We start from the raw sequence: 219390 nt of genomic DNA on the forward strand, positions 1-219390 counted from the left end.
GAAGAAATCTCCCGTCAAAGACCTGCTGCTCACCCGCTATGCGCCGATCGCCGACGGTATCGCCGCGCTGTTCTTCCCGTACGCGGAAGTCGTGATCCACGACCTGCACGACCAAACCGTGCTGTATCTCGCGAACAACCTGTCGAAGCGCGAGGTCGGCGACGATTCGGCGCTCGAGGAAATCGATCATTCGGCGCGCGAGCGCGTGATCGGGCCGTACGAGAAGCTGAACTGGGACGGCCGGCGCATGCGCTGCGTCAGCAACGTGCTGTTCGACGACGAAGGCCGGGCGGCCGGGATGATGTGCATCAACTTCAACATCGCGGTGTTCGACGAGGTACGCGCGACGCTCGACCTCTTCATCAAGGGCGCGGGCGTCGTCGCGCAGCCCGACGAGCTGTTCCGCGACGACTGGCAGGAGCGCATCAACACATTCCTGCACGGCTGGCTGCGCGAGCGCCAGGTCGGGCTGAACGGGCTCACGCGCGAACACCGGCGCGAGCTCGTCGAGGCGCTGTACGCGGAAGGCGCGTTCCGCGGCAAGAGCGCGGCGAACTACGTCGCGAACGTGCTCGGGATGGGGCGCGCGACGGTCTACAAGCACCTCAAGCATCTGAAGGAAACCCAAGGCGACGCCTGAACGCGACGCGGCGAGCGTAATGACGGCCGGCCCGGTCATCGGTACCGGGCTGGACTGCCGGTTTCGCGTCCATGCTTCGCGACAGGCGGGCGCGGCCCCTTCCGCACGGTCCCGCGGACGACGAAACGTCGAAACATAAAATGATATAGTCTTGGTTACACTTTTTGCCGTCCCGGACCGCCCATGACGACCGCTCCTGCCCCGACTGCCCGCCCGACCCTGACCGTCGAAATCTGGTCCGACCTGATCTGCCCGTGGTGCTGGATCGGCAAGCGCCGCTTCGACGAGGCGCTGGCCGCGTTCGCGCACGCCGACCGCGTCGACGTCGCGCTGCGCGCATACCGGCTGATGCCCGGCCAGCCCGTCGAGCCGGTCGAGGCGATGCTGGCGGGCAAGTACCGGATGTCGCCCGCGCAGGTCGACCAGATGCTGCGCCAGGTGACCGAGGCGGCGGCGAGCGTCGGGCTGCGCTACGACCTGCCCGGCACGCTCGTCGGCGACACGCTCGACGGCCACCGGCTCGTCAAGCTCGCGGAAGCCACGGGTCGCGCGCATGCGCTGACCGAGCGGCTGTATCGCGCGTATTTCTGCGAACACGGCTCGCTGTTCGATCATGCCGCGCTGACCGAATTCGCGGTCGAAGCCGGGCTCGAGCGCTCGGCCGTCGAAGCGGTGCTGCACAGCGACGCGCACCGCGACGAAGTCGAGGCCGACATCGCGCGTGCCGCGCAGATCGGCGGGCGCGGCGTGCCGCTGTTCGTGTTCGGCGGCCGCTACGCGGTGTCCGGCGCGCAGCCGGCCGACGCGTTCGCGCAGGCGCTCGACCAGGCGTGGCGCGACGGCATCGTCGCACTCGGCGGCAGCGACGCGGCCGCCTGCGGCCCCGACGGCTGCGAACTGCCCCGGTCGTAACGCGCCGCCCGCTGCACGCGCGCCGGGCCGGGCGCCACTACGCGACGCTCCTGCCACAAACCGGCAGGAAGCCCGCGCCGTCGACGTCTACAATGCATCCTTTCAAATAACTATCAGAAGGCTGCAGGCCCATGACCCACGGGATTCACGGCGAGAAGCGCTGGTACGCGCTGATCGTGCTCTGTCTCGGCGTGCTGATGATCGTGCTCGACAGCACGATCGTGAACGTTGCGCTGCCGTCGATCAGCACCGACCTCCACTTCACCGAAACGGCCCTCGTGTGGGTCGTCAACGCATACCTGCTGACGTTCGGCGGCTGCCTGCTGCTCGGCGGCCGGCTCGGCGACCTGTACGGCCAGCGACGCATGTTCCTCGCGGGCCTCGTCGTGTTCACGCTCGCGTCGCTCGCCTGCGGCCTCGCGCAATCGCAGGCGATGCTGATCGCCGCGCGCGCGGTGCAGGGGCTCGGCGGCGCGGTCGTGTCGGCCGTCTCGCTGTCGCTGATCATGAACCTCTTCACGGCACCCGGCGAACGCGCCCGCGCGATGGGCGTCTACGGCTTCGTGTGCGCGGGCGGCGGCAGCATCGGCGTGCTGCTCGGCGGGCTGCTGACGAGCTCGCTGTCGTGGCACTGGATCTTTCTCGTCAACCTGCCGATCGGCGTCGCGGTCTACGCGATGTGCGTCGCGCTGCTGCCGCGCACGCGTGCGCCGGCCGGCACGGCGCGGCTCGACGTCGCCGGCGCGATCACCGTGACCGCGTCGCTGATGCTGGCCGTCTACGGGATCGTCGGCGGCAACGAGGCCGGCTGGCTGTCGACGCAGACCGTCGCGCTGATCGGCGCGGCCGTCGTGCTGCTCGCGCTGTTCATCGCGATCGAGTCGCGCGCCGCGCATCCGTTGATGCCGCTCACGCTGTTCGCGGCGCGCAATGTCGCGCTCGCGAACACGATCGCCGTGCTGTGGGCGGCCGCGATGTTCGCGTGGTTCTTCCTGTCCGCGCTGTACATGCAGCGCGTGCTCGGCTACGGGCCGCTGCAGGTCGGCCTCGCGTTCCTGCCGGCGAACCTGATCATGGCCGCGTTCTCGCTCGGGCTGTCGGCCCGGATCGTGATGCGTTTCGGGATCCGCGGCCCGATCGCCGCCGGCCTGCTGATCGCGGCATGCGGACTCGCGCTGTTCTCGCGCGCGCCGGTCGACGGCGGTTTCGTGTGGCACGTGCTGCCCGGCATGACGCTGCTCGGCATCGGCGCGGGCGTCGCGTTCAATCCGATGCTGCTCGCCGCGATGAGCGACGTCGACCCGGCCGATTCCGGGCTCGCGTCGGGCATCGTCAACACCGCGTTCATGATGGGCGGCGCGCTCGGGCTCGCGGTCCTCGCGAGTCTCGCCGGCGCCCGCACCGACGCGCTCGCGGCGGCGCGGGCCGCGCCGCTCGACGCGCTGAACGGCGGCTACCACGCGGCCTTCGCATTCGGCGCGGCGTTCGCGGCCGTGGCCGCGCTGATCGGGTTCGCGCTGCGGATCCGGCCGCCACGCGCGGTCGAAGGCGCCGGCCCGGCGCTGCACTGACCGTCGGCAGCCGAACCGGGAGCCTGCATCGAATCAGGGCGCGCAGTGTCGCGCCCTTTTTTGCGCGCAGCGGAGGCGCGCGGTTCGTCATACCTGTCAGGCTGACGACGATCCTCGCCCCCGGCTCAAACGCCCGTTTCACATCCCGCCGGCCGCCGCCCGCGCGAGCCTTCCCGGCCGATTTTTAACGCGGTCGTACATTGACGCGCCACTTTTGCGACAATGGCGGACTTTGATGCGCGCCGCCGCGGCCGCGCGCCGTCGCCGAACGCCGCATAACCGCCTGCTTCCGATGTCGCTTCCCCATATCGATCTGCTGTACTCCCTGTCCGGCCTGTTCGTCGGCATTCTCGTCGGCCTGACGGGCGTCGGCGGCGGTTCGTTGATGACGCCGATTCTCGTGCTGCTGTTCGGCGTCCACCCCGCGACGGCGGTCGGCACCGACCTGCTGTACGCGGCCGCGACCAAGGCCACCGGCACGCTGGTCCACGGCCTGAAAGGCTCGATCGACTGGCGCATCACCGGCCGGCTCGCGGCGGGCAGCGTGCCGGCCGCGGCGCTCACGCTGTGGTGGCTGCACACGCACGGGATGAACACGCCGGGCACCGCGCGGATGATCCAGCTCGTGCTCGGAGTCGCGCTGCTGCTCACGTCGCTCGCGTTGATCTTCCGGCCGCAGCTCACGGCATTCGCCGCGCGCAACCCGCTCGCGCCGAACCCCGCACGCACGCTGTGGTCGACCGTGCTGACGGGCGCCGTGCTCGGCGTGCTCGTGTCGATGACGTCGGTCGGCGCCGGCGCGATCGGCGTGACCGTGCTCCTGCTGCTGTATCCGCTGCTCGCGACGACCCGCATCGTCGGTTCCGACATCGCGCATGCGGTGCCGCTCACGCTGGTCGCGGGCATGGGCCACTGGCTGCTCGGCTCGGTCGACTGGTCGATGCTGCTGTCGCTGCTGCTCGGTTCGCTGCCCGGCATCGTGCTCGGCAGCCTGCTGTCGGCGCGCGCGCCCGAGCGGCTGCTTCGCAACCTGCTCGCCGCGACGCTCGTCGCGGTCGGCGTGCGGCTCGTGCTGGCGTAACGGCGCGTCGCTCCGCCCAGCCTCACGGTTACGCCGCTCCCGGCCGGCGCGTCCGACACACCGAGCGATCATCCGCTATCCAAGCAAAACAGCCCGACCGGCCTGCGCCGATCGGGCTGTCGTCCATCCGGGGCGGCCTCCGCCGCCCGCCGCGCTTACTGCCCCTGCTGCTGCAGTTTCTGCTGCTTCAACTGCTGCGTGCGCGCCTGCAGCTTCAGCACGCGCTGCAGCGCGGTGCGGTTCGCGAGGATGCCGTCGTAGAAGCTGGCGAGATCGCCCTTCAGCGCGGTCCGCGACGCGTCGTTCAGGTAGATCATGTGGCCCGACGGGTAGTTCTTGATCGTCAGGTTCTGCGCCTTGAGCGTCGGATCGAGCGGCATCTGCGCGAGCGTCAGCTCCGTCTGGTGGAACGGCGTGACGGCGTCGAAATAGCCGTTCGCCGACAGCACCTTCAGGTCCGGGTTCACGCTCATCGTCGACGCCAGGTCGCCGGCCGTGTACAGCGTATTGCCACCGCCCTTGTTCGCGCCGGTCGGGTCGATATGGCTGAAGTCCCAGTTGTTGAAGACCTGGTCGTTCAGGTCCACGAACGACGACGTCGACGTGTACTTGAGGTCGGTGTTGATGTAGCTGTTCCACAGCACCGTATAAGCGCCGCCGACGTTCGTGATCGACGGATCGTTGCTGCCGGAGTTCGGCAGGATGTACGGCGCAATGCCCTTGCCCGTGAAGTTCGCGCGACCGTCGTACTGGCCGATCTGCGTGCCCGGCACGAGCGTCAGGAAGAACGTGTACGGCGGGTTGTCGTCCGACGACGGCACGTTGCCGAGCGCGGCCGGGTTGCCGAAGGTCTGGATCAGCGACGTCGGGTCCGTGCCGATGTAAGCGCCCATCTGCTGCGCGGTCGCGAGCTTCAGGTTCAGCCGCACGTTCACGAAGCCGCCGTCCTGCGGGTTCGGCTTCTGCGCGAGCGGCGCGAGCGTGTTGTCCGCGTAGTTGCGGGCCTGGACCATGTACGCGTCGAGATCGGTCGGCGTCGGGTTCAGCGTCGTCTTCTTCCAGTAGAACGCGTCGGCCGCGAGCGTCGGGAACGTGCCCGGCGCGGACAGCGCGTTCGCGTAGTCGAGGATCGACGACTGCAGCGTGATCCCGTTCAGGTCGATGCCGTCCTCGTGCAGCACCCACGACACGACCGCGCTGCGCGCGGTGCCGTACGACTCGCCGTACAGGAACTTCGGCGAATTCCAGCGCGAATACTTGGTCAGGTAGCGCTGGATGAAACGGTCGATCGAGCGCGCGTCCTGGTCGGTGCCCCAGAAGTCCTTGTTCTTCGCCGGGGCGATCGCCGTCGAGTAACCGGTGCCGACCGGGTTGATGAACACGAGGTCGGTGCGGTCGAGCAGGCTGTCCGGGTTGTCGAGCAGCTTGTACGGCGCGGGCGGCGTGAAGTTAGGGAACGACGACTGCAGGCGCTTCGGCCCGTACGAGCCGAGCAGCAGGTAGACCGACGACGAGCCGGGGCCGCCGTTGTAGAAGAACGTGACCGGGCGCGGCTTCGACGGGTCCGGATTGTCCTGCGTGTACGCGACGTAGAACATCTTCGCGTTCGGCGCCGACGTGATCGGATCGATCGTCGTCAGGTGGCCGGTGGTGGCCGTGTACTTGATCGTCTTGCCGCCGATCGCGACCTGCCGGTGCACGACCGCCGCGCCTTCCGTCGAGTCGGTGACCGCGTCGTTCGGCCCGGTGCCGTACACGTCGGTGTCGACGTACGGCTGGTCGGCCGCGGTGGCGGTCGTTGCGTCGGCGGTGGCCGACGTGCTGCCGCTGGACGTCGCGGCCGCGGTGGCGGCCGCCGCGCTCGGGCTCGGCCCGTCGTCGCCGCCGCATCCCGTGACGAGCAGCGCCGCGGCCGCCGCGGCGGCGAGCGGTACGCTCAAGGTCGTTCCGAATAGCGCGAAACCGTCTTTCAAGGACTTCCGTGTCGTCATTATTGCCTCTCGAACAGAACGATAAATACCGCCGGTCGCAAAGGATCATTTGCGCCGACGCTCCGCACCAGGAATGCATTCGTTATGCGACGCACTCCGAGTTTTTTACCGGATCGGCGCATACCGACCGGCACGATTTACCCCCACCCATGTTTTTGCAACCGCACAATGGAATCAATTCCATTGCAAACGACCATTCAACGGTTCGCGGCAATATGAATTCATTTCACGAATTCGCACGCGCACGAAATCGATGACAAAGAATCACCCCGTGAAGCCCGCCCACCGGGGCACCTTCACTTCGAACGGACGAACGATTCCCGTCGGCGAGACACCGATTAATCGCGAAACGGCGATCAATCGCGACTCGAGCAGATTGAATAAAACCGAAAGGATCGATTAACCAAACGGAAAGGAATATTCTCGTATCAGTAATTTATTAAATTAAGTGAAAATATCGGCGCATATTAGGTTCCGGATTTATCGCCGTAAAGTAATAATTTGTTACAGCGCTCGCCATTCAGATAGAAGGCGGTACGGGACCGATTCCAGGCGACGTCGATAAAAAAGCCGGACGGCTGTCCGGCTGGCGGGAGGGGGCGCGACGGCCCGGCCGTCAGAGCGGCACGTCGATCGTGCCGGCGCCGACGGAAATCGCGTTCGCGCCCGGCGCGGCCGAGATCGGCGGCAGGTTCGCGCTCGTCAGCGCGGGCGCGGCGCCCGGCGTGCCGCCGCGCGGCACCGTGCGGATCACCTGCGACGGCGGCAGCGGCGCGCCGTTCTTCAGGTGCTGCCACATCAGGTTCAACGCCTGCACGTTGTAGTAGTGAACCGGCACGAAGCGCGTGTCGAAGCCCGGCACCGACAGGAACGCGTCGAAGTGCTGGCCGTTGGTCACCTCGTAGAACACCAGCTGGCTGCGCCCGGCTTCGCTGATGCCGTTCTGCGCGACGTACGCGCGCGACGCGTGGTTCACCGGCACGAGCGCGTCGCTGCGGCCCTGCACGATGATCGCCGGCTTGCCGTGCAGGTTCGCGTTCACGCGCACTGTATCGACGTTCGCGGGCATCCCGAGCATCCCGTTGGTCCACAGCTGGCGCAGGCACAGCGCGCCCGCGAAGCTCGCATCGGGCGTCGCGAGCCGGTGGTCGACGCCGGCGCCGTTGTTGAACACGAGATTGATGCCGGCCGTCGGCGGCACGCCGTTGCCGGCGCCGAACACGGCCGGCATCGGCGACGCGGCGGGTGGCGCGACCGCGCCCGTCGCCGGGTTCGTCGTCGCGAAGCTGAAGTTGCACAGGTTGTCGGTGACGCGCGAGCGTGTGTACGCGTTCGCATAGGTGACCGCGATCGCGGGAATCGCCTGCGAATCCCACATCGACGCCTGCAGCAGGTCGGAATCGGCCAGATAGCCGGCCGCGTGGAGCTGCGCGAGCGCGTCGGCCGCCTGGCTCTGCGTGTCGGCGCCCGCCACCAGCCCGGCCGCGGCGAGCGTCGCGCAGCGCTGCGTGCGGATCGACTGCGTGGTCGCGGCCGGCAGCGCGCTCAGATACGGTGCGCCGGCGAGCGACGCCGACGCGGCCGCGCACGGTTCCAGCAGGTTCGCGAGCGTCGCGTAATCGGCCAGCGGCCGGCCGAACGACGGCACCGGCTGGCCACCCGCGCGGACCACCGCATTCGGCGCCATCCGCACGTTGATCTGCGGCTCGCCGACCACGACCGCGGTAATCCAGCCGCGGCTGTCCTGCTCAGCCGCCGCGAGCGACGCGCCGCCGCCGTTGCTGACCGACGCGGCGATCGTCGTGATGTCGCCCGCTCGATAACGCACGCCGTGATGCGTACCGTCGATCACCGGTCCGAACTGCTCGTTGAGCGCCCAGTACGCAAATTCGACCGACTGCAGCGTCGCGCGCCCCCAGTCCTGCTCGGGATTCTGTTGCGAATGCGCGTGCTTGAACGCGTAGCGGTTCGGGAAACGGCTGTTGAACGCGGCGAGATCGCCGCTCGTCACGTTCGCGGTAAACAGGCTCGCGGTGCCGGCCAGCACCGCGTTGGCGAGCGTGCCGTCGATCAGCGTGACGGTGTCGGAGCCGAGCTCGTGCGCGCCGTTGCCGCCGCCCTTGTCGTTGTAGGCCACCGCGCAGCCGCGCTTGAGCGCCCACTCGCCGGCCGCGGAAATCGCGCCGTACACGCCGCGCGAGCCGGACGACGTCGCGGTGACGATGCAGGGCTGCGCGGGATCGAAGCGGGCGGGTACCTGCACGAGCAGCGTCACGTTCTTCGTGCCGCTGCCATCATCGGCGTACGCGAGATATTCGGTGCCGGCGATCTTGCCTTCGCCGAGCGTATCATTGCCGTCGAGGTCGACGTTCGGCCCCCAGAAGCGGCCGTAGCCGCCGTTCGCGCTCATGTCGACGAGCGCGCGGTAGTTCGACCAGATCGCGAGGCGGCGCAATTCCGCGCTGGTCGGCCGCGCCGGGTTCGCGAAGCCGGGCGCGCTCGCCGCGGCAAGGCCCGTCTTGCCGAGGCCGGCCGTCAGCAGGTCGTCGCTCGCGCCGTCGTAGGCCGTCGTGCGCACGCTGCCGGCCACGAAGCCGGGCAACCGGTTGCGCTCGGCCGAATCGTCGCCGTTGCAGGCGCCGAGCATCGCGACCGCGGCCAGCGCCGCTCCCCACACCACCCGCCTGCCCCACCCGAGCTTCGTCATCGCCGCCCTCTCGATATCGTTATCGGTCCGCCGCCGCGTCGCGCGGCTTTCGGCCTCTGAAGCGCAAACGGGCCCCGGCATGCCGGGGCCCGCCTGGAACGGGCGTGCGCGGCGCTCGCGCGCCGCCGCCCGGCGTTACTGCTGCTGCACCGTCAGCTTGTTCGAGACCGACGTCACGCCCTTCACGCTCTTGGCCGCCTCTTCCGCCTTGTCGATCTGTGCCTGGTCGGGCACCGTGCCCTCCAGCGAGATCGCGCCGCCCTTCGAGCGCACGACGATGTTCGCCACGTCGATGCCGCCGGCCTTCGTAATGGCCTTGCGCACCGCGTAGCCGAGCTTGCGGTTCGCCTTCTTCGCGGTTTTCGCGGCGGCCTTCGGCGCGCTCGTCGCGGCCGCCGGCGCTTCCGTTGCCGCTGCGTCGCTCGACTGCGCATACACGCTGCCCGACAGACAGGCCGCCACGGCGGCGACGCCCAACGCTCTCAACACGATCGACTTCATGCTATCTCCTTATCACTCCGGAACGGCCGTGCACAGTACGGCCGGATACCCCCAAAAACAGCCGGCCCGCGCGCGAACGGGCGGGACAGCCGGTGTTTTCCACGGCGATACGAGAGAGGCGTCACGGGCCGGCGGCCGGCGCACGCGAAAGCGGGCCGGCCGGGCCGGACAGCCGCCGGCCGGACGCGCCCGGTCTCATCACGTGCCGGGTCGCGCGCGAATCGGGCGCGGCTGCGTCGCACAATGTAATCCAGCGCCCGCGGAAGCGCAAAGCTTTTGACGCGGCGGCGCCCGCCGCCGTCGCCGCGCAGCCGCGCGAGCCCGCCCGACTCGCGCATGCGCGGGGAAACCGGTTACCATCGCCGCGAGAATCCGCGTCGTCCCGCGACGACCGTCACCGATGCGTCACGCCAGCGTCATCCGCCGATCCCATGAAGCCTGCCCGCCCTCGCCCGCCGCGCCGCATCCTCGCCCGCTTCGTCGCCGTCTCGTGGCGCGACCTCGCGCTGTCGATCGGCCCGACCGTGCTGCTCGCCGGCGCGGCCGTCTGGCTCGCGGTCAAGCTGATCCAGCCGGCGCCGCCGTCCACGCTCGTGATCTCGTCCGGGCCGCCCGGCAGCACGTACTGGAACGCCGCGCAGAAATACAAGGCGATCCTCGCAAAAAACGGCGTCACGCTCGACGTTCAATCGTCCGAAGGTTCCGCGCAGAACCTCGCGCGGCTGTCGAACCCGAACGCGCCGGTCGACGTCGGTTTCGTGCAGAGCGGCATCGGCCCGAAGGAGCGCGACGAGCATCTCGTGTCGCTCGGCAGCATCGGTTACGTGCCGCTCGCGATCATGTACCGCGGCCCGGTCGTCGCGCGCCTGTCCGACTTCAAGGGCAAGCGGCTCGCGCTCGGCGCGGAAGGCAGCGGCGCGCGCGAACTGAGCCTCGCGCTGCTGAAGATGAACGGCATCGTGCCGGGCGGCCCGACCGAGCTGTTGCCGACCGCCGGCGAGGACGCCGCGACCGCGCTGCTCGACGGCAAGATCGACGCGGCCTTCCTGTCCGGCGACTCGACGCAGATCCCGGTGATGGCGAAGCTGTTCCGCGCGCCGGGCGTGCACGTGTATTCGTTCACGCAGGCCGAGGCCTATGCGCGGCGCTTTCCGTACCTGACGGCGATCACGCTGCCGATGGGCGTCTACGATCTCGGCCGCAACCTGCCGCCCGCCGACATCCACACGGTCGCGCCGACGATCGAACTCGTCGCGCGCGACTCGCTGCACCCCGCGCTGTCCGACCTGCTGATCGAGGCCGCGCGCGAAGTGCACGGCCACGCGACGATCCTGCAGCATGCCGGTGAATTCCCGTCGTCCGTCACGCGCGGCTTCCCGCTGTCGGACGACGCCGCGCGCTACTACAAGTCGGGCAAGACCTTCCTGTACCGGCGGCTGCCGTTCTGGGTCGCGAGCCTCGTCGACCGGCTGCTGGTGGTGGTCGTGCCGCTGATCGTCGTGCTGATCCCGGGGCTGCGGCTCGTGCCGTCGCTGTACGGCTGGCGCGTGCGCTCGCGCATCTACCGGTGGTACGGCGCGCTGATCGCGCTCGAGCGCAGCGCGCTCGGCGAACATACGGCGGAGGAGCGCGTCCAGCTGCTCGACGAGCTCGACGACATCGAGGAAGCCGTGAACCGGATGAAGATGCCGCTCGCGTACGCCGGACAGTTCTACGTGCTGCGCGAGCACATCGGCTTCGTTCGCGAACGGCTCACCGCGCACGACCACGACGCGCCGGCGGGCCCGCCCGGCGCCGGCAGCGCGCCGCAGGGGCGCGCCGACCCCGCGCCGCCGGCCGGCGACGCCCCCCGGGCGACTCCCGGTTCCGCGTGAGCGGACGATCCGCGATCATTGCTGCATGCGCGTGCCGCCGCGTAACATGGAGGCCGCCGCCAGGCGCCGCACGCCCCACCTTCTGGAGAACGACATGACAACCGGCCTCGATACCGCCCAACCCGCCTGGTTCTTCGACTTCGTGTCGCCGTTCTCGTATCTGCTGCTCGAGCAGCACGACAAATGGCCGGACGTGCCGTTCGACCCGGTGGCCGTGTCGCTGCCCGACCTGCAGCGCCACTGGGGCCAGCGCTCGAGCGCCGACGTGCCGGCCAAGCGCGTGTTCACGTACCGCCACGCGCTGTTCCGCGCGGAACAGCTCGGCATCCGCTTCAAGATGCCGCCCGCGCACCCGTTCGATTCCGACAAGGTGCTGCGCCTCGCGATCGCGCTGCGCGCCGATATCGTCACGGTGCTGGAAATGTTCCGTTTCATCTGGCGCGAAGGCAACGATCCGTCGACGCCGGAAGGCTTCGCGGCGCTGTGCGAACGCGTCGGCGTCGGCCACGGCGACGAGCTGATCGAATTCGAGGAAACCGCTGCGCAGCTGTCGCGCAACACGGCCGACGCGATCGCGCTCGGCGTGTTCGGCGTACCGACGTTCTGGATGAACCAGCAATTGTTCTGGGGCGAGGACGCGCTGCCGATGGTGCTGTACTGCGCACGCACGCCGAACTGGCTCGAATCGCGCGAGGTCAAGCGGATCAGCACGCTGCCGAAGGGACGTGCGTGATGGCCGGTATCACGCACGGCAACGCGCGGCTGCGGTAAGGTTACGCGTCACCCGAATCACCCTCCACGAATGGACGACGACCGTACCGCCTCGCTCGACATCTGGCTCGTGCGCGTATTGCGCACGCTGCTGCTCGAGCGCAGTGTCACGCAGGCCGCGCTGCGGCTGAACCAGACCCAGCCCGCGATCAGCACCGCGCTGCGCAAGCTGCGCGAGACGCTGAACGACCCGATCCTCGTGCGCGGCAAGTCGGGCATGGTGCCGACCGAATACGGCGCATCGCTGCTCGAAGCCGCGTCGCGCGCGCTGCGCGAGGTCGACTTCATCGCGACGCCGCACGGCGACTTCGATCCGTCGTCCGCGCGGCGCACGTTCCGCGTCGCCGCGCCCGACTACCTGAACGATTTCTTCATGCCGACGCTGATCGAGCGTTTTCGCGACGCGGCGCCGCATGCCCATCTGGAAATCGATTCGCTGAATCCCGCGCTCGACCACGCGGGCGCGCTCGAATCGGGCGCGCTCGATCTCGTGATCGGCAACTGGCCGAAGCCCGACCCGCAGTTCGCACGCCAGGACCTGTTCTCCGACACGATCGTGTGCCTGATGCGCGACGCGCATCCGCTCGCCCGCGCACCGCTCACACGCGAAGCGTACGCGTCGGCCGCGCACGTCGCGCCGACGCCGTACACCGGCGACAAGCGCAACGCGATCGAGATCGGCCTGGCACGCGCGCGCCTCACGCGGCGCATCGTGACGACGCTGCCGTACTTCGGCATCGTGCCGCAGGTGCTGCTGCAGTCGGACCTGATCTTCACGACGACGCGCCGCTTCGCGACCCACTATGCGCAACTGCTGCCGCTCGTCGTCGCCACGCCGCCCGTGCCGTTCCCGCGCATCAAGAGCTACCTGCTCACGCACCCGCAACCCGATCGGCCGACCGACATCGCGTGGCTGTGCGCGCTGATGCAGAGCGTGTCCGACGAGCTGACGGTCGTCCGCACGCGCAAGCGCTGACGCCGCGGCCGGCGTGAAGCGCGGCTGTTCAGGCAGCGCGGCCGCTCAGGCCGTGCAGAAGGTTTCCTGCAGATGGGACCAGCGCACGACGCCCGCCGCATCACGCGTGAACACGGCGGTCGCGCGGCGCGCAGGCAGCTCGCCCGCTGCCGCGTGCTGCGCTTCGAGATAGGTGAGCACCGCATGCGCTGCGTCGGCCGCGAGCACGCGGATCTCCGACAGCGTGATGCGCAGCCCCGGCTTCGCGCCCGCCAGCTTCGCGAACAGCGCGCGCGTGCCGTCGTGGTCGACCACGCGGCCGTCGGTCAGGATCATCGTGAATTCACTGGAAAACGCCGCGAGCAGCGCGTCGAGCGCCGCCGGCGCGGTATCGACGCCGGACAGCCAGCGCTCGATGGCGACGAGGCTCGCGTCGAGCGCGTCGAGATAGACGGAGTGATCGGACATGGGCGCGTGCACGTTGAGATGAAGCGCGGCCCGCTGCCGCGCGTTGTCGTGCAGTGTAGGCAAAAACGCGCGGCCGTGCGCCGGCCGCGCGGGGTCGGCGTCTTATCGCATGCAACTCACATCGTCGCGTGCGCGCCCGGCCGCGACTGCCTTCGCAGCGGCCACCGGCATGCCCGAGCGGGCCTGCAGCAGCTCCGCGCAGACGGCCACCGCGATCGCGCCCGGCGCCTTGTCGACGATGCCCGCGACGCCGATCGGGCACACCATCTCCACGAGCCGCGCGGGATCGACGCCGCGCGCGGCGAGCCGGCGCTCGAACTTCACGCGCTTGGTGCGCGAGCCGATCATCCCGAAGTACGCATAGTCGCGCCGCCGCATGATCTGCGCGGCGAGCGAGAAGTCGAGCGCGTGGTTGTGCGTCATCACGAGGAAGTACGCGCCGGGCGGCGCCGCGTCGACGACGGCCTCCGGCGTGTCGGTCGGCTCCGGCTGCACGTTCGGCGGACATTCGTCCGGGAACAGCTCGTCGCGCGTGTCGACCCACTGCACGACGCACGGCAGCGCGCCGAGCAACGTGACGAGCGCGTGGCCGACGTGCCCCGCGCCGAACAGCACGACGTGCATCGGCGCCGGCGCGCCGGTCGCGCGGTTGCGCTGGCCGGTGCCTTGCGCGAACGGCGGGTTCGACGGCCGCGCGTTGCCGCACGCGCCGTCGCAGCCAGCGGCGGACGCGCGGGGCGCGGGATGCGGTGGACGAGCGGGCCCGTTCACGTCAGCCTGCCCGCGCGGCGCTCGCCGCCCGCACCGCGCCGATCGCGCGCAGGATCGACTCGCCGGTGGCCGGCGCGTCGAGCGGCGGGTTCACCCGGTAGTCGCCGACCGCGGCCACGGCGTCGCGCACCGCGAAGAACACCGAGAACGGCAGCAGCAGCGGCGGTTCGCCGACGGCCTTCGAACGGTGGATGCTGTCCTCGACGTTGCGGTTCTGGAACAGCCGCACGTTGAACTCGGGCGGCGTGTCGTTCACCGTCGGGATCTTGTACGTCGACGGCGCATGCGTCATCAGCTTGCCGCCCTGGTTCCACCACAGCTCCTCGGTCGTGAGCCAGCCCATCCCCTGGATGAACGCGCCTTCGACCTGGCCGATGTCGAGCGCCGGGTTCAGCGACGCGCCCACGTCGTGCAGCGCGTCGACGCGCAGCGTGCGCATCTCGCCCGTCAGCGTGTCGATCACCACTTCCGACACGGCCGCGCCGTACGAGTAGTAGTAGAACGGCCGGCCCTGCAGTTTCGACTGGTCCCAGTACAGCTTCGGCGTCGCATAGAAGCCGTCGGACCACAGCTGCACGCGCGCGAGGTACGCCTTCGCGATCACTTCGCCGAACGGCACGCCATGGCCGCCGACCCACACCACGTCGTTGCCGAACTTCACGTCGGCCGCATCGACCTTGCCGTCGCCGAACTGCTTCGCCGCGAACACCGCGAGCCGCTCGCGCAACTGGCGCGCCGCATCCTGCGCGGCCTTGCCGTTCAGGTCCGACCCGGTCGACGCGGCGGTCGCGGACGTGTTCGCGACCTTGCTGGTATCGGTCGCCGTCACGCGGATCCGGCCGAAGCGGATGCCGAGTTCATGCGCGACCACCTGCGCGACCTTCGTGTTGAGCCCCTGCCCCATCTCCGTGCCGCCGTGGTTCACGAGCACCGAGCCGTCGGTGTAGATGTGCACCAGCGCGCCGGCCTGGTTGAAGTGCGTGACGTTGAACGCGATGCCGAATTTCACCGGCGTGAGCGCGATGCCCTTCTTCAGCACCGTGTTGCGTGCGTTGAAGGCGCGCACGCCCGCGCGCCGCGCACGGTAGTCGCTCGCCGTCTCGAGTTCGCCGAGCAGCTCCTGCAGCACGTTGTCCTCGACCGTCTGCCCGTACGGCGTCACGTTGCGTTCGGTCTTGCCGTACAGGTTCGCGTAGCGCACGTCGAGCGGATCACGGCCGAGCGAGCGCGCGATGTCGTCGAGGATGTATTCGATCGCGAACGCGCCCTGCGGGCCGCCGAAGCCGCGGAACGCGGTGTTCGACTGCGTGTTGGTCCTGCCGCAGTAGCCGGCGATGTCGACGTCGCCGAGCCAGTACGCGTTGTCGAAGTGGCACACCGCGCGCGTCATCACCGGGCCGGACAGGTCGGCCGAGAAGCCGCAGCGCGACGTCATGTCGAGCGCGACGCCGTCGATGCGGCCGTCGTCGTCGTAGCCGACGTCGAAGCGGTAATGGAAGTCGTGCCGCTTGCCGGTGATCATCATGTCGTCGTCGCGGTCCGGGCGCAGCTTCACCGGGCACAGCAGCTTCCACGCGGCGAGCGCCGCGCAGCACGCGAACAGGCCGGACTGCGATTCCTTGCCGCCGAACCCGCCGCCCATCCGGCGGCATTCGACCAGCACGTTGTGCGACGCGACGCCGAGCACGTGCGCGACGAGGTGCTGCATCTCGCTCGGGTGCTGCGTCGAGCAATACACGTGCATGCCGTCGTCGTCCTTCGGCACCGCGTACGCGATCTGCCCTTCCAGATAGAACTGTTCCTGCCCGCCGAGCAGCATCTCGCCCGACTCGCGGTGCCGCGCGACCGCGAGCCGCGCGGCCGCATCGCCGCGTGCGAGCTTCAGCGGCGGGATCACGTAGGTTTCGGCCGCGCGCGCTTCCTGCGCGGTCAGGATCGCCGGCAGCTCCTCGTAGTCGACCTGCGCACGGCGCGCGGCGAGCCGCGCGATGTCGTGCGACGTCGCGACGACGATGAACATCGGCTGGCCGACGAACTGCACGACGCCCTTCGCGAGCACCGGATCGTCGTGGATGATCGGACCGCAATCGTTGACGCCCGGAATGTCGTCGGCCGTGAACACGGCGACCACGCCCGGCGTCGCGCGCACCGCGTCGAAGTTCATCGACACGATCTTCGCGTGCGGCTTCGCCGACAACCCGAGCGCCGCGTGCAGCGTGCCGGCGACGATCGGAATGTCGTCGGTGTAGGTGGCGCGCCCGCTCACGTGCAGGTGGGCGGATTCGTGGGCGCGCGACACGTGCACCTGCGCGGCGTCGGCTTGCGGGTCGAGGGTGCTCAGGAACGGTTCTGCTTGCTGGTTCATGTTCGGTGTTCTCCGTCTTCAGACGCGCGCCGATGCATCGGCAACGTCGGCGCCGGCTTCGGCGGCCACTTCACGCACGTTCAGGGCTTGCGGCGGCAGCGGGTCGTGCGGACGCGTCTCCAGCCAGAACCGGTACACCAGGTTCTTCGCGGTATCGAGCCGATACGCGCTCGTCGCGCGCATGTCCGACAGCGGCTGGTAGTCGCGCTCGAGCGCCTGCATCGCGGCCTGCGCGGTGGCTTCGTGCCACTGCGCGCCGTCGAGCACCGCCTCCGTGTGGGTCGCGCGCTTGGGCGTCGCGGCCATCCCGCCGAACGCGATGCGCGGCTCGCGGATCGTGTCGCCGTCCGCGATGAACGCGAATGCCGCGCACACGGCCGAGATGTCGGAGTCGAAGCGCTTCGACAGCTTGTAGGTGCGGAACTGCAGCTGTTCACGCGCGCCGATGCGGGTCGGCACCTTCAGGCCGACGACGAATTCGTGCGGCGCCATGTCCTTCTGCTGGTAGCCCGTGTAGAGCGCCTCGAGCGGCAGCTCGCGCACCGTGTCGCCGCCGCGCAGCACCACGCGCGCGCCGAGCGCGATCAGTCCCGGCATCGAATCGCCGATCGGCGAGCCGTTCGCGACGTTGCCGCCGAGCGTGCCCGCGTTGCGGATCGGCAGCGACGCGAAGCGCTTCCACATCTCGGTCAGTTCCGGATACGTGCCGGCCAGCGCCGCATAGGCGTTCTCGACCGTCACGCCCGCGCCGATCTCGATCCAGTCGTCGCCGTGCACGACCTGCTGCAGTTCGGCGATCTGGCCGACGTAGATCAGGTCGTCGAGGCGGCGCATCTGCTTGGTGACCCACAGGCCGATGTCGGTGCTGCCGGCGAGGATGCGCGCGTCGGGGCGCTCCGCCTTCAGCGCGGCCAGCGCGTCGAGCGTGCGCGGCGCCGCGAAGCGTGCGCCGTCGATCGTCGTGTAGTCGAACGTGTCGTCGCGCTTGAGCGATGCAAGCGTGCGGGCGAGCGCGGCCGTGTCGACCGGCGCCGACGGTGCCTGAGCACCTTCGCCGGCCGCGCCTTCGCCGGTCGCACCTTCGCCGGTTGCATCAAACATCCGCACCGCCGCATCGACGATCGGGCGATAGCCGGTGCAGCGACACAGGTTGCCGGTCAGCGCATCGGCGATCTCGGTGCGCGTCGGCACGTCCTTCGCCTTCGCGCACGCACTGCCGCAGCCTTCGTGGCCGTGCTTCTCGTACAGCGCCCACATCGACATCACGAAGCCGGGCGTGCAGAACCCGCATTGCGAACCGTGGCAATCGACCATCGCCTGCTGCACCGGATGCAGCGTGCCGTCCGGCTGGCGCAGGTCCTCGACCGTTAGGAGCGCCTTGCCGTCGAGCGTCGGCAGGAACTGGATGCACGCGTTGACGGCCTTGAACTCGACCGCGCCGGCATCGGTCAGCTCGCCGACGACGACCGTGCACGCGCCGCAGTCGCCTTCCGCGCAGCCTTCCTTGGTGCCGGTGCAATGCGCGTCCTCGCGCAGGTATTGCAGCACGGTGCGGGTCACGTCCGCGCCGCTGACTTCGCGGATCGCGTGACGATGGTAGAAGCGGATCGGCTCACTCATGTCTCGGCGTTTCTTCAAATGGGGGGGCAAGGCGGCCTGCGCGGAGCGCTCGACCGACGTTTTTCCGACAGTTTGCACGCTATCACCGTCAAATTCCGCAACCCATAGCCCATCACGCATGCGGCTCATATAACTGCCGCGATATGCGGGCCCGGCCGGCCGACACCCTTGCCCCACGGTGTGCTCGGGTCCGTCCCGGTCGCCCGCGGCCGTCCGCGATCATCCGGAACGGGGCTCGATTAACTAAATGGTACCTGCGGGAAAACCGGTTCCATGGGAAAATCCCGATTCCCTTTTCCGCCGTTTTCCGTTCGTTCCGTCATTCGTTCCGACCCCATGTCCTCCGATTCCGCCACACCGCCGCGCAGCGGGTTCGCGGTCACGCTGCAAATCGTGTCCGTCGTCTGCTTCACGTTCATCTGCTACCTGACCATCGGCCTGCCGCTCGCGGTGCTGCCGGGCTTCGTCCACGACGACCTCGGCTTTTCGGCGATCGTCGCGGGCGGCGCGATCAGCGTCCAGTACTTCGCGACGCTCGCCTCGCGGCCGCTCGCCGGGCGCCTCGCCGATACGCTCGGGCCGAAGCAGACCGTGCTGCGCGGGCTGGTCGGCTGCGGCGTGTCGGGCGTGCTGCTGCTCGTCGCGCTGCTGCTCGCGCACTGGCCGGTCGCGAGCCTCGTGCTGCTGGTCGCGAGCCGGCTCGTGCTCGGCGTCGGCGAAAGCCTGTGCGGCACCGGCGCGATCCTGTGGGGCATCGGCCGGGTCGGCGTCGCGCACAACGCGAAGGTGATCTCGTGGAACGGCATCGCGACCTACGGCGCGCTCGCGCTCGGCGCGCCGGTCGGCGTCGCGATCGCGCATACGCTGAATCCGGCGCTGATCGGCGTGATCGTGATCGCGCTGGCCGCGCTCGGCTTCTACCTCGCCCGCCTGATCGCGCCGGTGCCGCTGGTGCACGGCGAACGGATGTCGTACGCGAGCGTGTTCACGCGCGTGCTGCCTCACGGCCTCGGTCTCGCGCTCGGTTCGGCCGGCTTCGGCTCGATCGCGACCTTCGTCACGCTGTACTACGCGGCGCGCCACTGGCCGAACGCCGCGCTGTCGCTGACGGTATTCGGCACGCTGTTCATCGGCGCGCGCCTGCTGTTCGCGAACACGATCAAGACCTATGGCGGCTTCCGCGTCGCGATCGTGTCGTTCGCGTTCGAATGCTCGGGCCTCGTGCTGCTGTGGCTCGCGCCGGTGCCGCACGTCGCGCTCGTCGGCGCGGCGCTCACGGGCTTCGGCTTCGCGCTGATTTTCCCGGCGCTCGGCGTCGAGGCCGTCGCGCTCGTGCCGCCCGCGAGCCGCGGCGCGGCGCTGTCCGCGTACTCGGTGTTCCTCGACCTGTCGCTCGGCATCACCGGCCCGCTGGCCGGCTATGTCGCGGGTGCGTTCGGCTATCCGCAGGTGTTCCTGTTCGCGGCGGTGGCCGCCGCGGCGGGCGTCGCGCTATCGATGGTGCTGTATCAGCGGCAAGCGCGCGTGGCGGGGAGCGGCGCGACGGCCTGATCCCGCCGGCACCGTGCCCGGCAGCCCGGCGGCCGGTCGCGAACGTCGCACCGCCGCCGGGCCAAAAGAAAACGCCCGCGCGATGCGGGCGTTTCGTCATCCGTCGACCGGGTACGGCGACCGCGCGGCCCGATCAGGCCGTGCGCAGAAACAGCCGGCGCGTGAGGTCGAACGCGACGAGATTGCCGGCCACCACGAGCAGCAGCCCGATCACCGCCAGCGGCGACCACTGGTAGCCCTCGAACACCGTCGATACGGCCAGCGCGACGATCGGGAACAGCACCGTGCAGTACGCGGCGCGCTCCGGCCCGATCCGGCCGACGAGGGTCAGGTACGCGGTGAAGCCGATCACCGAGCCCGGCACGGCCAGGTACACGAGCGCGCCGAGATAGCGCGGGCTCATGTCCGGCGTGAACGGCATCCCGGCCAGCGCGCTGCCGCCGGTCAGGATCGCCGCGCCGATCAGCATCGCCCAGCCGTTGGTCGCGAGCGGGTGCAGCCCCATCGACTGCATCCGGCTCGACAGCAGGTTGCCCGCCGAGAAGCACATCGTGCCGGCGAACGCGATCGCGAGCCCCGTCCAGGTCGCGTGGTCGTCGAGATGGCCGGCCATCTGCTGCCAGAACAGGCACGCGATGCCGGTCAGGCCGAGCAGCGCGCCGGCGATCGCCGACGGCCGCAGCGGGCGGCCCATGAACAGCCGCCCGTTGATCGAGTTCAGCAGCGGCGCGGTCGAGAAGATCACCGCGACGAGCCCGCTCGGCACGACCTGCTCCGCGTAGTAGAAACACAGGAAGTTCAGGCAGAACAGCGCGAAGCCCTGCGCGACGAGAAAGCGCCACGCTTCGCGCGGCGGGCGCGCCGGCCGGCGCATCACGCGCAGCAGCGCGAACAGCACGGCGGCCGCGAGCCAGAAGCGCCACGCGATCGATACGGGCGGCGGCACCGAGCCGAGTTGCCACTTGATCGCGATCCAGGTGGTGCCCCAGATCAGCACGGTGACGAAATAAAGCGACAGGTTCATGGCGGCAATCCGGAAAATCGGGTGAATCGGGATCCCGACTATGCCGCCGCACGGCGCGTGCCGATTGTCCGGAATTGCGGTCTTTTTCGGCGCGCCGCACGCGCCGCCGCGCGCCCGCTTATACTCGGCGCATCATGAGTTTCTCCCTCTGCGCCCCGCCCATCGACCGCGCCGCCGCCTTGGCCGGCGGCGATCTGCCGTTCGGCCTGCAATCGGTCTGCCGCACGCTCGCCGACGCCAACGCGACGCTCGAGCGCTTCGCGTGGCTCGGCGACCATCTCGCGATCGCCGAATGGACGCGGATCACCGACGAAAGCGAGACGGTCTACGAGCAGCCCGGCCACCACACGCTGTCGTGCTATCTCGACGGCGGCTACCGGACCGAGCGCCAGCGCGTGCCGCGCTACGGCGCGCCGAGCCTGCTGTGCGCGCTGCCGGGCGACCATGAATCGCGCTGGTGGGTGCGCGGCGAAATGCATTTCGTCCACCTGTATTTCCTGCCCGAGCACTTCACGCAGCGCGCGATCCGCGAGCTCGATCGCGAGCCACGCGAGCTGAAGCTCGCCGATCGCACCTACTTCGAGGATGCCCGGGTCGCCGCGCTGCTGCGCTCGCTCGCGCTGGAGGGCTGGGACGATGCCGACGAGCGGCTCCGCGTGAACGAGACCGCGCACGACGTGCTGAGCCTGCTGTTGCGCGGGCAGAGCACGACGCGCACCGATACGTCGTTCCGCGGCGGGCTCGCGCCGGCCGTGCGCCGCCGCGTGCGCGACTACATCGACACGTATCTCACGCAGCCGCTGACGCTCGGCGAACTCGCCGAGGTCGCCGCGCTGTCCGAATACCATTTCTCGCGGATGTTCCGGCTGTCGTTCGGCCGCGCGCCGCACGCGTGGGTGGCCGAGCAACGGCTCGCCCGCGCCCGCGAGCTGCTGCGCACGACGGCGCTGCCGCTCGCGCAGATCGCGGCCGCCTGCGGCTACGCGAACGCCGGCCACTTCAGCCATCGCTTTCGCGACGCGCACGGCACGACGCCGAATACGTACCGGCGCGCGATGCAGGGCCGCTGAGCGCGGCCCGCTTCCTCGTTTCGTCGCGGCGTCGCGCTTACGCGCCGCGCCGCGACAGTTCCTGCTCGAGCGCCGCGACGCCGGCCGGCAGGTCGACCGGCACCTTCAGGTCGACCATCGTGCGGCCGAACGCATGCAGCGTGCGGAACAGGTTGTGTTCGCGGCACTGCTCGCCCATCTGGCCGATCCGCACGATCGGCAACCCGAACGAACCCGAGATCTCGACCTGGTACTGCTTCGAGATATGGCCGCAGACCATCCCGGGCGTGAGCCCTTCCGGCGTCTCGATCCCGACCACCGAATTGAGCCGGCAGTCCTTCGGCGCATAGAGCTTGAGCCCCATCGATTCGACGCCCGCCTGGAGCGCCAGCGAGCAGCGCAGATGGCGCGCGAAGCGGCTCTCGAGCGTCTCCGCGCAGACGAGCCGCAGCGCCTCGTGCAGCGCGAGCACGCCCGACACGGGCGCCGTGTAGTGATAGCCGGCGTTGTGCCAGAAGTTCTCCGCGAGCGCCATGTCGAGGCACCAGTGCGCATTCGGCTCGGGGCGATTCTTCATGCGCTCCCACGCGGCGTCGGAGAACGCGATCAGCGACACGCCCGGGATCGACGACAGCCCCTTCTGGCCGCCGGTGATCACCGCGTCGATGCCCCATGCGTCCATCTCGAGCGGCATCGTCGACAGCGTGCACACCGCGTCGACGACGACCAGGGCGCCGGCCGCCTTCGCGAGCGCCGCGATGTCGCGCAGGTCGCGGTTCCACACGGTGTTCGACGTCTCGCCCTGCACGATCGTGACGATCTCGGGCCGCTCGCGCGCGATCGCGTCGGCGATCTCGTCGAGGCTCGCGACCGCGCGATCGGCCACTTCGAGCGTCGCGACGTCGGCGCCGACGCGCGTGGCCATCTCGGCCATCCGCGCGCTGAAGAAGCCGTTGCGGATCGACAGCACGCGCGTACCGCGCCATGCGAGGTTCGAGATCGCCATTTCCATCGCGGCCGAACCGGGGCCCGCGACACCGAGCACCCACTTCGTGCGGGTCTGGAACACGTAACGCGCCATCTCCTTCACCTGCTCGATGATCTTCGCCATCGTCGCGCCGAGGTGGTTGATCACGATCGTGTTCGCCTTGGCCACCGCGGCCGGGATCGGGACCGGGCCGGCCCCCATCATCAGCAGCGGTTCTTCGGGCAGGATCGCGTCGAGCGGCACGACGACGGGACAGGGAATCGGCGAGTAATCGATGGACATGGCTGGAAAAAGATGAGGAAAGGAAGTGCCCGGACGCGCCGCGGCACTGCGCCCGCAGCACCGCGCCCGTGGCACGGCGCAGCGAACTGATCGATCATTCCGCGTTCCGCCGCCTCGCGCAAGAGGCACGCACGTGCGGACAGCGCGACGCTGGCCCGGTCGCCGGACCGGGCCAGCCGGCCGCGCACCGCGCGCGCGATGGCCTTCCGGATTGAAAAAACGATTGGCTGCCGGGTGCGAAACGGTTCCATTCGGGTTCCGGACGCGCGATTTTCTCGGCCAATATCGAAACGATTCTTCGAAACCGGTGGTTCAGCGCCTTTCGTGGACCGAACGAAATACACCGACCACCTGATACAAATCGCGGAGCGAATTCGATACACAAAATCCGAACGTGGAAAAAACATCCACCATTGCGGTATGTATTGGGGAACGACTCCCGAATTCGCCGTGCCCCGGCGCGCCGCAATTTACCCCAACCCATTGATTGGAATATGGAATCCTCGAAACAGCGACGCATATTCGAATACCGCGACGGTTTTCCAGCGCACGTCCTTGCTGCATTGCAACCTTAAACCAGTACCCGCGATTTCGATTTTACGCAAGCCGCCCGTTTTCTCAGGTTGACGGATATCGGTTCCGCATTTAACAATTGTCTGCGGAATCGAAAATCTCATTTTCGATACGAGAGCGAACTGGGGCCGCGCGATGCGTTTTCGACGTTGCGTGGCAAAAAATCACAACCAAAATCAATCAACCGGGCCAGAAATACGCAAGCCATGAACCAGATTCAGACCATGCGTGTATTCGTCTGCGTCGCCGAGCAGCAAAGCTTCCGGCGCGCGGCGCACCATCTCGGCGTGTCCAATGCGCTCGTCACGCGTTCGATCGCGATGCTCGAGGGCCACCTGAACACACGGCTGATCCATCGCACCACGCGCAACCTGTCGCTCACCGAGGCCGGCGTGCGCTACCTCGATGGTTGCCGCGCGCTGCTCGAGGAATTCGACCACCTCGAATCGTCCGTCGCGCATGCCGTGCGCGAGCCGGCCGGCACGCTGCGCGTCGTCGCGTCGGGGCTGCTGTCGCCGCTGGCGCTGACGCCGCTCGTCAGCAGCTTCCGGCACCGCTACCCGGAGCTGCGCGTGCAGTTGACCGTCGCCGAAGGGCCGCTCGACGTGCTCGATTCGGGCTACGACGTCGGCATCGTCACCGGCACCCGGCTCGACGGCAACCCGTCGCTGATCGGCCATGCCCTCGCGCCGAACCCGTTCGTCGCGTGCGCGGCGCCGGCCTATCTCGACCGCCGCGGCGAGCCGCGTGTGCCCGACGACCTCCCGGGCCACGACTGGGTCACGCTCGCGCCGCACCAGCACGCGCCGACGTGGCAACTGGTCGGCCACGACGGCGTCGCCCATTCGGTCACGGTGCGCCCCGCCTGCACGGTCAACCAGCTCGCGCTCGTCCAGGCGGCGGCCGTGGCCGGCGCCGGCATCGCGATCCTGCCCGAGCCGTGCGTGGCCGATGCCCTCAACCACGGCACGCTCGTGCGGCTGATGGCCGGCTACCGGATCGACGATCCCGACGCGCAGTTGTCGCTCGTCTATCCGAACCGCCAGTACGTGCCGGCCCGCACGCGCAGCTTCGTCGAGCACGCGCTCGAGCACTTCAGCGCGCCGTCCGCCCGCGACCACACCGACTACGGCTTCCTGCGGCCGGTGCGCGGCCCCGAACGTTCCGACATCGTCACGGGCCTGCAGTAAACTGCGCGCGTCAGCCATCGGAGGTGCAGCGTGCGCGTGATCCTGTTCAGCAGCCGGCAGTACGACGACGATTCGTTCACCGCCGCCAACCGGCCGTTCGGCTATCGGCTGCACTTCCAGCCGTCGCACCTCGACGCGGAAACCGCGATCCTCGCGCACGGCTATGACGTCGTCTGCCCGTTCGTCAACGACACCGTCGACGCGGCCGTGCTCGAACGGCTCGCCGACGGCGGCACGCGGCTGATCGCGCTGCGCTCGGCGGGCTTCAACCATGTCGACCTCGCCGCCGCCGAACGGCTCGGCATCGCGGTCGTGCGGGTGCCCGCGTATTCGCCGCACGCGGTCGCCGAGCACGCGGTCGCACTGATCCTCGCGCTCAACCGCCGCCTGCCGCGCGCCGTCGCCCGCACCCGCGAAGGCGACTTCTCGCTGAACGGCCTGCTCGGCTTCGACCTGCACGGCAAGACCGTCGGCGTGATCGGCACCGGCATCATCGGCAGCGTGTTCGCGAAGATCATGATGGGCTTCGGGATGCACGTGCTCGCGCACTCGGTGCGGCCGTACAACGACGAGCTGATCGCGTTCGGCGCGCGCTACGTCGAGCTCGACGAACTGCTGCATCGTGCCGACATCGTCAGCCTGCATTGCCCGCTGCTGCCGTCGACACACCACCTGATCAACGAGCGGACGCTCGCGCGAATGAAGCACGGCGCGATGCTGATCAACACCGGGCGCGGCGGCCTCGTCGATGCGCAGGCGCTGGTCGACGCGCTCAAGAGCGGCCAGCTCGGCCATCTCGGGCTCGACGTGTACGAGGAGGAAAGCGGGCTGTTCTTCGAGGATCATTCCGACCTGCCGCTGCAGGACGACGTGCTCGCGCGCCTGCTGACGTTCCCGAACGTGATCGTCACGTCGCACCAGGCGTTCTTCACGCGCGAGGCGCTGGCCGAGATCGCGCACACGACGCTGCTGAACATCGAGGCGTGGCATGCGGGCGCGCCGCAGAACGTCGTGACGGCAAATCGCTGAGAAACGGCCAATTCGACGGCCCGCAGCGCATCCGCAATCGTTTGCTTGCGCCCCATGCCGCGCACCACCCCTTTCTTTGTCAACAATTCCGCGCATTGTTTCGAATGAAGTAACGTTTCGCGCGCGCCGTCTGCTATCGTTGCGCCGACGTCATCCCTGCCTTCGCCGCTCATGCGTTTCGACGATTCCGACATCGCCGCCGTCTACCGCGCCATCTTCGAACGGCGCGACATGCGCCACTTCACCCCGGCGCCCGTCGATCCGGCCGTGCTCGCGCGCCTGCTGCGCGCGGCGCACCACGCGCCGAGCGTCGGCTTCATGCAGCCGTGGCGCTTCATCCGCATCACCGATCCCGCCTTGCGCACCGCGATTCACGCGCTGGTCGAGGCCGAGCGCCGCGCGACGGCCGACGCGCTCGGCGAGCGCCAGGACGAATTCATGCGACTGAAGGTCGAGGGCGTGCGCGAATGCGGCGAGCTGCTGGTCGTCGCGCTCGCCGACGGCCGCGAACGCCACGTGTTCGGCCGCCGCACGCTGCCGGAGATGGATCTGGCCTCCGCCGCGTGCGCGATCCAGAACATGTGGCTCGCCGCGCGCGCGGAAGGGCTCGGCATGGGCTGGGTGTCGTTGTTCGACGTCGATGCGGTGCGCACGCTGCTGCGGATGCCCGACGGCGCGAAGCCGATCGCCGTGCTGTGCGTCGGGCACGTCGACGCGTTCTATGCGAAGCCGATGCTCGAGGAAGAACGCTGGGCCGCGCGGATGCCGATCGAAGCGTGCCTGTTCGAGAACGGCTGGGACGCTCCGGCGGCCATCGATGGGGCCGATTCGGCTGCGTCGCCCGCAGGCCCGGACAGCGAAACGAAGCACACCCCGGACGCGATGCCCGACCGGTCGTCCGGACGCATCGCGTGATCCACGGCCGGCGGTCGCCATCATCCCGGCCCTGACACCGCCCAAATCCCACACTGTGAGCATCCCGGTCGCCGCCTCGTCGCACGCCGGCAACAAGCGCTCTGGCCCCAAGCATAGGGGTTTTCACTGAAGTAGAATCGCGGCTGACCTTCGCCTCACCCCCGCCCGTCCCGCGCATCCTGCGCCTGGCTCGAGCGGCATCTTTTCCCGAGCCTACCGCGATGCCCCTGCCTCTTTTCGCCCTTGCCGTCGCCGCATTTGGAATCGGTACCACCGAATTCGTGATCATGGGCCTGCTGCCCAATGTCGCGCGCGACCTCGGCGTGTCGATCCCGGCCGCCGGGATGCTCGTGTCGGGCTACGCGCTCGGCGTGACGATCGGCGCGCCGATCCTCGCGATCGTCACCGCGAAGATGCCGCGCAAGCGTGCGCTGATGGCCCTGATCGGGCTGTTCATCGCCGGCAACCTGTTCTGCGCGATCGCGCCCGGCTATGCGGTGCTGATGGCCGCGCGCGTCGTCACCGCGTTCTGCCACGGTGCGTTCTTCGGCATCGGCTCGGTGGTGGCCAGCAACCTCGTCGCGCCGAACCGCCGCGCGCAGGCGATCGCGCTGATGTTCACCGGGCTCACGCTCGCGAACGTGCTCGGCGTACCGCTCGGCACTGCGCTCGGCCAGGCGTTCGGCTGGCGCGCGACGTTCTGGGCCGTCACCGGCATCGGCATCGCCGCGGCCGCCGCGCTCGCGGTGTGCCTGCCGAAAAACCTCGCGATGCCCGACACCAGCATCACGCGCGAATTCAGCGTGCTGAAGCACCCGCAGGTGCTGATGGTGCTCGGCATCAGCGTGCTCGCGTCCGCGAGCCTGTTCAGCGTGTTCACGTACATCACGCCGATCCTCGAGGACGTGACGGGCTTCTCGCCGCGTCAGGTCACCTACGTGCTGCTGCTGTTCGGCCTCGGCCTGACGGTCGGCGGCACGCTGGGCGGCAAGCTCGCCGACTGGCGGCGGATGCCGTCGCTGATCGCGACGCTCGCGCTGATCGGCATCGTCCTCGCGCTGTTCGCGGGCACGATGCATCTGCCGTTCGCCGCGCTCGCGACGATCTTCGTGTGGGGCATCCTCGCGTTCGCGATCGTGCCGCCGCTGCAGATCATGATCGTCGACCGCGCGAGCGACGCGCCGAACCTCGCGTCGACGCTGAACCAGGGCGCGTTCAACCTCGGCAACGCGACCGGCGCATGGCTCGGCGGGATGGCGATCGGCTCGGGCGTGTCGCTCGTGAGCCTGCCGTGGGTCGGCGTCGCGATGGCGGTCGCCGCGCTCGCGCTCACGCTGTGGTCGGCGTCGCTCGAACGCCGCCCGGTGGCCGTGCCGACCGAATACGTGTGACGCGGCCCTGCCGCGATCGTTGCGTACGCAACTCCATTCGAACGTGACGGCCTTCATGGACCTTTCAACGGTCGCGGTGTAGCATCGCGGCCGATGAAAGCCATTCTCAATCGCGATTTCCTCGCGCTGATCCTGAGCGTCGCGGTCGTCGGCCTCGGGACCGGCGCCACGCTGCCGCTGACCGCACTCGCGCTCACCGAAGCCGGACACGGCACCAACGTCGTCGGCATGCTGACGGCCGCGCAGGCCCTCGGCGGCCTCGCGATCGTCCCGTTCGTCACCGCGCTCGCGCGGCACATCGGCGCGCGCCGCGCGATCGTCGTGTCGGTCGTGCTGCTCGCGGCCGCCACCGCGCTGATGCAGTTCACGTCGAACCTGATCCTGTGGGGCGTGCTGCGCGTGCTGTGCGGCGCCGCGCTGATGCTGCTGTTCACGATCGGCGAAGCGTGGGTCAACCAGCTCGCCGACGATGCGACGCGCGGGCGCGTCGTCGCGATCTACGCGACCAATTTCACGCTGTTCCAGATGGCCGGCCCGGTGCTCGTCAGCCAGATCGCCGGCGCGACGCACATCCGCTTCGCGCTGTGCGGCGCGCTGTTCCTGCTCGCGCTGCCGACGCTCGCGACGATCCGCCGTGCGCCGCTCGCCGGCGACGACGCGCATCACGAAGCACCCGGCCGCTGGCTCGACGTGCTGCCGCGCATGCCCGCGCTGATCATCGGCACCGGCTTCTTCGCGCTGTTCGATACGCTCGCGCTGTCGCTGCTGCCGCTCTACGCGATGGATCACGGCGTCGCGAGCGCGACCGCCGTGCTGCTCGCGTCGATCATGCTGTTCGGCGATACCGCGATGCAGTTCCCGATCGGCTGGCTCGCGGACAAGCTCGGCCGCGAGCGCGTGCACCTCGGCGCCGGCTGGATCGTGCTGGCCGGCCTGCCGATGCTGCCGTTCGTGATCGCGAATCCGTGGCTGTGCTGGCCGCTGCTGTTCGTGCTCGGCGCGGCGGCCGGCAGCATCTATACGCTGTCGCTCGTCGCGTGCGGCGAACGTTTCCGCGGCGCGGCGCTCGTCACCGCGAGTTCGCTCGTGTCGGCGTCGTGGAGCGCCGCGAGCTTCGGCGGCCCGCTGGTGGCGGGCGCGTTGATGGAGCAACTGGGCAGCAATGCGCTGGTCGGCGTGCTGGTCGCTTGCGTCGCCGCGTTCGTCGCGGCGGCGTTGTGGGAGCGGCGCGCCGCAGTACAACGCGCGGTCTGACGCCGATCGGCGTTGGCGTTGGCGTTGGCGTTGGCGTCGGCGTCGGCGTCGGCGTCGGCGTCGGCATCGGCATCGGCATCGGCATCGGCATCGGCATCGGCATCGGCATCGGCATCGGCATCGGCATCATGCACCGATACGCATCGGGCCGCTCGCCCCCCCTCCTCCGGTAAACGAAAAACGGCCCGCGCAATGCGGACCGCCCTGTCCTTCCGGACTACGCGTGATCTACACGTGACCTACGCGTAACGTTTCGCGCCGCGATCCGTCACGCACTCCGCGCCGGCAAGATCCTGCCCGCACACGTGCCGAAGCCGACGCGATACCCATCGCCCTGGCACCAGCCGGCGAGCGTCAGCTCGTCGCCGTCCTCGATGAACGTGCGGCTGCCGCCGCCGTTCAGCGCGACCGGCTCCTTGCCGTTCCACGTCAGTTCGAGCAGGCTGCCGAACGAATCCTTCGTCGGCCCGCTGATCGTGCCCGAACCCATCAGGTCGCCCACGCGCGTGTTGCAGCCGGCGACCGTGTGATGCGCGAGCTGCTGCGCCATCGTCCAGTACATGTGCCTGAAGTTCGTGCGGCAGATCGACGTGGCCTCGGCCGCACCTTCGGCGCGCAGCGTCACTTCCAGCGCGATGTCGAACGCATGCTTGCCCGCATGCCGCAGATACGCGAGCGGCTGCGGCGACTGCTCGGGCTGCGCGACGCGGAACGGTTCGAGCGCATCGAGCGTGACGATCCACGGCGAGATCGTCGTTGCAAACCCCTTCGAGTTGAACGGGCCGAGCGGTACGTATTCCCACTGCTGGATGTCGCGCGCGCTCCAGTCGTTCAGCAGCACCATCCCGAAGATATGCGCTTCCGCGTCCTCGCACGCGATCGGCTCGCCGAGCGCGTTGCCCTTGCCGACGATGAAGCCCGTTTCCAGTTCGATGTCGAGCTTGCGGCACGCGCCGAACACCGGGCGCTCCTGGTCGGGCAGCTTCAGTTGCCCGTTCGGGCGCCGCACCGGCGTGCCGCTCACGACCACCGACGACGCGCGGCCGTTGTAGCCGATCGGCATCTCCGACCAGTTCGGCAGCAGGGCATTCTTCGGATCGCGGAACATCGAGCCGACGTTGGTCGCGTGTTCCTTCGACGAATAGAAATCGGTGTAGCCGGGAATCTCGACCGGCAGATGCAGCGTCGCGTCGCGCTGCGCGACGAGCACCTGCGCGCGCAGCGCCGCATCGTCACGCAGTGTCGCGTCGTCACGCGAGAACAGCGCCGACAGCTGCACGCGCACGCTGCGCCACGCGTCGCGGCCGAGCGCGATGAACGCATTGAGCGTCGGCGCGGCGAACACGTCGGCGCCGGCCGGCAGCGTGACGAGGCCCGCACGCGCGAGCGCCGCGAGATCGACGATCTGGTCGCCCAGCGCGACGCCCGGGCGGCGCGCGCCCTTCGCATCGCTGAAGATGCCGAACGGCAGGTTCTGGATCGGGAAATCGCAGGCGGGATCGTTCGCGGTCTCGATCCAGCTCTTGCGAGCCGGGTCGAGCGTCGCGCGCCAGTCTTGGGTGTCGCTCATCGTTGCTCCGGATTGAAGTGTTTCTTGATGCCTTGCCAGCATTCGAAGTAATCGGCCTGCAGCTGCGCGGTGTCGAGCGCGTAGCGCGTCGGCCGGATCAGCGTGCGGGTTTCGAACATGAACGCCATCGTCGCGTCGACCTTGTGCGGCTTCGTCGTGTCGCTCGCGGACGCCTTCTCGAACGTGTCCGCATCGGGTCCGTGGCCCGACATGCAGTTGTGCAAACTCGCGCCGCCCGGCACGAAGCCATCGGCCTTCGCGTCGTACGCGCCGTGCACGAGGCCCATGAACTCGCTCGCGACGTTGCGGTGGAACCACGGCGGGCGGAACGTATCCTCGGCCGCGAGCCAGCGCGGCGGGAAGATCACGAAGTCGATCGTGTCGACGCCCGGCGTGTCGCTCTGCGCCTGCAGCACGAGGAAAATCGACGGATCGGGATGATCGAAGCTGATCGAGCCGATCGTGTTGAACAGGCGCAGGTCGTATTTGTATGGCGCGTAGTTGCCGTGCCACGCGACGACGTCGAGCGGCGAATGGCCGATGTCCGCGCGCCAGAGGCGCCCGTTCAGCTTCGCGATCAGCTCGAACGCGCCTTCGCGGTCTTCGTAGGCGGCCTGCGGCGTCAGGAAGTCGCGCGGGTTCGCGAGCCCGTTCGAGCCGATCGGGCCGAGATCCGGCAGGCGCAGCAGCGCGCCGAAGTTCTCGCAGATGTAGCCGCGCGCGTCGCCGTCCGGCAGCGCGACGGCAAAACGCACGCCGCGCGGGATCACCGCGATCTCGAACGGCTCGACGTCGAGCCGGCCGAATTCGGTCGCGATGAACAGGCGCCCCTGCTGCGGCACGATCAGCAGCTCGCCGTCGGCGCTGTAGAAGAAGCGGTCCTGCATCGAGCGGTTCGCCGCATACAGGTGGATCGCGCAACCGTTCATCGCGGCGGCCGACCCGTTGCCGGCCATCGTCACGAGGCCGTCGACGAAATCGGTCGGCTCGACCGGCATCGGCAGCGGATCCCAGCGCAACTGATTCGGCGGCGTCGGCGGCACGTCGGCCGAATCGCCGAACTCCGATACGAGCCGCTGCGCGCCCGCATACGGCTCGAACGGCCGGTGCACGGCGGCCGGGCGAATCCGGTACAGCCACGAGCGGCGGTTGTGGCCGCGCGGCGCGGTGAACGCGGTGCCCGACAGCTGCTCCGCGTACAGCCCGTACGGCGCGCGCTGCGGCGAGTTGCGGCCGTGCGGCAGCGCGCCGGGCAGTGCCTCGGTCGCGAATTCGTTCGCGAAACCGCTCAGGTAGCCGGCGGTTGCCGGTTTCGACAGGTCAAGCGTCATCGTTTCCTTTCTCCATCAATTCATCACGGTGTTCGGCGCCTGCGCGCCGCTGCGCCGCGTGACGCCTGCGAGGCCCAGCACGAACAGCGCCGAGCACAGCACGGGCACCGCGGCCGCATGGAACAGCGCGCCGTTCGACCAGTTGAGCGCAATCAGTTGTCCGCCGACGAGCGGCCCGAGCACCGAGCCGATCCGGCCGATGCCGAGGCTCCAGCCGATGCCCGTCGAGCGCAGCGACGTCGGGTAATACTGGCCCGCGAGCGCGTTCACGGCCGGCTGCCCGCCGACCACGCAGAACCCGCCCGCGAACACGACGACCAGCAGCCACGGCAGCGCATGCGCGACCGAGCCGATCAGCCCCACCGACACGGCCGCGCACGCGAAGCACGCGAACAGCACGCGCACGAAGCCGTAACGTTCGATGAACCAGCCGAGCGACAGCGTGCCGATCACGCCGCCCGTCTGCAGCACCGTGCCGACGATCACCGCGGTGCCCGGCGAATAGCCGGCGTCGCGCATCACGGTCGGCAGCCAGTTCGACAGGAAGTACAGGTCGATCAGGTTCATGAAGCTGATCGACCACAGCAGCAGCGTGACCGGCAGGCGGCCATGGCGGAACAGCTCGGCGACCGGCGCGCCGCTTGCCGCGCGTTCGCGCACGACGAGCCGCGTGTTCGCATCGATGCCGGCTTCCGGCGCGAACCGCGCGAGCCAGTCGCGCGCCTGCACGACACGCCCTTTCAGCACCAGGAACTGCAGCGACTCCGGCAGCCGCGCGACCATCGCGATCGTCAGCACGAGCGGCACCGCGCCGCCGACGAAGAACACCGAACGCCAGCCGAGCGCCGGAATCAGCGCCGCGCTGATGAAGCCGCCGATCGCCGCGCCGAGCGTGAAGCCGCACGACACGATCATCATCCGCTTCACGCGATGCGCGGCCGGGCTGAACTCGCCGACCAGCGCCATCGCGTTCGGCATGATGCAGCCGAGGCCGAGCCCCGTGACGAAGCGCAACGCCATCAGCACGGGGATCGAGCCCGCGAACGGCGTCGCGAGCATCGTCACCGCGAAGAACAGCGTCGAGCCGATCAGCACCGGGCGCCGCCCGATCCGGTCGGCGAGCACCGACAGCCCGAGCGCGCCGAGCAGCATCCCGAACAGGCTCGCGCTGAACACGGGCCCGAGCGCCTGCTTCGGCACGCCCCATTCGGCGATCACGCTCGGCGCGACGTAGCCCATCGCCTGCGCATCGAAACCGTCGATCACGAGGCACAGCCCGCACAGCGCGAGCAGCATCCAGTGAAACCCGGGGCGATGAGTCTCGTCGATCACGCGCTCGACTTCGAGCACGCGCGCGTCGGCCGGCGCCGCGCTCATTGCGCCACCTCGGCGGCCGGATGCGCGGGCGGCGTCACGCCCTGGCGTGCGAGCGCCATCGCTTCGCGCAGCACGTCGGCGTCGCCGACCTGGTTCGCGAGCAACAGGATCAGCTTCGCGTTGACGAGCTGGCTGTCGGCGTCCGACAGGTCGCGATGCATGTCGATCAGCGCTTCGTAGAACGCGTCGGGATCGGCCAGGCGCGGGCGGGTGTCGAGTGAGGGCATGACGGTGTCTCCGGTATCTTGGTCGTATCAGCTTGCGCAGGTCGCGCGCGCCAGTGCGTCGGCAATCGCCTGACGGTCGAGCGTGCGCGTGCGGGCGCAGACGTGCTGGTCGGGACGCAGCAGGTAGAACGTGCCAGGCTGCGCGTCGTAGCGCCGCGCGGCGAGCCCGTCGACGTCCTCCACGACGTCGACGCCGGCCACCGGCTGCGCGTGCCCGGCCGGCACGACGAGCACGGGACGCACCGGCAGCGCGAGCCCGTCGACGGCCTGCGCCAGCGCGGCCGCATCGCCCGGCAATCCGAACAGCACGCCGGTGAAACCGTCGCGCAGATGCTGCAGCAGCCAGCCCGGCGCACCCTGCGCACGCACCGGCGCATCGGCCGCCGCCGCGCCCGGCCGCATCGCGCACGCGAATGCGTCGCCGCCGCGGTCCGGCGTGTTGAGCGGCGAATCGGCCAGCACGGCCGGCACCGACAGGCGCCCGCTGTTCACCAGCTTGCGCGCGAACTCGCAGTCGCGCGCGAGCTTCAGTGTCGCATCGCGGAACACGCGCGACACCGCGCTTTTCGGCGTGATGAAGTCGGTCGAGCGCGTCGAATTGCGGATGTTCTCGTCGGCCGCGAACTCGCGCTCGCTCGCATACGTATCGAGCAGGCGGTCGTGTGCGCGGCCGTCGAGCACCAGCTTCAGCTTCCACGCGAGGTTGTCCGCGTCCTGCACGCCGCTGTTCGCGCCGCGCGCGCCGAACGGCGACACGCCGTGCGCGGAGTCGCCCGCGAACAGCACGCGGCCGTGCCGGAACGTCTCCATCCGCTGGCAGCGGAACGTGTATACGCTCACCCACTCGAGCTCGAACTCGACGTCCGGCCCGAGCAGCGCGCGCACGCGCGGGATCACGCGCTCCGGCTGCTTCTCGGCGACCGGATCGGCATCCCAGCCGAGCTGGAAGTCGATGCGCCACACGTTGTCCGGCTGGCGGTGCAGCAGCACCGACTGGTTGCGGTGAAACGGCGGGTCGAACCAGAACCAGCGCTCGGTCGGAAACTCCGCCTTCATCTTCACGTCGGCGATCAGGAAGCGGTCCTTGAAGGTGCGGCCGCGGCTCTCGAGACCCATCATCGTGCGCATCGGGCTGCGCGAACCGTCGGCCGCGATCACGTACTGCGCGCGCAGCGTCGCGACGCCGTCCGGCGTCTCGATCGTCAGCACCGCATGTTCGGCCGACTGGTCGATGCCCGTCACCTTGTGCTTCCAGCGGATGTCGATGTTCGGCAGCTCGAACGCGCGGTCGGCCAGATAGCCTTCGACGTAGTACTGCTGCAGATTGATGAACGCCGGGCGCGCATGTCCTTCCTCGGGCAGCAGGTCGAATGCGTAAAGCTGCTCGTCCTGCAGGAACACCTTGCCGACGTGCCAGCTCACGCCCTTGTCGACGAAGCGCTCGCCGCAGCCGAGCCGGTCGAAGATCTCCAGCGTGCGCTTCGCGAAGCAGATCGCGCGCGAGCCGGTCGACAACGTGTCGTCGTCGTCGAGCAGCACGACCGGCACGCCCTGTTGCGCGAGGTCGATCGCGGCCGCGAGGCCGACCGGGCCCGCGCCGACGACGACCACCGGGTGGACGGCCGCGTCGTGCGCGCGGGCGCGGTACTCGAACTTCAGCGTCTGGTAATCGATGCTCATGGTCGCCATCCGCGCGTCAACTCCGCCGTGCGCGCACCGCCGCGCCCGTCGTCCCGTCCGTCTCCTGCCGGCGCGCCCGCCCGCCTGTCCTGTCAACCGCCACGTCTCGCTCCTTGCTTCCTGTTGATTCGTGAACGGCGCCGTTTCGCGGCGCCCGCATGCCGCATTTCTTGATCGGCGACAAATCCTTGGATTTACGAATAGTAAAATCAATTACGAATAGTGAAATCAACGTAAACCCTAGGCGTTGGCGCGAGGACGGGATAACCATATGAGTGAAACGCCAAGCCGAGCGCGGCGCGCGCTGCTAATATCAAGTCATGAGGCGGCCCTTTCGGCCGCCATTTTTCCTTCTCACGCCGATGATTCCGCCTACCATCCCCGAGCTGGTCAGCCGTGCCGGGCAACTGCCGTATCTGCGGGAACACCTCGCGCTAGCCGAAGGCGGCACCGCGTGCGCGAATCTGCCCGAGCGCACGCTCGCCAGTGCGTACGAGCCGATCTACGACGTGACGATGCCCGGCGCGCCGCAATCGACGTCGTTCGCCGACGCGATCGAGCGCTACGGCGACGAGCTCGGCTTCCAGGCCGTCACACTGGTCACGGGGGCGCAGCACGATCCGGTCGACGCGGCCGTCGACGACCAGACGCTGGTCGCGATCGACCGCCTGTCGCGCGCGCTGCATGCGATCAATTTCTTCGGCGCGCAACGCCACGGGCTGCTGTTCCTGCGCGTGCACGAGCGGCTGCTCAAGAGCGTGAAGTACGACCACGGCAAGCATTTCTCATCGGTGCTGCAGCGCTTCGGGCTGCCGCCCGAGCGGATCGTGATCGAGCTGCCGGCGGTCGCGGTCGCCCACAAGACGTTCCTCGGCTACCTGACGCGCAGCTACCAGCATCACGGTTTCAAGGTCGCGGACAAGCTGCCGGACCCGGGCCGCATCCTCGCGGTCGAATCGGACATGGCGCGCCCCGACTACATCAAGATGGATGCGGGCATCGCGTTGCGCGACGGGATGGTCAAGGCGCTCGTCGCCTATGCGCAGCGCGTGCGGATCCCGCTGATCTTCGACGGCGTCGTCGACGAGACGCAGTGCGAGCTGCTGCGCCAGCACGACGTGCGGTTCATGCAGGGGCCGGTGTTCGCGAAGGTCGTGACGGCCTGAGCGATTCGCGCGGAAGGCGCGCGCGGGGAGCGGCACGCTGGATCGCGGATTCCGGAGTCGTGCTGCTTCGGGAAGCGGGTTTCAGCACGCGGCGTCGCTCGACGCCGGCCGGTTCGCTGTTCGTTCACGCAGAAAGATCGACCGTGCCTGCGCGCGCGATCGACACCGGTGTATCGGCGCGGATGAGCCGCCTATTCTCTTCCACCGTCGTCGTACTTCGGCAAATCGTCGCCGATCTCGACACCCGGCAAACGATCCCGATACCAGACGTGCCACGCCGGACGCAACCGCGACGGTTCGTCGAGCGTCGCGTAGTTGATCTCGACCGTCTGCGGCGCGTCAGCGCGCCGGTATTCGAGTTGCGCGCCGCAACGGCCGCAGAAACGCCGCTCGCCCCATGCGCTCGACGCGTAGACGGTCGGTTCGCCCTGCAGGTATTCGAACGCGTCGATCGGCACCGTTGCCGACGCGACGACCGCCGCGCCGGTCGTGCGCTGACAGAGCCGGCAGTGGCAGAAGCCGGCATCGGTCGGCACGTCGGCGATACGGTAGCGAATCGCGCCGCACGCGCATCCGCCTTCCATCGGTTCGGGGTGCGCCATCGCAGACCTCGTCGTCGGTAAGCAGGCGAACGATGATGAGCGCGGTTCGCCCGTCGCGCAATACGCCACCGCGCCGCCTCTCCATCCGCCGCGCACGAGCCGATTGCCGCGCGGCGGCAACAGCCGCACGCACGCGTGGCTCAGACCGTCTGGCCGAGCCGCTGCGCGAGCGCCTTCAGTTGCGGCCCGACCTGCGTGCGAAACACGCCCTCGTCCATCGACGACGCCGGGCCGCTGCAGCTCAGGATCAGCCAGCGTCCCTCGCGCGGCTCGCGAAACGGCACGGCCGCCGCGTTCACGTCCATGTGCCACGCACGGAACGAATAACAGCACCCGCCCACCGAAAATTCGGCCACCGCCTGCTGCGCGGCGGCGACGAGCGCATCGGCGTCGGCCGCGCCGCCGGCCGCACGATGCAGCTCGGCATAGAGCGCGCGGCGCACGTCCTCCGGCTGCACGGCCAGGTACGCGCGCCCCATCGAGCTCGTCAGCATCGACAGCCGCGAACCGGGCGCGAGCCCGAGCGTCAAGGCGGTCTCGCTGCGGATCGTCTCCAGATAGATCATGTCGAGCCCGTCGCGGCAGCCGAGCGACACGGCCGCGCCGATCTCCCGCGCGAGCGCCTGCATGTGCGGGCGCGCGAGATCGATCGTCCCGGAGCCCGACAGCAGCGCGTAGCCGAGCGACAGCACGCCGGCGTCCAGCGCATACTTGCCGAGCGTCTCGTCGTAGCGCAGATAGCCGAGCACGGTCAGCGTATAGGCGAGCCGGTTCACCGTCGCCTTCGGCAGCCCCGTGCGTTCCGCGAAATCGCGATTGCCCAGCATCGTCTCGCCGGGGCGGAAGGCGCGCAGCAGGTCGAGCCCGCGCGCGAGCGCGACGACGAACTTGCGCTCGTCGATCGTGGTGTCGTCGATGGTTGAAAGTGTCATCCGGTGCTACACTGGGTTCGATTTGCAAAACATTGTTCCGCACAGCGGAACGCGAGTCAAGCAAACTTTGACACGGGGCCGGCTCGAAGACCGGACCAACAGGAGATGAGACGATGAGTGCTGCAACTTTTCATTGGGACGATCCGCTGCTGCTCGACCAGCAACTGACCGAGGAAGAGCGGATGGTCCGCGATGCCGCGCAGGCGTATGCACAGGACAAGCTCGCGCCGCGCGTCACCGAAGCGTTCCGCCACGAACGCACCGACGCGGCCATCTTTCGCGAGATGGGCGAGGTCGGCCTGCTCGGTCCGACGATTCCCGAGGAATACGGCGGCCCCGGCCTCAACTACGTGAGCTACGGGCTGATCGCGCGCGAAGTCGAGCGCGTCGATTCCGGCTACCGGTCGATGATGTCCGTGCAATCGTCGCTCGTGATGGTGCCGATCTTCGAATTCGGCTCGGACGCGCAAAAGCAGAAATACCTGCCGAAGCTCGCGAGCGGCGAATGGATCGGCTGCTTCGGCCTGACCGAGCCGAACCATGGCTCCGATCCGGGCAGCATGGTCACGCGCGCGAAGAAGGTGCCCGGCGGCTATTCGCTGTCCGGCGCGAAGATGTGGATCACCAACTCGCCGATCGCCGACGTGTTCGTCGTCTGGGCGAAGCTCGAAGAGAACGGCAAGGACGCGATCCGCGGCTTCATCCTCGAGAAGGGCTGGAAGGGCCTGTCGGCGCCGGCGATCCACGGCAAGGTCGGGCTGCGCGCCTCGATCACCGGCGAGATCGTCCTCGACGAGGTGTTCGTGCCGGACGAGAACCTGATGCCGAACGTGAGCGGCCTGCGCGGCCCGTTCACGTGCCTGAACTCGGCGCGCTACGGGATCGCGTGGGGTGCGCTCGGCGCCGCCGAGTCCTGCTGGCACACCGCGCGCCAGTACGTGCTCGACCGCCAGCAGTTCGGCCGGCCGCTCGCCGCGAACCAGCTGATCCAGAAGAAGCTCGCCGACATGCAGACCGAAATCACGCTCGGCCTGCAAGGCGTGCTGCGCCTCGGCCGGATGAAGGACGAAGGCACGGCCGCCGTCGAGATCACGTCGATCATGAAGCGCAACTCGTGCGGCAAGGCGCTCGACATCGCCCGCCTCGCGCGCGACATGCTCGGCGGCAACGGCATCTCCGACGAATTCGGCGTCGCGCGCCACCTCGTGAACCTCGAGGTGGTCAATACGTACGAAGGCACGCACGACATCCACGCGCTGATCCTCGGCCGCGCGCAGACGGGCATCCAGGCATTCTTCTGATGATCCGGCCATGACGCACGCGGCAGCGTTGCCGCGCACGTGCGCGCCGCCAAGGAAAAAGCCCGACCGGCATCGCTGCCGGGCGGGCTTTTTTCAGCGGAGCCGCGGCTGCGGGCCGCCGATGCTTACTTGTTCGGCTGCGGCGTCAGGCGCAGATACGGACGCACCGCGTTGAAGCCCTTCGGGAAGCGCTTCTTCAGTTCTTCCGGATCCTGCAGCGACGGGACGATCACGACGTCGTCGCCATCCTTCCAGTTGCCGGGCGTCGCGACCTTGTAATTGTCGGTCAGTTGCAGCGAATCGATCACGCGCAGCACTTCGTCGAAGTTGCGCCCCGTGCTGGCCGGATAGGTGATCGTGAGCCGGACCTTCTTGTTCGGGTCGATCACGAACAGCGAACGCACCGTCAGCGTTTCGTTCGCGTTCGGGTGAATCATGTCGTACAGCTGCGACACCTTGCGGTCCGCGTCGGCGATGATCGGGAAGCCCACGACCGTCGACTGCGTTTCGTTGATGTCGTTGATCCAGCCCTTGTGCGATTCGACGCCGTCGACCGACAGCGCGATCACCTTCACGTTGCGTTTCTCGAATTCGCCCTTCAGCTTCGAGGTCAGCCCGAGTTCGGTCGTGCACACCGGCGTGTAGTCGGCCGGATGGGAGAACAGGACACCCCAGCTGTTGCCGAGCCACTCGTGAAACTTGATCGTGCCCAGGCTCGATTCCTGCTCGAAATCCGGTGCGATGTCGCCAAGACGCAGACTCATGATGTTCCCTCCTCGAACGATGCTGGTTGAAACCGCGCGCTGGACAGCGCGGGGCAGTCCATCAGCTTACGGGAAGCAATGGGCCGTGCGAACGATTATTCCGTTTGATATTCATACTTTTTTGTCATTTTTACCCGGCGTCGTGGCAGGACGGCGGGCTGGAGAGGAAACTTTTCAACCCGTTTGCCGCTCTGTTCATGATTACAAGTCGTTTACCATGCAGTCTTGCGCTGCCGCCGTGTGTCTTCCCGGCTCGCCAGCAGGCAGGGGTTTCGCTACGATGTGAACCTGCAGCATGACAGCACGAAGGGAGTTGCAATGTCGGAAATCAACAAGGAGAAACTGATGTCGGATATCAAAACCGTTCTCTCGGACGCCGAAGACCTGCTCAAGCAAGCTGCGAGCAGCACGGGCGACCGTGCGGCCGAGCTGCGCGAGAAGGCCATGTCGCGCCTCAAGCAGGCCAAGGAAAAGGCAGCCGACGTCCAGGTCGTGGTGGTCGAGAAAGGCAAGAAGGCCGCGCGCGCGACCGACGACTACGTGCACGAGCATCCGTGGACGTCGATCGGCGTGGCCGCCGGCGTCGGCGTGCTGATCGGCCTGCTGATCAACCGCAAGTAACGCGCTCTGCGCCGTTTCGTCCCGCAGGCCGCATGTGCGGCCCGCGGGCGTCGAAGCCTGCCGGTCTGCGCCGGCCGGCTTTGTCCTAGCTGCTCACTGCACGCGCAAGCACCTCATCCATGACGACAGACACCCACTCGCAGCCGTCCGGTCAAGGACCGCTGCGCCGCCTCGTCGGCTCCGCCATCGGCCTTCTGCAGACGCGCCTCGAACTGGTGGGCATCGAGCTTGCCGAGGAGAAGGAGCGCCTGATGGGCGTGCTGTTCCTCGGTCTCGCCGCGATGATGCTCGCGACGATGGCGCTCATCAGCCTGACCGTGCTGATCGCGATCGCGTTCTGGGATACCTACCGCTGGCAGGCGCTCGCCGCGATCACCGCACTGTATGCCGTTGGCGGCATCGTATGCGCGCTGAAGGCGCGTTCGGGCCTGCGCGACGCGCCGACCGTGTTCGAGGCGACGCTCGCCGAACTCGAGAAAGACCGCGACCTGTTCCGCGGCAAGCCGTGAACGCCCTCGCGCTCATCCCTCTCACCTACTTCGCCGACGCGCCATGAGCCAGAACATCACGGGCAATCCATCCCGCTCCCATTCGTCGCGATCGCACTGGAGTGCGTCGCAGCACCGCGCGCTCCGCAAGGAATTGCTGATCCTGCGATCCGAAGTCGAGCGGCTCGAACTCGCGGAAGCCGCCGCCGAAATGCGTCAGGCCGTCACGCGCTTCAGTTGGCTCAAGGTGTTCATCCCCGGCCTGTCCTCGCACAAGTTCGGCCAGTCGGCCAAGAACCTGAACGCAAGCCTCGGCCAGCTCGTCAACCAGTATCCGATGCTGAGTTCGCTCGCGTCGCTCGTGCTGGCGAAGCCCGTCCGCTCGCTGCTGCGCGCGAGCGCGGGCCCCGCGTTGAAGTGGGGCACGCTCGGCTTCGCCGCATGGGAGGTCTACCGGATCTGGAAGCAGTCCCGCGACGAGCGCGGGCTCGACGCACACGACGACTGATCGTCGGCATTCCGCGCGCACGGCCATGCGCCGCTGCGCGCCTTTCTTGCGAACTCAGCGCACGCCCCAGCACGCAGCACCCGGTTCGTCGGTGCCATCGCTTCCTGCGTTGCCTTTCGTTCCGTCCGAGCGCAGCGTGAACGTGCCGCATGCATCGTCGCGCATCGGCCCGGTGTCGAGCGGCGTCGCCGTCAGTTCATAGCTCACCGGCGAACCGTCGCCGTCCGGCCGCCCGAGCGTCAATCGATACACGGCGTGCCCGTCCGGCGGCGCGTGTGCGAGCGCGTCCGGCAACGCCGCAGGCGGCGCACCGTCCAACGTTTCAAGATACTGGGCCGCACGGTACAGCGCGGACACCGCCGACGCGCGGTGAACGCGCACGACATGTTCGCGATACGACGGGATACCCCATCCGGCCAGCACGGCGACGATCGCAAGCACGATCATCAGCTCGATCAGCGTGAACCCTGCCGCGCGGCAGATAGGCAGGCGGCCGCTCATCGGAGCACCGTCGCGACACGACGCCAATGCAGCGCGACGATATGGCCGTCGCGTATCGCAACCTGGTGTTGCAGCCACACGGCGCTCGATGCGTGCGCGCCAACGCCACGCGCGGTAATCAGGTAAGCGCGGCCGCCGGCCTGCCCTGCCGGACGCCGCCATGCCTCGATCAGACATCGCGGCGGCTGCGCGGCCATCGGCCAGCCGGCAAATGGCGCGAACGCCTCGGGAACCGCCAGCGGCGGCATGCGCCGCCATGCGTCGGGCTCCGTGTGCGATTCGCTTTCGCTCATATAAGGCGCCGAGCCGCGCAGCAATCGCGCGGTGCACGCGGCAAGCGCGGCATCGGCCGCGTGGAACGCGATCAATCGATCCGACAATGCGCGTGTGCGGCGCGACTCCGTCAGCGCGGCGTCGAACCATGTGCCGGTCAGTGCCGCGACCGCTGCGCCGACCGCGATCACCGCAGGCAACGCAAGGCCCGCATCGCGACGCCCGGCGCGGCGGGCGGGTCGGTGACGCATGTGCGGCTCGCGCGGGCTCGCCGCCGGAACGCCAACGCACGCGGTCTGCTGCCGTTCGTCGTCATTTGCGGCGGTGCGCTCATGGGCGTGGCCGGCCTTCGTGCGCCGGGAGAGGTCGTCCCGCGCGTGCTGCGCTGCTCCGCTCATCGCGCCGCCTCGCTTGCTTGAGTTGCGTCATGCAACGCAGCATCGGACGCGACAGCGACGTTCCGCACCGCGACGATGCGATCGAGCGTCAAACGTGCGTGGCCGTCCGGTGCAACGGCCACGCGACCGTCACAGTCGATATGCGGCGTCGGTTCGCGCACTGGTTCGCCGCGCGCCCGCACGCAGACATGCACGGCCACGACATCGCGCCAGTCGTCGGCACGCATCGCATCGGCGTCGACGAACCGCATGGCGTCGCGACGCAAATAGCGGATGCGCAACTGATCGATTCCGGCCACCACGGGCTGTGGCGTACCCGGACGGCCGCTTCCTTCGCAATACAGTTCGGGCTCGCCCGTCGACGGGCTGACATGCGCGTCGAAGCGATTCTCCACCGGCACAGGTTCACCCGGCACACCGACACCCTGCCCAAGGCAATCCGACGCCTGACCGCTCACCGTCGTCCACGTCGAGACGGCATCGCCGACATACCGGACCAGCAACGCGTCCGACGACAGACGCGCGGGCTCGCAGCGCACCTGTGCGCCGCTACCGTGCACGCGCGCCATCGAGCAGCCGAACACCGATGGCAACGACGAGGATGTCGCTTCGGCATCGAGCGGCCGGAATCCGGCCATCTGGACCTGCTGACCGATCAGCATCAGCGCGGTCGCGGCCGCGTCGCGCATCCTGAACCCGTCTTCCGCGCGACGCTGCGCAATGCGCTGCGCGTGGTACAGCGCACCGGCCGCCGCAAGCACGAGGAGCCCGACGGTCATCGCGATCAGCACTTCGAGCAGCGTATGGCCGCGCGTACGATGATCAGCGTTCATCGGCTAGCCCGTCGCGAAACGGCATCCGGACACACGATGGCGGCTGCGTCGACGTCCCCGTCGCTTCGCAGCGCGACGACGCACCTCCATTCCCGCCACGCCAGCCGACAACCGCGTAACGGACGCCACCCGGCCCGCCATCGAGCGTCATCGCGCCACCCGGCAACGATGCCGCCGCCAGCGCCGCGAGGCCGTCGTCGGCGGCCGCCGCGGCATGCAGACGCTCGATACGTGCATCGGCCAGCCACAGCGCGCGTTCGCGCCAGATCGTCGCACGCTGCGCGCGCGCCATCGCGAGCTGGCTGCCGACCACTGCCAGCATCACGGTCGCGAGCAGCGCGATGGCCAGTGTCGCCTCGATCAACGATGTACCGCGCATGGCATTGCGCATGGCGATCACGCCGCGCCGCAGCGGCCGGCGACCATCCGCGCGCGGCCGCCCGCAGCAATCCGCACGCAACGCGACACGCGCGTATCGTCGGCCGCGGACACACCGCGCCGCGGGCGCAATTCGAAACGCCGGATTCCGCCGATCGATTGACCGGCCGGTGGCGCAAACGCGAGCTCGTGCGCCGCGCCCGTGACGGCCACTTCGGAATCGCGCGGATAGCGGCGCAGCACACGCGAGCGCCCGTCGACCTGCCCGCTGACGATCCAGTCGCACGACCATTCGGCCGGATCGCACCGCTCGCCGGCACGCAGACAGGCGCCGTCGCGCCCGGCGCGGCACAGCGTGACGCGCGCGCCGAGACGCGTTGCCTCGGTACGCGCAAACGACAGCGCACCGAGCAGCGCGCGCGAGCGGGCATCCACGCGTTCGCGCATGCGCCACTGCTCGAACGTGGGCACCGCATAGAGCGCAAGCCCCGCTGCCAGCGACATGGCCACCATCAACTCGACGAGCGTGAATCCGCCCGCTCGTTGCACCACATTCTTCAAGGGTTGAGCGCCCCGTTCCATCGCAATCGTCCTCCGCCACGGTGATGCGACGACTGTAGCGGCGCGTGCAAACGCGCGCCATTTGCCGAACGGCCGACTGGCGACATGCGATCGCGACCGACACAATCGGCGCGAATCGAACCAACGGAGCAGACGATGAACGGACGCAGCGCGTCAGCGCTTACGTGGGGTCTTGGCGGGAGAGGCGCGACGGAACTCTTCGATCACGTCGGCAAATTCGGAAACGTCCTCGAACCGGCGATACACCGATGCGAAGCGGACATAGGCGATCGTATCGAGGCCGCGCAACTCGTTCATCACGAGTTCGCCCAGCTTCTCGCTACGCACTTCGCGCTCGCCGGTCGCGAGCAGTTGATATTCGATGCGGGCGACCGCCGCGTCGATCGCGTCGGCGGCAACCGGCCGCTTGCGCAGCGCGAGTTGCATGCTGGCGACGATCTTGCGACGGTCGAATTCGGTGCGGCTGCCGTCCTTCTTCACGACGAACGGCAGGGACAACTCGACCCGCTCGTACGTCGTAAAGCGCTTGTCGCAAGCCGAGCAGCGACGGCGCCGCCGGATCGCGGCGCCATCCTCGGACACGCGCGAGTCAACGACCTGCGTGTCGTCATGCCGGCAGAACGGGCAGCGCATCGGCGATCAGCGATAGACCGGGAAACGCTTGGTCAGCTCGGCGACCTGCGCGCGCACGCGCTCGATCGTCGCTGCGTCTTCCGGGTTCTCCAGCACGTCGGCGATCAGGTTGCCGACCTGCTCGGCTTCCGCCGGCCCGAAGCCGCGCGTCGTCATCGCCGGCGAGCCGAGACGGATGCCGCTCGTCACGAACGGCTTTTCCGGGTCGTTCGGAATCGCGTTCTTGTTCACCGTGATGTGCGCCGCGCCGAGCGCCGCTTCCGCCGCCTTGCCCGTGATGTGCTTCGCGCGCAGGTCCACCAGCATCACGTGGCTTTCCGTACGGCCCGACACGATCCGCAGCCCGCGCTTGACCAGCGTTTCGGCCAGCACGCGTGCGTTCTCGACCACCTTCTGCTGGTATTCCTTGAACTCCGGCGACAGCGCTTCCTTGAACGCCACCGCCTTCGCCGCGATCACGTGCATCAGCGGGCCGCCCTGGATCCCCGGGAAGATCGCCGAGTTGATCGGCTTCTCGTATTCCGCCTTCATCAGGATCACGCCGCCGCGCGGGCCGCGCAGGCTCTTGTGCGTCGTCGTCGTCACGAAATCCGCGTGCGGCACCGGGTTCGGGTACACACCCGCCGCGATCAGGCCTGCGTAGTGCGCCATGTCGACCATCAGGTATGCGCCGACCGACTTCGCGATCTTCGCCAGACGCTCGAAATCGATCTTCAGCGCGAATGCCGATGCGCCCGCGACGATCAGCTTCGGCTTGTGTTCGTTCGCCAGCTTCTCGGCCGCGTCGTAGTCGATGTCTTCGTTCTCGTTCAGGCCGTAGCTCACCACGTTGAACCACTTGCCCGACATGTTCACCGGCGAGCCGTGCGTCAGGTGGCCGCCGTGCGCGAGGCTCATGCCCATGATCGTGTCGCCCGGCTTGAGCATCGCGAAGAACACGCCCTGGTTCGCCTGCGAACCCGAGTTCGGCTGCACGTTCGCCGCTTCCGCGCCGAACAGCTGCTTCACGCGGTCGATCGCCAGCTGCTCGACCACGTCCACGTACTCGCAACCGCCGTAGTAGCGCTTGCCCGGATACCCTTCCGCGTACTTGTTCGTGAGCTGCGAACCCTGCGCGGCCATCACGGCCGGGCTCGTGTAGTTTTCCGACGCGATCAGCTCGATGTGATCTTCCTGGCGGCGGTTTTCCTGCTCGATCGCTGCAAAGATTTCGGGATCGACGTTCGCGATGGTGCTTTGGGCTCTGTCAAACATACGGTTTCCGTTAAGTGTGTACAGGTTGACCGGAGTGGCCGAGTACGGTGCGCTGCTGGCGGGACCAGCTCGACGTGGCGGAGGAATCCGTATGACGCGAGGCAGGACAGCCACCGGCGATGCACGCGACGGCGCACAACGGCTGCCCAGGCGAACGGCAAAAACGGCGCCCCGCGCTTCACGGTGGGATGCTCCACCTTGAACCCGAAGGGTTCTATCGCCAGTCACGCAGGGGTGATGAGCGCACTAGTGTATTGGATGCGTCATGAATAGGCAACCGCACGGCAGTGCGCCCGAATCAATTGGGGCCAGACTCTACGCGCCCGTGCCGAAACGCTTTGCCGCCTTGCCGCGGTGCGGCATTCTCAGTAGGCTTGCGGGATTCCACCCGCTATCACGTTACCGACCAGGAGCAGCAATGATCGTGTTCGTCACAGGCGCGTCCGCCGGCTTCGGCGCCGCCATCTCCCGAGCCTTCGTCAAGGGAGGCCATCGCGTCGTCGCGACCGCGCGCCGCAAGGATCGTCTCGATGCGCTCGCCGCCGAACTCGGCGACGCCCTTCTGCCGCTCGAGCTCGACGTGCGCGACCGCGCGGCCGTCGAGGCCGTGCCGGCCGCCCTTCCCGCCGAATTCGCGGCGCTCGACGTACTGGTCAACAACGCCGGCCTCGCACTCGGCGTCGAGCCGGCCCACAAGGCCAGCCTCGACGAATGGCGGACGATGATCGACACGAACTGCGCGGGCCTCGTCACCGTCACGCACGCGCTGCTGCCCGGCATGGTCGAGCGCGGTCGCGGTCATATCTTCAATATCGGCTCGGTTGCGGGTTCGTACCCTTATGCGGGCGGGAACGTCTACGGCGCGACCAAGGCTTTCGTCAGGCAATTCAGCCTGAACCTGCGCGCCGACCTGCTCGGTACGCCGTTGCGCGTCACCGACATCGAGCCGGGCCTGTGCGGCGGCACCGAGTTCTCGAACGTCCGCTATCGCGGCGACGACGCGAAGGCGGCGAACGTCTACAACAATGTCCAGCCGCTGATGCCCGAGGACATCGCCGATACGATCTACTGGATCGCGACGCGCCCGGCCTACGTCAACGTCAACACGATCGAGCTGATGCCGATCGCGCAGGCGCCCGGCGGCCCGACCGTCCACCGCGGCTGAAACCCCGCGGGCCCGGCCCCGGGCCGGCCCGCGGTGTGCCACGACGCACTACATTCCGTTACGAATCGGTTACGAATCGGGTCTTTGCCTTCCGGTAGAATGCGCGCCATGACTCAGCCTACCCGCTCCCCGGAAGCGCCCTCCGGCTTTACCTGGCCGGTGCGCGTGTACTACGAGGATACCGATGCAGGCGGCATCGTCTTCTATGCCAACTACCTGAAGTTCTTCGAGCGCGCCCGCACCGAGTGGCTTCGCGCATGCGGCGTCGACCAGCGCCAGCTCGCCGACGATACCGGTGCGATCTTCATCGTGCGCAGCACGTCGCTCGACTACCGCGCGCCGGCGCGACTCGACGACACGCTGACGATCACGAGCCGGCCCGGACGCATCGGCCGCGCGTCGGTGGAATTCACGCAGGAAGCCTGGTGTGGCGACACGCTGCTCGTGGCGGGGCACATCCGCCTCGGCTGCGTCGACCGTCACGGCATCCGGCCCGCGGCCATCCCGCCGGCCGTGCTCGACGCGCTGCAACGCGGGCCCGTCATCGACGCCGGGCAGACTGTATTGTCAACGAAGCGCGCATGAGCGCCGTTTAGACAAAGCCTATGAACTTGCCGTTCTGATTCGATACTAAGCAAGGTTCGGCGTCAGGCATGGCCGGCGCGCCGCGCCGCACGCACGCCGGACACCCTTGCCGGGCCCCCCCGAAGGGACGTTACTCAAACCTCTATGAACACTTCTCAAGACCTGTCGATCATTTCCCTCGTCCTCAACGCGAGCGTGCTGGCCCAGGCCGTGATGGGACTGCTGCTGTTGCTGTCGCTGATGTCGTGGACCTTCATCTTCCGCAAGTGGTTCGCGATCCGCCGCGCACGCGCGCAAACCGAACGCTTCGAGAAGGATTTCTGGTCGGGCGGCGACCTGCAGGCGCTGTATCAGAGCGCGGCGAACAACCGCCACACGATCGGCGCGCTCGAGCGGATCTTCGAATCGGGGATGCGCGAATTCCTGAAGGCGAAGGAAAAGCGCCTCAGCGATCCGGGCCTTGTGCTCGACGGTGCCCGCCGCGCGATGCGCGCATCGTTCCAGCGTGAAATGGACGTGCTCGAAGCCAACCTCGCGTTCCTCGCGTCGGTCGGCTCGGTCAGCCCGTACATCGGTCTGTTCGGCACGGTCTGGGGGATCATGAACTCGTTCCGCGGCCTCGCGAACGTGCAGCAGGCCACGCTCGCGAACGTCGCGCCGGGCATCGCCGAGGCGCTCGTCGCCACCGCGATCGGCCTGTTCGCCGCGATTCCCGCGGTGGTCGCATACAACCGCTACGCGCACGACATCGACCGCCTCGCGATCCGTTTCGAGACCTTCATCGAAGAGTTCTCGAACATCCTGCAGCGTCAGGCCCAGTAAGGAGCGCGCCATGGCAGGAAGCCCCATCCGATCCAGCATGCGCGGCGGCCGCTCGCGCCGCGCAATGGCCGACATCAACGTCGTGCCGTACATCGACGTGATGCTGGTGCTGCTCGTGATCTTCATGGTCACCGCACCGCTCGTCGCCCCGTCGATCATCAACCTGCCGACCGTCGGCAACGCGGCGCCGCAGGAGCAGACGCCGCCCGTCGTCGTCAACATCAAGGCCGACCGCACGATGAGCGTCAAGTACAAGGGCGACTCGGGCGCGACCCAGGAAGACACGATGACGAAGGCCGAGCTCGACAGCTTCATTTCGGCCCGGCAGGCCGACCACCCCGACCAGCCGGTCGTGATCGCAGCCGACAAGACGGTGCAGTACGATGCCGTCATGACCGTGATGTCCGATCTGAAGGCGCGCGGCGTCAAGCGCGTCGGCCTCCTCGTCAAATCGCAATGAACCGGCAGCAATCCACGCGCAGATCCGCCTACCCGCTCCAGCCGCCCCGCGAGCGCGGGACGTGGCGCGCGTTCGCGCTCGCCGCGCTGATGCATGTACTGCTTGCGCTGTTCCTCTATCACGGCGTGCAGTGGCAGAACAGCACGCCGGCCGGCGCCGAGGCCGAGCTGTGGACCGAAGTGCCCGACGTCCCCGCGCCGCGGCCCGTCGTCACACCCGCGCCGCCCGCCAAGGTCGCGCCGCCCCCTCCCCCCGTGCGCGACGAGCAGGCCGACATCGCGCTGCAGCAGAAGAAGCGTCAGCAGGAAGCGGCCGCGCGCGAAGCGCTGCTCGAACAGCAGCGCCGTGCGCAGCAACTGAAGGCCCAGCAGGAAGAGGAAGCCCGGCGCGCGCAGCTCGCCGCGCAACAGGCCGCCGCGCTCGCCGCACAGAAAGCCGCGGAACGCGACAAGCAGAAGCAGGCCGAGAAACTCAGGCAACAGCAGCTCGCCGAGCAGCAGAAGCTCGAGCAGCAGAAACTCCAGCAGCAAAAGCAGGCGCAACTCGAAGCGCAGCAGGCTGCGAAGGCGAAGGCCGACGCGGCCGCGAAGGCCAAGGCGGAAGCCCAGGCCAAGGCGAAGGCCGAGGCCGCAGCGCGCGCGAAGGCCAGCGCGGCGGCGAACGCGAAGCTCGACCGCGAGCGCAGCGCGCGCCTCGCGCAGTTGCAGGGCCTGTCCGGCGCCGGCGAAGGCGGCGGCGAAGGCCTCGCGAAAAGCGGCACGGGTACGGGTTCCGGCGGCAATGCCGCCACGCCCGGCTATGCCGACAAGGTGCGCCGCCGCGTCAAGCCGAACATCGTTTGGGGCGGCGAGCGGGCAGGCCTGACCACCGTCGTCAAGATTCGGTGCACGCCGTCCGGTGACGTATTGAGCGCATCGGTCTCCCGCTCGAGCGGGAATTCGGGGTGGGATCAAGCCGTGGTCAATGCGATCCACGCATCGGTCCCGTTGCCGCCCGATTCTAACGGTCGTACCCCGTCTGACATTACGATTACCTTCAAGGCGGCGGAGTGAAAGGAAATGCGCTTACACTCCGGGCGTCGCTGTCAGGCGGGAACGAATCGGGTATTTTTACTGTCTCTGCGGTTGCGCAGCGATCCAAGCCATACGGGAAGCAAGAAGCATGAGTTTGATGACAAAGCTAGGTTTCAGGGCACTCGTGGCCTCGTGTCTGATTACGGCGGGCAGCGCCGCTAACGCCCAGGTCAACGTGCTGATCACCGGTGTCGGGTCGACCCAGTTCCCCATTGCCACCGCCAATTTCACGAACGAGGCGAACCTGCCGCAGCAGGTCACGTCGATCGTCCGCGCCGACCTCGCCCGCAGCGGCAAGTTCACCAACATCGACGCAGGCAGCACGCCCGTGCCCGAGACCGCATCGGTCGATCTCGGCGCATGGAAGGCCAAGGGGGCGAATGCATTCGTCGCGGGCAGCGTGAACCGCGAGGCGAACGGCCAGTACAAGGTCAACTTCATCCTGTACGACACCGTGAAGCAGCAAAGCCTCGGCGGCCTGTCGCTGACGGCCACCGACACCACGCTGCGCACGGCCGGCCACAAGATCGCCGACTACATCTACCAGAAGCTGCTCGGCGTGCGCGGCGTATTCGCCACGCGCCTGTCGTACGTGATCAAGACCGGTAACCGCTACCAGCTGCAGATTTCCGATTCGGACGGCCAGAACGCGCGCATCGCGCTGTCGAGCACCGAGCCGATCATCTCGCCGGCCTGGTCGCCGAGCGGCACGAAGGTCGCGTACGTATCGTTCGAGCGCAAGAAGCCGATCGTCTACATCCACGACCTGCCGACCGGCCGCCGCTACATGGTCTCCGACCAGAAGGGCAACAACAGCGCACCGGCGTGGTCGCCGGACAGCAACACGCTCGCCGTCGCGCTGTCGCTGACGGGCAATACGCAAATCTATACGGTCAACGCGAACGGCGGCGGCCTGCGCCGTCTCACGCAAAGCAGCTCGATCGACACCGAACCGTTCTACTCGCCGGACGGCCGCTGGATCTACTTCACGAGCGATCGGGGCGGTGCGCCGCAGATCTACCGGATGCCCGCGCAGGGTGAAAGCGCCGGTGCCGCGCAGCGCGTGACCTTCACCGGCAGCTACAACACCAGCCCGCGCGTGAGCCCGGACGGCAAGCTGCTCGCTTACATCTCCCGCACGGGCGGGGGCTTCAAGCTGTACGTTCAGGATCTGCAGACTGGCGCGGCGAACGCCATCACGAATACCAATCGCGACGAATCGCCGAGCTTCGCGGCAAACGGCCAGTACCTTCTGTACGCTACCCAGTCGGGTGGTCGCAACGTTCTGGCTGCAGTGCCCTCCGACGGCAGCGCGCCGCCGCAGATCCTGTCCGTCCAGGGCGGCTCCGTTCGCGAGCCGTCGTGGGGGCCCTTCATGCAATGACCACAAGGAGAGTAACCATGATGTCGAATAAAGCTCGTCTGGCCCTGGCCGTGATGATGATCAGCGCGCTTGCAGCGTGTAAGTCGGGCGTGAAGCTCGACGACAAGGCAAACAACGCGGGCGCAGTCAGCACGCAACCGAGCGCCGACAACGTCGCGCAAGTGAACGTCGATCCGCTGAACGACCCGAACAGCCCGCTCGCGAAGCGCAGCATCTACTTCGACTTCGACAGCTATTCGGTGAAGGACGAGTACCAGCCGCTGATGCAGCAGCACGCGCAGTACCTGAAGAGCCACCCGCAGCGCCACGTGCTGATCCAGGGCAACACCGACGAACGCGGCACGAGCGAGTACAACCTCGCGCTGGGCCAGAAGCGTGCGGAAGCCGTCCGCCGCGCGATGGCACTGCTCGGCGTGAACGATTCGCAAATGGAAGCCGTGAGCCTCGGCAAGGAAAAGCCGCAAGCAACGGGTCACGACGAAGCATCGTGGGCGCAGAACCGTCGCGCCGACCTCGTCTACCAACAGTAAGTAACGGAAGAACCGCCGTATGACGCACCGTTCAACCTGGCTGCGCATTGCCGCAGCATTCTGCGTCGCGGGCGCGGCGTGGTCGGCCGCGCCGGCGCACGCCGGCATGTTCGACGACAACGAAGCGCGCCGTGCCGTGCTCGATCTGCGCAGCAAGAGCGACAACCTGTCGAGCCAGTTGTCGGCCGCCCAGCGTACGATCCTCGATCAATCCGGCCGTATCGACCAGCTGAACCAGCAGGTCGCGACGCTGCGCGGCGAGAACGAGGATCTGACGAACCGGCTGACGACGCTCGAGCGGCAGCAGAAGGAGTACTACCAGGATCTCGACACGCGGCTCAAGAAGTTCGAGCCGCAGCAGGCGACGATCGATGGTGTCGAAGGCACCGTGCAGCCGGGTGAAACGGATGCGCTCAGCGCGGCGCAGCAGCAGTTCCGCAACGGCAACTTCAAGGCGGCCGCGGCTTCGTTCCGCGCGTTCATCGCGAAGTATCCGCAGAGTCCCTATCAGCCGACCGCGCAGTACTGGTACGGCAACGCGCAATACGCGCTGCGCGACTACCGCGGCTCGACGGCGACGTGGCAAGGGATCGTCAGCAAGTTCCCGCAACACCCGCGCGCGGCCGACGCCCTCGTGGCGATCGGCACGAACCAGCTCGAGCAAGGCCAGAAGGCGGCCGCGAAGAAGACCTTCGAGCAGGTCGTGTCGCAGTACGCCGGTTCGAATGCGGCGCAGACGGCGCAGGGCAAACTCGAAACGATCAAATAATTATCGTGACGGGTTGTTGACAGCCCTGCAACCCGTCGCTATAATCTTTTGCTCTTTGGGTCGTTGCCCAAGTTGTTGAAGCAACGAACCAAAACAAGTTTCAAGAACGTGGGGTGGTAACTCAGTTGGTTAGAGTATCTGACTTTTAATCAGAGAGTCGAGGGTTCGAGTCCCTCCCACCCTACCAACTATCTTCGATAGTGCAAAAAGCCTCCTTCGCGGAGGCTTTTTTGCGTCTGTGGCCCTGATCGGAAAGCCGCGACCGCGTACAAGCGATCCACGATGCGTCACCCGGCCCTTGCGCGGTTTGCGACTTAAGCATTGCACCGAGGCACGACTATCGCCCCCAATCGAGCGAAGGAAGGCCCCTCCTTCTGCAGAGCGGGCAATCTTCCCAACATGACTTTACGGCGGGGCCAGTATCCCGCTCCCGGCCCCATTGCCGCGCCGAAAGCATACGTTCTTCGAGGCTGTCATCAACCGTCCACATGAGGTAACGGCCCGGCATCCAATGCCGCCCCCGTCAATTCGCAGACGTTTGCCGCTCAAGTTCCGCGGTTCGGCGTCGCAGCGACTCGATCTCACCACGCGATACTTCGAGTTGATTGCGCAGAGTCGAAAGTTCGTCTTCAAGCAAGCTGGCCCTCATTGCTAACGCGTTCGTCGCTGTCGGCTGCCTGTTCGTGGCAGCATCGTCTGATGCGGCGCATTCCCCATCCATACTGAAGCGCAACTGCGTCAGTTGCTCCGCGTGGACATGCGAGCGCTCCAGTTGGTGACGCAACAGCAATTCAATTTCCCGCCGTGAGTTCTCCAGCTGCCCCTGCATGTCTGTCAGACGCTTCTCCAGCGCGCCAGATTTCCTCGTATGCTCTTCGATTAAGCTCGCAAGCTTTTTCTCGGCGACATCAATCGACGCAACCCGTTCCCGATCGATTCTCTTGTATGTTTCGGCTAGTTCCTCTACATACTCTCGCTCCCTTTCCGCTTGCCGTCGCAACAATGATTCCACCTCGCTGCGGGCACTCAGTTTAGCCATCGCGCAATCTGCGTCCAACTTGATGCGCTCGATGGTCAATGCCTCCTTGAGCTGACGTAACTCCCGCGTCTTCTCACAGAACTCTTCTTTCGCTCTGGCCCATCCGGCATTTGGTCCTGCTGTCCAAATTCGCCCTACCTCGTATTGCCCATGGGCAATGAAGTGCGCATAGGGCGAAATACCCGCAGTAATCAGATCGACGTTGTTCAACAGATAAGCAATCGGATCAAAATCGTCCGGAATCGTCGGATCACTCGCCAAATGCCAGTCGATATTCAGCAGGGCATTTGCAACACTGACGGCACCGGATTGCTGAGTCAGCGCAATTTTTTCTAACGCCCAGTCCAGCACGAGCTCCTGGACACGTGCCTTGTGATCGACCATGCGCCTACCTGCTTCCTCCGGGGCCCGGACGACGTTCGGCTGACGATCGGCCTTTTTCCCTTCCCCGGAAATGGAAACAACCTCGATCCCGCCAAAAAACTCTTTATTGATCCAGTTGAGATCAGCTCCGTAGCGCCGTTCAAGCTCACACTCGATCTCTGCACTTACCTCAACGGCCTCGGATCTGGCATATGGGTCTGCATAAATCATGCGATCAGAAATTTCCTCGGAGAAAGTACCACCAAATTCCCGATTGATCCTACGAAGAAAATCACGCTCGACAGCAGTCAATGAACGGTTGACGATCAGATCCTGGTGCTCGAGAGCGTCAATACTGATTAGGCCGACAAAAGAGTCAACCACACGCTTGTTGATCGCTTCATAGCTGATTACGGTAATTTCATCACGCGACAGCGTCTCGGCGAGCGACCTGAGTGTGTGAATATGAAGCCACTCGGCAGTTCTGACCCACACATCAAAATCCTCATACATCCCATGACGCTTAACAAGCTGATCATATACGGATTTCATGAATGGAATCACATTTCTCACGTAAAAAACTACGTGCAACTCGACACCTTCCGCTCGACAGACATTTGCAAGCAAGCGCCAATTTTCAGGCGAAAAATCACTGAAAAGTTCCGACGAGCAAATCGCAGTTGAATTATCCTCGAAGTAGGACTTTATTACTTGCGCAACCGACGCAGTGTCTTCTTCGCACGCGCAGATGGCTCCCCGCAGCATTTCGCCATTTCCGCTCGAAATCTGGTGCTCAAATGATATTCCGGCCTTATTCAGATACCCTACACCGCAAGCCCCAAGCTTTTCGGAGTTGAATTCAAGAAAGCTTTGCAATGCGGAAGAGCCAGTTTTAGGGCCGCCCGCATGCACGAACAAAGTAGATTTCATATTTTTTGCAAACACCCCAGACCGACTTAGACCTGCATCTTTAAATTTACTGCCAGACGGAATCAAATATTAATTAATCAACGATCACTTATTACAATTCGCGCACTGGAGCCTCGACACCGACTTACCGGAATCTTACTGCTTTCCGATAAAATTCTCCACGGAATTCAGCGTTTCGATAGAACCCAATATAATCCGATGAACTCGGACAACACGACCGACTCGGTGTAAAGGGCAACATGCGGTTCATGCTGCGGCGGCATGGACGAAACGAGCCGGCCCGCGGCACGCCGGCGAATGCGGGTGCAATGGACATCTCCGCGCAACGGGCGACCTCGGCGGGCGCCCGCTGCGCGTGTCGTCACTCCTGGACCGACGACGCGGAATCGGCATCGGTATATCGCGGCTTCGCGTTCTGCAAGTCGCGCGTGTTCTTCTGCACGGCCACCGAGCCGAACAGCGCGAGCACGAACGACATCGCGTAAAAGCCCTTCTCGCTCAATTGCAGCGTCGCATTGAAGAGGCCGACGATCAGCAGCGCGATCGACAGAAGCAGCGCGACCCAGCTGAGGCCGTAGTAGATGCCGGTGACGGAAATACCTTCTGCGCGGTCGCGCACGCTCTTCTGCAGCGAGATCGCCGCATAGAGGCCGAACACCAGCACGGTGAAGTGGTAGCCCTTCTCGTTGAGTTGCATGCCGGCGTTCCAGAGCCCGATCAGGAATGCCGCGAAACCGGCGAGCAGCGCGGCCCACGACGCGGCCACGAACGCGAACGACGGTTGCTGGATGGTGGTCTGGTTCATTGCTTTGCCCTCTCTTTCTTGTTGTTCGACGTCGTTGTCATTGAACTGCGTTTTGCGCATGGTAGCAGCTTTGGCGCGCGTCACGACGGGCATGCTTGCACGCTCACGTTTCGCGCCGCGCACGCCGCCAACGCCCCGGCGTCGTGCCGAGCACCGCGCGAAACGCCTTGCCGAACGCGGCCTCGGACTGATAGCCGACCGCCTGCCCGATTTCCGCCTGCCCGCGCTGCGTGTCCTGCAGCAGCGCGCACGCATGCATCATCCGGATCTGCGCGACGAACGCGCCGACGCTCATCCCCGCCTTCTCGCGGAAATGCCGCGCGTAGGTCGCGCGCGACATCGCCGCCGCGGCGCCGAGCGATTCGACGGTCCACGGTTGCGCCGGCGCCTGCAGCACGGCGTGGACCGACGGGCCCAGCCGCGCATCGGCCGCCAGCGCGAGCCAGCCGGACGGTACGCGCGCACCACGACCGTACGCGCGCAGCGCATACGCCAGCAGCGCCTGCCCGAGCGCATTCACGATCGCGCCGGCGCCCGGCTCCACGTTCGACGCCTCGGTACGCAGCACACTCGTCAGCAATTGCAGCGGCGCGGCCCCCGAGGTGTCGCGCAACCCGACGTGCAATACCTGCGGCAGCGTACGCATCAGCAGTTCGCCCGCGCCGCGCGCATAGACGAACCGCCCGCAGAGCAGGTCCACGCTCGCGCCACCAGGTTCAGCCGGATCGAGATTCGACTTGACCGGCAGCACCGCGCCGTCGCCGGCACGCGAATCGCGCAGCGGCACGAGCGGCTTCGACCGGCCGCCCGCTATGTGGAGCAGGTCATGCGCGCCGCCTGCGGGCAGCAGCACGAAATCGCCCTCGGCAAGTTGCAGCGTGCGCCCGTCGGCGGCACGCAGCCGGCAGGTTCCGGCCAGCACCAGATGGAATGCCGCCTCGCCGGGTGGCAGCGGGTCATGCGGCATCGCGAACGGGCCGTCGAGCAGACAGCGCACATCGAGTTCGACATGGCTGCGACCCAGCGACAGCAGTTGACTCAATGCATCCATGAGACGATTGCGCTAAAAATTGACACTCTAGCGTATCGAAACCCTCAGCGCGAGCGATCAGAATAGCCTTGCATCGCCCGAGATCGCGGCACCCGCCGCCCTCCTCACTCTTCTCGACAAGGACGCATCATGCTGAACTGGAACGAATACCGGAAGGAACTCTCGACGCGTATCGGCGACATCGCCAAGCTGTCGCCCGATACGCTGGCCGGCTACAAGGCGCTGTCCGGCGCAGGCGCCAAGACCGGCCATCTCGACGCGAAGACCCGTGAACTGATCGCGCTCGCGGTGGCCGTCACGACGCGCTGCGACGGCTGTATCGCCGTGCATACGGCCGAAGCGGCCAAGCATGGCGCGACCAAGGAGGAAGTGGCGGAAGCGCTCGGCGTCGCGATCGCGTTGAATGCGGGCGCGGCGCTCGTCTATTCGGCGCGTGTGATGGACGCGCTCGGCGACTGAGCCCGCGCGGTGCGGCACAGCCCACGTGCCGCACCGCACCGAACTGCTGCATTGCGTGGTGCCAAGCGACATGGTCGCGCGGTCGCGTACCGCGCGGAGGCGGCCGCCATGTATGTCGATTGTGGAGGCTCGCCCCGGGCGCGGCGACGTCGCGGAGTCGGCTACCATGCGCGAACGATACATCGTGAAGGAGCGCTCCATGTGCCGCTGGCTCGCCTATACGGGTAATCCGATCCATCTGGAAACCGTGCTGTTCCGCGCGAAGCATTCGCTGATCGACCAGAGCCTGCATTCGGAGCTGGGCGCCACGACCACCAACGGCGACGGCTTCGGCATCGGCTGGTACGGGCATCCCGACGAACTCCCGTTCCGCTATCGCTCCGTGCATCCCGCATGGAACGACCGCAACCTGCGCGAAGCCGCGCGAGCGATCCGCTCGCGGATGTTCATCGCACACATCCGCGCGGCCACCGACACGCCCGTGCAGGAAACCAACTGCCACCCGTTCCGCCACGGCCGCTGGCTGTTCGCGCACAACGGGCTGATCCGCGACTTCCACAAGCTGCGCCGCGACCTGACGATGAAGGTCGATCCGGCGCTGTTCCCGACGCTCGAAGGCTCGACCGATTCCGAGCTGATGTTCCGCCTCGCGCTGACGTACGGTCTCGAGCAGGCGCCGCTGCCGGCGCTCGAACGGATGGTCGGCGTGGTCGAGGAAACCGCCGCGCGGCATCGCGTCGCCGATCCGCTCAACATGACGATCTGCGCGACCGATGGCGAACGGATCGTCGCGGTGCGTTACTCGAGCGAACGGCAATCGCGCTCGCTGTTTCACAGCACGTCGTTCAAGCATCTGCACGAGCTGTATCCGCATAACCCGCGTATCGCCGAAGCCGGCGATGATGCGTTCATGGTCGTGTCGGAGCCGCTCGTCGACCTGCGCGGCGCGTGGGAGGAAGTGCCGGAGGGCATGGCGATCGTCGCGCATGGCGCCGATGTGCAGCAGCGGCCGTTCGGGCCGCGGCACAAGTGACATCCGGCAGTCCTGACGAAAGCGAGCGTGATAAGACGATTGTGACGATCCGGCTTTTAAGGGCCGGCGCGTGGTGCTGCCGAAGCAATCGGAAGGGATGCCAATCGTCACCCGGCAAAGATAATCGACCCACACGCGTCGAATAATCCCTAATTCGATAATGAGCGACAGAATCGCATCACGAAGGCGGACGCCGCGCACACTCCTCTGCGGTTTTCGCCGAATAAAAAATTAATACTCTTGCGATTTCATACCCACCAGGAACGGGGGCGATAATCGAAACACGGTCGAAGACATATGTGTCGAGGTATTCTGCAACACGTCGACGGGCACCGTCGCCCTGCCTCCGACGATTCCGCCGCAAGCTGCTCGCTCCCGCCTCCCTCATGGCACCGGGCCGGTCGGAACGTACCGCAAACTCAGTGGGGCAATGAAATGGGGCGAAGATTCTACCCGCCTTTTACCCCGGCGGCGACACGTGTTCATTTCCAATTATTACGACGAATCGGCAATCGTTACCGAGCAGATGGCGCCCGAACAACGTCGTGCCGCACGAAGGCCATCGCTTATTCCTGATTAAAATATTCAAGTTACAAATTTAGAAAAGGCACGTTACAATTCGCCGACGGATGAATCCGCATCATAAAAAAGTACGACGCAGTTACCGGCACATCGAATCCGAGATGACTCAAGATCTCCAAAATTCCCTCCCTGTCATGCTGACGGGTAATCAATCCGTGCTTTCCAGCATGAAGCAGGACCGTGCCTTCGTGGTATGGCTCACCGGTGTCTCCGGTGCCGGTAAATCGACGCTGTCGAATCTACTGAAAGACCAACTCGATGCGCGTGGCCTGCGGACTTTTCTGCTGGACGGCGACCTGCTTCGCGAAGGATTGAATCAGGACCTGGGATTCAGCGACGCAGACCGTCACGAGAACATTCGCCGGACGGCCGAGGTAGCGCGCCTGATGGTGGAGGCCGGGCTCGTCGTCATCGTCGCGCTGATCTCGCCGTTTCAGGAGGCTCGCGCCAAAGCGCGCGCGCGTTTTCCACAGGGCATGTTTTTCGAAGTCTTTGTCGACGTTGCGCTGGATGTAGCGGAAGCGCGCGACCCCAAGGGGCTGTATGCGCTGGCAAGGCAAGGGGCCATTCGGCAGTTCACCGGCATCGAATCCACGTACGAGAAGCCGGTATTTCCCGACGTGCACGTGCGCACGGGCGAAGCCAGTCCGCTGGAATGCGTGCGCGCGATCATGCAGAAATTGCCATTGAACGACTGATACCGGCCCCTCCCGGCTCATCCGCGCTCGACTACCCTCGCGCTATTGGGGCAAGCGACGGTTGAGCTGTCTGCCTTGCGCCACACCGGCCCACTCTCATGGTTGGCCGCGGCCCCCGAACCGCATCCGGATCGAATCAAGCTCACCCGGCAACCTGCGCGACCGTGCGCGCCGCCGCGGCAGCGCGACGAACCCCAAGCGTTCGTACAGCGCCTTGGCGCGCACGTTCCGCGTCAGCACGTCGAGCACGACCTCACGGCTGCCATCGCCCGGCAACGCCCCTGTATCCAGCGCATCGCGAAACAGCGCGCTGAACACCCCCGTGCCGCGCTGGCGTTCATCCGTCGCGCAATGCGCGACGAGGATCTGCGAACGCTTCGGCGCCGGGAGTTCCGTTTCCAGGACCAACCCGCGCAGCAACTGGCCAACCGTGCGTCGCACGCCAAAGAAGCGCGCGAGCGCCCACACGACATGCACATCGTCAAACGTCGTCCGCTGCCCGTCGTGAATCGCCATCACCGCGAGCACCGCGCCATCGTCCCCAACTGCGACCCGATGCCGGCGCCACGAGAAGCGTCCGTGGCGCGACCGGAACGCCTGCTGCAGGAAAGCGATGCAGCGCGCGTCGCTTTCGCCGAGAAAGAAGCCGAACTCGGCCACGCCGGACGCAAACACGAGCGGCGCGCATGCTGCCGCATCATCCGCACTGGCCGCGCGAAACCGCACCGGCTCGCCGGCGCGTGGCGCCGCTTGCGCGACCGCGGCGGCCTGCGTCACGCGCCGCGCCCCGCGAGGCGCGACAACACGCCCACCGTCCGGCTGATCTGCTCCGGCTCGTGCGTCGAGCAGATGAAGAAGCGCAGGCGCGCCGCCTTTTCCTCGACGGCCGGATAGAAGATCGGCTGCACGTTGATCCCTTCATCGAACATCGCATTCGCCCACTGCGCGGCCTTCAGCGAACTGCCCGTGATCACCGGTACGACCGCATACCCGGCGCTCGTGCCGGTATTCAGCCCGGCCGCACGCGCCTCGGTCAGGAACTGCCGCCCGCGAGCCTGCAGTTGCGCGACGCGCTCCGGCTCGGCCTGCAGGCGTTCGAGCGCGGCCAGCGACGCTTCGGCGAGCGTCGGCGCGAGCCCGACGCTGTACAGGAAGCCCGGCGCCAGATGGCGCAGCATGTCGACGAGCGGCTGGCAGCCGGCGATGAAACCACCGCATCCGGCCAGCGTCTTGCTCATCGTGCCCATCCACATGTCGACCTGATCGGGCGCGACGCCGGCATGCTCGCGGATGCCCTTGCCGGTCACGCCCAGCACGCCGAGCGAATGGGCCTCGTCGACCAGCAGGAATGCCCCGTGACGCGTCTTCACGTCGACGAAGCGCTGCAGGTCGGGAAAATCGCCGTCCATGCTGTACAGCCCTTCGATCGCGATCAGCACGTGCCGGTATTCGCGGCGCACGCGCGACAGCAACTCGTCGAGCGCCTGCCAGTCGTTGTGCGGGAAGCTCAGCCGCTTCGCGCCGCTCAACTGTGCGCCCTGGACGATGCTGTTGTGCGCGAGCGCGTCGTGGACCACCAGATCGCCGGGGCCGAACAGCGCGCCGATCACGGTCACGTTGGTCGCATGGCCGCTCACGAACGCGACGCAGTCGTCGGTCTCGTAGAACGCGGCCAGCGCGCGCTCGAGCGCGCGCTGCACCGGACGCTCGCCCGCGACCATCCGGCTCGCCGAAGCCGACGTGCCGTAGCGGTCGATCGCGGCTTTCGCGCGCGCGGACACCGCCGGATCGCCGGCCAGACCCAGATAGTTGTAGTTGGCGAAGTTCAGGTATTCACGGCCGCCGATCTGCGTGGTCGCCCCGGCGACGCCGTCGTGCACGCGGAAAAACGGCGACTCGACCCGCAGCTTCTCGCCCATCTCGCGCATGATGCGGACCTGCTGATACTGCGGCATCGACTCGAAGCGGCTGCGCGCCGACGCGGTCTGCGCAGCCGGCGTGCCGGGCACGCCGGGCGCGGCCGCGGCGTCGGTCGCGCGCTCCAGTTGCCGTTTCAGCGCTTTTGCCGCCAGTTGCTGGCGAAGATGCTCTCCCAGTGCCATTGCTTCCTTCGCTTTATCTCGAAAAGCCGCTATGTTACGCCGCGTATTTTTTCACGCGTCGGAAAACTCGGCCCACTGCCATGCATCGGGCGCGGCCAATAGCGCATCGACCAGCCGGAAATTCATCTCGTGGCTCGGCCGCAGCGCGCTCACGCGCGCGAGCAGCGGCGCGCCGGCCAGCGCGAGATCGCCGACCAGGTCGAGCACGCGGTGCCGGACGAATTCCTCGGGCAGCCGCATTCCGCCCAGCACGCGATTGCCGACGATCGACGCGGTGCACGATGGCCGCGCGCCGCGCAGGATCGGCACACCACGAAGATAGCCGGCGACGATCGCGGGCACGGCCCACTTCACGCGCCCGTACGAGCGCGACGGCGCGATGTCGCTCGCGAATGCGGCCGGCGTCAGCGCGCCGTCCCAGTGCATGTCGCCGAAGCCGCGCAGATCGTTGCGCACGCTCAGTTCGTAACGGGGCGCCGGCTCGATCCGCATCTCGCGCCGCTGGTCGCCGTCGCCGTCCGTGACGACGATGGGCCGCAGCACGCGGATGAAGCGTTTCGGCGCATCGAGCGCGACGCGGCCGCATGCGCGGATCGCGTCCACCCACGGCGTGGCGCTGCCGTCGAGGATCGGCACCTCTTCCGCGTCGAGCTCGACGATCGCGTGATCGATCTCGCACGCGAGCAGCGACGCGAGCAGGTGCTCGATCGTGCGTACGCCGATGCCGTCGGCATTGCGCAGCATCGTGCAGAGCGGCTGCGCGCGGCGCAGCGCGGGGTCGACGGGCAGCGTCGCGAGCGTGCGCCCGTGCTCGACCCGACGGAACACGATGCCCGTCACGCCGTCGTCCGGACGCGCGGGCAGAATCCGCACGCCGACCCGGTGTCCCGTATGCAAGCCGTGCCCGTCGATCGTCAGCGGGCGCGCCAGCGTGCCCTGCCGCGTCGCCCAGCCGGTCGGCGCGCTCACCGCGCCACCTCCAGCGACGGCGTTACCTGCTCGGCAACCGGCGCCGGCTGCGCATCGAGCATCGCGCGCGCTTCGCCGTCGATCGCATGCTTCGCGGCGAGTGCCGCGACGGCCTCCTGCGCGGCATCGGCCGCCGACGCGGCATCGCAGCCGGCATCCGCCGACGCGCCGATCGAATCGACGATGCGGCCGGCCAGCGTCGTCACCGACGCGCCTTCCGCGATCGCCATCACCGACAGCTTGACCTCGAACGCTTCCTCGACCGCAAGGCCGAGCTCCATCCCCATCAGCGAATCCATGCCCATGTCGAGCACCGACTTGTCGAGCGCGATGCGATCGGGCGTCATGTGCAGAATCCGCGCGATCTGCGCCTGCAGCGTCCGCGCCACCAGCGCGATGGCTTCGTCGCGCGGCAGGGCCAGCACTTCTTCACGCAGTTGCGTGCCGCCGTCGCGCGCATCGCCGCCCTTCGCCTGCGATTGCAGCAGCACATACCGGCGCGCCTTAGCAGCCGGCATCCCGCGTGCCACCGCATGCCAGTCGAGCCGCACCACCGCTTCGCCGGCCGCACCCGCGACCAGCACGCGCTCGAGCGCGGCCATCGCTTCGTCGGACGTGATCGACGCACCGCCGATCCGCGACTGCAACGCTTCGCGCGTATCGGCGTTGCGTGCGAGGAAGCCGACATCCTCGAGCGGCCCCCAGGCCATGAACGTGCCGGGCAAGCCTGCCGCGCGGCGATGTTCGACCAGCGCTTCGAGGAAGGCGTTGGCCGCGACGTAGTTCGATTGCCCCGGATTGCCGAGATAGGTGGTCGCCGACGAATAGACGACGAACAGGTCGAGCGGCAGCCCGCGCGTCGCGCGATGCAGGTTCCACGCGCCGGCAACCTTCGGCGCGAGCACCGCGGCCATCCGCGCATCGTCGAGATTGCGCACGAGACCGTCGTCGATCGACATCGCGGAATGCAGCACGCCCTTCAGCGGAACGTCGCGCCGGACGAGCGCGGCCATCATCGCGTCGACCGCCGCGGCATCGGTCACATCGCACGACACGACGTCGACGGTGACGCCGAGCGTGTCGCGCCAGCGCGCGACCTCCTCGCGCGCCGCGGCGGCGAGTTCGCCGGAACGGCTCGCCAGCGTCAGCCGACGTGCGCCGTGCTCGACCATCCAGCGCGCGCTCGCGAAGCCGAGGCCACCCGTGCCGCCGACCACCAGGTAAGCACCATGCGGATCGAGCGCGAACGACTCCGCGCGCGCGACGCCGCGCGTCGGCGCGGGCGTGCCGGACGGATAGGTCACAAGCACCTTGCCGATCTGGCGCGCCTGCTGCATGTAGCGGAACGCATCCTCGGCCCGCTCGGCCGGGAACGCGCGGTACGGCAGCGGATGCAGCACGCCTGCCGCGAACAGCGCCATCACTTCGCCGAACAGCCGTGCGGTCAGTTCCGGCAACGCACCCATCAACTGGTCGGCGTCGATGCCGAAATAACTGATGTTGTTGCGGAACGGCCGCAGCCCGATATGACTGTTTTCGTAGAAATCGCGCTTGCCGAGTTCGAGGAAACGGCCGAACGGACGCAGCGTATCGATGCTGCGCACCATCGCCTCGCCGGCGAGCGAATTCAGCACGATGTCGATGCCCTCGCCGCCCGTCATCGCGCGAATCTCGTCCGCGAACGCCAGGCTGCGCGAATCGAGCACGTGATCGGCGCCGAGCAGGCGCACGAATTCGCGCTTCTCGTCGCTGCCGGCGGTCGCGAACACTTCCGCGCCGAAGTGGCGCGCGAGCTGGATCGCGGCGATCCCGACGCCGCCCGCGCCGCCGTGCACCAGCACGCGCTCGCCGCGGCGCAGCCGCGCGAGTTCGACGAGCGCGTAGTACGCGGTGAAGAACGTGGTGGGCACGGTCGCCGCTTCCTCGAACGACAGGCGCTCGGGTTTCTGCGCGATGGCCTGCGCGCGTGTCCTGACGCGCGTCGCGAACGACGCCGGCGCGAAACCGAGCACCGCATCGCCCGCTGCGAATGCCGTCACCGCGCGGCCTACGCGGACGACGCGGCCGGACAGCTCCATGCCGATCGTCGCGCCCGCGAAGCCGGTCTCCACCGCTTCATCGGACAGGAGCCCCATCGCATACATCACGTCGCGGAAATTCAGGCCGGTGGCCACCGGCTCGATTTCCACCTCGTCGTCGCCCAGCGCGCTTTCCGGCAACGCAAACCATTCGAGATTGCGCAACGAGCCCGGTGCGTCGAACGCCAGCACCGACGCGCGTGCAAGCGCGCCGTCGCTGCGCGCCGCGGCCTGTGCGGCCGTCAGCATGCGCGGCACCAGCCGCCCGTGCGTGCTCAGCACGACTTCTTCCTCGACCGCCGCGCCGGTCAGCTCGCGAATCAGCGCATCAGGAATCCCGTCCGCCGTGCGATCGACGTCGATCAGGCGACACGCGAGTTCGGGATGCTCGTTCGCCAGCACGCGACCGAGGCCCCACAGCGTCGCCTGTTCCGGATGCGCATGCGCGGCTCCGGCGAACGGCGCGCCGCCGCGTGTGACGACGGTCAGCCGCGTGCGTGCGTTCGGTTGCGCGCCGAGCGCGCGCACGAGCGCCGCCAGCGCGATCACGCCGTGACGCAGCGCGGCCATCAGGTCGTCTCCCGTCGTCGTGTCGGCGAGCGGCGTTTCCGGCGCGCAGAACACGACATGCGCCGGTTGCCCGGCCGGCAACGACGCAATGGCATCGCCCGCATGCACGAGGTCGACGATATCGGCCGGGTAGCCCGCGTGCGCGAGCGCGTCGGCCAGTTGCCCGCCGAAACCGCCGGCCGCGTCCGGTGCGTGCATCACGAGCCATTGTTCGCTGCGGGCGAGCGTATCGAGATCGCTCGCGTCGCTGCCGCGTTGCGCGGCCGCGGCGCTTGCCGGGTTGCGTGCGATGACGAACGTCGGCGTGCCGTCCAGATCGAGCGACTGCTCGACATGCCGCACGACGTCGACGTAGCCCGCGCGCGCCAGCGCCGCCTCGAGATCCGTCGGCGCCAGCGGCGCGGGCAGGTCGACGCCCGTCGACGCAGGCTGCGCGCCGAACACGATGTCGGAGAAGCGGCCGCGACGCGGCTCGGCCAGCAGCAGCAAGCCGCCCGGCGCGAGCCACGATCGCATCGCGTTCAGTGCATCGGCCGCATCGGGACGGCCGCTCAGCGCGCGGTTCGCGACGATCAGGTCGTACGGCCCGGCTTCGTCGGCGGACAGCGACAACCGTTCGCCCGGCTGCAACGCGACCGTGCGCACCGCGGCTTCCGCATCCGTATCGAACCCGGCCAGCTGGCCGGCCGTCGCGGCGATCGTGTGATCGCAGCGCGCGGCGGCGAGATGCATGCCGAGCGTTTGCAGCACGTCACCGTCCGTCGCGCCCAGTTCGAGCACGCGCAGCCGGCGCGCCGGCTGCCACGCGCCGACCGCCTGCTCGACGCCGGCCGCCAGCAGCGCATGCACGTGCTGCCAGGTCGGCGATGCGGCAAGCAACTGCTCGACCAGGCTGTGCCCGGTCGGCGACAGCCAGCGTGCGCCGTCCTTCGCGCCGCTCAGCACGTCGGGCAGTGCCGCGCCGCAATGCGCGAGCAGCGTCAGTTCGGCCACGTGCCCCGGCGATTCGGCCAGCAGCCCGCGCCACAGATCGTCGAGCGGCGGCAGCGCCGCGCACGCCGCGTCGTCGCGGACGAGACGCGCGCCGTCACGCGCGGCCAGCCCGTCCTCGACGAGCATGTCGGCCAGGCGTGTAGCGAGCGCAGCCCGCTCCGGTGCGGGCTGCCACGTGCCGGCGAATACGCCGAGCGCATCGAACGCGCGCAGCACGTACAAGCTTGCCAGCACGTCGAGCAGCGGCAGAATCTCGGTCAAATGCTGCATCCGACGGCCGTCGAGCTCCGCGGCGTCGACGCGCGCGACCGCTTGCGCGAGCAGCGCGTCGGGTGCCGGCAAAGCGGTCGCCTCCACGTCATTCGGCAACGGCATCTCTTCGAGGCGGTAGACGAAACGCGAAGGCAGGTTCTGCCGGCGGCCGACGAGGTCCACGCGCCGGAACCGGCAGCCGCCGAGCCGCGCGACGATCGCGCCCTGCGCGTCGAGGAATTCGAAATGCGCGACGATCGAATGCGGGCTGCGCCGGTCGACCCGTGCGAGCACGCGGGCGACCGCGTCGCCGCGCAAATAGTCGACCCGGCCGATCTGCACCGGCACGTAGGCCGGATGCTCGCCATCACGCGCCTGCGCCGCCAGCAGCGCGAACAGCGGATGAAACCCGCTGTCCATCAGCGCCGGATGCAGCAGATACGCAGATAGCGCCCGCGCATCGCCGCACGCGGCCGGCGCGGCGACGTCGGCCAGCGCGGCATCCTCGGCCGCGGCGACCCGCACGGTGCGAACCCAGCGGAACGCCGGCCCGTAGTGGAGGCCGATGGCTGCCGTGTTCGCATACAGCGTGTCGCCGTCGGCGGCCGGCAGCGCGAGCAGGCGTTCGAGCGTCGCGGCCGGCACGATGCTCGCGGCGCCGAGCGCATTGCCGCTTTCGAGCATCCGCCCCGTCACATTCAGCGTCCATGCGCCGTCGGACATCCGGTCGCGCGTCTCGATCGTAAACGTCGCGGTGCGCGGCTCGATCACGAGCCGGAACAGCTTCGCCTGCTGCGGCTGGAACACGACCGGCGTGCGGATCTCGACGTTTTCGAGCGCCGCATCCGGCGTATCGAAGAAGGTGCGCGCCGCGGCAAGCGCCATTTCCACGTAGCCGGCGCCCGGGAATGCCACGCCGCCGTCGACGACGTGATCGGCCAGCATCGGCAGCTTCGCCGGATCGAGCTGGTTTTCCCAGCCGAACGCGTGTTCGTGCAGCCGATAGCCGAGCAGCGGATGCTCGCGGCGGCGATTGACGAGACCATAGCCCTCGACGGTCGGCGTCAGCCAGAAGCGGTCGCGCTGCCACGGATACGACGGCAACGCCGCACGCGCCGCGCCGGGCGCGAAGCGGTCGGGATCGACGTTCGCGCCGTGCGCGATCGCCGCGAGAATCGCCTGCCGCAGCGTCGCCGCGCTGCCGTGGTCGCGCTTGAGCGTCGGCAGCACCGCGCCGGTCACGCCGGCGGCCGTCAACGCCTGCTTCACGTAGGTGCGCAGGATCGAATGCGGCGACACTTCGACGAACAACCGGACGCCCTGCTCGATCAGGTGCGCGATGCCGTCGCCGAAGCGCACGGGCTCGCGGATATTGCGCCACCAGTAGCGCGCATCCAGTTCGTTGCCCGCGAGCGCGCCGCCGGTCACGGTCGATACGAACGTGCCGTTGCCCGGTTGCGGCCGCAGGCTGGCCAGTTCGGCCAGCACGACCGGCTCGATGCGATCCATGTGGCTGCTGTGGAACGCATAGTCGAGATCGAGCATCTGGAAGAACTTGCCGCTGCCGCGCAGCGCCGCCTCCAGCGCCTGCAAGCCCTGCAGCTCGCCCGCGAGCGTCACCGCGTCAGGGCTGTTGATGCCGGCCACCTCGACCCGGCGCACCAGTCCGTGGCGCGCGATCAGCTCGCGCGCGGCCGCCTCGCCGATGCCGACGGCCGCCATCCGGCCGCTGCCGCGCGTCATCGCCTGGGCGCGGCTGCGGATCTTGATCACGCGCACCGCGTCGGCGAGCGACAGCGCACCCGTCACCCACGCCGCTGCAATTTCGCCGACGCTGTGGCCGATCGCCGCGTCGTAGCGCATGCCGCGCGCGTCGATCACACGAATCATCCCGACCTGGATCGCAAACAGCAGCGGCTGCGCGTTCTCCGTCGCGGCGAGCCATTCGGCGCCCGCGCCGGCCAGCCATTCCGCGCTCGGACCGCCGCGCATCACGTCGACGAGCGACGGGCTGCCGTCCTCGCACCACAGCGCGTCGACTTCGTCGAGCGCCGCACGGAAGATCGCGTTCTCCGCATAGAGTTCGTTGCCCATCCCGACCCACTGGCAACCGTTGCCCGAGAACACGAGCGCGGTACGCAATGCGTCGGCAGGCGCCTGGCCGGTTGCCACGCTGGCCGGCAGCCCTTCCGGTGCCGGCTGGGCCAGTGCCGCAAGCGCCGCACGGCCTTCGGCCACGTCGGCCGGCGCGACGATCGCGCGATGTTCGAGCCACTGGCGACGACGGGCGGCCGCGGCGGCCAGCGCCTGCCAGTCGCCGCCGTTGTCGAGCACCGCCACATAGCGGCCTGCGAGTGCCGCGAGCGCATTCGCGCTGCGAGCGGTCAGGACGAGCGGCGACGGTTGTGCATGAGCCGGCTCGGGCGCTGCCGTCGGCACGTCGTTTGCGACCGGCGCCTCGGTCAGTACGACGTGGGCGTTCGTTCCACCGAAGCCGAACGAGTTGACGCCGACCGTCAGCGGTGCGCCACCCGCGTCGAGCGGCATGTAGCGATCGACGACACGCAGACGGCCGCCGTCGAAATCGATCCCGGGATTGGGCGTGACGAAGTGCAGCGAGCGCGGCACCGCGCGATGCTTCAGGCACAGCACGGCCTTCAGCAGACCGGCCATGCCGGACGCCGTCTCGAGGTGCCCGATGTTGGTCTTCACCGACCCGATCAGCAGCGGACGATCGGCCGGGCGCTCGCTCGACACGACGTCGATCAGCGCGCGTGCCTCGATCGGATCTCCCACTGCCGTACCGGTGCCGTGCGCCTCGAGATAGGCGAGCGACTGCGGATCGATGCCGGCGCGCGCGTACACGCTGCGCAGCAGCGACGCCTGCGCGGCCGCGCCCGGCACGCTGATCCCGCCCGGCGAGTGGCCGACCGAGTTCACGCCGGAACCGGCTATCACTGCGTGGATCGTGTCGCCGTCGGCCAGTGCGCGATCGAGCGGCTTGAGCAGCACGAATGCGCCGCCTTCCGAGCGCACGTAGCCGTCGCCGGTCGCGTCGAATGCGCGGCAACGACCGCGCGGCGACAGCATCGACGCCTTGGAGAAACTGACGAAGCCGAACGGATGCAGCAACAGGTTGACGCCGCCCGCGAGCGCCACGTCGGCTTCACCGGACTGCAGCGCCTTGACGGCTTGATGGAGGGCGACGAGCGACGACGAGCAGGCCGTATCGACGGACATGCTCGGGCCGCGCAGGTCGAACAGGTAGGACACGCGGTTCGACGCGATGCTCAGCGTATTGCCGGTCGCCGAATACGGATCGATCACGTTCAGATCGTCCATGTTGCGGTTGCCGTAATCCGTGCCGGCCACGCCGACGAACACGCCGCAGTTGCTGCCGCGCATGTCGGCCGGGCGCACGCCCGCGTCCTCGAACGCTTCCCATGCGAGTTCGAGCAGCAGGCGTTGCTGGGGGTCCATCTGGGCCGCTTCGCGCGGCGAAATGCCGAAGAACGCGGCGTCGAAGCCGGCGACGTTGTCGAGCACGCCGGCCGCGAACGTGTAGCTCTTGCCCGGTTCGCGTTTGGACGGGTGCTGGTAGAAATCGGTACCGAAGCGGTCAGCGGGGATTTCGGTCACCGCGTCGCGTTCGTCGCGCAGCAGTTGCCAGAAGTCGCCAAGATTGTTCGCGCTTCCGGGAAACCGACAAGCCACCCCAATTATTGCAATCTTACTGTTCATCTTTTATGTCGCTTTCTCGGATGCGTGCGGTTGTTCCGCGCGATGTCCGTCATCTTGTACCACATGCAAAAGTACCGACCCAAGCTCTTCGGCCTCCAGATTCCGGCATTCGGGAGTGTCTGTGCCGTAATTTCGCCAAATGAAGTAGTCGCTGCGTTGCGGGGTAACGCCCAGCTTCTGGAAAACATGAGGCAATGCGGGGACGTGGTCGCCGTAAAAGCAAACGACTGTTTCACGATCACGGGTGCGCAAATAATCGAGCAAGCGCCCGATCATTGCGTCTGCATTTTCAATGTGCCGCAGATAGGCAGTCAGGTCGCGCCAGCAGGCATCTTCGCCAAGAGTATGCCTCGAAGACGATTCTCCCGGTAATACCTGCTCAAGGTGCAGTGGGCCGTGGTTCTCCATTGTCATCGCGAAGATGAAGCGCGGGTTCGCGCGCTCGTTTTCCAGTGCGGCGATCACTGCGTCCAGCACTGCGGCATCGGAAATATACGGGCCGGCACGCGGCGCGTCGGCAAAGTATTCGATATCGAGAAATGTGTTGAATCCGAGCAACGGAAAGACACGATTGCGACCAAAGAAATCGGCGTAATACGGATGCAGCGCCAACGTTTCGTAACCGCCGCGGCCAAACCAGCTTGCGATCGACGCGCACGCGCGGCGCACGAACGCATACGGATAAAAACGCGCGTAGCCGAGGCGCTCAAACGGCAGGCCGGTCAGCACCGAGAATTCCGTGCGCATCGTGTTTGCGCCCCATGCCGGTACCGAAAGCTCGCCGTAGCAGACTGCTTCGCGTCTCGCGCGATCGAAATGGGAAAGCAAGGCTGGCGCAATTGCCGATGAAATGCGTCGTACGTCGAACAGCGATTCGCTCTGGATCACGACGACGTCGGGGCGTTGCACCGACGTACCGGCAACGAACGGCCCCGTCTCGACCACGCGCCGGAACGCCTTGAACGTCGCGGGACGCATGCCGTTCAGCAAGTATGCAATGAAAACCGCGAAAAACCCGTGACGCCGCTGATCTTCCTCGGCGTCGAGCGCCAACGGCAGGCGACCTGCAATGTATCGCGCCAGTAAGAATGTGAAGGCAACAACGGCCGCCAGCGCCAACACCGGACGCGGCGTGACGGGCGCCTCGGCAAGATAGCCGGCGACGACCAATACGATTCCGGCGCCGATCGCCGCGACCTTACCGGCGCTCAGGAACGGCAGATAGAGCCGCGGGTGCGAGAACAACTGACTGAAGAGGCTGAGATCGGTAAAAACGAACGGTTCGCGCAAGGACTCATATTTGGCGTTGCTGACGACTGCGACAAGCCCGACCAAAGCCACTGCGACGGACGACGAGAAGATCGGACGCGCGGTAACAAGCAACATCAGTGACGCAAGGAACACGACGGCAAGCACGTGCACGAGCAACGCGCCCGCACCGCGCCGCAACGAAGCACGCGGAACCGCGATCAGGTCCGGCAGAAAAGACACGCCAGCCGCAACGGCAAACGCGAGCCAGATCGCGCCCGTCAATTTACGTCTTCCTTGCCGGGCAGATACGAAAGCTTGTCGAGAATCGCATCGGCCAATGTGATGGGCAGGACGGTGAGGATACGCATGCCGAACGCGAGCAGGCCCGGAAATGCGATTTCCGCGCGCCCGGCATCGAGCTTCCTGCGAATGTATGCGGCTGCCTGATCGGCACTCCACATGAACGGCTTGTCGCCAGGAAAAACGTCGCTCATCGACGTCTTGACGAAGCCGGGAAGAATGACCGAGACACCGATCCCGTCGCGTTTCAGCAGTGGGCGGACAGAATCGGCGTAGGCCTTGATCGCCGATTTGCTCGCGCAGTACGCGGGCGAGATGGCCATACCTCGAAGCGCGGCGAGGGAACTGACCGCAGCAATGCGGCCATGCTTGCGGGTACGCATGCGCTCCACAGCCGGGAGAACCGTGTGCATCGCGCCGTAGAAATTCGTATCGACAACGGTAGCGATACGGTCGAGGTCCTCCCAGTCGGATGCGGAGGACAGCGTGCTCGCGACACCAGCGTTGGCGATGAGCAGGTCGATCGGATGCTGATCGTCGAAACGATGCAGCCATGCGCGAATCGGCTCCGGCTCTCGTACGTCGACGATGCCGACGATCACTTTTGCACCGCGCGCCCTGCATGCCGCCGCTGTCGCTTCGAGCTGCGGTTCATTCCGGCCAACGATGCCGAGCACCGTGTCGGGTTGCGCATATGCGAGCGCCAAAGCGCGGCCGATGCCTGCGCTTGCGCCGGTGACAACGACGTGCCGAACCAGCGCCTTAGTCATCCGCACGCTCTAGGCGGGCAACCGCGCCGGCAATGGCCATCGTGATGCCTGTCCGGGTGTAGAAATCGCCGTTGATCTGTGTGTGATGCATCACGTAGTCGAGGAAGGCGTGATAGAGATCCATATCCGGCGGCACGCCTCCAAGCCAAAAGTCGTCGAGCGCTCCCTGCCAGGTCAGGCCGCCGAAATTGTAGATAGCGGAGCCGAGCGCAACCAGCGGCCGCTGGTGATGCAGCGCAGACAGGCCAACCGTGCTGTTGATAACCACGACCCCGCGTGCGTGCTCGAGCAACGTCGGAAGATGGCCGGCATCGATGAAACGAATCCGATTCTCCATCCCTGCGGCACGCGCAATTTTAAGCGAAAAATTACGATACTCGATCAGCCCCGTATCCAGGGGGTGATTTTTGATGACCAGCAACGCATCTTGCGGTGCATGCCGCGCGAATGATTCCACGACGTGGCGGATCGCAGCGCGAATTCCATCGAAAGACGAATGCACGACGATTTGTGCATCGGAATTCAATTGCAGCGGAAACAGGTAGTACGTCCGGCCGCTATCGAGCAATTCGCGCGTGACCGCCTCCGCTTCGCGTCGATGCTTGCGCTGCAGGAGCATCCGGACGGCGAGCCCTGAATATTCAAAAAAGCCGTTCTTCGGTCGGTGACTGCGATACTTCGGAAACCTGGGCCAACATATCGTGTTCGCAAAGCGATACGTGATGTCGTGAAAGGCGCGCTCGTACAGGTTGTAGCCCGTGGGTTGCCACTGCTTGGCGGGCGGCGTCACGCTGCGTTGCTGTAGGTACCATGCGGACTCGCGCGGCAACAACGAGCGTCCGTTGACGCCGTGGCGCTCAAGCGTGATCCAGTGCGGGCGGACGTAACCTTCCTCGAATACGTGGACACGCAGGCCATGCTCCGCCGAGACTGCCAGCATCTCGCGATGTATGTCGCGACAGTCGCCGAACATCACGACATCGGTGATTCCTTCCCGCCGTACGACATCGTCGTACCATTGCGGCAAATTCTCAACCCCGCCGCTATAATTCAAAACGGCCCCTGCCCCGCCATACAATAAATCGCCACCGCAAAAATTTACTCGATGGACGGCATACCCTTTGTCCCGGAGCGCGCGCGCGAGTTGATAGAAAAAAAGCGAGGCAGTGCCTTGCAGCACGAGAAACGAGCGCGGCATCTAAGTATATTGAATGGAGGACCGAAGAGACGCTAAGCACCAGCGCAATGATCTGGAAAGGCACATGTAATGTACGCCATCCCCGTAATCTCTCGTGTCAGCCTCAATGGCAGAATGAGGCGACAATGAACGCCGAAGGTAGGGAGGATACCTCATTGCAATCCAAATGAGAAATATGCGTGATCGTCAAAAAAACGACATATGCTTCCCACTGAATCGGATTTCGCACGAGCGTCACATATTTGCGGACGGACCTGTTCGACAACAGGCTGGCATCCGTGCCGATTGACCTTCCACGCCGGCATGCCACCCGCTCCGTCGCCGCCCCGTCGCCCGACGCATTGCAAATGCGTCGCCCGGCCTTCCGCGTTCGGCACACATCAACCCTGTATCCAACTGCGCAGTCGTCCCGTCAGGGTTCGCGACTTGCGCGGCGCGCCCGCCGGCGACTGAGTGACCGCCTCACCCAGATAGGAATTGGGTTTGGGCGTGCCGTCGACGATGTTGACCAGATTGCGAAGTTGCAGACGGCCCAGGTATTCATCGGAAAACGCGGGCGTATAGTAGACGCAATCATCGAAAAAATAATGCGTCACCTGCGACCAGCGAGACATTGCCGGATCGAGTTGCGGACTCCCGCCGTGCAGCAGATTGGCACACCAGATCAGCGCTTGCCCCTTGCGGGCTTCGAATGTCTTGATGCTGGCACCCTTTGCCGTCACCATGGCATCCCAGATTTCCTGATACGGTAATTGCGCCGATTCGCTGGATACCCCAAAGCCGCGTCGACCGGCCGTTGCATTGTCGATCATCGGCCAGTTGTGCGATCCGGGGACCAGCTGAAGCGGCCCCGATTCGGGCGAGATGTCTTCGAGAGCGACCCATACCCCACACATGAAGCGCTGCGGGATCGACGAGAAATGCACCGCATCGGTGTGCAACGGCTGCTGCGTGCCGACCCGGAAATTGAGCGTCTGGAATGGAAATGCCGCACGACCATACAAGCGTTCGAGCAAATCCAGCATTTGACGATTGGTGGCAATCGCCTTGACGTCCGGGTCCTTTATCCACGCGTCCTGGATACGACCGGCACCGTGGACCACGCCATCGCTGCTCAATCCCGTTTCCACAAACTGTGCGGTCAGGCGTTCGCGAATACGTGCGATCCGTGCATCGAGTTCAATATCGGGAAAATCGATCACCGCATAGCCATTGCGATTCAACGCAACCGCAATCTCGTGCTCGCCGGGCGTCAACTCCGCCTGCGCGACCTCAGCATCGAACAGTGGAGACTCGATTAATGGAATGCCGGGAAGCAGCCGCTTTTTTACATCCATGAATATTCCTTCTGCACCACGTTACTCTCTCCGGGACACGCCAGAGAGATCAGATAACGGCGAATATTCCATCTTTCATGAAATCTCGCTCGCCCCGGGAAAATTTCCAAAACACGACAACAGACTCACTCCGCCCGAACTCGCCAAGGATCATATATCCTCGGAAAATTCGCAATAGTAAAATCCTCTCGATCGAGGGTCAAATTTTCATTATAGTATGGGTCATTTAATTGATCGGTGCGCCACCTGGAAAGCATGAAACTCTTCTCTCCATTAAATCTGACACGCTTCTCGTGAGACATCTGATCGTCACCCCTGCTATAGGATTCGTAGTGGTACAAGACTGCGTAAGGCGTCCACAATATCCGATAGCCCGCCTCCCTCACACGAAGGCACAGATCGACATCATTAAATGCCACCGGAAGGTTTTCCTCATCGAATCCGCCGACGGCTTGAAACACATCACGACGCATGACCAGGCACGCTCCCGTGACTGCCGAGAAATTTTGCGTCAGCATCGCTCGTCCGGCATAGCCCGGGTGCGTCGAGGGGTACAGCTTGTGCGCATGGCCGGCGAAACCGCCAATTCCGATCACCACACCTGCATGCTGGATGAATCCGTCCGCATAGAGCAGCTTCGCACCTACGGCACCGATCTCCGGACGCCACGCGTGCGAAACCATCTCTTTCAGCCAATTCGGCTCACTTGCCTCCACATCGTCATTCAAAAAACACAGAACGTCACCTGTTGTATATTTAACAGCGAAATTGTTTATTGACGAGTAATTGAAAGGAAAATCATACTTCAACACCGTCACGCTGCCTTGCGCCGACAAGGATTGCAGATAATCGACCGTCTCGTGGCTTTCGCTTTGATTATCGACGACGATGACCTCCAGGTGTTCATAGGAGGTTCCATGAAGCAGGCTGTGGATGCATTTCTTCAATAAGGGGCCACCATCCCGAGTCGGTATGATGACGGTGACGCGTGGCGCGGGGGTGGGCAGCGGATATTGCACTCGATAGGTTCCGGCCAGATGCCCATGAGAAACGCTCACTCCAGGCTGATCCTTGAAGTAATCCGAAAGCGACCTCTGTCCGGCTTGGCCGACGCTATCATCCGAATCTGGAGCGGCGCAGCCGGGTCCATTTCCTCGCCGGGCGTGATAGAGCACGCGGGGGATATGACAAATCTGCGACGCCGCACTCACTTTCACGCAGCGGAGTGCGAGATCGTAGTCCTGTGCACCCTCGAATTCGACCCGAAATCCACCGATCTTGTGCAGGACGGATGTTCTATATGCAGCCAGATGCGAAATCAGGTCATAGGACAAGAACAAGTCAGGATTCCACGAACTCTTGAAGCATTCATTGCTTCGAATCCCTCTCCAATCGATTTCATCCTTGTCTGAATATATTATATTCAGATCATCAGTTTCGTTCGCCTTCAAAGCAACGAAATAAAGTGCATGAAGCGAAACAACATCATTTCGGCCGATAATCACGGCGAACTCCCCCGTCGCCATTTCGAGGGCGTCATTCGCCGCAATCGATACCTGTCCGCCCGCGTCCTGGAAAGCAAGCTTTATACGACCATCTTTTTCCGAGATGAATTTCAAATACGAAATCACTTCCGGGTCATGCATCTCATCGACAACCACGCATAATTCCCAATTTTCATAAACCTGACCGAGAACAGATTCGATCGTAGGTTTCAAGCCATCGATCGATATTCGACACACGGGCATCAGAACCGAAATCAGTGGCATCTTCGCGAAAGAAGCGATGTGTTGCTTGATCGCGGCGATGTCGGATTGATGCAGGGTGTCAAACTTTCTTACATAGGTTTCGTAATCCATCGGGGCGGAATGGAATCGCAATTTTGCGCAATCCGCGTATGCACCGCTCAAATCCGTCAGCAACCGATTCCAGGTAAGATTATATTTTCTCGCCTGATTGGTTTTTCTGAATTTTATCAAATCGCCGATTACCCACTCGGCCATTCTGACAATTTTCTCCACACGTGTTATTTGTGTGATTCGGAAAAACTCCATCCGGACGCTGCCTTCACCATGCATGGGTGACAAACGCAAACGGCGCGCCTCGGGCGGAATCCTAACGATATGTTTGACATCTCCGAGTCGGGTCGCGGGAATGACAAAGGACTCCACATCGGAAAAGCCCGCTCCAGTATCCACGTGGAGCCGGGCCACTAGATGGGCACCCCGCCGGATCATGCGGGATTCGATAAACACCCAGCCCTTCGGAACGACATCGCCCCCGCTCTCAGGTTCCAGGTCGAAGGCCGGACGCTCGCCTGTTGACATCCAGTCGCAAGATGTCGCACCGGACCCGACCAGATCCCGGACCGGATTGACCTTGAATCGAACGGTGCGACGAACTATCGACAGGAGAAAATCTTTCATATTGATCGAAAATGGATGACGCTACCGGCAAAAAAAGCCGGCCCCTCCGCCCGAAACGTCGCAAGCGGGAGAGCGTACAGACAGTCTCGCGATCGCGTTGCGCACCGCTCGAGCGAGTACGGTGACGCGCGTCAAGTCTGCACGGAGCAAGCCTTGACAAAGCTATACCGAAGGATCGGCACTCACTCCGCCGTTGACACGGGCGCACGGAGCGCGAGACGCCGGAGCGATACAACACGGGGCGGCCACGCCAACTGACAATCGAATCGATCGAGCGAGAGATTCGGGCTATAAGCCGGATCATTCGCGATCATGTCACGCCATCGCCGCCGCATGTAGTCGATCTCCCGAGCGGCACGGGCCATCTTCTCGGCGGTATCGTCCTGTCCCCGCGTTGCGGATTCGTGGTGATACAGCACAGCGTGCGGCGTCCAGAGCACCGTATAGCCCGCTTGACGAACGCGCAGGCAAAAATCGACGTCGTTGAATGCAACTGCGAGGTCCGTCTCGTTCAAGCCACCCAGTTGTCGATACAACGACCGCCGAACGACAAGGCATGCACCGGTGACCGCGGACAAGGACTGCGTCGTCACCGCACGTGCCTGATATCCCGGCTCGTCGCGTCCCAACCCACGATGCAGGTGATCCGCGCAGCCGCTGAGCCCGACGATGACGCCCGCATGCTGAACACTTCCGTTTGTATAGAGCAGCTTGACACCGACGATACCGACCTCCGGCCGCAGCGCGTGCCCCATCACTTCGTCGAGCCAGCCGCCATCGATGATCTCGACATCGTTATTGACGAGCGCGACAAACTCGCCTCTCGCGATTTCGACCGCGCGGTTGTTGAGGGCCGAATAATTGAACGGACGATCATCCCGCAGGATGCGTACCCGATGATCGACTGCAAGCCGCGCCATGTAATCGAGCGTGTCCGGGTCGTCCGATCCGTTGTCGACGATGACGATTTCGAATGCACGATAGCGCGTCTTAGTGATAATCGAATCGACGCAACGGCTAAGCAGCGAAAACCCGTTCCGGGTAGGAATCACGATCGTGACGAGCGGTGCCTGTTTGGGTACGGGATACCGTACATGATGACCGTACGCCGTCGACGAGACCGTTGCTTGAATACCCGCACGCGACAGGTGACGGACGACCGCGAGTCTCCTTGCATCACGCGCGTCGGAGCGGGCAACCGGGTCCTGAATAGATTCGGGTTCGGCACGGTTGTGGTAAAGAACACGCGGAATGTGAAGGATCCGATCCCGGCTGGTATGCGCGAGACACCGCAGCGTCATGTCGTAACGTGACGCTGCTCCGTGGCGATGATCCCGCCCGCCGGACGACGCGAACACGTCGGCTCGGTAAATGCCAAGGCCGGAAAACAGATCCGACGAGAGCATCAGATTCTCATCCCAGTCGCTCTTGAACCGCGGACTGTGCCGAACGCCATTGACGTCGATGTAGTCTTCGTCCGAATAGAGCAGATCGACATCGGGGCGGCGATCGATTGCATCGGCCACGACGTAGAGGCCATGTCGCGGAAGTACGTCGTCCTGTCCGAAGAACACGACCCAGTCGGCGCTTTCGGCAAGCGCACGGTCGAGCGTCGAATGTTCGTCTGCCAAGGCGCGATCCGAAATCACACGGATGCGCGCATCGGCACGCAGGTCCCGTGGAATCAGATCGGTGCGTTCGGAGCCGGGGCGTCGATCGACGATCAGAAGTTGCCAGTTCGGATAGATCTGCGCTGCCACTGAACGAATCGCCGTTTCCCAGTGTGGTGACGGCGCATCGGACACCTCCATGCCGATTGCAAACACCGGGCTGACGGTGAAGCGATGCAGACTGTCCAGCATGACCTTGTACGTGTCGAGGCTCGGCGTGTCGAAGTGACGAATCCAGTCCTGGTACCCCACCAGTTGTTCCGATTCTTCGAACAGGCAGCAGTAGTCGCGCCACGCTCGCGCCAGATCGCCGCGCTCGCGCCGGCTATCCACCAGGTCGTAGTCATCGCCGCACGGCTTGTATCTCGGATGCAGCGCTTCGAGCTTGGTCATGATGCGCAAATGCGCAAATCGCGACGTGACGCGAGCGAGGCGAAACGCCTCGATGCGGTCGGCAACCGGATCGTCGAAATCAATCTCGATTTCGATCTTTCCCCGTGTCGGGAGATGCACGAGCCGCTTGCTCACTTGCCGCGCACCGAGCGTCATCGCAAGCGTTGCCGCCGAGAGCCCGCCGGGCAGCCTTATCCACGCCCGTACCTGCGCCGCATGACCGCTCGTGCGCAGCTCGATCATGTACCAACCCGGCAGCAACCGGACGTCAACCAGATACACTCGGGTTGCGGGCCGATCCTCCGACACATGCATTTCGGCGCAGGATAAATCGACCAGGAACGGCATCCCCCACGTCAGGCGCAGGGCGTTGAAGTCAAACATGGGCTTGCGCGGGAAGCGGCTCAAAAGTATTCGGTATCCTCGAAAGCAGGCGCCACGGCATCCGTGCCGGATAACAATGCGTCGCCCGATACCTTCGGCTCGAAAATCTTCACGTCCGGAATGGCGGTCGCAATTGCGTTCACCGGCCCTTTCCTTCCTTCAGAATGCTTTGCAGGTAACGGCCATAACCGTTTTTGCTGAGCGGTTGCGCGAGACGTTCCAGCTGCTCATCGTCGATATAGCCGAACCGATAGGCAATCTCTTCGACGCACGCGATCTTCAGCCCCTGTCGGTGCTCCATTGTTGCGATGAACTGCGAGGCCTCGAGCATCGAGTCGTGCGTGCCGGTATCCAGCCACGCAAAGCCGCGTCCCATCGTCTGCACGTTGAGCAAACCATCCTTCAGATACAACGCGTTGAGATCGGTGATCTCCAACTCCCCGCGCCGAGATGGCTTCAGCGATTTCGCAAACTCCACCACCTGCCCATCGTAAAAATAGAGTCCGGTCACCGCGTAGTGCGACTTCGGCACTTCGGGCTTTTCCTCGATACTGATCGCCTTGCCCGCCGAATCGAACTCGACAACACCGTATCGTTCCGGATCCTGGACGTGGTAGGCGAAGACCTGAGCGCCGGCGGTCTTGCCGACCGCGCTCTTCAACAGTCCACCGAGATCGTGGCCATAAAAGATGTTGTCACCCAGAATCAGCGCCGAAGGATCGCCGCCGATAAACGACTCGCCCAACAAGAACGCCTGTGCAAGCCCGTCCGGACTGGGCTGCACCTTGTACTGCAGACGGATTCCCCACTGCGATCCATCTCCCAGCAACTGCTCGAATCGTGGCGTGTCCTGGGACGTCGAAATGATCAGGATATCCTGGATCCCCGCCTGCATCAGCGTGCTCAACGGGTAATAGATCATCGGTTTGTCGTAGATCGGCAGCAATTGCTTGCTGACTGCCTGTGTCGCCGGATAAAGACGGGTACCCGACCCGCCGGCAAGAATAATGCCTTTACGCTTCATGCTCGTTCTTGTTCCGTTTCAGTCGTGCAGTTGCTCGAATACGTCACCAGCCTATGCGCCGATCAGTGACCGATATCCCGACATCGGGACAGGCGTCCATGGGGCGCTTTGCAAAAGGCCGAAACTCGTGTACCGCAATCGGTGCGATATCGGAAGTGTGCAACGTCGGATCGACGCCACGCACTTCCGCAAGCGCCACGATGCGACGCGCATGCTCGCACCCGTTCGTCTCGCCGAATGCTGCGGCTTATCGAGTGACTATTCCCCGTAGTGGCGGTCGATCCACGTACGATACTGGCCACTCGTGACGTTTTTCACCCAGGCCTGATTCGTCAGGTACCACTCGACCGTCTTCCGGATACCCGTGTCGAAGGTTTCCGCGGGCTTCCAGCCGAGTTCGCGCTCGAGCTTGCGGGCATCGATGGCGTAACGGCGGTCATGACCGGGCCGGTCCTGGACAAAACTGATCTGCTCCGCATACGACTTGTCGTCATTGCGCGGCTGCAGTTCGTCAAGGATCGCGCAGATCGTGCGCACCACTTCGATGTTCGGCTTCTCGTTCCAGCCGCCAACGTTGTAGGTTTCGCCGAGCGCACCATTCGCCAGGACTGCGCGGATCGCCGAGCAGTGATCCTTGACGTAGAGCCAGTCGCGAATCTGCTGGCCATCGCCGTAGATCGGAAGCGGCTTGCCGGCCAGCGCATTCAGAATGATCAGCGGAATCAGCTTCTCGGGAAAATGATAGGGGCCGTAGTTGTTCGAGCAATTCGTGGTCACCACCGGCAACCCGTACGTATGGTGCCAGGCGCGTACCAGATGATCCGATGCCGCCTTGCTCGCCGAATACGGGCTGTTGGGCTCATAGGTGTTGGTTTCGGTGAACGGCGGATCATCCGCACCGAGCGTGCCGAACACTTCGTCGGTCGAGACATGCAGGAAGCGAAACCCCTGACGCTCGTCCGCCGCGAGGTCGGACCAGTAGGCACGCACGGCTTCGAGAAGATTGAAGGTTCCGACGACGTTCGTCTGAATGAAATCGCCCGGGCCGTGGATCGATCGGTCGACATGCGACTCGGCAGCAAAATTGATCACCGCACGTGGCCGATGCTCGGCAAGCAGCCGTGAAACAAGCTGACGATCACCGATGTCGCCCCGGGCAAAATGATGCCGCGAATCGCCTTTCAGCGATTTCAGGGTGTCCAGGTTCCCCGCATAAGTCAACTTGTCGAGATTGACGACGGGTTCATCCGAACCGGCAAGCCAATCGAGAACAAAGTTTCCGCCGATGAACCCAGCGCCCCCCGTGATAAGCAACATACTCGCTACCTTTACTCGCTTCAAGAAATTGATGTTCCGCGCGTAATTGCGAGGCATTCGTCGACATCGAACCATACCTTCATCGCAATCACGTATCGCACTCACTCGGCCACGATGCCTCTTCCGCAGTAGAAGTCATCGAGCGCAAGCGACGAAAAGATTCGCTTTTCGTTGCTGGACAATCTCGCAACGAACCTCGAAAACAGTTCCTCGCAACGCGCCTTGCTGATTTGCAGCGACCCCGACATCTCGTCGCGGAAACGGACGGCTTCCTTGACGAAATCCATGGCCCCCTGCTGCAACTCGTGCCGGCATGCACGCCCCTGATCGATGTAGTCGCCCGATTCACGGAACTCGACGGAATCGGAAGACGCATAGCGGATCACCTGCTCGTCATCCGCACTGAGCATCTTTTCCAGCAGGAAGCTGTTCAGGAACATGAGCGGCGCGGTCGGTGCACGTTCGACGCCTTCCGCGAAACATCCCGCCGCCCGAACGCCGGCACTGGCCTCCAGCGACTGCCCCTTGGTATCGGTCATCAGATACAGCCCGTGCACCTTCTGATCGAACAGCTTGACCAGATGCCGCTGGATGGTCGCACCATAACCGACATCGACCACGGCGCCGCGATCATCTGCATCAAGCCCCTTGCCGCGCAGATAAGCCAGCGCGTTTTCCCGCTCCAGCCCGGCCTGCTTGAGGATATGCGGCGTGATGAAGTGCAGGAAGGGACGAATATGATCGATATCATGATCCATGATCGTCAGCGGCTCGTGCCGCGACCACACCTTCGCCCGTTCGCATTCGGCCCACTGCCGATCGTCCAGCACGGTGCCGAACCGCTCGTCCAGGAACATCGCCATGGACGCGCCATAGAAGTTGTTTGCCGCGGCGATGTCGAAGATGTCCTCAACCGTGCGAATGCAGGGCACCGTGACGGCCCGACGAGAGATCAGCAGATATTCGCTGCGAACCGCTTGTTCTTGACCGGCCTGCCAGCAATCGAAGACCTCTTTGAGGAACTTGCCCTCGCGCGCCAGGAAATACAGGCGATCGAGGTCGTTGTCCCGTACCTGCTCACGCAGCCATTCCGAAAACGCGACCACGATTGGCCCGAGCAGGCTGTAGCCGACCGACCGGGCGCTGGAGCCGAACATGTCGTCGGCCGAGAAATCGGGATAGCTGACCGGTCCAAAATTTTCCGATGCAAGCGTGCCGAACAGGAACTGGTCGGCCGCCGGCGCCGTTTCCGCATTCGGGATCAGATCGGCGAGTAGCGGCATCGCACGCATCATGTTGCTCGGCTTGACGACGTGCGTTGCCCGAATACCCATGTCCGCGGGAATCTGGAAATCCGATCGCTCGTTGTCACCGATCATCACCATCTGCTGCGGCGCAATTTTTTCTTCCGCCAGAATATGCTCGTACAGCTTGCCGCTATCCTTGCGCACGCCGACTTCGGATGACAAATAAAGGTGGTTCCAGCCGTCGACGCCACAGCGCCGCAGCATTTCTTCGATGACCGTCCGCGTCAGGAACATGTCGCTGGCCAGGATGACCTTCTTGCCCTTTTGCGCGGCGAATTTCAGAAGCGCCACCATTTCATGCCTTGGCCGGACCGACTTGATCTCGAGATCGATTTCCCGGTCCGGCGTCAGCGATTTCCGCTCCCCGCGCTGAACCACGGCGAGGTGCTGGTAGATATCGTGGATGTCGACATCGCACCCCTTGGCTTCTCGCGCTCGGCCTTCGGCCTGCACACGAAGCTCGCGGAAACCGGCAACCCCTTGCTGCGCGTATTCGGCATCCAGCAGACACTTGACGTAGTCGGCATCGAGAAATGGCCGGGTCAGCAGGGTATCGAAAATGTCGAACGCGACGACCTTCACATCATCGTTCTCGATCATGGCGTGCAGATGCGCGAGCGGCCGGTCAATGTACTGATTGAGCCGCCAACGCGACCAGCTCGGTGTCCGCGTATCGCGAATGACGCCGAGCTGGAAATTCCGGGACGTCGGAATGACGCCCAGCATCCGCTCGATTCCGTGAGCCAGCGTTCCGTCCGTTTGCCCTTGTTCCGGCGGGAAATTGCTCCATTCCAGCCCCGCTTCCAGCAACGGCCGCACCGCTTCCGTACACGCCCAGAACATCGACCCCGCCGGAAAATCGAAATACCCGTCCGGGAGCTTCTCCACTCCGAAGCGCGGCGCCCACGCTCGCGCCACACCCGAATTGGCCAACCAGGTATTGGCCATGTAGGGCAAATTGTAGAAGCACTGCGGATAAATCATGCCGTAGCGACCGCTCTTGAGCGCGCGCAAGAACAGCGCGATTCTTTCCGGCTGCTCGAATAGCGAACCCAGCAGATACTCCCGCCAGCCGTCTGTCTTCCCGTTGTTGTACAACGATTTTTTCGTCTGGATGTGCGAAATGACGTCATATTTCGCCAGATCCTTGCCGAACTCGACCACGAACGGAGCGATGTCACGACCGATATTGGGCACGACACGCACATCGACGCGCGCGACATTCGGAATGGTCGCAAAAACCTTCTCGACGGACTCGCGGGCAGCCTCGTTTGCCGTGGAAGCATAGAGATCGAACGAACACGGTATCCGGCCCAGGTATTCGGCGAACTCTCCGGCCAGATCCGCATAGTACATATGCGCGTGCACGGCCACGGACATGCCTTGAACCGCGGCCACATCGATGCCTCCCGAGCCGACGAATTCCGCCGGCTGCGCGCGCACATGCCCGATCGCCGGCCGGTCCGAAAAATCGCCTTCGTCGATTCTTTTCAGGAGGTCGCTTGTTCCGGAATAATTTTCCGTGAAATAGGTAAAGTTGGCCGACGGTCGGCGCCCGATCCGGGCACCGATCCACAGATAGTGATAAGCCGGCTCTAGACCGATCCAGGCAACATCCGGATACTCCCGCAAATACCACTCGGCATCAAAATGCTTCCATCCGCGAATAGCGGCTACTTCTCTCTCATTGATAGTGTCGATCACAGTCGCACCCCTTTTTTAATAATGCGCCCCTCGTTGATGCCGTGATTGATGTAGTGCCGCAGCGGGTCCGCCCTGCCTTGCAGAACGTCGGGATAGGTAGCGACATAATCATCCGGATCGAACAAGCCCTGCTCTTTCAGCGAGACCTTCTGTCTCTTATGGCTGAAATACGCTGGCAGCCAGGCGAGCGCACGGGCCTTGCTGGAGGTCGAAAAACCTTTCGTCAATACTGAAATAACCCGGCACAGCCATTCGATCTGCATTTTCAAGCCGGCAATTTGCTGATCGCGCTGTTGAATGTACTGATCGCGCTCCACAATGAGTCGCGTCAAGCCGCCGATCTCGCGAAAACGCTCGTGCAGGCGTCCTTCGCTTGTCGCCTTCTGCGCGGCAAGTTCCGCAAGCCGCGCTTCCAGAGCAAGCTGCGTCTCCATGGCGTCCGCGTGCTCCCTCGCGCGGTCCGACGTCACCGTCTGCAACTGCGTGCGCAATTCCGCGATATGTTGATCGCGCTCCTGGATAAGCCGCGTCAGCCCGCCAATCTCACGGAACCGCTCCTGCAAACGGTCGTCGCTCGCTGCTTTCTGCACGGCAAGCTCAGCAAGCGCCGCCTCGAACGATCTTTGTCGCGCGGTCGCCCCTGTCCGCTCCGTCACAAGCTCGGCAGTCAGCGCCCGCAACTGCCTGCTCTGTTCGTCAAGATGTTCGTCGTGTTCGCGAATCAGCTGTACCAGATCGCCGATCCGTTCCTGCAAACGCGCTTCGCTCGCCGTCTTCTGAGCCACCAACTCGGCATGCTGGGCCTCGAAAGCACGCTGCAAGGCGGCAGAGTCGGCCTGCTCCTGTTCGAGTTTCCCGGCCAGCGCCTGCAATTGATTGCCCTGATCCGAAAGATGCTGGTCGCGCGTCCGGACAAGCGTCGTCAGTTCATCGATTCGCTTCTGCAGATCCGCCTCGCTTGACGCCTTCTCGGCCGTGAGTTCCGTCAGCCGAGCCTCGAAAGAGCGCTGCGACACCGCGGAATCGGCCCGCTCCTTCTCAAGCGCCTCGGTCAGTGCCCGCAATTGACCGCCCAGCGTCTCGAGTTGCTGGTCGCGCTCCTGAACAAACTGCGTCAAACCGCCAATCTGGATGTGCAAATGCTTTTCGCTCGCCGCTTTCTGATCGGCGAGTTCCGCGAGACGCGCCTCGAAAGAGCGCTGCTGCGCGGCAGCCTGCTCCGCATCGTCACGTGCCTGACGCAGAAGACGCATGTCCTCGGTCGCTTCCATCGAATCGACAATCAGCGACGACCGCCAGTTGAGCGCATTGGTACAACGCACCTTGTTGTGAACGAAATCCAGATTGAGCTCGGCGTCGCACGGCCCGCGCCGGAAAACGGCACAGAAATCGTTCCATGAATCGGCTTCCCGCTCGGCAACGAAGCTTTCCACCAGCGTCAATTCAAAGCCTTCGCCGCGCGCCAGCTCTTCGAGTGCAAGCCCGGCATCCGGATAGAAGCGCCAATAATCTTTTGGATAGCGGTGCACCGAGCCATTGGAAGGCGCGCTGACATAGACATGGCCGCCCGGCTTCACCTTCCGGCACATCTGGACAAAGGTCCGCCAGAAGGCATTGTCGTGTTCGAAGACCGACGATGCGATGACCAGGTCAAAGTGATCGTCCGGCACGCCCCAATCATTGAGACCGGTAATGACGATATCGACCCCGTCGCCCGCAACAAAGTCCAGCCCGACATACTCGGCATTGCGCGGAGAATGATCCCTCAATGTGCCGTTGATGTTCTGCGCACCGATCTCGAGTATCTTCGAAGGAATCGATGGCAAATAGGTATCCATGACCAGACCACCAATCTTATATGCAGTGTCATGCATACGCCGCTTCCTTATACATAGAGTTCACTCTCGCTTTATTTCAAAGCGACTCATAAATCTGAATTGCGTTCTCGACGGTCTCGCAGGCCGTGAGCACACCGTTGTCCAGAACAGCGGCATGACTGCAAACATTGCGAATCAGATCCGTCTGGTGGGCAACGATGATCATCGCGCGATCGCCCCGTTTTTCGAACAGCTCGACATTGCATTTCTGGTGAAAACGGTGATCGCCGACCGACATGCCCTCATCAATCAAAAAGCAATCGAATTCGATCGACATCGAAATCGCAAAAGCCAACCTCGAGGCCATCCCGGAAGAGTACGACTTGACCGGCTCGTCAAGATACGCACCGAGTTCGGCAAAATCCTCGACCAGATCAAGGGTCTTGCGGTAATCGACGTTGTATATGCGGGCGATCAGCCGCACATTGTCCTTGCCCGTCAGGCTGCCCTGGAACGTTCCTCCGAATGCCAACGGCCACGATACCGACATCGTCTTGATGACCTCGCCGGAATGCGGCTTGTCCGACCCGCTGATAATGCGAATCAGCGTAGATTTCCCCGCTCCGTTGCGACCGAGGATGCCCCACCGTTCGCCCGCCCGAACACGCAGGTTCACACCTTTGAGCACTTCGCGATGCGATCGCCCGTGATGGATCGAATACCGTTTGGTGACATTGCGCAGTTCAATCATGCCCGACCTCGACTCAGTTCAATTGCACGCGCCGGATGGCGATGTGCGCAATCGACAGAGCAAAGAGAGTAAAGAACAACAACACGGTGACCGTATAGCCGAGGTAGTACAGCGTCGGCATGCGATCTCCGTAATATCCGTAATGGAAATACTCCACCGCATCGACCAGCGGGAAGTACGTCAATAATTCCGCGAGTCGCGGCGGCAGGACGTATGTCGGAATGAAAACACCCGAAAAAGGGATCATCAGGTACAGGATGACGTGTGAGACGCGCTCCACCGCCTCGCTCATCTCGGACAGCGCCGCCATGGTCATGACGAAATTGAACGAAAACCAGACGACGAGGAAGTACCCCAGAATCATGCTGAGCGGATCAGCGGGAAGCTGGCAAATGCCGATCACCACCAGTACCGTGTACAGCAGGAAGAACGAGGCGGTAGCGCCCGCAAACTCGAGAATGATGCGCGAGTACAGTATGTCGATCGGCCGAATCGGCTTGTGATGCAACAGCGAACGATTATATTCGATGGCCTTGATTACCCGGCTGGCGGTATTTCGCCAGAACAAGAGGGTCGGATAGCTGACCGCCAGGTATTCGGCAACCGAATACCTGGCCTTCGATTCCGTATGACTGAAAATAATCATCACGCCGACAACGAACATCGCCGGCTCGGCCATCATCCACAATACGCCAAGCCCTTCGCGACCGAAACGAGTGATCATCTCGCGCATGACCAGCGCCCAGATGACGCGAATCTGGATGCGCGACTGCTCCCAAAATGTCGGCGGACGATAATCAGCGGTCATAGTGCTCTTTCACTCCACCGATGACGATGGTCAACACGCCCCACAAGACAAGGCCGAGCAAGAAGGTAGCAAGAATGGCGCGCCCGCGACGCGGGCTCATCGCATAGTCCGGCAGGCTGGGTTCGGCAATGCGCTCGAGGTAAAGCTGCTTGCGTTCGGCCTCGACGCGCGCCTGATCCAACAAGGTGATGGCGCCCGCCAGAATCTTGTCGGCCACTTCCTTCTCCAGTGTTAGGCGCTGGAATTCTGCGGCCTTGCTGGCCAGCGAAGCGCCTTGCGAGCCGGCCACGCGCTGACTCACCTGATCGATCGCCTGCTGCAGCAGCTTCGCGCGATCGCGCAGGGTCGGCAGTCCCGGATTGTTCGGCGACAGCCGTTCCATCTGGGCAATCTGAACACGTGTGGCGATCAAATCGTCCTGAAGTTTTCCAACCTGCTGCAGCGGGATCGTCGATTGGCGCTCGGGGTCGATCACGCCGGCGCTGTTCCGATAATGTGCCAATGCGAGCGTGGCGACCCGGTCACGTTCCTTTGCCACGTCGACATCGTGCTGGGCCGTATTGATCAGGTCTGCCCGGGCGCGCGTGTTCATCTGATTGACGATCCGCTCACCCAGTTCCAGCAGGCGCTTGTTCATGCTCCACGCGAGATGGGGATCGTATGCGTTGGTATTCAACGTCACGATCGAGGAATCGACCTCGACCTTGGCATCGACGATATTCTTGCCGTAGTAAAGATAAAACTCTTCCAGGCTGTTATTCAGACCGAAGATAGAGAAACGATTAACAAAGTCAATCGATCCACTCTGAAACGCCGACTTGATATGCTGCTCTTTATCCAGCACCATCATAGCATCACGAGAAAGAATGTATTTCTGAACCGTGTAGGCATCGCCGTCCGATTGAGAAAATCCACCGACACCTTTCAACAACCCTCCCAACCCCGATGCATTAGACTGTTGCGGGCTGCGAATCAGAAAGCTACTAACCGATGTATATTGATCACTGGCAATAAGACCAAAATAAACAATCGAAGCAGCAGTAGGAATAACGACCGTTATCAAAAACAAACGATTAATTCGCTTCAAAAATTTCATAATCACTTGAACGTCTGGACACCAGATACGATCGGATAGGCTACGGAGAACACGAGGTTCAGCACTTTCTGCAGTTCTGCCACCGGCGCATTGGAAACGTAAAGAACGTCCCTGTTGTCCATCATGAAGCTCTGCGCGACGAAGAACGAATCCGGATCTTTGAGGTTGATGTGATAGATGACCGGGACCTTGCCGTTTGCCGTCGTTCGCACCGGTTGGTTGGGCCACTTGAGCGCCTGCTGATCTTCCAGTCGGAAAATGAATACGCCCTGTGCGTCCGAACGTGAATCCTGCAGGCCGCCTGCCCGCGCCAACGCCTGCGCCAGCGTTATGCCCTGCGCCTCGAAATTGATTTCCTCGTTCTTGCCTGTCGCACCGAACGCAGTGAAGCTATAGGGCTGAAACAATGCCGTAACGACATCGCCCGCCTTGAGCGGGACGTTCTGGCGGGGATCACGTATCACCGTCTCCAGGGGCTCCAGCGCGACCGTTTCGCCGCGCGTTACCTGAATCATGATCTTGTTGATCGGCTGTTTCACACCACCGGCCGCGGCAAGCGCGTCGAGCACGCGCTCGCCGCGTGCGCTCAATTGCATGCGCGTGCTGCTCGATACGTCTCCCACCACCGTAACGTACGACGTCTCGTTACGCGCCAGTTGTACCAGTACCTGCGGGTCGTGCGCGATATTCTTGAGGCGCGCTGCGATAAACGCCTGCAACTGGCTCGGTGTACGGCCCGACGCCCTGATGGCGCCGACGAACGGCACATGGACGTTGCCGTTCCCGTCGATCACTTGCGTCGGCAGCTTGGTCAACCGCGCGCCAGTCGGCAGACTGCTGGACGTCGGGGCGTCACTCGTGCCGCCGCCGAACAAGGTCGCAGGCGGCGCTTCCCAGATCGACACCTCCACGACGTCACCTACACCTAGCTGTTGCTGAAACGCCGAGTTATCGCCCAACGTTGCAGCGAAATCCGTGCTTTTACGGCCGGCGTAGAGTTGCCGCGCGATCTGGTCGGTCACGTCGACGACCTGGATGCCTTGCGAACTGACCTGATTTGTGCCTGCGCCACTGGCATTAATCTCGGAACGACTCGGCCCGGACGTGGGAATGGCCCCGCAGGCAGCCAACCCAATGGCACCGCCGATGGCAGCAGCCAACCAAACACTGCGATTTAAACTCTGCATTTAACAATCCAGTCATTCAAAGGCCGCCGGATTTTACCGCACAATGTAAGATGTACCGGAGAATTCACCGGCGTGGAGCATCCGAATCGCCGATAGGCACCCTCGAGGTGCCTGCGGTTTTTCGCCGTCCAGCGGCCCTGGCTTACAAGCAGCCAAATCTTGCCCGCTAAGGCGCGAGCCGATTTGGTGCAAACAGGTACGGCCTCAACAGTCCATTGCCGCCGCTCGCGAGAACGAGCGGATCGGTAAATCTGACATCAAGCTTCAATTGGTTTTGGCATGCTCGGCATTTGCACCGGTCAATAGATGTGCGCGTGAATTGTCCCGCCATCCGAGATGCCATAGAATTACCCGGCGGAATTGTTGCATGAGCCGTCAGGCTTCGGCAAACAGAAACATTTTTTTCATTTCCGCGCGCACAACCACATTGCACCCGCGTGACAAAAATACTTCTAGACGTCACTCGTCTTGCCACTCGCTTTTATGATGGCCTGCTCCCCACCGGGGTGGATCGAGTCGGACTGGCCTACATCCGTCGGTATGGCGACCGTGCGCGTGCGGTGCTGAGCGAACGCGGCTTTTCCACAGTTTTAACGGAAAATGACTCGCAGAAGGCGTTCTCGCTGCTGCTGTCGTCGAGTCGCGATCGATGGGCGCTACGCAAAATTGTTGCTTCCGCGTTGCTGAACCAGCTTCGTTCGCAGCGATTCGATCGCGCAATTTTGTTGCATACCAGTCACAACGGGATGGAGTTCACTCGTTACTATCGGGCGATGGCGCAACGCAACGCGCGCTCGGTCTTCATGGTCCACGACCTCATTCCGTTGACGCACCCGGAATACTGTCGCCCAGGCGTGGATGCGTCGCATCGCACCCGCATCCATACCGCACTACGGCATGCGAGCGGCTTGATCAGCAACTCACAGGCGACCTACGACGAACTGGCGAACGAAGCGAGGCAAGCGTCGCTGCCGCTTCCGCCAGTCGTCGTCGCTCCGCTCGCGCCCGCGGTGGAACCTCATCCTCCGAGCCCGCCGCCGATCGAGGCGCCTTATTTCGTGATGCTCAGCACGATCGAGCCGCGCAAGAACCACTGGTTCATCCTGCACGTCTGGCGGCATCTGGTCGAACAGATGGGCGACGCCGCCCCCAAGCTCGTCGTCATCGGCCGACGCGGCTGGGAATGCGAGAACGTCGTCGACATGCTCGAGCGCTGCGCAACGATTCAGGGCGCGGTCATCGAAGAGTCGGATTGCAGCGACGATCAGCTGCATGCGTGGTTGCAGCATGCGCGAGCACTCGTGTTCCCGTCGTTCGCCGAAGGCTACGGTATGCCACTCGTCGAGGCGTTGATGCTGGGCGTGCCGGTGCTCGCCAGCGATTTGCCGGTCTTTCACGAGATCGCGTCAGACATTCCCGACTATCTCGACCCGCTCGACGGGCCTGGATGGCTCGCCCGGATTCGCGCGTACGCCCGGTCTGACAGCGTCGAACGAGCAAACCAGATCGCGCGGATCGAACGCTTTCGAGCGCCGACGTGGGGGGAGCACTTCGAACGAATCGACGGCTTTCTCGAATCGCTCAGGTAAATGGTTCAAGTCCCGAATGAATCTTTGATGACGCCCGAAATCCAGCCATTCGACACAACCGCAATGGTGCCAGGCAAGCGCAGGGGCCACTGGCCGATCGGCAAGTCGCCGTTCGTGTGGATTGATTCGTGGCGCGGGGTCGCACTTGCCCGGACGTTCGCATCGCTCGGACGTACCGTCTACCCGGTTTCCCCCGGCCCCGTCCTCGTCCGGCGGACGACGCACGCGCCGCCTTTGTCGTGGTTCCGCATCCCGCCGGATCTGGTCGCACGTGGCGGGCTCGTCGCAGCACTCCAACGCACGCTCGACGCCACGCAGTGCAGCGACACGGACGCGCGATGCCGCAATCTGATGCGCCGCGTTCTCGACAGCGACGCGCTGCACGTTCGGCAACGCGTGGCCGAACTGCCCGATGCATGGCGCGTACCCTGCGGCGGCAAGCGCATCGTACTGATCGACGAACGCGAAACATCGCATGCAGATAGCAGCACGTCGGCACCGAACCGCCGCCGGGATTTTGCGGCAATGGCGGATACGGCGCGTCTCACGAACGCCGACCTGTGGATCTTGCGCTCCGCCGATGCAGGCGCCGGCGATTGGTTGTCGAACAAAACGCAGTTGCTCGAGAATGCCCGAGTCCTCGACGTCGCACATTCGCTGCGGGACGTCCTTCGACAGGCCGACGCCGTCTATGTCGTGGGCGCATCCGAAGGAATGGCCGCACTTCTGGCCGGCGTCCCGGTTCATGTGTTCGGCACACCGTATTACGCCGGCTGGGGACTGACGCAGGATCGCACTGCGATGCCGGAGCGCCGCGCCCGCCCGTCCGTGTTTGCGTTATTCGACGCCGTGTTCCTGCAACTCGCGCATTACCTCGACCCGGCACGCGGCACCCCGGGCACGCTCGAAAGCGCGCTCGACTGCATCGAGCTGCAGCATGCCGTCGCGGGCCGCTACAGCAACCTCGGCCGGGTAGCCGGCATTCGCTTTCAGTGGTGGAAGCGTCCATACGCCACTCCGTACCTGTCAGCAGGAGGCGGCACGTTACGCTGGATAGCGGATCCGCGCGACACGCACCCCGACGAACACGCGGCAATATGGGGTGGACGTTCGGCAGAAGGCCTGCCGGACGGCGCAGCACACGTCCGGATCGAAGACGGCTTCATCCATTCGACGGGGCTCGGTTCGGACATGTCGCCGCCGTGCAGCCAGGTAATCGATCGCCGCGGGCTGTATTTCGACGCGAGTCGGCCCAGCGACCTGACCGTCATTCTCAATCAGGCGACCTTCGACGAACCGGAATTGCAACGCGCGGCAGCATTGCGGCAGAAGCTCGTCCAGCTTGGCCTGACGAAATACAATCTCGGCCGTCAGGCACCGACGTGGCACGTTCCGCAGGACAAGCGCATCGTGCTCGTCGCCGGCCAGGTTGCAGACGATGCGTCGATCCGACTGGGAACAGACACGATAGCCACGTCGGAAGCGTTGTTGCAGGAAGTGCGTGCGCGGCGGCCCGACGCATTCATCATTTACAAGCCGCATCCGGACGTACTGTCCGGCAATCGTGCCGGGCTCGTCGACGCGGAGCACCTCGCCGATGTCGTCGATACGCACGCGGATCTCATTTCTCTGATCGACGTGGCGGACGAGTTGCATACGCTCTCATCGCTCGCCGGCTTCGATGCGTTATTGCGCGGGAAGGAAGTTCATACCTACGGTCTGCCCTTTTACGCCGGATGGGGACTGACGCACGATGCGCTGGAACAGCCGTGGCGCGAGCGCCGGCTATCGCTCGACATGCTGACGGCGGGGGTACTGCTCCGTTACGCAATCTATTGGGACTGGCAACTCTCGCTGTTCACGACGCCCGAGGCTATCGCCCGGCAACTCGCGCCGAATGCAGCTCGACCGCTCGAGAAAATTCGCGGCAACCGTGCGCGCCCGCTCGTCAAGGCGATACGCTGGACTCGCAATGCGATGCGTTATGTCGGTTGGCAAGGACGGCAATATTTTCGCGATCGAGCGACGCGTTGACGACGATCGATACTCGTTCGCCGAATCGTCCGGAACAACCTGTTCGAGCCACCTCAGACGCCGTTTTCACGAAATCGGCGCGCACCATGGGCAGCACGCACAAGCGTCCTGCCCGTTTTTCATTACGTCAACCAATGTCAGCCCGGTTGCCCGCCCCTCCCAGGTCAGGTTATAAAAGCGCCTCCCATTCCGGTGCATGCGCCGCCCCTTTACCCTTGACTTCGGAGAACGCATGATCGATCTCGCCACCGCCCAGCAATTCCTGATGACCCGCGGCCTCGACTTCGGCCTCAACCTCCTCGCCGCGATCGTCTTGTGGTTCGTCGGCCGCTGGGCGATCCGCATCGGTACCCGCCTGCTCGGCAAGGTCGTGCGCCGCAGCGGCAAAGTCGACCCGACGCTCACCGACTACCTGACCTCGGTCGTCGGCGTGCTGCTGACGATCCTGCTGATCCTCGCGATCCTGCAGATCTTCGGCGTGCAGACCACGTCGTTCGCCGCACTGCTCGCCGGCCTCGGCCTCGCGATCGGCACCGCCTGGGGCGGCCTGCTCGCGCATTTCGCCGCCGGCGTGTTCATGCAGGTGCTACGCCCGTTCAAGATCGGCGACGTGATCAGTGCGGGCGGCGTCACGGGCACGGTGAAGGAGCTCGGCCTGTTCGGCACGACGATCATCACCGCCGACAACATCGTGACGATCGTCGGCAACAACAAGATCTTCTCGGACAACATCGCGAACTACAGCGCGACGCCGCATCGCCGCGTCGACCTGACCGCGAAGATCGCGCACAGCGTCGACGCGGCCGATGCGATCAACCGCCTGAAGACGCAGATCCAGCTGGTGCCGAACGTGCTGAAAGTGCCGGCACCGGACATCGGCGTGCTGCAATTCACGCCGGAAGGTCCGCTGCTGTTCGTGCGCCCCTCGACTCAGCCGGAGAACTACTGGCAGGTGTACTGCGACACCAACCGCGTGATCCTCGACACGTTCCGCGAGGCCGGCTATCCGACGCCGGAAACCCCGGTCTCGCAACGCAACGCGTGACGGAAGCGGCGCCCGAGCCGCACGAACGAAAAAAAAGCGTGGCAGCCGCCACGCTTTTTTATTGCATCGAATACGAAGCCCCGGCTCAGCGCCCACCCGCCTTCGGCGCCCCACCCGAGCGCCGCCCGCGCACCAGCTTCCACACCGCACCCAGCGCGACCGGCACGATCGCCGCGCCGATCCCGACCAGCACGATCACGTTCAGGTACTGGCGGATGAACGGAATGTTGCCGAAGAAATAGCCGAGCAGCACGAGCAGCAGCACCCACACCAGCGCGCCGATCACGTTGAACAACTGAAAGCGCGCCACGCTCATCGACGACGCCCCCGCGACGAACGGCGCGAACGTGCGCACGACCGGGATGAAGCGCGCGAGCACGATCGTCTTGCCGCCGTGCTTGTCGTAGAACGAGTGAGTCTTCTGCAGCGCGGCGCGATCGAGGAAGCGCTCGAGCACCGGGATATGCGTATTGAACACCTTCGGGCCGATCCAGCGGCCGATCAGGTAGTTCACGGTGTTGCCGGAAATCGCCGCGACGAGCAGCAGCACGATCAGCAGGCCGACGTTCATTTCGCCCGTCGCCGCGAACGCGCCGCCGATGAACAGCAGCGAATCGCCGGGCAGGAACGGGAACACGACGAGCCCCGTCTCGCAGAACACGATCAGGAACAGGACGAGATAGACCCACGCGCCGTACTGCCGGATGAAATCGCCGAGGAAAGCGTCGATATGCAGGACAAGATTGACGAAATGAAGCAGCGTATCCAAATGCGATTCCTCGAAGGCGATGGGGCCGGAACGGCCGGAACCGGCCAGACATGGCCGAGGCGCCCGCCAGCCAAGGCGGCGCGTGCAACCCAGCGATGATACCGAAACTACCTTAAGGCTCCGTGAAAAAACGTAACGGCCGACTGCCCCGGCACGCGTTCGCCGCCTCGCTATAATTCGGCCATGTCCGATATCACCGAAACGGCCGCGGGCGCCGCGCCCGCCCCCGCCGCGCGCCCGCTGCGCGCGATCCAGCCCTTGCCCGACCAGCTGATCAGCCAGATCGCCGCCGGCGAGGTCGTCGAACGCCCGGCGTCGGTCGTCAAGGAGTTGCTCGAGAACGCGATGGACGCCGGCGCGACGACGCTGCGCATCGTGCTGGAAGAAGGCGGCGTCAAGCGCATCTCGATCACCGACGACGGCTGCGGGATTCCGCCCGACGAACTGGCGCTCGCGCTGATGCGCCATGCGACCAGCAAGATCCGCTCGCTCGAGGAGCTCGAGGCGGTCGCGACGCTGGGTTTTCGCGGTGAAGCGCTCGCGTCGATCGCGTCGGTCGCCGAGATGTCGATCACGAGCCGGACGGCCGATGCCGCGCATGCGATGAAGATCGATGCGCAGACGGGCGTGCTGTCGCCCGCCGCCGGCTCGGTCGGCACGACGATCGAGGTGCGCGAGCTGTACTTCAACACGCCCGCGCGGCGCAAGTTCCTGAAGAGCGAGCAGACCGAATTCGGCCACTGCCTGGAAATGATCCGCCGCGCGGCGCTCGCGCGGCCGGACGTCGCGATCTCGGTGCTGCACAACGGCAAGGCCGTCGAGCACTGGAACGCGACCGAGCCCGCGCAGCGCGTCGCGAAGATCCTCGGCGAGAGCTTCGCGACCGCGCACCTGCCGCTCGACGAGCAGGCCGGCCCGCTCGCCGTCTACGGCTGCGCCGGCCTGCCGACCGCGAGCCGCGGGCGCGCCGACCAGCAGTATTTCTTCGTGAACGGCCGCTTCGTGCGCGACAAGCTGCTGACGCACGCGGTGCGCGCGGCCTACGAGGACGTGCTGCACGGCGACCGCTATCCGTCGTACGTGCTGTTCCTCGACCTGCCGCCCGAAGCCGTCGACGTGAACGTGCATCCGTCGAAGATCGAAGTGCGGTTCCGCGATTCGCGCTCGATCCACCAGTACGTGTTCCACGCGGTCCAGCGGGCGCTGGCGCGCCACGCGGGCGCGTCGCCGGAAACCACCGCGGGCGGCCATGCCGCGCATATCGAGCCCGCCCCGCGCGGGCCGGCGTCGTTCCTCGACACGCCGCTCGGCCAGAGTCCCGGCGGCGCCGGCGGCATTGGCGGTAGCGGCGGCAGCGGCTTCTCGTCGCCGTCGTCTTCATCATCGGCGGGCAACACGTGGATGCGCCAGGCACGGATGACGCAGGGCACGCTGCCCGTCGCGCAGCCGCTCGCGCTCTACGACGCGCTGTTCGGCCGCAAGGACAGCGGCGCCGGCACGCCGGACGGCACGACGCTCATCGCGCGCGATTCGGCCGATTCGACCGACGCACCGGCCGCGCCGCTGCCGGGCTTCGCCGCGTCGCCGCTCGCCGCCGGCGCTCACGACGACCAGCCGCTCGGGTTCGCGCTCGGCCAGATCCACGGCATCTACGTGCTCGCGCAGAATGCGTACGGTCTCGTGATCGTCGACATGCACGCGGCACACGAGCGAATCCTCTACGAACAGTTCAAGAACGCGCTGGCGGATCGCACGGTCGCCGTGCAGTCGCTGCTGCTGCCAATCTCGATGACGGCCACGCCGGTCGAGATCGGCACGGTCGAGGAAGAGCGCGACACGCTCGAATCGCTCGGCTTCGACCTCGCGGTGCTGTCGCCGACGACGCTCGCGATCCGCGCGGTGCCGGCGCTGCTGAAGGATGCCGACCTGCAGTCGCTCGCGCGCGCGGTGCTGGCCGACCTGCACGCGTTCGGCGGCTCGCGGGTGCTCACCGAGCGCCAGCACGAGCTGCTCGGCACGCTCGCGTGCCATCACGCGGTGCGCGCGAACCGGCGCCTGACGCTCGACGAGATGAACGCGCTGCTGCGCCAGATGGAGGCGACCGAGCGCGCGGACCAGTGCAATCACGGCCGGCCGACCTGGTATCAGCTCACGCTGAACGATCTCGACCGCCTCTTCATGCGCGGGCAATGAGCGCTTCTTCGCAGTCCACCCCGACGACGATCGCCTGCCTGCTCGGCCCCACCGCTTCGGGCAAGACGGCCGCGGCGCTGGCGCTCGCCGCGCGCCGCCCGATCGAGATCGTCAGCGTCGATTCGGCGCTCGTCTACCGCGACATGGATATCGGCACCGCGAAACCGTCGCGCGACGAGCGCGCGAGCGTGCCGCACCACCTGATCGACATCATCGACCCGGCCGACGCGTATTCGGCCGCGGAATTCCGCGCGGACACGCTGCGGCTGATCGGCGAGATCCTCGCGCGCGGCCGCACGCCGCTGCTCGCGGGCGGCACGATGCTGTACTACAAGGCGCTGACGCACGGGCTCAACGACCTGCCGGGCGCCGACCCGGAGATCCGCGCGGCACTCGACGCCGACGCCGCGCGCGACGGCTGGCCCGCGCTGCACGCGCGGCTCGCGCAGGTCGATCCCGACACGGCCGCGCGGCTCGCGCCGAACGATTCGCAGCGGATCCAGCGGGCACTGGAAATCTTCATGTTGAGCGGGCAGCCGATGTCGGTGCTGCTCGCCGCGCCGCGCCGCACCGACGATGCGGCCGCCGCGTACCGCTTCGTGCCGGTCGCGCTCGAGCCGTCGGATCGCGCGGTGCTGCACGCGCGGATCGCGCAGCGCTTCGATGCGATGCTCGACGCGGGCTTCATCGACGAAGTCGAACGGCTGCGGCGCCGCGAGGATCTCCATCCCGACCTGCCGTCGATGCGTTGCGTCGGCTACCGGCAGGCGTGGGAATTCCTCGACGGCGATACCGACTACCGGACGATGCGCGACAAGGGCATCTTCGCGACCCGCCAGCTGTGCAAGCGCCAGATCACGTGGCTGCGCGCGATGCCGGAGCGGATCGTGGTCGACTGCGTCGCGCCGGATTCGACGGCCCGCGCGCTCGACGCGCTCGAACGCGTCCTCGACGGCCGCACACCGGGCTGATGCGTCAGCCGGCCCGACGCGCCGCCAGGCGCGCGCGGGCGCCGTCGACGATCCATGCGATGCCGCGCTCGAACGCCTCGTCGCCGCTGCGCTCGCGCAGCGTGGCCCAGCCTTGCGCGAACAACGGATACTCGGCCGCATCCGGCAGCAGCGCATCGGCGTCGCCGTCCGGTCGCGCCTGCTCTTCCAGCACCCAGCCGACCACGAAGCGCCCGATCGCGACCATCACGTCGACCGCCTCGTCCGGCTTGAACCCCGCTTCACCGAGCAGCGCGATCTTGCGTTCGATCGAACTGAAATGCAGCGCGCGCGGCCGGGTGCCGGCATGCAGGCGCGCGCCGTCGCGGTAAGCGAGCAGCGCGCGGCGGAAACTGCGCGCATTCTCCGCGAGCCATGCATCCCATACTTCGCCCGGCTCCGGCAGCGACGCACCGTGGCGCTCCAGCATGATCGCCTCGGCCATCGCGTCGAGCAGCTCGGCCTTGTTCCTGAAATGCCAGTAAAGCGTCGGCGACTGCACGCCGAGCCGCTCGGCGAGCCGCCGGGTGGACAGTCCATCGATCCCCACTTCATCCAGCAGGTCGAGCGCCGCGCGCAATACCGTGTCGCGCGTGAGTCGCGCCCCTGTGTCCTTCATCTCTATCACCGATAGGGAAACTGTGGAATAATCCTCACTCTATCATCGATAGAGTTATTCCCTTGAATCCGTCCCTGATTGCCATTCTGGCCACGGTCCTGCTCGACGCGATCGGCGTCGGGGTCGTGATGCCGATCCTGCCCGGGCTGCTGCGCTCGCTCGCCGCCACCGGCAGCACCGACACCCATTACGGCGTCCTGCTCGCGCTGTACGCGTTCGCGCAGTTCCTGTGTGCGCCGCTGCTCGGCGCGCTGAGCGACCGTTTCGGCCGCCGCCCGGTACTGCTGGCGTCGCTCGCGGGCGCCGCGCTGGACTATCTGCTGATGGCGCTCGCGCCGACGCTCGCATGGCTTTACGTCGGGCGGTTGATCGCGGGCGTCACCGGCGCGAACGTCGCGGTCGCGACCGCGTACGTGACCGACGTAACGGCCGAACCCGACCGCGCGCGGCGCTTCGGCCAGCTCGGCGCGATGATGGGCATCGGCTTCATCGCCGGCCCGCTGATCGGCGGGCTGCTCGGCGCGCTGCACCTGCGTGCGCCGTTCGTCGCGGCCGCGTTTCTCAACGCGCTGAATCTCGTGCTCGTGTGGCGCGTATTGCCGGAATCGCGGCCGCGCTCGGCCGGGGGCGGCCGCACGGCTGGCGCGCTCAACCCGTTCGCGAACCTGCGCCGGCTGAGCGGCGCGCCCGCGCTCGCGCCGCTGGTCGGCATCTACGTGATCGTGGCACTCGTGTCGCAGGCGCCCGCGACGCTGTGGATCCTGTACGGCCAGGAACATTTCGGCTGGTCGACGCCGGTCGCGGGGCTGTCGCTCGCCGGTTACGGCGCGTGCCACGCGCTCGCGCAAGCGTTCGCGATCGGGCCGCTGATCGCGCGGCTCGGCGAGCGGCGCGCGCTCGCGCTGGGCCTTGCAGGCGATGCACTCGGGCTGGCGGTCATCGCGTTCGCGACCGCCGCGTGGGTGCCGTTCGCGCTGCTGCCGCTGTTCGCGGCCGGCGGCATGACGCTGCCGGCATTGCAGGCGATGCTCGCACGGCAGGTCGACAATACGCGTCAGGGCGAACTGCAGGGCACGCTGGCGAGCGTGGCGAGCCTGATCGGCGTCGCGGGGCCACTGGTCGTCACCGCGACCTACGCGGCGACGCGCGCGACGTGGCCGGGGCTCGTCTGGGCTGCCGCCGCGCTGCTGTACCTGCTCGTGCCGCCGTTGCTGGCCGGCGCGCGCCCGGCGAACGCGCCGCGCGCATCCGCGTGAGCGTCGGCGCGCGCCGTCGCGTTCAGCCCGCGAGCGTGACGAGATTCGCGTCGCGCACGAGCTGCCAGCGGCCGCCGGCCTTGCGGAAGATCGTCAGCGTGTGGCCCGAGCGGCGGATCGTCTCGCCGCCCGGCGGCGTCGCGTCGATCTCGATGAAATTGCGCAGGTACGCCCAGTCGCCGATCACACGCAGCTCGTCGATCCGGTAGCGGCCGTCGATCTTTGGCGCGTGCTCCGCGCCGGCGTTCGCGTCGCGCGACGCGGCCGCGAACGCCGCCTTGTCGAACGGCGGCTTGCCGGCCACCATGAAGATCGCGTCGTCTGCGATCAGGTCCAGCACCGTCGCCAGATCGCCACGCCGGCTCGACACGAACCAGTTGTCCACGAGTTCGCGGATCGCGCGTTCGTCTTCGGTCATCCTCGCCCCTCCTTCGTCGGCCTGCGTCCATACAGACGCGGCGCCCGAAAAAAAAGCCGCCCGGTGCGATACCGGGCGGCTTTCCGTGCTGCATTCTGCTGCTGCGATGCGCGTCAGACCACGACCGTCTGCGCCTCGCCTTCGCGGGTCGCACGCACGGTGCCGATCTTCCACACCTGTTCGCCGGCGGCGGTCAGGTCGGCGATCGCCGCGTCGGCATCGGCCGCCGACACGATCACGGCCATGCCGATCCCGCAGTTGAACACGCGGTGCATTTCCGCGTCGGCGACGCCGCCGTGCTCCTGCAGCCACTTGAACAGCGGCGGCAGCGGCCAGGCGTGCTGGTCGAGCTCGGCGGTGAGGCCCTCGCGCAGCACGCGCGGGATGTTCTCGACGAGGCCGCCACCGGTGATGTGCGCCATGCCCTTCACCGACAGCTTCTGCATCAGCGCGAGCAGCGGCTTCACGTAGATGCGCGTGGGCGCCATCAGCGCGTCGGCGAGCGAGCGGCCGTGGAAATCGGCCGACAGGTCGGGGTTCGCGCGCTCGATGATCTTGCGCACGAGCGAGAAGCCGTTCGAGTGGATGCCGCTCGATGCGAGGCCGAGCACCACGTCGCCTTCGGCGATCGTGCTGCCGTCGATGATCTTGCTCTTCTCGACCGCGCCGACCGCGAAGCCGGCCAGGTCGTATTCGCCGTCCGGGTACATGCCCGGCATTTCGGCCGTTTCACCGCCGATCAGCGCGCAGCCCGACAGTTCGCAGCCCTGCGCGATGCCCTTGACGACGGTGGCGGCCGTGTCGACGTCGAGCTTGCCGCACGCAAAGTAGTCGAGGAAGAACAGCGGCTCGGCGCCCTGCACGAGGATGTCGTTCACGCTCATCGCGACGAGATCCTGGCCGACCGTATCGTGTTTGTTCAGATGAAACGCCAGCTTGAGCTTGGTGCCCACGCCGTCGGTGCCCGACACGAGCACCGGCTCCTTGTATTTCTTCGGCACTTCGAACAGCGCGCCGAACCCGCCGATGCCGCCGAGCACGCCGTCGCGCAGGGTTTTCTTCGCAAAAGGCTTGATCTTGTCGATGAGCGCGTCGCCGGCGTCGATGTCGACACCTGCGTCGCGATAGGACAGACCCTGAGCGTCGGGAGCGGATTTCGGAGGATTCATGGGGGAATGCGAGAAGGTCGGTAAAATGCGATTTTACCCGAAGCCGGCCCGTTGGCCGGAATTCCCAGCACCGAATCGTCAGGGATTGCATCTTGGTCGACACGTCCCCGTTTTCTTCGCCACGCGAGCCGCGCCGGAACCCGCGCGCCGCCGTGCGTGCGGCCGCGTGGTCGAGCACCGGAGCCCTCCCCCGCGCGCGCCCGGCGTACGGCACGCGTTTTTCCAACCGATCTGCATTGTGACTGTTGTGTCCCGTCAACTGACGCTCGATCTCGGCACGCCGCCGCCCGCCACGTTCGACAACTTCATCATGAACGAGGAGAACGACGAGCTCGTCTCGCGCCTGCAGAAGCTCGATCTCGCGCTCGCGGCCGGCCCCGTGCCGGACCGGTCGTTCTATATCTGGGGCGAGCCCGGCAGCGGCCGCACCCACCTGCTGCAGGCGCTCGTGAGCGACGCGTCGTACGGCTATGCGCGCTACCTGACGCCGCAGAGCCCGCTCGGCGCGTTCACGTTCGACCCGCGCATCGGCATCTATGCGATCGACGACTGCGACCGGATGAGCGACACGCAGCAGGTCGCGCTATTCAACCTGTTCAACGAAGTGCGCGCGCACCCGTCGAGCGCGTTCGTCGCCGCGGGCCCGGCCGCGCCGCTCGCGCTCGACGTGCGCGAGGACCTGCGCACGCGGCTCGGCTGGGGGCTCGTGTTCCACCTGTCGCCGCCGTCCGACGCCGGCAAGATCGCGGTGCTCAAGCTCGCGGCGAAGGAGCGCGGGATCGCGCTGACCGACGACATCGCCGCGTACCTGCTGACCCATTTCCGCCGCGACATGCCGAGCCTGATGGCCTTGCTCGACGCGCTCGACCGCTTCTCGCTCGAGCAGAAACGCGCGGTCACGCTGCCACTGCTGCGCCGGATGCTCGCGCGTCCCGGCGACGACATCACACCACCGGGCACGGGCCCGAACCGCTTCGAGTAAAATGCGCTTCCATGACTAATCTGGCACTCTTTGACCTCGATCACACGCTGATCCCGACCGATAGCGACCACGAATGGGGTCGCTTCATGGTGAAGCTCGGCATCGTCGACGCGGAAAGCTTCTCGCGTCAGAACGACCAGTTCTTCGCCGACTACAAGGCCGGCCAGCTCGACATCCACGCGTACCTGTGCGCGATGCTCACGCCGCTCGCGAAGTATTCGCGCGCGCAGCTCGCGCAATGGCACGAGCAGTACATGCACGAGGTGATCCGGCCCGCGATGACGCCCGCCGCGCTCGAACTCGTGCGCCGGCACCTCGATGCGGGCGACCTGTGCTGCGTCGTGACGGCGACCAACGAATTCATCACGCGCCCGATCGCGACCGCGTTCGGCGTCGACACGCTGATCGCCTGCGAGGTCGAGACGACCGACGGCCACCCCGATTCCCCGTACACGGGCCGCCCGACCGGCACGCCGAGCTATCGCGAAGGCAAGATCGTGCGGACCGAAGCGTGGCTCGCGTCGCTCGGCAAGCACTGGGACGACTTCGAACACAGCTACTTCTACAGCGACTCGCACAACGACATCCCGTTGCTCGAGAAAGTCACCGACCCGATCGCGACCAACCCTGACGACACGCTGCGCGCGCATGCAAGCAACCGCGGCTGGCGTATCCTCGATCTCTTCTGAACGTCGTGATCAAAAAATTCATCCGCAAGCTGCTCGGCCAGGACGAAACCGAGCAAACGCCTCCCGCCGCGGCCCCGGCCGACGCAGCGGCCCCTGCTGCCCCGCGCACCCCGAAGGGCGCCCGCGGCGGCGGCGCGAAGAAACCGCGCAGCAACCATGAGCCGACCGTCGTGCCGGCCAGCGTGCACGGCATCAACCCGGCGCTGATCTCGAAGAACGCGGTGCGCGTGACCGACACGCTGCAGCAGGCGGGCTTTCGCGCGTTCATCGTCGGCGGCGCCGTGCGCGACCTGCTGCTCGGCATCGCGCCGAAGGACTTCGACGTCGCGACCGACGCGACGCCGACCGAAGTGCAGCGCCTGTTCCGCCGCGCGCGCCTGATCGGCCGCCGCTTCCAGATCGTGCACGTGCAGTTCGGCCAGGAACTGATCGAGGTGTCGACGTTCCGCGCGCTGGTCGACGCGCCGCCCGAGGCGGCCACGGCCGAACCGCCGAAGCGCCTGAAGCGCGACGAACTCGATCGCCGCACGCACGCGGTCGACGCGAGCGGCCGCGTGCTGCGCGACAACGTGTGGGGCGAGCAGCACGAGGACGCCGCGCGCCGCGACTTCACGATCAACGCGATGTACTACGACCCGTCGACGCAGACGGTGCTCGACTACCACGACGGGATGGCCGACGTGCGCGCCCGCCTGTTGCGGATGATCGGCGATCCGGCCACGCGCTTCCGCGAGGATCCGGTGCGGATGCTGCGCGTCGTGCGCTTCGCGGCGAAGCTCGGCTTCGAGATCGAACCGCATACGCGCGAGCCGATCCACGCGCTCGCCGACCTGATCAACAACGTGCCGGCCGCGCGCCTGTTCGACGAAATGCTGAAGCTGCTGCTGTCGGGCCACGCGCTCGCGTGCCTGCAGCGGCTGCGCAAGGAAGGGCTGCACCACGGGCTGCTGCCGCTGCTCGACGTCGTGCTGGAACAGCCGCAGGGCGAGAAGTTCATCACGCTCGCGCTGAACAACACCGACGCGCGCGTGCGCGCCGGCAAGCCGGTGTCGCCGGGCTTCCTGTTCGCGACGCTGCTGTGGCACGACATGCGCCAGCGCTTCGAGCAATACACCGCCGCGGGCGAGATCCCGGTGCCGGCGCTCCATCGCGCGATGGACGACGTGCTCGACATGCAGACCGAGAAGCTCGCGATCCACAAGCGCTACTCGGCCGACATGCGCGAGATCTGGGGCCTGCAGCTGCGCCTCGAGAAACGCTCGGGCCGCAGCGCGATGCGGCTGCTGGAACACCAAAGGTTTAGAGCGGGGTATGATTTCCTCCTGTTACGCTGCGAATCCGGCGAGCTCGATGCGGAAGTCGGACAGTGGTGGACGGATTTCATCGAAGGCGACGCGGCCGCTCGCGAGGCATTGCTCACGCAGGGCGGCTCGAAGGAAAAATCGCCCCGCAAGCGGCGCCGCCGCGGCGGGGCGCGCAACCGCAAGCCGGGTGAAGGTGCCGCCGAGCAGGCACCGGATACCGCGGGCGATACCGCGAGCGGTTCCGACGACTGACGCGCGCGCCGGCGAACGACGTAGGAAGTGATGCCATGACGGTTGCATATATCGGACTGGGGGCGAATCTCGGCGATGCGCGCCAGACCCTGAAGGACGCGGTGGTGTGCCTCGCGCAGCAGCGCACCATCTCGATCCTCGGCAAATCGAGCCTGTATCGCACGGCGCCCTTCGAAGCGGGCGGCGACGATTACTACAACTGCGTCGTCAAGCTCGACACGACGCTGTCGGCTCGCGAGCTGCTCGCGCTCTGCCAGAAGATCGAACATCACTTCGGCCGCGAGCGCCCGTATCGCAATGCGCCGCGCACGCTCGACCTCGACATCCTGCTGTTCGGCGCCGATTCGATCGACGAACCCGACCTGATCGTCCCGCACCCGCGCCTTACCGACCGCGCGTTCGCGCTCGTGCCGCTCGTCGAAATCGAGCCGGCGCTCGACATCCCCGCGCGCGGCCGGGCCGACGCCTTTCTCGCCGCCGTCGCGGATCAGCGCGTCGAAAAGGTGCAGACCTGCCAGTGCCTGATGCAAAAGGCGCTCGCTGCCGGCGAAGACGCCGACAAGACCCGCTGCCGATGAACGCCACTCCGCTGACCGTCACCGCGCCCGACCTGCGCGCCCCACACCGCTATCTCGTGATCGAAGGCCCGATCGGCGTCGGCAAGACGACGCTCGCGCGCCTGCTCGGCGAGCGCTGGTCGATGCAGACGCTGCTCGAGCGCCCGCAGGACAACCCGTTCCTCGAACGCTTCTACCGCGACACCGCGCGCTACGCGCTGCCGGTCCAGCTGTCGTTCGCGCTGCAGCGCGCGCAGCAGGCGCGCGAGTTGATCGGCGCGCTCGACACGGGCCGCCCCGTCATCGCCGATTTCATGCCGCAGAAGAACGACATCTTCGCGCGGCTGAACCTGCAGGAAGACGAGTGGCAGTTGTACCGCTCGGTCGCCACGCACGTCGACGTGCCGCAGGCGCCGTCGCCCGATCTCGTCGTCTATCTGCAGGCGAGCCCCGAAGTGCTGTTCTCGCGCATCCAGAAGCGCGGGCTGCCGATGGAACTGCAGATCAGCGACGCGTACCTGCGCTCGCTCGTCGACGCGTACAACGAATTCTTCTACCACTACGACCGCACGCCGGTGCTGACGGTCGCAGCCGAACACCTGAACCCGCTGGATTCCCCCGAAGATCTCGCCCTGCTGGTCGAGCGCATCGAGACGATGCGCGGCCGCAAGGAATTCTTCGTCAAGGGCGAGACGACGCGCTGACGCGTCCCGCCTGTCGCTCTTCACCCATCGACCCGGATTTCCCATGACCTATCTCCAGGAATCGAGCCGGCCTGCCGTGACGGTACCCAAGCTGCAGGCAATGCGCGACGCCGGCGAGAAGATCGCGATGCTCACCTGCTACGACGCGAGCTTCTCCGCGCTGCTCGATCGCGCCGGCACCGACGTGCTGCTGATCGGCGATTCGCTCGGCAACGTGCTGCAGGGCCACACGACCACGCTGCCGGTGTCGCTCGACGACATCGCGTACCACACCGCGTGCGTCGCGCGGGCCCAGCCGCGCGCGCTCGTCGTCGCCGATCTGCCGTTCGGCACGTACGGCACGCCGGCCGAGGCGTTCGCGAATGCGGTCAAGCTGATGCGCGCGGGCGCGCAGATGGTCAAGCTCGAAGGCGGCGAATGGCTCGCCGATACGATCCGCTTCCTCGTCGAGCGCTCGGTGCCCGTCTGCGCGCACCTCGGCCTCACGCCGCAATCGGTGCATGCGTTCGGCGGCTTCAAGGTCCAGGGCAAGACCGAAGCCGGCGCCGCGCAGCTGCTGCGCGATGCGCGCGCGATCGAGGATGCCGGCGCGCAACTCGTCGTGCTCGAAGCCGTGCCGACGCTCGTTGCGTCCGAAGTCACGCACATGCTGAAGATTCCGACGATCGGCATCGGCGCGGGCGTCGACTGCTCGGGGCAGGTGCTCGTGCTGCACGACATGCTCGGCGTGTTCCCCGGCAAGCGGCCGCGTTTCGTGAAGGATTTCATGCAGGGGCAGCCGAACATTCAGGCGGCCGTCGAAGCCTACGTGCGCGCGGTGAAGGATCGGTCGTTCCCCGGCCCCGAACACTCGTTCTGACGTAGAAGCCCGGATGTAAAAAAGCGCGGCGCCCTTTGCGGGGCGCCGCGCTTTTTTTGCGTGCGGCATGGACGACCGGCTCGCGGCTCCAGCGCCCGCCCCGTCCAGCGCCTGCCCCGTCGCGTCGTTACTTCAGCACCGCGTCGAGCGCACCGCGCAGTGCATTGGTCAGCAGCAGCCCCTGCGCGCGCGCCAGATCATCGCGGGTCACGACGCGCTCGACCGCCCCGAATGCGGGATCGTCGAGCAGCACGCCGCGCATCACGCCCGGCAGCACGCCGGACGCCAGCGGCGGCGTCACCCACTGGCCATCGAGCTTCACGAACAGGTTCGAGCGCCCGCCTTCCGTCACCTCGCCGCGCTCGTTGACGAACAGCATGTCGAACCCGCCGAGCGCCTCCGCCGCCTGCCACGCGCGGTCGTATTCGGCGCGGCGCGTGGTCTTGTGCAGCAGCAGCGCATCGCTCGCGCGGGTCGGCGCGAAGCCGTGGGCCGACGCGAGCATCACGCCGACCGGCCCCGCCGGCAGCGGCTTGAGCGGCGCGGCGACGATCTCGATCGTGCCGTCCTTCGCCAGCGCGAGCTTCATCCGGTACGCGCCGTTGCCGTCGAGCGCCGCGCAGCGTGCATCGATCTCGCGACGCAACGCGTCGGCGTCGAAGCGGAAGCCGAACGCATCGGCGCTGCGCTGCAGCCGCGCAAGATGACGATCGAGGTGGCGGATGCCGTCCGCCCGCGTGGCGGCCGTCGTTTCGAACAGCTGGAAGCCGGGATCGGCATCCGTCAGGAATCGCGCTTTCAATTCGCACTCCGCATATTCGTCGGCCGCGACACTGTCGAGCACGATGCCCGCGCCGACGCCCATCGTGCCACGCCGCCGGCCGGCAATCGCCGTTGCCGCGTCGCGCGTGGCGCTCGTCGCGACGGCATCGACTGCGGCCGCCTCGAGCGTCAGCGTCCGGATCGCGACCGACAGGCAGAAATCGCCGCAACCGGCCGCGCCGTCGGATGCTGCAGCGCCCGCCGGCGCGGCCTCGTCCTGCGGCGCATCGAGCCAGCCGATCGCGCCCGTATAGAGCCCGCGCGGCGTCGACTCGATCGTGTCGATCAGCTGCATCGTCTTGTACTTCGGCGCACCGGTGATCGACCCACACGGAAACAGCGCGCGCAGCATCTGCGCGAACGTCGTGCCGTCGCGCCAGCCGGCTTCGACCGTCGACGTCATCTGCCACACCGACGCATAAGGCTCGACGGAGAACAGCGCCGGCACCTTGACGGTGCCCGTGCGCGCGATCCGCGACACGTCGTTGCGCAGCAGGTCGACGATCATCACGTTTTCCGCGCGGTTCTTCGGATCGCTCGCGAGGAACGCGGCGGCCGCCGTGTCTTCACGTGGATCGGCCGAACGCGGCGCGGTACCCTTCATCGGTCGCGCACGCAGCACGTCGCCGTGCTTCTCGACGAACAGTTCGGGCGAGCACGATACGACCCATGCGCCGCCCGGCAGCGCGATCAGCGCGCCGTAGCGCACCGGCTGACGCGCGCGCAGCCGCCGGTACAGCGCGAGCGGCGTGCCGAACACGTCGAAATTCAGCCGGTACGTGTAATTGACCTGATACGAATCGCCTGCGCGCAACGCGTCGTGCACCGCGGCGATCGCCGCGTCGAATGCATCGCGCGACACACTCTTCGCGACATGCGCGACACCGGCGATCGACGGCGTGCCGCCGCCGTCCTGCTGCGCGAGCCACGCATCGACTTCGTCGCGCGACAGCCGCTCGCAGCGCGCATACAGCAAAAAGCGCAGCGGGGCATCGCCCGGCTGCGCCCGTTGCAGGTTGCGTCCGAATGCGTAATCGCCGACGACGACCGCATGCAGCCCGTCGCGCAGATCCTGCGCGAGCGCCGCATCGACCGCGTCGAGCTGCGCCGGGTCCGTGCACACGCGCTCGCGCACGAAGCCCGAATACAAACGACTCGACCGCGCGGACGCGGTCGAGTCGCAATCGTCCAAGAGCGCGAACGACGCGCTCTCGTTGCCTTCAGTCATGCTTTACTCGAAGAAGCTCTTCACACGGTCGAACCAGCTCTTGCTCTGCGGGCTGTGACGCGCGCCGCCCTCGGCCAGCGACTTCTCGAACTGCTTGAGCAGATCGCGCTGCTGGTCGGTCAGCTTCACGGGCGTCTCGACCTGCACGTGCACATACAGATCGCCCGCAATGCTCGAGCGCAGCCCCTTGATGCCCTTGCCGCGCAGGCGGAACGTCTTGCCCGACTGCGTGCCTTCCGGCACCGGGAACGACGCACGGCCGGCCAGCGTCGGCACCTCGATCTCGCCGCCGAGCGCGGCGGTCGTGAACGGGATCGGCATCTGGCAATGGAGATCGTCGCCGTCGCGCTCGAACACCGAGTGCGGCTTGATGTGGATCTCGACGTACAGGTCGCCCGGCGGCCCGCCGTTGATGCCCGGCTCGCCGTTGCCGGCCGAACGGATCCGCATCCCGTCGTCGATCCCGGCCGGGATCTTCACTTCGAGCGTCTTGGTTTCCTTCACCTTGCCCGACCCGTGGCAATGCGCGCACGGCTCGGGGATGTAGGTACCCGTGCCGTGGCACTTCGGGCAGGTCTGCTGGATGCTGAAGAAGCCCTGCGACATGCGCACCGTGCCCTGGCCGTGACAGGTCGGGCAGGTTTCCGGCTTCGTGCCGGCCTTCGCCCCCGACCCGTGACAGACTTCGCACGACACCCAGCTCGGCACGCGGATCTGCGTGTCGTAGCCGTGCGCGGCCTGCTCGAGCGTGATTTCCATGCTGTAGCGCAGGTCGGCGCCGCGATACACCTGCGGGCCGCCGCGGCCGCCGCGCGCGGCGCCACCCGCGGCCTGGCCGAAGATGTCGCCGAAGATGTCGCCGAAGGCATCCGCGAAGCCGCCGAAGCCCTGTGCGCCCGCACCGCCCATGTTCGGATCGACGCCCGCGTGGCCGTACTGGTCGTACGCAGCCCGCTTCTGGCCGTCCGACAGCATTTCATAGGCTTCCTTCGCCTCCTTGAAATGCTCTTCCGCATCCTTGCTGTCCGGATTGCGGTCAGGGTGATACTTCATCGCAAGCTTGCGATATGCCTTCTTGATTTCGTCGTCGCTCGCATTCTTCGCGACGCCCAGAACCTCGTAGTAATCCCGTTTCGCCATATCGATTCACTGTGCCGCCACGCATCGTGCACGCGGCGGCTCCTTTCGCCCGCAGTAAAGTCTCTCGACTCGTCTGGCGCTGCACCGTCCGCGGACGGCTCGCGCAGCACCCGCCAAAAAACAAATGTGCCCGGAGGGCCGCAAGGCCCGCCAGGCGTGGAGTCGATCCGGCCATCCGGAAGGAAAGACAGACCGCTTGTCAGCCGCGCCGCGCGCGTTTCGCGCGCGGCGTACGGTGCCATTGCAACCCGGCTTAGTCCTTCTTCACTTCCTTGAACTCGGCGTCGACGACGTCGTCGGCAGCCTGTTGCGCACCGCCCGCATGGGCCGCGCCTTCCGCTGCACCGGCCGCGCCGGCGGCACCTGCCTGCTGGGCCTGCATGTCGGCGTACATCTTCTCGCCGAGCTTCTGCGAGACCTTGCCGAGCTCCTCGACCTTCGCGTCGATCGCCGCCTTGTCGGCCGACGTGTCCTTCAACACGTCCTCGAGCGACTTCAGCGCGGCTTCGATCGCTTCCTTCTCGCCCGCGTCCAGCTTGTCGCCGTACTCGGTCAGCGCCTTCTTCGTGCTGTGCACCAGCGCGTCGCCCTGGTTGCGCGAATCGGCCAGCTCGCGCAGCTTGTGATCTTCCGCTGCGTTCGCTTCCGCGTCCTTGATCATCTGGTCGATTTCAGCCTCGGACAGGCCCGAGTTCGCCTTGATCGTGATCTTGTTTTCCTTGCCGGTCGCCTTGTCCTTCGCGCCGACGTGCAGGATGCCGTTCGCGTCGATGTCGAAGGTCACTTCGATCTGCGGCACGCCGCGCGGTGCCGGCGGGATGCCTTCGAGGTTGAACTCGCCGAGCAGCTTGTTGCCCGCTGCCATTTCGCGTTCGCCCTGGAACACCTTGATCGTCACGGCGCCCTGGTTGTCGTCCGCCGTCGAGTACACCTGGGCGTGCTTCGTCGGGATCGTCGTGTTCTTGTTGATCATCTTCGTCATCACGCCGCCGAGCGTCTCGATACCGAGCGACAGCGGGGTCACGTCGAGCAGCAGCACGTCCTTGCGGTCGCCCGACAGCACCTGGCCCTGGATCGCCGCGCCGACCGCGACGGCTTCGTCCGGGTTCACGTCACGGCGCGGATCCTTGCCGAAGAACTCCTTCACCTTCTCCATGACCTTCGGCATGCGCGTCTGGCCGCCGACCAGGATCACGTCGTCGATGTCCGACACCTTGACGCCTGCGTCCTTGATCGCGATACGGCACGGTTCGATCGTGCGCTCGACGAGATCTTCCACCAGCGCCTCCAGCTTCGCGCGGGTGATCTTCAGGTTCAAGTGCTTCGGGCCCGACGCGTCCGCCGTGATGTACGGCAGGTTGATTTCGGTCTGCTGACCCGACGACAGCTCGATCTTCGCCTTTTCGGCGGCTTCCTTCAGGCGCTGCAGCGCGAGCACGTCCTTCGACAGGTCGACGCCCTGCTCCTTCTTGAACTCGCCGATGATGTAATCGATGATGCGCTGGTCGAAGTCTTCGCCGCCGAGGAACGTGTCGCCGTTGGTCGACAGCACTTCGAACTGCATTTCGCCGTCGACGTCCGCGATCTCGATGATCGACACGTCGAACGTACCGCCGCCGAGGTCATACACGGCGATCTTGCGGTCGCCCTTCTCGGCCTTGTCGAGGCCGAACGCGAGCGCCGCCGCGGTCGGCTCGTTGATGATCCGCTTGACTTCGAGGCCCGCGATGCGGCCGGCGTCCTTGGTCGCCTGGCGCTGGCTGTCGTTGAAGTACGCCGGCACCGTGATCACGGCTTCCGTGACCGGCTCGCCGAGGTAGTCTTCGGCGGTCTTCTTCATCTTGCGCAGCACTTCGGCCGAGACCTGCGGCGGCGCGAGCTTTTCGCCGTGCGCCTCGACCCATGCGTCGCCGTTGTCGGCCTTGATGATCGAGTACGGCATCAGGCCGATGTCCTTCTGGACTTCCTTCTCTTCGAAGCGGCGGCCGATCAGGCGCTTCACCGCGAACAGCGTGTTCTTAGGGTTGGTCACCGACTGGCGCTTGGCCGGCGCGCCGACGAGCACTTCGTTGTCGTCCATGTACGCGATGATCGACGGCGTGGTGCGCGCACCTTCCGAGTTCTCGATGACCTTGACCTGGTTGCCTTCCATGATGGCGACGCACGAGTTCGTGGTGCCGAGGTCAATACCGATGATCTTTCCCATTTTTTCCTAATCTCCAGAAATGCTTGTTTGCTGCGCGAAACGCCGCGTTTTTGGGCGGTTTCGCACGCCAGAATTCAACTCTGTTCCCGAAATGCGTCCGTCCGATCCGTTTTCAAGACCGGACGAGCGATGCGGATATTAAATTTTTTCAATCGCCGCCGGCTAGCGGATCGTGTGGGCCATCGGTGCCGTCGCCGGCCGGCGCACCGGCCGCCGCGGCGATCTTCGCGCGTGCCGCCGCGACGGCTGCCTGGAACTGCGCGAGGCCATGCCAGCCCGTCGCGCGGCCGAGCCGCTTGCCGCGGTGGAAGAAGAACCACGTCGGCACACCGTGCAGCCCGAAGCGGCGCCCCAGCTCGCGATGTTCGTACACGTTGCAATGGAACCACTTCAGGCCGAGCGCACGGATGGCATCGGGCTGCGCGAGCATCGCCTTCTTCGCGATCTCGCAGTTGAAGCAGTCGACGCCCCAGAAGAACACCACCGCCAGCGCATCGCCCGCGCCATCGATGGCCGCGTCGAACGTGCCGGCGTCGAGCGCCTGCATGTCGAACGCGTCGAACGCGGCCGGATCGACGCCGGCGGGCACCATTTCCGCTGCCTTATTTCGACTGCGCGACGGTGACGAGCGCCGGGCGCAGCACGCGGTCGGCGATCATGTAACCCTTTTGCAGCACGGTGACGACGGTGTTCGGCTCCTGCTCGGCCGGCACCATCGAAATGGCTTGGTGCTGGTGCGGATCGAACTTCTCGCCGACCGGGTTGATCGCGACGACGCGGCCCTTCTCGAGCGCGCTCGTCAACTGGCGCAGCGTCAGCTCGACGCCTTCGCGCACCTTCGCGATGTCGCCGGAGGTATCGCTGACGGCCGCTTCCAGGCTGTCCAGCACGGGCAGCAGGTGTTCCGCGAAGCTCTCGATCGCGAACTTGTGCGCCTTCGACACGTCGTCCTGCGCGCGGCGGCGCACGTTCTCGGTCTCGGCCTTCGCCCGCAGGAAGCTTTCCTGGAGCTCGGCGACCTTGGCTTGAGCCTCCGCGAGCGCCGCGTCGGCGGCTTCGGCGGCGGGTGCGGCGCCTTGCGCCGCCTGCTTCTCGCTGCCGATGTCTTCGGCCGATGGGGTAGCCGGGTTCTCTTGCGTGTTTTCCATGTCGCTGAAAGTCGATTAGAGGTTGAAGCCAAATCGGCAACCGCCGGACGTATACCCGGCGGCACCGCACATTACTGGTGCAAATAAGGGCGAAAACTGCGATTTCAAGAGGGTCATTCGCCGGCATTCGCCAATGCCGCGAAACAACCGCGCATTTTCCGGTGCAGGCGTCGCATAGTCCGCCGGATCGGGCGAAACGGCCTGTAACAACGCTTACCCGGCAAGGACTAGCTCCGCACAGGCCGGCTGCACTACACTCCATTCAAGCGTCGGAAAGCGTGTTTACCCTGAGCTGACCGCCGCCTGACATCCACCTGGCGCCGTTTTCACCCTTGTTCTCGAGGGGAGTACCGTGAAACTGACCTTTGCGATATCGGTGGTCGCGCTGGTACTCATTGCCGGCACCACCACCATCTGCCTGTCGGGAGCCGTCACCGACCGCACGACCGAGTACGGAAGCGCGCGGGCGACGTTCGACCAGATGTTCAGCTCCCACCAGAAAATCTGTCGATGATGCGCCGGTCGCGCTTCGTCGGCCGGCCGTGCAGTTCGGCCGCCGGCTCGCGATACGTGCGGCGCCGCTCCAGTTCGGCGAGCCGCGCGGCCCGCCCCGCTTCCGTTTCCTCGTAGAGCGTCTGCGCGACGCTCGCGGGCCCGCGCACGTCGCATACGCCCAGCACGGCAATGTGCCAGACGATGCCGTCGATCGCAATCTCGACCTCGTCGCCCACCCGCACGTCCTTCGCCGGCTTGACCGCCGCGCCGCCGATCTTCACGTGGCCCTTGTCGACCGCGTCGGTCGCGAGCGAGCGCGTCTTGAAGAACCGGGCCGCCCACAGCCATTTGTCGATGCGCAGCTTCGCGCCCGGCTCGGTGGAAATCTTGTAGTTCATGATCAGTTGACCGGTTCGGGCTGCGCAGCCTTGACGGGCCAGCCCTGCAGATTCTCCGCGACGATTTCGCCGAGCGCGCCGATCCATGCGGACGCGCCGTTCAGGCACGGAATGCGGTGGAAGGTCTTGCCGCCGCCCGCAAGGAACTCGTCGCGCACTTCCATGCCGATTTCCTCGATCGTCTCCAGGCAATCGGCCGTGAAGCCGGGACAGAACACGTCGGCCCGCCGCACGCCGGCCTCGCCGAATTCGCGCAGCGTCGGCGCGGTGTACGGCTGCAGCCATTCGGCCTTGCCGAAGCGCGACTGGAACGTGACGCGGCACTCGGTGGTCGACAGCCCGAGCGCGGCCATCAGCAACGCGCCCGTTTGCTGGCACTGGTCGTGATACGGATCGCCGAGGTCGAGCGTGCGCTTCGGCACGCCGTGGAAGCTCAGCACCAGCTTGTCACCGGCCGCGAAATCGGGCCGGCCGTGCTGCGCCCAGTACTGGCGCACCTGCTCGGCCAGCGCGTGGATATAGGCCGGATGGTCGGCATAGTGCCGCACCGTGCGCACTTCCGGCTGATTGCGCATGCGCGCGAGCGCGTCGAACGCGGCATCGAATGCGGTGGCCGTGGTCGACGCCGAGTATTGCGGATACATCGGCATCAACAGCACGCGCTCGACGCCCGCGCGCTTGAACTGGGCAAGCGCGTGCGAAATGTTCGGGCTGCCGTAGCGCATCGCGTAGTCGACCGTCACGTGATAGCCGTTCGACGTGAGCAGATGCCGCACGCTGTCGGTCTGGCGCTCGGTGTACACGCGCAGCGGCGAACCCTCGGGCATCCAGACGGCCGCGTACTTCTTCGCGGACGCGCGGCCGCGCAGCGGCAGGATCAGCGTGCGCAGCAGCACCTGCCAGACGGCCTGCGGGATTTCGACGACCCGCGGATCCGACAGGAATTCGGCCAGATAGCGCCGCACCGCGCGCGGCGTGGGCGCGTCGGGCGTGCCGAGATTGATCAGCAACACACCGATGCGGTGGGCGGCCGCGACGCTCGAAGGCGGCTCAAGATCGAAACGCATGGGCAAGAACGTGCTCGGGGCACGGGACCGGACGGCCCTCAATTATAGCGGGCCGCCCCGTGCCGTTCGGCCGACTGTCGCCGCGAGCAGCGCCGCGGCACGATAGCGGGGCGGGATCGGGCCGGTGATTGCCTGCAATCGCCGGCGATCGCGGGTTATTGCTGGCTCAGCGTGAGCGACAGCAGGCGCGCGGTGATGTCGACGATCGGTATCACGCGGTTGTACGCCATGCGGGTCGGGCCGATCACGCCGAGCGTGCCGACGATCTTGCCGTTCACCTCGTATGGTGCGGTCACGACGCTCATTTCCTCGATCGGCACGAGCGTCGATTCGCCGCCGATGAAGATCTGCACGCCCTGGGCGTGGCTCGATACGTCGAGCAGTTGCAGGAGGCCCGTCTTTTGGTCGAATACGTCGAACAGCTTGCGCAGCCGCGCCATGTCGGACGAAAGGTCCGCCACTTCGAGCAGGTTGCGCTCGCCGGAAATCAGCACGGTGTCCTCGGTGTCGGGCACCTCGGTGCTGGCCGTCACGGCCGCGTGCATCAGCGTCGTCATGTCGCCGCGCAACTGGTCGATCTCGTCGCGCAGGCGGCGGCGCACCTCGTCGAACGACAGGCCGGCGAAATGCGCATTGATGTAGTTGGACGCCTCGGTCAGCTGCGACGGCGAATAGTCGCGCGGCGTCGCGAGCATGCGGTTCTGCACGTCGCCCTCGGGCGTGACGATGATCAGCAGGATGCGCTTGTCGGACAGGCGCATGAACTCGATCTGCTTGAACACGTGGCTGCGGCGCGGCGTCAGCACGACGCCCGCGAACTGCGACAGGTTCGACAGCACGCTCGCGGCGGCCGCGACCACCCGCTGCTGCGGCTCGCCGGCCTGCAGCGTGTTCTGCACCTGGCGCGCGACGGCCTCGGCGTCGATCGGCGCCTCGACCGTCAGCATCGTATCGACGAACAGCCGGTAGCCGCGCGGCGTCGGAATGCGTCCGGCCGACGTGTGCGGGCTCGACACGAGGCCGAGCTCCTCCAGGTCGGACATCACGTTGCGGATCGTCGCCGGGCTCAGCTCGAGCCCGGAGTAACGGGACAACGTGCGCGATCCGACTGGCTGACCGTCGGCGATATACCGTTCGATCAGGGTTTTCAGGAGGGTTCGTGCGCGAGGATCTAGCATGGTGGAAAATTTTAGCGCAACCGCGCGACCGCGGCGAGTACCGTCCGCCACCGTTGCGCGGGGCGGCCCGATCCGGCCCCGTCGGCGCACAGCCGGTTCTTTTCGTCAACGAGCTATGGTGTAATGCCGGCATGAAAACCGGTAATCAGTTCAATACTGTCGCGCTCGTCGGCCGGAGCAACACGCCCGGCATCGCCGAGCCGCTCGCCACGCTGGCGGACAGCATCGCCACGCTCGGCTTCGAGGTCGTCTTCGAAGGCGATACCGCGCGGGAAATCGGCATCGCCGGCTACCCGGCGCTCACCCCGGCCGAAATCGGGGCGCGAGCGGACGTGGCGATCGTGCTCGGCGGCGACGGCACGATGCTCGGCATCGGCCGCCAGCTCGCGCCGTACCGGACACCGCTGATCGGGATCAACCACGGGCGGCTCGGCTTCATCACCGACATCGCGGCATCCGACATGCAGGCGCTCGTCCCCGTGATGCTGGCCGGCAAGTTCGAGCGCGAGGAGCGCTCGCTGCTCGAGGCGCGGATCGTGCGCGACGGCGAACCGATCTACCACGCGCTCGCCTTCAACGACGTCGTCGTGAACCGCAGCGGCTTCTCCGGGATGGTCGAGCTGCGCGCGTCGGTCGACGGCCGCTACATGTACAACCAGCGCTCGGACGGGCTGATCGTCGCGACGCCCACTGGCTCGACCGCGTATGCGCTGTCGTCGGCTGGCCCGATCCTCCATCCGCAGCTGGCGGGCATCGTGCTCGTGCCGATCGCGCCGCACGCGCTGTCGAACCGGCCGATCGTGCTGCCCGACGATTCGAAGATCGCGATCCAGATCGTCGGCGGCCGCGACGTCAACGTGAACTTCGACATGCAGTCGTTCACGTCGCTCGAACTGAACGATACGATCGAGGTGCGCCGCTCGAAGCACACGGTGCCGTTCCTGCACCCGATCGGCTACAGCTACTACACGACGCTGCGCAAGAAGCTGCACTGGAACGAACACGCATCGAACGAAGACGACAAGGCGTCCTGACGCCGCTGCTCCCGACACCATGCTCCGCCACCTCTCGATCCGCGACTTCGTCATCGTCGCCGCGCTCGATCTCGAATTCGACAGCGGCTTTTCCGTCTTTTCCGGCGAAACCGGCGCCGGCAAATCGATCCTGATCGACGCTCTCGCCCTCGCGCTCGGCGAACGCGCCGACGCGAGCGTCGTGCGCACCGGCTGCGGCCGCGCCGACATCACGGCCGAATTCACGCCGCATGACCGCGTCGCGCGCTGGCTCGACGAACACGCGTTCGACGCCGAGGACACCGTGATGCTGCGCCGCGTGATCGACGCGAACGGCCGCTCGCGCGCGTTCATCAACGGCACCAGCGCGACGCTCGCGCAACTGCGCGAGCTCGGCGAGATGCTCGTCGACATCCACGGCCAGCACGCGCACCAGCTGCTGATGCGGCCCGACGCGCAGCGCGAGCTGTTCGACACGCATGCGGGGCTCGTCGCCGATGCCGCGAACGTCGCGCGCGCATGGCGCGTGTGGCGCGACGCGACGCAGGCGATCGACGCCGCGAAGGCGCACGAGCGCGAATTGCAGCTCGAACGCGAAAAGCTCGCGTGGCAGCTCGCCGAGCTCGACAAGCTCGCGCCGCAAGCCGGCGAATGGGACGAAGTCAGCAACGAACACAAGCGCCTGTCGCATTCGGCGAACCTGATCGAAGGCGTGCGCGGCGCGCTCAACGCGCTGTCCGAGTCCGACGACGCGATGCTCGCGCAGCTCGGCGCGATCGTGTCGAAGCTGCGCAGCCTGGCCGACTACGACACCGCGCTCGGCGATGCGCTCGCGTCGCTGGAGCCGGCCGAGATCCAGTTGCAGGAAGCCGTCTATTCGCTGTCGCACTACGCGCAGCGCGTCGATCTCGACCCGGAGCGGCTCGCGCAGGTCGAAGCGCGGCTCGACGCGCTGCACTCGACCGCCCGCAAGTTCCGGCTGCCGCCCGATACGCTGCACGAAGAGCATGCGGCGCGCCGCGCGCAGCTCGCCGCGCTCGACGCGGCCGCCGATCTCGGCGCGCTCGAGGCCGCGCAGGCGAAGGCGCGGGAAGCCTATCTCGCCGACGCCAAACGCCTGTCGAAAGCGCGCGCGCAGGCCGCGAAGGCGCTCGGCACGGCCGTCACGGCCGGCATGCAGGAACTGTCGATGGCGGGCGGAAGCTTCGAGGTCGCGCTCGTGCCGCTCGCCGACGGCGGCCCGCACGGGCTCGAACAGGTCGAATTCCGCGTGGCCGGGCACCCGGGCGTGCCGCTGCGGCCGCTCGCGAAGGTCGCGTCGGGCGGCGAGCTCGCGCGGATCAGCCTCGCGCTCGCGGTGATCGCCAGCGCGGCGAGCCCGACGCCGACGCTGATCTTCGACGAAGTCGACACGGGGATCGGCGGCGGCGTCGCCGAAGTGGTCGGCCGCCTGCTGCACCAGCTCGGGCGCGACCGCCAGGTGTTGTGCGTGACGCACCTGCCGCAGGTCGCCGCGCGCGGCGACCATCATTTCCAGGTGGCGAAGGGCGCCGACGAGCGCGGCGGCACGGTATCGACCGTTGTTGCGCTCGACCGCGCGAACCGGATCGAGGAAGTCGCGCGGATGCTCGGCGGGCTCGAAATCACGGCCACCACACGCAAGCACGCGAAGGAAATGCTGGCGGCCTGACGCGCGGCGGGAGCGGCCCGTCCCGCGCAAGCCGAACGGGCTCGCCCCTTCGATTCAGGGCGGTACGCGGATCGATGCCGCGCTCCGCCCTGCTTTCTTCAAACGCCCGTTTCAACCGCGCCGAATACGCGTGTCCACAACGCCGTCACGGCCGCCCGCTCGTCGGCCACCACCGCCGGGTCGACGCGCGCCTTCTCCATCCCGTCGAGCCGCAGCTTGTGCTGCAGCTTCCGGTACTTGCGGTACGCCGCGCCGACACGCTCGGCCTCGTCCTCGCCCATCAGCCCGAAGCGCGCGACCTCGCGCAGCAGCGCGATGTTGCCGGTGTTGCGGATCAGCTCGGCGTCGCTCGACGCATGCAGCAGCACCCAGTACTGGACGATGAACTCGATGTCGACCATCCCGCCGCGATCGTGCTTCAGGTCGAACAGCTCGGTCTGGTTCGGGTGGCCGGCAAATACCTTGCCGCGCATGTCGACGATCTCCTTCGCGAGCACGCCGCCGTCGCGCGGCGTCGTCAGCACCTGCTGGCGGATCGCCTCGAAATCCGCGCCGATCTGCGCGTCGCCCGCGCTGTAGCGGGCGCGCGTCAGCGCCTGGTGCTCCCACACCCACGCGGTATTCGCCGCATCGCCCTCGCGCAGCTGATAGCGGCGAAACGCGTCGAGATCGGTGACGAGCAGCCCGGCCTCGCCGTTCGGCCGCAGCCGCAGGTCGATGTCGAACAGTGCGCCCGCGCCGGTCGCCGTCGTGAGCCAGGTGATCAGGCGCCGCGTAAAGGTGGTGTAGACGTCCGCCGCGCGTTCGTCCGGATCGTCGTACAGGAAGATCAGGTCGAGATCCGACGCGTAGCCGAGCTCCTTGCCGCCCAGCTTGCCGTACGCGATCACCGCGAACTTCGGCACGTCGCGATGGCGCTTCGCGAGCTGCGACCAGACGACTTCGATCGTCACGTCGAGCACCGCGTCGGCCAGCTCGGACAGCCGGTCGCTCACATGCTCGACCGACAGTTGGCCGGCCAGATCGATCAGGAGAATCCGGAACACCTCGGCGTGCTGCGCGTGGCGCAGCAGGTCCATCTGCTGCTCGGGGCCGTCGGCCGCCGCGAGCCGCGCGCGCAGCGCATCCTTGAACGCGGGCCAGTCGAACGGGCTCGCGATCGCCTCGTCGTCGAGCAGTTCGTCGAGCAGTTGCGGGTGGCGGATCAGGTAGCCGCCGCCCCAGCGCGTCGCGCCGAGCACCGACAGCACGCGGTCGAGCGCGGCCGGGTATTCGGTCAGCAGCGCGAGATAGACGCCGCGCCGGCTCACCGTCTCCAGCAGGTCGAACAGGCGCACGATCGTGTCGTCGCGGCGCGCGGCGTCGATCTTCGGCGCGGCGTCGAGCGCCCGCTGCGCGACGCTGTCGAAGCGCTGCCGGCTCTTTTCCGGCAGCCCGGTGTAGCGCGACGATTGCCAGATCGCGCGCAGCCGCGCGAGCACGGCGGCCGGATCGGTGAAACCCAGGCCGTCGAGGCGCGCGACCAGCGCGTCGTCCTCGCCGTCGTCGGCCAGCGCGCCGCTCCAGATCCACGCGGCGGCCGTGTCGTCGCCGGCCGCGCACGGCGCGCCGTTCGCCTTGTCGGCAAAAATCTGGTCGAACTGCGTTTCGACGAACGTGCGGTGGCCGTCCAGCACCGTCATCAGCGCCGCATAGTCGGCAAACCCGAGCGACGCGGCAAGCGCCGCACGTTCGTCGGGCTCGACCGGCATCGCATGCGTCTGCGCGTCGTTGCGGTATTGCAACCGGTGCTCGAGCGTGCGCAGGAAGTTGTAGGCGTCGGTCAGCCGCGCGCATACGTCGTCACCGATCAACCCGCGCGCGTGCGCATGTCGCAGCACCGCGAGCGTCGGCCGCACGCGGAATTCCGCATCCTGGCCGCCACGGATCAACTGGAACACCTGCGCGCTGAACTCGATCTCGCGGATCCCGCCGCGCCCGAGCTTGATGTCGTCGGCCTTGTCGGGCCGCATCGACGCGCGGCGCGCGGCTTCTTGCCGGATCTGCTGGTGCAGCGAACGGATCGCGCCGATCACGCCGAAATCGAGATAGCGGCGGTACACGAACGGCTTGACGATCGATTCGAGCTGCGCCGCGAGCCGCTGCGCGGCGTCGCTGTCGCCTTCCGACACGAGCCGCCCCTTGATCCACGCATAGCGCTCCCATTCGCGCCCCTGCACGTAGAAATATTCCTCGAGCATCCCGATGCTGCAGACGAGCGGCCCCGAATCGCCGTTCGGCCGCAACCGCATGTCGACGCGAAACACGTAACCGTCGGCCGTGACCTCGGACAGCACGCCGATCAGGCGCCGGCCGAGCCGCGTGAAGTATTCCTGCGTGGACAGCGGCGAACGCGCGCCGCCGGTGGTCTCGCCGTCGTCCTCGTAGACGAAGATCAGGTCGATGTCCGACGACACGTTGAGCTCCCGGCCGCCGAGCTTGCCCATCCCGACCACGCCGAGCACGACGCGCTGGCCGTCGGCGCCGCGCGGCTCGCCGTACAGCGCCTCGAGTTCGGCCGACAGCAGCGCGAGCGAGCGCTGCACGGCCACTTCGGCGAGGTCGGTCATCGCGCCCGTCACCTCGGCGACGTCGGCCAGCCCGCGCAGGTCGCGCTCCGCGACCGCGCCGAACGCCTCGGCGCGCAACTGCCGCAGCGCGCGCTTCAGTTGTTCCTCGCCCGGCGCCGCCGTGCCGGCGGGTGTCGCGAGCAGCTCGGTGAGGCGCGCGTCGAGCTGCGCGCGGCCGAGCGGCGCGGCCGCCCACGCGGCGATCTGCTCGGCCAGCGCGGGCCGCGCGGCAGCGGCGCGGGCAAGGTATCGGGAATAGGACGTGCTGATCAGGGCGGAAGCGTCGGTCATCGAGAAGCGGGCCTGGCGAAAAGGCCGGCAGGCTGCGGGCCGGCGCGTGCGCGCCCCGCTGCCGACCGGCCCCATGGACTCGGCGCGGCACCCGCCGGACGCGCGCGCGCCCGTCGCGACACCGCGCGCCGGAAAGCCCGTGCCGTGCTGCCCCAACGGCCGCCGGCACGAACCCGTGTGATACATTTCAACGTCAGTCTGCAAAACTACCATATCGCCGCCCGTCCGCCGCATGTCCGACCGTCAGGAATCCGCCGTAGCTGCGCCCGAAGCGGGACCTCCGAAGCACGATCATCCGGTCCTGCGTCGCGTGTTCAGGGTGACGCTGGCAGTCGGGATCGGCACCTACTTCGTCGCGTCCGGCGCCTTCCTCGGGCTGCGCTACGTGCTGCTGCCCCGCATCGACGAATTCCGCCCGCGCATCGAGCGCGCGGTGTCCGACAAGCTCCACGCGCAGCTTTCGATCGGCAAGCTTTCCCCGAACTGGTCCGGCATGCAGCCGGGCGTCGAACTCACGAACCTGACGATCCGCGGCCGTGACGGCAAGGTCGCGCTGTCGGTGCCGCATGCGACCGCCGCGCTGTCGTGGATGTCGCTGCTGCGGCTGTCGCCCGCCCTGTCGAGCCTGATCGTCGACCAGCCCGACCTGGTCGTCGCGCGGGCGGCCGACGGCTCGCTGAGCGTCGCGGGCGTCGGCGTGGCCACCACCCACGGCGGCAACGACACGTTCGGCACCTGGCTGCTGAAGCAGGAGGCGATCGTGCTGCGCGGCGGCACGCTGCGCTGGCGCGACGCGCAGCACGACGCACCGGAGCTCGTGCTGTCGGGCATCCGGCTCGCGGTGCTCAACGACGGCCGCGTGCACAAGGCGGCGCTGCAGGCGCCCGCCAACGGCACGCTGCTGCTCGGCCCGCTCGATTTCCGCGCACGCTTCAGACACAAGCCGCTCGCGCCGATCGGCAAGCCGGCGAACTGGACCGGCGACGCGTACCTGTCGACCGGCCCCGTCGACCTGCAGACGCTCACGCGCTATCTCGACGTGCCGCTCACGATCCACGCGGGGCGGATCGACAACGCGATCTGGGCGACCTTCGGCGACGGCCACTTGCGCTCGGCGGGCGGCGACCTGCAAGGCGCCGACGTCGCGCTGCGCGTGCGCCCGACGCAACCGCGGCTCGACGTGCCGACGGTCGGCTTCGGCTGGGACATGGTGCTCGACGCGGGCCACGACTACACGCTGCACCTGACGCGCTTCAATGCGGAACTCGGCCAGCCGCCGCTGCCGGACGGCACGCCGCTCGCGCGCTCGCTCGCGCTGTCGACGCTGACGGCGCGCTACCGCGTGCCGACCGCGAACCAGGGGCAACTGCTCAGCGTGGTCGGCGACCGCGTCGATCTCGGCATCCTCAGCGAATTCATCCGCGGGCTGCCGCTGCCGGCGCGCCTGCGCAACGAGCTGATCAAGATCGACCCGCGCGGGATGGTGTCGAACTATCACATCGAGGTCGAGCGCGCGAAACCCGCGCACCCCGATCTCGCCGACGAGGAGCGGCGCATGGGCGCCGCACCGATCGTCCGCTACCGCTTCCTCGGCGATCTGCAAGGCATCAGCTTCGCCGCGCAGGAGCCGCCGCCCGGGCTCTCTCCGCGCGGCCACCCGCGCGCCGGCTGGCCGGGCGTCGAGAACCTGTGGGGCCGCGTCGATGCGAACGAGACCGGCGGCGCCGCGCATATCGACACGGTCAACGCGGCCGTCACCGTGCCCGGCGAATTCGACGAGCCGCGCCTGACGTTCGACCGGCTGCGCGGCAATGCCAAATGGACGATCACGCCCGCGCCCGGCGACAAGCACGCGCGCGTCGACGTGTCGCTGCCCGACCTGCTCGTGTCGAACCCGGATGCCGAAATCGCGGTGTCGGGGTCGTACACGAACCCCGGCCACGGCCGCGGCTCGCTCGACCTGCGCGCCGATTTCGCGCGCGCGTCGGTCGCGCGCATTCCGCGCTACCTGCCGACCGGGATGTCCGAGCACCTGCGCGACTATCTCGGCCACGCGCTGCAGGACGGCAAGGTGACCAAGGGCGCATCGATCGTCGCGCGCGGCCCGCTCGAGAAATTCCCGTTCGAACACGAGCCGGACGCCGGCGTGTTCCACATCGTCGCGCCGTTCACCGGCGGCCGCTTCGAGCCGACGCCGTACCCGCCGCGCAAGCTTGCGAACGGCACGCCGAGCGTCTGGCCGGCGCTCGACGGAATCGACGGCGTGTTCGAGCTCGCGCAGAACAAGCTGCGTTTCGACATCGACCGTGCACACTACAAGCGCGTCGCGCTGACGAAGGTCGCGGGCCGCATAGACGACCTCGGCAATCCGTCGCACTCGCCGCTGATCATCGACGGCCATGCGCAGGGCCCGCTCGCCGACCTGATCGACTACGCGGACAACAGCTCGCTCGGCACGATGAGCAACCACATCGGCCAGCGGATCGACGCGCAGGGCCCCGCGTCGCTCGCGCTCAAGATCACGATTCCGCAGCACGTCGCCCATCCGCACACGCACATCGAAGGCGCGCTCGGGTTCGGCGGCAACACGCTGTCCACGAGCGGCGTGCCGCCGCTGTCGGCGCTGCGCGGCAGCGTCCGTTTCACCGAGGCGGGCGCGTCGCTGCACGCGCTGTCGGGGCGCTTCCTCGGCGGCCCGGTGCGCGCGAACGGCACCTTCCAGTCACACGGCCCGTACGCGGTGGACGTCGACGGCCGGCTCGCGCTCGACGCCGCGCGCGGCCTGAACCTGCACGGCGCGGCCGCCGCGCTGCTCGAACACGTGGTCGGCGACGCGCCGTACAAGGTCGCGGTGCGCGGCGCGCCGGGCCGCCTGCCCGACGTCAGCGCGCAATCCGACCTGACCGGCGTCGCGCTGAACTTCCCGGCGCCGTTCGCGAAACCGGCCGGCACGCCGATGCCGTTCCGCTTCACGCTGCAGCCGGCGCCGCAGGCGGACGGCAAACGCCTCGAACATGCCGACCTGACGCTCGGCCCCGTGTCCGCGACCTACCTGCTCGACGCGACGCGCGGCCAGCCGCTGCGCGCGGTGCGCGGCGCGATGGGCATCCACCGGATGCCCGACATGCCGCAGGACGGCGTGAGCGCGGCCGTCGACGTCACCGAGCTGGACGCCGACGCGTGGCTCGCCCTCGCCCACACGCTGCAGCCCGACACGCCGCGGGCGCCGGAACCGCAAGCCGCGCCGCGCGTCGATTTCGCGAGCTTCGCGCCGAAGCGCTTCGCGTTCCACTTCGGCACGCTGAAGCTGCTCAAGCGCAACTGGGAGAACGTGATCGTCGGCGCGTCGCACGTCGACGACCTGTGGCAGGCCAACATCGCGTCGAACCAGGTGTCGGGCTACCTGTCGTGGGCGCCGGGCGGCGGTCACAACGGCGCGGGCGTGCTGAACGCGCGGCTCGCGAAGCTGGTCGTGCCGCAGAGCTCGCAGCACGACCTCGTCGGCCGCGCGATGAACCTGCCGACGCCGACCGACCGGCCGATGCCGTCGATCGACCTGATCGTCGACCAGGTCGTCGCGCGCGATCACGACATCGGCCGGCTCGTCGTCAACGCGCGCAACATTGACGAAGACGGCACGCCGGTGTGGCAGCTCGACAAGCTGGAACTGTCGAACCCGGCCGCGAAGCTCACGGCGACCGGCAACTGGCGCACCTCGCGCCGCGCACTGGCCCGCGGCGTCGACGAAAACGACGCGCCGCGCCGGACCGTGTTCGACTTCAAGCTCGACATCGACAACGCGGGCGCGCTGCTCGACCGCGTCGGCCTGCCGCGCACGCTCGCGGACGGTCACGGCTCGGTCACGGGCAAGGTCGGCTGGCGCGGCGGCCCGACCGCGCTCGACTTCCCGTCGCTCGGCGGGCAGGTCGCGCTCGACCTCGAACACGGGCAGATCCTGAAGGTCGATCCGGGCGCGGCGAAACTCCTCGGCGTGCTGAGCCTGCAGAGCCTCGCGCGCTTCCTGACGCTGAACTTCCGCGACGTGGTCGGCAAGGGGCTGCCGTTCGACAAGATCACCGGCACCGGCCGAATCTCGAACGGGATCGCGCGCACCGACGATTTCTCGATGATGACGGGGCCCGCGAACGTCACCGTGCGCGGCGCGGTCGATCTCGGCACCGAGACACAGGACCTGCATGCGCACGTCGCGCCGAAAATCAGCGCGGGCGCGGCCGCGATCGGCGCGGCCATCATCAACCCACTGCTCGGCGTCGGCGTACTGGCCGCGAACTACGCGCTGTCCGAGACGCTGTCGCGCGCGTTCGCGCTCGACTACGCGATCACCGGCTCGTGGGCGCACCCGCACATCGAGCGGGTGCGGAGCGATCAGGGTAAGATGAATCACGGTCCGGCCGATGCGGCGAGCCATTGAGCGCGCATCGCACCACGCAGGGCGCCGGGCCGCACCCCATTTATGACGCAACCGATTCCGCGATGACCGACCACGCCCATTCCGCCACGCCCTTCCAGGTCGCCGCGCTGCAGATGGTGAGCACGCCGGACGTCACACGCAATCTCGCCGAAGCGCGCCGCCTGATCGCGGAAGCCGCCGGCGAAGGCGCGCAGCTCGTGCTGCTGCCCGAGTATTTCTGCTTCATGGGCCACCGTGACACCGACAAGCTCGCGCTCGCCGAACCGTACCGGGACGGCCCGATCCAGCAGTTCCTCGCCGACGCCGCGCGCCGCCACGGCATCTGGGTGATCGGCGGCACGCTGCCGCTGAAGGCGCCCGAACCCGATCGCGTGCTGAACACGACGCTCGTGTTCGATCCGTCCGGCAACGAAGCCGCGCGCTACGACAAGATCCACCTGTTCAACTTCGAGAAAGGCGACGAATCGTTCGACGAGGCGCGCACGATCCGCGCGGGCGACACGGTCGTCGCGTTCGACGCGCCGTTCGGGCAGGTCGGCCTGTCGGTCTGTTACGATCTCCGCTTTCCGGAGCTGTATCGCCGCATGGGCGACTGCGCGCTGATGGTCGTGCCGTCGGCGTTTACGTATACGACGGGCCGCGCACACTGGGAAACGCTGCTGCGCGCGCGGGCCGTCGAGAACCAGTGCTACGTGCTCGCGGCCGCGCAGGGCGGCAAGCACGAGAACGGCCGGCGCACGTGGGGCCACAGCATGCTGATCGACCCGTGGGGCGAGATCGTCGCGGTGCGCGACGAGGGCGCCAGCGTCGTGCTCGGCGCGATCGATCCGCAACGCATCGCCGACGTACGCCAGAGCCTGCCTGCGTGGCGGCACCGCGTGCTGACCTGAATCCGCCGCACCGCTTGAAACGCCGCGCGGCCCACCCATCTGCCCGGCAGCACCCGACAACTTTTTGAGAAACCCCGATATCCGCATGAACATCATCGAACCCGGCATCCGCAACCTCGCGCTGGCGAAGGACATCCTGCTCACGCCGTACGGCCTCGACGAAAGCCTGCTCACGCGCACGATCGCCGACATCTTCACGCATCGCGTCGACTACGCGGACCTGTACTTCCAGGCAACCCGCAGCGAAGCGTGGAGCCTCGAGGAAGGCATCGTCAAATCGGGCAGCTTCAGCATCGACCAGGGCGTCGGCGTGCGCGCGGTCGCGGGCGACCGCACCGCGTTCGCGTACTCGGACGACCTGTCGCCCGAAGCGATCGCGCAAGCCGCCGCCGCCACCAAGGCGATCGCGGCGGCCGGCGGCGGCCGCCAGAAGATCAAGGCAGCCACGTCGCTGACGGGCATCTCGGGCCGCGACCTGTACCTGCCGTCCGACCCGCTCGCGTCGCTCGACGCGACGGCCAAGGTCAAGCTGCTCGAACGCATCGAGCAGATGGCGCGCGGGCGCGATCCGCGCATCACGCAGGTGATGGCGGGCCTCGCCGGCGAATACGACGTCGTGCTGGTCGCGCGCAGCGACGGCGCGCTCGCGGCCGACATCCGGCCGCTCGTGCGCGTGTCGGTGACGGTGATCGCCGAGCAGAACGGCCGTCGCGAGATCGGCTCGGGCGGCGGCGGCGGCCGCTTCGACTACGGCTACTTCACCGACGACGTGCTGTCGCGCTACGTCGACGACGCCGTGCACGCGGCGCTCGTCAACCTCGATGCACGTCCCGCGCCGGCCGGCGCGATGACGGTCGTGCTCGGGCCGGGCTGGCCGGGCGTGCTGCTGCACGAGGCGATCGGCCACGGCCTCGAAGGCGACTTCAACCGCAAGGGCTCGTCCGCGTTCGCGGGCCGGATCGGCGAGCAGGTCGCCGCGAAGGGCGTGACGGTGGTCGACGACGGCACGCTGCCGAACCGCCGCGGCTCGCTGAACATCGACGACGAGGGTAACCCGACGCAGTGCACGACGCTGATCGAGGACGGCATCCTGAAGGGCTACATCCAGGACACGCTGAACGCGCGCCTGATGAAGATGCCGGTCACGGGCAACGCGCGGCGCGAGTCGTACGCGGCGCTGCCGATGCCGCGCATGACGAACACCTACATGCTGAACGGCGACAAGGATCCGCAGGAAATCATCGCGTCGGTGAAGAACGGCCTGTACGCGGTGAACTTCGGCGGCGGCCAGGTCGACATCACGAACGGCAAGTTCGTGTTCTCGGCGTCCGAGGCGTACATGATCGAGAACGGCAAGATCACCTACCCGGTGAAGGGCGCGACGCTGATCGGCAGCGGCCCGGAATCGCTGAAGTACGTGAGCATGATCGGCAACGACATGTCGCTCGACACGGGCGTCGGCGTATGTGGCAAGGAAGGCCAGAGCGTGCCGGTCGGCGTCGGCCAGCCGACCCTGCGGATCGACAAGATGACGGTCGGCGGTACGGCATAACCGCATCGCGGCGCAGACAATCCGCGCAGTTTGACGAAAACGCGCGGATTGTCCGCATTTTCGACGGTTCCCGGTTGCCAGCCGGCCGGGGACGGGGTATAAATTCCGAATCAACTTTTTTGACGAGCCGAATTTCCGTCATGTCCGCCAAGTTTTACTTTTACTTTTTTTGGTATCTCAGACCGCTGGCGGATCGAGAGGGTTGATGGCGCGTAAAGCGCAACCGAAATTCCCGAAAAAACCGCCGGCGAACCCGGCGGTTTTTTTTCGCCCTTCGCCAGCCGGTCGCCGCCGCAGCCGTTCAGCAGCCCCGACCGACACCACTGAATCGCCCGAATCGATGAATCTGCCGCACGCCCACTGACCGAACGGCGCCCGGAAAATGAGGAGAAACAGCATGCCCCCGCACAACACCGACGACGTCCGCATCCGCGAACTCAAGGAACTGACGCCGCCCGCCCACCTGATCCGCGAATTCGCGTGCTCCGAAGCCGCGTCCGAGCTGATCTACCACTCGCGCCAGTCGATGCACCGCATCCTGCACGGGATGGACGACCGGCTGATCGTCGTGATCGGGCCGTGCTCGATCCATGACACGAAGGCGGCGATCGAATACGCGGGCCGGCTCGTGAAGGAACGCGAGCGCTTCAAGGGCGAACTCGAAATCGTGATGCGCGTGTACTTCGAGAAGCCGCGCACGACGGTCGGCTGGAAGGGGCTCATCAACGATCCGCACCTCGACAATAGCTTCAAGATCAACGAAGGGCTGCGCACCGCGCGCGAGCTGCTGCTGCAGATCAACGAAATGGGGCTGCCGGCCGCGACCGAATACCTCGACATGATCAGCCCGCAGTACATCGCCGACTTGATCTCGTGGGGCGCGATCGGCGCGCGCACGACCGAGTCGCAGGTGCACCGCGAACTCGCGTCGGGGCTGTCGTGCCCGGTCGGCTTCAAGAACGGCACCGACGGCAACGTGAAGATCGCGGTCGACGCGATCAAGGCCGCGTCGCAGCCGCACCATTTCCTGTCGGTGACGAAGGGCGGCCATTCGGCGATCGTGTCGACGGCCGGCAACGAGGACTGCCACGTGATCCTGCGCGGCGGCAAGGCGCCGAACTACGACGCGGACAGCGTGAATGCCGCGTGCGCGGACATCGGCAAGGCCGGCCTCGCCGCGCGTCTGATGATCGACGCGAGCCATGCGAACAGCTCGAAGAAGCACGAGAACCAGATTCCCGTGTGCGCCGACATCGGCCGCCAGGTCGCGGCCGGCGACGAACGCATCGTCGGCGTGATGATCGAGTCGCACCTGGTCGAGGGCCGTCAGGACCTGAAGGAAGGCTGCGCGCTGACCTACGGCCAGAGCATCACCGACGCGTGCATCGCGTGGGACGACAGCGTGAAGGTGCTCGAAGGCCTCGCGGAATCGGTGAAGGCGCGCCGCGTCGCGCGCGGCAGCGGCAACTGAAGGACGCGTACGGCCTCGCCTGGCGGCAGATTGGCCACCCGGCCAGCCTGCGGTCGGCGCGTCGCCCTGCCAGACTAGCTAACACTACCTAGCTAATCAGAGGCCGACCATGCCGACCGTCAACATGCACGATGCCAAGTCGCGGCTTTCGAGCCTCGTCGAAGCGCTTGAATTGGGGCGGGAGTCCGAAGTCGTGATCGCCCGCAATGGGCATCCGGTCGCCCGGATCGTTCCTTACGCCGCGCCGAAGCGGATCGGCGCAGCCCGTCAGCTGCTGGCCGGATTGAATATCCCGACAAGCGTCGACGCATTCAATGCCGGCGATGAATCGATCGCCGCCGACTTCGATGCCAGCTCGGATCACGGGCTCGCGCCGTGAAGCTGCTGCTCGACACGCACATCGCGCTCTGGGCGGCTGAAGGCGCACCGCAACTGTCGGCAACCGCGGCCGCGTTGATCGAACATCCCGAAAACACGCTGTACGTCAGCGCCGCATCAATTTGGGAAATCGCGATCAAGTACCGCACAGGCAATCTGCCCGTCCATCCGAGAGATGCACGTTCGGCCTTTCGGCTTGCGGGTTTTGCGGAGTTGCCGATCAGCAGCGATCACGTCGAAGGCGTCGCCGTACTGCCCGACTTTCCGGATCATGCCGATCCATTCGACCGCATGATGGTCGCGCAGGCACTCCATGAAGGGATACCGCTGATCAGCGCCGATGCCAAGGTGTGGCGCTATCACCCCACCTTGATGCTGCGCGCCTGACGCGCCATCCGCAACGAAGAAGCCCGGCTCGCGCCGGGCTTTTTTATTGACCGGAGACCATCGGTACGCGCATCACTCGAGCGCGCCCGAACCGAAGATCTCGGTGTTCACGCGCTCCGGCGCGACGCCCAGCGCGACGAGCGCGTCGCGCTGGGCCTTCATGAACGCGACCGGCCCGCAGATGTAGTAATCGGCGTCCGCCACCAGCGCGTACTGCTGCACGCGCTCCGGCGTGAGGCGCCCTTCGAGGTCGTGGTCGATGCCGACGCGATCGTTCGGGCCGACCAGTTCGTACAACACCGTGCGCTTCACGTTCGCGTGCTCGCCGACGGTGTCGTTCAGCCAGTCGCGGAACGCGTGCACCGCGCCCGAACGGCAGGCGTGGATGAACCGCACGTCGCGCGGGCTGCCCGCCGCGATCAGCGCCGACACCATCGACATCATCGGCGTGATGCCGACGCCGCCCGAGATCAGCACGACCGGCGTATCCACGTCGCGCTTCAGCGAAAAGTCGCCCATCGGCGCGGTGACTTCGACGATCGCGCCCTCTTCAACGCCATCGTGCATCAGCGTCGACACCTTGCCGGCCGGAATCGCTTCCGGCTTGCCGGCCTCGCGCTTCACCGAGATGCGCAGCCACTGGCCGTGCGGCGCATCGGACAGGCTGTACTGGCGCGGCTGGTCGACGCCGAGCTCGCCGACGAAGCGCTTCACCGTGACGTACTGGCCCGGCTCGAACGTCGGCGCTTCGCCGCCGTCGGCGGGCGTCAGGTAGAACGACGTGATCTCGTCGCTTTCACGCACCTTGCGCGCGACCTTGAACGGACGGAAGCCGCTCCACGCGGCGTTCGCGTACAGATCGGCCTCGGCGCCGATCATGATCTGCGCGAGCTGGCCGTATGCGACGCGCCAGGCTTCGAGCGTGTCGGCATCGACCGCGTCGCCGAGCACCTCGACGATCGATGCGAGCAGGTTCTCGCCGACGATCGGGTAATGCTCGGGGCGGATGTTCAGGCTCGCGTGCTTGTGCGAGATGCGCGACACCGCGCCGCCCAGCGCGCCGAGGTTGTCGATGTTCGCCGCATACGCGTAGACGGCCTTCGCGAGCGTCTCGGGCTGGCTGCCGGTCTTCTGGTGCGTCTGGTTGAACAGGTTCTTCAGTTCCGGATGACGCGCGAACATGCGCTGGTAGAAGTGCTTCGTGATCGTCGCGCCGTGCTCGGCGAGGACGGGGGCGGTGGCCTTCACACGGGCCATCTGGTCAGCGGTGATGTGGGTCATGTTCGTTCTCCGTTAAACATGCACAAACAATACATGTTTAAAAACGGACGTCCCCCGGGCAAATTGTCGCAGTGCGCAAAAACGCGACGGCGGGCTAGCGGACGCGCCCGCGCTCCCACAGCACGTCGGCGCCGCCGCCCGCGCGGTTCAGCACGCGCGCCAGCACGAACAGCAGGTCGGACAGCCGGTTCACGTACCGCCGCGGTGCGTCATTGAGCGTGTCGCTACGCCCGAGCGCGACGATCGAGCGCTCCGCACGGCGGCACACGGTGCGGCAGACGTGCGCGAGCGACGCCGCGCGCGAGCCGGCCGGCAGGATGAATTCCTTCAGCGGCGGCAGCGTCGCGTTGTAGTCGGCGAGCCATTGGTCGAGCCGGGCGAGATGCGTGTCGTCGAGCACCGCGTGGCCGGGAATGCACAGCTCGCCGCCGAGATCGAACAGGTCGTGCTGGATCGTGACGAGCGCCGTGCGGACGTCGTCCGGCAGCGTCTCGGCCAGCAGCACGCCGAGATTCGAGTTCAGTTCGTCGACGTCGCCGATCGCGGCGATCCGCGCGTCGTCCTTGCCGATGCGCCGCCCGTCGCCGAGGCCGGTGGTGCCGTCGTCGCCCGTGCGCGTCGCGATCTTGCTCAAGCGGTTGCCCATGCGAATGTCCTCTCGTGCGCGGCCGCCACGCGGCCCGGTTGGCTGGAACGCGATTATCGCAGCCCGCGGCGGCAGGCGCAGCGGACGTTACAGCGTAGAATGGGCCGACAGTTCGACAAGCAGTCAGGAGACATTCGTGAATCACCCTGCCCCGCCGGCCGCCACGCGCCGCCCGCTGCCCCCCGCCATGCTCGATGCACTGCGCGCCGCCTTCGGCGAGCGCGTGTCGACCGCCGACGCGGTCCGCGCCCATCACGGCCGCGACGAATCCCCGTTCGATCCGCAACTGCCCGACGCCGTCGTGTTCGCGCACAGCACCGACGACGTGCGCGAGGTCGTGTCGCTGTGCTCGCTCTACAGCGTGCCGCTGATTCCGTACGGCGCCGGCTCGTCGCTCGAAGGCCACCTGCTCGCGGTGCGCGGCGGCGTGTCGCTCGACCTGTCCGAAATGAACCGCGTGCTGTCGATCAACGCCGAAGACCTGACCGTGACGGTCGAGCCGGGCATCACGCGCAAGGCGCTCAACGAAGCGCTGCGCGACACCGGCCTGTTCTTCCCGATCGATCCGGGCGCCGACGCCAGCATCGGCGGGATGACCGCGACCCGCGCATCGGGCACCAACGCCGTACGCTACGGCACGATGCGCGAGAACGTGCTCGGCCTGACCGCGGTGCTCGCGGACGGCCGCGTGGTGAAAACCGGCTCGCGCGCGCGCAAGTCGTCGGCCGGCTACGACCTCACGCGCCTGTTCGTCGGGTCCGAAGGCACGCTCGGCGTGATCACCGAGATCACGCTGCGCCTGCACCCGCTGCCCGAGGCCGTGTCGGCCGCGATCTGCACGTTCCCGACGATGGGCGACGCGGTGCGCACGGTGATCGAGACGATCCAGATCGGCGTGCCGATCGCGCGCGTCGAATTCGTCGATGCGCTCGCGGTGCGCTCGATCAACCGTCACTCGAACCTGACGCTGACCGAGGCGCCGACGCTGTTCTTCGAGTTCCACGGCACCGATGCCGGCGTGAAGGAACAGGCCGAACTCGTGCAGGCGCTCGCCGGCCAGAACGCCGGCCAGGGCTTCGAATGGGCGACCCGTCCCGAGGATCGCACGCGGCTCTGGTCCGCACGCCACAACGCGTACTTCGCGATGCTGCAGTTGAAGCCCGGCTGCCGCGCGGTGACGACCGACGTGTGCGTGCCGATCTCGCAGCTCGCCGCGTGCGTCGAGGAGACCGAGATCGACCTGCGCGCGTCGTCGCTGCCCTGCCCGATCGTCGGCCACGTCGGCGACGGCAATTTCCACGTCGCGATCCTGATCGATCCCGACAAGCCCGAGGAACTCGCCGAAGCCGAACACATCAACGACCGGATCGTCGAGCGCGCGCTGCGCCTGGGCGGCACCTGCACGGGCGAGCACGGCGTCGGGCTGCACAAGATGCGCTTCCTGCCGAAGGAGCACGGCGACAACGCGATCGACACGATGCGCGCGATCAAGCTCGCGCTCGATCCACGCAACCTGATGAATCCAGGCAAGATTTTCACGTGCTGACCGGCGGCGCGAGCTCGCGCCTCACGCAGGAGACTTCATGAACGCTCCCGTCGAACTGTCGAGCGCCGCACGCGCGCAGCGCCAGCGCGAAGTCGTGCAGGCGCTGATGGCCGTGCTGCCGACGCACTGCCTGCTGTACCGCGACGAGGACACGGCGCCGTACGAATGCGACGGCCTGTCCGCGTACCGCCGGCTGCCGCTCGCGGTCGCGCTGCCCGAGACGGAATCGCAAGTGCAGCGGATCGTGCAGATCTGCCGCCGCATGGAAGTGCCGATCGTGCCGCGCGGCGCCGGCACGAGCCTGTCGGGCGGCGCGCTGCCGATCGCGCTCGGCGTCGTGCTGTCGCTCGCGCGCTTCACGCGCATCGTCGAAGTCGACCCGTACGCGCGCACGGCGACCGTGCAGCCCGGCGTGCGCAACCTCGCGATCTCGGAAGCGGCCGCGCCGTACGGCCTGTATTACGCGCCCGATCCGTCGTCGCAGATCGCGTGCACGATCGGCGGCAACGTCGCGGAAAACTCCGGCGGCGTCCACTGCCTGAAATACGGGCTGACCGTGCACAACGTGATGCGCGTGCGCGCGGTGACGATCGACGGCGAGGTCGTCGAATTCGGCTCGCTCGCGCTCGACATGCCGGGCCTCGACCTGCTCGCGGTGATGATCGGCAGCGAAGGGATGTTCGCGATCGTCACCGAGGTCACGGTGCGGCTGATCCCCAAGCCGCAGACCGCGCAGCTCGTGATGGCGAGCTTCGACGACGTCGTCAAGGGCGGCGAGGCGGTGGCAGCGATCATCGCGTCGGGCATCATCCCGGCCGGGCTCGAGATGATGGACAAGCCGGCCACGCAGGCCGTCGAGGCGTTCACGCACGCGGGCTACGACCTCGACGCGAAGGCGATCCTGCTGTGCGAATCGGACGGCACGCCGGAAGAAGTCGCCGAGGAAATCGTGCGGATGACGGCCGTGCTGCGCGAACACGGCGCGACGCGCATCCAGGTGTCGCGCAACGAACATGAACGGCTGCGCTTCTGGTCCGGCCGCAAGAACGCGTTCCCGGCCGCCGGGCGCATTTCCGCCGATTACTACTGCATGGACGGCACCGTGCCGCGCCGCGCGATCGGCCCGCTGCTCGCGCGCATCGAGCAGCTCGAAACGCGCTACGGGCTGCGCTGCATCAACGTGTTCCATGCGGGCGACGGCAACATGCATCCGCTGATCCTGTACAACGCGAACGATCCGGACGAGCTGCACCGCGCCGAGCAGTTCGGCGCGGAAATCCTCGAATGCTGCGTGGAATTCGGCGGCAGCGTGACGGGCGAGCACGGTGTCGGCATCGAAAAACTCAATTCGATGTGCGTGCAGTTCTCGCCGCAGGAGCGCGACGCGTTCTTCGCGGTCAAGCGCGCGTTCGATCCGGCCGGGCTGCTGAACCCGGACAAGGGCATCCCGACCCGTGCGCGCTGCGCGGAATACGGTCGCCAGCACGTGCGCGGCGGGCTGCTGCCACGCCCCGACCTGCCGCGCTTCTGAGCGGCGTGCGGGCCGTGGCCCGCACCGGTGGCCGCGGTCCGCGGGTCTGCCGCGCCCGCGCGGCGCGTTCGCGCGCCGGCGCGAGCCTGCCGCACGCGATACGGGGCTTAGGGATAGTCGCGATGTGGAATCGCGCCACCCCGGTACAATCGACCGGACAACGAGACGAGAAAGCAACGGAACATGGAAGAGGACGACATCGTCGCCGGATGGGCCGAGCGCATCCGCGCCGCCAGTGCCGACGGCCGGCCGCTGCGGATTCGCGGCGGCGGCACCAAGGACTGGTACGGCCAGGCGCTCGAGGGCGAAATACTCGACACGCGCGCGTTTCAGGGCGTCGTGTCGTACGACCCGGCCGAACTCGTCGTCACGGTCCGCGCGGGCACGCCGCTCGCGCAGCTTGAAACCGTCCTCGCCGAGTGCGGCCAGATGCTGCCGTTCGAACCGCCGCATTTCGGGCGCGCGGCCACCGTCGGCGGCTGCGTCGCAGCCGGTCTCGCGGGCCCGCGCCGCGCCACCTGCGGCGCTCCGCGCGATTTCGTGCTCGGCACTACGCTGATGAACGGCCGCGGCGAGATGCTGCGCTTCGGCGGGCAGGTGGTGAAGAACGTCGCCGGCTACGACGTGTCGCGGCTGATGGCCGGCGCGCTCGGTACGCTCGGGCTGATGCTCGACCTGTCGATCAAGGTGCTGCCGATGCCCGTCGCCGAAGTCACGCTGAAGTTCGAGATGACCGCGACCGACGCGGTGCGCAAGCTCAACGAATGGGGCGGCCATCCGCTGCCGGTCAGCGCGAGCGCGTGGCGCAACGGCACGCTCGTGCTGCGCCTGTCGGGCGCGGAAGCCGCCGTCAAATCCGCGAAAACGCTGCTCGGCGGCGAAGTCGTCGACGCGGTCGAGGCCGAGCGCTTCTGGTCCGGCCTGCGCGAGCACACCGACCCGTTCTTCAACGGCATCCCGCCCGGCTACGCGCTGTGGCGCCTGTCGCTGCCGTCGATCACCGAACCGATGCACCTGCCGGGCACCCAGTTGATGGAATGGGGCGGCGCGCAGCGCTGGTGGATCACCGACGCCGACGCGCAAACCGTGCGCATGAGCGCGAAGCAGGCCGGCGGCCATGCGACGCTGTTCCGCGCGGGCGACACCTACGACCGCAGCGCGGGCGTGTTCACGCCGCTGCCGGCGCCAATGATGAAGATCCACCGCGGGCTGAAAAGCGCGTTCGATCCCGCGCGCATCTTCAATCGCGGCCGGCTTTACCCTGAGCTCTGAGGGCTGGATGCAAACGAATCTCGCCGATTTCATCCGCAATACGCCCGACGGCGACGAGGCCGACGCGATCCTGCGCAAGTGCGTGCACTGCGGGTTCTGCACCGCGACCTGCCCGACCTATCAACTGCTCGGCGACGAACTCGACGGCCCGCGCGGCCGCATCTACCTGATCAAGCAGATGGTCGAAGGCGCACCCGTCACGCGCAGCACGCAACAGCATCTCGACCGCTGCCTCACGTGCCGCAGTTGCGAGACGACCTGCCCGTCCGGCGTCCAGTACGGCCGGCTCGTCGAGATCGGCCGCAAGCACGTCGAAGCGCAGGTGGAGCGCCCCGCGCAGCAGCGGCTGATGCGCCGCATGCTCGCGAGCGTCGTGCCGAACGCCGCGCTGTTCTCGCCGATGATGCGGCTCGGCCAGCACGTGCGGCCGCTGCTGCCGAAGCGGCTGCGCGACAAGGTGCCGCCGCGCACGCGGCTGCTCGAATGGCCGCACCGCACGCATCCGCGCAAGATGCTGATGCTCGGCGGCTGCGTGCAGCCGTCCATGCTGCCGAACATCAACATCGCGACCGCGCGCGTGCTGGACGCGCTCGGCATCGAGACGGTCGTCGCGCCGGACGCGGGCTGCTGCGGCGCGATCCGCCTGCACCTGAACTATCACGACGAAGCGCTCGACGACGCACGTCGCAACATCGACGCGTGGTGGCCCCACGTCGAACAGGGCGCCGAGGCGATCGTGATGAACGCGTCGGGCTGCGGCGCGACGGTGCTCGAGTACGCGCACCTGCTGCGCGACGATCCGGCCTACGCGGAGAAGGCGCAGCGCATCGTGTCGCTGACGCGCGACATCTCCGACGTGCTGCTCGCGTTCGAGGCCGAACTCGCGACGATCGCGCGGCGCCGCGCGATCCATACGGTCGCCTACCACCCGCCGTGCACGCTGCAGCACGGTCAACAATCGCGCGGCAAGGTCGAGCGCCTGCTGGAGACGCTCGGCATCGACGTGCGGCTGCCGGCCGACAGCCACCTGTGCTGCGGCTCGGCCGGCACCTACTCGCTGACGCAGCCGTCGCTGTCGTACCGGTTGCGCAAGCAGAAGCTGCTGAAGCTCCAGGCGCTCGAGCCGCAGATGATCGTGTCCGGCAACGTCGGCTGCATCGCGCACCTGCAAAGCGGCACGCAGGTGCCGGTCGCCCACTGGGTCCAGCTCGTCGAGCATCTGCTGTACGGCTAGGGGCTGTTCGCGCCCATAACGGGCGCGCGCGGCGTCCGTATAATGAGCGGATCGATGCGCCGCGGATCGCGACGCATCGGCTTCATGCCCGCTTCCGTGCCGCTCCCGTGCCTGCTTCCGTGCCCGTCATGTCCGATCTCGCCGCCCGTCTCGACTCCGTTCACCGCCGCATCGCCGACGCCGCCCGCGCGGCCGGCCGCGATCCCGCCACCGTCGCGCTGCTCGCCGTGTCGAAGACGTTTCCGGCCGACGACGTGCGCGCCGCGCATGCGGCCGGCCAGCGCGCCTTCGGCGAAAACTACGTGCAGGAATCGATCGACAAGATCGACGCGCTCGCCGACCTGCGCGCGAGCCTCGAATGGCATTTCATCGGCCCGCTGCAATCGAACAAGACGCGCCCCGTCGCCGAGCGCTTCGACTGGGTCCATTCGGTCGACCGGCTGAAGATCGCGCAGCGCCTGTCGGAACAGCGCCCCGCGCACCTGCCGCCGCTCAACGTGTGCGTGCAGGTGAACATCAGCGGCGAGGCGTCGAAGAGCGGCGTCGCGCCGGCCGACGTGGCCGAAGTCGCGCGGGCGGTCGCCGCGCTGCCGTCGCTGCGGCTGCGCGGCCTGATGGCGATTCCCGAACCGGCCGACGACCCCGACGCGCAACGCGCGCCGCATCGCGCGCTGCGCGCGTTGTTCGACACGTTGCGCGCCGGCGGCCTGCCGCTCGACACGCTGTCGATGGGCATGTCCGCCGATCTCGATGCCGCCGTGCTCGAAGGCGCGACGATCGTGCGCGTCGGCACCGCGATCTTCGGCGCGCGCGATTACTCGCACTGAACGCCGCGCCCTTTTCCGCCTTTCCGTTCACTCACTCGCTCATTCCCGACATCATGAAAATCGCATTCATCGGCGGCGGCAACATGGCCGCGGCCCTGATCGGCGGCCTGATCAAGCGCGGCGTCGCCGCGGACGGCCTGTATGCCATCGACGTCAACGAAGAAGTCCGCGCGCGCGCGGCACAGCAATTCGGCGTGCACACCGGCGCGGCGATCGACGCGACGCTCGCCGATTACGACGCGATCGTGCTCGCGGTGAAGCCGCAGGTGCTGCACGACGTCGCGCAGGCGCTGGCGCCGCACCTGAAGTCGCAGCTCGTGATCAGCATCGCGGCCGGCATCCGCGGCACGGATCTCGCCCGCTGGCTCGGCGGCTACGCGCGCGTCGTGCGCACGATGCCGAACACGCCCGCGCTGGTCGGCATGGGCGTGACGGGCCTGGCCGCGCTGCCGGGCGTCGACGCCGCCGGCCGCGAACTCGCGTCGAACGTGCTCGGCGCGGTCGGCGAGATCGTGTGGTTCGACGACGAAGCGCAGCTCGATGCGGTCACCGCGATTTCGGGCAGCGGCCCCGCGTACGTGTTCTATTTCATCGAAGCGCTGCAGGAAGCCGCGCGCCGCCTCGGCATGAACGACGAGCAGGGCCGCGCGCTCGCGGTCGCGACGTTCACCGGCGCCGCGCAACTGGCCGCGCAGTCGGGCGAGCCGGCCAGCGTGCTGCGCGAACGCGTGACGTCGAAGGGCGGCACGACGGCCGCCGCGCTCGCGGCGTTCGACGCGCAGGGCGTGAAGGACGCGATCGTGCGCGGCGCGCTCGCGGCCGAAGCACGCGCGAAGGAAATGGGCGACGAGCTCGGCCGCGCGTAAGCGTGACGGCGGCACCGGTCATGCCGGCGCCGGATGTAAAAAAAGCGACCGTCAGGTCGCTTTTTCGTTGGCGCCGCGAGAAAAAGCGCGCGGTGTGTCGTTCAGTTGCCCGCCAGCAGGTAATGCGCGGCGATGCCCGCGAACAGCACGCCGCCCAGCCAGTTGTTGTGGCGGAACGCCGCGAAGCACGGCATCCGTTCGCGGTCCTTGATCAGCGTGTAGTGATACAACGCGCAGCCGAGCGCCGCCGCCCAGCCCACCCAGTACGCGGGACCGAAGCCGAGCGTCACGCCGATCCACACGTAGATGCCGAGCGTCATCGCATAGCACGCCATCACGGCCGCGACGTCGAAACGACCGAACGTCAGCGCGGACGTGCGGATGCCGATCTTGATGTCGTCGTCGCGATCGACCATCGCATATTCGGTGTCGTACGCGACCGACCAGAAGATGTTCGCGACCAGCATCACCCACGCCAGCATCGGCACCGTATCCTGCACGGCCGCGAACGCCATCGGGATGCCGAAGCCGAACGCGATGCCGAGATACGCCTGCGGAATCGCGAAGAAGCGCTTCATGAACGGATAGGAGCCGGCGACGAACAGCGCGACGACCGACAATTGTTTCGTCAGCGTATTGAGCGGCAGGATCAGCAAAAACGCGATGAACGACAGCCCGACCGCGATCGCGACGGCTTCCCATGCGTGGATCTTGCCCGACGTCAGCGGCCGGTCGGCCGTGCGCTTCACGTGACGGTCGAAATCGCGGTCGGCGTAGTCGTTCATCGCGCAGCCGGCCGAGCGCATCAGCAGCGTGCCGAGCGTGAAGATCACGAGCAGCGGCCAGCGCGGGTGGCCGTCCGACGCGATCCACAGCGCGTTGAGCGTCGGCCACAGCAGCAGCAGGCTGCCGATCGGCTTGTCCATCCGGACGAGCCGCAGATACAGGGGAAAGCGGGCAAGCATGGCGAAGCACCGGGAAGAGAATCCCGGCATTTTAGAGCCGAGCGGTGCTTCGCGTCATGTCGGCGCGCCGCGCGGCCGGTGACCGCAGCGGGCCGGCGGGCCGCCGCGACCCGCTACGCGCGGCCACGCAGCGGCGCGCATCAATCCGGGGACAGATGCAAAGCCGCTCAGAAGCAGGCCGGCCTGCCGTCCCCGGCCGCGTGCGGCTTACGCGAGCAGCGACCGCAGCATCCATGCGGTCTTTTCATGCGTCTGCAGGCGCTGGGTCAGCAGGTCCGCGGTCGGCTCGTCGCTCGCCGCATCGGCGATGGGGAAGATTTCACGCGCGGTGCGCACGACCGCCTCGTGCCCTTCGACGAGCTGACGGATCATTTCCTCGGCGGCCGGCACGCCCTTCGCTTCCGGCACCGACGACAGTTGCGCGAACTCGCCGAACGTGCCGGGCGCGACGACGCCCAGCGTGCGAATGCGTTCCGCGACGGAATCGACCGCGAGCCACAGTTCGTTGTACTGCTCCTCGAACATCAGGTGCAGTGTGTTGAACATCGGTCCGGTCACGTTCCAGTGGAAATTGTGGGTCTTCAGGTACAGCGAAAACGTATCGGCGAGCAGGCGCGACAGGCCGTCCGCGATGTTCTTGCGGTCCTTGTCGCTGATACCGATGTTGATCTGCGTGGCGTTGCCTTTCTTGGCCATCTTCGGGACTCCTCATTCGAAATGTTGAACCGGCGAAAATGCGTCGAGCAATCCGCATGCCGCGTCGCGCGGCATCCGTTCGCGACTCGCCAGTCTAGCGTCGCGAAATCGTCGCTGCCCTCGCTGCCATCGTTGTCGTCAGCCGCCTGCGGCCGACACGACCGGCGCGAGCGCGTGCAGCGCCTGCGAGACCAGCTCCACCGCCCCGCCGACGACGATCGCGAAGCCGACGGCGTAGCGCGCCAGTTCGACCGGCGAGCGCAGAATGGGCGACGCGGCGGCACGCATGTTGAGCATCATTTGCGTCATGGTCACTCCTTCGACAAGACATCGTTCAGAGAAGAAACGGCCGGTCGTTCGACCGGCCGTTTCAGGTTACTGCATCACTGCTTTACTGCATCACCGCATCACGGCCGGGTTCATGCGAGGTCGAAGCGGTCGAGGTTCATCACCTTGTTCCAGGCGGCGACGAAGTCGCGCACGAACTTCTCCTGCGCATCCGCGCTGCCGTACACCTCGGCCAGCGCGCGCAGTTGCGAGTGCGAGCCGAAGATCAGGTCGACGCGCGTGCCCGTCCACTTGACCGCGCCCGTCGCGCGATCGCGCCCTTCGAACACGTCGTTCGCGGCCGACACCGGCTTCCATTCCGTGCGCATGTCGAGCAGGTTCGCGAAGAAGTCGTTCGACAGCGTGCCCGGACGATCGGTGAACACGCCGTGCTTCGAGTCGCCGACGTTCGCGCCGAGCACGCGCAAGCCGCCGACCAGCACGGTCATCTCCGGCGCCGTCAACGTCAGCAGTTGCGCCTTGTCGACCAGCAGCGCCTCGGCCGGCGTCTTGTACGGGTGCTTCAGGTAGTTGCGGAACCCGTCGGCGAGCGGCTCGAGCACGGCCATCGCGTCGACGTCGGTTTCTTCCTGCGACGCATCCATCCGGCCCGGCGCGAACGGCACCGTGATCGCGACGCCCGCGTTCTTCGCCGCCTGCTCGACGCCGGCAGCACCGGCCAGCACGATCAGGTCGGCCAGCGACACCTTCTTGCCGCCCGTCTGCGCATCGTTGAACGCCTTCTGCACGCCTTCGAGCGCTTCGAGTACCGCCGCGAGCGCCGCCGGCTGGTTCACTTCCCAGTCCTTCTGCGGCGCGAGGCGGATGCGCGCGCCGTTCGCGCCACCGCGCTTGTCCGACCCGCGGAACGTCGCCGCGGACGCCCAGGCGGTCGACACGAGCTGCGACACCGACAGGCCCGTGGCCAGCACCTTCGCCTTCAGCGCGGCGACGTCGGCGTCGTCGATCAGCGGATGATCGACGGCCGGGATCGGGTCCTGCCACAGCAGGTGTTCCGCCGGCACTTCCGGGCCGAGGTAGCGCGAGCGCGGACCCATGTCACGGTGCGTCAGCTTGAACCACGCTCGTGCGAATGCGTCGGCGAATTCGGCCGGGTTCTCGTAGAAGCGACGCGAGATCTTTTCGTAGGCCGGGTCGAAACGCAGCGACAGGTCGGTCGTCAGCATCGTCGGGCGATGCTTCTTCGACGCGTCGTACGCATCGGGAATCACCTCGTCCGCATCCTTCGCGACCCACTGGTGCGCGCCGGCCGGGCTCTTCGTGAGCTCCCACTCGTAGCTGAACAGGTGCTTGAAGAAGTCGTTGCTCCACTTCGTCGGCGTCGAGGTCCACGTGACTTCGAGGCCGCTCGTGATCGTGTCCTTGCCCTTGCCGGTGCCGAACGTGCTCTTCCAGCCGAGACCCTGCTCCTCGAGGCCCGCGGCTTCCGGCTCGGGGCCGACGTTCGAGGCCGGGCCGGCGCCGTGCGTCTTGCCGAACGTGTGACCGCCCGCGATCAGCGCGACCGTTTCCTCGTCGTTCATCGCCATCCGCGCGAACGTCTCGCGGATGTCGTGCGCGGCGGCGACCGGGTCGGGGTTGCCGTCCGGACCTTCCGGGTTCACGTAGATCAGGCCCATCTGCACCGCGGCGAGCGGGCTTTCGAGCTCGCGCTTGCCCGTGTAGCGGCTGTTCGGGCCGCCGCTCAGTTCCAGCCAGATCTTTTCCGAGCCCCAGTAGACGTCGTCCGGTTCCCACGTGTCGACGCGGCCGCCGGCATAGCCGAACGTCTTGAAGCCCATCGATTCGAGCGCGACGTTGCCGGTCAGGATCAGCAGGTCGGCCCACGAGATGTTGCGGCCGTACTTCTGCTTGATCGGCCACAGCAGGCGGCGCGCCTTGTCGAGGCTCACGTTGTCCGGCCAGCTGTTGAGCGGCGCGAAGCGCTGCTGCCCGCCGCCCGCGCCGCCACGGCCGTCGGCCGTGCGGTACGTGCCCGCGCTATGCCACGCCATGCGCACGAACAGGCCGCCGTAGTGGCCGAAGTCGGCCGGCCACCAGTCCTGCGACGTCGTCATCAGCGCGTGCAGGTCGTGCTTCACCGCGGCGAGATCCAGCTTCTTGAACGCCTCGGCGTAGTCGAAATCCGGGTCCATCGGATCGGACAGCGCCGAATGCCGATGCAGGACGTTGAGGTTCAGCTGATTCGGCCACCAGTCCTTGTTCGTCGTGCCGCTGCCTGCGGTGTGGTTGAACGGGCACTTGGTTTCGTTCGACATGCTTTTTCTCCTTTACTTGCTCGTAGGCCCCCACGTGCCGGGCGCGGTTCGTGGAGCATTGCGGGGGGTAAGAAACGGAACAGGCGGCTTCTCCTGTCGTACTACGGGATGTCGTGCGCGGCCTTCGGCACGCGTTCCCGCTGCAACGCGCCGCAGGCGGGGCGCTCGGGGACGCGGCGGCCGGCAGTCGTCATGCCGGCGCGGCGGGTGGTTTTTCGTGTATCGGACATGCAATGCTCCCTCATGGCTTGACGGCGGGTGAATCGGGGGAACACAGAACCGGTGCGCGGCGGCACTCATCCGCCATACACACGGTCCGCCAGGTACGCGAACGCAATCGGACGCAGGCCGCGAACCGCCGCCCTGGCGCGATGTACGACCATGTCGCGCGACGGGATGTTCCGTTGCGCGTGCTGCAATACCGACCGCATCATGACATCCTCCTTTGACGTTTGCATTCAACGTGCATCCCGCACGTCGGCTACGACGCCGATCCATGTAGAGGATTCTATCTACATCTATCAATTATTTGAATTTGATAAATTTCATCTATGCGATAGGGAAAAATAAACGGGGCCGCAAGGCCCCGTTCATCATGCCGCCACACCCGCATGCGCGGGTGCGTCAATTCATCGTGGCCGGCATGTCGAGCTTCGCGACGCCGGGCAGCTCGCAGGCAGAGATGGCGTCGCTGATCGCGTCGATCGCGGGCATCCGCGTGAAGCTCTTGCGCCATACGAGCACCACACGCCGATCGGGCACCGGTTCGTTGAACGGCACGTACGACAGCAGTTCGGCATCGGGACCGTTCGCGCGCGGGCCGATCTCGGCGACCGACATTCGCGGTAGCACCGTGATGCCGACGCCGCTCGCGACCATGTGGCGAATGGTTTCGAGCGACGAGCCCTCGAAGGTCTTCTGGATGCCGTCGGCCGTCTGCGAGAAGCGCATCAGTTCCGGACACACGCCGAGCACGTGATCGCGGAAGCAGTGGCCGTTGCCGAGCAGCAGCATGGTTTCCTGCTTCAGGTCCTCGGCGTCGATCTCGTCGCGCTTCTCCCACGGGTGGCCCGCCGGCAGCGCGACGACGAACGGCTCGTCGTACAGCGGCCGCACCATCAGGCCGGTTTCGGGGAACGGCAGCGCCATGATCGCGGCGTCGATCTCGCCCTGCTTCAGCAGTTCGAGCAGCTTCAGCGTGTAGTTCTCCTGCAGCATCAGCGGCATCTGCGGGACACGCTGGATCATCTGCTTGACGAGCGTCGGCAGCAGGTACGGCCCGATCGTGTAGATCACGCCGAGGCGGAACGGGCCGACGAGCGGGTCCTTGCCCTGCTTCGCGATCTCCTTGATCGCGAAGGTCTGCTCCAGCACGCGCTGCGCCTGGGTGACGATCTGGTCGCCGATCGGCGTCACGCTCACTTCGCTCGCGCCGCGCTCGAAAATCTGCACGTTGAGCTCGTCTTCGAGCTTCTTGATCGCCACCGAGAGCGTCGGCTGGCTCACGAAGCACGCTTCGGCCGCGCGGCCGAAATGCCGCTCGCGCGCAACCGCGACGATGTATTTCAATTCAGTCAGCGTCATTGTGGGTCAATCAGAGATATACAGGCGATAGGTTTAATTTATACACCTGTTGGCACCGGTTCGCCAAGTTTCTCTGCATCGCGAGGCGTCGATTGGCGTCGATTGGCGTCGATCGGCGGCTTTCGATCCGGCCCCGAGCCGCTCGATCAGGCCTTCAGGTACTGTTCGCGCGCGCCGAGCCAGCGCGCGAGATGCTGCGTGACGACCTCCGGGTACGCGGCAATCAGCCGCGCCGCGGCCTCGCGGGCCGGGTCGATCAGCCAGCCGTCGGTCTCGAGGTTCGCGAAACGCAGCATCGCCGCGCCCGACTGGCGCGCGCCGAGGAATTCGCCCGGGCCGCGGATTTCGAGGTCGCGCCGCGCGATCTCGAAGCCGTCGGTCGTCTCGCGCATCGTCTTCAGCCGCTCGCGGCCGGTGAGCGACAGCGGCCCGCTGTACAGCAGCACGCACACCGACGCCGCGGTGCCGCGCCCGACCCGGCCGCGCAGCTGGTGCAACTGCGCGAGGCCGAAACGTTCCGCGTGCTCGATCACCATCAGCGACGCGTTCGGCACGTCGACGCCCACCTCGATCACCGTCGTCGCGACCAGCAGCTGCACTTCGTTGCGCGTGAACGCCTCCATCACGGCCGCCTTGTCGGCCGGCGACAGCCGGCCGTGCACGAGCCCGACCTTCAGCTCGGGCAGCGCCGCGGCCAGCGTCTCGTAGGTTTCGACGGCCGTCTGCAGCTGCAGCGTCTCGCTCTCCTCGATCAGCGGGCACACCCAGTACACCTGGCGCCCGGTGAGCGCGGCCTCGCGCACGCGGGCGATCACCTCGTCGCGCCGCGCGTCGCCGACGACGCGCGTCAGCACCGGCGTGCGGCCGGGCGGCAACTCGTCGATCGTCGACACTTCGAGATCCGCGTAGTACGTCATCGCGAGCGTGCGCGGAATCGGCGTGGCCGACATCATCAGCTGGTGCGGCTGAAAGTCGCGCGCGCCGTTGGCCGCGTTCGCGGCCTTCGCACGCAGCGCGAGACGCTGCTCGACGCCGAAGCGGTGCTGCTCGTCGACGATCACGAGGCCGAGCCGCGCGAATTCGACCGTGTCCTGGATGATCGCGTGCGTACCGATCACGAGCTGCGCGGTGCCGAGCGCGGCCGCCTCGATCGCCGCGCGCTTCTCCTTCGCCTTCAGGCTGCCCGCGAGCCACGCGACCGTGACGCCGAGCGGCTCGAGCCATGCGCGCAGCTTGCGCGCGTGCTGTTCCGCGAGGATTTCGGTGGGCGCCATCAGCGCGGCCTGGTAGCCGGCGTCGATCGCCTGCGTGGCGGCCAGCGCCGCGACGACCGTCTTGCCGCTGCCGACGTCGCCCTGCAGCAGCCGCTGCATCGGGTGCGCGAGCGTGAGGTCGTGCGCGATCTCGTCGACGACGCGCGCCTGCGCGCCCGTCAGCGTGAACGGCAGCGCCGCGTAAAGGCGCGTGGTCAGCGCGTCGGCATCGCGCGCGGTGCGGCGCGGCATCGCGGGCGCGGCGCGCGTGCGGCGCTCCTCGTGCGCACGCTTGAGCGACAGCTGCTGCGCGAGCAGTTCCTCGAACTTGATACGCGTCCACGCCGGATGCGAGCCGTCCATCAGCGCGGCTTCGTCGGAATCGACGCGCGGGTGGTGCAGGATGCGCACCGCCTGCTCGAGCGTCGGCACGTCGAGCGGCTTCAGGTAATCGCGCTGGATCTCCGGCGGCAGCAGTTCGGGCAGCGGCGTGCGCTCGACCGCGTTCTCGATCGCCTTGCGCAGATACGCCTGCGACACGCCGGCCGTGCTCGGGTAGACGGGCGTGAGCACCTGCGGCAGCGGCGCATCCGCTTCGACGACGCGCACGGCCGGATGCACCATCTCCATCCCGAAAAAGCCGCCGCGCACGTCGCCGCGCACGCGCAGCCGCTGGCCGACGGCCATCTGCTTGACCTGCGACCCGTAGAAATTCAGGAAGCGCAGCACGAGCTGCTCGCCGTCGTCGTCCCGGATCTTCACGACGAGCTGGCGGCGCGGCCGGTACGCGACCTCGTTGTCGAACACGACGCCTTCGGTCTGCGCGATGCCGCCCGGCAGCAATTCGCCGATTGGCGTGAGCGTGGTCTCGTCCTCGTAGCGCATCGGCAGATGCAGCACGAGATCGATCGAACGCGTAAGCCCGAGCTTCGCGAGCTTGTCGGCGGTTTTCACCGGCTTGTCGGCGGCCGGCTTCTTCTTGCGCTTCGCACCGGCCGCGCCTGCCTCGTCGCTCGCGGCGGCGCCGTCGGCGTCGGGCGCGGCGGCCGCGGGCTGCGCGAGCCGGCCGTCGGCGCCGCGCTTCGGGCCGGCGCGACGCGTACCGGCGCCCGATGCGGACGGCACGGGCGACGCGGCATCGTCCGCGTCGAACGGATCGGCGGAATCGGCAACGGCGGCGGGAGAACGGCGTGGTGACACAGGCATCGGATCGTCTGGGTGCTTCGCAAGGCAAGTACAATAGCGGCTTTCACGTCGTCCGAACGAACGACGCCGGCCAGGCCGCGCATCCCGTCATCATAGCGGCTCGCGCGCCCCGATTACGCGTTTCCGCCCTGCCGGCGACGCCCGCCGGCCGCTTCGAACCAGCCCGCATGTTCACGCTTTCCGATTTCGATTTCAATCTGCCGCCCGAGCTGATTGCACAAACCGCGCTGCCCGATCGCACCGCGAGCCGCCTGCTCGAGGTCGACCGCAGCGTCGAGCCCGCACGCCTCGTCGACCGCCATTTCGCCGAATTGCCGTCGTGCATCGCGCCCGGCGACCTGCTCGTGTTCAACGATACCAAGGTGCTGAAGGCGCGTTTCTTCGGCCAGAAGGCCAGCGGCGGCAAGATCGAGGTGCTGATCGAGCGCGTGACCGGCACGCACACGGCGCTCGCGCAGATCCGCGCGAGCAAGTCGCCGGGCGCCGGCACGACGCTGCGTCTGGCCGACGCGTTCGACGTGACGGTCGGCGAGCGCGTCGAGCCGTTCTTCACGCTGCACTTCCCCGCGCCGTGCCTCGACCTGATCGAACAGTACGGCCGCCTGCCGCTGCCGCCGTATATCGAGCACGATCCCGATGCGACCGACGAGACGCGCTACCAGACCGTCTATGCGAGCAACCCGGGCGCGGTCGCCGCGCCGACGGCCGGGCTCCATTTCGACCAGCCGCTGCTGGAGCAGCTCGATGCGCTGGGCGTCGAGCGCGCGACGCTCACGCTGCACGTCGGCGCCGGCACGTTCCAGCCGGTGCGCGTCGACAACATCGCCGAGCACAAGATGCACAGCGAGTGGTACGACCTGCCGCAGTCGCTCGTCGACAAGATCGCCGCGACCCGCGCGCGCGGCGGCAACGTGATCGCGGTCGGCACGACGTCGATGCGCGCGCTCGAAGCCGCGGCGCGCTCGGCCGACGAAGCCGGCCGCCCGCTCGCGGCGACGCAGGCCGAGACCGACATCTTCATCACGCCCGGCTACCGTTTCCGCGTGGTCGACCGGCTCGTGACGAACTTCCACCTGCCGAAATCGACGCTGCTGATGCTGGTGTCCGCGTTCGCGGGCGTCGAGACGATCCGCGCCGCGTACCGGCACGCGATCGAAGAACGCTACCGGTTCTTCAGCTACGGCGACGCGATGCTGCTCACGCGGCGCGACACGCCGGAGGCGCCGGGCGCGTAAGCTCCGCGGGCGGCTCGTCCGCCTGGTGCGTCACCCGTTTTTTCACCGCCGCCGGGCTTCCCGGCGGCGTTTCCAACATGCGCCGGACTGTTTTCCGGTAGCGAGGAGCACGACACGATGACCGAAGGTTCATCCCACGATACGCACGCCCCCGTGCAGGACCGCCCGGCCAACGGGCTCGAATTCGAACTGCTGACGACCGACGGCCACGCGCGCCGCGGCCGCGTGAAGCTCAACCACGGCACGGTCGAAACGCCGATCTTCATGCCGGTCGGCACGTACGGCACCGTGAAGGCGATCCAGCCGCGCGAGCTGCACGAGATCAAGGCCCAGATCATCCTCGGCAACACGTTCCACCTGTGGCTGCGCCCGGGCCTCGACACGATCGACGCGCACGGCGGCCTGCACGGCTTCATGGGCTGGAACAAGCCGATCCTGACCGACTCGGGCGGCTTCCAGGTGTTCTCGCTCGGCGACCTGCGCAAGATCACCGAGGACGGCGTCACGTTCGCGTCGCCGATCAACGGCGACAAGCTGTTCCTGTCGCCGGAAGTGTCGATGCAGATCCAGAAGGTGCTGAACTCCGACGTGGTGATGCAGTTCGACGAATGCACGCCGTACGCGACCAACGGCGTGCCGACGACGCACCAGGAAGCGGCCGACTCGATGCGCATGTCGCTGCGCTGGGCGAAGCGCTCGCTCGACGAGTTCAACCGGCTCGGCAACCCGAACGCGCTGTTCGGGATCGTCCAGGGCGGGATGTTCGAGGACCTGCGCGACGAATCGCTCGCGGGCCTCGCGGAACTCGGTTTCCACGGCCTCGCGATCGGCGGGCTGTCGGTCGGCGAGCCGAAGGAAGACATGATGCGCGTGCTGCGCCACGTGGGCCCGAAGCTGCCGGCCAACAAGCCGCACTACCTGATGGGCGTCGGCACGCCGGAGGACCTGGTCGAAGGCGTCGCGAACGGCGTCGACATGTTCGACTGCGTGATGCCGACCCGCAACGCGCGCAACGGCTGGCTGTTCACGCGCTTCGGCGACGTGAAGATCCGCAACGCGACGCACAAGAACTCGCTGAAGCCGCTCGATTCGACCTGCACCTGCTACACGTGCCAGAACTTCTCGCGCGGCTACCTGCATCACCTGCACCGGGTCGGCGAAATCCTCGGCGCGCAGCTGAACACGATCCACAACCTGCACTACTACCTGCAGCTGATGAGCGAGATCCGCGAGGCAATCGAGACGCACACGTTCGACGCATTCCGGCAACGCTTCGCGGAGGATCGCGCGAGAGGGGTCGACTGACGGGCCGGCGGCCCGCATCGCGGCCAGTCACATAGGACGTGTACTAATTGGCCTGATCAAATCACCGGTCGCGACCGCCAAACATTACAATTACCTTTCCAAACAAGTCGCAACGGTGTCGGTTCGCGCTTTAACAGCTTGATCCGAAAGCGCATTTGCCGATCCGTCTGCGCATGGGGCCGGTGGTAGAATAACCGGCTTATTTTTCGATCTTCCCCTACGGAGAGACCAACGTGCCGTTCATTTCCAATGCCTTCGCGCAAGGTGCCGGTGGCGCCGAATCGAGCCTGATGAGCTTCCTGCCGCTCATCCTGATGTTCGCGGTGCTGTACTTCATCATGATCCGTCCGCAGATGAAGCGTCAGAAGGAACACCGCAACATGCTCGCGGCCATGGCGAAGGGCGACGAAGTCGTCACGAGCGGCGGCCTCGTCGGCAAGGTGACGAAGGTCACCGAAGGCTACATCGGCGTCGAAATCGCCGAAGGCACCGAAATCACCGTGCAGAAGGCTGCCGTCACGACCATTCTGCCGAAGGGCACGATCAAGTCGCTGTAAGGCTTTCACCGAGCGTCCGGCTTCCCGCGCCGTGCCCGCCTGAGAGAGCGGGCCGCCGCGGCGCCGGACGCGACGCTTTCACGCCAACCACCCGTTCGGCCCCCTCATGAATCGTTATCCACTCTGGAAATATGTCGTGATGGTCGTGGCGCTCGCCATCGGCCTTCTGTACACATTGCCCAACTTCTTCGGCGAAGCGCCGGCGGTGCAGGTGTCGAGCGGCAAGGCCACGGTCAAGCTCGACTCGACCACGCTGACCCAGGTCGAATCGGCGCTCGCATCCGCGCAGATCAAGCCGGACGACGTCACCTTCGAGAACACGGCGACCAACGCGAACATCCGCGTGCGCCTGAAGGACACCGATACGCAGCTGCGCGTCAAGGACCTGCTGCAGAAGTCGCTGAACGCCGACCCGAACGATCCGCAGTACGTCGTCGCACTGAACCTGCAGAGCGCGTCGCCGCGCTGGCTGACCGCCCTGCACGCGCTGCCGATGTATCTCGGCCTCGACCTGCGCGGCGGTGTGCACTTCCTGCTCCAGGTCGACATGACGGGCGCGCTCACGAAGAAGCTCGACTCCGACGCCTCCGACGCGCGCTCGCTGCTGCGCGACAAGAACATCCGCGACGGCGGCGTGAGCCGCGTCGAGCAGTCCGTGGTCGTCAACTTCAGCGATGCGCAGACGGCGGAAGACGCCCGCAAGGTGCTCGCCGCGTCGATCACCGAGCTGCAATGGGCGACCCAGCCCGGCGGCGGCGGCACGCAGGTGGTCGGCACGTTTACGCCGGCCGTGCAGAAGGCCGTCGAGGACGCCGCGCTCAAGCAGAACCTGACGACGCTCCACAACCGCGTGAACGAACTCGGCGTGTCCGAGCCGATCCTGCAGCAGCAAGGCAGCGACCGCATCGTCGTCGAACTGCCGGGCGTGCAGGACACCGCGAAGGCGAAGGACATCATCGGCCGCACCGCGACGCTCGAGGCGCGCCTCGCCGACCCGATCAACACGCACCCGAACCCGAACGACCCCGTGCCGCCGGGCGAGGAGCTGTTCACGCAGGGCATCCAGGCGCCCGTGCTGCTGAAGAAGGACGTGATCTTCACCGGCGACCGCATCATCGACGCATCGGCCGGTTTCGACGAACACCAGCGTCCGTCGGTCAACATCCGCCTCGATTCGGCGGGCGGCCGCGCGGTGCGCACGGTGTCGCGCGACAACATCGGCAAGCCGATGGCGATGGTGCTGTTCGAGAAGGGCAAGGGCGAAGTGCTGACGGTCGCGACGATCCAGTCCGAACTCGGCGACCGCTTCCAGATCACGGGCCAGCCGACGCCGCAGGCCGCGGCCGACCTCGCGCTGCTGCTGCGCGCCGGTTCGCTCGCCGCACCGATGGACATCATCGAGGAACGCACGATCGGCCCGAGCCTCGGCGCCGACAACATCAAGATGGGCGTGCACTCGGTGATCTGGGGCTTCTGTGCGATCGCCGTGTTCATGATCGCGTACTACATGCTGTTCGGCGTGGTGTCGGTGATCGGCCTGTCGGTGAACCTGCTGCTGCTCGTCGCCGTGCTGTCGCTGATGCAGGCGACGCTGACGCTGCCGGGTATCGCGGCCATCGCGCTCGCGCTCGGTATGGCGATCGACTCGAACGTGCTGATCAACGAGCGCGTGCGTGAAGAACTGCGCGCCGGCCAGCCGCCGCAGCTCGCGATCCAGGCCGGCTACGCACACGCGTGGGCGACGATTCTCGACTCGAACGTCACGACGCTGATCGCCGGCCTCGCGCTGCTCGCGTTCGGCTCGGGCCCGGTTCGCGCGTTCGCGATCGTGCACTGCCTCGGTATCCTGACGTCGATGTTCTCCGCGGTGTTCTTCTCGCGCGGGATCGTCAACCTCTGGTACGGCGGCCGCAAGAAGCTGAAGTCGCTCGCGATCGGCCAGGTGTGGAAGCCGGAAGGCGCCGCTGCCGCCGCGTCGTTCACCGACGCGGACGAATCGACCGACACCGCGCGCGCCGCGAAGCTCGCCGCCCCGGCGAAGGGCAACGCGCCGCGCGCCGGCAAGCCGCAGCTGCGCAACCGCGCGCAGCAAGGCGTGTCGCCGAAGAAACCGGGCTCGACCCAATAAGGCCCCGGAGACGAAGCCATGGAATTTTTCCGCATCCGTAAAGATATTCCGTTCATGCGGCACGCGCTGGTGTTCAACGTGATCTCGCTGGTCACGTTCCTCGCCGCCGTGTTCTTCCTGTTCCACCGCGGGCTGCACCTGTCCGTCGAATTCACCGGCGGCACGGTGATCGAGGTGCAGTACCAGCAGGCCGCGGAGCTCGAACCCGTGCGCGCGACGCTCGGCAAGCTCGGCTATGCCGACGCGCAGGTGCAGAACTTCGGCACGTCGCGTAACGTGCTGATCCGCCTGCAGCTGAAGGAAGGCCTCACGTCCGCGCAGCAGAGCGACCAGGTGATGGGCGCGCTGAAGGCGCAGAGCCCGGACGTCACGCTGCAGCGCGTCGAGTTCGTCGGCCCGCAGGTCGGCCGCGAGCTCGCGACCGACGGTCTGCTCGCGCTCGCGTGCGTCGTGATCGGCATCGTGATCTACCTGTCGTTCCGCTTCGAATGGAAGTACGCGGTGGCGGGCATCATCGCCAACCTGCACGACGTCGTGATCATTCTCGGCTTCTTCGCGTTCTTCCAGTGGGAGTTCTCGCTGGCGGTGCTCGCGGCGATCCTCGCGGTGCTCGGCTACTCGGTCAACGAGTCGGTCGTCATCTTCGACCGGATCCGCGAAACGTTCCGCCGCGAACGCAAGATGAGCGTGCAGGAAGTGATCAACCACGCGATCACGACCACGATGTCGCGCACGATCATCACGCACACGTCGACGGAAATGATGGTGCTGTCGATGTTCTTCTTCGGCGGCCCGACGCTGCACTACTTCGCGCTCGCGCTGACGGTCGGCATCATGTTCGGCATCTACTCGTCGGTGTTCGTCGCGGGCTCGCTCGCGATGTGGCTCGGCATCAAGCGCGAAGACCTGATCAAGGAAAAGAAGACCGCGCACGATCCGGACGATCCGAACGCCGGCGCGCAGGTTTGAGCGCGACGCCGTTTCGGCATCGAAGCAAAGCCGGCCCTCTGGGCCGGCTTTTTTTATGCGCGGGCCGCCACGATGCGGCATGCCAACGGGCCGACCTGCATCGTCACGGGTGTCAGCTACAATCGTCACCGCCCTGCCCCGCCGCCTGCCGGCCGCGCGCGTGGACCGGGCAAGCTCCCCTCTTCACCCGTCCGAACGTGCGGTCCCGATGATGCCTCCCATGCGTGTCGTTCGTCGCCTCGCCGTCTGCGCAGCCGTCGCGGCCGCGTTCCCGTATGCGCCGCTCGTCGGTGCGCAACCGGCATCCGCGCCGGCCGCCGCAGCGCTGCCAGCCGTTTCACCCGCCGCCGCTTCGGTGCCCGCCGCCCCAGCGCCATCGCCCTGCCCGCCCGACTGGGAGCCGCAGATCTGCGAACTGAAGGCGGCCGTCGATGTGCTGAAGCAACAGCACCTGACCGACGTCGACATCGGCGCGCTGCTCGACGCCGCGACCCACGACGGGATCAAGACGCTGCCGTACGCGCGCTTCTTCAACGCGAAGGAAGAGCAGGAACGGCGCGACGACGAGCGGCGCGCCCGCGACGGCACGCCGGGCATCGGGATCGTGTTCGAGACGCGGCCCGACGGGCTGCACATCATCGACGTGGTTCCCGATGCGCCGGCGGAAAAGGCCGGCGTGCGGCCCGACGATCTCGTCGTCGCGATGAACGACCGGAGCGTCGTCGGCATCGACGGCGGCGAACTGATGAAACTCGCGAAGGGCGACGCGGGCGTGCCGCTGAAGCTCACGGTGCAGCGCGGCCCGAAGCATGCGGTGCTGACCTTCGCGCCGGTGCGGGCGATCGTCAAGCCGCGCCCGGCAACCGTGAAGCGGCTCGACGGCGACATCCTGTACACGCGGCTGTCGAGTTTTCCGGAGCCGGCGGTCGGCGACTATATCGATGCGGTGCAGGCCGCGCGTCGCGCGGGGCCGCCGGTCAAGCAGATGATCCTCGACCTGCGCATCAATGGCGGCGGCGCGCTCAATGCGGCGATCGGCATCACCGCGCTGTTCGCGGGACGCGACCGCACCGCGATGGTGACGGTCGAGCGCGGCGACACGCATCGCCGCCGCTACACGACCAACTGGCCCGACTACGAACTGCCCGTCATGCACGGCCAGGATCCGCTCGCGCCGCTGCAGGCCGACGACTGGTGGCGCACCGTGCCGCTCGTCGTGCTCGTCGACGGGCAAAGCGCGTCGGCTGCAGAAGCGACCGCGGCGGCGCTGAAGGATCTCGGCCGCGCCAAATTGCTCGGCATGCCGACCTACGGGAAAGGGCTCGCGCAGACGGGCGTCGACCTGATCGACGGCACGCGCCTGAATTTCACGTTCGCGCGCAATCTGCGGCCGAACGGCTGCCCGATGGACGGCTACGGCGTCGTGCCGGACTGGCTCGTGCCGCCGCGCCGCGATGCGGACGTCGACGGCGTGCTGCTGTGGTACCGGGAAGTCGATCTCGCCCGCGCCCCGTATGCGGACCGGCAGGCGCCCGACCCGTTCGCGCAGGTGCGCAAGGCCCGCCAGAAGCTGCGCGACGAGCGCGTGCGCGCGAAGGCCGATACGGCGCGGAGCGCGGCGCTGCCGCAGCGCGCATTCGGCACGGCGGCCGACTGGCAGCTCCGGCAGGCGCTCGATGCCCTCGCCGGCCGCCCGGTGCAGACCATCGCCGCGCCCGCGCAACTGATGCCGGCGCAGCCGGTCTGCGAGCGCGGCGGCAACTGAGCCGCCGCCCGCCCCGTTTCAGCGGAATCCGAACCGCCGCCGCAGCACGACCAGCGCCGCGAGGCTCAACACGGCCGCGAACATCAGGTAGAAGCTCGGCGCGGTCTTCATCCCGGTCTCGCGGATCAGCCACGCGATGATGAACGGCCCGAAGCCGCCGAAGATCGTCACCGCGACGTTGTACGCGAGCGACATCCCGGTCGTGCGCGTCTGCACCGGAAACACCTCGGACAACAGCCCCGGCAGCGCCGCGAAGTAGCCGGTCATCAGGAACGCGAGCAGCACCTGCAGCGCGATCAGCGTGCCGAAGCCCGGATGCGCGACAAGATACGCGAACGCCGGATAGATCAGCACGAGGATGCCGACGGCCGGCGCGACCATCACGCGCACGCGGCCGTAGCGATCCGACCAGTGGCCGACGAGCGGCGCGAACGCCATCTGGATCACGCCGACCACGAGGATCGCGGCGAATGCGGCGGACGGCGCGAGGCCGAGCTGCTTCACGCCGTAGGTCGGCATGAACAGCACGAGGTAGGTGGCGACGGTGCCGAGCACGACCACGCCCATGGCCGCGACGAGGCGCGCCTTGTGCGACGCGAACGTATCGCGCAGCGGGTTGGCGGTGCCTTCGGCCGCGAGGAATTCGGGCGTCTCGTCGACCTTGGTGCGGATGTAGTACGCGACCGGCCCGAGCAGCAGCCCGAAGAAGAACGGCACGCGCCAGCCCCACGACGCCATCTGCGCGGCCGACAGCTGCGCGTTCAACACGGTGCCGAAGCCCGCGGCGAGCAGCGTCGTGAGCCCCTGGCTCGCGACCTGCCAGCTGGCGAAGAAGCCGCGCCGGCCGGGCACGTGCTCGGCGAGGAACGCGGTCGCGCTGCCGAACTCGCCGCCGGCCGAGAAGCCCTGCATCAGCCGCGCGGCGACGAGGATCACCGGCGCGGCGACACCGATCGTCTCGTAGGTCGGCAGCACCGCGATGATCAGCGTGCCGGCCATCATCAGCAGGATCGACAGCGTCAGCGCGGCCTTGCGACCGGCGCGGTCCGCATACGCGCCAAGCACGATCGCGCCGAGCGGCCGCATGAAGAACGACACGCCGAACGTGCCGAGCGTGAGCAGCAGCGACACGGTGTCGTTGCCGGCCGGGAAGAACAGCTTCGAGATCGTCACCGCGAAAAAGCCGTAGACGACGAGATCGAACCACTCGAGCGCGTTGCCGATCGACGCGGCGACCACCGCGCGCCAGACGCGCGGCGACGAGGCAATGGAGCTGGACTGCGTGACGGCATGCATCGGCGATCTCCTTGTCGTTGTACGTTCTGTTCGAGGCGGCCGCCGTCGCGCCGTCGGCCTGCCCGAGCGCCGCATGGCCACATGCGGCGCTCGGGCGATTATAGGCGCGCAAAAAAACCGCCGCGCCCCGGTAACGGGAACGCGGCGGTTGATCCGCGGCGGCCGGCACGATGGCCGGCCGTGCCGGGAAGCCTTACTGCTGCTTGACCGCTTCGGCCGTGATCAGCAGCTTCGTCTTCATCTTGAAGCCGTACTGCTTGCCGTAGTCGAGGCCGAAATCGTCGCGGCTGAATTCGCCGACCGCGTCGACGCCGCACACTTCACGCTTGAGCATCGGGTGCGGCATGCACTTGAACGAATCGATCTTCAGCGTGAGCGGCTTCGTGACGCCATGCAGCGTCAGGTTGCCGACCACCGACACCGGCTTGTCGCCGTCGAACTTGATCGTGCCCTTGTAGTTCGCCTGCGGGAACTTCGCCGCATCGAAGAACTCGGCCGTCTGCAGGTGCTCGTCGAGCTTCGCGCTGCCCGTGTGGATCGACGCGATGTCGGTCGTCACGTCGACCGTGCCGGTCTTCGCCGCACGGTCGAGCGTCACGGTGCCGCTCGACTTGTCGAACTTGCCGCGCCAGACCGACAGGCCGCCGAAGTGGTCGGCCTCGAAGCTCGGGTACGTGTGGCTCGGGTCGAACTGGTAGGTGGCGCTTTCGGCGAAGGCCGAGAACGACAGCGAAGCGGCCAGCGCGCCGGCGGCGATGATCAGATGCTTTTTCAAACCTTTTCTCCTGGAAACGGCGCCGCGCCCTCGCGCGGCATTCAGTTGAGGCAACAACCCGCCGCCTACTTCGTGGCGACGAGATGGAACTTGATCTGCACTTCGTCCGCGACGATCGACGTGTCCTTCCACTCGCCGGTGCCGACGTTGAAGGCCGAACGCTTGATCGGCAGCACGCCGTCGAACGTCTGCGTCGCGCCGTTTTGCGCGACCGTGACGGGCACCGTGACGGTCTCGGCCTTGCCCTTGATCGTCAGCTTGCCGGTCACGTTGTACTTGTTGCCGCCGGCCGGCGCGATCGCCGACGACACGAAGGTCGCCTGCGGATAGGTCTTCGCGTCGAACCAGTCCTTGCCGGCGACCTGGTCGTTGTACATCTTGTCGCCGAGGTCGAAGCTCGCGACGTCGATCGTCATCTGCGCGCTGCCCTGCGCGGCTTTCGCCGGGTCGAACTTCACCTGCGCGGAGAACTTCTTGAACGCGCCTTCGGTCGGCACGTTCATCTGCTTCGACACGGCGGACACCTTGCTCTTCGCGAGATCGACGTCGGCATGCGCCGCGCCCGACGCGACAAGCGCCGCCGCGGCGAACGCGGTCAGCATGGAGCGGGAGAAAGACACTTTCATGGGATCCTTCATTTGGCAAAGGGAAGCATGCGCGACAGCAGGCCGTCGCGGTCCAACAGCTGGTGCTTGAGCGCCGCGAGCACGTGCATCGCGACGAGCGCAAGCAGAATGTAATTCAAAGACACGTGCAGCGTCTTGAAGGTTTCCTTGAGCGCCGGATCGGGGTCGATCAGGCGCGGCAGCGGCACGATGCCGAGATAGACGACCGGAATGTTCGACGCCGAGCTGTACAGGTAGCCCGTCACCGGGATCACGATCATCAGCACGTACAGCAACATGTGCACGCCGTGCGACGCCGCGCGCTGCCACGCCGGCGTGTCGCCCGGCAGCGGCGGCGGCACGTGGGTCGCCCGCCACAGCACGCGCACGACGGCCAGCGCGAACACCGTCACGCCGATCCACTTGTGCCACGAGAAGTACTTCAGCTTGGTCGGCGTGAAGCCGGGGATGTCCGTCATCACCCAGCCGAGCGCGAAGCCGCAGACGATCAGCAGCGCGATCAGCCAGTGCAAGGCGATCGCAGTGTGTGCGTACCGTGCCGGCGCGGCCGGCGGCGATTTCGATGCCATCTTGGATTCCTCAGTTCAGCGAACGGCTGCGCCGGTAAATTCGTCCGACGCATGTCAAGGGCGCCATGCTACCGCAACCTTTTGACGTGCGCGGACTCCGAGAACAGGCGCGCCAGCCGGCTGACGGCTTCCCGCCATGTTACCGACCGGTCACGAAACTCACGATCCTTGACGCATCGAAAAAGCCCTTTTGGTAAGATTGGCGCGGGTTCCGGCCCCGTCGACGCGTTCCCCCAGCCGTCGCGACACCGCCTTTTCCATGCAACGATACGACCTGATTGCCTGCCACGAATGCGACGCACTGTTGCATAAACCGCGCCTGAGCGGCCGCGAGATCGCGCGCTGTCCGCGCTGCGACGCGCTGCTTTATCGCAACAGCACCACGCAGATCGAGCGCATCACCGCGCTCGCGGTCGCCGCGCTCGTCACGTTCATCATCGCGCAGACGTTCCCGATCCTGGAAATGGACCTGAACGGCACGCGCGTGCAGACGACGCTGATCGGCGCGATCGACGCGCTGTGGCGTCAGGACATGGCGATCGTCGGCGTGATGGTGTTCTGCTCGACCGTGCTGTTCCCGCTCGTCGAGATGGCCGCGCTGCTGTACGTGCTGCTGCCGATCCGGCGCGGCATCGTGCCGCCCGGCCTGAACCTCGTGCTGCGCACGATCCAGCTCGTGCGGCCGTGGGGGATGATCGAGGTGTTCATGCTCGGCATCCTGGTCACGATCGTGAAGATGGTGAGCCTCGCGCGCGTCGTGCCCGACGCGGCGCTGTTCGCGTTCGGCGCGCTCACGCTGATGACCGCCGTCGTGCTGATGTTCGACCCGCGCACGCTGTGGGACATCGCCGACGACCTACGCGCCGGCCGCGCGCCGGAGCGGCCCGACGCCGCCGCGCCGCTGCCGGACGCACCCCGCCGATGACGAGGCCCATGCCGACCGCCGCCCGCGAGGGTTACGCCAGCTGCCACGCGTGCGGGCTCGTGCAGACGATCGACCAGCCGCACGCGCACTGCGCGCGCTGCGGCAGCGCGCTGCACGTGCGCACGCCGAACAGCATCATGCGCACGTGGGCGCTGCTGCTCGCGGCCGCGATCCTCTACATTCCGGCGAACCTGCTGCCGATCATGCGCACGTCGTCGATCGTCGGGTCGCAGCAGGACACGATCATGAGCGGCGTCATCTATTTCTGGACGTCCGGCGACTGGCCGCTCGCCGTGGTCGTGTTCGTCGCCAGCATTCTCGTGCCGATGCTCAAGCTCGGCGTGCTGACGATCCTCGTCACCAGCGCGCAGCGTCGCGCCGCGTGGCGACCGCTGCAGCGCACGCGCCTCTACCGGATCGTCGAGCGCATCGGCCGCTGGTCGATGCTCGACATCTTCGTCGTGACGCTGACCGTCGCGCTCGTCCATTTCCGTTCGCTCGCCGTCATCACGGCCGGCCCCGGCGCGCTCGCGTTCGGCTCGGTCGTGATCCTGACGATGCTCGCGTCGATGCAGTTCGATCCCCGCCTGATCTGGGATCCAGTCGAAACCTCAGGGAATCACCATGAATAGTCCACAAGGCCCGCAGCACGACGCGCCCCGGCCGCCCGATCCGGCGATCTCGACGAAAAGCGGCTGGCTGCCGTCGCTCGTCTGGCTCGTGCCGCTGATCGCCGCGCTGATCGGCATCGGCCTCGTGATCAAGTCCGTGCGCGAGCGCGGCCCGGAAATCACGATCAGCTTCCACAGCGCCGAAGGGCTCGAGCCGGGCAAGACCCAGGTCAAGTACAAGGACGTCGAGATCGGCATGGTCAAGACGATCAAGCTGTCGAAGGACCTGTCGCGCGTGCTGGTCCAGGTGCAGCTCAAGAAGGAAGCCGAGGACTTCGCGGTCCAGGGTTCGCGCTTCTGGATCGTGCGGCCCCGCGTCGGCGCGACCGGCGTGTCGGGGCTCGGCACGCTGCTGTCCGGCGCGTACATCGGCGTCGACGCCGGTCACGGCCAGGACACGCTGACCGACTTCACCGGCCTGGAGACGCCACCCGCCGTCACCGGCGACCAGAAAGGCACGCAATACGTGCTGCGCGGCGATTCGCTCGGCTCGGTCGACATCGGCTCGCCGGTCTACTACCGCCGCGTCCAGGTCGGCCAGGTGGTCGGCTTCTCGCTCGACAAGGACGGCACGGGCGTCACGTTCAACGTGTTCGTGAATGCGCCGTACGACCAGTACGTCGGCCTGAACTCGCGCTGGTGGCAGGCGAGCGGCGTCGACCTGCGGCTCGATTCGAGCGGCCTGAAGCTGAACACGCAATCGCTCGCGACGGTGATCCTCGGCGGCATCGCGTTCCAGACGCCGCCGAACCAGGGCAGCGGCGCGACCGCACCGAACAACACGACGTTCCGCCTCGGCTCCGACGAGGGCGACGCGATGCGCGACCCGGACGGCCAGCCGCTGCAGGTCGTGATGAACTTCAGCCAGTCGCTGCGCGGGCTCGCCGTCGGCGCGCCGGTCGACTTCCGCGGCATCGTGCTCGGCGAAGTGACGAACATCGGCATCGACTTCGATCCCAAGACGAAGAACTTCCTGATGCCGGTGACGATCAACGTGTATCCGGAACGCCTCGGCCGCCGCTTCCGCGAGACGATCGAGAGCAAGGGCGAACCGGCGCGCCGCGAGATCGTCGAGCGGCTCGTCCAGCACGGGCTGCGCGGCCAGTTGCGCACCGGCAACCTGCTGACGAGCCAGCTGTACGTCGCGCTCGACTTCTTCCCGAAGGCGCCGGCCGTGAAGATCGACACGAGCCGCCTGCCGCTCGAACTGCCGACCGTGCCGAATACGCTCGACGAGTTGCAGCTGCAGGTCGCCGACATCGCGAAGAAGCTCGACAAGGTGCCGTTCGACCAGATCGGCGCGAACCTGAACAGCGCGCTCGCGAACGCCGACAAGCTGTTCAAGCAGCTCGACACGCAGGTCGCGCCGGAAGCGCGCGACACGCTGTCGGCCGCGAAGCAGACCTTCTCGACCGCCGAGGCGACGCTGCAGCAGGATTCGCCGCTGCAGTCCGACGTGCGCGGCGCGCTGAAGGAACTCACGCGCACGCTGCAATCGCTGAACGCGCTCGCCGACTATCTGGAGCGCCACCCCGAATCGCTGCTCAAGGGCAAGCCAGGAGATAAACAATGACGACACGCGTGAACGGTTTCGCGAGCGGCGCGGCGACGGCGCTCGCCGTACTCGCGCTCGCCGCGTGCAGCTCGCCGCCCGCACGGTTCTACACGCTCAGCCCGGCCGACGCCGCGGCGCCGCTGCGCACCGCGCCGGCCAATCCGGCGTTCCTGATCGAGGTGCCGTCGGTCGGCGTGCCCGAGCAGGTCGCGAAGAGCCAGCTGGTCGTGCAGAAGAACGCCGCGCAGGTCGACGTGCTCGAGCAGGAACGCTGGGCGTCGCCGCCCGCCGACGAGATCCGCCGCGCGCTGTCGGACGATCTCGCCGCGCAGCTCGGCACGATCGACGTCGCGAATTCCGCTTACCCGCCCGGCGTGCCCGTGTACCGCATCAGCGTGAACGTGCAGCGCTTCGAGTCGTGGCCGGGCAAGCGCGCCGCGGTCGACGCCGTGTGGAGCGTGCGCTCGCTCGCCACTCAGGCCGTGATGACCTGCCGCACGAGCGTCGCGGAACCGGTCGCCGACGGCTACGACGCGCTCGTCGCCGGCCACCGGCGCGCGCTCGACGTGATCGCCTCGCAAGCCGCGGACGGCGTGCGCGCGATGGCCGCACGCCGCGGCACGGCGGCGACGGCCACGCCCACGGCCGGCGGCAAGACGGCCGCCGCGCCGGTCGTGCCGTGTCCGGCCAGCCCGACGTCCGGCGGCGATGCCGGCGCGACGGGCAAGTCCGGCGCATAAGCGGACGCGGACGGCGCGCGGGCGAGCGTTCGACACGACGTGCGACTGCGCGGTGTCGAATGGCGCCGCCCGCTCGGCCGTGCCCGCCGAGTATCGTCGGCCGCACGCCGCCGCAGCCGGCTTCGCCGATCGCCGTCATTGGCCAAGCGGTCGTTGACATTCTTTGTCAAAGCCGCCGGAACCCGCGCCATGCAACGCGGTCGGCTTGCGTTTTCCGGCCCGATTGACGATCCTACGCACTTTCAGGCTCGCGCCGTTCGCCGTGCGCACCAGCCAGCGGCGCCGGGCCGCGTTCGGCCCGACCGCCATGCCTCCCGGCGCCCGCACGCGAATCGCGTGCATCGCAGCGGGGCAGCCGCATCGCGGGTCGCCGCCCGTCGTCCGGCACCGGCCCCGTCTCACCCGTTCTCACCGGCGCCGCGCCGTTGCTCCGGCCGGCATCCCGAACCCGCCCGTCCCGGGCTTTCGCTATTCCGTTTATGTTTCGTTCCCTGACGACCCTGATCAAGAAGTGGCGCGCGTCGCGCAATGCCGGTCACCAGCTCGATGCGCTGCTCGCGCACGCCGATGCCGACGCGTCGTACGCCGAGCGCAGCGAATGGCTGATCGAGCTCGCGCACTGGCTGCGCCGCAACGGCACGGTGCAGGACGCGCAGGCCGAACGCGACGCCGACACGCGCGCGTATCCGGCCCATGCGCGGTTGCGCTACCTGTTCCACGTGCTCGACCGCAATCCCGCGTGGAAAGCGCACGCCGCACGCATCCTGCGCGGCATCCTGCGCGAGTGCGACGGCATCTCGCTGCTGTGCGATGCAGGCATGCCCGTGCATTCGGGCTTCTTCGGCGCGCTGTTCGAGCGGATCGACTCGTCGCTGATCCCGCCCGCGCCGAACCGCCGCGAGCTGTCGGCGTTGTTCACGCTGATGTTCCCGACGCCCGAGGACGCGAAATGGATCGACGCGCTGCCCGACGACCTGCTCGCACGCCTGGCCGAGCTGATCTCGTTCGACGTCACCGAAGAAGAGCGCCACGAGCCCGGCTCGTTCTCGCGCGACCTGCTGGCCGCGCTGCACAACCTGACCTGCCAGATCAGCTCGACGGGCCTGTCGCAGACGGTGCGCAGCCGGCTGTCCGACGACGATGCGCGCAAGCCGCTCGAATCGCAGCCGTTCTACCGCCTCACGCGCGCGATGCTCGCGGTCGAGACCGCGCATGCGGCCGTCGAGGACGGCGGCGACCCGAGCAAGCTGCTGCACGAGGTGAACTACCTGCGCGTGCTGCTCGACGAATGCCGGATCGCCGTCGACGACGTGTTCGCGCACCTGTACCGCAACGGCGTGTCGGTCGACATCGTGTTCCAGGTCGAGCGGATGCGCATGCGCATCCTGCGCGCCGAAACGCTGCTGAACGCATGGATGGCGCGCGACGACCTGCATGGGATGGCGCACCTGACCGCCGAGCTCGTCGACGCGAACCAGAACAGCCAGAGCGTCGCGCACCTCGTGCGCAGCAACTTCTCGCTGTTCGCGCGCAAGCTCGTCGAGACCAACGCGGACACCGGCGAGCACTACATCTCGCGCGGCCGCGCCGAGTACCTGAAGATGCTGCGGATGGCCGCGGGCGGCGGCCTCGTCACCGTCGTGACCGTGTGCGTGAAGTTCGCGATCACGGGCGCGCACCTGCAGTCGATGCTCGAAGGGCTGCTCGCGGGCATCAACTACGCGGCCAGCTTCATGCTGATGCACTTCCTGCACTTCACGCTCGCGACCAAGCAGCCCGCGATGACCGCGCCGACGCTCGCGCGCGAACTCGACGACACCGGTCACGAGGAAGGCGTGAAGGCGTTCGTCGCGTCGGTGATCGCGCTGATCCGCACGCAGGCGGCCGCGATTTCCGGCAACGTGCTGGTCGTGCTGCCGGTGTGCCTGCTCGTGCAGCTGTTCGCGAGCAACGTGCTGCACGCGAACCTGATCTCGCCGGAGAAGGCGCACGCGACGCTGCATTCGTTCTCGCTGCTCGGCCCGACGCCGTTCTACGCCGCGCTCACCGGCGTGCTGCTGTGGGCGTCGAGCCTGCTCGCCGGCTGGGCCGACAACTGGTTCGTGCTGCACCGGGTCGGCGATGCGCTCGCGTACAACCGCCGGCTGCGCCTGACGCTCGGCGCGGCCGGTGCCGCGAAGCTCGCGCACTTCTGTCGTTCGAACGTCGCCGGCGTGGTCGCGAACGTCGGCCTCGGCCTGATGCTCGGCCTGATCCCGGCGATCGTCACCGTGTTCATGTTCCCGTTCGAGGTGCGGCACGTGACGCTGTCGGCCGGCTCGATCGGGATCGCGCTCGGCGTGCTGGGCAAGGGTGCGCTCAGTACGCCCGAACTGTGGTGGGCCGGCGCCGGCGTGCTGAGCATGGCGATCCTCAACGTGCTCGTGAGCTTCGCGCTCGCGTTCACGATGGCCGTGCGCTCGCGCAGCCTGCGCCCGACCAAGGTGCGCGCGCTCGTCGCGGCGATCGTCCGCACGGTGCTGTCGAATCCGCTCGCGCTGTTCTGGCCGGCGGGCAACCCCGCCGCGCGCGCCGGCCAGCCGGGCGCGCACTGACCTGCGGCGGGGTGCGAGGCGGCCGGGCGCCGCCGCGCCGCCCTTCCGGCGCGCACCTATGACCGTCGCGCCGGCGCCACCGCGCCGAAACGCCGGCCCCGGTCGTCCGCGCCGCGTACAATAGTGGACTTTTGCACGTCCTCACCCGCCTTATGTCCTCGCCCACCCTGTTCGAATTCTTCGCCCCCTGCCCGCGCGGCCTCGAAGCGGCGCTTGCCGCCGAGCTGGCCGAAATCGCCGGCCGCCACCTGAACGGCGCGCCGTTCACCGCGGGCGCGCAGGTGCCGGGCGGCGTCCATTTCAGCGGCGGCTGGGCCGCCGGCATGGCCGCGAACCTCCATTCGCGGATCGCGAGCCGCATTCTGCTGAAGATCGCGCACGGCCCGTACCGCAACGAGCAGGACGTCTACGCGCTCGCGCTCGAGCAGCCGTGGGAGCGCTGGTTCGCGTCGACGCAGACGCTGCGCATCGACATCACCGCGATCAAGTCGCCGCTGAAGAGCCTCGAATTCACGACGCTGCGCGTGAAGGATGCGATCTGCGACCGGATGCGCGAGAAAACCGGCGCGCGCCCGAGTATCGACACCGGTGCGCCGGACGTGCGCGTGTTCGCGTTCCTGACGGCCAACGAATGCACGCTGTACCTCGACACGTCGGGCGAGCCGCTGTTCAAGCGCGGCTGGCGTCTCGACAAGGGAGCGGCGCCGCTGCGCGAGAACCTCGCTGCCGGCATCCTGCGCCTGACGGGCTGGACGCCCGGCACCGCGCTGTACGACCCGATGTGCGGCAGCGGCACGTTCCTCGCGGAAGCCGCGCAGATCGCGCTCGGCGTGGCGCCCGGCGTCGAGCGCCGGTTCGGCTTCGAAAAGCTCAAGCAGTACGACATTACCGCGTGGCAGGGGCTGAAGGTCCCGGCGCTCGACGCGAAGCGCGCGGCGCGCGCCAGGCGCGGCGAAGCGCTCGGCGTGTACGGCAGCGACATTTCCGGCGACATGCTCGAGAAGGCGCGCGCGAACCTCGAACGCGCGGGCGTGCCGTCGGTGTGGCTCAAGCAGGTCGACGCGCGCGGGATGACGCCGCCGTCCGACGGGCCGGGCATCCTCCTCGCGAACCCGCCGTACGGCGAGCGGATCGAAGTGCGCGGCCGCAGCGCCCGCGGCGAGGTGCGCGAAACCGGCCGCAACCGCGGCAACGACGACGCATTCCGCCGCACGCACACCGACGCGCCGGACAGCGAGTTCTTCAACGCGCTCGGCGATGCGCTGAAGCAGCGCTTCACGGGCTGGCAGGCGTTCCTGCTGACGTCCGACCGTTCGCTGCCGGGCCAGTTGCGCCTGCGCGAATCGGCCAAGACGCCGTTGTTCAACGGCGCGCTCGAATGCCGGTTGTTCCGCTTCGACCTGATCGCCGGCAGCGTGAAGGCGCGCCCGGCGGCCGCGGAAGGCGACGCGTAAGCCAGCCGTCCGCTGTCACGAGCAACGACGTCCAGGGGCCGCCATCGCGGCCCCTGTGCTTTTGCGCGACCGGTCAGTGCTTCGACTTCGACCAGCGCGCCATCGTGAACGGTAGCGCCTGCCCGGTCTCGAGCAGCGTCTTCAGGCTCGACAGCACGACCGGCCAGCCGCCGCGAATCCCGCGATCCATCTCCGAACCGGGCACCAGCCCGTCGTGCGTGACGGTCAGTTTCACGACGCCCTCGTACGGCTCGACCAGATAGGTCACGCGCGATTCCTCGCCCTCTCCCGACGGCGTGCGCCACGTGACGACCAGCCGGCGCGGCGGATCGTTCTCGACCACTTCGCCGACGATGTCGACCCGTGACGGGTCGTCGTAGTCCTGATGTTCCCAGCGCGACCCCGGCCGCCAGTCGGGCGACGCGTTGCGATGCCGCACCCAGTAGTCCTTCGTCAGCTCGGCGTTGGTCAGCGCATCGAACACGCGCTCGGGCGTGGCCGCGATGAAGGTCACGTACACAAAGGCGGGATTACCCATCGTCATCTCCTGTGTCGCGGGGCGCTTCCAGCCCGCGCTTGAGATCCGCCAGCGCCTGCAGGCGCTGACGCTCGAACTTGCCGATCCAGCGTTCCGCGATGTCATGGATCGGCACCGGATTCAGGTAATGCAGCTTCTCCCGGCCGCGCCACGTCGTCGCGACGAGATTCGCGGCCTCGAGCAGCGCAAGGTGCTTGCTGACGGCCTGCCGGCTCATCGCGAGCCCGTCGCACAGCTCGGACAGCGTCTGGCCGTTTTTCGCATGCAGCAGGTCGAGCAACTGACGGCGCGTGGCGTCGGCCAGCGCCTTGAAAACGAGGTCCATGCCGCTCCCGGGTCGATGACCTCATTATGCAACCAAATGGTTGCATGTCAAGGGTGACAACTCTACTGACAATACGGTGTCAGCAGCCCGCGATCACACTGCAATCCCGGCGCAATGCAGGCTGGTTTCCACACCGAATCCGCATAACAACGCAAACAACGCAACAAGGAGCTCGTCATGACGTCAGCAACCGCTACTGCCACCCTGGAACGCGCGATCGCCTGGTTCGACATTCCGTCCCTCGATTTCGACCGCGCGATCCGCTTTTACGAAACCGTGCTGCAAACCACGTTGCAGCGCGAAATCATCGGCGGCGTGCCGATGGCGACCTTCGATCGCGACGCGTCGAGCACGGGCGGCAGCATCGTGTTCGATCCGCAGCAGATGAAGCCGAGCGCGAACGGCGTGCTCGTCTACCTGAACGCCGGCGAATCGGTCGTCGCGGCACTCGAACGCGCGAAGCGCGCGGGCGGCGTCGTGCAGGGCTCGGTCGTCGAGCTGCCGAACAACTACGGCTACGTCGGCTACCTGATCGACACGGAAGGCAACCGCGTCGGCCTGCACGCGCCGAAATGCCACTGAGCGCGGCGCTCAGCGGGCCGGCGCGGCGCTATCATCGCGAAGTCCCCGTAGCCAGAGGAATCGAGGTGCTGTCATGACCCGCCGTGCCGACCGCCTGTTCCAGATCGCCGAGCTGTTGCGCGGGCGTCGCCTCACGACCGCGCAGCAACTGGCCGACTGGCTGTCGGTGTCGCCGCGCACGGTCTATCGCGACGTGCGCGACCTGCAACTGTCAGGGGTCCCGATCGAAGGCGAGGCCGGCATCGGCTACCGGCTGAACCGCAACGCGAGCCTGCCGCCGCTCACGTTCACGGCCGAGGAGCTGGCGGCGCTCGCCACCGGCGCGCGCATGCTCGAGACCTGGGGCGGGGCGCGTTTCGCGAGCGGCGCACGCTCGGCGCTCGCGAAGATCGCGTCGGCGATGCCGGCCGACAAGCGCACGGCGCTCGACCGCCTGCCCGTGTTCGCGCCGTCGTTCCACATCGACGAGACGTTTTGCGCGAAGGTCGACGCGATCCACCAGGCGATCGACACGCGCCACATCGTCAGCTTCGACTATCGCGACCGGCTCGGCGCGCATTCGCAGCGCCGCGTATGGCCGCTCGGGCTCGTCTACTGGGGCGGGCGCTGGACGATCGGCGCGTGGTGCGAGCTGCGCGACGATTTCCGCACCTTCGACATCGCGCGGATGGGCGACATCACCGTGCACGAGCAGTTTCCGGACATGGAAGGCCGGCGGATCGCCGACTACATGCGGATCGCGGAAGCGCCGATGCGCTGACGCGACGCGGCGGCGGGCACCCGCCGCCGCCCTTCGTTTTCCGCGCGCCGTGTGGCGCCCACCTCCGCTTTCGCTACCCGCCGAACACCACGGGCCGCTTCGGCCGCTCGTCGACGTGCAGTGAAAACACGTCCGCACGCGCATAGTGGCCGACGACGTCGAAGTCGTAGCGCGCCTTCACGAGCTCGTCGGTGTCGATACGGGCGGTGACGAGCCCGGCCTCGCCGATCAGCGGCTCCGTCAACGGGTCGCCGAGCGGCCCGACGATCACGCTGCCGCCGCGGATCAGCGGCCGCTCGGGGTCCCAGCCCGGCACGTCGATGCCGAGCGCGCGCGGCGACGGCTGCACCTGGCACGCGCTCACGACGAAGCAACGCCCTTCGTGCGCGATGTGCCGCATCGAGCTTTGCCACACGTCGCGCTCGTCGACGGTCGGCGCGCACCAGATCTGCACGCCTTTCGCGTACATCGCGCAGCGCAGCAGCGGCATGTGGTTCTCCCAGCAGATCGCGGCACCCGCGCGGCCCGCGGCCGTCTCGACGACGGGCAGCGTCGAGCCGTCGCCCTGCCCCCAGATCAGCCGCTCGGTGCCGGTCGGCATCAGCTTGCGGTGCTTCGCGACGAGCCCGTCGCGCGGATCGAAGAACAGCGCCGTGCAGTACAGCGTGCTGCCGCCGCGCTCGATCACGCCGACCACGAGGCTCGCGCCGGTGCGCTGCGACAGCGCGGCCAGCTCGTCGGTTTCGGGCCCCGGTACGTCGATCGCCTGCGCGGCGTAGCGCGCATACGCATCGCGCCCTTCGGGCAGCCGGTAGCCGAGCCGCGTGCCGAAGATTTCGCCTTTCGGATAGCCGCCGAGCACGGCCTCGGGCAGCACGACCAGCGACGCGCCGCTGTCGCGGATCGCGGTTTCGTAGCCGAGGATCGTGTCGAGCGTGGCGCGCGTGCCGGCGGGCGATGCGCCGATCTGCAGCGCGGCGATGACTGAGGTGGACATGAAGGCGTCTCCGGTGAATGCGGTGAATGGGATGACGCCATCTTTGTCGATATCATTTCATCGATCAAATCGATACAACGATAACTGACATGAATGCAGATGATATCGCCAGCCTGGACCTGAACCTGCTGAAGGTGTTCGAGGCGCTGTACGAGGAAGGCGGCGCGAGCCGCGCGGCGCTGCGGCTCGACCTCACGCAGTCGGCGGTCAGCGCGGCACTCGGGCGGCTGCGCGTGATCTACGCCGATCCGCTGTTCGTGCGCACCGGCCGCGGGCTCGCGCCGACGCCGCGCGCCGACGAACTGAAGCCGATCCTGTCCGACGCGCTCGACCGCTGCCGCGAAAGCCTCGCGATCGCGGCGGACGGCGGCGAGCGCGTCGGCCGCACGATCTCGATCGGGCTGTCCGACGATTTCGAGATCGCGCTCGGCCGCGCGCTGATCGATGCGGTCGCGCAAGCAGCCGCCGGCATCCGGCTGATCTTCCGGCAGACCCACAGCGGCATCGCCGGCGACGCGCTGCTGCGGCACGGCGTCGATCTCGCGATCGCGTCGGGGGGATTCTCGGCGAACGGCCTCAGCAGGCGCGCGGTCGCCACCGGCGGCTATGCGTGCCTGATCGATCCGGCCGGCCGCGCACGGACGCCGCGCACGCTGACGCTCGCCGAGTTCCTGCGGCGCGACCACCTGCTCGTGTCGTCGGGCGGCGTGATCGGCATCGTCGACGAGGCGCTGGCCGCGCTCGGCCACAAGCGGCGCGTCGCGGCGTCGACCACGCATTTCGCCGCGCTGCCGTACCTGCTCGCCGGCTCCGACGCGGTCGCGACGATTCCCGCGCATGCGGCGCGTGCGATCGCGCAGGCGACTTCGCTGCGCGCGCTCGCGTGCCCGGTCGACCTGCCGCGCTATCCGGTCGAAATCGGCTGGCGCACGAGCACGCAGCGCGACCCGGCGATCGTGCGCGTACGCGACGCGATCGCCGCCTGCGTCGCACGCCTCGTCACACCATGAAAAAGACCCGGCCGGCTTGCACCGGTCGGGCCTGTCCGGAGGCGCGGCGCCGCGCATCGAAGCGGGCGCCGCGTAGCCGGGGCGGGCGTTACTCGACGGCCTTCACCATGTCCTCGATGACCTTCTTCGCATCGCCGAACACCATCATCGTCTTGTCCATGTAGAACAGGTCGTTGTCGAGGCCCGCGTAGCCGGCCGCCATCGAACGCTTGTTGACGATCACCGTGCGCGCCTTGTACGCCTCGATGATCGGCATCCCCGCGATCGGCGATTTCGGATCGTTCTTCGCGGCCGGGTTCACGACGTCGTTCGCGCCGAGCACGAGCACCACGTCCACCTGGCCGAATTCGCCGTTGATGTCCTCCATCTCGTGCACGATCTCGTACGGCACTTCCGCTTCCGCGAGCAGCACGTTCATGTGCCCCGGCATCCGCCCGGCAACCGGGTGGATCGCGTACTTCACGTCGATGCCCTTCTCGACCAGCTTGTCGGTCAGCTCCTTCAGCGCGTGCTGCGCGCGGGCGACGGCGAGCCCGTAACCCGGCACGATCACGACCGATTCCGCGTTGCCGAGCATGAACGCCGCGTCGTCGGCCGAACCCGACTTCACCGGCCGCTGCTCCTGCGCGCCCGCCGCGCCGCCGGCCGCCGCTTCGCCGCCGAACCCGCCGAGGATCACGTTGAAGAACGAGCGGTTCATCGCGTGGCACATGATGTACGACAGGATCGCGCCCGACGAGCCGACCAGCGAACCGGCGATGATCAGCATCGCGTTGTTCAGCGAGAAGCCGATGCCGGCCGCCGCCCAGCCCGAGTACGAGTTCAGCATCGACACGACCACCGGCATGTCCGCGCCGCCGATCGGGATGATGATCAGCACGCCGAGCACGAACGCGATCGCCGTCATGATGATGAACGGCAGCCACGCCTGCGTGATGAAGAACAGGATGCCGAAGCCGAGCATCGCGATCGCGAGCATCAGGTTGATCAGGTGCTGGCCGGCATACACGACCGGCGCGCCCTGGAACAGCCGGAACTTGTACTTGCCCGACAGCTTGCCGAACGCGATCACCGAACCGGAGAACGTGATCGCGCCGACGAACGTGCCGATGAACAGCTCGACGCGGTTGCCGTACGGGATGAAACTCGACGACACCGCGTCCTGCGGCACGAGCCCGAACGCTTCCGGCTCCGACACCACCGCGTACGCGATGCACACGGCCGCGAGACCGATCAGCGAGTGCATCGCCGCGACGAGTTCCGGCATCTTGGTCATCTCGACGCGCGCGGCGACGAATGCGCCGACGCCCCCGCCGACGATCAGCGCGCCGAGCACGAGCGCGAGGCCGAGCGGCAGGTTCGCGCCGAGCCACGTGGCCTGCTTGACGATCAGCGCGATCGTCGTGAGGATCGCGATGGCCATCCCGACCATCCCGAACAGGTTGCCGCGCCGCGCGCTCTTCGGGTTCGACAGGCCCTTCAGCGCCTGGATGAAGCACACCGACGCGACGAGGTACAGCAGCGTAACGACGTTCATGCTCATCGCGCGCCCTCCTTGCCGCCCTCGACACGCTTGGGCTCCTTCTTGCGGAACATCTCGAGCATGCGCCTCGTCACGAGAAAGCCGCCGAACACGTTGACGGCCGCGAGCGCGACCGCGAGCGTGCCGAAGAACTTGCCGGTCGCGCCGACGGTGAGCGCGGCCGCGAGCATCGCGCCGACGATCACGATCGCCGAGATCGCGTTGGTCACGGCCATCAGCGGCGTATGCAGCGCCGGCGTGACGTTCCAGACGACGTGGTAGCCGACGTACACCGCCAGCACGAAGATGATCACGTTGATCACCGTGTGATTGATGACTTCCATGGTCTCCTCCGTTATTTGCGCGCGAGCTCGCCGTCGCGGCACAGCAGCGTCGCGGCGACGATGTCGTCGGTCAGGTCGATGTTCAGCGTGCCTTCCTTCGTGACGATCAGCTTCATGAAGTCCAGCAGGTTGCGCGCGTACAGCGCCGACGCGTCCGACGCGACCATCGATGCGAGGTTCGTGTAGCCGGCGATCGTCACGCCGTGGTGCACGATCACCTGGTCGGCGACGGTCAGCGGGCAGTTGCCGCCCTTGCGGCCGTCGATTTCCGGGCCGCGGCCGGCCGCGAGATCGACGAGCACCGAGCCGGGCTTCATCGACTGCGCGGTGTCGACCGAGATCAGCGTCGGCGCCGGACGCCCGGGAATCAATGCGGTGGTGATCACGATGTCGGCCTGCTTCGCGCGCTCGTGCACGAGCGCGGCCTGGCGGCCGAGCCATGACGGCGGCATCGGGCGCGCATAGCCGCCGACGCCCTGCGCGGCTTCGCGCTCTTCGTCGGTTTCGAACGGGACGTCGAGGAATTTCGCGCCGAGCGACTCGATCTGCTCCTTCACGGCCGGCCGCACGTCGGATGCCTCGATCACCGCGCCCAGCCGCTTCGCGGTCGCGATCGCCTGCAGGCCCGCGACGCCCGCGCCGAGAATCAGCACGCGCGCCGCCTTCACGGTGCCCGCGGCCGTCATCAGCATCGGCATGAAGCGCGGATACAGCGATGCGGCCACCAGCACGGCCTTGTAGCCGGCGATGTTCGCCTGCGACGACAGCACGTCGAGACTCTGCGCACGGGTGGTCCGCGGCGCGGCCTCGAGCGCGAAACCGGTCACGCCGGCCGCGGCGAGTTTCGCCGCCTGCTCGCCGTTGAACGGCTCGAGCATGCCGACCAGCACGGCGCCGCGCTTGAGCAACGGCAGTTCGGCGTCGGTGGGCGCCTGGACCTTCAGCACGAGGTCGGCGGCAAAAGCGGCCGACTGGTCGGTCAATTCGGCACCGGCGGCCACATAGGCTTCATCGGGATAGCTGGCTGCGCTGCCGGCCCCTTTCGCGATACTGACGCGATGGCCGGCCGCCGCGTATTTCTTCACGGTTTCCGGCGTCGCAGCCACACGCGCCTCGTTGGCCCGCGTTTCAGCAGGCACTCCAATATGCATCGTCAGTTCCTCCAGTCATTGTCAGTATTTCTTTTCTTGCGATTTTTACTGCGCAACGAGCCGGACAGGCTGACTTACCGGCTCACGAGCAACGGCTTTCACGCTGCACTTTAACCGAAAGCGATGGCCCCGCCAGCACTTTCCGCACGACCGTGCTCGAATGCGACATGCGCTTGACCCGTGCCGTCACGCATCCCCGGCACGGACGATCTGCCGGGGTCGGATTCGTCTAACCAGACGGCCGGCAGCGTTCGGGCGCAACCGGTAAAATGCCGAACCATGAAACCCGAACTCTGGACCCCGCATGTGACGGTCGCCGCGCTCGTCGAGCGCGCCGGCCGCTTTCTCGTGATCGAGGAAGAAACCTCGACGGGCCTGCGCATCAATCAGCCGGCCGGTCATCTCGAAGCCGGCGAAACGCTGGCCGACGCCGTGATCCGCGAAACGCTCGAGGAAACCGCGCACCCGTTCACGCCCGACGCGCTCGTCGGCGTCTATCTCGCGCACTACGAGCGCCCCGGCAGCGCCGGCGCGACCTACCTGCGCTTCACGTTCTGCGGCACGGCCGGCGAGCCGATCGCGGGCCATGTGCTCGACGACGGCATCGTGCGCACGCTGTGGATGACGGCGGACGAGCTGCGCGCGTGCAGCGAGCGCCATCGTTCGCCCGCGGTGATGCGCTGCGTCGACGACTATCTCGCCGGGCGGCGCATCCCGCTCGATTTCGTGCACACGCATTCGGTCGCCCCGCGCCCCGAGGCATTCGAACGTCAGGCGGTCAGCAAATGAGCAAGCGCCGTGTAGTGGTGGGCATGTCGGGCGGCGTCGATTCGTCGGTGACCGCGTGGCTGCTGAAGGAACAGGGCTACGACGTGGTCGGCCTGTTCATGAAGAACTGGGAAGACGACGACGACGGCGAGTACTGCTCGACGCGCCAGGACTGGATCGACGTCGTGTCGGTGGCCGACCTGATCGGCATCGACGTGGAAGCCGTCAACTTCGCCGCGGAATACAAGGACCGCGTGTTCGCCGAGTTCCTGCGCGAATACTCGGCCGGCCGCACGCCGAACCCCGACGTGCTCTGCAATGCCGAGATCAAGTTCAAGGCGTTCCTCGACCACGCAATGTCGCTCGACGCGGAAATGATCGCGACCGGTCACTACGCACGCGTGCGCGAACGCGACGGGCGTTTCGAACTGCTGAAGGCTTTCGATCATACGAAAGACCAGTCGTACTTCCTGCACCGGCTGAACCAGGCGCAACTGTCGAAGACGATGTTCCCGCTCGGCGAGATCCCGAAGACGAAGGTGCGCGAGATCGCCGCGCAGATCGGGCTGCCGAATGCGAAGAAGAAGGATTCGACCGGCATCTGCTTCATCGGCGAACGGCCGTTCCGCGATTTCCTGAATCGCTACCTGCCGACCAAGCCGGGCCCGATGAAGACGCCCGACGGCAAGGTGGTCGGCGAGCACATCGGCCTCGCGTTCTATACGTTCGGCCAGCGCAAGGGCATCGGCCTCGGCGGCAGCAAGAGCGGCAGCGGCGAGCCGTGGTTCGTCGCCGCGAAGGACATCGCATCGAACACGCTGTACGTCGCGCAGGGCCACGATCATCCGTGGCTGCTGTCGCGCGAGCTCGTCGCCGGCAACGTGAGCTGGGTCGCCGGCGAGCCGCCGGCCGACGGCTTCGCGTGCGGCGCGAAGACGCGCTACCGGCAGGCCGACGCGGCGTGCGTATTCGGGCGGGCCGCGACAGGCGCCGAGGCCGCCGGCCCGGCAGGCGAAGCGCGCTTCTCGCTCGCGTTCGACGACGCGCAGTGGGCCGTCACGCCCGGCCAGTCGGCCGTGCTGTACGACGGCGAGATCTGCCTCGGCGGCGGCATCATCGAATCCGCGGCCACCGGCCAGCCCGGTCAGGCCACGTCGGCGGGCCACGCGCCGGCACTCGCCGAAGCACGCTGACATCCATTCGGTTTAGACTTGCGGCACGTCGCGCCCGGCGGAACACGATTCCGCCGCGGCCGGCGCGCCGCCGCGCAGCGTACGCATGGCGGTATTTCAAGATTCTTACGGAGTCCCCATGCTTTCAAGACGCTACCTCGCGATGTGGTGTGCTGTCCTGCTGCTCATCGCCGCGGCCGCACTCGCGTCGATCCACGTGCTTTCGTGGCTGTGGATCATCCTCCCCGTCGCCCTCGTCGCGCTCGGCCTGTACGACCTGAACCAGGACCGCCACGCGATCCTGCGGAACTACCCGCTCTGGGGCCACTTCCGCTTCCTGTTCGAATTCATCCGACCTGAAATCCGCCAGTACTTCGTCGAGGACGACACCGACGAGAAACCGTTCTCGCGTGCGCAGCGCAGCCTCGTCTACCAGCGCGCGAAGAACGTCGCCGACAACCGCCCGTACGGCACCGAGCTGAACGTGAAGGCCGTCGCGCACGAATGGATCAGCCATTCGCTCGCGCCGACGAAGCTGCCGAACCACGATTTCCGCATCCGCGTCGGCGCGAGTCGCGCGCAACCGTACGACATTTCGATCTTCAACATCTCGGCGATGAGCTTCGGCTCGCTGTCCGCGAACGCGATCCGCTCGCTGAACCTCGGCGCGAAGAAAGGCGGCTTCGCGCACGACACCGGCGAAGGCTCGCTGTCGAAGTACCACCGCGAGCACGGCGGCGACATCATCTGGGAAATCGCGTCCGGCTACTTCGGCTGCCGCAACGACGACGGCACGTTCAATCCGGACAAGTTCGCGAAGCAGGCCGCCGATCCGCAGGTCAAGATGATCGAGGTGAAGCTGTCGCAGGGCGCTAAGCCCGGTCACGGCGGCGTGCTGCCGGCCGCGAAGATCACGCCCGAGATCGCCGAGACGCGCGGCGTGCCGATGGGCAAGGACTGCATCTCGCCCGCGACGCATTCGGAATTCTCGACGCCGCGCGGACTGCTCGAATTCGTCGAGCGGCTGCGCACGCTGTCCGGCGGCAAGCCGACCGGCTTCAAGCTGTGCATCGGCCATCCGTGGGAATTCTTCGGGATCGCCAAGGCGATGCTCGAAACCGGCATCGTGCCCGACTTCATCGTCGTCGACGGCGCGGAAGGCGGCACCGGCGCGGCGCCGCTCGAATTCACCGACCACGTCGGCGTGCCGCTGCAGGAAGGGCTGCTGCTCGTGCACAACACGCTCGTCGGAATCGGCGTGCGCGATCGCGTGAAGCTCGGCGCGAGCGGCAAGATCATCACCGCGTTCGACATCGCGCGCACGCTCGCGATCGGCGCGGACTGGGTGAACTCGGCGCGCGGCTTCATGTTCGCGGTCGGCTGCATCCAGGCGCAGCACTGCCACACCGACCGCTGCCCGACCGGCGTCGCGACGCAGGACCCGGTGCGCCAGCGCGCGCTCGTCGTGCCCGACAAGGCCGAGCGCGTGTACAACTTCCACCGCAACACGCTGCATGCGCTGCAGGAACTCGTGCAGGCGGCCGGACTCGCCCATCCGTCCGAGCTGCGCGCGCATCACATCGTGCAGCGGGTCGCGCCGCACGAGGTGCGATTGATGTCGCAACTGCTGAAGTACCTGAAGCCCGGTGCGCTGCTCGACGGCCAGACCTGCGGCTTCTCGCTGTACGACAAGTGGTGGCCGATCGCGCGCAGCGATTCGTTCACGCTCGGCGAAGCCGTGTACGCATCGATCGAGTGACGCACGCGGCCGCTCCGCTGCGGCGGCCCACGCGACAAAAAGAAAAGCGCCCCGCGGGGCGCTTTTCTTTCGTCTGCCGAATGCTCGCGGGCCGGGCCGCAGCTCAGTTCTGCGGCAGCGTATCGGCGAACGACGGTCGCTGCTGCAGCTTCACGAAGTGCTTGTCGAGGTTCGGGTGGCGATCGCGCCAGTTGAGCTCGGGCATCCGGAAGTCGAGGTAGCCGAGCGCGCAGCCGAGTGCGATGTCGGCGAGCGTGTAATGATTACCGACGCACCACGTCTTGCCGCCGAGCCCCTGCGACATCGCGACGAGCGCATCGTCGATCTTGCGTTGCTGGCGCGCGATCCAGCTCGGGCTGCGCTGCCCTTCTTCGCGCAGCGTGTGTTCGAGACGGATCGCGACCGCCGCGTCGAGCACGCCGTCGCCCAGTGCTTCCCAGCAGCGCACTTCCACGCGCTCGCGGCCCGACGGCGGAATCAGCTTGCCGACCGGCGACAGCGTATCGACGTATTCGCAGATCACGCGGGAATCGAACACCGCGGCACCATCCTCCATCACGAGGCACGGGACCTTGCCGAGCGGATTCGAAGCATGAATATCCGTCTCCGGCGCCCACACGTTCTCGAGCTCCAGCTTGTAGTCGATCTTCTTTTCAGCAAGCACGATCCGCGCCTTTCGGACGTACGGGCTGCTGAGCGAACCGATTAATTTCATCATCTGCCTTTTTAAGGGAACCGCCGAGAGTATACGTTGTCGTCGATCATAACCGGCCGGTGCAGCCGGGTAGAAAATCGCCCGTCCGGCCTGTGGATGGTTTGCAACAGCGGCCGCGCGGGCCCAGTCGGTGCGGCTTCCGGCCCCACTCTCACGCACGGCGTCACGCGGCGCTACAATCGCACGAATGAACGCGCCCCTCGATACCGCCATCGCCGTCGACGTCTACCGCCAGCGCCGTGAACGCGTGCTTGCCGCACTGCGTGCCGCGGGCGGCGGCGTCGCCATCGTCCCCACCGCGCCGGAAATGCTGCGCAACCGCGATACGGCCTACCCGTACCGGTTCGACAGCTACTTCCATTACCTGACGGGCTTCACCGAGCCGGATGCCGTGCTCGTGCTGAACGCGGCCGCGCCGCACGGCGCGCCGGAATCGATCCTGTTCTGCCGCGCCAAGAACGTCGACCGCGAGATCTGGGAAGGCTTCCACTACGGGCCCGAGGCCGCGCGCGACGCGTTCGGCTTCGACGCGGCGTTCGCGGTCGACGTGATCGACACCGAGATGCCGCGCCTGCTCGCCGATGCGGGCACCGTCCACTACCGGTTCGGCGCATCGGCCGACTTCGAGCGCCAGCTCGCCGGCTGGCTCGACGCGGTGCGCGCGCAGGCACGCGCGGGCGTCGCCGCGCCGGACGCGCTGCTCGATCTCACGCCGCTGCTCGACGACATGCGGCTCGTGAAGGACGAACACGAACTCGCGATCATGATGCGCGCCGCGCACATCTCCGCGCTCGCGCATCGCCGCGCGATGCAGGTGTGCCGCCCCGGCATCCGCGAATACGAGCTCGAGGCCGAGCTGCTGTACCTGTTCCGCAAGCACGGCGCGCAGGCGCCCGCGTACGGCTCGATCGTCGCGGCCGGCGCGAACGCGTGCGTGCTGCACTACCCGGCCGGCAACGCGGCCGCGCGGGACGGCGACCTGATCCTGATCGACGCCGCCTGCGAACTCGACGGCTATGCATCCGACATCACCCGCACGTTCCCGGCGAACGGGCGCTTCTCGCCCGCGCAGCGCACGCTGTACGACATCGTGCTCGCCGCGCAGCAGGCCGCGATCGACGCGACGCGCGCGGGCGTGCCGTTCGAGGCGCCGCACGACGCGGCCGTACGCGTGCTCGCCCAGGGGCTGCTCGACACCGGCATCATCCCGAAAACGCGCTTCTCGAACGTCGACGACGTGATCGCCGAGCGTGCGTACACGCGCTTCTACATGCACCGCACCGGCCACTGGCTCGGCATGGACGTGCACGATTGCGGCGACTACCGCGAGCGGCTCGCCGCGCGCGACGCCAACGGCGCGCTGCCGTGGCGCACGCTGAAGCCCGGCATGACGCTCACCGTCGAGCCCGGCCTGTATGTGCGCGCGGCCGACGACGTGCCGCCCGAGTACTGGAACATCGGCATCCGCATCGAGGACGACGCGATCGTGCGCGAGCACGGCTGCGAACTGATCACGCGCGGCGTGCCGGTCGCGGCCGACGAGATCGAGGCGCTGATGCGCGCGGACGCATGACCGGCCGCCGACCGTACCCTCCGTTTCACGAATCAAGATGACGACCGCTTCCTCCCCGGCCACGCCGGACTACGACCTCGCCATCGTCGGCGCGGGCCCCGTCGGGCTCGCGCTCGCCGGCTGGCTCGCCCGCCGCAGCGCGACGCAGCACGCGTCGATCGCGCTGATCGATGCACGCGAACCGGCCGCGAGCGCGAACGACCCGCGCGCGATCGCCGTGTCGCACGGCAGCCGCGTGCTGCTCGATACGCTCGCATGGCCCGCCGACGCCACGCCGATCGAACATATCCACGTGTCGCAGCGCGGCCATTTCGGCCGCACGCTGATCGACCGCGACGAACACGCGCTCGCGGCGCTCGGCTACGTGGTGCGCTACGGCTCGATCGTGCAGGCGCTCGCGGGCGCCGTACGCGGCATGCGCGTCGACTGGCTCACGTCGACCACCGCGCACACGCCGCAGCAGGATGCCGACGGCGTCACGCTGACGCTCGACGGCCCGCAAGGCGAACGCACGCTGCGTGCGCGCATCGTCATCAACGCCGAAGGCGGGCTGTTCCACCAGCAGCAGGCCGATACGGGCAAGCATCGCCGCGACTACGGCCAGACCGCGCTCGTCGGCACGGTCACGGTATCGGCGCCGCGCCCGAACGTCGCGTGGGAACGCTTCACGCACGAAGGCCCGCTCGCACTGCTGCCGCTGGGCGGGCCGCGTCAGGCCGACTACTCGCTCGTCTGGTGCTGTACGCCCGACGAAGCGGCGCGACGGGCCGCGCTGCCCGACGATGCGTTCCTGCGCGAGCTCGGCAGCGTGTTCGGAGAACGCATGGGCGAATTCGTCGCGATCGCCGGGCGCGCGTCGTTCCCGCTCGGCCTGAACGCCGCGCAGACGCTCGTCAACGGCCGCATCGCGATCGTCGGCAATGCCGCGCAAACGCTGCATCCGGTGGCAGGCCAGGGGCTCAACCTCGGCCTGCGCGATGCACACACGCTCGTCGACACACTGTCCGCACAAGGCTTCGAAGCGACCGCGCTCGCGACCTTCAACGCGCGCCGCGCGCTCGACCGGCGCTTCACGATCGGCGCGACCGACACGCTGGCGCGCCTGTTTACGATCGACGCGGGCCCGCTGCCGCTGCTGCGTGGCGCGGCGCTCACCGCGCTCGAATTCGTGCCGCCGCTCAAGAAGGCGATCGCACGCCAGATGATGTTCGGCCAGCGCAACTGACACGCGGCGCGCCGCACCGCCTCTCCAGGCAAACCGGGTCAAATCGGCGGGGCATGGGAATACGGTAAAATGCCCGTTTTCCGTCTTCCCTTCCCCTGCCCGCGCGTGCCGCGGGCGGCGCCATTGCGATGCCCGTTATCGGCCCTCACGTATTGCGTAACAACCTGTTCGTCGCCCCGATGGCCGGGGTGACGGATCGTCCGTTCCGCCAGCTGTGCAAACGGCTGGGGGCCGGTTACGCCGTGTCCGAGATGGTCGCGTCGAACGCGCAGCTGTGGAAAAGCGCGAAGACGATGCGGCGCGCGAACCACGAAGGCGAAGTCGAGCCGATCGCGGTGCAGATCGCCGGCGCCGATCCGGCGATGATGGCCGAAGCGGCCCGCTACAACGTCGACAACGGCGCGCAGATCATCGACATCAACATGGGCTGCCCGGCGAAGAAGGTCTGCAACGTCGCGGCCGGCTCCGCGCTGCTGCAGAACGAGCCGCTCGTGCAGCGGATCGTCGAGGCGGTCGTCGCGGCGGTCGGTACCGGGCCCGATGCGGTGCCCGTCACGTTGAAGATCCGCACCGGCTGGGACCGCGAGCACAAGAACGCGATCACGGTCGCGCGCCTGGCCGAGGCAGCCGGCATCTCGATGCTGACCGTGCACGGCCGCACGCGCGCCGACCTGTACCGGGGCGACGCCGAGTACGACACGATCGCGGCCGTGAAGGCGGCCGTGCGGATTCCGGTCGTCGCGAACGGCGACATCACATCGCCCGCCAAGGCGAAGGCCGTGCTCGATGCAACCGGCGCCGACGCGCTGATGATCGGTCGCGCCGCGCAAGGCCGGCCGTGGCTGTTCCGCGAAATCGATCATTTCCTGCAAACCGGCGAGCTGCTGCCCCCGCCGCGGATCGACGAGATCCAGCACGTGATGAACGAACACCTGGAAGACCACTACGCTTTCTATGGCGAATTCACCGGCGTCCGTACTGCGCGCAAGCACATCGGCTGGTACACTCGCGGCCTTTCCGGTGCCAACGGGTTCCGGCACCGAATGAACACGCTCGATTCCACCCGCGAGCAACTCGCCGCCGTCAATGCATTCTTCGAGGCGCAAAAGGCGCTGTCGGACCACCTCGTCTACGTCGACGACGAAGAGGAAAACGGCCAGGGCGAGTCGGACGACCATAACCAGTTAGCAGCATGAGCAAGCACAACATCGAACAATGTGTCCGCGAGAGCCTGGACGTGTATTTCCGGGATCTAGACGGCTCCAATCCGCACGACGTCTATGAAATGGTGATGTCCTGCGTCGAAAAGCCGATGCTCGAGGTCGTGCTCGTACAGGCCGGCGGCAACCAGTCGCTCGCCGCGGAGTACCTCGGCATCAATCGCAATACGCTGCGCAAGAAGCTGCAGCAGCACGGCCTGCTGTAGGCGGCCGTCCCGTCCCCGTTTCCCTGGCTATTGGTGGTTCCATCATGATCAAGCAAGCGCTCATTTCCGTTTCCGACAAGACCGGCATCGTCGACTTCGCGAAGTCGCTGTCCGACCTCGGCGTCAAGCTGCTGTCGACGGGCGGCACCGCGAAACTCCTCGCCGACGCGGGCCTGCCCGTGACCGAAGTGGCCGATTACACGGGCTTCCCGGAAATGCTCGATGGGCGCGTGAAGACGCTCCACCCGAAGGTGCACGGCGGCATCCTCGCGCGCCGCGACCTGCCCGAGCACATGCAGGCGCTCGAACAGCACGGCATCCCGACGATCGACCTGCTCGTCGTGAACCTGTATCCGTTCGTCGCGACGATCGCGAAGGACGACTGCACGCTCGCCGACGCGATCGAGAACATCGACATCGGCGGCCCGACGATGCTGCGCTCGGCCGCGAAGAACCACCGCGACGTGACGGTCGTCGTCGATCCGGCCGACTACGCGGTCGTGCTCGATGAAATGAAGGCGAACGGCAATACGGTCGGCTACCCGACCAACTTCCGCCTCGCGACGAAGGTGTTCGCGCACACCGCGCAATACGACGGCGCGATCACGAACTACCTGACGAGCCTGACCGACGAGCTGAAGCACGCATCGCGCAGCGCGTACCCGGCCACGCTGAACCTGGCGTTCGACAAGGTTCAGGACCTGCGCTACGGCGAGAACCCGCACCAGAGCGCGGCGTTCTACCGCGACCTCGCGGCGCCGGCCGGCGCGCTGGCGAACTACCGCCAGTTGCAGGGCAAGGAACTGTCGTACAACAACATCGCGGATTCGGACGCGGCGTGGGAATGCGTGAAGACGTTCGACGCGCCGGCCTGCGTGATCATCAAGCATGCGAACCCGTGCGGCGTCGCGGTCGGCAACGACTCGGCCGACGCGTACGCGAAGGCCTTCCAGACCGACCCGACCTCGGCATTCGGCGGCATCATCGCGTTCAACCGCGAAGTCGACGAAGCGGCCGCGCAAGCCGTTGCGAAGCAGTTCGTCGAAGTGCTGATCGCCCCGTCGTTCTCCGACGCCGCGAAGCAGGTGTTCGCCGCGAAGCAGAACGTGCGCCTGCTCGAAATCGCGCTGGGCGACGGCCATAACGCATTCGACCTGAAGCGCGTCGGCGGCGGCCTGCTCGTGCAGTCGCTCGATTCGAAGAACGTGCAGCCGCACGAGCTGCGCGTCGTCACGAAGCGGCACCCGACGCCGAAGGAAATGGACGACCTGCTGTTCGCATGGCGCGTCGCGAAGTACGTGAAGTCGAACGCGATCGTGTTCTGCGGCAATGGCATGACGCTCGGCGTCGGCGCCGGCCAGATGAGCCGCGTCGATTCCGCCCGCATCGCGAGCATCAAGGCGCAGAACGCCGGCCTGACGCTGACCGGCTCGGCCGTCGCGTCGGATGCGTTCTTCCCGTTCCGCGACGGCCTCGACGTCGTCGTGGCGGCCGGCGCGACCTGCGTGATCCAGCCGGGCGGCTCGATGCGCGACGACGAAGTGATCGCGGCAGCCGACGAGCACAACATCGCGATGATCCTGACGGGCGTGCGCCACTTCCGTCACTGATCGCCGCACGCGGCCCGCGCGGCCGCTGCACCGGAACCCGGCGGCATCATCCCCGCCGGGTTTTTTATTGCGCGACGCCTTCGCGCACGACCGGGCGACCGGTTGGCCGCACCATTCGTTGTAGTATCGCTGCATCACGCCACTCTCCTCACTCATGCGAATTCTCGGCATCGACCCCGGCCTGCGCGTCACCGGCTTCGGCGTCATCGACGTCAGCGGCCACCGGCTCGCCTATGTCACGAGCGGTGTGATCCGCACGCCGACGGCCGACCTGGCCACCCGGCTCGGCACGATCTTCCAGGGCGTGTCGACGATCGTGCGCGAACACGCGCCCGACCAGGCCGCGATCGAAAAGGTGTTCGTCAACGTGAACCCGCAGTCGACGCTGCTGCTCGGCCAGGCGCGCGGCGCCGCGATCTGCGGCCTCGTCGCGGGTGGCCTGCCGGTCGCCGAATACACGGCGCTGCAGCTCAAGCAGGCCGTGGTCGGCTACGGCCGTGCGACCAAGACGCAGATGCAGGAAATGGTCACACGGCTGCTCAACCTGTCCGGCCAGCCCGGCTCCGACGCGGCCGACGCGCTCGGCATGGCGATCTGCCATGCGCACGGCGGCAACACGCTCAGCACGCTGGGCGGCCTCGCGCCGGCGCTCGCGCAGAAAGGGCTGCGGGTGCGGCGCGGCAGACTGGTCGGCTGACGCCGCTGCACACCGCGGCCCGGCACGTCGGCTCGACTGCATTGGCCGCCTTGCCCGGTTTGCCCGCGCCCGCCATGCGCGCGACCCGCGCCGCTTCGGCCTGACGGCCGCGCCCATCGGCATTGCGCCGCGCGTGCGCTACACTCGCGCTTTCTTCCTCGCATCCCGTCCTCCATGATCGGTCGCATCGCCGGCATCCTGCTCGAAAAGAACCCGCCTCATCTGCTCGTCGACTGCAACGGCGTCGGCTACGAAATCGACGTGCCGATGAGCACCTTCTACAACCTGCCGCAAACGGGCGAACGCGTCGTGCTGCTCACGCAGCAGATCGTCCGCGAGGACGCGCACCTGCTGTACGGCTTCCTGACGCAGCAGGAGCGCACGACCTTCCGCGAACTGCTGAAGATCACCGGCATCGGCGCGCGCATGGCGCTCGCCGTGCTGTCCGGCATGAGCGTGCAGGAACTCGCGCAGGCCGTGACGATGCAGGACGCCGCCCGCCTCACGCGCCTGCCCGGCATCGGCAAGAAGACCGCCGAGCGCCTGCTGCTCGAACTGAAGGGCAAGCTCGGCGCCGACCTCGGCGCGCTCGCCGGCGCCGCGTCGCCGTCCGACCACGCGACCGACATCCTCAACGCACTGCTGGCGCTCGGCTACTCCGAGAAGGAAGGCCTTGCCGCGATCAAGAACGTACCGGCCGGCACCGGCGTGTCCGAAGGCATCAAGCTCGCGCTGAAGGCATTGTCGAAGGCGTAACGCGCGCTCGATCCGGCCGTCGAAGCCAGTGTCGCGCCGCCGCGCGGCGCTCGCCAGTCGGCCGTTCGGCCAGGTGGCCCGGGCTGCGTCGCGCGGTACAATGGCCGCATGATTGAAACCGACAAACTCGCCACCGAGCAGCGGATCATCGCCGCCACACCTGCCTCGTCGCACGAGGAGGTGTTCGAACGTGCGTTGCGACCGCGCCAGCTCGACGACTACGTCGGCCAGGAAAAGGTGCGCGGCCAGCTCGAGATCTTCATCGAAGCCGCGAAGCGCCGCTCCGAGCCGCTCGACCACGTGCTGCTGTTCGGGCCGCCGGGTCTCGGCAAGACGACGCTCGCACACATCATCGCGCGCGAGATGGGCGTGAACCTGCGCCAGACGTCGGGCCCCGTGCTCGAGCGCGCGGGCGATCTCGCCGCGCTGCTGACGAACCTCGAAGCGAACGACGTGCTGTTCATCGACGAAATCCACCGGTTGTCGCCGGTCGTCGAGGAAATCCTGTATCCGGCGCTCGAGGATTACCAGATCGACATCATGATCGGCGAAGGCCCGGCCGCGCGCAGCGTGAAGCTCGACCTGCAGCCGTTCACGCTGGTCGGCGCGACCACCCGCGCGGGGATGCTCACCAACCCGCTGCGCGATCGTTTCGGGATCGTCGCGCGCCTTGAGTTCTACGACGCCGATCAACTGTCGCGCATCGTACGGCGCTCGGCGTCGCTGCTGAATGCGCAGATCGATCCGAACGGCGCGCTGGAAATCGCGAAACGCTCGCGCGGCACGCCGCGGATCGCGAACCGGCTGCTGCGCCGCGTGCGCGACTTCGCGGAAGTGAAGGCCGACGGCCAGATCACCGCGGCGGTTGCCGACGCCGCGCTCGCGATGCTCGACGTCGATCCGGTCGGCTTCGACCTGATGGACCGCAAGCTGCTGGAAGCGATCCTGTACAAGTTCGATGGCGGCCCGGTCGGCATCGACAACCTCGCGGCGGCGATCGGCGAGGAGCGCGACACGATCGAGGACGTGCTCGAACCGTACCTGATCCAGCAGGGCTTCCTGCAGCGCACGCCGCGCGGGCGCGTCGCGACGCTGCTCACGTATCGCCACTTCGGGCTGTCGGTACCCGACGCGCGCCGCCCCGAACGCGACGAGTGGGATACCCCCGACGGGAAGTAATCCGTCGCCCGAGCCGCACCGCCATGACGACGCCGCCCAGCCGCCACCCCACCGCGCCCGCGCCCGGCCCGCGCTGGGCCGAGCCGATCCGCAAGCGGCTCGTGGCCGGCATCACGCACCTGACGGCCGGCGGCGGTGGCCCGTCGATCGATCTCTCGTCTCCGCCCGGAGACCCGGGGCTGTTCGGCCCCGACGCCGTCTGCTGGCGCGTGCATGCCGATTTCACGTCGATGATGACGGGCGGCATCGCCGCGTTGCTGCTGCAGGCGCTCCACCCGCTCGCGCTCGCGGGCGTCTGGGATCATTCGTCGTTCCGCACCGACATCTTCGGCCGCTTGCGGCGCACCGCCACGTTCATCACGGGGACGACGTTCGGCAGCCGCGCGGACGCGCTCGCGCTGATCGAGCGCGTGAAAGCGATCCATGCGCGCGTCACGGGCAGCGCGCCGGATGGCCGGCCGTACCGCGCCGACGATCCCGCGTTGCTGACCTGGGTGCACGTCGCGGAAGTGTCGAGCTTCCTCGCCGCGCATCTGCGTTACGTGAATCCGGCGCTGCCGGGCGAACTGCAGGACCGCTACTACGCGGAGACGGCACTGATCGCCGAGCTGCTCGGCGCCGATGAGGTCCCTCGTTCACGCGCCGAGGTGGCGGCCTATCTCGCGCGCATGCTGCCCGAACTCGAAGCCGGGCCGCGTACCTTCGACGTGATGTCGATCCTGCTGAACGTGCCGGTCGCGAGGCCCGCGCTGCGGCCTGCCGCGTCGCTGGTGATGCATGCCGGGATCGACCTGCTGCCGCCGTGGGCGCAGCGCATGCTCGGCGTGTCGACGTTCGCGCCGTTGCGGCGCGCGGTGGTCCGGCCCGGCATTCGCGCGGTCGCCCCCGTGCTGCGCTGGGCGCTCGTCAACGGCGCGTCGAAGCGTGCGCGCCGCCGCGCGACGGCCACCCCGTCCGACGACACTCCGCCAGCCTGACGATCCGCTTGTTCGGATCATTTCAATTTACCGTCAAATACCTGTGACAAGCTGACGGGCTTGCACCCGCGCACGGTCGCACGTCCTGCCTGTCACGCACGCCCGTGGCCCGCGCGGTGTCCCGCCACCCGCTACCGACACCCGATGCCCGCGATGCCACGCCTGCCGATCCGTTTCGCCCTTGCCGCCAGCCTGTCCACCCTCTTCGCCCTCGCCGCGTGCGGCGGCGACGACGTCGTCGCCGTCGCACTCACGGACGCACAACCGCCATCCGGCGGCACGACGACGCCGGCTCCCACGCCGCCCGCCACGACCACCCCGCCACCGGGCAAGTGGAAGGCGGCCCGCGCCGGCGACCTGATCGACGTCACGCTCGGCGATCTCCATCCGACGCAGGGTGCGATCGGCTACGACCAGATCTACTACAAGCTCGGCCGCTACGAACTGCAGCCCGACAAGAAGTTCGACGACTTCTGCGCGGATGAAGGCCTCGGCGGCGTCGCATCAAGCGGCTACACGGCCCGATCGTCGCTGCGCGAGCCGGCCAGCTACACGTGCGCAACGACCGACGCGAACGCCCGCGACCGCTCGGTGCTGAACCCCGTCGTGATCGGCCCGAACGGCGACGCGCTGTACCTGACCGACGGCCACCACGGCCTGTCGACCTATTACGAGACGCCCGACGGCGGCCCGGCGCTGCACGTGCACGTCGTCGTCAAGGACAACCTCAGCGACTACTCGGGCGACGCGTTCTGGCAGCAGATGCAAAGCCGCGGCTACCTGCGCCTGAAGAACGGCGAAGGCAAGCCGATCACGACCGCGCAACTGCCGACCGGCCTCGGCCTGACACTCGGGATGACGAACGACCGCTACCGCTCGCTCGTTTATTTCACGCGCGACATCGGCTACAGCAAGCCCGCACAAGCAACCGACTACCTCGAGTTCTACTGGGCCGACTGGCTGCGCGCGCAGCCCGGCACGTTCGCGCTGGCGAGCTACGACCTCACGCGCGGCGGCACGACCGATCCCGACCCGGCGAAGGCCGACACCGGCTACCTGAATGCGGTCTGGAACGCATCGACGCGGATGGTCGCGGCCACCGACCCCGTGATCGACGGCAAGACGGGCGCCGACCTCGGGCGCGCCGATGCGATCAACGGCGGGAAGAAATACAGCAAGGGGGAATTCGACAAGCTGCGCCAGCCGATCACGGCCGACAAGCCCGGCAAGATCGCGTACGCGCTCGACTACAAGACGCGTCACGGGCTGCCGCAGTAAGCACCACCCGAAAGGAAGACAGGGCACCCCGGGCCGGCCATGCCGGACGGGGGTGGCGCGCTCAAAGCACCTTGCGGTACCCGTCGTCGTCGCTCGCGGCTTCGAGATGCGACACGTCGGCCCACCGCACGACCTGCGCACGACCATCCACGTAATCGACGACGTTGATGCTGGTGTTGAGTAGCTGATAGGTACGCGGCGCCGACAGCTCGATCCCGTTCGCGAAGCGATACACGCAATCGAGCACGCCGCCGTGCGCGACGCACGCGATGCGGCCGCCCGGATGCGCGGCGACGATCGGTTCGAGCGCATGCAGCACGCGGTGATAGAACGCACGCTGCGACTCGCCGCCCTCCGGCGCGAAGCCCGGGTCGCGCGTCTGCCAGGCCGCATACGCGTCCGGAAACAGCGCCTCGATCTCGGTGCTGTCGTGCCCCTGGAATGCGCCGTACGAGCGCTCGCGCAACCCTTCGCGCAGCAGCAGCGGCAACCCGAGCGCATCGGCGAACGGTTGCGCGGTCTGTTGCGCGCGCATCAGGTCGCTCGAATACACCGCGTCGATCCGCGCGCCGTCGCGCGCCTCTCTCGCGAGCCGCGCCGCCAGCCGCTGCGCCTGCTCGAGCCCGGTGTCGGCCAGCGGGATGTCGATATGCCCCTGGATACGCTTGATGCGGTTCCAGGCCGTCTCGCCATGGCGGATGAAAAGAATCTGCGTGGTGGCCATCGCGGCGAATCTCCGGGGAAGAATCAGGGCCGCACTTGCAGCCAGAACGTCACGGGGCCGTCGTTGACGAGCGACACCTGCATGTCGGCGCCGAACTCGCCCGTCTCGACGACCGGATGGCGCGCCCGCGCGGCGGCGACGAAATAGTCGAACAGCCGCGCGCCTTCGTCGGGCGGCGCGGCCGGCGTGAAGCTCGGACGCAGTCCGCTGTTGGTATCGGCTGCCAGCGTGAACTGCGACACGAGCAGCAGCCCGCCCGCGCGGCCTTCGCCGTCGATGTTCGATACCGGGAGGTTCATCTTGCCGGCTGCGTCGCTGAACACGCGGTAGCCGAGCAGCTTCGCGAGCAGCTTGTCGGCCGCGGCCTCGGTATCGCCACGCTCCGCGCAGACCAGCGCGAGCAGGCCCGCGCCGATCTCGCCCGTCGTCCGGCCGCCGACGCGCACGTCGGCGCGCGTCACACGCTGGATCAGCGCGATCATGCGGTCAGCGTGACGCGTGCGAAGCGGCGCTTGCCGACCTGCACGACGAACTCGCCGGCCTCGACCTTCAGGCCCTTGTCCGACACGGTCGCGCCGTCGATCTTCACGCCGCCCTGCTCGATGTTGCGCAGCGCTTCGCTGGTCGACGGCACGAGGCCCGCCTGCTTCAGCAACTGCCCGATCGCCAGCGGCGCGCCGGCCAGCGTGACCGACGGAATGTCGTCCGGCACGCCGCCCTTCGCGCGGTGGTTGAAGTCCTCGAGCGCGCGCTCGGCGTCGGGCTGCGAGTGGAACCGCGCGACGATTTCCTGCGCGAGCAGCACCTTGAAATCGCGCGGGTTGCGACCGCCTTCGGCCTCGCGCTTGAAGCCGGCGATCTCGTCGAGGCTGCGGAACGACAGCAGCTCGAAGTAACGCCACATCAGCGTGTCCGAGATGCTCATCAGCTTGCCGAACATGTCGGTCGGCTTCTCGCTGATGCCGACGTAGTTGCCCTTCGACTTCGACATCTTCTCGACGCCGTCGAGGCCTTCGAGCAGCGGCATCGTCAGGATGCACTGCTGTTCCTGGCCGTACTGCTTCTGCAGTTCGCGGCCGACCAGCAGGTTGAACTTCTGGTCGGTGCCGCCGAGTTCGAGATCCGCGTTCAGCGCGACCGAATCGTAGCCCTGCATCAGCGGGTACAGGAATTCGTGGATCGAGATCGGCACGCCGCCCTGGAAGCGCTTCGTGAAATCCTCGCGCTCGAGGATCCGCGCGACCGTGTAGCGCGACGCGAGCTTGATCATCCCGTCCGCGCCGAGCGGCATCGACCATTCGCTGTTGTAGCGGATCTCGGTCTTGTCGCGATCGAGCACGAGCGCGGCCTGCTCGAAGTAGGTCTTCGCGTTCGATTCGATCTGCTCGCGCGTGAGCGGCGGGCGCGTCGCGTTGCGACCCGACGGATCGCCGATCAGCGACGTGAAATCGCCGATCAGGAAGATCACCGTATGGCCGAGATCCTGCAGCTGGCGCATCTTGTTCAGCACGACCGTATGGCCGATGTGGATGTCCGGTGCGGTCGGATCGAGGCCGAGCTTGATGCGCAGCGGCGTGCCCGTGGCTGCGCTGCGCGCGAGCTTCTGCGCGAACTCTTCCTCGATCAGCAGCTCGTCGACGCCGCGCTTCGTGACGGCGAGCGCATGCCGGACTTCGTCGGTGATCGGGAAAACGGGCTTGGAACTGGGTTCGGTGCTCATCGGTGCCAGGAAGAATGTCGCAAAAACAGGGATTTTCCCATAACTTGCGCGCGCATCGCTTAACGACGCGTCACGTTACGCGGATAATCGGGCGCAAGGCGCGCGGCACCGGCCCGCGCCGCACGATCCAGGAGAACCCAACGTGCCGCAACGACAGCCGCAGCCTGCCCATCCGGCAGACGGCATCTACTTCGGGCTGATGTCGGGAACCAGCATGGACGGCGTCGACGGCGTCGCCGTGCGTTTCGAGGCCGGCCGCGCGCCGGTCGTGCTCGCGGAAGCGTTCGTCGGCTTTGCGCAATCGCTGCGCGACGCGCTGTTCGCGCTGCAGCAGCCCGGCGACAACGAGATCGACCGCGAATCGCTCGCGGCGAATGCGCTCGTCACGCGCTATGCGGTGTGCTGTCACGAACTGCAGCGCACGGCCGGCCTGTCGCGCGACGAGATCCGCGCGATCGGCGTGCACGGCCAGACGGTGCGCCATCGCCCCGAGCGCGGCTATACGCGCCAGCTCAACAATCCGGCGCTGCTCGCCGAACTGACGCAGCTCGACGTGATCGCCGATTTCCGCAGCCGCGACGTGGCCGCCGGCGGTCACGGCGCGCCGCTCGCGCCCGCGTTCCATGCGACGGTGTTCGGCGCACCGGGCGAAACGCGGGTCGTCTGCAATCTCGGCGGGATCAGCAACATCACGATCCTGCCCGGCGCGGGCGGCGACGTGCGCGGCTTCGACTGCGGCCCCGCCAATGCGCTGATCGACGCATGGGCGACCCGCCATCTGGGCAAGCCGTACGACGACGGCGGCAAATTCGCCGCCCGCGGCACCGTCCACGCGGCGCTGCTCGCTGCGCTGCTCGACGAACCGTATTTCACCGCGCCGCCGCCGAAAAGCACCGGACGCGACCTGTTCAATCCCGCGTGGCTCGATGCGAAGCTCGCCGCGTTCTCGCAGGTCGCACCGGAGGACGTGCAGGCGACGCTCACCGCGCTCACCGCCGTGTCGGTGGCGCGCGAAGTCGCGCAGCACGCACCCGGCTGCAAGGCCGTGTTCGTATGCGGCGGCGGCGCACGCAATCCGGTGCTGCTCGACGCACTCCGGCACGCGCTGCGTGAAGCCGGCGTGCCGGCCACCGTCGATACGACGGCCGCGCTCGGCGTGCCACCGCAGCAGGTCGAAGCGCTCGCGTTCGCGTGGCTCGCGTACCGCTTCACCGCGCGCCAGCCCGGCAATCTCGCGACGGTCACCGGCGCAGCCGGCAACCGCGTGCTGGGCGCGCTCTATCCGCGCTGACGCGATATCCGCCGCGCGGCGAGCGCTGCAGCGCGAGCGCGCATAAAAAAACGGGGCATGAAGCCCCGTTTTTCATTCCGGCGAACCGGCGCGAATCTGTCGCGCGCTCAGACCGAGAACGACGAACCGCACCCGCAGGTGGTGGTCGCGTTCGGGTTCTTGATCACGAACTGGGCGCCGTTGAGGTCGTCCTTGTAGTCGATCTCGGCGCCGACCAGGTACTGGTAGCTCATCGAGTCGATCAGGAGCTGGACGCCGTTCTTGTTCATCACGGTGTCGTCCTCGTTGACTTCCTCGTCGAACGTGAAGCCATACTGGAAGCCGGAGCAGCCGCCACCCTGCACGAACACGCGCAGCTTCAGGTCGGGATTGCCCTCTTCGTCGATCAGTTGCTTGACCTTGTCGGCCGCGGCGTCGGTGAAGACGAACGGCAGCGGCATATCGGTCGTCGTTGCTGCGGTTTCGGTAACAGCGTTCATTCGAACTCTCCAAAAAGCTTTAGCCGCTATTGTAGGGCCGATCAGAAGATCGTGCTGAAGTCCATGAAATCAATAGGTTCTTGTCGATTTCATCAAGCGTGCCCGCGCGGGCGGCCGCCGCAGCGGCCCGGGCGCGGGAAACAGCGCGCATAAAAAAACCGCCAGCGTGAAGCTGGCGGTTTTTCCGGCGGACGCCACCCGAAAGCGGCGAGGCCATGAAGCGGAATTAACGCTTCGAGAACTGCTTTGCGCGGCGTGCCTTGCGCAGACCGACCTTCTTACGCTCGACTTCACGCGCATCGCGCGTGACGAAGCCTGCGCTCGACAGCGACGGCTTGAGCGTCGCATCGTAGTCGATCAGCGCACGGGTGATGCCGTGGCGCACTGCGCCTGCCTGACCCGTTTCGCCGCCGCCGTTGACGTTCACCTTGATGTCGAACGTCTGGCCGTGGTTCGTGAGTTCCAGCGGTTGACGCACGATCATCAGCGACGTTTCGCGCGAGAAGTAGTCAGCGATGGGCTTGCCGTTGACGATGATGTCGCCCTTGCCAGCCTTGATGAAGACACGTGCGACAGCGCTCTTGCGGCGGCCCGTGCCGTAGTTCCAGTTACCGATCATGTGGGCTCCCCTTAGATCTCGAGCGCCTTCGGCTGTTGAGCCGAGTGCGGATGCGTCGCTTCTGCGTAGACCTTCAGCTTCTTGATCATCGCGTAGCCGAGCGGGCCCTTCGGCAGCATGCCCTTGACCGCCTTCTCGAGCGCGCGGCCCGGGAAGCGTTCCTGCATCTTGCCGAACGTCGTTTCATAGATACCGCCCGGGTAGCCCGAGTGACGGTAGTACTTCTTGTCCAGCGTCTTGTTGCCCGTGACCTTCAACTTGCTCGCGTTGATGATGATGATGAAATCACCAGTGTCGACGTGCGGGGTGAACTCAGGCTTGTGCTTGCCGCGCAGACGGCGTGCCACTTCGCTGGCAACACGGCCGAGAACCTTATCCGTCGCGTCAATCACGTACCATTCGCGCGTCACCTCATGGGCTTTTGCGGAAAACGTCTTCATGATCGATCCAAAAAAAATGCTTTGCCCGATGTGTTCTTCCTGCTTGTCTGTGTGCGCTTCGAGGCGCGGTGCAGGCTCTCCCTGTTCTTTTTCCGTGGGCATGAATGCGGAAAAGCCCTGAATTATAAAGGAAATACGGTTGCGTGGTCAAAGAGAATCCACGTCCCGTGTTCGTGGCGGCCGAAATGGGCCAAAATTCGGTCGTGCCCCGACAAGCCAGGCGAACCGAGCGCCTGCGGCGGCACCCCTCGACGCGCGGCACATGACCTTGCCGCGCCAGACCGGCCGAACCCGAAAAACAACAAACCAGCATGATGAAACAACGACTTACGCCCTTCGTCGCGGCCGCCCTGCTGGCCGCCGCGGCGCCCGCCGTCGCCGCCCGCTCCGGCTGCGAAGCCAAGCTCGACGCGCTCGATGCGCGCATCGCCGAGGCCCGAACCGCCCATGCCGAAGATCGTATCGCGCGCCTGCGCGCGGTGCGCGAACGCGTCCGCCACTTCTGCGCGCGCGGCCACGGCCACGCATCGGCCGCCCATGCGCCGGCGCCCGATGCCGGCTCGCGCGGCACGCCGCCCGACGCGACCTCGCAGCCGGCTGCGCGCCAGCCGGCGTAACGGTGCCGACGCGCGCAAGCCGCGCGCCGATGTTTGCATGGGACGAAAAAAAGCCCGAACGGCTGGTTCGGGCTTAATCCACCTTAGGAGGAGGGTGGAGGAGACATTCGGAGGTTGCCGCAGCGCGACAACCAATGAGGCTCATTATACGAATGCCCCGCCGACTTCACAAGAAAATTTGCATTGCGAAATCAAATCTCATGATGCGGGATTTCGATCGGCAAGCCGAGGAAGGTAGTTTTCTCTTTTAAATCATATACATAACCACCCCACACGCGACCTGAAACCGTCCTCGCCTAGAGCAAAACCCCTAAATCCGGCAGGGAAATCATCGGCCGGCGCACCGCTCGCGCGGCGCCGGCATGGCGCGTCGTGCAGCGCATCAGCCGATCGTTGCACCGCGGGCTACAATGCCGGATCGAATCCGAATCAGGCAACGCTGGAGTGCAAGCATGGAATGCAAAGTAAGCTGGATGGGCCAGGACGGCATGGCGTTTTCCGCCGAGACCGGCAGCGGGCACCTCGTCACGATGGACGGCGCGCCGGAAGGCGGCGGCCACAACCTCGCGCCGCGTCCGATGGAAATGGTGCTGCTCGGCACCGGCGGCTGCACTGCCTATGACGTCGTGCTGATCCTGAAGAAGAGCCGCCAGGAAGTCACCGGCTGCTCGGTTACGCTGAAGGCCGAGCGCGCGAGCGAAGATCCGAAGGTGTTCACGAAGGTGCACTTCCACTTCACGGTCACGGGCCGCAACCTGAACCCGGCCACGGTCGAGCGCGCGATCAACCTGTCGCACGACAAGTACTGCTCCGCGTCGATCATGATCGCGAAGACGGCCGAACTCACGCATTCGTTCGACATCGTCGCGGCCTGACCGCACGGCGCGCAAGAAAAAAGGGCCGGCGCTCCGCAAGGAGACGCCGGCCCTTTCGCATTCGAACGGCAAAGCAGGCCGATAAGCCGGATTCTGTGCACGCCGCGCACCGAAGCACGCAACGCGTGGCAGTCATTCCTCTAGGCGCGCCATTGCTGACGCGCTCAAGCTTCCTACCCGCAGACGAGACGGGGGCCCCGTCCTGCATCCGAAAATGCGCGCCTGCCTACTTGGAATTGCTCCGGGTGGAGGTTACCGTGCCGGCGAACGTCGCCGTCGCCGCGGTGCGCTCTTACCGCACCGTTTCACCCTTACCTGATCCCGGCTTGCGCCGGGCCATCGGCGGTTTGCTTTCTGTTGCCCTGTTCCGCGTGTCGCCACGGATGGCCGTTAGCCATCACCCTGCCCTGTGGAGTCCGGACTTTCCTCGCCCCCGCGCGCCCGAAGACGGCGAGGCCGCGACTGCCTGGCCTGCTTTGCGACGCGCATTCTAGCACTGCGCGCCGCCGTCGGCAGCGCGCGAGCGGCGGCCGCGGCGAAACACGGCCGGATCGTCGTAGAACGCGGCGTCGGCGTTCGCCGCGCACCAGCCCGGCACGCCGAGCACCGGCAGCGGCGCGAAGTCGCGGCTCGTCAGCGCGCGCGTCGCCAGTTCGGCGGCGATGTGCGCGTCGACATGCGCGATCCGTCGCGCGTCGGGCCATGAAAAATAGTCGGCGCTCACTTCGACGATCCAGGCGTGCGCGGTGCAGGACTTGTACGGTGCGACGAGCTGTTCGAGCAGCGCATGGCCGACGAGCCGCGCTTCGCAACGCGTGCCCCACGCATCGCGCGAGCTCACCAGCAGCCGCGGCCAGTCGAAGCCGCGCAGCGCGTCGGCGAGCGCGCGGTCGGCGGTGACGAACAGCGCGCCGTTCTCGTCGAACAACGTGAGCGCATCGCGCAACGTGCCGCGCACCGGGCCGACGCCGCCCGCCGCGTCGATCGCCGCGGCCTGGCGCGCGTTCAACGCGGCCTTGGTGCGCGGGTACGCGAACCAGACGAGCGCATTGAAGAAGTCGTGAAGATGGTGGCGGGTCGGCACCCGCCCGGTGTCGGCAATATGGGTCTCGTACGCGACGCCGGGCGGCAGTTCGGCCTGCGGCACGAAGCGCAGCGGCCTGCCGCGACCGGTGACGCGATCGCCGCCTCGCGATACGCGATCCAACGCGCCGTTCAACGCATCGAGCAGCGCGGCCGCGCGCGCACGGGCAGCCGCCTGCCACGCGCGGCCCGGCTCCGCGTAAGGCGCGAGCCACGGCGCGGACCAGTCGATCCGCGCGAAATCCGCCGCCGCGCGACCGGCCGCGGGGCCCGGTTCGCGCGGTGGCGCGCAGCTCACGCCAGTTTCCAGCCGATCGTCTCGCCGCCGCGCAGCGGCACGACCGGCGTCTCGCCCGCGAAGATCTCGCGCGGCAGTTCCCACGGCTCGCGGCGCAGCGTGACCGTCTCGGCGCTGCGCGGCAGCCCGTAGAAATCGGCGCCGAAGAAGCTCGCGAACCCTTCCAGCTTGTCGAGCGCGCCGGCCGTGTCGAACGCTTCCGCGTACAGCTCGAGCGCGTGCAGCGCCGTGTAGCAGCCCGCGCAACCGCACGTGGTTTCCTTCGCGTCGCGCGCGTGCGGCGCGCTGTCGGTGCCGAGGAAGAAGCGCGGGTTGCCCGACGTCGCGGCCTCGACCAGCGCCACGCGATGCGTCTCGCGCTTCAGCACCGGCAGGCAGTAGTAATGCGGGCGGATCCCGCCGACGAACAGCGCGTTGCGGTTGTACAGCAGGTGATGCGCGGTGATCGTCGCGCCGAGCAGGCCGGGCGCCGCGTCGGCATCGCGGACGTAGTCGGCCGCGTCCTTCGTCGTGATGTGTTCGAACACGACCTTCAGGCCCGGGAAATCGCGGCGCAGCGGCGTCATCACGCGGTCGATGAACACCTTCTCGCGGTCGAACAGGTCGATCGACGCATCGGTCACCTCGCCGTGCACGAGCAGCGGCATGCCGGTTTCCTGCATCGCCTCGAGCGTCTTCGCACATTTCGCGAGATCGGTGACGCCATGGTCGGAATTCGTCGTGGCGCCTGCCGGATACAGCTTCACGCCGTGCACGAAGCCGCTTTCGCGCGCGCGGCGGATTTCGTCGGGCGGCGTGTTGTCGGTCAGGTACAGCGTCATCAGCGGCTCGAACGTCATCCCGGCCGGCAGCGCGGCGAGGATGCGCTCGCGATACGCCTGCGCCTGCGCGGTGGTCGTGACCGGCGGCTTCAGGTTCGGCATGACGATGGCGCGGCCGAACTGGCGGGCGGTGTGCGGCAGCACGGCGGCGAGCATGTCGCCGTCTCGCAGGTGCAGGTGCCAGTCGTCGGGACGGGCGAGCGAAAGCGTCGCCGGGGAAGAAGCGTTCGAGGCAGTCATAGGAGGCGTCGTGAGGAACGGGCGTGCCATCGGCGGGGCCGGAACGCACGTGCGCGGGCCGACTGACGGCAAACCGCAACACGGGGCCTTTGGCCAGCGGAATCCGCTTTTTACCGCTCAGGGCTCGGTGATATGCTAGAAGCCGCATTGTACCGGGGTTCGCCCGGTTCGTTACCCCCTGCTTCAGCCTGCCGCCCCACGTAAAATGTGCCAACTCCTAGGAATGAACTGCGCCGCGCCGACGGACGTCACATTCTCCTTCACAGGTTTCGCGGCCCGGGGCGGGCTCACCGATCACCATGCCGACGGCTGGGGCATCGCGTTCTTCGAAGACAAGGCCTGCCGCCTCTTCATCGATCACCAGGCATCGGCCACGTCGCCGATCGCCGAAATGGTGAAGCGCTACCCGATCAAGTCCAAGAACACGATCGCGCACATCCGCAAGGCGACGCAGGGGCACATCCTGCTCGAGAACAGCCATCCTTTCATGCGCGAACTGTGGGGCCGGCACTGGATCTTCGCGCATAACGGCGACCTGCAGGACTACGCGCCGGACATGGACGGCAGCGTCTACCATCCGGTCGGCACGACCGACAGCGAACAGGCGTTCTGCGTGCTGATGCAGGGGCTGCGCGAAGCCTTTCCCGGCGCGCAGCCGCCGCTGCCGGAGCTGTTCGAGCGGGTCGGCGAACTGACGCGCGGCATCACCGATCACGGCGTGTTCAACTTCCTGATGTCGAACGGCCAGGCGCTCTTCGCGCACTGCTCGACGCGGCTGCACTACCTCGTGCGGCGCTGGCCGTTCTCGACCGCGCATCTCGTCGACGAAGACCTGTCGATCGACTTCGCCAAATACACGACGCCCGAGGATCGCGTCGCGGTGATCGCGACACAGCCGCTCACCGACAACGAAGTCTGGACCGCATTCGAGCCGGGCGAGCTGATCATGTTCCAGTGCGGCGACGTCGCCGCGCGGATGCAGATTCCGGTGCCCGAGCGCGTGCTCGAGAAGCTGCGCAACCCGTCACTCGACGCGTCGGCGTCCGCGCCGCGCGCGGTGGTTCGCGAAGCGCTCGCTACCGCGGCCGACGGCGATTCCGACGACGCGATCGATTTCTGACGCCCGGCGCGGCATCGGCTGCGCCCGCTTTCTGCTCATTTTCTGCTGGCTGCGCAGGCGTCATACCGCACTGTCGACGACGCGCGTCGTCGGCGCAAATCGCTCGGCTCCAGCCAATCGGGTTCCATTTCGAGCACCAGTCGGCGCAATCAATCGATGCCACGCAACATTCGCTTGATTTTATTAAATTACAAGCGAAAATAAATAAAAGATGCAGCAAACAAAATAATCACCAATTAAAACCAAAATCCCGGACCTGCATTTTAACGCGCCACGCCTGCCGGAACCGTGCGCTATCCCACCTACTCCGGTCACCCTACCGGATTCTCACACCCACCGCCCAAACCCGCCTCCATCATAGCTTTCGGTTCGATTACCCACACAAATCAAAAATACCACGCACTACGGTTCGCATCATTACAGTTTCCAGTTTATCGATAATCGACGCCCATTCGAATCAGTAGACTCCGCCCATCCTCGGTGTAACTAAACACGATTGGCGCGACACGCAGCCATAGCCGCCGCACGCCCCTTCGGATTATTTCCCCACCGCGGAATGCGAATTCGCCGAATGGCGGCGAATGCCACGTCAAAAGAAGAAAGAGGGGTATGTCGTGAATCACTCATTTCGATCGATATGGAGCGAGGCCGCCGGCTGCTGGGTCGCGGTGGCGGAAACGACCCGGGCGCGCGGCAAGCGCTCGGGCAGCGCATCGGGGGCAAGTCGCCGCACCGCGCACGAGGCAACGCGTCACGCCGTGCGCCGGTCGCCACTGCGCGTCGCGGCGCTCGGCGCCGCCCTGGCCGCGCTGTCGGTCGGCACCGTACACGCGTCGACCTGCGGCAACGGCGCCGCAATCGCGAGCGGCGGCACCTGCGTGCTCGACAGTTTCAACCCGACCGTCAACAACGACCTCGTCGGCGCCACGACCGTGTCGGGCGGCGACCGGGTCGGCCTGACGGGCGCCTGGACGGGCGCGATCGGCGACATGGGCTACACGCCGATGCCGCTCGCCAACACGTCCATCATTTCGGGCAACCCGAATCAGCCGTTGGTCACGCTCGGCGGCAAGACGCAAAGCGTCGGCACCCCCGATTCGATCACGGGCGGTCGCACGTCCGTCGCCACCTACGACTCGTCCGCGTTCGTGTCGTCGAACGCCGGCTCGACCGTCGTGCAGGTGTACCACGACGTGAGCGGCGACCAGTACGTGAACACGCGGATCGGCACGGTCGCAAGCTCGGGCGGCACGCTCGACGTCTCGATCGGCAACGCGGCGAACGCGCCCGCGGCGACCGGCAACGTGATGACGATCGCGGCCAAGCAGAGCGATCTCACCTACGCGGACGGCACCGGCTCGGTCCCGAGCGTCATCAACTGGAATTCGCGCAACCAGATCTGGTTCATCACCGGCGACTATCTCGCGAGCGGCGGCCCCGTCGGCAGCATCCAGCTCGACGTGCCGACCTACGCCGGCACCTTCACCGCGTTCGACGGCAGCACGTGGACCGTCACCGATGCCGCGTCGCTCGCCGCGTACAACGACTTTCTCGTGCGTTCGGTCCGCAACGGCGCGCTCGGCTCGCAGACCGCCTACGACAACGCATTCGGCCAGGCCGTGACGCTCTCCCCGCAGACCTTCGAGTATGCGAACAACGTGTCGCCCGGCGACAAGAACGCGCTGCCCCGGAACTACCCGTCCGCGATGCACGGCACGGGCGCAAACGCGACGCTGCACATCGGCAAGGACGGCCAGATCGACTTCCGCGGCTCCAACACGATCGACGCGAGCGCGGCGGTCGTCGCGGAGAACGGCGCGCACTTCGTCAACGACGGGCGCCTGTCGGGCGACTTCACGCTGGTGCGCCTGCTGAGCGGCGCGAGCGGCGTCAACAACGGCACGATCTCATCCGGCTACACGGCCGGCGACAACGTCGACACGGGCACCGCCCGGCCCGACAACTTCGGGCTCGGCACGTATGTCGAAGGCAGCGGCGTGTATGCGAACGGCGCGGGCACCACGTTCGTCAACAACGGCGTGATGAACGTCGGCGCGTGGGATCTCACCCGCAACCGGCTCGACCTGCAGAACTACGCGGTGGCCGCGACGGACGGCGCGCACGCGTCGAACGCCGGCACGATCAACGTCGGCGTCAACGCGACGACGCTGGACAGCCAGGTGATCGGCGGCCTCGTCGCCGGCGGCAGCTTCACGAACGAAGCCGGCGGCACGATCTATCTCGGCCGCGCCGCGCAGTACGACGTCGCCGCGCCCGAAGCGACGAACGACGTCGCGCTCGCCGCGCACGCGTACGGCATCCTGCTCGGCGCGTCGGGCACCGCGACCAATCTCGGCACGATCGTGATCGGCACGCAGACCCAGAACGGCGCCGCGCTGGCGAGCATCGGCTCGACTTCCGGCACGCTGACCAACGCGGGCGCGATCGTCGTCAACGGCGCCGCGGCCGGCACGCCGCTCGCCAACGTCGGCATGCTGGCGGCCAACACCGCCGCGACCGTGACCAACACGGGCACGATCACGCTGAATGGCGTGAACGGCATCGGCATGATGGTCGTCGGCACCGGCACGAACGCGACGGCCGCGACGTCGACCGGCACGATCAACGTGGCGGGTGGCCTCGATCCTGCGTCGGGCACGCGCAACTATGGCGTCTGGGCCGAGGGGCCGCTCGCGAAGGCCACGCTCGACGGCGCGCTGAACCTGACGGGCGCGGGCGCGATCGGCGTGCATGCGCGTTCGGGCGCGACGATCGACGTCGGCGCGAACGCCGTGCCGGCCTTCATGTCCGGCACCAACCAGATCGGCTTCTACGCCTACGGCGCGGGCTCGAAAATCAACGTCGCCGCGCAGCACCTGAGCGTCGACACCGACGATTCGACGCTGTTCCGCGTCGCGGGTGGCGCGGCCTACACGGGTGCATCGACGGCCGGCGTGCTGACGACCGACGTCAACGGCCAGCGCTCGCGCGGCGTACTCGCAACCGACGCCGGCACCACGCTGTCGACCGGCAACGCGGTCTACGACGTCAACGGCGCGAACGGCATCGCGATCGCGGTCGAAGGCGGCGCGAAGGGCACGATCGACGCCGGCGCGACGATCAACCTGAACGCGGCCGGCGCGACCGCGGGCGTCGTCGACGGGCAGGCGCACGACCTCGCCGGCGCGAATGCCGGCGCGCCGGTCGCGACGACGCTGACCAACCACGCGGCCGTCACGTCGTCGACCGCCGGCGTGACCGGCTTCATCGCGCAGAATCTCGGCACGCTCGAGAACCGCAGCACGGTGCTGCTGACCGGCGCCGGCTCGACGGGCGTCGTGGCCGGCACGCTCGGCACGGTGAACAACGCGTCGACGATCCGCGTGACCAACGGCACCGGCGCGCTCGTGCAGGGTGCGTCGGCCACGCTCGCCAATGCGGGTTCGATCGAAGCCGACGACGGTGTCGCGGGCGTGCGTCTGACGGGGGCCGGCGCATCGGTCGCGTTGTCGGGCGCCGGCACCGTCATCGCGAACGGCAACGCCGACGGCGTGCTGATCGACTCGACCGTCACGGGCGGCGGCATCGCGGCCGGCGCGACGTCGATCGCGGTCGGCGGCTCGGGCAGCGGGGTCCGCAACCTGGGTGCGAATGCAACGATCGCGCTGTCCGGCACGCAGGTCGCTACGACCGGCAACGGCGCCGACGGCCTCACGTCGACCGGCGCCGGCGCGCGTATCGCGACCGATGCGGCCACGGTCGTCCGCACGGCGGGGGCCGATGCGCGCGGCGTGTCCGTGTCGGGCGCCGACTCCACGCTCACGGCCAACGGGACGACCATCGCGACGACCGGCGCGAACGCGCATGCGATCATCATGGACGGTGGCGCGACAGCCCTGCTGTCGGGCGCGAAAGTCACCGCGTCGGGCAATGCGGCCGACGGCATCGTCGCGCAAAACGGCGGCCGCATCGCCGATACGGGTTCGTCGCTCGCCAGCGCGGCCGGCAACGGCGCCACCGCGAACAGCGGCGGCGTGCTCGCGTTGACCGGCACGGCGCTCACGGGCGCGACGGCCGGCGTGCTGACGTCGGACACGCTCGCGAACGGCGCGACCAGCTCGGTGCTCGTCGACGGCGGCAGCATGACGTCCGCCACCGGGCCGGCCTTCGCCGCGCGCGGCGGCACGGCCGACATCGCGGTGCGCAACGGCACGGTCGTGACGGCCGGCAACGGCACGCTGCTGAATCTCACGAACGGCAGCAACGTGACGTTCAGCGCATCGGCGGTCAACCTCGCGGGCGACATCGTGTCGGACGCGTCGAGCACCGGCAACGTGTTCCTCGCGAACGGCACCACGCTGACCGGCAAGATCGACCCGGTCGCACTGACCGTCGACGGCACGAGCACGTGGCGCATGACGGGCAGCTCGGTGCTGAGCAGCCTGACCAACGCGGGCCTCGTCGCGTTCGCCGCGCCGACCGGCTCGCCGACGCTGACGGGCAGCTACAAGACGCTGACGACCGGCGGCTACGTCGGCAACGGCGGCACGATCGCGCTGAACACGTATCTCGGCGCCGACGCATCGCCGACCGACCGGCTGATCGTGAACGGCGGCGCGGCGACCGGCACGACCGGCCTGAAGATCGCCAACACGGCCGGCGCCGGCGCGCAGACGACCGGCGACGGGATTGCCGTGGTCGTCACGGCCAACGGCGGCACGACCACCGCGTCGGCGTTCCATCTCGCCGGCCCGGTACAGGCCGGCGCGTACGAATACCGGCTCTATCGCGGCGGGCAAGGCGATGCGAACGGCTGGTACCTGCGTTCGCAGCTCGACCCGGTCGACCCGATCCACCCGTCCGGCGGCGGCGACGGCGGCAGCAACGGGAATGGAAACGGCAACGGCAACGGCGGCGCGCTCGCGTATCGTCCGGGCGTCTCCGGCTACGCGATGACGCCGCTGCTGAACGCAGACTACGGCTTCTCGACGCTCGGCAGGCTGCACGAGCGCGTCGGCGACCTCTACAACGTCGAGAAGCAACAGCCCGGCAATCGCGACGGCGTGTGGGGGCGCATCGGCGGCCAGAGTCTCGATGCGAACGCGGGTCGCTTCTCGGCCGACGAACGCACGTTCTTCGCGCAGTTCGGCAAGGACTGGACCCTCGACCAGGCACCGGGCGGCGCCGGCAGCACGCATGCGGGCGTGACGGCCAGCATCGGCGTGTCGAATGCGAGCTTCAGCGACATGGCGCGCGCCGGCTCGCCGAACCTGTCGACGTCGACGGGCTCGGTCGAGATGCATGCACAGAGCGTCGGCGGCTACTGGACCCGCTACCTGTCCGACGGCACCTACTTCGACAGCGTCGGGCAGGTCACGCACTACGGCAACCGCTATCGCGACAGCTACGGCAACGAAGCGTCGCAGAACGGCTTCGGCGTCGCGCTGTCGCAGGAAGTCGGCAAGCCGTTCGCGATCGGCACGTTCCCCGTCGCGATCGAGCCGCAGGCGCAGCTGATGTATCAATACCTGAAGCTGAACGGGTTCAACGACAACGTGTCGGCCGTATCGGGCACGACGACGCATGCGCTGCGCGGCCGCGTCGGCGTGCGCATCTTCCGGCCGAACCTCCAGTCGGACGCGGGCGGCGGCGCCGCGACGCCGTACTTCACGGCCGACGTGCTGCACGACTTCCTGTCGCCGGGGCAGACCGTCGTCGGCGGCACGCCGTTCGCCACGCATCTCGGGCGCACCTGGTACGAGCTCGGCGTCGGCGTGACCGCCGGCTTCGGCAAGTCGGGCGAGCTGTACGCGAACGCGAAGATCGCGCGCAACATCGGCGGTGACTACCGGCGCGGGATCGTCGGGCAGGTCGGCTACCGGTACAGCTGGTAACGCCCGGCGGCGGACGAAAAAAAACCGCCCGGCTGCCTGCCGGGCGGTTTTCGCATGGTCGCGCGCCAAAACGCGCGAACGCTCATCAGTGCAGGATCTTCGCGAGGAAGTCCTTCGCGCGTTCCGATTTCGGATTCGAGAAGAAATCGTCCTTGCGGTCGTCCTCGACGATCGCGCCCTTGTCCATGAAGATCACGCGATGCGCGACCTTCTTCGCGAAGCCCATCTCGTGCGTGACGACCATCATCGTCATCCCTTCCTGCGCGAGTTCGACCATCACGTCGAGCACTTCGTTGATCATCTCGGGATCGAGCGCGGACGTCGGCTCGTCGAACAGCATCGCGATCGGGTCCATCGACAGCGCGCGCGCGATCGCGACACGCTGCTGCTGGCCGCCCGACAACTGGCCCGGATACTTGTGCGCATGCGCCTTCAGGCCGACGCGATCGAGCAGCTTCATGCCCTTCTCCGCCGCTTCGTCCTTGCCGCGGCCGAGCACCTTGATCTGCGCGAGCGTCAGGTTCTCGGTGATCGACAGGTGCGGGAACAGCTCGAAATGCTGGAACACCATCCCGACCTTCGAGCGCAGCTTCGACAGGTTCGTCTTCTTGTCGCCGACCGACTGGCCGTTCACGAGGATCTCGCCCTGCTGGAACGGCTCCAGGCCGTTCACGGTCTTGATCAGCGTCGACTTGCCCGAGCCCGACGGCCCGCACACGACGACCACCTCGCCTTTCTTGACCTCGGTCGTGCATTCGGTGAGGACCTGAAACTGGCCGTACCACTTCGAAACGTTCTTGATGGAAATCATCTTGTGACCTTTTTCTGGAGACCCTTGACGAGAGCAGACGCCAACGAGCAAATCACGAAATAGCATGCGCCGGCGAACAGGACCATCTCGACGGTCGTGCCGTCGCGATCGCCGATGTTGGCGGCCGTGCGGAAGAAGTCCGCGAGACTGATCACGTACACGAGCGACGTATCCTGGAACAGGACGATCGCCTGCGTGAGCAGCAGCGGCACCATCGCGCGGAACGCCTGCGGCAGGATCACGAGGCGCATCGCCTGCGCGTAGTTCATGCCGAGCGCGAACGCGGCATTCACCTGCCCGCGCGGCACCGCCTGGATGCCGGCGCGGATGATCTCGGAATAATACGCGGCTTCGAACAACGAGAACGCGACCATCGCCGAGGCAAGGCGGATGTCGATCGTCGGCGACAGCCCGAGCACGCCCTGCAGCACCTGCGGCACGATCAGGAAGAACCACAGCAGCACCATCACGAGCGGGATCGAGCGGAACACCGTCACGTACGCCTTCGCGAACCATGCGAGCGGCTTGACGCCGGACAGCCGCAGCAGCGCCAGCAGCGTGCCCCAGACGATCCCGACCACGATCGCGATCAGCGTGATCTTGAACGTGACGACCGCCCCCGACCACAGCGTCGGCAGCGCGCCGGGAATACTACTCCAGTCGAACTGATGCATCACTTGCCTCCGATATAGCCGGGCAGCCGCGTACGGCCTTCGATCCAGCGCATGAACGCCATCACGACGAGGTTGATCAGCACGTAGGCGAGCGTGACCGCGATGAACGACTCGTAGGTCTGCGCGGTGTAGTCGACGAGCTGGCGCGCCTGCGCGGACAGGTCGAGCAGACCGATCGTCGACGCGACGGCGGAGTTCTTGAAGATGTTCAGGAATTCCGACGTGAGCGGCGGCACGATGATCCGGTATGCCACGGGCAGCAGCACGTAGCGGTACGTCTGCCATTGCGTGAAACCCATCGCGAGGCCGGCCGCGCGCTGGCCCTTCGGCAGCGCGTTGATCCCCGAACGCACCTGTTCGCACACGCGCGCGCCCGTGAACAGGCCGAGACAGACGATCGACGCGGTAAAGAACTGCGTGGTCGGCGGCAACTGCTTGATCCAGGTGCCGATCGACGCAGGCAGCAACTCGGGTATCACGAGATACCAGACGAAGAACTGCACGATCAGCGGAATGTTCCGGAAGATCGACACGTACACGGTACCGATCGCGGACAGCCATTTGTTCGGCACGGTGCGCAGCACGCCGAACAGCGACCCGACGATCAGCGCGATGACCCAGGCGACGAGCGACACTTCGATCGTCACCCAGAAGCCGGACATCAGCCATCCGAAATAAGTCGTCGGCTCGCCGGTCGACACGGGGCTCAGAAAGATGCCCCAGTTCCAGTGGTAAGACATGGGCAAGACTCCAGCAAAAAGAAACGGAAGAAGCGTGGCCTCTTCCGTTTCAGTAGCGTCATTTCTGCATCAACGGCCGTGTGGTCAGTCGAGCGCCTTGTCGTTCGGGTTCGCGTACAGCTTCTTCATCGAATCGGACAGCGGGAAGTTCAGGTTCAGCCCCTTCGGCGGGATCGGGTTCTCGAACCACTTCGCGTAGATCTTCGCGGCTTCGCCCGACTTCTCGACTTGCGAGATCGCGTCGTCGACGACCTTCTTGAAGTCGGCGTCGCCCTTGCGCATCATGCAGCCGTAAGCCTCTTCCGATTGCGGCGTGCCGACGATCACCCATTCGCCCGGCTGCTTCGCCTTCGCGCGCTCGCCCGCGAGCAGCGCGTCATCCATCATGAATGCGACCGCGCGGCCCGATTCCAGCGTGTTGAACGAGTCGCCGTGATCCTTCGCGCTGATGATGTTCATGCCGAGCTGCTTGTCGTTGTTCATCTTGCGCAGCAGGCGCTCCGACGTCGTGCCGGCCGTCGTCACGACCGTCTTGCCCTTCAGGTCGGCGAAATCCTTGACGCCCGAATCCTTCTTCGTCATCAGGCGCGTGCCGATCACGAAGATCGTGTCGGAGAACGCAGCCTGCTGCTGGCGCTCGAGGTTGTTGGTCGTCGAGCCGCACTCGATGTCGACCGTGCCGTTCTGCACCAGCGGAATACGGTTCTGCGACGTGACGGGGATGTTCTTCACCTGCAGGTTCGGCAGGTTCAGCTTCTTCTTCACCGCGTCGACCACCTTCAGCTGGAACTCGCGCGAATAGCCGACCACCTGCTGGTTCTGGTCGTAATAGGAGAACGGAATCGACGATTCGCGGTGGCCCAGCGCGATCACGCCCGTGTCCTTGATCTTCTTCAGCGTGCCCGTCTCCTGAGCATGCGCGCCGCTTGCGAACGCGCAAAGCGCCGCGACCGTCAGGACTGCCTTGTGGAATTTCATTTTGGTCATCTCCTTGGCTAAAACCCGCGCCAGTGTATCAAAGTAATATTTTTGAAAGTACTGGTTGTTTACCGCACTACGAATCGCCCTGTGCGAAGCCTTCCTCCAGGCTTCGGGCGCTCCGAATGCGCGCGCGGGCGATGCCGGATCCGGCACCGCCCGCGAGGGTTCATATCCGCAATCGGGTGGATTGCGTCATGAATCGATCATAGTCGACGATCAGGGGTAGAGGCCGCGCATTTCGCGCGCCATCAGGATGCGCTTGCACGCGACGATGAACGCCGCCGTACGCACCGTCACCTTGTGCTCTTCCGCGACCGCCCACACGCCGGCGAACGCTTCGCGCATCACGCGTTCGAGACGATGGTTGATCTCGTCTTCCGTCCAGAAGAAGCTCGAGAAATCCTGCACCCACTCGAAGTACGACACGGTCACGCCGCCCGCGTTCGCGATCACGTCGGGGATCACCAGCACGCCGTTCGCGCTCAGGATGTCGTCCGCCGCCGTCGTCGTCGGGCCGTTCGCGCCTTCGACGATGATCTTCGTGCGGATCTTCGCCGCGTTCTTCTCGGTGATCTGGTTTTCCAGTGCCGCCGGGATCAGGATGTCGGTCTCGACCGTCCAGAACTCGTCGTTCGGCATCGGCTCGGCGCCTTCGAAGCCCGCGACGCCGCCCGTGCGTGCGACGTGGTCGAGCAGCTTGTTCGAATCGAGGCCGGCCGGCTGGTAGATCGTGCCCGTGTGATCCTGCACCGCGATCACCTTCGCACCCGCTTCCTGGAACAGCTTCGCCGCGATGCCGCCGACGTTGCCGAAGCCCTGCACCGCGATGCGCGCGCCTTCGATCTCGAGGCCCTTCTTCTTCGCCGCTTCCGAACCGACGACGAACACGCCCCGGCCCGTTGCTTCCTTGCGGCCGAGCGAACCGCCGAGCGAGATCGGCTTGCCGGTCACGACGCCGGTCGACGTCTGGCCCTGGTTCATCGAGTACGTGTCCATCATCCACGCCATCACCTGTTCGTTGGTGTTGACGTCCGGTGCCGGAATGTCGGTGTTGGGCCCGATGATGATGCCGATTTCGCTGGTGTAGCGGCGCGTCACGCGCTCGAGCTCACCACGCGACAGCTTGCGCGGGTCGACGCGGATGCCGCCCTTCGCACCGCCGTACGGCACGTTCACGGCCGCGTTCTTCACCGACATCCATGCCGACAGCGCCATCACTTCCGACAGCGTCACGTCCTGGTGGTAGCGCACGCCGCCCTTGCCCGGGCCGCGCGACACGTTGTGCTGCACGCGATAGCCTTCGAAGTGCGCGACGGTGCCGTTGTCGAGCTCGATCGGGCAGTCGACGATCAGGATGCGCTTCGGGCGCTTCAGCGTTTCGAGCCAGCGCGACAGCGAACCGAGGTACGGCGCGACGCGATCGACCTGCTGAAGGTAGTTGCCCCACGGGCCGAGATCGTCGGCGTGCAGGTAGGACGGGATGGACTGCTGTTGCGAAGACATGGATGCTCCAACGTTCAACGGATTGCGCACATTGTCGAAAAACCCGTTTTTTTTATCCAATGCCGTTTGTTTATTCGATTATGCGTTTCTTGCATGATCGCGATTTTTCGCAAATCCGCGGTCGATTTGCGCAAGAACGGCCGCGATCGGCCGTGCATCGCGTTCGCGAAAAATCGGATGGCGTGGATGCATGCCGCCCGCCGGACCGCCGTCCGACAGGCGCCGCAAGGCCGCCGTTGGCCGGCCGGGCCCGGTTGGCGGATTAACCGCCGGCGGTTAATCCGCCGTGTCGCCGGCTGTGTCGCGCAGTTCGTCACGCACGACGTCCCACAGTGCGCGCACCAGTTTCTGCCGCGGCTCGTCGCCCTGCAGCGCGAGCTTGTCGCAGTACAGCCGGATCTCCATCGTCAGCGTGAACGGATGCGCGCCGCGCGCCGACCGGTCGAGCCGGATCAGCCGGCCGCCCGCGACCGCATCGTCGACCGCGCTGTGCGGCAGGAACGCGACGCCGTGCCCCGCGAGCGCCATCGCCTTCAGCCCTTCGGCCATGTCGGTTTCGTACACGCGATCGAGGAACAGCCGGGTCGGCGCATTCGCGATGATGACTTCGGTCATCCGGCCGAGATACGCGTTCGGCGTATACGACAGGTACGGCACGCGCGCGTCGGCCGCGCCCGGCAGCGTATGGCGCGGCCGGCCCGCGCGGCCGGGCGCCGAGAACGGGCTGATCGGCTCGCTGCCGAGGATCAGCATGTCGTAGCGCGCCGGGTCGAGCGCGACCGGGTGGCTCGGGTGGTGGTAGCCCATCACGAGATCGCAGCCGCCCTCGACGAGCGACAGCACCGCGTCGTGCACGTTCAGCGCGCGCAGCCGCGTGTGAACCTGGCCCATCTTCGCCTCGATCCGCTGCAGCCAGCGCGGGAAATACGTGAGCGACAGCGTGTGCGGCACCGCGAATTCGATCGTCGGCACCGGCGCGCCGACGTGGCCACGCAGCAGCGTGCGCGCCTCGTGCGCCTGCGACAGCATCGTCAGCGCCTGCTCGTAGAAGATCTGTCCGGCCTGCGTGAGCCGCGTCGGATAGACCGACCGATCGATCAGCTCGGTCGCGAGCCACGCCTCGAGCGCCTGGATACGCCGCGAAAACGCCGGCTGCGACACGTGCCGCAGCTCGGCGGACCGGCTAAAGCTGCGCGTTTCCGCGAGGGAGACGAAGTCTTCGAGCCATTTCAGTTCCATGCAGGCGGGCGGCGGTCGGGAAGAAGCCTGCATTCTACCGGCGGGCGGACCCGGCCGGCGGTGTCGAGCGCGGCCCGGCGAGCCGGCGCGGGCGCCCGCCGGCCGGCCATTGGCGCGTCGCTGCGGCGCCGCCCGGGCGTCGCGCGCCCGCGGCCACCGCGGCCGGACCGGTTCGGCCGGGATCGGCCCGCGCCAATGGTAAAATGCCGGATTCTCCTTCCCCTCGCTCGACCCGGCCCCAAGGCCCGCCCGATCATGTCCGACACTCGTCCCGATACGCTTTTCGCCCTCACCGCGCTCTCGCCCATCGACGGCCGCTACGCCAGCAAGACCGAAGCGCTGCGCGACTGGCTCTCCGAAGCCGCTTTCATGCGCCACCGCGTCACCGTCGAGGTGCACTGGCTGATCGCGCTGTCGCGCGCCGGCTTCGCGGAAGTCCCGCGCTTCTCCGATGCGTCGGAACAGTTCCTGCTGCAGCTCGCCGAGCGCTTCACCGCGCACGACGCCGCGCGCATCAAGGAAATCGAGCGCGTGACGAATCACGACGTGAAGGCCGTCGAATACTGGCTGAAGGAATCGGTGAAGGGCCAGGCCGAACTCGAGAAGGCGAGCGAATTCATCCACTTCGCGTGCACGTCCGAGGACATCAACAACACGTCGCACGGGATGATGCTCGCCGGCGCGCGCGAACACGTGATCCTGCCGGCGCTGCGCACGGTCTACCAGCGCCTCGTCGCGCTCGCGCACGCCCACGCCGAACAGCCGATGCTGTCGCGCACGCACGGCCAGCCGGCCAGCCCGACGACGCTCGGCAAGGAACTCGCGAACGTCGCGGCCCGCCTCGCCCGCGCGATCACGCGCATCGAGAAGGTCGAGATCCTCGGCAAGATGAACGGCGCGGTCGGCAACTTCAACGCGCACCTGTCCGCGTATCCGGAATTCGACTGGGAAGCGTTCTCGCGCGACGTGATCGAAAACCGCCTGAAGCTCACGTTCAACCCGTACACGATCCAGATCGAGCCGCACGACTACATGGCCGAACTGTTCGACGCGGTCGCCCGCGCGAACACGATCCTGCTCGACCTCGACCGCGACGTGTGGGGCTACATCTCGGTCGGCTACTTCAAGCAGAAGACGAAAGCCGGCGAAATCGGCTCGTCGACGATGCCGCACAAGGTCAACCCGATCGACTTCGAGAACTCGGAAGGCAACCTCGGCCTCGCGAATGCGACGCTGCGCCACCTCGCCGACAAGCTGCCGGTGTCGCGCTGGCAGCGCGACCTGACCGACTCGACGGTGCTGCGCAACATGGGCGTCGCGCTCGGCTACTCGCTGCTCGCGTACGACTCGCTGATCCGCGGCCTCGACAAGCTCGAAGTGAACCCGCAGCGCCTGAACGAAGACCTCGACAACTGCTGGGAAGTGCTCGCCGAGCCGGTGCAGACGGTGATGCGCCGCTACGGCATCGAGAACCCGTACGAGCAGCTGAAGGAACTGACGCGCGGCAAGGGCATCACGCGCGAGGCGCTGCAGGAATTCGTCGGCACGCTGGCGATCCCGCAGGATGCGAAGGAGCGCCTGCTCGCGATGACGCCGGCGTCGTACATCGGCAAGGCCGTCGAACTCGCGAAGCGGATCGCGTAAGCGCCGCCGCCTGACGAAAAAAGCCCGATGCGAGCAATCGCATCGGGCTTTTTGCTTGTCGGACGATCAGAACGAAATCATCCGCCCCGGGTTGAGGGCGCTCATCACGCTCATCGCCGCCTTCGCGGCCGGAATCGCGATCGGCGACAACTGCCGGCCGAGCGGAATCGCGCGATGGTCGATGCCCGTGAGCATCGAGAAATCGTCGTTGCGACCGACGAAATCGTCGCAGATCGCCTTGCCGATCCGCACCGTCTGCGCGACGCCGTGCCCGCTCCAGCCCTGCACCATGTACATCGGCACGCGGCCGTCGGTCTTGCGGCTGTCGGTCGCCCCGTTCAGCGTGAAGTCGCTGACGCCGCTCCAGCAGTAGTCGAGCGCGAAGCGGCCGTCGTGCTGCGGAAACACCGTGTTCAGCCGCGTCAGCAGATACGCGTTGACGTCGGGCTGCGCCCAGCAGGTGCCGGTGCCCTGCCCGCCGAACAGCAGCCGGTTGCCGCGCACCGGCCGGTAGTAGTCGATCTGGAACTGCGTGTCGTACACCGGCATCCCGGCCGGCATCAGCGTCGCAACGTCGACGTCGAGCGGCGCCGTCACGCTCACGTAGGTGAAGAACGGCACGGTGGTCGCCGCGCCGTCGTCGAGCAGCCGGAACGTCGTGTTGTGCAGCGCGAGCACGACGCCGCGACGCGCGGTGATCGTGCCGCCCGGCGTCGTCGCGACGACGCCCGCTGGCGTCTCGTCGAGCTCGAGCACTTCGGTGCCCTCGTACAGCGCGCCGCCGTTCAGCCGGAAGCCGTGCACGAGGCCGCGCACCAGCGCGAGCGGATGGATCTGCCCGCCGATCGCGTCGATCGCCGCGCCGTGGTACAGCCCCGAGCGCACGTATTCGTCGTGCAGCTGATGGCGGCCGACGAGCGTCACGCCCGCATCGCCGAGATGACGGCGCGCATCCGCGCCGTCGAGCAGCGCGCTCATGTGGCCGGGGTGAACCGCCGCCGTCACGTGGCCGCGCTTGCGGTCGAGATCGAGCGCGTAACGCGCGCCGATCTCGTCGATCAGGTCCATCGACTCGGCCGACGCGAAGCGCCACAGCCGCTTCGCGTCGTCGTGCGCCAGGTGGTCGATCATGTCGGCGGCTTCCCAGCGCGCGAGGCCGGGCGTCAGCTGGCCGCCGTTGCGGCCCGACGCGGCCGAACCGACGTGATGCTTGTCGACGAGGATCGTGTCGACGCCCGCTTGCGCGAGATGCAGCGCGGCCGACGCGCCGAGCAAGCCCGCGCCGATCACGAGCACGTCGCACACGATGTCATGCGCGAGCGGCGCGCTGTTTTCATGGCGCGACAGCGACGCTTCGTACCAGTTCGCCGGATGCTCGCCGTCGTAGCGGGCCGGATCGCACCAGTTCCAGTTGTCTTTTTCGATGTTCAGTTGCGTTTGCTCGAAACGCGCTTCTCCCTGGATCAGGGGTTTGTTGTTGGACGTCATGATTGCACTTGCATGGTCTTGGGCCGCCTGTCGATGAGCCTGCTGGCTTCGCGGGTGGGGGCAGCCGGTTCCACATGGGTGTCAACGAGAAAGGGGGCGCGATGGCCCGTGTTGACGGCGGGCACGCTCGTGCCGCCTGGATCCCGGACTGTGCGAAAGCACGTATTGAAAGGTGCCGGGACACCCAATTTCTACACCGCAGAAATAATTCTACAGTGTAGAATAAGCTTTCGTCAAGTTTACAACTGGCGCCGTGCCGGCCTGCCAGCCCGTCTCGATGAAAGACAAACCTGCCCAGGGGCCGCGCGGCCTCGACAAGGACGCGATCGTCGCGGCCGCGCTCGCGCTGCTCGAAGACGTCGGCGAAGCCGCGTTCAGCGTGCGCAAGCTCGCGCAGTCGGTCGGCTGCGACCCGATGAGCGTGCTGTATCACTTCAAGTCGAAGGAAGGCCTGAGCCGCGCGATCGCGAATGCGCTGTCGCGCTCGCTCGTGCCGGTCGATCCTTCCCTGCCGTGGCGCGAACGGCTGCGCGACCTCGCGCGTCAGTACCGCGCACTCGCGTTGCGCTACCCGGCCGCGTTCGCGCTGCTGCAGCGGCACATGAGTACGGGGCCGGCCGATCTCGCGCACATCGAGGCCGTGCATCGCGCGCTGACCGACGCCGGCATCCCGCGTGCGGCGCTGCCGGCGGTATGCGTCGGCTGGTACGCGAGCGTGATCGGCCTCGCCGCCGCCGAAACGGGCGGCCTCACGCGTGCCGCGAACGACGTCGAACTCGCGGAAATGCACGCGCTGTCCGACGCCGGGCATCCGCTCGTCAAGTCGGCCGCCCCGCTCTATGCGCAACTCGATCCGGCCGTCGTGCACGACACGATGCTCGACGTGCTGCTCGACGGGATCGCGCAACGCGCGCGCACGGCCTGACCGGCCCACGCATCGCAAACGAAAAAGGCGCCCGAATGAACTGCACCCCAAAAGTTGGACACCCGTCCAACCTTTGGGGTGTTTTACATGAACCGCTTGGATTTCTTGGACAGTACCGAGCGTTAGTGTTCGGTCTTTCATGAGCCTTCGGCCGTGGGCCGAAGGCTGTATTGCCGGGCGAATTCACCCGGTGTTAGCTCTTTGAGCGCCATGTG

At 66.9% G+C, this 219390-nt stretch carries 188 protein-coding genes, 1 tRNA gene, 1 other RNA gene, 1 pseudogene and 1 riboswitch; of the genes and pseudogenes, 95 read left to right on the forward strand and 96 right to left on the reverse strand.

Translation table 11 applies throughout. The features are described 5' to 3' along the window. The 4 genes from H0X91_RS06040 to H0X91_RS06055 all read left to right on the forward strand — a co-directional run. Positions 1-640, forward strand: a 640-nt coding sequence (locus tag H0X91_RS06040) for a helix-turn-helix transcriptional regulator (protein WP_196432879.1), incomplete at its 5' end; no start/stop codon positions are given. A 183-nt stretch (positions 641-823) separates the two neighbouring features. Next, positions 824-1552, forward strand: coding sequence for a DsbA family oxidoreductase (locus H0X91_RS06045; RefSeq protein WP_196432880.1), 729 nt, complete (start codon positions 824-826; stop codon positions 1550-1552). A 131-nt stretch (positions 1553-1683) separates the two neighbouring features. Next, entirely contained in the window at positions 1684-3123 is a 1440-nt protein-coding gene (locus tag H0X91_RS06050) for a DHA2 family efflux MFS transporter permease subunit (protein WP_006485880.1), read from the forward strand. 292 nt (positions 3124-3415) lie between these two features. Then, positions 3416-4204: a sulfite exporter TauE/SafE family protein gene (locus H0X91_RS06055; RefSeq protein WP_034178579.1), complete on the forward strand. Its 789-nt coding sequence runs from the start codon at positions 3416-3418 to the stop codon at positions 4202-4204. Between the two features lie 155 nt (positions 4205-4359). Here the strand turns inward: H0X91_RS06055 and H0X91_RS06060 are convergent, their stop codons facing one another. The 3 genes from H0X91_RS06060 to H0X91_RS06070 all read right to left on the reverse strand — a co-directional run bounded on the left by H0X91_RS06060 (position 4360) and on the right by H0X91_RS06070 (position 9403). After that, complete coding sequence (locus H0X91_RS06060) at positions 4360-6195, reverse strand: S10 family peptidase (protein WP_048986311.1); 1836 nt, start codon at positions 6193-6195, stop codon at positions 4360-4362. A 616-nt stretch (positions 6196-6811) separates the two neighbouring features. Then, positions 6812-8902, reverse strand: coding sequence for a D-(-)-3-hydroxybutyrate oligomer hydrolase (locus H0X91_RS06065; protein WP_080324030.1), 2091 nt, complete (start codon positions 8900-8902; stop codon positions 6812-6814). Between the two features lie 135 nt (positions 8903-9037). Then, positions 9038-9403 (reverse strand): BON domain-containing protein, encoded by a 366-nt coding sequence (locus H0X91_RS06070; protein ID WP_006489437.1) that lies wholly within the window; start codon positions 9401-9403, stop codon positions 9038-9040. Between the two features lie 431 nt (positions 9404-9834). Here H0X91_RS06070 and H0X91_RS06075 point away from each other — a divergent pair, with 431 nt between their 5' ends. The 3 genes from H0X91_RS06075 to H0X91_RS06085 all read left to right on the forward strand — a co-directional run bounded on the left by H0X91_RS06075 (position 9835) and on the right by H0X91_RS06085 (position 13024). Next, positions 9835-11277, forward strand: a complete 1443-nt coding sequence (locus tag H0X91_RS06075; RefSeq protein ID WP_059721613.1) for a TAXI family TRAP transporter solute-binding subunit — start codon at positions 9835-9837, stop codon at positions 11275-11277. Between the two features lie 94 nt (positions 11278-11371). Continuing rightward, positions 11372-12010, forward strand: coding sequence for a DsbA family protein (locus H0X91_RS06080; protein ID WP_006496694.1), 639 nt, complete (start codon positions 11372-11374; stop codon positions 12008-12010). A 69-nt stretch (positions 12011-12079) separates the two neighbouring features. Continuing rightward, positions 12080-13024: a LysR family transcriptional regulator gene (locus tag H0X91_RS06085; RefSeq protein ID WP_006484931.1), complete on the forward strand. Its 945-nt coding sequence runs from the start codon at positions 12080-12082 to the stop codon at positions 13022-13024. 45 nt (positions 13025-13069) lie between these two features. On the opposite strand, the gene H0X91_RS06090 is transcribed toward H0X91_RS06085, so the two are convergent. The 4 genes from H0X91_RS06090 to xdhA all read right to left on the reverse strand — a co-directional run bounded on the left by H0X91_RS06090 (position 13070) and on the right by xdhA (position 18227). Beyond that, positions 13070-13471: a hypothetical protein gene (locus H0X91_RS06090; RefSeq protein ID WP_006496695.1), complete on the reverse strand. Its 402-nt coding sequence runs from the start codon at positions 13469-13471 to the stop codon at positions 13070-13072. Between the two features lie 102 nt (positions 13472-13573). Next, positions 13574-14242, reverse strand: a complete 669-nt coding sequence (xdhC, locus tag H0X91_RS06095; RefSeq protein ID WP_196432881.1) for a xanthine dehydrogenase accessory protein XdhC — start codon at positions 14240-14242, stop codon at positions 13574-13576. Between the two features lies 1 nt (position 14243). Further along, positions 14244-16607 carry a xanthine dehydrogenase molybdopterin binding subunit gene (gene xdhB / locus H0X91_RS06100; protein ID WP_196432882.1) on the reverse strand — a complete coding sequence of 788 codons (2364 nt, stop codon included), beginning with the start codon at positions 16605-16607 and terminating at the stop codon, positions 14244-14246. Positions 16608-16625: 18 nt separating this feature from the next. Next, a complete protein-coding gene (xdhA, locus tag H0X91_RS06105) occupies positions 16626-18227 on the reverse strand; it encodes a xanthine dehydrogenase small subunit (protein ID WP_196432883.1) in 1602 nt (533 codons plus the stop codon). A gap of 336 nt (positions 18228-18563) precedes the next feature. On the opposite strand from xdhA, the gene H0X91_RS06110 reads away from it, so the two are divergent. Next, the gene (locus H0X91_RS06110) at positions 18564-19778 is read left to right on the forward strand and encodes an MFS transporter (protein ID WP_196432884.1); all 1215 of its coding nucleotides are present in this window, start codon (positions 18564-18566) and stop codon (positions 19776-19778) included. Between the two features lie 133 nt (positions 19779-19911). Here H0X91_RS06110 and H0X91_RS06115 read toward each other — a convergent pair whose 3' ends face one another. Continuing rightward, positions 19912-20802: a DMT family transporter gene (locus H0X91_RS06115; RefSeq protein ID WP_077055909.1), complete on the reverse strand. Its 891-nt coding sequence runs from the start codon at positions 20800-20802 to the stop codon at positions 19912-19914. 134 nt (positions 20803-20936) lie between these two features. Between H0X91_RS06115 and H0X91_RS06120 the strand changes: the two genes are divergently transcribed. Continuing rightward, positions 20937-21872: a helix-turn-helix domain-containing protein gene (locus tag H0X91_RS06120; protein WP_006484916.1), complete on the forward strand. Its 936-nt coding sequence runs from the start codon at positions 20937-20939 to the stop codon at positions 21870-21872. 37 nt (positions 21873-21909) lie between these two features. Here the strand turns inward: H0X91_RS06120 and H0X91_RS06125 are convergent, their stop codons facing one another. Further along, positions 21910-23121 carry a pyridoxal-phosphate-dependent aminotransferase family protein gene (locus H0X91_RS06125; protein ID WP_006484921.1) on the reverse strand — a complete coding sequence of 404 codons (1212 nt, stop codon included), beginning with the start codon at positions 23119-23121 and terminating at the stop codon, positions 21910-21912. A gap of 779 nt (positions 23122-23900) precedes the next feature. Here H0X91_RS06125 and H0X91_RS06130 point away from each other — a divergent pair. The 6 genes from H0X91_RS06130 (at position 23901) to H0X91_RS06155 (ending at position 29646) form a co-directional block, all read left to right on the forward strand. Further along, positions 23901-24884 (forward strand): LysR family transcriptional regulator, encoded by a 984-nt coding sequence (locus H0X91_RS06130; protein WP_006484979.1) that lies wholly within the window; start codon positions 23901-23903, stop codon positions 24882-24884. A gap of 30 nt (positions 24885-24914) precedes the next feature. Beyond that, positions 24915-25913 carry a 2-hydroxyacid dehydrogenase gene (locus tag H0X91_RS06135; protein ID WP_006496703.1) on the forward strand — a complete coding sequence of 333 codons (999 nt, stop codon included), beginning with the start codon at positions 24915-24917 and terminating at the stop codon, positions 25911-25913. A gap of 171 nt (positions 25914-26084) precedes the next feature. Next, entirely contained in the window at positions 26085-26828 is a 744-nt protein-coding gene (gene bluB, locus H0X91_RS06140) for a 5,6-dimethylbenzimidazole synthase (RefSeq protein ID WP_060213844.1), read from the forward strand. Positions 26829-27049: 221 nt separating this feature from the next. Continuing rightward, positions 27050-28219, forward strand: coding sequence for an MFS transporter (locus H0X91_RS06145; protein WP_006484914.1), 1170 nt, complete (start codon positions 27050-27052; stop codon positions 28217-28219). 93 nt (positions 28220-28312) lie between these two features. Further along, complete coding sequence (locus H0X91_RS06150; protein ID WP_196432885.1) at positions 28313-29473, forward strand: MFS transporter; 1161 nt, start codon at positions 28313-28315, stop codon at positions 29471-29473. Then, positions 29437-29646: a hypothetical protein gene (locus H0X91_RS06155; RefSeq protein WP_196432886.1), complete on the forward strand. Its 210-nt coding sequence runs from the start codon at positions 29437-29439 to the stop codon at positions 29644-29646. The genes H0X91_RS06150 and H0X91_RS06155 overlap by 37 nt, the downstream gene beginning before the upstream one ends. Positions 29647-29741: 95 nt before the next feature. On the opposite strand, the gene fahA is transcribed toward H0X91_RS06155, so the two are convergent. Genes fahA through H0X91_RS06180 form a run of 5 tightly spaced genes read right to left on the reverse strand, consistent with a single transcriptional unit; the run spans position 29742 to position 35667 of the window. Next, positions 29742-31043 carry a fumarylacetoacetase gene (gene fahA / locus H0X91_RS06160; protein WP_048986333.1) on the reverse strand — a complete coding sequence of 434 codons (1302 nt, stop codon included), beginning with the start codon at positions 31041-31043 and terminating at the stop codon, positions 29742-29744. Then, positions 31040-32374: a homogentisate 1,2-dioxygenase gene (hmgA, locus tag H0X91_RS06165; RefSeq protein ID WP_196432887.1), complete on the reverse strand. Its 1335-nt coding sequence runs from the start codon at positions 32372-32374 to the stop codon at positions 31040-31042. Before hmgA ends, fahA begins: the two co-directional genes overlap by 4 nt. Positions 32375-32389: 15 nt before the next feature. Then, positions 32390-33751 (reverse strand): MFS transporter, encoded by a 1362-nt coding sequence (locus H0X91_RS06170; protein WP_196432888.1) that lies wholly within the window; start codon positions 33749-33751, stop codon positions 32390-32392. Beyond that, a complete protein-coding gene (locus H0X91_RS06175; protein WP_058902198.1) occupies positions 33748-33978 on the reverse strand; it encodes a DUF2783 domain-containing protein in 231 nt (76 codons plus the stop codon). The genes H0X91_RS06170 and H0X91_RS06175 overlap by 4 nt, the downstream gene beginning before the upstream one ends. A 27-nt stretch (positions 33979-34005) precedes the next feature. Further along, positions 34006-35667: an FAD-dependent oxidoreductase gene (locus H0X91_RS06180; RefSeq protein ID WP_196432889.1), complete on the reverse strand. Its 1662-nt coding sequence runs from the start codon at positions 35665-35667 to the stop codon at positions 34006-34008. Between the two features lie 353 nt (positions 35668-36020). Here H0X91_RS06180 and H0X91_RS06185 point away from each other — a divergent pair, with 353 nt between their 5' ends. Beyond that, positions 36021-36824, forward strand: a complete 804-nt coding sequence (locus tag H0X91_RS06185; RefSeq protein WP_006484944.1) for an EAL domain-containing protein — start codon at positions 36021-36023, stop codon at positions 36822-36824. A gap of 191 nt (positions 36825-37015) precedes the next feature. Here H0X91_RS06185 and H0X91_RS06190 read toward each other — a convergent pair whose 3' ends face one another. Together H0X91_RS06190 and H0X91_RS06195 are read right to left on the reverse strand one after the other, a co-directional pair. Further along, complete coding sequence (locus H0X91_RS06190) at positions 37016-37426, reverse strand: GFA family protein (RefSeq protein ID WP_034200949.1); 411 nt, start codon at positions 37424-37426, stop codon at positions 37016-37018. 140 nt (positions 37427-37566) lie between these two features. Then, a complete protein-coding gene (locus H0X91_RS06195) occupies positions 37567-38358 on the reverse strand; it encodes an IclR family transcriptional regulator (protein WP_034200950.1) in 792 nt (263 codons plus the stop codon). 113 nt (positions 38359-38471) lie between these two features. Here H0X91_RS06195 and H0X91_RS06200 point away from each other — a divergent pair, with 113 nt between their 5' ends. Next, positions 38472-39659 (forward strand): acyl-CoA dehydrogenase, encoded by a 1188-nt coding sequence (locus tag H0X91_RS06200; RefSeq protein WP_006484906.1) that lies wholly within the window; start codon positions 38472-38474, stop codon positions 39657-39659. Positions 39660-39784: 125 nt separating this feature from the next. On the opposite strand, the gene H0X91_RS06205 is transcribed toward H0X91_RS06200, so the two are convergent. Next, positions 39785-40423 (reverse strand): peroxiredoxin, encoded by a 639-nt coding sequence (locus tag H0X91_RS06205; RefSeq protein ID WP_006476788.1) that lies wholly within the window; start codon positions 40421-40423, stop codon positions 39785-39787. Positions 40424-40741: 318 nt separating this feature from the next. On the opposite strand from H0X91_RS06205, the gene H0X91_RS06210 reads away from it, so the two are divergent. The 3 genes from H0X91_RS06210 to H0X91_RS06220 all read left to right on the forward strand — a co-directional run bounded on the left by H0X91_RS06210 (position 40742) and on the right by H0X91_RS06220 (position 42040). Continuing rightward, positions 40742-41044: a DUF883 family protein gene (locus H0X91_RS06210; protein WP_006494044.1), complete on the forward strand. Its 303-nt coding sequence runs from the start codon at positions 40742-40744 to the stop codon at positions 41042-41044. A 119-nt stretch (positions 41045-41163) separates the two neighbouring features. Next, the gene (locus tag H0X91_RS06215; protein WP_006476790.1) at positions 41164-41553 is read left to right on the forward strand and encodes a phage holin family protein; all 390 of its coding nucleotides are present in this window, start codon (positions 41164-41166) and stop codon (positions 41551-41553) included. A gap of 43 nt (positions 41554-41596) precedes the next feature. Beyond that, on the forward strand, positions 41597-42040 hold the full coding sequence (locus H0X91_RS06220) for a DUF3318 domain-containing protein (protein WP_006484985.1): 444 nt from the start codon (positions 41597-41599) through the stop codon (positions 42038-42040). Positions 42041-42094: 54 nt separating this feature from the next. Here the strand turns inward: H0X91_RS06220 and H0X91_RS06225 are convergent, their stop codons facing one another. The 7 genes from H0X91_RS06225 to glyA all read right to left on the reverse strand — a co-directional run bounded on the left by H0X91_RS06225 (position 42095) and on the right by glyA (position 46892). Beyond that, positions 42095-42541: a type IV pilin protein gene (locus tag H0X91_RS06225; protein ID WP_125332778.1), complete on the reverse strand. Its 447-nt coding sequence runs from the start codon at positions 42539-42541 to the stop codon at positions 42095-42097. Continuing rightward, entirely contained in the window at positions 42538-43065 is a 528-nt protein-coding gene (locus H0X91_RS06230) for a pilus assembly protein (RefSeq protein WP_193759721.1), read from the reverse strand. Before H0X91_RS06230 ends, H0X91_RS06225 begins: the two co-directional genes overlap by 4 nt. Positions 43066-43208: 143 nt before the next feature. Beyond that, positions 43209-44045: a PilW family protein gene (locus tag H0X91_RS06235; protein WP_196432890.1), complete on the reverse strand. Its 837-nt coding sequence runs from the start codon at positions 44043-44045 to the stop codon at positions 43209-43211. Further along, on the reverse strand, positions 44035-44424 hold the full coding sequence (locus H0X91_RS06240; RefSeq protein ID WP_230877896.1) for a type IV pilus modification PilV family protein: 390 nt from the start codon (positions 44422-44424) through the stop codon (positions 44035-44037). Before H0X91_RS06240 ends, H0X91_RS06235 begins: the two co-directional genes overlap by 11 nt. Positions 44425-44441: 17 nt before the next feature. Then, positions 44442-45005, reverse strand: a complete 564-nt coding sequence (locus H0X91_RS06245) for a GspH/FimT family pseudopilin (RefSeq protein WP_196432892.1) — start codon at positions 45003-45005, stop codon at positions 44442-44444. A gap of 153 nt (positions 45006-45158) precedes the next feature. Then, the gene (nrdR, locus tag H0X91_RS06250) at positions 45159-45638 is read right to left on the reverse strand and encodes a transcriptional regulator NrdR (protein WP_006476792.1); all 480 of its coding nucleotides are present in this window, start codon (positions 45636-45638) and stop codon (positions 45159-45161) included. A gap of 6 nt (positions 45639-45644) precedes the next feature. After that, positions 45645-46892: a serine hydroxymethyltransferase gene (gene glyA, locus H0X91_RS06255; RefSeq protein ID WP_006485003.1), complete on the reverse strand. Its 1248-nt coding sequence runs from the start codon at positions 46890-46892 to the stop codon at positions 45645-45647. A 137-nt stretch (positions 46893-47029) separates the two neighbouring features. Next, a riboswitch (ZMP/ZTP riboswitch) is annotated at positions 47030-47130 on the reverse strand. A 180-nt stretch (positions 47131-47310) separates the two neighbouring features. Here glyA and H0X91_RS06260 point away from each other — a divergent pair. The 9 genes from H0X91_RS06260 (at position 47311) to H0X91_RS06300 (ending at position 53867) form a co-directional block, all read left to right on the forward strand. Then, complete coding sequence (locus tag H0X91_RS06260) at positions 47311-48057, forward strand: SDR family NAD(P)-dependent oxidoreductase (protein ID WP_006497456.1); 747 nt, start codon at positions 47311-47313, stop codon at positions 48055-48057. 99 nt (positions 48058-48156) lie between these two features. Continuing rightward, entirely contained in the window at positions 48157-48642 is a 486-nt protein-coding gene (gene ybgC / locus H0X91_RS06265; protein ID WP_034200954.1) for a tol-pal system-associated acyl-CoA thioesterase, read from the forward strand. Between the two features lie 144 nt (positions 48643-48786). Then, positions 48787-49464: a protein TolQ gene (tolQ, locus tag H0X91_RS06270; protein WP_006484959.1), complete on the forward strand. Its 678-nt coding sequence runs from the start codon at positions 48787-48789 to the stop codon at positions 49462-49464. Between the two features lie 10 nt (positions 49465-49474). Continuing rightward, positions 49475-49924: a protein TolR gene (gene tolR / locus H0X91_RS06275; protein ID WP_006484943.1), complete on the forward strand. Its 450-nt coding sequence runs from the start codon at positions 49475-49477 to the stop codon at positions 49922-49924. Further along, entirely contained in the window at positions 49921-50976 is a 1056-nt protein-coding gene (gene tolA / locus H0X91_RS06280; RefSeq protein WP_058902190.1) for a cell envelope integrity protein TolA, read from the forward strand. Before tolR ends, tolA begins: the two co-directional genes overlap by 4 nt. 109 nt (positions 50977-51085) lie before the next feature. Next, entirely contained in the window at positions 51086-52381 is a 1296-nt protein-coding gene (gene tolB, locus H0X91_RS06285; protein ID WP_012492927.1) for a Tol-Pal system beta propeller repeat protein TolB, read from the forward strand. A gap of 17 nt (positions 52382-52398) precedes the next feature. Continuing rightward, entirely contained in the window at positions 52399-52911 is a 513-nt protein-coding gene (gene pal / locus H0X91_RS06290; protein ID WP_006484980.1) for a peptidoglycan-associated lipoprotein Pal, read from the forward strand. A 19-nt stretch (positions 52912-52930) separates the two neighbouring features. Continuing rightward, a complete protein-coding gene (gene ybgF / locus H0X91_RS06295) occupies positions 52931-53680 on the forward strand; it encodes a tol-pal system protein YbgF (protein ID WP_196432893.1) in 750 nt (249 codons plus the stop codon). 110 nt (positions 53681-53790) lie between these two features. Next, a tRNA-Lys gene (locus H0X91_RS06300) sits at positions 53791-53867 on the forward strand. A 336-nt stretch (positions 53868-54203) separates the two neighbouring features. Here the strand turns inward: H0X91_RS06300 and H0X91_RS06305 are convergent. The 3 genes from H0X91_RS06305 to H0X91_RS06315 form a co-directional block, all read right to left on the reverse strand. After that, positions 54204-56012, reverse strand: a complete 1809-nt coding sequence (locus H0X91_RS06305) for a hypothetical protein (protein WP_196432894.1) — start codon at positions 56010-56012, stop codon at positions 54204-54206. 361 nt (positions 56013-56373) lie between these two features. Continuing rightward, on the reverse strand, positions 56374-56817 hold the full coding sequence (gene yiaA, locus H0X91_RS06310) for an inner membrane protein YiaA (RefSeq protein ID WP_196432895.1): 444 nt from the start codon (positions 56815-56817) through the stop codon (positions 56374-56376). A 103-nt stretch (positions 56818-56920) separates the two neighbouring features. After that, positions 56921-57868 (reverse strand): cupin domain-containing protein, encoded by a 948-nt coding sequence (locus tag H0X91_RS06315; RefSeq protein WP_196432896.1) that lies wholly within the window; start codon positions 57866-57868, stop codon positions 56921-56923. Positions 57869-57997: 129 nt separating this feature from the next. On the opposite strand from H0X91_RS06315, the gene H0X91_RS06320 reads away from it, so the two are divergent. The 3 genes from H0X91_RS06320 to cysC all read left to right on the forward strand — a co-directional run bounded on the left by H0X91_RS06320 (position 57998) and on the right by cysC (position 60640). Continuing rightward, on the forward strand, positions 57998-58327 hold the full coding sequence (locus H0X91_RS06320) for a carboxymuconolactone decarboxylase family protein (protein ID WP_006484989.1): 330 nt from the start codon (positions 57998-58000) through the stop codon (positions 58325-58327). Positions 58328-58526: 199 nt separating this feature from the next. After that, a complete protein-coding gene (locus tag H0X91_RS06325; protein WP_011544669.1) occupies positions 58527-59360 on the forward strand; it encodes a class II glutamine amidotransferase in 834 nt (277 codons plus the stop codon). Positions 59361-60076: 716 nt separating this feature from the next. Continuing rightward, on the forward strand, positions 60077-60640 hold the full coding sequence (gene cysC, locus H0X91_RS06330; RefSeq protein ID WP_011544668.1) for an adenylyl-sulfate kinase: 564 nt from the start codon (positions 60077-60079) through the stop codon (positions 60638-60640). 96 nt (positions 60641-60736) lie between these two features. Here cysC and H0X91_RS06335 read toward each other — a convergent pair whose 3' ends face one another. The 19 genes from H0X91_RS06335 to H0X91_RS06420 form a co-directional block, all read right to left on the reverse strand. Beyond that, entirely contained in the window at positions 60737-61417 is a 681-nt protein-coding gene (locus H0X91_RS06335; protein WP_196432897.1) for a GNAT family N-acetyltransferase, read from the reverse strand. Then, positions 61414-62742: an aminotransferase class I/II-fold pyridoxal phosphate-dependent enzyme gene (locus H0X91_RS06340; protein WP_196432898.1), complete on the reverse strand. Its 1329-nt coding sequence runs from the start codon at positions 62740-62742 to the stop codon at positions 61414-61416. Before H0X91_RS06340 ends, H0X91_RS06335 begins: the two co-directional genes overlap by 4 nt. Positions 62743-62793: 51 nt before the next feature. After that, positions 62794-63711 carry a UDP-3-O-acyl N-acetylglycosamine deacetylase gene (locus H0X91_RS06345; protein ID WP_196432899.1) on the reverse strand — a complete coding sequence of 306 codons (918 nt, stop codon included), beginning with the start codon at positions 63709-63711 and terminating at the stop codon, positions 62794-62796. Beyond that, positions 63708-71345, reverse strand: a complete 7638-nt coding sequence (locus tag H0X91_RS06350) for a type I polyketide synthase (RefSeq protein ID WP_196432900.1) — start codon at positions 71343-71345, stop codon at positions 63708-63710. The genes H0X91_RS06345 and H0X91_RS06350 overlap by 4 nt, the downstream gene beginning before the upstream one ends. 3 nt (positions 71346-71348) lie before the next feature. After that, positions 71349-72878, reverse strand: a complete 1530-nt coding sequence (locus H0X91_RS06355; protein ID WP_196432901.1) for an LTA synthase family protein — start codon at positions 72876-72878, stop codon at positions 71349-71351. Beyond that, positions 72875-73666 carry an SDR family NAD(P)-dependent oxidoreductase gene (locus H0X91_RS06360; RefSeq protein ID WP_196432902.1) on the reverse strand — a complete coding sequence of 264 codons (792 nt, stop codon included), beginning with the start codon at positions 73664-73666 and terminating at the stop codon, positions 72875-72877. Before H0X91_RS06360 ends, H0X91_RS06355 begins: the two co-directional genes overlap by 4 nt. Next, on the reverse strand, positions 73659-74864 hold the full coding sequence (locus tag H0X91_RS06365; RefSeq protein ID WP_196432903.1) for a capsule biosynthesis protein: 1206 nt from the start codon (positions 74862-74864) through the stop codon (positions 73659-73661). The genes H0X91_RS06360 and H0X91_RS06365 overlap by 8 nt, the downstream gene beginning before the upstream one ends. 380 nt (positions 74865-75244) lie before the next feature. Further along, positions 75245-76201, reverse strand: a complete 957-nt coding sequence (locus H0X91_RS06370) for a phytanoyl-CoA dioxygenase family protein (protein WP_196432904.1) — start codon at positions 76199-76201, stop codon at positions 75245-75247. Between the two features lie 125 nt (positions 76202-76326). After that, a complete protein-coding gene (locus H0X91_RS06375; RefSeq protein WP_230877897.1) occupies positions 76327-78627 on the reverse strand; it encodes a glycosyltransferase family 2 protein in 2301 nt (766 codons plus the stop codon). A 182-nt stretch (positions 78628-78809) separates the two neighbouring features. After that, positions 78810-81074: a glycosyltransferase family 2 protein gene (locus H0X91_RS06380; RefSeq protein ID WP_196432905.1), complete on the reverse strand. Its 2265-nt coding sequence runs from the start codon at positions 81072-81074 to the stop codon at positions 78810-78812. 20 nt (positions 81075-81094) lie between these two features. Then, positions 81095-81217, reverse strand: coding sequence for a hypothetical protein (locus H0X91_RS35225; protein WP_256333938.1), 123 nt, complete (start codon positions 81215-81217; stop codon positions 81095-81097). Further along, positions 81214-82098, reverse strand: coding sequence for a glucose-1-phosphate thymidylyltransferase RfbA (rfbA, locus tag H0X91_RS06385; RefSeq protein WP_196432906.1), 885 nt, complete (start codon positions 82096-82098; stop codon positions 81214-81216). The genes H0X91_RS35225 and rfbA overlap by 4 nt, the downstream gene beginning before the upstream one ends. 258 nt (positions 82099-82356) lie before the next feature. Beyond that, positions 82357-83415 carry a dTDP-glucose 4,6-dehydratase gene (rfbB, locus tag H0X91_RS06390; protein ID WP_196432907.1) on the reverse strand — a complete coding sequence of 353 codons (1059 nt, stop codon included), beginning with the start codon at positions 83413-83415 and terminating at the stop codon, positions 82357-82359. Between the two features lie 101 nt (positions 83416-83516). After that, the gene (locus tag H0X91_RS06395; RefSeq protein WP_196432908.1) at positions 83517-86426 is read right to left on the reverse strand and encodes a rhamnan synthesis F family protein; all 2910 of its coding nucleotides are present in this window, start codon (positions 86424-86426) and stop codon (positions 83517-83519) included. Continuing rightward, on the reverse strand, positions 86423-88264 hold the full coding sequence (locus H0X91_RS06400; protein ID WP_196432909.1) for a methyltransferase domain-containing protein: 1842 nt from the start codon (positions 88262-88264) through the stop codon (positions 86423-86425). The genes H0X91_RS06395 and H0X91_RS06400 overlap by 4 nt, the downstream gene beginning before the upstream one ends. Positions 88265-88340: 76 nt before the next feature. Beyond that, a complete protein-coding gene (locus H0X91_RS06405; protein WP_027810728.1) occupies positions 88341-88994 on the reverse strand; it encodes an ABC transporter ATP-binding protein in 654 nt (217 codons plus the stop codon). A gap of 13 nt (positions 88995-89007) precedes the next feature. Further along, complete coding sequence (locus H0X91_RS06410; RefSeq protein ID WP_069232222.1) at positions 89008-89802, reverse strand: ABC transporter permease; 795 nt, start codon at positions 89800-89802, stop codon at positions 89008-89010. Beyond that, the gene (locus H0X91_RS06415; protein ID WP_074801152.1) at positions 89792-90898 is read right to left on the reverse strand and encodes a hypothetical protein; all 1107 of its coding nucleotides are present in this window, start codon (positions 90896-90898) and stop codon (positions 89792-89794) included. The genes H0X91_RS06410 and H0X91_RS06415 overlap by 11 nt, the downstream gene beginning before the upstream one ends. A gap of 2 nt (positions 90899-90900) precedes the next feature. Then, positions 90901-92085: a polysaccharide biosynthesis/export family protein gene (locus H0X91_RS06420; protein ID WP_027810711.1), complete on the reverse strand. Its 1185-nt coding sequence runs from the start codon at positions 92083-92085 to the stop codon at positions 90901-90903. Positions 92086-92522: 437 nt separating this feature from the next. Here H0X91_RS06420 and H0X91_RS06425 point away from each other — a divergent pair, with 437 nt between their 5' ends. The 3 genes from H0X91_RS06425 to H0X91_RS06435 all read left to right on the forward strand — a co-directional run bounded on the left by H0X91_RS06425 (position 92523) and on the right by H0X91_RS06435 (position 96753). Continuing rightward, complete coding sequence (locus H0X91_RS06425) at positions 92523-93674, forward strand: glycosyltransferase family 4 protein (RefSeq protein WP_196432910.1); 1152 nt, start codon at positions 92523-92525, stop codon at positions 93672-93674. 27 nt (positions 93675-93701) lie between these two features. Next, positions 93702-95708, forward strand: a complete 2007-nt coding sequence (locus tag H0X91_RS06430; protein ID WP_196432911.1) for a capsular polysaccharide biosynthesis protein — start codon at positions 93702-93704, stop codon at positions 95706-95708. Positions 95709-95940: 232 nt separating this feature from the next. Beyond that, the gene (locus tag H0X91_RS06435; protein ID WP_077019944.1) at positions 95941-96753 is read left to right on the forward strand and encodes a mechanosensitive ion channel family protein; all 813 of its coding nucleotides are present in this window, start codon (positions 95941-95943) and stop codon (positions 96751-96753) included. An 85-nt stretch (positions 96754-96838) separates the two neighbouring features. Here the strand turns inward: H0X91_RS06435 and H0X91_RS06440 are convergent, their stop codons facing one another. Then, positions 96839-97522 carry a DedA family protein gene (locus H0X91_RS06440; protein WP_058902161.1) on the reverse strand — a complete coding sequence of 228 codons (684 nt, stop codon included), beginning with the start codon at positions 97520-97522 and terminating at the stop codon, positions 96839-96841. 183 nt (positions 97523-97705) lie between these two features. Here H0X91_RS06440 and mutL point away from each other — a divergent pair, with 183 nt between their 5' ends. After that, the gene (gene mutL / locus H0X91_RS06445; RefSeq protein WP_196432912.1) at positions 97706-99715 is read left to right on the forward strand and encodes a DNA mismatch repair endonuclease MutL; all 2010 of its coding nucleotides are present in this window, start codon (positions 97706-97708) and stop codon (positions 99713-99715) included. Further along, positions 99712-100686 carry a tRNA (adenosine(37)-N6)-dimethylallyltransferase MiaA gene (gene miaA / locus H0X91_RS06450; RefSeq protein ID WP_124637221.1) on the forward strand — a complete coding sequence of 325 codons (975 nt, stop codon included), beginning with the start codon at positions 99712-99714 and terminating at the stop codon, positions 100684-100686. Before mutL ends, miaA begins: the two co-directional genes overlap by 4 nt. A 4-nt stretch (positions 100687-100690) precedes the next feature. Here the strand turns inward: miaA and tetR are convergent, their stop codons facing one another. Beyond that, the gene (gene tetR / locus H0X91_RS06455) at positions 100691-101323 is read right to left on the reverse strand and encodes a tetracycline resistance transcriptional repressor TetR (RefSeq protein WP_034200989.1); all 633 of its coding nucleotides are present in this window, start codon (positions 101321-101323) and stop codon (positions 100691-100693) included. Positions 101324-101385: 62 nt separating this feature from the next. Between tetR and tet the strand changes: the two genes are divergently transcribed. Further along, entirely contained in the window at positions 101386-102579 is a 1194-nt protein-coding gene (gene tet, locus H0X91_RS06460) for a Tet(A)/Tet(B)/Tet(C) family tetracycline efflux MFS transporter (protein ID WP_230877898.1), read from the forward strand. 22 nt (positions 102580-102601) lie between these two features. Here the strand turns inward: tet and H0X91_RS06465 are convergent, their stop codons facing one another. Both H0X91_RS06465 and purM read right to left on the reverse strand, forming a co-directional pair. Then, positions 102602-102997: a YybH family protein gene (locus H0X91_RS06465; protein WP_034200991.1), complete on the reverse strand. Its 396-nt coding sequence runs from the start codon at positions 102995-102997 to the stop codon at positions 102602-102604. A gap of 113 nt (positions 102998-103110) precedes the next feature. Further along, positions 103111-104166, reverse strand: coding sequence for a phosphoribosylformylglycinamidine cyclo-ligase (gene purM / locus H0X91_RS06470; protein ID WP_006497487.1), 1056 nt, complete (start codon positions 104164-104166; stop codon positions 103111-103113). Between the two features lie 247 nt (positions 104167-104413). Here purM and hda point away from each other — a divergent pair, with 247 nt between their 5' ends. The 6 genes from hda to panB are packed head-to-tail and all read left to right on the forward strand — an operon-like array spanning position 104414 to position 109513. Then, the gene (gene hda / locus H0X91_RS06475; protein WP_034200992.1) at positions 104414-105148 is read left to right on the forward strand and encodes a DnaA regulatory inactivator Hda; all 735 of its coding nucleotides are present in this window, start codon (positions 104414-104416) and stop codon (positions 105146-105148) included. Positions 105149-105159: 11 nt separating this feature from the next. Continuing rightward, positions 105160-105837, forward strand: coding sequence for an HAD family hydrolase (locus H0X91_RS06480; RefSeq protein WP_006484935.1), 678 nt, complete (start codon positions 105160-105162; stop codon positions 105835-105837). A gap of 5 nt (positions 105838-105842) precedes the next feature. Next, positions 105843-107393, forward strand: coding sequence for a polynucleotide adenylyltransferase PcnB (pcnB, locus tag H0X91_RS06485; protein ID WP_006484964.1), 1551 nt, complete (start codon positions 105843-105845; stop codon positions 107391-107393). Between the two features lie 35 nt (positions 107394-107428). Next, positions 107429-107971, forward strand: a complete 543-nt coding sequence (folK, locus tag H0X91_RS06490; protein ID WP_006476832.1) for a 2-amino-4-hydroxy-6-hydroxymethyldihydropteridine diphosphokinase — start codon at positions 107429-107431, stop codon at positions 107969-107971. After that, entirely contained in the window at positions 107968-108654 is a 687-nt protein-coding gene (locus tag H0X91_RS06495; RefSeq protein WP_196432913.1) for a deoxynucleoside kinase, read from the forward strand. Before folK ends, H0X91_RS06495 begins: the two co-directional genes overlap by 4 nt. A gap of 43 nt (positions 108655-108697) precedes the next feature. After that, the gene (gene panB, locus H0X91_RS06500; RefSeq protein WP_006485002.1) at positions 108698-109513 is read left to right on the forward strand and encodes a 3-methyl-2-oxobutanoate hydroxymethyltransferase; all 816 of its coding nucleotides are present in this window, start codon (positions 108698-108700) and stop codon (positions 109511-109513) included. Between the two features lie 127 nt (positions 109514-109640). On the opposite strand, the gene H0X91_RS06505 is transcribed toward panB, so the two are convergent. The 5 genes from H0X91_RS06505 to grpE form a co-directional block, all read right to left on the reverse strand. Next, positions 109641-111563, reverse strand: coding sequence for a chorismate-binding protein (locus H0X91_RS06505; RefSeq protein ID WP_196432914.1), 1923 nt, complete (start codon positions 111561-111563; stop codon positions 109641-109643). A gap of 3 nt (positions 111564-111566) precedes the next feature. Further along, the gene (gene dnaJ / locus H0X91_RS06510; protein WP_196432915.1) at positions 111567-112703 is read right to left on the reverse strand and encodes a molecular chaperone DnaJ; all 1137 of its coding nucleotides are present in this window, start codon (positions 112701-112703) and stop codon (positions 111567-111569) included. A gap of 253 nt (positions 112704-112956) precedes the next feature. Next, positions 112957-114909, reverse strand: coding sequence for a molecular chaperone DnaK (gene dnaK / locus H0X91_RS06515; protein ID WP_006484920.1), 1953 nt, complete (start codon positions 114907-114909; stop codon positions 112957-112959). 148 nt (positions 114910-115057) lie between these two features. Continuing rightward, positions 115058-115501, reverse strand: a complete 444-nt coding sequence (locus H0X91_RS06520) for a thioredoxin family protein (RefSeq protein ID WP_006497493.1) — start codon at positions 115499-115501, stop codon at positions 115058-115060. 10 nt (positions 115502-115511) lie between these two features. Then, positions 115512-116057 (reverse strand): nucleotide exchange factor GrpE, encoded by a 546-nt coding sequence (gene grpE, locus H0X91_RS06525; protein WP_006484988.1) that lies wholly within the window; start codon positions 116055-116057, stop codon positions 115512-115514. Positions 116058-116409: 352 nt separating this feature from the next. Here grpE and H0X91_RS06530 point away from each other — a divergent pair, with 352 nt between their 5' ends. Next, on the forward strand, positions 116410-116571 hold the full coding sequence (locus H0X91_RS06530; protein ID WP_006476841.1) for a hypothetical protein: 162 nt from the start codon (positions 116410-116412) through the stop codon (positions 116569-116571). On the opposite strand, the gene H0X91_RS06535 is transcribed toward H0X91_RS06530, so the two are convergent. The 3 genes from H0X91_RS06535 to hrcA all read right to left on the reverse strand — a co-directional run bounded on the left by H0X91_RS06535 (position 116543) and on the right by hrcA (position 119195). Continuing rightward, positions 116543-116950 (reverse strand): RNA-binding S4 domain-containing protein, encoded by a 408-nt coding sequence (locus tag H0X91_RS06535; RefSeq protein WP_006484997.1) that lies wholly within the window; start codon positions 116948-116950, stop codon positions 116543-116545. The genes H0X91_RS06530 and H0X91_RS06535 overlap by 29 nt on opposite strands. A 2-nt stretch (positions 116951-116952) precedes the next feature. Further along, the gene (gene hemH, locus H0X91_RS06540) at positions 116953-118017 is read right to left on the reverse strand and encodes a ferrochelatase (protein WP_006484983.1); all 1065 of its coding nucleotides are present in this window, start codon (positions 118015-118017) and stop codon (positions 116953-116955) included. 155 nt (positions 118018-118172) lie between these two features. Next, complete coding sequence (gene hrcA, locus H0X91_RS06545; RefSeq protein ID WP_006484956.1) at positions 118173-119195, reverse strand: heat-inducible transcriptional repressor HrcA; 1023 nt, start codon at positions 119193-119195, stop codon at positions 118173-118175. Between the two features lie 131 nt (positions 119196-119326). On the opposite strand from hrcA, the gene H0X91_RS06550 reads away from it, so the two are divergent. Beyond that, complete coding sequence (locus H0X91_RS06550; protein ID WP_006492558.1) at positions 119327-120229, forward strand: NAD kinase; 903 nt, start codon at positions 119327-119329, stop codon at positions 120227-120229. 19 nt (positions 120230-120248) lie between these two features. After that, positions 120249-121898 (forward strand): DNA repair protein RecN, encoded by a 1650-nt coding sequence (gene recN, locus H0X91_RS06555; protein ID WP_006484926.1) that lies wholly within the window; start codon positions 120249-120251, stop codon positions 121896-121898. A 98-nt stretch (positions 121899-121996) separates the two neighbouring features. Here the strand turns inward: recN and glnE are convergent, their stop codons facing one another. Next, complete coding sequence (gene glnE, locus H0X91_RS06560; protein ID WP_196432916.1) at positions 121997-124798, reverse strand: bifunctional [glutamate--ammonia ligase]-adenylyl-L-tyrosine phosphorylase/[glutamate--ammonia-ligase] adenylyltransferase; 2802 nt, start codon at positions 124796-124798, stop codon at positions 121997-121999. A gap of 232 nt (positions 124799-125030) precedes the next feature. Here glnE and H0X91_RS06565 point away from each other — a divergent pair, with 232 nt between their 5' ends. From H0X91_RS06565 to H0X91_RS35425, 4 genes and pseudogenes are all read left to right on the forward strand, one after another. Beyond that, positions 125031-129230, forward strand: coding sequence for a YhdP family protein (locus tag H0X91_RS06565; RefSeq protein ID WP_059721646.1), 4200 nt, complete (start codon positions 125031-125033; stop codon positions 129228-129230). 62 nt (positions 129231-129292) lie between these two features. Continuing rightward, positions 129293-130120: a carbon-nitrogen hydrolase family protein gene (locus tag H0X91_RS06570; protein ID WP_196432917.1), complete on the forward strand. Its 828-nt coding sequence runs from the start codon at positions 129293-129295 to the stop codon at positions 130118-130120. A gap of 85 nt (positions 130121-130205) precedes the next feature. Further along, positions 130206-131672, forward strand: a complete 1467-nt coding sequence (tldD, locus tag H0X91_RS06575) for a metalloprotease TldD (RefSeq protein ID WP_006489294.1) — start codon at positions 130206-130208, stop codon at positions 131670-131672. Between the two features lie 4 nt (positions 131673-131676). After that, positions 131677-131878 (forward strand): annotated as a pseudogene (locus H0X91_RS35425) (hypothetical protein). Here H0X91_RS35425 and H0X91_RS06580 read toward each other — a convergent pair. Beyond that, a complete protein-coding gene (locus H0X91_RS06580; RefSeq protein WP_006497499.1) occupies positions 131850-132071 on the reverse strand; it encodes a hypothetical protein in 222 nt (73 codons plus the stop codon). The pseudogene H0X91_RS35425 and the gene H0X91_RS06580 overlap by 29 nt on opposite strands. Here H0X91_RS06580 and aroG point away from each other — a divergent pair. The 3 genes from aroG (at position 132070) to H0X91_RS06595 (ending at position 133908) form a co-directional block, all read left to right on the forward strand. Beyond that, positions 132070-133143 (forward strand): 3-deoxy-7-phosphoheptulonate synthase AroG, encoded by a 1074-nt coding sequence (gene aroG / locus H0X91_RS06585; protein WP_006489288.1) that lies wholly within the window; start codon positions 132070-132072, stop codon positions 133141-133143. The two genes, H0X91_RS06580 and aroG, sit on opposite strands and share 2 nt — an antisense overlap. A gap of 109 nt (positions 133144-133252) precedes the next feature. Further along, positions 133253-133522: a type II toxin-antitoxin system Phd/YefM family antitoxin gene (locus H0X91_RS06590; protein WP_006489304.1), complete on the forward strand. Its 270-nt coding sequence runs from the start codon at positions 133253-133255 to the stop codon at positions 133520-133522. Further along, positions 133519-133908 carry a type II toxin-antitoxin system VapC family toxin gene (locus H0X91_RS06595; protein ID WP_048986237.1) on the forward strand — a complete coding sequence of 130 codons (390 nt, stop codon included), beginning with the start codon at positions 133519-133521 and terminating at the stop codon, positions 133906-133908. The genes H0X91_RS06590 and H0X91_RS06595 overlap by 4 nt, the downstream gene beginning before the upstream one ends. Positions 133909-133980: 72 nt before the next feature. Here H0X91_RS06595 and hmpA read toward each other — a convergent pair whose 3' ends face one another. Beyond that, positions 133981-135189, reverse strand: coding sequence for an NO-inducible flavohemoprotein (hmpA, locus tag H0X91_RS06600; protein WP_034201000.1), 1209 nt, complete (start codon positions 135187-135189; stop codon positions 133981-133983). Between the two features lie 94 nt (positions 135190-135283). After that, entirely contained in the window at positions 135284-135835 is a 552-nt protein-coding gene (locus H0X91_RS06605) for a cob(I)yrinic acid a,c-diamide adenosyltransferase (RefSeq protein WP_006497500.1), read from the reverse strand. A 136-nt stretch (positions 135836-135971) separates the two neighbouring features. On the opposite strand from H0X91_RS06605, the gene H0X91_RS06610 reads away from it, so the two are divergent. From H0X91_RS06610 to proC, 6 genes are all read left to right on the forward strand, one after another. Continuing rightward, entirely contained in the window at positions 135972-137381 is a 1410-nt protein-coding gene (locus tag H0X91_RS06610) for an FAD-binding oxidoreductase (protein ID WP_006489300.1), read from the forward strand. A 37-nt stretch (positions 137382-137418) separates the two neighbouring features. Continuing rightward, on the forward strand, positions 137419-138912 hold the full coding sequence (locus H0X91_RS06615; protein WP_006492994.1) for an FAD-linked oxidase C-terminal domain-containing protein: 1494 nt from the start codon (positions 137419-137421) through the stop codon (positions 138910-138912). Positions 138913-139095: 183 nt separating this feature from the next. Then, positions 139096-140184 (forward strand): glycolate oxidase subunit GlcE, encoded by a 1089-nt coding sequence (gene glcE / locus H0X91_RS06620; RefSeq protein WP_006488938.1) that lies wholly within the window; start codon positions 139096-139098, stop codon positions 140182-140184. A gap of 7 nt (positions 140185-140191) precedes the next feature. After that, positions 140192-141418: a glycolate oxidase subunit GlcF gene (gene glcF, locus H0X91_RS06625; protein WP_059721649.1), complete on the forward strand. Its 1227-nt coding sequence runs from the start codon at positions 140192-140194 to the stop codon at positions 141416-141418. Between the two features lie 128 nt (positions 141419-141546). Beyond that, positions 141547-142245 (forward strand): YggS family pyridoxal phosphate-dependent enzyme, encoded by a 699-nt coding sequence (locus H0X91_RS06630; protein WP_006488936.1) that lies wholly within the window; start codon positions 141547-141549, stop codon positions 142243-142245. 53 nt (positions 142246-142298) lie between these two features. Continuing rightward, positions 142299-143111, forward strand: coding sequence for a pyrroline-5-carboxylate reductase (gene proC / locus H0X91_RS06635; RefSeq protein WP_194131101.1), 813 nt, complete (start codon positions 142299-142301; stop codon positions 143109-143111). A 101-nt stretch (positions 143112-143212) separates the two neighbouring features. Here proC and ubiA read toward each other — a convergent pair whose 3' ends face one another. The 7 genes from ubiA to recG all read right to left on the reverse strand — a co-directional run bounded on the left by ubiA (position 143213) and on the right by recG (position 151421). Beyond that, positions 143213-144076, reverse strand: coding sequence for a 4-hydroxybenzoate octaprenyltransferase (ubiA, locus tag H0X91_RS06640; protein WP_034201004.1), 864 nt, complete (start codon positions 144074-144076; stop codon positions 143213-143215). 207 nt (positions 144077-144283) lie between these two features. Further along, positions 144284-144772: a non-specific DNA-binding protein DpsA gene (gene dpsA, locus H0X91_RS06645; protein WP_196432918.1), complete on the reverse strand. Its 489-nt coding sequence runs from the start codon at positions 144770-144772 to the stop codon at positions 144284-144286. Positions 144773-144910: 138 nt separating this feature from the next. Next, entirely contained in the window at positions 144911-145081 is a 171-nt protein-coding gene (locus H0X91_RS06650) for a hypothetical protein (RefSeq protein WP_006483662.1), read from the reverse strand. A 110-nt stretch (positions 145082-145191) separates the two neighbouring features. Beyond that, positions 145192-147378 (reverse strand): catalase/peroxidase HPI, encoded by a 2187-nt coding sequence (gene katG / locus H0X91_RS06655; RefSeq protein ID WP_196432919.1) that lies wholly within the window; start codon positions 147376-147378, stop codon positions 145192-145194. Positions 147379-147479: 101 nt separating this feature from the next. Then, positions 147480-147608, reverse strand: coding sequence for a hypothetical protein (locus H0X91_RS35230; protein ID WP_006483667.1), 129 nt, complete (start codon positions 147606-147608; stop codon positions 147480-147482). A 394-nt stretch (positions 147609-148002) separates the two neighbouring features. Continuing rightward, on the reverse strand, positions 148003-148962 hold the full coding sequence (locus H0X91_RS06660) for a LysR substrate-binding domain-containing protein (protein WP_006483664.1): 960 nt from the start codon (positions 148960-148962) through the stop codon (positions 148003-148005). A 146-nt stretch (positions 148963-149108) separates the two neighbouring features. Beyond that, positions 149109-151421 carry an ATP-dependent DNA helicase RecG gene (gene recG, locus H0X91_RS06665; RefSeq protein ID WP_034178660.1) on the reverse strand — a complete coding sequence of 771 codons (2313 nt, stop codon included), beginning with the start codon at positions 151419-151421 and terminating at the stop codon, positions 149109-149111. A gap of 167 nt (positions 151422-151588) precedes the next feature. Here recG and queA point away from each other — a divergent pair, with 167 nt between their 5' ends. The 6 genes from queA (at position 151589) to H0X91_RS06695 (ending at position 159380) form a co-directional block, all read left to right on the forward strand. Beyond that, positions 151589-152656 carry a tRNA preQ1(34) S-adenosylmethionine ribosyltransferase-isomerase QueA gene (gene queA, locus H0X91_RS06670; protein WP_006482460.1) on the forward strand — a complete coding sequence of 356 codons (1068 nt, stop codon included), beginning with the start codon at positions 151589-151591 and terminating at the stop codon, positions 152654-152656. A 117-nt stretch (positions 152657-152773) separates the two neighbouring features. Continuing rightward, positions 152774-153961: a tRNA guanosine(34) transglycosylase Tgt gene (gene tgt / locus H0X91_RS06675; protein ID WP_006497510.1), complete on the forward strand. Its 1188-nt coding sequence runs from the start codon at positions 152774-152776 to the stop codon at positions 153959-153961. Positions 153962-154194: 233 nt separating this feature from the next. Beyond that, positions 154195-154518: a preprotein translocase subunit YajC gene (yajC, locus tag H0X91_RS06680; RefSeq protein ID WP_006476868.1), complete on the forward strand. Its 324-nt coding sequence runs from the start codon at positions 154195-154197 to the stop codon at positions 154516-154518. Positions 154519-154624: 106 nt separating this feature from the next. After that, complete coding sequence (gene secD / locus H0X91_RS06685) at positions 154625-156646, forward strand: protein translocase subunit SecD (RefSeq protein ID WP_006482461.1); 2022 nt, start codon at positions 154625-154627, stop codon at positions 156644-156646. Between the two features lie 18 nt (positions 156647-156664). After that, entirely contained in the window at positions 156665-157615 is a 951-nt protein-coding gene (gene secF / locus H0X91_RS06690) for a protein translocase subunit SecF (protein ID WP_006482457.1), read from the forward strand. A 220-nt stretch (positions 157616-157835) separates the two neighbouring features. Next, entirely contained in the window at positions 157836-159380 is a 1545-nt protein-coding gene (locus H0X91_RS06695) for a S41 family peptidase (RefSeq protein ID WP_230877899.1), read from the forward strand. Positions 159381-159398: 18 nt separating this feature from the next. Here the strand turns inward: H0X91_RS06695 and H0X91_RS06700 are convergent, their stop codons facing one another. The 4 genes from H0X91_RS06700 to H0X91_RS06715 all read right to left on the reverse strand — a co-directional run bounded on the left by H0X91_RS06700 (position 159399) and on the right by H0X91_RS06715 (position 162646). Continuing rightward, positions 159399-160676 (reverse strand): MFS transporter, encoded by a 1278-nt coding sequence (locus H0X91_RS06700; RefSeq protein ID WP_048987108.1) that lies wholly within the window; start codon positions 160674-160676, stop codon positions 159399-159401. A 193-nt stretch (positions 160677-160869) separates the two neighbouring features. Then, positions 160870-161451, reverse strand: coding sequence for a YceI family protein (locus tag H0X91_RS06705; protein ID WP_006476873.1), 582 nt, complete (start codon positions 161449-161451; stop codon positions 160870-160872). A 65-nt stretch (positions 161452-161516) separates the two neighbouring features. Beyond that, complete coding sequence (locus H0X91_RS06710; protein ID WP_006482463.1) at positions 161517-162077, reverse strand: YceI family protein; 561 nt, start codon at positions 162075-162077, stop codon at positions 161517-161519. Positions 162078-162085: 8 nt separating this feature from the next. Continuing rightward, positions 162086-162646 (reverse strand): cytochrome b, encoded by a 561-nt coding sequence (locus H0X91_RS06715; protein ID WP_006482464.1) that lies wholly within the window; start codon positions 162644-162646, stop codon positions 162086-162088. Between the two features lie 259 nt (positions 162647-162905). On the opposite strand from H0X91_RS06715, the gene H0X91_RS06720 reads away from it, so the two are divergent. The 6 genes from H0X91_RS06720 (at position 162906) to H0X91_RS06745 (ending at position 170585) form a co-directional block, all read left to right on the forward strand. Then, the gene (locus H0X91_RS06720) at positions 162906-163571 is read left to right on the forward strand and encodes a paraquat-inducible protein A (RefSeq protein WP_012492950.1); all 666 of its coding nucleotides are present in this window, start codon (positions 162906-162908) and stop codon (positions 163569-163571) included. A gap of 8 nt (positions 163572-163579) precedes the next feature. Continuing rightward, positions 163580-164203, forward strand: a complete 624-nt coding sequence (locus H0X91_RS06725; protein ID WP_012492951.1) for a paraquat-inducible protein A — start codon at positions 163580-163582, stop codon at positions 164201-164203. Beyond that, entirely contained in the window at positions 164196-165815 is a 1620-nt protein-coding gene (locus tag H0X91_RS06730; protein ID WP_006482664.1) for a PqiB family protein, read from the forward strand. The genes H0X91_RS06725 and H0X91_RS06730 overlap by 8 nt, the downstream gene beginning before the upstream one ends. After that, complete coding sequence (locus H0X91_RS06735) at positions 165812-166537, forward strand: PqiC family protein (RefSeq protein WP_006497516.1); 726 nt, start codon at positions 165812-165814, stop codon at positions 166535-166537. Before H0X91_RS06730 ends, H0X91_RS06735 begins: the two co-directional genes overlap by 4 nt. Before the next feature lie 479 nt (positions 166538-167016). Further along, on the forward strand, positions 167017-169131 hold the full coding sequence (locus H0X91_RS06740; RefSeq protein WP_006493515.1) for a site-specific recombinase: 2115 nt from the start codon (positions 167017-167019) through the stop codon (positions 169129-169131). Positions 169132-169283: 152 nt separating this feature from the next. Beyond that, the gene (locus H0X91_RS06745) at positions 169284-170585 is read left to right on the forward strand and encodes a THUMP domain-containing class I SAM-dependent RNA methyltransferase (protein WP_006483445.1); all 1302 of its coding nucleotides are present in this window, start codon (positions 169284-169286) and stop codon (positions 170583-170585) included. 73 nt (positions 170586-170658) lie between these two features. On the opposite strand, the gene H0X91_RS06750 is transcribed toward H0X91_RS06745, so the two are convergent. Then, positions 170659-171123 carry an SRPBCC family protein gene (locus H0X91_RS06750; RefSeq protein ID WP_006493327.1) on the reverse strand — a complete coding sequence of 155 codons (465 nt, stop codon included), beginning with the start codon at positions 171121-171123 and terminating at the stop codon, positions 170659-170661. Then, positions 171116-171448, reverse strand: a complete 333-nt coding sequence (locus H0X91_RS06755) for an ArsR/SmtB family transcription factor (protein WP_006483451.1) — start codon at positions 171446-171448, stop codon at positions 171116-171118. The genes H0X91_RS06750 and H0X91_RS06755 overlap by 8 nt, the downstream gene beginning before the upstream one ends. 177 nt (positions 171449-171625) lie before the next feature. Between H0X91_RS06755 and H0X91_RS06760 the strand changes: the two genes are divergently transcribed. Next, positions 171626-172030, forward strand: coding sequence for a VOC family protein (locus tag H0X91_RS06760; protein WP_006483432.1), 405 nt, complete (start codon positions 171626-171628; stop codon positions 172028-172030). Between the two features lie 73 nt (positions 172031-172103). Further along, positions 172104-172790: a helix-turn-helix transcriptional regulator gene (locus tag H0X91_RS06765; protein ID WP_006497518.1), complete on the forward strand. Its 687-nt coding sequence runs from the start codon at positions 172104-172106 to the stop codon at positions 172788-172790. A 73-nt stretch (positions 172791-172863) separates the two neighbouring features. Here the strand turns inward: H0X91_RS06765 and H0X91_RS06770 are convergent, their stop codons facing one another. Beyond that, positions 172864-173787, reverse strand: coding sequence for a carbon-nitrogen hydrolase family protein (locus H0X91_RS06770; protein ID WP_006483427.1), 924 nt, complete (start codon positions 173785-173787; stop codon positions 172864-172866). An 89-nt stretch (positions 173788-173876) separates the two neighbouring features. On the opposite strand from H0X91_RS06770, the gene H0X91_RS06775 reads away from it, so the two are divergent. Further along, positions 173877-174797 (forward strand): LysR family transcriptional regulator, encoded by a 921-nt coding sequence (locus H0X91_RS06775; RefSeq protein WP_006497519.1) that lies wholly within the window; start codon positions 173877-173879, stop codon positions 174795-174797. Between the two features lie 88 nt (positions 174798-174885). Here the strand turns inward: H0X91_RS06775 and H0X91_RS06780 are convergent, their stop codons facing one another. The 3 genes from H0X91_RS06780 to H0X91_RS06790 are packed head-to-tail and all read right to left on the reverse strand — an operon-like array spanning position 174886 to position 177814. Next, positions 174886-176340 carry an NAD(P)(+) transhydrogenase (Re/Si-specific) subunit beta gene (locus H0X91_RS06780; protein ID WP_058902145.1) on the reverse strand — a complete coding sequence of 485 codons (1455 nt, stop codon included), beginning with the start codon at positions 176338-176340 and terminating at the stop codon, positions 174886-174888. Further along, on the reverse strand, positions 176337-176663 hold the full coding sequence (locus H0X91_RS06785) for an NAD(P) transhydrogenase subunit alpha (RefSeq protein WP_006476884.1): 327 nt from the start codon (positions 176661-176663) through the stop codon (positions 176337-176339). Before H0X91_RS06785 ends, H0X91_RS06780 begins: the two co-directional genes overlap by 4 nt. Before the next feature lie 11 nt (positions 176664-176674). Next, positions 176675-177814 (reverse strand): Re/Si-specific NAD(P)(+) transhydrogenase subunit alpha, encoded by a 1140-nt coding sequence (locus H0X91_RS06790; protein WP_012492952.1) that lies wholly within the window; start codon positions 177812-177814, stop codon positions 176675-176677. 279 nt (positions 177815-178093) lie between these two features. Here H0X91_RS06790 and H0X91_RS06795 point away from each other — a divergent pair, with 279 nt between their 5' ends. The 3 genes from H0X91_RS06795 (at position 178094) to H0X91_RS06805 (ending at position 181513) form a co-directional block, all read left to right on the forward strand. Further along, positions 178094-178603 carry an NUDIX hydrolase gene (locus H0X91_RS06795; protein ID WP_006493325.1) on the forward strand — a complete coding sequence of 170 codons (510 nt, stop codon included), beginning with the start codon at positions 178094-178096 and terminating at the stop codon, positions 178601-178603. Beyond that, complete coding sequence (gene mnmA / locus H0X91_RS06800; protein ID WP_048987091.1) at positions 178600-179775, forward strand: tRNA 2-thiouridine(34) synthase MnmA; 1176 nt, start codon at positions 178600-178602, stop codon at positions 179773-179775. Before H0X91_RS06795 ends, mnmA begins: the two co-directional genes overlap by 4 nt. Before the next feature lie 118 nt (positions 179776-179893). Next, a complete protein-coding gene (locus H0X91_RS06805; protein WP_006483441.1) occupies positions 179894-181513 on the forward strand; it encodes an FMN-binding glutamate synthase family protein in 1620 nt (539 codons plus the stop codon). A 103-nt stretch (positions 181514-181616) separates the two neighbouring features. Here the strand turns inward: H0X91_RS06805 and H0X91_RS06810 are convergent, their stop codons facing one another. Then, positions 181617-182231 (reverse strand): glutathione S-transferase family protein, encoded by a 615-nt coding sequence (locus tag H0X91_RS06810; protein WP_034178360.1) that lies wholly within the window; start codon positions 182229-182231, stop codon positions 181617-181619. Positions 182232-182415: 184 nt separating this feature from the next. Here H0X91_RS06810 and H0X91_RS06815 point away from each other — a divergent pair, with 184 nt between their 5' ends. From H0X91_RS06815 to H0X91_RS06860, 10 genes are all read left to right on the forward strand, one after another. After that, positions 182416-183801 (forward strand): aminopeptidase P N-terminal domain-containing protein, encoded by a 1386-nt coding sequence (locus H0X91_RS06815; protein ID WP_048987089.1) that lies wholly within the window; start codon positions 182416-182418, stop codon positions 183799-183801. A gap of 37 nt (positions 183802-183838) precedes the next feature. Then, complete coding sequence (locus tag H0X91_RS06820) at positions 183839-185026, forward strand: UbiH/UbiF/VisC/COQ6 family ubiquinone biosynthesis hydroxylase (protein ID WP_077189450.1); 1188 nt, start codon at positions 183839-183841, stop codon at positions 185024-185026. A 128-nt stretch (positions 185027-185154) separates the two neighbouring features. After that, positions 185155-186222 carry a tRNA dihydrouridine synthase DusB gene (gene dusB, locus H0X91_RS06825; RefSeq protein ID WP_006497523.1) on the forward strand — a complete coding sequence of 356 codons (1068 nt, stop codon included), beginning with the start codon at positions 185155-185157 and terminating at the stop codon, positions 186220-186222. Beyond that, positions 186219-186452: a Fis family transcriptional regulator gene (locus H0X91_RS06830; RefSeq protein ID WP_006476892.1), complete on the forward strand. Its 234-nt coding sequence runs from the start codon at positions 186219-186221 to the stop codon at positions 186450-186452. Before dusB ends, H0X91_RS06830 begins: the two co-directional genes overlap by 4 nt. Before the next feature lie 44 nt (positions 186453-186496). After that, on the forward strand, positions 186497-188062 hold the full coding sequence (purH, locus tag H0X91_RS06835) for a bifunctional phosphoribosylaminoimidazolecarboxamide formyltransferase/IMP cyclohydrolase (RefSeq protein WP_006483450.1): 1566 nt from the start codon (positions 186497-186499) through the stop codon (positions 188060-188062). 154 nt (positions 188063-188216) lie between these two features. Then, positions 188217-188759, forward strand: a complete 543-nt coding sequence (gene ruvC, locus H0X91_RS06840; RefSeq protein WP_006476894.1) for a crossover junction endodeoxyribonuclease RuvC — start codon at positions 188217-188219, stop codon at positions 188757-188759. 174 nt (positions 188760-188933) lie between these two features. Continuing rightward, complete coding sequence (gene ruvA / locus H0X91_RS06845) at positions 188934-189515, forward strand: Holliday junction branch migration protein RuvA (RefSeq protein ID WP_006483429.1); 582 nt, start codon at positions 188934-188936, stop codon at positions 189513-189515. Positions 189516-189623: 108 nt separating this feature from the next. After that, positions 189624-190694: a Holliday junction branch migration DNA helicase RuvB gene (ruvB, locus tag H0X91_RS06850; RefSeq protein ID WP_006483430.1), complete on the forward strand. Its 1071-nt coding sequence runs from the start codon at positions 189624-189626 to the stop codon at positions 190692-190694. A gap of 23 nt (positions 190695-190717) precedes the next feature. Beyond that, entirely contained in the window at positions 190718-191671 is a 954-nt protein-coding gene (locus H0X91_RS06855) for an oxygenase MpaB family protein (RefSeq protein ID WP_006497524.1), read from the forward strand. A gap of 153 nt (positions 191672-191824) precedes the next feature. Beyond that, entirely contained in the window at positions 191825-192949 is a 1125-nt protein-coding gene (locus tag H0X91_RS06860; protein WP_196432920.1) for a ParB/Srx family N-terminal domain-containing protein, read from the forward strand. A 61-nt stretch (positions 192950-193010) separates the two neighbouring features. Here the strand turns inward: H0X91_RS06860 and H0X91_RS06865 are convergent, their stop codons facing one another. Genes H0X91_RS06865 through tyrS form a run of 3 tightly spaced genes read right to left on the reverse strand, consistent with a single transcriptional unit; the run spans position 193011 to position 195393 of the window. Then, positions 193011-193673, reverse strand: coding sequence for a histidine phosphatase family protein (locus H0X91_RS06865; protein WP_006483446.1), 663 nt, complete (start codon positions 193671-193673; stop codon positions 193011-193013). 23 nt (positions 193674-193696) lie between these two features. After that, positions 193697-194155 carry a D-aminoacyl-tRNA deacylase gene (gene dtd, locus H0X91_RS06870; RefSeq protein WP_006483442.1) on the reverse strand — a complete coding sequence of 153 codons (459 nt, stop codon included), beginning with the start codon at positions 194153-194155 and terminating at the stop codon, positions 193697-193699. Further along, positions 194152-195393, reverse strand: coding sequence for a tyrosine--tRNA ligase (tyrS, locus tag H0X91_RS06875; RefSeq protein WP_006483424.1), 1242 nt, complete (start codon positions 195391-195393; stop codon positions 194152-194154). The genes dtd and tyrS overlap by 4 nt, the downstream gene beginning before the upstream one ends. Before the next feature lie 142 nt (positions 195394-195535). Between tyrS and H0X91_RS06880 the strand changes: the two genes are divergently transcribed. Continuing rightward, positions 195536-196684: an anhydro-N-acetylmuramic acid kinase gene (locus H0X91_RS06880; RefSeq protein ID WP_058902140.1), complete on the forward strand. Its 1149-nt coding sequence runs from the start codon at positions 195536-195538 to the stop codon at positions 196682-196684. Between the two features lie 107 nt (positions 196685-196791). Here the strand turns inward: H0X91_RS06880 and erpA are convergent, their stop codons facing one another. The 3 genes from erpA to rplM form a co-directional block, all read right to left on the reverse strand. Next, on the reverse strand, positions 196792-197163 hold the full coding sequence (gene erpA, locus H0X91_RS06885) for an iron-sulfur cluster insertion protein ErpA (RefSeq protein WP_006476903.1): 372 nt from the start codon (positions 197161-197163) through the stop codon (positions 196792-196794). A 226-nt stretch (positions 197164-197389) separates the two neighbouring features. Then, the gene (gene rpsI, locus H0X91_RS06890; RefSeq protein WP_006476904.1) at positions 197390-197782 is read right to left on the reverse strand and encodes a 30S ribosomal protein S9; all 393 of its coding nucleotides are present in this window, start codon (positions 197780-197782) and stop codon (positions 197390-197392) included. 11 nt (positions 197783-197793) lie between these two features. Next, a complete protein-coding gene (gene rplM / locus H0X91_RS06895) occupies positions 197794-198222 on the reverse strand; it encodes a 50S ribosomal protein L13 (protein WP_009687896.1) in 429 nt (142 codons plus the stop codon). Between the two features lie 311 nt (positions 198223-198533). On the opposite strand from rplM, the gene H0X91_RS06900 reads away from it, so the two are divergent. Then, positions 198534-198839 carry a DUF1090 family protein gene (locus tag H0X91_RS06900; RefSeq protein ID WP_012492956.1) on the forward strand — a complete coding sequence of 102 codons (306 nt, stop codon included), beginning with the start codon at positions 198534-198536 and terminating at the stop codon, positions 198837-198839. A gap of 410 nt (positions 198840-199249) precedes the next feature. Next, positions 199250-199714: an OsmC family protein gene (locus H0X91_RS06905; RefSeq protein ID WP_012492957.1), complete on the forward strand. Its 465-nt coding sequence runs from the start codon at positions 199250-199252 to the stop codon at positions 199712-199714. Between the two features lie 66 nt (positions 199715-199780). On the opposite strand, the gene rnpB is transcribed toward H0X91_RS06905, so the two are convergent. The 3 genes from rnpB to pyrC all read right to left on the reverse strand — a co-directional run bounded on the left by rnpB (position 199781) and on the right by pyrC (position 202156). Beyond that, an RNA gene (rnpB, locus tag H0X91_RS06910) (RNase P RNA component class A) lies at positions 199781-200192 on the reverse strand. 12 nt (positions 200193-200204) lie between these two features. Then, positions 200205-201095 carry a DUF3025 domain-containing protein gene (locus H0X91_RS06915; protein ID WP_048987075.1) on the reverse strand — a complete coding sequence of 297 codons (891 nt, stop codon included), beginning with the start codon at positions 201093-201095 and terminating at the stop codon, positions 200205-200207. Beyond that, positions 201092-202156: a dihydroorotase gene (gene pyrC, locus H0X91_RS06920; RefSeq protein WP_196432921.1), complete on the reverse strand. Its 1065-nt coding sequence runs from the start codon at positions 202154-202156 to the stop codon at positions 201092-201094. Before pyrC ends, H0X91_RS06915 begins: the two co-directional genes overlap by 4 nt. A 205-nt stretch (positions 202157-202361) precedes the next feature. On the opposite strand from pyrC, the gene H0X91_RS06925 reads away from it, so the two are divergent. Continuing rightward, positions 202362-203276: a class II glutamine amidotransferase gene (locus tag H0X91_RS06925; RefSeq protein ID WP_006483857.1), complete on the forward strand. Its 915-nt coding sequence runs from the start codon at positions 202362-202364 to the stop codon at positions 203274-203276. Positions 203277-203890: 614 nt separating this feature from the next. Further along, positions 203891-209170, forward strand: a complete 5280-nt coding sequence (locus tag H0X91_RS06930; protein ID WP_196432922.1) for an autotransporter outer membrane beta-barrel domain-containing protein — start codon at positions 203891-203893, stop codon at positions 209168-209170. Between the two features lie 85 nt (positions 209171-209255). Here the strand turns inward: H0X91_RS06930 and H0X91_RS06935 are convergent, their stop codons facing one another. From H0X91_RS06935 to H0X91_RS06960, 6 genes are all read right to left on the reverse strand, one after another. Further along, the gene (locus H0X91_RS06935; RefSeq protein ID WP_006492344.1) at positions 209256-209981 is read right to left on the reverse strand and encodes an amino acid ABC transporter ATP-binding protein; all 726 of its coding nucleotides are present in this window, start codon (positions 209979-209981) and stop codon (positions 209256-209258) included. Then, the gene (gene gltK, locus H0X91_RS06940) at positions 209978-210655 is read right to left on the reverse strand and encodes a glutamate/aspartate ABC transporter permease GltK (protein ID WP_006483854.1); all 678 of its coding nucleotides are present in this window, start codon (positions 210653-210655) and stop codon (positions 209978-209980) included. The genes H0X91_RS06935 and gltK overlap by 4 nt, the downstream gene beginning before the upstream one ends. Continuing rightward, positions 210655-211395: an amino acid ABC transporter permease gene (locus H0X91_RS06945; RefSeq protein WP_006483858.1), complete on the reverse strand. Its 741-nt coding sequence runs from the start codon at positions 211393-211395 to the stop codon at positions 210655-210657. The genes gltK and H0X91_RS06945 overlap by 1 nt, the downstream gene beginning before the upstream one ends. An 84-nt stretch (positions 211396-211479) precedes the next feature. Further along, positions 211480-212373 (reverse strand): glutamate/aspartate ABC transporter substrate-binding protein, encoded by an 894-nt coding sequence (locus tag H0X91_RS06950; RefSeq protein WP_006483860.1) that lies wholly within the window; start codon positions 212371-212373, stop codon positions 211480-211482. Between the two features lie 219 nt (positions 212374-212592). Continuing rightward, on the reverse strand, positions 212593-213879 hold the full coding sequence (locus H0X91_RS06955) for a Glu/Leu/Phe/Val family dehydrogenase (RefSeq protein ID WP_006483853.1): 1287 nt from the start codon (positions 213877-213879) through the stop codon (positions 212593-212595). A 276-nt stretch (positions 213880-214155) separates the two neighbouring features. Further along, positions 214156-215118, reverse strand: coding sequence for a LysR substrate-binding domain-containing protein (locus H0X91_RS06960; RefSeq protein WP_006483851.1), 963 nt, complete (start codon positions 215116-215118; stop codon positions 214156-214158). A gap of 255 nt (positions 215119-215373) precedes the next feature. Between H0X91_RS06960 and purB the strand changes: the two genes are divergently transcribed. Continuing rightward, on the forward strand, positions 215374-216762 hold the full coding sequence (purB, locus tag H0X91_RS06965) for an adenylosuccinate lyase (protein ID WP_006483408.1): 1389 nt from the start codon (positions 215374-215376) through the stop codon (positions 216760-216762). 66 nt (positions 216763-216828) lie between these two features. On the opposite strand, the gene H0X91_RS06970 is transcribed toward purB, so the two are convergent. Further along, the gene (locus H0X91_RS06970) at positions 216829-218250 is read right to left on the reverse strand and encodes an NAD(P)/FAD-dependent oxidoreductase (protein ID WP_048989326.1); all 1422 of its coding nucleotides are present in this window, start codon (positions 218248-218250) and stop codon (positions 216829-216831) included. A gap of 277 nt (positions 218251-218527) precedes the next feature. Between H0X91_RS06970 and H0X91_RS06975 the strand changes: the two genes are divergently transcribed. Further along, positions 218528-219175 (forward strand): TetR/AcrR family transcriptional regulator, encoded by a 648-nt coding sequence (locus H0X91_RS06975; RefSeq protein ID WP_006483411.1) that lies wholly within the window; start codon positions 218528-218530, stop codon positions 219173-219175. The last annotated feature ends 215 nt before the right edge of the window (positions 219176-219390 follow it).

This window comes from Burkholderia sp. 9777_1386, from assembly GCF_015712265.1.
In the GTDB taxonomy this organism is placed as follows: domain Bacteria; phylum Pseudomonadota; class Gammaproteobacteria; order Burkholderiales; family Burkholderiaceae; genus Burkholderia; species Burkholderia cenocepacia.

Coding starts and splice junctions, on each gene's coding strand:
- H0X91_RS06320 (WP_006484989.1), top strand. CDS start 57,998: ATGCTGAACTGGAACGAATACCGGAAGGAACTCTCGACGCGTATCGGC.
- ybgC (WP_034200954.1), top strand. CDS start 48,157: ATGCGCGCCATGACTCAGCCTACCCGCTCCCCGGAAGCGCCCTCCGGC.
- tolQ (WP_006484959.1), top strand. CDS start 48,787: ATGAACACTTCTCAAGACCTGTCGATCATTTCCCTCGTCCTCAACGCG.
- nrdR (WP_006476792.1), bottom strand. CDS start 45,638: ATGCGCTGCCCGTTCTGCCGGCATGACGACACGCAGGTCGTTGACTCG.
- aroG (WP_006489288.1), top strand. CDS start 132,070: ATGCCCCCGCACAACACCGACGACGTCCGCATCCGCGAACTCAAGGAA.
- H0X91_RS06410 (WP_069232222.1), bottom strand. CDS start 89,802: ATGACCGCTGATTATCGTCCGCCGACATTTTGGGAGCAGTCGCGCATC.
- tolB (WP_012492927.1), top strand. CDS start 51,086: ATGAGTTTGATGACAAAGCTAGGTTTCAGGGCACTCGTGGCCTCGTGT.
- tldD (WP_006489294.1), top strand. CDS start 130,206: ATGAACATCATCGAACCCGGCATCCGCAACCTCGCGCTGGCGAAGGAC.
- H0X91_RS06060 (WP_048986311.1), bottom strand. CDS start 6,195: ATGACGACACGGAAGTCCTTGAAAGACGGTTTCGCGCTATTCGGAACG.
- H0X91_RS06710 (WP_006482463.1), bottom strand. CDS start 162,077: ATGAAAGTGTCTTTCTCCCGCTCCATGCTGACCGCGTTCGCCGCGGCG.
- H0X91_RS06145 (WP_006484914.1), top strand. CDS start 27,050: ATGCCCCTGCCTCTTTTCGCCCTTGCCGTCGCCGCATTTGGAATCGGT.
- pal (WP_006484980.1), top strand. CDS start 52,399: ATGATGTCGAATAAAGCTCGTCTGGCCCTGGCCGTGATGATGATCAGC.
- H0X91_RS06150 (WP_196432885.1), top strand. CDS start 28,313: ATGAAAGCCATTCTCAATCGCGATTTCCTCGCGCTGATCCTGAGCGTC.
- hemH (WP_006484983.1), bottom strand. CDS start 118,017: ATGCGTTTCGATCTTGAGCCGCCTTCGAGCGTCGCGGCCGCCCACCGC.
- H0X91_RS06775 (WP_006497519.1), top strand. CDS start 173,877: ATGAATGCAGATGATATCGCCAGCCTGGACCTGAACCTGCTGAAGGTG.
- H0X91_RS06325 (WP_011544669.1), top strand. CDS start 58,527: ATGTGCCGCTGGCTCGCCTATACGGGTAATCCGATCCATCTGGAAACC.
- H0X91_RS06770 (WP_006483427.1), bottom strand. CDS start 173,787: ATGTCCACCTCAGTCATCGCCGCGCTGCAGATCGGCGCATCGCCCGCC.
- H0X91_RS06340 (WP_196432898.1), bottom strand. CDS start 62,742: ATGGCACTGGGAGAGCATCTTCGCCAGCAACTGGCGGCAAAAGCGCTG.
- H0X91_RS06185 (WP_006484944.1), top strand. CDS start 36,021: ATGATTCCGCCTACCATCCCCGAGCTGGTCAGCCGTGCCGGGCAACTG.
- dnaK (WP_006484920.1), bottom strand. CDS start 114,909: ATGGGAAAGATCATCGGTATTGACCTCGGCACCACGAACTCGTGCGTC.
- hmpA (WP_034201000.1), bottom strand. CDS start 135,189: ATGACCCACATCACCGCTGACCAGATGGCCCGTGTGAAGGCCACCGCC.
- hrcA (WP_006484956.1), bottom strand. CDS start 119,195: ATGCTAGATCCTCGCGCACGAACCCTCCTGAAAACCCTGATCGAACGG.
- cysC (WP_011544668.1), top strand. CDS start 60,077: ATGCTGACGGGTAATCAATCCGTGCTTTCCAGCATGAAGCAGGACCGT.
- H0X91_RS06480 (WP_006484935.1), top strand. CDS start 105,160: ATGACTAATCTGGCACTCTTTGACCTCGATCACACGCTGATCCCGACC.
- H0X91_RS06580 (WP_006497499.1), bottom strand. CDS start 132,071: ATGCTGTTTCTCCTCATTTTCCGGGCGCCGTTCGGTCAGTGGGCGTGC.
- dusB (WP_006497523.1), top strand. CDS start 185,155: ATGCCCGTTATCGGCCCTCACGTATTGCGTAACAACCTGTTCGTCGCC.
- H0X91_RS06615 (WP_006492994.1), top strand. CDS start 137,419: ATGAACGCTCCCGTCGAACTGTCGAGCGCCGCACGCGCGCAGCGCCAG.
- H0X91_RS06465 (WP_034200991.1), bottom strand. CDS start 102,997: ATGACCGAAGACGAACGCGCGATCCGCGAACTCGTGGACAACTGGTTC.
- H0X91_RS06785 (WP_006476884.1), bottom strand. CDS start 176,663: ATGGAAGTCATCAATCACACGGTGATCAACGTGATCATCTTCGTGCTG.
- H0X91_RS06360 (WP_196432902.1), bottom strand. CDS start 73,666: ATGACTAAGGCGCTGGTTCGGCACGTCGTTGTCACCGGCGCAAGCGCA.
- glnE (WP_196432916.1), bottom strand. CDS start 124,798: ATGACCGACGCTTCCGCCCTGATCAGCACGTCCTATTCCCGATACCTT.
- H0X91_RS06790 (WP_012492952.1), bottom strand. CDS start 177,814: ATGCATATTGGAGTGCCTGCTGAAACGCGGGCCAACGAGGCGCGTGTG.
- queA (WP_006482460.1), top strand. CDS start 151,589: ATGTTCACGCTTTCCGATTTCGATTTCAATCTGCCGCCCGAGCTGATT.
- H0X91_RS06065 (WP_080324030.1), bottom strand. CDS start 8,902: ATGACGAAGCTCGGGTGGGGCAGGCGGGTGGTGTGGGGAGCGGCGCTG.
- H0X91_RS06090 (WP_006496695.1), bottom strand. CDS start 13,471: ATGTCCGATCACTCCGTCTATCTCGACGCGCTCGACGCGAGCCTCGTC.
- H0X91_RS06830 (WP_006476892.1), top strand. CDS start 186,219: ATGAGCAAGCACAACATCGAACAATGTGTCCGCGAGAGCCTGGACGTG.
- H0X91_RS06765 (WP_006497518.1), top strand. CDS start 172,104: ATGACCCGCCGTGCCGACCGCCTGTTCCAGATCGCCGAGCTGTTGCGC.
- tgt (WP_006497510.1), top strand. CDS start 152,774: ATGACCGAAGGTTCATCCCACGATACGCACGCCCCCGTGCAGGACCGC.
- H0X91_RS06495 (WP_196432913.1), top strand. CDS start 107,968: ATGAACGCCACTCCGCTGACCGTCACCGCGCCCGACCTGCGCGCCCCA.
- katG (WP_196432919.1), bottom strand. CDS start 147,378: ATGTCGAACGAAACCAAGTGCCCGTTCAACCACACCGCAGGCAGCGGC.
- H0X91_RS06430 (WP_196432911.1), top strand. CDS start 93,702: ATGACGCCCGAAATCCAGCCATTCGACACAACCGCAATGGTGCCAGGC.
- H0X91_RS06225 (WP_125332778.1), bottom strand. CDS start 42,541: ATGAGCGGCCGCCTGCCTATCTGCCGCGCGGCAGGGTTCACGCTGATC.
- H0X91_RS06805 (WP_006483441.1), top strand. CDS start 179,894: ATGCTTTCAAGACGCTACCTCGCGATGTGGTGTGCTGTCCTGCTGCTC.
- H0X91_RS06855 (WP_006497524.1), top strand. CDS start 190,718: ATGACGACGCCGCCCAGCCGCCACCCCACCGCGCCCGCGCCCGGCCCG.
- H0X91_RS06505 (WP_196432914.1), bottom strand. CDS start 111,563: ATGACTGAAGGCAACGAGAGCGCGTCGTTCGCGCTCTTGGACGATTGC.
- H0X91_RS06120 (WP_006484916.1), top strand. CDS start 20,937: ATGAGTTTCTCCCTCTGCGCCCCGCCCATCGACCGCGCCGCCGCCTTG.
- miaA (WP_124637221.1), top strand. CDS start 99,712: ATGAGCGCTTCTTCGCAGTCCACCCCGACGACGATCGCCTGCCTGCTC.
- glcF (WP_059721649.1), top strand. CDS start 140,192: ATGCAAACGAATCTCGCCGATTTCATCCGCAATACGCCCGACGGCGAC.
- H0X91_RS06380 (WP_196432905.1), bottom strand. CDS start 81,074: ATGTTTGACTTCAACGCCCTGCGCCTGACGTGGGGGATGCCGTTCCTG.
- H0X91_RS06695 (WP_230877899.1), top strand. CDS start 157,836: ATGCGTGTCGTTCGTCGCCTCGCCGTCTGCGCAGCCGTCGCGGCCGCG.
- mutL (WP_196432912.1), top strand. CDS start 97,706: ATGTCCGATATCACCGAAACGGCCGCGGGCGCCGCGCCCGCCCCCGCC.
- H0X91_RS06230 (WP_193759721.1), bottom strand. CDS start 43,065: ATGCGTCACCGACCCGCCCGCCGCGCCGGGCGTCGCGATGCGGGCCTT.
- H0X91_RS06240 (WP_230877896.1), bottom strand. CDS start 44,424: ATGCGCGGTACATCGTTGATCGAGGCGACACTGGCCATCGCGCTGCTC.
- ybgF (WP_196432893.1), top strand. CDS start 52,931: ATGACGCACCGTTCAACCTGGCTGCGCATTGCCGCAGCATTCTGCGTC.
- H0X91_RS06970 (WP_048989326.1), bottom strand. CDS start 218,250: ATGACGTCCAACAACAAACCCCTGATCCAGGGAGAAGCGCGTTTCGAG.
- proC (WP_194131101.1), top strand. CDS start 142,299: ATGAAAATCGCATTCATCGGCGGCGGCAACATGGCCGCGGCCCTGATC.
- H0X91_RS06210 (WP_006494044.1), top strand. CDS start 40,742: ATGTCGGAAATCAACAAGGAGAAACTGATGTCGGATATCAAAACCGTT.
- folK (WP_006476832.1), top strand. CDS start 107,429: ATGACGGTTGCATATATCGGACTGGGGGCGAATCTCGGCGATGCGCGC.
- H0X91_RS06435 (WP_077019944.1), top strand. CDS start 95,941: ATGATCGATCTCGCCACCGCCCAGCAATTCCTGATGACCCGCGGCCTC.
- H0X91_RS06220 (WP_006484985.1), top strand. CDS start 41,597: ATGAGCCAGAACATCACGGGCAATCCATCCCGCTCCCATTCGTCGCGA.
- H0X91_RS06200 (WP_006484906.1), top strand. CDS start 38,472: ATGAGTGCTGCAACTTTTCATTGGGACGATCCGCTGCTGCTCGACCAG.
- tolA (WP_058902190.1), top strand. CDS start 49,921: ATGAACCGGCAGCAATCCACGCGCAGATCCGCCTACCCGCTCCAGCCG.
- H0X91_RS06590 (WP_006489304.1), top strand. CDS start 133,253: ATGCCGACCGTCAACATGCACGATGCCAAGTCGCGGCTTTCGAGCCTC.
- ubiA (WP_034201004.1), bottom strand. CDS start 144,076: ATGCTTGCCCGCTTTCCCCTGTATCTGCGGCTCGTCCGGATGGACAAG.
- H0X91_RS06815 (WP_048987089.1), top strand. CDS start 182,416: ATGAACGCGCCCCTCGATACCGCCATCGCCGTCGACGTCTACCGCCAG.
- H0X91_RS06535 (WP_006484997.1), bottom strand. CDS start 116,950: ATGAACTACAAGATTTCCACCGAGCCGGGCGCGAAGCTGCGCATCGAC.
- ruvA (WP_006483429.1), top strand. CDS start 188,934: ATGATCGGTCGCATCGCCGGCATCCTGCTCGAAAAGAACCCGCCTCAT.
- dnaJ (WP_196432915.1), bottom strand. CDS start 112,703: ATGGCGAAACGGGATTACTACGAGGTTCTGGGCGTCGCGAAGAATGCG.
- H0X91_RS06350 (WP_196432900.1), bottom strand. CDS start 71,345: ATGAACAGTAAGATTGCAATAATTGGGGTGGCTTGTCGGTTTCCCGGA.
- H0X91_RS06235 (WP_196432890.1), bottom strand. CDS start 44,045: ATGAACGCTGATCATCGTACGCGCGGCCATACGCTGCTCGAAGTGCTG.
- H0X91_RS06900 (WP_012492956.1), top strand. CDS start 198,534: ATGATGAAACAACGACTTACGCCCTTCGTCGCGGCCGCCCTGCTGGCC.
- secD (WP_006482461.1), top strand. CDS start 154,625: ATGAATCGTTATCCACTCTGGAAATATGTCGTGATGGTCGTGGCGCTC.
- erpA (WP_006476903.1), bottom strand. CDS start 197,163: ATGAACGCTGTTACCGAAACCGCAGCAACGACGACCGATATGCCGCTG.
- H0X91_RS06115 (WP_077055909.1), bottom strand. CDS start 20,802: ATGAACCTGTCGCTTTATTTCGTCACCGTGCTGATCTGGGGCACCACC.
- H0X91_RS06305 (WP_196432894.1), bottom strand. CDS start 56,012: ATGAAATCTACTTTGTTCGTGCATGCGGGCGGCCCTAAAACTGGCTCT.
- H0X91_RS06170 (WP_196432888.1), bottom strand. CDS start 33,751: ATGAGCGCGGCGCCGGCCGACGCGCGCGTGCTCGAAGTCGAGCGCGTG.
- H0X91_RS06700 (WP_048987108.1), bottom strand. CDS start 160,676: ATGCATGCCGTCACGCAGTCCAGCTCCATTGCCTCGTCGCCGCGCGTC.
- xdhA (WP_196432883.1), bottom strand. CDS start 18,227: ATGAGTGAGCCGATCCGCTTCTACCATCGTCACGCGATCCGCGAAGTC.
- H0X91_RS06215 (WP_006476790.1), top strand. CDS start 41,164: ATGACGACAGACACCCACTCGCAGCCGTCCGGTCAAGGACCGCTGCGC.
- H0X91_RS06730 (WP_006482664.1), top strand. CDS start 164,196: ATGAATAGTCCACAAGGCCCGCAGCACGACGCGCCCCGGCCGCCCGAT.
- purH (WP_006483450.1), top strand. CDS start 186,497: ATGATCAAGCAAGCGCTCATTTCCGTTTCCGACAAGACCGGCATCGTC.
- rfbB (WP_196432907.1), bottom strand. CDS start 83,415: ATGTTGCTTATCACGGGGGGCGCTGGGTTCATCGGCGGAAACTTTGTT.
- H0X91_RS06715 (WP_006482464.1), bottom strand. CDS start 162,646: ATGGCATCGAAATCGCCGCCGGCCGCGCCGGCACGGTACGCACACACT.
- H0X91_RS06650 (WP_006483662.1), bottom strand. CDS start 145,081: ATGACGCAAATGATGCTCAACATGCGTGCCGCCGCGTCGCCCATTCTG.
- H0X91_RS06735 (WP_006497516.1), top strand. CDS start 165,812: ATGACGACACGCGTGAACGGTTTCGCGAGCGGCGCGGCGACGGCGCTC.
- H0X91_RS06795 (WP_006493325.1), top strand. CDS start 178,094: ATGAAACCCGAACTCTGGACCCCGCATGTGACGGTCGCCGCGCTCGTC.
- H0X91_RS06935 (WP_006492344.1), bottom strand. CDS start 209,981: ATGATTTCCATCAAGAACGTTTCGAAGTGGTACGGCCAGTTTCAGGTC.
- pyrC (WP_196432921.1), bottom strand. CDS start 202,156: ATGACTGCCTCGAACGCTTCTTCCCCGGCGACGCTTTCGCTCGCCCGT.
- H0X91_RS06950 (WP_006483860.1), bottom strand. CDS start 212,373: ATGAAATTCCACAAGGCAGTCCTGACGGTCGCGGCGCTTTGCGCGTTC.
- H0X91_RS06630 (WP_006488936.1), top strand. CDS start 141,547: ATGTCCGATCTCGCCGCCCGTCTCGACTCCGTTCACCGCCGCATCGCC.
- rfbA (WP_196432906.1), bottom strand. CDS start 82,098: ATGAAGCGTAAAGGCATTATTCTTGCCGGCGGGTCGGGTACCCGTCTT.
- H0X91_RS06190 (WP_034200949.1), bottom strand. CDS start 37,426: ATGGCGCACCCCGAACCGATGGAAGGCGGATGCGCGTGCGGCGCGATT.
- H0X91_RS06955 (WP_006483853.1), bottom strand. CDS start 213,879: ATGTCTTCGCAACAGCAGTCCATCCCGTCCTACCTGCACGCCGACGAT.
- bluB (WP_060213844.1), top strand. CDS start 26,085: ATGCGTTTCGACGATTCCGACATCGCCGCCGTCTACCGCGCCATCTTC.
- H0X91_RS06960 (WP_006483851.1), bottom strand. CDS start 215,118: ATGGAACTGAAATGGCTCGAAGACTTCGTCTCCCTCGCGGAAACGCGC.
- H0X91_RS06865 (WP_006483446.1), bottom strand. CDS start 193,673: ATGGCCACCACGCAGATTCTTTTCATCCGCCATGGCGAGACGGCCTGG.
- H0X91_RS06315 (WP_196432896.1), bottom strand. CDS start 57,868: ATGGATGCATTGAGTCAACTGCTGTCGCTGGGTCGCAGCCATGTCGAA.
- H0X91_RS06365 (WP_196432903.1), bottom strand. CDS start 74,864: ATGCCGCGCTCGTTTCTCGTGCTGCAAGGCACTGCCTCGCTTTTTTTC.
- gltK (WP_006483854.1), bottom strand. CDS start 210,655: ATGCATCAGTTCGACTGGAGTAGTATTCCCGGCGCGCTGCCGACGCTG.
- H0X91_RS06130 (WP_006484979.1), top strand. CDS start 23,901: ATGAACCAGATTCAGACCATGCGTGTATTCGTCTGCGTCGCCGAGCAG.
- hmgA (WP_196432887.1), bottom strand. CDS start 32,374: ATGACGCTTGACCTGTCGAAACCGGCAACCGCCGGCTACCTGAGCGGT.
- secF (WP_006482457.1), top strand. CDS start 156,665: ATGGAATTTTTCCGCATCCGTAAAGATATTCCGTTCATGCGGCACGCG.
- H0X91_RS06175 (WP_058902198.1), bottom strand. CDS start 33,978: ATGCCCTCACTCGACACCCGCCCGCGCCTGGCCGATCCCGACGCGTTC.
- H0X91_RS06400 (WP_196432909.1), bottom strand. CDS start 88,264: ATGGATACCTATTTGCCATCGATTCCTTCGAAGATACTCGAGATCGGT.
- ruvB (WP_006483430.1), top strand. CDS start 189,624: ATGATTGAAACCGACAAACTCGCCACCGAGCAGCGGATCATCGCCGCC.
- H0X91_RS06520 (WP_006497493.1), bottom strand. CDS start 115,501: ATGGTGCCCGCCGGCGTCGATCCGGCCGCGTTCGACGCGTTCGACATG.
- H0X91_RS06245 (WP_196432892.1), bottom strand. CDS start 45,005: ATGGAACGGGGCGCTCAACCCTTGAAGAATGTGGTGCAACGAGCGGGC.
- H0X91_RS06975 (WP_006483411.1), top strand. CDS start 218,528: ATGAAAGACAAACCTGCCCAGGGGCCGCGCGGCCTCGACAAGGACGCG.
- H0X91_RS06205 (WP_006476788.1), bottom strand. CDS start 40,423: ATGAGTCTGCGTCTTGGCGACATCGCACCGGATTTCGAGCAGGAATCG.
- H0X91_RS06180 (WP_196432889.1), bottom strand. CDS start 35,667: ATGGCGACCATGAGCATCGATTACCAGACGCTGAAGTTCGAGTACCGC.
- xdhB (WP_196432882.1), bottom strand. CDS start 16,607: ATGAACCAGCAAGCAGAACCGTTCCTGAGCACCCTCGACCCGCAAGCC.
- H0X91_RS06945 (WP_006483858.1), bottom strand. CDS start 211,395: ATGTCTTACCACTGGAACTGGGGCATCTTTCTGAGCCCCGTGTCGACC.
- grpE (WP_006484988.1), bottom strand. CDS start 116,057: ATGGAAAACACGCAAGAGAACCCGGCTACCCCATCGGCCGAAGACATC.
- H0X91_RS06375 (WP_230877897.1), bottom strand. CDS start 78,627: ATGAAAGATTTTCTCCTGTCGATAGTTCGTCGCACCGTTCGATTCAAG.
- H0X91_RS06070 (WP_006489437.1), bottom strand. CDS start 9,403: ATGAAGTCGATCGTGTTGAGAGCGTTGGGCGTCGCCGCCGTGGCGGCC.
- H0X91_RS06370 (WP_196432904.1), bottom strand. CDS start 76,201: ATGGATGTAAAAAAGCGGCTGCTTCCCGGCATTCCATTAATCGAGTCT.
- H0X91_RS06405 (WP_027810728.1), bottom strand. CDS start 88,994: ATGATTGAACTGCGCAATGTCACCAAACGGTATTCGATCCATCACGGG.
- H0X91_RS06085 (WP_006484931.1), top strand. CDS start 12,080: ATGGACGACGACCGTACCGCCTCGCTCGACATCTGGCTCGTGCGCGTA.
- rpsI (WP_006476904.1), bottom strand. CDS start 197,782: ATGATCGGTAACTGGAACTACGGCACGGGCCGCCGCAAGAGCGCTGTC.
- dpsA (WP_196432918.1), bottom strand. CDS start 144,772: ATGGCCAAGAAAGGCAACGCCACGCAGATCAACATCGGTATCAGCGAC.
- H0X91_RS06820 (WP_077189450.1), top strand. CDS start 183,839: ATGACGACCGCTTCCTCCCCGGCCACGCCGGACTACGACCTCGCCATC.
- H0X91_RS06605 (WP_006497500.1), bottom strand. CDS start 135,835: ATGGGCAACCGCTTGAGCAAGATCGCGACGCGCACGGGCGACGACGGC.
- H0X91_RS06110 (WP_196432884.1), top strand. CDS start 18,564: ATGTCCTCCGATTCCGCCACACCGCCGCGCAGCGGGTTCGCGGTCACG.
- H0X91_RS06420 (WP_027810711.1), bottom strand. CDS start 92,085: ATGCAGAGTTTAAATCGCAGTGTTTGGTTGGCTGCTGCCATCGGCGGT.
- H0X91_RS06050 (WP_006485880.1), top strand. CDS start 1,684: ATGACCCACGGGATTCACGGCGAGAAGCGCTGGTACGCGCTGATCGTG.
- H0X91_RS06570 (WP_196432917.1), top strand. CDS start 129,293: ATGACCGACCACGCCCATTCCGCCACGCCCTTCCAGGTCGCCGCGCTG.
- H0X91_RS06925 (WP_006483857.1), top strand. CDS start 202,362: ATGTGCCAACTCCTAGGAATGAACTGCGCCGCGCCGACGGACGTCACA.
- H0X91_RS06755 (WP_006483451.1), bottom strand. CDS start 171,448: ATGGACCTCGTTTTCAAGGCGCTGGCCGACGCCACGCGCCGTCAGTTG.
- H0X91_RS06075 (WP_059721613.1), top strand. CDS start 9,835: ATGAAGCCTGCCCGCCCTCGCCCGCCGCGCCGCATCCTCGCCCGCTTC.
- purB (WP_006483408.1), top strand. CDS start 215,374: ATGTCCGACACTCGTCCCGATACGCTTTTCGCCCTCACCGCGCTCTCG.
- tyrS (WP_006483424.1), bottom strand. CDS start 195,393: ATGAGCACCGAACCCAGTTCCAAGCCCGTTTTCCCGATCACCGACGAA.
- H0X91_RS06550 (WP_006492558.1), top strand. CDS start 119,327: ATGAAAACCGGTAATCAGTTCAATACTGTCGCGCTCGTCGGCCGGAGC.
- H0X91_RS06760 (WP_006483432.1), top strand. CDS start 171,626: ATGACGTCAGCAACCGCTACTGCCACCCTGGAACGCGCGATCGCCTGG.
- recG (WP_034178660.1), bottom strand. CDS start 151,421: ATGCCTGTGTCACCACGCCGTTCTCCCGCCGCCGTTGCCGATTCCGCC.
- H0X91_RS06745 (WP_006483445.1), top strand. CDS start 169,284: ATGTCCTCGCCCACCCTGTTCGAATTCTTCGCCCCCTGCCCGCGCGGC.
- H0X91_RS06780 (WP_058902145.1), bottom strand. CDS start 176,340: ATGAGCATGAACGTCGTTACGCTGCTGTACCTCGTCGCGTCGGTGTGC.
- glyA (WP_006485003.1), bottom strand. CDS start 46,892: ATGTTTGACAGAGCCCAAAGCACCATCGCGAACGTCGATCCCGAAATC.
- H0X91_RS06860 (WP_196432920.1), top strand. CDS start 191,825: ATGCCACGCCTGCCGATCCGTTTCGCCCTTGCCGCCAGCCTGTCCACC.
- yiaA (WP_196432895.1), bottom strand. CDS start 56,817: ATGAACCAGACCACCATCCAGCAACCGTCGTTCGCGTTCGTGGCCGCG.
- H0X91_RS06750 (WP_006493327.1), bottom strand. CDS start 171,123: ATGGGTAATCCCGCCTTTGTGTACGTGACCTTCATCGCGGCCACGCCC.
- panB (WP_006485002.1), top strand. CDS start 108,698: ATGACCTATCTCCAGGAATCGAGCCGGCCTGCCGTGACGGTACCCAAG.
- H0X91_RS06415 (WP_074801152.1), bottom strand. CDS start 90,898: ATGAAATTTTTGAAGCGAATTAATCGTTTGTTTTTGATAACGGTCGTT.
- dtd (WP_006483442.1), bottom strand. CDS start 194,155: ATGATCGCGCTGATCCAGCGTGTGACGCGCGCCGACGTGCGCGTCGGC.
- mnmA (WP_048987091.1), top strand. CDS start 178,600: ATGAGCAAGCGCCGTGTAGTGGTGGGCATGTCGGGCGGCGTCGATTCG.
- tetR (WP_034200989.1), bottom strand. CDS start 101,323: ATGAAGGACACAGGGGCGCGACTCACGCGCGACACGGTATTGCGCGCG.
- rplM (WP_009687896.1), bottom strand. CDS start 198,222: ATGAAGACGTTTTCCGCAAAAGCCCATGAGGTGACGCGCGAATGGTAC.
- H0X91_RS06740 (WP_006493515.1), top strand. CDS start 167,017: ATGTTTCGTTCCCTGACGACCCTGATCAAGAAGTGGCGCGCGTCGCGC.
- H0X91_RS06080 (WP_006496694.1), top strand. CDS start 11,372: ATGACAACCGGCCTCGATACCGCCCAACCCGCCTGGTTCTTCGACTTC.
- H0X91_RS35230 (WP_006483667.1), bottom strand. CDS start 147,608: ATGTCCGATACACGAAAAACCACCCGCCGCGCCGGCATGACGACTGCC.
- H0X91_RS06260 (WP_006497456.1), top strand. CDS start 47,311: ATGATCGTGTTCGTCACAGGCGCGTCCGCCGGCTTCGGCGCCGCCATC.
- fahA (WP_048986333.1), bottom strand. CDS start 31,043: ATGAGCGACACCCAAGACTGGCGCGCGACGCTCGACCCGGCTCGCAAG.
- H0X91_RS06725 (WP_012492951.1), top strand. CDS start 163,580: ATGCCGACCGCCGCCCGCGAGGGTTACGCCAGCTGCCACGCGTGCGGG.
- purM (WP_006497487.1), bottom strand. CDS start 104,166: ATGAATCCTCCGAAATCCGCTCCCGACGCTCAGGGTCTGTCCTATCGC.
- ruvC (WP_006476894.1), top strand. CDS start 188,217: ATGCGAATTCTCGGCATCGACCCCGGCCTGCGCGTCACCGGCTTCGGC.
- tolR (WP_006484943.1), top strand. CDS start 49,475: ATGGCAGGAAGCCCCATCCGATCCAGCATGCGCGGCGGCCGCTCGCGC.
- H0X91_RS06810 (WP_034178360.1), bottom strand. CDS start 182,231: ATGATGAAATTAATCGGTTCGCTCAGCAGCCCGTACGTCCGAAAGGCG.
- recN (WP_006484926.1), top strand. CDS start 120,249: ATGCTCCGCCACCTCTCGATCCGCGACTTCGTCATCGTCGCCGCGCTC.
- H0X91_RS06195 (WP_034200950.1), bottom strand. CDS start 38,358: ATGACACTTTCAACCATCGACGACACCACGATCGACGAGCGCAAGTTC.
- H0X91_RS06125 (WP_006484921.1), bottom strand. CDS start 23,121: ATGTCCATCGATTACTCGCCGATTCCCTGTCCCGTCGTCGTGCCGCTC.
- H0X91_RS06660 (WP_006483664.1), bottom strand. CDS start 148,962: ATGACGCTGACTGAATTGAAATACATCGTCGCGGTTGCGCGCGAGCGG.
- H0X91_RS06720 (WP_012492950.1), top strand. CDS start 162,906: ATGCAACGATACGACCTGATTGCCTGCCACGAATGCGACGCACTGTTG.
- H0X91_RS06055 (WP_034178579.1), top strand. CDS start 3,416: ATGTCGCTTCCCCATATCGATCTGCTGTACTCCCTGTCCGGCCTGTTC.
- glcE (WP_006488938.1), top strand. CDS start 139,096: ATGGAAGAGGACGACATCGTCGCCGGATGGGCCGAGCGCATCCGCGCC.
- H0X91_RS06045 (WP_196432880.1), top strand. CDS start 824: ATGACGACCGCTCCTGCCCCGACTGCCCGCCCGACCCTGACCGTCGAA.
- H0X91_RS06565 (WP_059721646.1), top strand. CDS start 125,031: ATGTCCGACCGTCAGGAATCCGCCGTAGCTGCGCCCGAAGCGGGACCT.
- H0X91_RS06905 (WP_012492957.1), top strand. CDS start 199,250: ATGCCGGATCGAATCCGAATCAGGCAACGCTGGAGTGCAAGCATGGAA.